Consider the following 185,001-nt stretch of genomic DNA (forward strand, 5'->3'; position numbering starts at 1 on the left):
TTTGGCGACAGGCGCGGCGGGGCTTCGGGACTCGCGAGCGGTGGCGCAGGTGGATGGGGGACGGGTGGCGGGGCGGGCGAGCCGGGCTCCGGTGGAAGCGGGGGTTTCCGCCGGAGCCTGATTCACCTCGAAACGGGGGGCGGGGGAGGGGCCACGAAGAGGTGGCACGCGCGAGGACGTCCGCGCGCGGTGGGGGCAGGGCAGTGCCAGGGCGACGACGTCACCTGGGAGGGAAAGGGGCCGCCGGAGCTGTCCGGTGGATGTCGGTTGGCAATGATGGGGACCGCGGAGCGTCGCGGCGGGCTGGGGCGGGGAATCGACGCATGGGGATGTTGTCCACGGTGATGGCGCTGCTGTTCGTGCTGGTGGCGCGGGGGGCGCTGGCGGCGGATGGGGTGCAGGTGCGCCGGAGGGCGGCACAGGACCCCGAACGACTGGCGCCCTTTGGCTTGATGCTGGACGCGGGGGTGACGGAGGGCGCGGGGCTGTCCGTCTCGTTCAGTCCGACGCGGGTGGTGCGGCTGCACCTGGGGGCCACGCACAACGGCGTCCGTGCTGGCGCTCGCGCGGGGCTCACGTTGCTGCCCCTGCGCGGCAAGCTGACGCCGGCCTTCAGCCTGGATGTCGGTCATGCGCAGCCCGCGGACGTGCAGGGCCTGGAGCGCAGGCTCGCGGACCTGTCATTGCCGCCGCTGCCGTCGATGGAGCGCGTGGGCTACACGTACGCCAGCGCGCTCGTGGGGCTGGAGCTGCGCACGCCCGGGCGCCTCACCTTCTTCGTGCGCGGTGGCCTCAGCTTCATGGAGCTGTATGGCCCCAGCATGAAGGACCTGGACGAGTCGCTGCGCGGCTCGGTGGGGCCTGGAGAAGAGCGCTCGTGGATGCTGCGCACCGTGCGGCCCACGGCGAAGCTGGGGTTCCTGCTGTCCTTCGGTTAGCGGTGCGTCGCGAAGTACTCCAGCACCTGGTCTTCCGCCCAGAAGCGGGGACGGTGCGCGTGGCCCGCGACGAAGCCCACGTGTCCTCCATGCCGGGTCAACACCACGCTCAGGTGCGGATTGTCCTTCGCCGCGAGCGGGATGACAGGTGACTCCAGCATCGGGTCATCCTCGGCGCTGATGAGCAGCGTGGGCTTGCGGATGGCGTGCAGCCTCGGACCCGCGGAGGACTCGGCGTAGTAGTGCTCGGCGCTGTCGAAGCCGTGGAGCGGCGCGGTGACGGCATGGTCGAACGCGCGCACCGTGCGCGCCGCTTCCATGGCGCGGCCGTCGAAGGCGTTGGGGAAGCGCTTGAGCTTCGCGCGCGCCTTGCCCTTCAGCGTCCGCAGGAAGCGCTCCCGGTACACCAGGTGGATGGGACCGGGGCCATCCAGCTTCTTGCAGCAGGCGTCCAAATCGTACGGCGCGCTGACGGACGCCGCGGCCTTCACCGGCGCGTCCTCGCCCTGGTCCTCCAGGAGCCGGCACAGCACGTTGGCGCCCAGGGAGAAGCCCACGGCGAACAGCGGCCCGGTGGCCCGCTCGCGCAAGTCGCGCAGGAGGCCGAGCGCATCGTCGATGTGGCCCGAGTGGTACGTGCGCGCCAGCCGGTTGGGCTCACCGCTGCACGAGCGGAAGTTGAGCGCGGTGGCGCCCCAGCCGCGCTCCGCGGCGCCTCGGAGGATGGCGGTGATGTAGCCGGCCCGGGACGAGCTCTCCAGTCCGTGCAGCGCCACCACGTGCGGCGCGCCGGTGGGACCGTCGAAGGTGTCCAGGTCGACGAAGTCCCCGTCGGGAAGCTCGCGCCGCTCCCGCCTCAACGGAGGGACATGACGGGAACGCACGAGGTTCGCGTAGATGGTCTGCGCATGCTCGTTCGTCAGACCCGGCGCGGCGACGAAGGGTTCGGTCGGCTGGAAGTTCACGGCTCCGGGATAGCCCCGTCGGGGGGACGGGGACAAGGGCCGTGCCGCGCGCTTCACCGGGGCCGTTCGCCACCGGGCGCTTCGGTGGGGGACGGCGCGGCTTGCGCGGGCGACGTCTGGAGTCGGGCCCGCTTCATGGAGGCACAGCCCTGCTTCTTCACGGCCCGAGCCTCGTCGGTGAGCCCGAAGAGGGCCAGGTACTTGTCCACGCGCTCTTCCAGCGTGGGGGCCTCGATGAGCTTGCAGACCTCATCCGCCTGGTAGTCGCGGCAGATGTTCGGCCGGTTCTCGTACACGGAGCAGAGGTTGTCCTGGGTGAGGTGCGGGCAGCGCAGCCCCAGCGGCTTGTCGAGCGCGGCGATGTCCGGCGCCACGCAGCAGGCGCCGCAGAGTGTGCATTCCATGGGGGCAGGTCCTCCGGCACTCAACGTGGGACGACCTTCTTCAAATCCCCGGAGTTCGTCACCGTGACGATGACTCCCTGGCCCTTCTTCCACGACAGGAAGTCCCGCTCGGCCTTGGGCACGAGCACGGTCTCCTTCACGCCGTCATCCTCGTAGCGGATGTGCACGGCGTACTCCTCCGAGCGGTGCTGCCGGTCCGTGGCGCCGGGCTGGAGCGAGGGCCACGCGGGCTTGCCGTCCTGTCCCGTCGCCTCGCGCCGGTCCACCTGCTTCCACTCGTAGGTGTCATACGTGCACTCGCGTGCGTAGACGGGCTCGTTGCGGTAGCGCGTCTCGTTCTGACAGTCCTCGTAACTCTCGTTGCAGTACCTGGTGATATCCTCGCAGACCTCCTCGACGAAGCCGTTGCCCTTGTCCCGGCGGCGGCACTTCTCCTCGGTGCCGCACGCCACCCGGCGCGTCTTGGAGCGGCACACCCGCTCCGTCCCGTCCGCCACCTTGCGCGTGCCCCGCTGGCGCTCCACGCAGTCGCGCACGTTGTCCACGCCCGCCACTTCTCCCGAGCCGTTGACGGGCATGCGCGCGCTGACCCGGCTCAACTGGTCCGCCCAGCCCGTCTTCCGCACGGGCGTGAAGCGCTCCTGCGTCACGGCGACCTTCCACGACGTCCCCGTGACTTCGCCGGTGAAGTCATGCGTGGCCCGGGCCCACATGCCGTACAGGCCCGAGCCGAAGCAGCACGTGAAGAGCACCCCCAGGAACAGCCACTTCTTGAGGGAGCGCGGCTTCGTCTCCGGAGGCGGAGGGGCGGGAGGCTTTCGCGCGGGCGTCTCAAACGCCTGGAGCGGAGCGGCCTTCGCATCCGCCGAGCGCTCCGCGCCGCAGTGCTTGCACCGGAGCTGGTCTCCTCGATTCGCGGCGCCACAGAAGGCGCAGAACCAGTCCTCGCCCGCGCCGGCAATCTCCAGCGCCTTGTCGTCCGTCACGCCCTCGCGCAGGGACTTGCCGCTCTCCGCGTCCACGTCGCCAAAGTCGAAGTCCGACTCGTCGCCCGTCAGCTCGCGGGGGTTGTTGCAGTTCGGGCAGCGCTTGTGCCGGGCCAGGATGTCCTTGGCGTCGCAGGACGTGCAGTTCCAGGTGCCCTCGATGATGCGCGTGCGCTTGGCCATGCGCGCATCCTAGCCGTGCGTCACACCCAGAGGGCGCGGGAGAACGCGACCCGCTCGGCCGGCGGCAGGCCGGGACGCAGGGGCCGCAGCATGGGCAGCGAGCCGTCTCGTGGGACGCGGAGGGCCCCGGACACCCGCGCCACCCAGGGCAGCGTGGCGGGCTCCTCCCAGATGACCACGCGCCCAAGGCCCGCCCGGTGGGCCACGCCGCGCGCGGCCTCCAGCAGGGCGGCGGCGTCCTCCACCGACTCCGCGTCGAGCAGCAGCACCACCAACTCGCCGTACCGGGCCATCATCGCCCACAGCGCGGTGGAGTTTCCCACCGTCGCGCCGCACGCCTCGGGCCGCGGCCTGCGCAAGAGCTCCGAGTAGATGCGCTCCCGCTCCAGGTGCCAGTCCACCTGCGCGGCGCTCGGCCAGAGGAGGAAGGGCACGTCCGGACGCTGGATGCGCGCCATGACCTGGGGCACGTCGCCGTCGCACAGGAGCGCGTCCACCGCGTGCGTGGACAGGCCTCCCACCGCGGACAGGTGCCAGTCCCACGAGGGGGCCTCGCGATAGCCGGAGCGGCGGTAGAGCGGAGCGCCGACGTCGGAGAAGAGGAGGGCGGCGTGGTGGCTCGCGGACTCCTGCTCCAGCCGGGAGGCGACGGCGTCCATCAGCCGCGTCGCATGGCCATGGCCGCGCAGCGCGGACTCCGTGAAGACGCTGGCGATGGCCTGACTGACTCCGCGCGAGGACTCGCCGTCGGGGCCGCGCAGGTAGCTGTCGGTGTGGAACGTCTCGCACGAGGCCAGCACCCGGGCCTCGTCGTCGAGCCACAGCCAGGTGCGCATCCCCTCCCGACACCACGGGTGGGCGCGCAGCCGCAGCTCGCGTTGGTGGAACTGCTCCACGGTGAGCGGCGAGCCCCAGGCGGCGTGGGTGACGCGGTCCCGTTCGGCTTTCTGCGCATCGGTGGCGAGGGCCAGGTGCATGTCCGTGCCAACGTAGCGCCACCCAGGCGTCGCGCGCATCCACCCGGAAGGCTCGGGTTCGACTTACAGGAAGGTGGTGTACGGGAAGCGGACGTGGAGCTGGAGGTACGCCTGGCCCACGTGGAAGATGCCGTCGCGCACCCGGTCCGGCATGCCCAGGCTGCCCAGCTCCTGGGGCACGTAGAGCGCGGACTCCCAGCCCAGGCTGACGAGGAAGTTCTTGGAGAACTGCAGCTCCAGGTCCACGCCCAGCTCGGCGCCCGGCCGGAGGAAGTGCGTATTCGCCAGCGTGTCCGAGTACAGGTACGCATACGTCAACAGCAGCCCGCCCCCCACGGCCAGCCGCACCGGGCCGTCCGTCAGCGGCAGCCCCAGGCCCAGCGGCTTCCAGGTGACGCCGTACATGCCGGTGTTCTTCAGCTTGGGGGAGATGATGAACGAGTCGGGGATGAAGATGGACGGGGAGATGCGGACCTCGTCCACGCTCTTCGCGTACTTCCGGTAGCTCTTGGGAATGGCGCGCTGGTTCTTCTTCAGCCAGTCCTTGTCCAGCACCGCCTCCACGGAGAGCTTCACGCCGGTGTGGATGGGCTGGTCGTCGAAGACGGGGCCGAAGAACATGTACGCGGCGGGCCCCACGCCCACGTCCACCGGCACGGTGACGCGCTGGGCGGCGGCGAGTGCGGGCAAAAGCAGCGTGCACAGCAACGCGAAGCGGGCGGTGCTCATGGGATGCGAATCTCCTGGGTGAAGCGGGCCCCCCCGGAATTAAGCACAACCACGACAATCAACCATTGCCGCACGCCGCGTGTTTGAAGCAGGAAGGGAGCCGCGCCGGCCCCGGGGGCGGCGAAGGACGCCTGGTGCGCTCCGGGACTCTGTCCGCCGGCACCGCGAGAACCTTGGAGAACCGATGCTTTCCGCAGCCCTCTTGATTGCCACGTCCCTGCAGGCCCAGACGCCCGCGCCCGCCGCTCCCGCCCAGGAGCCCGCCGCGCAGGCCATCCCCGTCGCCGCCACGCCGGAGGAGCGCATCGCCGCCGCCGCCGAGCGCGCCGCCGCTGCCGCCGAGCGCGCCGCCGAGGCCAGCGCCCGCGCCGCCGAGGCCGCCGAGCGCGCTGTGAGCATCGCCGCCGGTGCCACGCCCCAGGCCGCCGCCGCGCCGGACGCCACTGCCGCCGCTGCCGCCGCCGCCGCCGCGAAGAAGAAGGAGGAGTGGGACATCGTCGTGGGCCTGGGCCTCATCTCCCTGACGGGCAACGCGTCCACGCTGACGTTCAGCGGCCTGGCCAGCGCGTCGCGCACCACCGAGCACTGGATTTATGGCGTGAAGGCCTTCGGCAACTACGGCCGCAGCCGTCCGCCGGAAGTGACGGGGGATGAGGCGGAGTCGCAGCTGGTGGCGCTCAACGCGGGCATCGAGCTGCGCGGGGACAGGCGCTTCACGAAGATGCTCAGCGGCTACCTCCTGGCGGGGGCGCTGACGGACCACGTGGGCAGCGTCGAGTCGCGGACCTCCGGTGAAGGCGGTCTCGGCGTCCTCTGGTGGGACGAGAAGTCGAAGGACGAGCGCGAGTCCTACCTGCGCACGGACCTCGCCTTCCGCTACGCGCGCGAGACGCGCTTCCAGTACTACCCGTCGCGGATGGATTTGCCGGACGTGGACCTGGGCGGCCCGCGCTTTGGCGTGGCCTTCCGCTACGGCATCACCAAGGAGGTCCTCCTGAAGGAGGACGCGGAGGTGCTGCTGAGCGTCATCGGTGACTCCCGCGTGCTGGCCAACAGCCAGACGCAGCTCGCGGTGAGCCTGACGGAGGCGCTGTCCCTGGGTGTCAGCTTCCTGGTGAAGCACGACAGCAAGCCGCCCGAGGGCAAGGTCTCCACGGACACCGCGCTGGCCTTCAACCTCGAAGTCGCGCTCTAGCCCGCCGTCAAAAGCAACGCGGCGCCGGGGAAGTTCTCCCTCGGCGCCGAGCGGTTGAAGCAGGGGGCCTCCCGTGAAGGAAGACCCCGGGTGTTCAGTGGTGACCCGGTTCCGGAGTCTCCGGCGTGTCCTTCGTCTGGTGCGGCCGCAGCCCGCCACCGAACCGGCCGCGCTGCGCGCCCGTGCCGATATCGGGGGGCTGCAGGTCGCTGTACTGCGAGCCGGGCGGGTTGGCGCCGCGGAAGCGCGTGCCGAGGTCCGCCATCGGGATGGCGAGCATCAGCACCACGAAGACGATGGAGACGCCGAACACGATTCGGTTGGCGCCCCGGTGCTCGGACAGGTGCATGAAGTACAGCGCGACGAGCGTGCCCTTCACGGTGGCGATGACGAGCGCGAGCAGCAGGCCGAAGGACGGCAGGTGCATGCGGCCGGTGACGACGGTGACGACCGTCAGCACCAGCAGGACACCCCAGATGAGCCAGTAGCGGCCCGCTCCGTGGTGCTCGTGCATGTTCTTCTCTTCCTGATGGGATTCGTTGGCGATGGCCATGGTGGTGTCGCCCTCAGACCAGGTACAGCATGGGGAACAGGAAGATCCACACCAGGTCGACGAGGTGCCAGTACATGCTGCCCAGCTCGACCATCGTGTAGTTGTTGGGGCCGAAGTCCTTCTTCTTGAACGCCCGGACCATCGCCACCGCCAGCACCGTCATGCCGATGACGACGTGCAGCGCGTGCAGCGCCGTCGAGCAGAAGTAGACCGTGAAGTAGAGGGTGATGCCAGGCATCTGCATCCCCTCGTAGAAGTAGTACCGGCCCGGCAGGGTCCCGATGTGGAACTTGTGCGCGTACTCGAAGTACTTGATGACGAGGAAGCCCAGCGCCATCACCAGGGTGAGCGCGAACATCACGCCCACCATCTTGTTCTTGCCCTCCTTGGCGTAGTGCACCGCGAGCGCCGCGGTCAGCGAGGAGGTGATGAGGACGATGGTGTTCACCGTGCCCATCGTCAGGTCCAGGCTGCGGCTGCCGGCCGCCCACGCCTCCGGGAAGAGGAAGCGGTAGCAGCCGTAGCAGACGAACAGGCCGGCGAAGAGCAGGATTTCCGTCGCCAGGAACAGCCACATGCCCAGACGGGCGGCATGGTTCTGGACCTCGAGCGACGCGAAGTGCTCCGCCAGGCGCGGCACGTTGGCCGTGCCGTCGGCGGTGTGGGCGCTAGACTGCATCGGGGACCTCGGCCTTCTTCGGGTCGACGTAGAAGTGGGGCTCCTCGGGGAAGGTGACCTGCGGGCCCACGAAGTTGTGCGTCGGCGGAGGCGACTCGCTCACCCACTCGTAGCCCTTGCTGCGCCACGGGTTCTTGCCGGAGGCCTCGCCGAACACCAGCGCGTACGTCAGGTAGAACGCGATGATGAGGAAGCCGAAGGCGAGCAGCGACGCGCCCGCGGTGGAGGCCACGTTCAGGGCCTGGAACCGCTCCGGGTAGTCATAGTACCGGCGCGGCATGCCGTTGTTGCCCACCAGGAACTGGGGGATGAACGTCGCGTTGAAGCCCAGGATGATGAGCGCCGCGGACACCAGGCCCCATCCCTCGTGGTACGTCTTCCCGAACATCTTCGGGAACCAGTAGTGGAGGGAGGCCAGGAAGGCCATGATGGTCGCTCCCACCATGATGAAGTGGAAGTGCGCGACGACGAAGTAGGTGTCGTGCCACGGGACGTCCAGCGACACCGTGCCCAGCGCGATTCCCGTCATGCCACCGAACACGGTGAAGAACAGGAAGCCGCAGAAGTAGGCGAAGGGCGTCGAGAACTCGACGGCGCCCTTGTAGACGGTGCCCACCCAGTTGAAGACCTTGATGGCGGTGAACACACCCACCAGCATGGTCAGCACACCGAACACGCCCGCGTCGAAGGTCGACTGACCGGACACGAACATGTGGTGGCCCCAGGCGAAGAAGCCCACGAAGGCGATGCCGAGGCTGGAGTACGCCACCGCGCGGTAGCCGAAGATGTTCTTGCGGCTGTACGTGCTGACGACCTCGCTCATCACACCGAACGCCGGCAGCACCATGATGTACACGGCCGGGTGGCTGTAGAACCAGAACAGGTGCTGGAAGAGCACCGGGTCGCCGCCGCGCGCCGGGTCGAACATGCCGAAGCTGAACAGGTTCTCCACCGCCACCAGCACCGTCAACAGACCGATGACCGGAGTCGCGAGCACCTGGATGCAGCTGGTCGCGTAGATGGCCCAGACGAACAGGGGCATCTTGAACCAGGTGATGCCAGGCGCGCGCATCGTGTGGCAGGTGACGATGAAGTTGATGCCCGTCGCGATGGAGCTGAAGCCGATGATGAACGCGCCGAACATCACCGGCGCCACCGTCGTCGTCGTGTGCGTGCTGTACGGGGTGTAGAAGGTCCAGCCCGTGTCCAGCCCGCCGTTGAGCATGCCCCAGAGCATGAACACGGCGCCCGTCAGGTAGATGTAGAACGAGGCGAGGTTCAGCCGGGGGAAGGCCACGTCCTTGGCGCCCAGCATCAGCGGCAACATGAAGTTGCCGAAGACGGCCGGAATCGCCGGAATCATGAACAGGAAGATCATCACCAGGCCATGGAGCGTGAACGTACGGTTGTACGTCATCGCGTCCATGATGGTCGGACCCGGCGTCAGCAGCTCCACCCGGAGGAGCAGCGCGAAGATGCCGCCCACGAGGAAGAACAGCAGGATGAAGAACAGGAACATCACGCCGATGCGCTTGTGGTCCACCGTCAAGAGCCAGCTCTTGATGGTGGTGCCGTCCACCAGATAGCTGGGGTGGTGGTCGTGGTGCTCGTCGTGCGGGGCGGCCCCCGCCGTATCGAGGCTACTGGATGGGGTCATAGGCGGGTCCCTCGGAGGCGCCCTCGCGGACGTTCGGAGTGCGAAGCGACTTGATGTACTCGACGATGGCGGCCGTCTCGGGGCCCTGCAGCTTGCCCTGATACGTCGGCATCACATTCTGGTAGCCCGACACCAGGTGGGCTCCAGGGTCCATCATCGACTGGGTGATGTAGGCCTCGTCCACGCGGATGGTCTGACCGTCATCCAGCTTCTCCACGCGGTCATACATGCCAACGAAGGTGGGGCCGATGTGCGCCGAGCCATCCACCGAGTGGCACTTCAGGCAGCCCTGCGTACCGGCCAGCACCTGGCCCTGGTCCACCATGCGCGCCACCGGCGGCACCAGCGAGGTGTCCGCGAGCGCGTCCTGGCGGTCCTGCAGCCGGCCGCGGCGCTGGTCCTTGATCCACACGTCGTACTCCTCCTGGGGGAGGACCACGACCTCCGCGAGCATCTTCGAGTGCGACAGGCCGCAGTACTCGGTGCAGAGCACCTGGTACGTGCCGGGCTTGGTCGCCTCGAACCAGATCTGCGTGTAGCGACCCGGCAGCGCATCCATCTTGATGCGGAAGGCCGGCACGTAGAACGAGTGCAGCACGTCCCGGGAAGTGATGAGCAGACGGACCGGGCGGTTGGCCGGGACGTGAAGGACGTTCACGCCGTTAGGACCTTCCGGGTACGCGAACTTCCACATCCACTGCTTGCCCATGACGTAGACGTCCATCGCGTCCTTGGGCGGCGTGGTGACCCAGGTGAAGTCCCTGAAGCCGATACCGAACCAGGCCAGGAAGAACACCAGCGGCACGGAGACGAAGAGGAACTCCGTCTTCAGCGTGGGGACGACGTACTCGGTTGCCTGGTCGGGAATCCGCCGGCGGTACCGGAAGAACATGAACAGCGCCGCGAGGCCAACGCCAGCCGACATCACCATCGTCGTTCCCACGACGAAGTGGTGCAGCAGGTCGACCCGTTCCGCGAACGTGGACGCGCTCTCCGGGAGGAACAGAAGGTTGTTGAGAAGCTCGCTCATGCCGCCGCGCCTTTCTTCAGCTCGCGCCTCCAGAAATAGATCAGCATCGTCGCCAGGGCGAGGAAGACAGCCATGCCGCCCAGGCGGATGAACCCGAAGATGTAGAAGCCGTACCGCCGGGTCGCGGTGTCGTACTTGAAGCAGGACATCACCACGCGGTCGAGGCTGGTACCCACGCGGCCACCTGCCGCCTCCAGCAACGCCAGCTTCGTGTCCTTGGCGGGGAAGTCCGTCCCGTACAGATACCGGGAGATGCTCCCCTCCGGCGTGAGCACCATCACCACCGCGGGGTGGGCGTACTGCCTGGTGCTCGCGTCATACGTGTACTTGAAGCCCACCGCGTCCGCGAGACGGTGGATCTGCTCGTCGGTGCCCGTGAGGAAGTGCCAGGGCGCGCTCTCCGGCTTCCCCATGGACTGAAGGTGTTTGCGCCGGCGCTCGTTGCTCATCGCCGGGGTGTCTTCCGGGTCCACGCTGACCGTGACGGCCTCGTAGTCCTGGCCCAGTTCCAGCCCCAGCTCCCGCATGGTCTTCACCTGGGCGTTGAGCACCAGGTTACAGAGCATGGGGCAGTTGTAATACACGAGCGTCAGCAGGGTGGGACGTGTCTTGGGCAACACCGAGCCCAGCGTCACTTCCTGCCCGCTCCCGTCGATGAAGCGGGTCTGCAGGGGCACCGGTTCACCCAGGTGCTCCTCCACGTCCACACCCTTGAGCTGGGGGGGCGCATCCGACTGTGCTTCGACGATGGCGCGGGGCGTCTTGCCCCCGCCCGGCATCGCTGAGGCCGGGAGCGCCGTGGCCAGGAGCAGCGCCATGGCGGCGAGCATCCCCCGGCGCGGGGCACACGGGGAGATGTAGGAGAGGATGGACATCATCGCGGGCGGCTCTTACGCGAGGCAGGGGACGGAAGCTACTGCTGAGGAGCCGGAGCGGGCTCCGGCGCCTGCTGCGGGGCGGGAGCGGGGGGAGGCGGGGGCGGGTTGCGGCTCTTGGAGATGACCGACTTCATCGCCTCGTCGAGGTTGGGGTGCGCCTTGACGCCCGGCTGGTCACCCCAGCCCGCCTGCAGGGCCTGCTGCTGGCCGCCAATCTTCTCCTCGGCGTGCCAGTCCTGCTCGAACAGGCGCTGGTTGACGATGCCCACCTCGTACTGCCCCATGGCCGCCGGCCGCGGAGGAGGACCGTCCGGCTGGGCCTCCTTCATGGTCCGCACCTGGATGGCGTAGGCCCAGACGATTCCCACCGCGAAGATGACGAGCGAGCCGGCGCCAATGCCGATGATCTTGCTCATCACGATGTGGTCTTCCTCGGCGGCCACACCGTGGGCGCCGACGATGACACGCGACTCGAGCTCAACCTGGGTCTTCTTCATGGCTGCACGTACCTCAGGGACTCAGCGATGTACGGGTCCTTCACCGGCATCGTGTAGTTGCCGCGAGCGTTCTTGAGCGCGAAGCCCACCGCGATGCCGCCCACGCCAATGAACGAGGACAGCAGCGTCACGAGCGACAGCACGTCGAAGCTCGGGCCCTGGTTGCCCGTCAGCGCCGGCCAGATGAGCCAGTACATGTCCACCGCGTGGATGACCAGCAGGTAGACGGCCACCACCGACAGCCGGCGGGGGTGCAGCTTCAGATTCCGTGACAGGAGCACGAAGAACGGCAGCACGAAGTGGCCGAAGAACAGGGCGATGGACAGCGGCTTCCACGCGCCGAAGATGCGCAGGCCGTACCAGGGCGCCTCTTCCGGGATGTTGGCGATCCACACCAGCATGAACTGGGAGAAGGCGATGTAGGCCCAGAACGCCGTGAAGGCCAGCATCAGCTTGCCCAGGTTGTGGAAGTGGGCCGTCGTCACCACGTTGCCGTAGAGGTCCTTGCCCCGCGCCAGGGTGGTGACGATGGTGAGGACGCAGAAGGCCGACAGGAAGCTGCCCGCGAAGTAGTAGACGCCGAACATGGTGGACTGCCACAGCGGCGTGAGGCTCATCAGCCAGTCGAAGGACGCGAAGGTGATGGTCAGCGCCAGGAAGGGCAGGATGCCGGGGGCGAAGCGGCGCATGCGCACCGTGAGGTCCAGCCCGCCTTCGGTGTCCTGCTTCAGGCTCAGCCCGCGCAGCTTCCAGGAGGCGAAGATCCACACCGAGAAGTAGATGACGTGGCGGAAGAGCGTGAACGGCCAGTTCAGGTAGCCGTGCTCCTTGTGCGACAGGTGCTCGGACTCCAGGCCGGTGATGCCGGCGCGCAGCGGCGAGCCCGGCCACCAGGGGTACAGATACCCCGCCATCAGAATCAGGGGGATGATGAGCAGCAGGAAGATGGGGATGACGGACGAGCCCGTCTCCATCGTGCGGCGCAGGACGATGAGCCACTTGGCCTTCGCCGTGTGGAAGATGGCCACCATGATGGTGAAGGCCACGCTGATGCCCACCCAGTACGCGAAGGCGAGCAGGTAGCTGTGCGCGGCCGCGCCCTTGGCGTTGGTGAGGAAGAAGACGGCCAGGGTGACCAGGATGCCCAGGGCGCCCGCGCCGAACGCTGGAATCATCAGCTTCGGCGTGCCGGTGTAGCGCTCGAGGTGAGCTGGGGCTTCGGCTGCGGGGGTCATCGGTTCTCCTGCGGGACGGGCTGCTGTCCGCCCGTACGGGTGTTGCGAGCTTCCTGGAGGGCACGGACGTAGGCGACCACGGCCCAGCGCTCACGCACGTCCAGCTCACCGGAGAAGGACGGCATCACGCCGTAGCCCTCGTTGATGGCCGTGTAGAAGTGGCCCGCGGCCTTGCTCTCCAGCTCCAGCAGGGACGGCGGCAGGCGCAGGGCCATGTTCTCCGCGACCACGCTGTTGCCGTCGCCGAGCACGCCGTGGCACTGCGAGCAGACGATGTTGTACTTCTTCTGGCCCAGCGTCAGCAGGGCCTGGTCCACCGTCACGGGGATGGTGGCCACGGGCTGACCGTTGGCGCGGCCGCTGAGGGCCGTCTGCCGGGCGGTGGGGTCCTTGAGCTCCGGCAGGCTGGCGAAGCGCTCGCGGGGCACCGTTCCAGCCGGGGGCGTGCGCATGGCACGACCGTCCGCCCAGAAGTCAGAGGCCTCGTAGTACTCGTACTTGGCCTGGTGCTCCATGCGCTGGAGGAACTCCGAGGGGACGTCGCAGCCCGACAGGGCGACGAGTCCGGCGGCGGGGATGAGCCACCTCATTCCTTCTCTCCCGTGACGACGGTCACCTGGGTGGCACCCAGGGCCTTGAGCTGGTCAATGACGGCCGCCGCGTCCTGGCCCGTCGCATGCGGCACGCTCAGCCAGTAGCCGTGCGTGGACGCGGTGCGGAAGGCATCGGACTCGAAGACGGGGTGGTACGGCTGCGGCAGCCGGCTCAGTCCCAACAGGCCGAAGAAGATGCCGAACGCGGCGAACAGCACGCTCAGCTCGAATGTAATCGGCACCCACGCGGGCAGGGACAGGAGCGGACGACCACCGATGTTCAGCGGGTAGTCGTACGTGTTCATCCAGGTCTGCATCGCGAGCGCCGTCGTCAGGCCGGTGAGCCCACCGCACAGCGCGATGAAGGGGACCTTCGAGGGGGGCAGGCCCAGGGCCTCCGAGCCGCCATGCAGCGGGTACGGAGAGTAGGTGTCCATCCCCTGGAAGCCCTTCTCCCGCATCTGACGGGTGGCATCCACGAGGACATCTGGCGTCTCGAACTCGGCCAGCACCCAGGAATCGAGGACAGTGGCTTCCATGACTCTAGTGCGCTCCGTGGGATTTCTGGTGGGCGGCGTGCTTGAGCTCCAACTGCAGCTCCTTCACTTCGCTGATGGCCACCGCGGGCACGAACTTCAGGAACAGGAGGAACAGCGTGCCGAACAGGCCCAGGGTGCCGACGTAGATGCACCAGTCCACCCAGGTGGGGGAGTAGATGCCCCACGACGAGGGCAGGAAGTCCTGGGAGAGCGACGTCACGATGATGATGAAGCGCTCGCACCACATGCCGATATTCACGGCGATGGAGGCCACCCACATGATGGGGATGCTGGTGCGGCACTTCTTGAACCAGAAGATGTTCGGCGTGACGACGTTGCACGTGATCATCAGCCAGTACACGCCGGCGTAGGGGCCCGTGGCGCGGTTCACGTAGAAGGTCCAGAACTCGAACTGGTTCTGCGAGTACCAGGCGACGAAGTGCTCCATCAGGTATCCGTAGGACACCAGGAGGCCCGTCGCGAGGATGACCTTGTTCATGTTCTCCAGGTGGCGGTCCGTAATCACGTCCCGCAGACCCAGGTACTTGCGCGCCGGGACGATGAGGGTGATCACCATCGCGAAGCCGCTGAACACGGCGCCGGCCACGAAGTAGGGCGGGAAGATGGTCGCGTGCCAGCCGGGCAGCAGGGACACGGCGAAGTCGAACGAAACGATGGTGTGCACCGAGACGACGAGCGGCGTGGAGAGGCCGGCCAGCAGCAGGTAGGCGATCTTGTAGTTGTGCCAGTGCCGCCCTGAGCCGCGCCAGCCGAGCGCGAACAGGCCGTAGATGGTGCGCTGAAGCTTCGTCTTGGACGAGTCACGCAGCGCGGCCAGGTCCGGGATGAGGCCCACGAACCAGAACAGCGCGGACACCGTGAGGTACGTGGAGATGGCGAACACGTCCCACACCAGCGGGGAGCGGAACTGCGGCCACGCGCCCAGGGTGCTGGGGTAGGGGAACAGCCAGAAGGCGAACCAGGGACGGCCGGTGTGCAGCAGCGGGAACAGACCCGCGCACATGACGGCGAACAGCGTCATGGCTTCGGCGAAGCGGTTGATGCTCGTGCGCCACTTCTGCTGGAAGAGCAGGAGGATGGCGGAGATGAGCGTACCGGCGTGGCCGATACCGACCCACCAGACGAAGTTGATGATGTCGAACGCCCAGCCGACCGGCTGGTTGTTGCCCCACACGCCGATGCCCCGGGCGAGCGTGTAGGTGACGCCGACGACGAGCAGACCCAGCGCGCTGAGCGTCAGGCCGAAGAGCATGAACCAGCCCTTGCCCGGCTTGCGCCAGACATGGTCCAGCAGCGTCTCGTTGAGGGACTTGTCGTCGTGGTGCGGCGGGATGAGGTCCCGGGGCTCGAGCGGATCGAGCGGGGCGGTGGCGGCGGTCTCGGCCATGATTAGTGGCTCCCTTCGTTCGTCGCGGCCTTGGCCGGCTCGAGGGCGGAATTCGGGTTGCGCACGCGGATGAGGTGCGAGGTGCGCGGACGCGTGCCCAGCTCGTGCAGGAGCTTGTAGGCGCGGACATCCTCGGAGAGCTGGCTGACGAGCTGGTTCTCGTCGTTGAGCGAGCCGAAGACGATGGCCTGCGCGGCGCACGTCTGCTGGCACGCCGTCTTGAGGTCCGCTTCCTTGATGAGGTGCTTGTGGACGCGCGCGTCGATGCGGGCGCGCTCGATGCGCTGCACGCAGTACGTGCACTTCTCCATGACGCCGCGGTTGCGCACCGTGACGTCCGGGTTCATCAGCATCTTCTCGGTGGCCGTCTTGCCCGCGGTGTAGTGCAGGTAGTTGAAGCGGCGGACCTTGTACGGGCAGTTGTTGGAGCAGTACCGCGTGCCGACGCAGCGGTTGTACACCATGTCGTTCAGGCCCTCGTCCGAGTGCACGGTGGCGTTCACCGGGCACACGTACTCGCAGGGAGCCTTCTCGCAGTGCACACACATGACAGGCTGCATGACCATCTTCGGGTCGTTCTCGGGACCCTCGAAGTACCGGTCGATGCGCAGCCAGTTCATCTCACGGCTGACGGCCACCTGCGCCTTGCCCACGACGGGGATGTTGTTCTCCGCCTGGCAGGCCACCACGCACGCGCTGCAGCCCGTGCAGCGGGACAGGTCGATGGCCATGCCCCACTTGTAGCCCTTGGAGTAGTCGAAATCGACGAGGTTGTCCTGGATGCCCTGCTTCAGCTCGCCCTTCACGCGGTGGAGCGTGTGCTCCGTCTCCTTGGAGGGGTGCTCCAGCTCGGAGATGGGCATGTCCAGCGCGAGGGGCCGGTTCTCCATGCGCCAGTGCGTCTGGGTCAGGCTGAACTTGTAGCTGCCGCGCACCTTGGTGAGCGTGGCGCCGCCGTCGAACCAGGGGTTCTTGCTGGTGCGGATGGGGTTGACGTTGAAGCCCACGCCCTTGGCGACCTGCTCGTGCAGGCCGTTGCGGCCGTAGCCCAGCGCCACCGTCACCGTGTTGTCCGCGTGGCCGGGGACAATCCACACCGGCACCGTCAGCTTCTGGCCGTTGTAGGTCAGCTCCGCCAGGTCGCCAGGGGCGAGGCCGAGCGCCTTCGCCGTGTCCGGGCCCAGCAGGGCGGCGTTGTCCCAGACCATCTTGGTGATGGGCTCGGGCAGCTCCTGCAGCCAGGAGTTGTTGGCGAAGCGGCCGTCGTAGACCTTGTAGTCGTTGACGAAGTTCAGCTCCAGGTCACCCGAGGCCGGGGGCGTGTAGCCCGCGATGAGCGAGGCGGCGGCGCCGAAGTCCGGCGAGCCCGCGACGGCGTGGGACGCGGTGTTCTCGATGAAGCCCTGGGCCACCCAGGACTCCCAGCGGGCCTCGAAGTCGGCCGGGTTGGCCGTCTGGCCACGCCAGTAGTCGCGCAGGAGCTGGTAGGCGGGGTGGAAGGGCTCGTCCAGGAACAGCGCGAAGAACTCCACCTCCGGCATCCCGTTGAAGAGCGGCTGGATGAGCGGCTGGGCGATGGAGACGGTGCCCTCCACCGAGCGGCCGTCGCCCCACGTCTCCAGCGGGTGCGCCGCGGGGACGAACCAGTCGACGTGCGCGCTGGTCTCGTCCTCGTAGAGCGACGTGTAGAGGACGTTGAGCCTGGCGCGGTTGGGGTGGTCCTTGCTCAGCACCTTGCCCAGGCCCACGTCGTCCGGCAGCGTGAAGACGGGGTTGTAGGCGGTGATGACCAGGGTGTCGACGCGGCCGGCCTCGATGTCTTCCACGAGGGCGCGGACCTGCGACATGCCCGTCGCCTCGGCGATGGGGGCCTGGATGTAGCGGACCGTCTTGTCGCCGTTGCCGAGCGCGTTGTTGATGGCGTGGGCCAGCGCGTGGACCGCGGCCGGCTGACGCTCACCCGCGATGACCAGCGACCGACCGGGGCCGGCGGCGCGCAGGTCGGCGGAGACCGCCTGCACCCAGTTGCCCAGCTCACCGCGCAGCGGCGACTTGGCGGCGGCGGCGCCCGCGAGGGAAGCGGCGCTGCCACCGATGGCCTGGGCCACCGCGGCGGCGAGGCCGAGGACCTCCTGCGACTTCAGGCGCAGGCGGTGGTCCGCCATGCCGCCGGTGATGGAGAAGCGGGCCTCCGCCATGTAGAGGCGGTTGAGCTTGCCCTTGCGCGGGTCGCGACGGTCCGCGAACTCGCGGATGTGGCGCAGGTTGCCCGGGCAGCTCTCCAGGAAGTCCGCGTCCAGCGACAGGACGATGTCCGCCTGGGAGAAGTCGTACAGCGCGGCCACGTGCTGCCCGCCGAACAGGGTGCGCAGCGTGTCCGCCTGCGTGTCCTGGTTGGAGGACGCGCTGTGGAAGCGCGCGTTGGGCATCTTCTTGATGATGCGGTTGCGCAGGTCGCTCGTCAGCGGCGAACCCACCGCCTCCGTGAGGAAGCGCACGCGCGAGCCGCCGTTCTCCGCGGCGGACTTGCCGACGAGGGACGCGATGGTCTCGTTGAGCACGCGCTGGGCGCGGGGCGTCTTGCCCTGGCGCAGCACGCGCGCGCGGCTCGGGTCATAGAGCGACAGCAGCCAGGCCTGCTCGAAGGTGCAGGCGGCGCCCTGGTTGACCGGGTGGTCCGGGTTGCCCTCGACCTTCACGGGGCGACCCTCGCGGGCGGTGATGAGCAGGCCGGAGGTGTGGCCGGCCAGCGTCATCGCGGACGCGTAGTGCAGGGGGTTGCCGGGGGTCACTTCCGGCGGCGTCTTCGTGTACGGCAGCAGCTTCTCGTCCGGGGGACGGGTGCTACAGGCCGTGGCGCCGGCCAGGGCCAGCGAGGCGCCGAGCAGCTGCATGAACTCGCGGCGCACGAAGCCGGTGGGGGGCAGGTCCGCGCCCACGGGGAACTCCGGGCGGGACTCCTCCATGTACTCGGAGGTGCCCAGCTTCTCCTCGAGGCTGCGCCAGTACGACTGGCCGTAGCCGTGCTCGGCGGAGTTGGCGTTCGCGGCGGCGTGCTCCAGCGCCTCACCGACGGCGTCAGGCGCCGCGGCGGGCCGGTCCGAGACGACCGGGAGCGCGAAGGACGAGGATTCCTGCGACGGCGCGCCGTCGCGCTTCGTGTTCATCGGTGGCATGTGGAGCAGCTCGTGCGCGAGTGGACGTCGTACTCATCCTTCAGCTTCTCGCCGAGCGCGATGGCCTCGGCCTTGTCCGACGGCGGAGTCCACGTCATCGACGTGATGAACTCCGGGGGCCGCAGGTGCGGCTCGGGATTGCGGTGACACTCCAGACACCACGCCATGGTCAGCGGAGCGAACTGCTCCACCGCGGCCATCTGGTCGATGCGACCGTGGCAGCTGGCGCAACCCACGCCCTTGTTCACGTGGATGGCGTGGTTGAAGTAGACGAAGTCCGGCAGGTTGTGGACGCGGACCCACTGGATGGGTGAGTCGGCGAAGAAGGCCTTGCGCACCTCGGTGAGGTACGGGCTCTTGTTCCACACCTGCGCGTGGCAGGACATGCACACGGTGGTGGACGGGATGCCCGCGGAGGGCGCCTTGTCCACACTCCAGTGGCAGTACTGGCAGTCGATCTTCTCGTCCCCCGCATGGTGGCGGTGGTCGAATTCGATGGGCTGCTCGATGGGCTGCTGCTGGTTCGTGACGTACGGGGACCGTACGTAAGCCATGAGGCCGCCGATGCCGATGGCGGGCACGGCAAGAAGCGCCGCGGCGGACAGCCGAGACACCGTGTTCGTCCAGCGTGGAAACAGAGGGCCGCTCATACCAGGACCATGGGCAAGGGGGCTTCTACAACTGCGGTGACAGGAGAAGAGGAAGAGGTGGGGACGCGGCTGAACGCGAGGAGCGGCGGGGCGATCCCGGCCCCGACGGGTCGGGGGGGCGGCTCCTGGCGCGCGGAAGGCGAAGCAGTCACGTCCAACGAAACCTCTATGGATGTTGCCGCGGGCGGGTCCCTCCTCCTGGCCCAACCCAGCGCGGCGCGGGACCATTGACCATCGACACGGCAGTGTCAACCATTCTGATGTTGTGGAGCCGTGGGATACCACTTCCTCGCGCGGAGGCGGGAAATCGCGGTCCAGAGGTGATGAATCTCTCTTCTGGCGGGAGGAAGGGACGTTGAGCCCGAGCCCGTCCGCGGCGGATCATCACGTGTGCTGGGGTGTCTCGGTGCGCTGCTCACACAAGGTATGGGCAGACCGGCGCGCGGGCTCATCGCCCGACAGAGACATGTCGACGGCTCGGGCTTGAGACGGTGTCACTCGGAGTCCGCGCCAGCCGGCTCCCGCCAGCGCTGCTTGCGGCGGGCGAGCAGCTTCTCCACCAGCTCCCGGACCCGCGAGTCCCGGTGATAGTGGGGGTCATGCCGGCTGCCCTTGCCCTGGTTGCAGCAGGCGCAGGCCAGGCCCAGGTTCTCCGGCGCGTCCGTTCCTCCGGCGGTTCGCGGGAGGATGTGCTCGATGGTGGCCCGGCTGATGGGCTCGCCATCCAGACCCACCACCAGATGCGCGTTGCAGTGCAGGCACTTGCCCAGCCAGGCCTCGCGCCCCCGATGCTCGGTGAGCTCGAAGGTGGTGTCCGTGGCGATGATGCCCAGAATCTTGCGGCGCTTGGAGTCGCTCATCCTACACCTCGACCACGGAGGGGCCGGCGATGGCGAAGACGCGCTCCCCGGGTCGGCGCGGCATGTCGAGTCCCCCGGTGAAGGCGCTGAAGGCCGGGAGCACGCCCACCCCGGGGCCCAGGTGGAAGCATGGAAGACGGAGGCGGTCCCCGCCAGCCGACAGCCTCACGGTGGGGTGGAGATGACCGGCCCAGATGTAGCGGCCCGTGACAGGGGTGGGGTGATGGGCGAAGCGGAAGGGCCCCTCATCCAGGTGGGACTCGTGGACGTCCATGTGCCACTCCGTGGGCAGGGGCCCCGCACGGAGGTCATGGTTGCCCCGGACCAGCACCACCTCCACGTCGGCATGGCCCGCGCGCCAGTCCGCGAGTCTCTGGATGAGCGCGGGGGTGAGGCCCTCCCGGGAGTGGACGAGATCGCCCAGGACGAGCAGCCGACGGGCCCCCGTGCTGGCGAGCGCCGAGGACAGGCGGGTCAGGTCATCCTCCAGCACGCCGAGCGGCAGGGGGATGCCGTGCTGCTGGAAGCTCTCCGTCTTGCCCCAATGGAGGTCGGCCACCGCGAGGGTGCGGGCCTCGGGCCAATGCAGGGCCCGTTCCGGGAGCAGCTCCAGCGGGGTGCCGCCTACGCGGACCTGGCATCGTCGCGCGTCCATCGCTCCTTCATGCGCTCCACCCGCTCCAGCAGGGACTCGCTGGAGAGGCTGGCGCTGATGCGCTCGACGACGAGCGGGAAGGCCAGCGGCGTCGGCCTCCGGACGTGGAGCAGCTCCAGGGGGCTCGACTCCAGGCGCTCCAACGCACGCTCCATGCGGCCCTGCTCGAACTGTTGCTCCAGCACCTCGCGGCGGGCCTGGGTGAGCAGCAGGTGTCCCGGGTCATGGCGGGCGAAGACATCATGGAGGAGGGCGGCGCTCGACTGGACCTGCCGCGTGGACTTGCGAGCCCCGGGGAGCCCGGGCAGCACCAGTCCCGCCACGCGGGCGATGTCCCGGAACTGGCGTTTCGTCAGCTCGCCTACGTTGATGCTCTCGAGCACGTCCTCCACCAGGTGCTCGCGCGTGAAGAGGTGGGGGCGCAGCGCCTGCTCGAAGGGATAGGGCGCGGGGGTGAGCAGCTCCAGGCCGTAGTCATTCACGGACACGCTGAAAGTGGCCTTCTGGAGGCGTGTGAGCCGCAGAGCGAGCAGGGCCGCGAGTCCCTCGTGCACCCGCCGTCCTTCGAAGGGATAGAGGAAGAGGTGGTGCCCGTCACGCGTCTGGCACACCTCCGCGAGGAGCGCGCTGGCCGAGGGGATTCGCGACAGTCGCTCCTGGGTCTCCAGAATGGGCCACGCGGCGGCGAGTTCGTCGGAGGTGACGTCGCCGTGGCGCGCGGAGTCGAGCGTGCGGCGCACGGCGGCGGCCAGCGATGTGGACAGCGGCAGGCGACTGCCACCCCAGCGCGGTGTCTGCGTCACCTTCGCCTTCGCGGGCCGGACGTAGGCGGTGAGCCCTTGGAGTCGGCCGAGCTCGAGCTTCTTGCCGGCGAACTGGAAGGTGTCTCCTGGGCGGAGCCGGCTGACGTAGGACTCCTCCACGCTGCCCAGCCGTCCTCCGCTCCAGTAGCGCAACTCGACTACGGCATCGGAGGTGATGGTGCCGATGTTGAGCCGGTGCAGTCGGGCGACGCGGGCGTCCTTCACGACGAAGCGACCCTCGTGCTCCTCCACGCGGCGGAACTCCGGGTAGGCCGTCAGCGTGGGGCCACCCTCGCGCACCAGGGTGAGCGTCCAGTCGAACTCCTCGTCCGTGAGGTCCGCGTAGGCCGCGGCGCCGCGCACCTCATCGAGCAGGGCCTCTCGGGTGAAGCCTCCTCCGAGCGCGCACGTCACCAGGTGCTGGGCCAGCACGTCCAACGGCTTGCCAGGGGGGATGCGCGGTTCGACTTCCTTGCGTGCGAGCGCATCGCGGGCGGCGGCCATCTCCACCAGCTCCAGCGCGTGCGTGGGGACGAAGAGGATGTTGCACGTGGCCTCGGGACGGTGTGCGCCTCGGCCCGCGCGTTGGAGTGTCCGGCCGATGCCCTTGGGACTGCCCACCTGCACCACGCGCTCCACGGGGCCGAAGTCCACGCCCAGGTCCAGCGACGAGGTGCACACGACGATGCGCAGCGAGCCGTCCTTGAGGCGTCGCTCCACGCGCTCCCGCTCGTCGCGGTCGATGGAACCGTGGTGCAGTGCGAGCAGGTGTTCCCACTCCGGGCGCGCGAAGCGCAGGCCCTCGAACCAGCGCTCCGCCTGTGAGCGCGTGTTGGTGAAGATGAGTGTCGACTTCGCCGGGTCCAGCCTCGCGGCCACGCGGGCCAGCATGGTGAAGCCCAGGTGTCCCGCCCATGGAAACGTGTCCACCTGGTCCGGCAGCAACGTCTCCACGTCCACCGGACGCTCCAGGTCCGCGCTGACGAGGGTGGGGCGCGTACCTGTGCCGACCCCGTGCCGCGCGGCCTCCTCCAGGTTGGCGAGCGTGGCGGACAAGGCCCAGGTACGCATGCGCGGAGCGAAGCTTCGCAAGCGGGACAGGGCGAGCTCCGTCTGCGTGCCTCGCTTGGAGCCGAGCAGCTCGTGCCACTCGTCGACGATGACGGCGCGCAGCGAGGAGAACAACTCCGGCGCTCGCTCGTTGGAAAGCATCACGGAGAGCGACTCGGGCGTGGTGATGAGCACTTCGGGGAGTCGCTGTCTTTGTCGCTGGCGCACCGACGACGACGTGTCTCCGGTGCGGCTCTCCACATCGAGGTCCGTGTCGAGCACGCTCAGCGGCTCGCGAAGGGCCAGCTCCACGTCACGTGACACCGCGCGAAGGGGCGTCACGTAGAGAATCTGGAGCCCCTTCTCGCCATGCTCGGCCACGTCGGCCAGTGGCGCGAGATACGCGGCGTAGGTCTTCCCCGCGCCCGTGGGGACATGGATGAGCCCGCTGTCTCCACATGCATAGGCGGCCCAGGCTTCTTCCTGGAAGGCGTAGGGCGTCCAGCCCTTCGAGGCGAACCAACCCCGGAGCCGCTCCATCGGCGGGCCGCTCGCCGCTTTCGTGGAGGGCGCCGTCTCGCGTGGCTTCGCTCGCTTCCTCCCGCGTGGGTTCCCGGTCGTCGGTGTTGGGCCTCCGTGGAGGGCCTTCCTCTTCGCCTGGAGCTGGGCTCGCAGCGAGGGCGACCTACGCGCTGGCATGGAGCAGCTCCTTGAGCGAGTCCAGGGAGTCGGCGTCCTGTGGCTTCTTGTCCGTGCGCCAGCGGGCGATGCGAGGGAAGCGCAGCGCGACGCCCGACTTGTGACGCGGTGACTTCTGGATGCCCTCGAAGTGCAGCTCGAAGACCTGCTCGGGCTCCACCGAGCGCACCGGTCCGAACTTCTCGCGCGTGTGCGCGCGAATCCATCGGTCCAGTCGGCCAATCTCCTCGTCGGTGAGGCCCGAGTACGCCTTCGTCACCGGGAGCAGGTCCGTCCCGTTCCACACGGCGAAGGTGTAGTCGGTGTACAGCGAGGAGCGTCGGCCATGTCCTGGATGCGCGTAGAGCAGCACCGCGTCCACCGTGAACGGGTCGATCTTCCACTTCCACCAGTCGCCACGCTTGCGGCCCGTGAGGTACGGGGAGCTCAATCGTTTGAGCATGAATCCCTCGACGTTGCGCTCACGTGCCTCGCTTCGCGTGTGCGCCAAGGCTTCCCAGGAAGAAGCTTCCACGGCGGGGGACAGCGGCAAGGTGGGGTGGTGCTTCAGCAGCGCGGCCAGTCGCTCGCGGCGTTCGCGCAGCGGCAGTGCACGCAGGTCCTGCCCGTCCTGCTCCAGCAAGTCGTATGCGATGAACGCAGCCGGTGCCTCCGCGAGCACCCGGGGCGTCAGCTTCTGTCGACCGATGCGACGCTGGAGTCGAGCGAAGGGCAGGGGCTTGCAGTCCTCGTACGCCAGCACCTCGCCGTCCAGCACGGTGCCTTCGGGCAGGGCCTTCGCGGCCTCGGTGATTTCGGGGAAGCGGTCGGTGATGAGCTCCTCACCCCGGCTCCAGAGATAGACGTCTCCCTTCCGGTGGAGGAGCTGGCCTCGGATGCCGTCCCACTTCCATTCGACCAACCACTCCGAGAGGTCTCCCAGTGACTCCGGCGGCTGCTCCAGCGGAGACGCCAGATAGAATGGATACGGACGCGAGTGCTCCGCATCCGAGACCTCCGGCGAGACGAGCTGCTGGAAGAACTCCTTCGAGGGAGTCCAGGTCCCCATCAACCGGTGCGCGACGTCTGGCGCGGGAAGTCCCGCCACCTTCGCGAGCGCGCGGACCACCAGCGTGGAGGAGACGCCCACGCGCAGCTCCCCGGTGAGCATCTTGTTCAGCAGGAAGACCTCTCGCCGAGGCATGGCGCGCCACCAGGACACCACCTGCTCGCGCTGCGCTGTCGCATCCAGCTCACGCAGGGGCAGCAGGCGCTGGGTGAGCCACTGCGACAGCGGCAGCTCCTCCGGCGCGCTCGGCCGCTCCAGGTTGTCCAACAGCAGGGAGATGACTTCCGCGAGGTCTCCCACGGAGGCGTAGACCTCCGCGAACAGCCAGTCGGGAATGTGCGTCAGCTCCTGGGTCCACCCCACCAGCAGCTTCGTGGTGAGCAGTCGCTTCAGCTTCTGGCCCGTGAGGAAGTACAGCGCCCACGCGGCGTCCTCGGGAGGTGCTTCCTGGAAGTAGCGGGCGAGAGCCTCCACCTTCGCGTTGGTGGAGGTGGTCTGGTCCAGGCGCTCGTACAGGTCCGCGAGTCGTCGCATGGGTCAGTCCTCCGCCTCGCCCTCGAACTGCGTTGCCAGCGGAGAGGCGTCCACACCCTGCTCGCGGAGGTAGCGCGCCAGGGGCTCCGCGGAGCCGTGCGTGGTCAGCACCCGCTCCGCGCCCGTGTCCGCCACCGTGCGCAGCAACTCGGACCAGTCCGCGTGGTCCGACAGCACGAAGCCCCGGTCGAAGCCGCGCCGCCGTCGATTGCCGCGCACGCGCATCCAGCCCGAGGCGAAGCCCGTCTCCGCTTCGCCGAAGCGCCTCATCCAGGTGGACCCGCCCGCGCTCGGCGGCGCCAGCACCAGCGCTCCGGCGAAGGACGTGCCCTTCGCCACCTCCGACACGAGCTGCGTGGGAATCATCTTCACGCCCGCGTCCCGGTACACCTCCACCAGACCCTGCACCGCGCCGTGAACGAAGGCGGTCCGGTCCGTCAGCCGCGCCAGCTCCGCGAGGATGCGCTGCGCCTTGCCCAGGGCGTAGCAGAACAGCACGGCAGCGCGTCCCGCCGCGCGATTCGCGTCCCACCACCGCAGGATGTCCTCCGCCACTTCGCGCGTGTCGTCCCAACGGAAGATGGGGAGGCCGAACGTCGCCTCGGTGATGAACGTGTGGCAGCGCACCACCTCGAACGGCGCGCACGTCGGGTCCGCCGCGCGCTTGTAGTCGCCGGAGATGACCCACACCTCGCCCCGGTGCTCGATGCGGAGTTGCGCGCTGCCCAGCACGTGCCCCGCCGGGTGGAAGCTCACGGTGACGTCGTTGAGCTTCAGCGGCTCGCCATACTCCAGGGCGTCGATGTGCGAGTCGGCGCCCACGCGACGTCGCAGCAGGGCCTCGCCCGCTCGGGTGCCCAGGTATCGCTGGTGGCCCGTGCGCGCGTGGTCCCCATGTGCGTGGGTGATGAGCGCCCGCTCCACCGGACGCCAGGGGTCGATGTGGAAACCTCCAGGCTCACAATAGAGCCCGTGGGGCGTCACCGTGATGAGCGGCCTTCGAGCCTGGAAGGAGACGGAGGCGTCCACAGTCCTTCAGAAATAACGAGGGCTTCCGGGGGCGACCACCCAGGGTGCGCGGGCCTCTCACCCGCCCTGGTTCCTGGGATGGTCGCCAGCCGCCCGGCCATCACTCCCGGCCTTGACGGCATCCCCGGGAATGACAGGCACGTGCGCGCCGATGGTCCTCGCCGGGATTCGTCCGCCGCGCTACACCGACGATTGCGCTCTGGGAGCGCGGCTCGAGTGCGCTGGAAGGTCGCGCGCGAGTCGCTCCCTGGAGTGGAGTCCCCGGCCTTCGAGGGGACGGAGACAATGCGGTAGCGGGGGAGAGGTCATGACCATGGATGCACAGGAGCGGAAGGCGGCCTACCGCCAGCGCGCGGAGCAGGGCGAGGCAGTGCCGGTCTCGGTGGAGTTGCCGGCGGACCTCGACACGCCGCTGTCGGCCTATCTGAAGCTGGGTGGAGGCTCGCGCGGCTTCATCCTGGAGTCGTGCTACGGCGGCGAGCGCTTCGGGCGCTACAGCCACGTGGGCACCCACGCCGCGGGGCGCGTGCGCCTGGACTCGCACGGCGCCACCGTGTGGCGTGGCTCGCGCGAGGAGCGCCGCGACGGCAAGCCGATGGACGTGCTGCGCTCCCTGTGGCGTGAGCTCGCCGTGGCCCGACTCCCCGGTGAGGCCCCGTTCCTCGGCGGGCTCGTGGGGTACATGGGTTACAATTGTGTCTCGTGGATGGAGCCCACGGTTCCGGACCGGCACCCGCGCGACACGTCCTTCCCCGACTCCGAGTGGCTCATCTCCGAGGACTTCGTCACCCACGACTCGCGCACGGGGACGCTCAAGGTCACCGCCATCGCCCGCCCTTCGCTCCACGCGAGTGTGGCCGTCGCGTTGAAGGACGCCGAGGACCGCGCGCAGGCCATGGCCGAGCGGCTCCTCAAGCCGCTGCCGCAGGAGGCCTATGCGCCGTCGCCGCGCATGAAGGGGGAGAGCCCCGTGGCCTGTTGGGACCGCGCTGGCTACGAGGCCGCGGTGGAGCGCTCGAAGGAGTACATCCGCGCGGGCGACATCTTCCAGGTGGTGCTCGCGCGTCGCTTCGAGTCGCGAGGCGCGCCGCCTCCGCTGTCGCTCTATCGCGCGTTGCGCCGCGTGAATCCCTCGCCGTACCTGTTCCTGGTGGAGCTGGGCGAGGCGCGCGCGCTGGTGGGTGCGTCGCCGGAGTTGCTGGTGCAGGTGAGAGATGGCGACGTGGTGGTGCGGCCCATCGCCGGCACGCGTCGACGCGGAGCCTCCGAGGCGGAGGACCTGGCGCTGGAGAAGGAACTGCTCGCGGACGAGAAGGAGCGCGCCGAGCACATCATGTTGGTGGACCTGGGCCGCAATGACGTGGGCCGGGTGGCGGCGCCGGGCTCGGTGCGCGTCGAGGACCTGATGGTCATCGAACGCTACAGCCACGTGATGCACATCGTTTCGCAGGTGCGCGGGAAGCTGGACTCGAAGTTCGACGCGCTCGATGCGCTGGCCAGCACCTTCCCCGCGGGCACTGTTTCGGGTGCTCCGAAGATTCGCGCGATGCAGATCATCGACGAGCTGGAGGTGCAGCGGCGCGGGCCGTACTCGGGCGCGGTGGGCTACCTGTCCTTCTGCGGCACGCTGGACGTGGCCATCGCCCTGCGCACGTTCTTCGTGGATGGAGACCGGACCATGTGGACCGCGGGCGCGGGGCTGGTGGCGGACTCGGTGCCATCGAAGGAAGCCGATGAGACGGAGGCCAAGGCGGGGGCCATGGCCGCCGCGCTCCGGCTGGCTCGTGAGGGAGGTGGCCGGTGATTCTCGTCATCGACAACTACGACTCGTTCACCTTCAACCTCGTCCAGCTCCTCTACACGCTGGGCGCCGAGGTGAAGGTGGTGCGCAATGACACGCTCGACATCGCGGGCGTCGCGGCCCAGGGGGCCTCGCACCTGGTGATTTCACCGGGCCCCTGCACGCCGCACGAGGCCGGTGTCAGCGTGGCCGCGATTGCCCAGTCTCGAGTGCCGGTGTTGGGCGTGTGCCTGGGACATCAGTCCATTGGCGCGGCCTTCGGCGGCAAGGTGATCCGCGCTCCGGAGCCGGTGCACGGCAAGTCCGCGCGCATCCAGCACGGGGGCTCGGGGGTGTTCACTGGTGCGAGCCAGGGCTTCCAGGCCGCGCGGTACCACTCGCTCATCGTGGAGGCGTCCTCGCTGCCGCGAGAGCTGGAGGCCATCGCGTGGAGCCAGGACGGGCTCATCATGGCGCTGCGCCACCGTGAGAAGCCCGTGGTGGGCTTCCAGTTCCACCCCGAAAGCGTGTTGACCCCCGAAGGGCCCACCCTGGTGAAGAACTTCCTGGAGGGGCGCTTCTAGAGGGTGGCTCATCCCTTGAGGTGGGTGGTGTCGTTCCAACTGGCGAGTGCCGGCTGGGCGGCATCTCCATCGAAGCCGAGCACGCTGATGGAGCCGGTGCTCAAGAGGAACAGGCGTCCATCATCAGGCGGGAGGCCCAGCCACCGCGAGGCGAGCACTCGAAGGAAGTGTCCGTGGGAGAAGATGAGGATGTCTCCCTTCTCCGCGCGGGCATCGGCGATGACGCGGTCCGCGCGGGCGCCCACTTGCTGTGCCGTCTCTCCGTGGGGCACGCCGTTCTTCCACAGGGTCCAGCCTGGGTTCTCCACGCGAATCTCCGCGCTGGTGCGGCCCTCGTGGTCGCCGTAGTCCCACTCCATGAGGTCATCGCGCCGCTGGGCCGCGTCTCCGTAGCCGGCGAGCGCGCAGGTCTCGAAGGCCCGGCTCAGGGGGCTGGACCACACCTGGGCGAAGGTCCAGGCGCGCAGTGGTGAGCCGAGCAGCGCCGCCATCTTCCGACCGTCCTCCAGCAGCGGGACGTCCGTGCGCCCCGTGTGCTGGCCACTGCGGCTCCATGCCGTCTCACCGTGACGGACGAGCACCACCTGGGGGGCACGCGTTTTCATGGGTCGGATTGTGCCACCACCTCGGCGTCGGGTGCGTGTCCCGTGTCTCGCCAGGCGTCGAGTGGACAGTCCTTGGAGTGCCCGGTCCGCTGTCGAACGACGGACGCGCGAGGCTTGAACCCGTGCGTCGTCCACTCCACCCTGGGGTGGTGGTTCACGTTCCCCATGAGGAGTCACGAATGCGTCACCTCCGCCCGTTGCCCCACGCTTCCACCGTCCTCGCGTTGCTGCTGGCCTCGACGCTGGCCCTGCCGGGACATGCGCAAGCGCCAGCGGGGAAGGGTGCCAGCACGGAGGGCACGATGTTGCTGACCATCTTCATGAAGCACGACCAGGGCAAGACGCTGGAGGAGATCAACGCGCACCTGGACCGCACGGGCTTTCGCAAGAGCTTCCCGCCGCCCGGTGTGGAGGTGGTGTCCTGGTACGTGATGATGGGCGTGGGGCAGGTCGTCACCGTGCGACTGCCTCCCGAGAAGCTGCGCGAGGTGAACCTCGCGTTCGAGAAGGGCGCGTGGGGCGCGTTCCGCACGGAGTTCTACCCGACGTATGACTATCGGGCCATCTGGGAGAAGGCTCGCTCGGCGACGCCGTGAGGTGAGCCGGTACGAGGAAGGCCGTGCGCGCCGTTCTCCCTCGTACCCGAGCCACTTCGCTCAGCGCTTCAGGCCGCGCTTGATTTCAGCGCAGAGCGCCTTCGCTGCCTGCGGACCATCGGCATGCGCGGCGCGGACGATGGCGCTGCCCACCACCACGCCGTCCGCATGCGCCGACAACGTCCGTGCCTGCTCCGCGCTGGAGATGCCGAACCCCGCCACCACTGGAACTGGTGAAGCGTTGCGCACCAGGTCCAACCGCTGCGACAGGTCCGGCGGCAGCTCCGCGCGCATGCCCGTCACGCCCGCCACCGACACGCAGTACACGAAGCCGCGCGCGTCCTTCGCGATGGCCTCCGCTCGCGCTCGGGGCGTGGTGGGCGCGCACAGCGGAATCAGGTCCACGCCCGCCGCGTCGAACGTGGCGCGCAGGGCTCCGCTCTCCTCGGGCGGCAGGTCTGGAAGAATCGCGCCCGACACGCCGCGCTCTCGCGCCAGCTTCGCGAAGCGCTCCTCGCCCATCGCCATGATGACGTTCACGTACGTCATGATGACCAGCGGCGTCTCCGGGCAGCGCCGACGCACTTCCGGCACCACCTCCTCCAGCACGCGCTTCAGCGTCGAGCCTGCCTTCAGCGCGCGCTCCGACGCTCCCTGGATGACAGGCCCGTCGGCGATGGGGTCGCTGAACGCCACGCCCACCTCGACGATGTCCGCGCCACCCTCCACCAGCGCGGTGAACACCTCCACCGAGCGCGCCAGGTCCGGGTCTCCCGCCATGGCGTACGCCACCAGCGCGCCCTCGCCCCGCGCCTTCGCCCGCGCGAAGGCCTTCGCGATTTCGCCGCTCACGCCTTCACCCCCACCGCGGGCGGTACGCCTCGCGCGGAAATCGTCGCGACGTCCTTGTCCCCTCGGCCCGAGCAGTTGATGACCAGGTACTTGCCCACACCCAGCTCCCGCGCCAGCTCCTTGCCGCGCGCGAACGCATGCGACGTCTCCAGCGCCGGCAGGATGCCCTCCATCCGCGCCACCTCGTAGAACGCCGCCAGCGCCTCGTCGTCCGTGGCCGTGCGCACTTCCATGCGCCCCGTCTTCGCCAGGTGCGCCAGCTCCGGCCCCACGCCCGGATAATCCAGGCCCGCGGAGATGCTGTGCGCCTCCTGAATCTGTCCGTCCCCGTCCTGCAACACCAGCGAGCGGGAGCCGTGCAGCACTCCCTCCGAGCCCAGCGTCAACGACGCGCCATGCTGGCCCGAGTCCAGTCCATGCCCTCCGGCCTCCACGCCGATGAGCCGCACGCTCGCGTCGCCGATGAACGGATGCAGCACGCCAATCGCATTCGAGCCGCCCCCCACGCACGCCACAATCGCATCCGGCAGTTTCCCGAAGGCGGCCTGCGCCTGCGTGCGCAGCTCCTTGCCGATGATGGCCTGGAAGTCGCGCACCACCGTCGGGTACGGATGCGGCCCCGCCGCGCTGCCGATGACGTAGTGCGTGTCCGACACCTGTGACACCCAGGTGCGCATGGCCTCGTTCATCGCGTCCTTCAGCGTCCGCGAGCCCGACTCCACCGGGCGCACCACCGCGCCCAGCGCGCGCATGCGGAAGACGTTGAGCGCCTGTCGCTCCACGTCCAGCGCGCCCATGTACACCTCGCACGGCAGGCCGAACAGCGCGCACGCGGTGGCCGTCGCGACGCCGTGCTGGCCCGCGCCCGTCTCCGCGATGATGCGCTGCTTGCCCATCCGCTTCGCGAGCAGCACCTGCCCCACGGTGTTGTTGATTTTGTGCGCGCCCGTGTGCGCCAGGTCCTCGCGCTTGAGCCAGACGTGCGCGCCTCCCCACGACTCGGTGAGCCGGCGCGCGGGCGTCAGCGTCGTGGGCCTGCCCACGAACTCGCGCAGCACCCGTGCCACCTCCTCGTCGAACGTCGGGTCCGCGCGAGCCGCCGCATACGCCTCTTCCAATTCCATCAGCGCCGGGACGAGCGTCTCCGGCACGTAGCGCCCGCCGAAGCGCCCGAAGCGACCGGCGGCAGTCTCCGTGTTCATCCCTGTCACTCCCAGAGGTTGATGGACTTCGCGGCCCGCACGAAGGCGCGCACCGCGTCCATGTCCTTGATGCCGGGGGCCGACTCCACCCCGCTGGCCACGTCCACTCCGTACGGCCGTGTCGCGCGCACCGCCTCCGCCACATTGGAAGGCTTCAGTCCGCCCGCCACCAACACCGGCACGCCACACCCCGACAGCCCCGCCACCAGCGACCAGTCGAAGCCCACGCCGCCCCCGCCATACCCCGGCGCCGCCCCGTCCAGCAGCAGCCCGGCCACGTCTCCCACTCCCAGATATGTCCGCGCCCGCGCCACATCATCCGGCCCCTGCACCCGCAGCGCCTTGATGACCGGCACCCCGTACCCCGAGCAGGCCTCCGGAGGCTCGTCCCCATGAAGCTGCACCGCCGTGAGGCCGCACTCCCGCACCTTCGCCCGGATGTCATCCGGTGAGGCGTTGACGAACACGCCCACCACCGCGCCCAGCGGAGGCCGCGTCCTCGCCAGCGCCGCCGCCGTGGCCACGTCCACGCACCGGGGAGAGCGCGCGTAGAAGTTGAGCCCGAGCGCATCCGCGCCCGCCTCCCACGCGCCTCGCGCATCCTCCAGCCGGGTGACACCACAGACCTTCACCCGCACGCTCACGGTGTCAGGCCTTCCTCGCCGAGCAGCCGCCGCAGCGCCCGTCCAGGCTCCGCGTCGCGCAAGAGCGACTCACCCACCAGCACCGCGTCCGCCCCCGCCTCGCGCGCCGCCACCAGCTCCGTCACGGACTTGAGTCCGCTCTCGGCCACCAGCGCGCGAGCACGGGCACGCAACCGAGGCATCACCCGCAGCGCCGTGCCCACGTCCGTCTTCAGCGTCGCGAGGTCCCGGTTGTTGATGCCCACCAGCTCCGCGCCCGCCGCCAGGGCTCGCTCGGCGTGCGCCTCCGTATGCGCCTCCACCAATGCGGCCACCTTCACCGCGCGCGCCGTGGCCAGCATCTCCCGCAGCTCGCCATCCTCCAGCGCATCCGCGATGAGCAGCACCGCGTCCGCGCCCCACAGCGCGCTCTCCTCCACCTCGCGCGCGGCGACGAGGAAGTCCTTGCGCAGCACCGGCACCGACACCGCCGCTCGCACCGCGACGAGGTCCTCCAGCGCGCCGCCGAAGTCCGGCCCGTCCGTGAGCACACTGATGGCGCTGGCCCCCGCGGCCTCGTAGGCCCGGGCCACCGCCACCACGTCCGCATGGGGAAACGCGCCACCGGAGGGGCTCTTGCGCTTCACCTCCGCGATGACGCTCACCAGTCGCCCCGGTACTCGTCTCTGAAGAGCGTCCGCGAAGTCACGCGGCTCGGGACGCGCGCGCGGCGACAGGGGAGGCCTCTGGGCCAGCTCCCGTCGCTTGCGCGCCATGATGAGGTCCAGCGTCCCCGGCGCGGCCGGAGACGGGGTGCTTCCCGACTGTGCCCCGCTCACGACGCGGCCCCGTGGATGAGCGAAGCCAGCTTGCGCGCAGCGGCCCCCGAGTCGATGGCGTGCTCCGCCTTCCGCACGCCCTCGCGCAGGTCCGACACCTGGCCCACCACCACCAGCGCCGCCGCCGCGTTGAGCAACACCGCCGTGCGCAGCCCGGAGCGCTCGCCGGCCAGCAGCGCGCGCAACCGCTGCGCGTTCTCGTCCGCGTCTCCACCCGCGATGGCCTCGCGAGGCACCACGTCCAGCCCCGCGTCCTGGGGGCTCACGGTGAACACCCGCACCGTGCCGTCCTCGCGCAGCTCCGCCACCTCGGTGGGCGCGCAGGGCGAGATTTCATCCAGCCCGTCGTGGCCATGCACCACCCACGCGCGCCGGCTGCCCAGTCGTCCCAGCACGCGCGCGGTCTGCTCCACGCGCTTGCCGTCGAAGGTGCCCAGCAGTTGATAGCGCGCACCGGCCGGGTTGGTCAGCGGGCCCAGCAGGTTGAACATGCTGTGAAAGCCCATGTCCCGCCGCGCCTGCGCCACGTGCCTCAGCGCGCTGTGATGCGAGGGCGCGAAGAGGAAGCCCACCCCGTGCTCGTCGATGTCGAGCGCCACGCGCTCATGCGGGCGCTCCATGGAGACACCCAGCGCGGCCAGCACGTCCGCGCTGCCACACCGACTGGAGACGGCGCGGTTGCCATGCTTGGCCACCGTCACCCCCGCCCCGGCGGCCACGAAGGCCACCGCGGTGGAGATGTTGAAGGTGTGCGCTCCATCACCCCCGGTGCCGCAGGTGTCGAGCACCACTTCCGCCCGAGGAGACAGCTTCGCCGCGCAGGCCCGCATGGCCTCCGCAGCGCCGAGGATTTCGTCCTCCGTCTCCCCCTTCATCTTGAGCGCCGTCGCAAGCGCCCCCACTTGAGCAGGCGATGCCTCTCCCGCGAGCATCAGGCCCATGACCCGGGCCATCTCCTCGCGGGTGAGGTCGCGCCGGCTCACCACCTTGCCCAGCGCTTCCTTGAGTGTCATCGCCTATCCCAGCGACACGACTTCGCGGCCCATTGCCCGCGCAATCGCTCGCACTTCATTCATGGACTTCTCGAACTCGGGGAAGTCCAACGACTGGGCTCCATCCGACTTCGCGCGCGGCGGGTCCGGGTGCACTTCGACGATGATGCCGTCCGCCCCCACCGCCACCGCCGCCCGCATCATCGCCGGCACCGCCTTGCGCACGCCGATGCCGTGCGAGGGGTCCACGAAGACAGGCAGGTGCGAGAGCGCCTTGAGCATGGGCACCGCGTTCAAGTCCAACGTGTTGCGCGTCATCGTCTCGAACGTGCGGATGCCGCGCTCGCAGAGGATGACCTGGGTGTTGCCTCGGGCGACGATGTACTCGGCCGCCATCAACAGCTCCTTGATGGTGGCGGACATGCCGCGCTTGAGCAGCACCGGCTTGCGGCGCTCGCCCACCGCCTCCAGCAAGCTGAAGTTCTGCATGTTGCGCGCGCCAATCTGCAGGATGTCCGTGGCCTCGTCGACCGCGTCCAGCGTCGCGGTGTCCTTCACCTCGGTGGTGACGAGCAGGCCCGTCTCCTTGCGCGCCTCCATGAGCAGCGCCAGGCCGTCACCCTTGAGGCCCTGGAACTCATAGGGACTGGTGCGCGGCTTGAACGCTCCGCCGCGCAGCATGGTGGCGCCCGCCTTCTTCACCGCGTGCGCGGTGGAGAGAATCTGCTCGCGTGACTCCACCGAGCACGGGCCGGCGATGACGTGGAACGACGCGCCGCCGATGGTGAGGTCACCCACGCGCAGCTGCGTGTCCTCCGGCTTCACCTCGCGGCTGACGAGCTTGAAGGGCTGGGAGATGGAGACGGCGTCCGCGACACCGGGCAGCACTCGGAAGGGTTCTGGCTCCACCGCACCGGGGTTGCCGGTGATGCCGATGGCCGTGCGAGTGCCCCCTGGAATCGCGTGCGGTTGCCAGCCACGACGGCGGATCTCGTCGTTCACACGCTCGATGTCCTGGGCCGTCGCGTCTGGTCGCATCACGATCAACATGGGGATACCCGCCTTCTCTCCGCTATTGGACGCCGGGAAGCCCGGCGCTGTGACTCCTCGACCACCGAGGACTCGCCTTCCAGTTCCGCACAGTGTTCGCTCGCGAGCAACCCGGACGGCGGTGCCACTTGCGGCTCGCGCTCCAGGCGGCTCAGCATGGAGGGGGCCCAGCGTGGATGTGGGAGAGCGCGTGTCGAACCCGGACGTCATCGTCGTGGGCGCGGGACTCTCGGGGCTGGCGTGCGCGCGAGCGCTCGTCCAATCCCGCTTGAAAGTAATGCTCCTGGAAGCCAGCTCGGAACCCGGTGGCCGCGTGCGCACGGACGTGCACGAGGGTTTCCTGCTCGACCGGGGTTTCCAGGTGTACCTCACGGCGTACCCAGAAGGTCAGCGGACGCTGGATATCGCGGCGCTGAAGCTTCGGCGCTTCGAGTCTGGCGCGAAGGTGTGGAGGGGCGGGCGGCTGCACACGGTGGTAGACCCGCTGCGTCAGCCTGTGACGGCGCTGGCACATCTGTTCGATTCGGTCGGCACCTTCTGGGACAAGCTGCGGGTGTTGGAGCTGCGGCAGCAGGCGCGCTCGGGCGAGGAGGTGGACGTGTGGTTGCGTCCCCAGCGCACCTCGCGGCGCTACCTGGATGAGTTGGGCTTCACGGAGGAGATGGTGGAGGGGTTCCTGCGGCCCTTCCTGGCGGGCGTCTTCCTGGACCGCTCGTTGATGACGTCCAGCCGGTTCCTCGAGTTCGTCTTCCGCATGTTCGCCTCGGGTGACGCGGCGGTGCCGGAGCAGGGGATGTCCGCGATTCCCGAGCAGCTCGCCTCGAAGTTGCCTCCGGGCTGTCTGCGCGGGCACACGCCCGTGGCGGAGGTGTGGGGGCACCGGGTGCGGCTCGAAGATGGGGAGATGCTGGGCGCGCAGGCGGTGGTGGTGGCGACGGACCCGCCGGCCGCGGCGCGGTTGCTGCCTGGAATGCCGGTGCCGCTGATGAACGCGGTGACGTGCCTGTACTTCGCCGCGCCCGCGCCGCCAGTGGAGGGGCCGTGGCTGGTGCTCAATGGCGAGGGCCGCGGTGTGGTGAACAACGTGGCGGTGATGAGCGAGGTGTCCCCCACGTATGCGCCGCGAGGACAGTCGCTGGTGTCCGTGTCCGTGCTGGGTGTGTCCTCGGATGTGGAGGCGCTGCGCGCGCGGGTGTGCGAGGAATTGAAGGCGTGGTTCGGCGCGAGCGTGGCGGAGTGGCGACACCTGAAAACGTACTCGCTGCCGTTCGCTCTGCCCGCGCAGACGGTGGAGGCGCTGGAGCCGCCGCACCGCCCGGTGCGACTGTCACCCGGGCTCTACGTGTGCGGTGACCACCGGGACAGCGCGTCCATTCATGGGGCGCTGGGCTCGGGTCGGCGCGCGGCCGAGGCCGTGCTCACGGACCTGGGGCTGTACTCGTAGCGCGGGAGCTGGTTGCCGAGGGCACCGCACTCGCGAGGTGCGAACGGTGCTCTTGGACCTTGGTTTAGAGAGAGCGGCACTTGGGCTCGGCGCAGCGAGTGCTCAAGCCCCGGGGCAACGAGCGCCGCGCTCGGTCTTGACGAGCGTGGCGTTCAATCAGCGGCTCAGCGAGCGCCCTTCTTGCCCTTGCGCTTCGCCGCCCCGCGAGGAGCCTTGGCCTTCGGCGCCGACCTGCCCGCCGTGGAACGCTTGGCGCTCACGGTGGCGCCGCGTCGCTTGCGGCTGAGCGCTCCCCCAGACCGCTTGCTGGTCGCCTTGGGCTTGCGCCGATTCGCCGCCGCCGCCGCGAGCTCCGCCCGGGGGGCCTTCTTCACGGCGCTCTTGCCCCGCGCCTTCGCACCCACGCGCTTCGTGGCCTGCTTCCCACGCGCCTTGCCACCACCCGCCTTGCGTCGGGCGTTCTTGCGCGCACGACCCGTCGTCTCCTCACCCGCGCTCGCCGGAGCCTCGCTCACGACGGGCGCGGCGACAGGCGCGGCCTCGACGGGCACGGGCTCACGCACCGCGACCTTCGCCACCTCGACGCTCGCCGCCGCGACAGCCGCCTTCCTCGGGCGCCCCACCTTGCGCAGTGGGCCCGTGGGCGCCAGCCGCTTCGTCCTGGACGTCGGCGCGCCCAGCAGGTCCTCCGTGTCGCTCGCCTCCTCCGTCCACTGCAACGGGAAGGAGTCCGCGGTCAGCGGCCCCGAGGCCAGGAGCAGCGGCGCCGCCAGCTCATCCGCGCCGGAGGCCACGGCCGCCATCGCCGTCACCAGGCTGAGCGTCGTGGGCGCGGCCCCACCCAGCGGATAGAGCGCCACCGAGCCCATGTCGTTCCAGCCCACCACCAGATAGCGGAAGGCATTCGGATGACGCGCGCGCAGCGTGCTCATCACCAGGACGAAGGCGTTGAAGCCCCCGTCATCGAAGCGCACCAGCCACTGGTTGCCGAGCGGCTGACGCACGCGCCGCAGGGGCTTGATGAGTTCGGCTCGGACCACTCCCTGGATGGCGGCGCGCTCCGAGGGGGCCGCCGTCGGAAGGATGTCGCAAGTGAAGACGGCGAAGGAGGTTCGGGACATCCGGCCATCATTCCCTATCACTCACATGGCTGTCTAATGGTGCGGCCCCGATTTGCGCGAAAGGTCGCGGCCGCTGTCCACCAGACGTCGGCGGAACAGGCCCGCCACGGACCTCCAGCCCCGGAAAAGCGGGCGGAGGTCCATGGCCAAGGCCTTCTCAGCTCGCGGCCTGGGTGGTCGCCGCCGAGGCCGGAACCTCGGGCACCGGCGCCTTCGCGGCCTGACCCGCCACCTGCGTCAACAGCGACGTCAGCCGCCGCGCGAAGCGGTTCGGGTCGGAGATGGTGCTGCCCTCGGTGAGCAGCGCCTGGTCATGCAGGAGCTCAATCCACTCGGCCACCTGCGCCTGCGCGGGGTCCTTCTCGTGCACGGACTTCAGGTGCTCGATGACCGGATGCTTGGGATTGATCTCCAGGATGCGCTTCACGCGCGGCGTCCCCTTGCCCCGCTGCTGGAGCAGTCGCTCCAGGTACGCCGGAGAGCCTCCCTCCGGCACCACCAGGCACACCGGCGAGTCCGTGAGCCGGTCCGACACCCGCACCTCACGCACCGAGTCCTGCAGCACGTCCTTCATCCTCGCGGTGAGTCCCTTCAGCCCCTCCGAGCTCTGCTCGTGCTCCTTCTTCTGCTCGTCGGTGGACTGCAGCTTCAGGTCCGCCTGGAGCGCGGACACCAGCGGCTTGCCCTGGAACTCGCGCAGGCCCTGTGCGGCCCACTCGTCCACCGGGTCCGTCATGAAGAGGACCTCGTAGCCGCGCTGCTTCAGCGCCTCCAGATGCGGGCTGTCCTCCACCGCCTTCCGGGACTCGCCGTACATGTAATAGAGCGCCTCCTGGCCCTCCTTCATGCGCGACACGTAGTCCGCCAGCGACGTGAGCCCCTCCTCGCGCGAGCTCTCGTAGCGCAAGAGGCCGCCCAGCTTGTCCTTGTGCTCGGCCTCGGTGGCCAGCCCCTCCTTGAGCACCGTGCCGAAGGCCTTCCAGAACGTCGTGTAGTCCTCGGGCTTGTCCTTGGCCAGCTTCTCCAGGAGGTCCAGCGACTTCTTCACCACGTGCTTGCGGATGGCGCGCACCACCTGCGAGTCCTGGAGCAGCTCGCGCGACACGTTCAGCGGCAGGTCATCCGAGTCGATGACGCCGCGCACGAAGCGCAGCCACTGCGGCACCAGCTCCTCGCAGCGGTCCATGATGAACACGCGCTTGACGAACAGCCGCACCCCGCGCTGCTGCTGCGCGTTCAAGTCGAACGGCGGGTTCTTCGGCACGAAGAGCAGCCCGGTGAACTGCTGGTTGCCGTCCGCCTTGAAGTGCGTCCACGCCAGCGGCATGTCCCAGTCGTGCGTCAGGTGCTTGTAGAACTCCTGATACTGCTCGTCGGTGATTTCGCTCTTCGAGCGCTGCCACAGCGCGCTCGCCTTGTTCACCACCTCCAGCGCCGCTTCCGTCTTCGCGTCGTCCCCCGTCCCGGTGGTCTTCTTCACCTGGAGCTTGATGGGGTGGCCCACGTAGTCGGAGTACTGCGTAATCAGCGAGCGCACCCGCCACTCGTCCAGGAACTCCTTCTGGTCCTCCTTCAGGTGGAGGATGACGGAGGTGCCGCGGGCGGCGCGCTCGGCGGGCTCCACGGTGAAGGAGCCGTGGGCCTCCGAGGACCACTTCCACGCCTGCGAGTCCTTGCCCGCCGCGCGGCTGACGACCTCCACCCGGTCCGCGACGAGGTACGCGCTGTAGAAGCCCACGCCGAACTGGCCGATGAGCTGCACGTCCTTCTGCCCGCGCTGGGTCGCCATCTGGAGGAACTCGCGCGAGCCGGAGTGGGCGATGGTGCCCAGGTTCTTCACCAGCTCGTCATGGGACATGCCGATGCCGGTGTCCTCGATGGTGAGCGTGTTCTTCTCCGCGTCGGGGATGATGCGCAGCTCCAGCTCCGGCGCATCCGACATCAGCTCCGGCTCCGTAATCGCGCGGAAGCGCAGCTTGTCGAGCGCGTCCGACGCGTTCGACACCAGCTCCCGCAGGAAGATCTCCTTGTGGCTGTAGAGCGAGTTGATGACCAGGCTGAGGAGCTGGTTGATCTCCGCCTGGAAGGCGTGGGTTTCCCGCTGGGGGGGAGCTTCGACGGTCATGGGTACAGGGCCTCCGGGCGCCCGGGTGGGCGGCAAAGCGTCGTCTCCCCATAACCATGGAAAACAGCCTGTCGAGGAGAGGGCGCCCGGGAGCCTGCCTCCGGGCCGGGCCCGTGAAGGCCTGACCCCCGGGTCCCCCCTCGAGTGGGTTACAGGGGAGGGTAGATGGGCGGGTAGTTGTAGCCGAAGTTGCTGTCCCAGTACGTCTGTCCGTTCACCTCATAGCGGACATAGAAGGCCGGGGTGCCCGTCACGGCGGGAATCCGGGCCAGCCAGCGCTCCACGCCCTGGGCGTTGGGGCTGGAGACGTAGGAGTAGCCCACGGTGTACCCGGAGGTGAAGGTGGCGGCGACCTCGTGCGAGGTGGCCCACCCGTCCGTGGAGTACACCACGGTGACGCTCTTCGAATAGGACAGGTTCTTCACGTCGATGCCGATGTCCACGTCGCCGTTGGCCTGCCAGTAGCTCGTGGCCACCAGCACGTTGGCGCGCGGTACCAGCGGCCCGTCCGCGCGGCCCAGGTGGTAGTTGGCCCCGCCGTTGTTGTCCCAGTACGTCTGGCCGTTCGCGGTGAGCTTCGCCACGAACTCCAAGTCCCGCGTCGGCTGGGGCGCCGTCCCCCAGCTCTGGTACTGCCGCGTCACCTTCCACAACTCGTAGCCCGCGCCCGCGTCGCCCGCGTAGGCGGCGGCCAGGTCCGTCCAGGTGCCGTCGGGCTGCTTGTCGTGGATGGCCACCTGCTTCTCGTAGGCCAGGTTCTTCACCACCAACAGATACGTGACGTCCTGCCACGTCTGCCCATAGCGGCTGCCCACCGTGCTCACCGCCTTGAGCAACTTCACCTCATCCGCCGCGCGCGCGGAGGCCGACGAGAGGCCCACGGCGAGCCCGGCCAGCAGGCACAGCGCCGCGCGCCACCGGGAGAGAAGAGAGAGTCGGTTCGTCGTCATCGCAAGCATCCTCATGAGCCCGCCTGATGACGGGCTCCCGGAACCTGGGGAATCCAGGGCTGTCGCATGTTGGCAGCAGGTTCCGACGCGCGTCGCGTCATGCGTGTGGGGACCGTCGGGTTGAAATGTTCTGACGGACACGGGGGCGACGCGGTGCTGGGAGGGCGCACGGGGTTGGAGTAGGGAAGGGTTATGAACCGAACCCTCCTGTCCCTGCTCGGGGCGGTGCTGCTGTCCGGCTCCGCTGTCGCCGAGGAGAAAGTCCCCACGTCGTTCCCCGACGCCGCGGAGCTGCAGCGGCTCACCGCGCGCTTCGCCCCGGTGGAGCTGCGGGTGGACCTGAAGGCCCTGCCCGACAACGAGCGCCGCGCGCTGGCCCGCATCGTCCAGGCCTCGCAGTTGATGGACGCGCTGTTCCTGCGTCAGCGCTGGGCGGGCAACGAGACGGTGCTGCTGAACCTCCTGGGAGACGAGTCGCCCCTGGGCCGCGCGCGCCTGCACGCGTTCCTGTTGGACAAGGGCCCGTGGAACAGCCTCGACGAGGGGCGGCCCTTCCTGCCCGGAGTGCCTCCGAAGCCGGAGGCCGGCAACTTCTATCCGGCCGGCTCCACCAAGGCGGAAGTGGAGGCATGGATAAAGGCGCTGCCCGAGGCGCAGCAGAAGGAGGCCACGGGCTTCTACACGACCATCCGCGAGGGCACCGACGGCAAGTTCATCTCCGTGCCGTACAGCGTGGAGTACCAGGGTGAGCTGGCCCTGGCCGCCGCCCTGTTCCGCGAGGCCGCCGCGCTGACGAAGCAGCCCACGCTCAAGGCGTTCCTCACCTCGCGCGCGGACGCGTTCCTGTCCAACGACTACTACGCCAGCGAAGTCGCGTGGATGAAGCTGGACGCGAGCATCGAGCCCACCGTCGGTCCCTACGAGGTCTACGAGGACGGCTGGTTCAACTACAAGGCCGCGTTCGAGGCCTTCGTGGGCCTGCGCGACGACACGGAGACGGACAAGCTGTCCAAGTTCAGCGACCACCTCCAAGGCCTGGAGAGCAACCTCCCCATCGACGCGAAGCTGCGCAACCCGAAGCTGGGCGCGCTGGCCCCCATCCGCGTCGTCAACAGCCTCTACTCCTCCGGCGACGCCAACCGCGGCGTGCAGACTGCGGCGTACAACCTGCCCAACGACGAGCGCGTCACGGAGGCCATGGGCTCCAAGCGGGTCATGCTGAAGAACGTGCAGGAGGCCAAGTTCGAGCGGGTGCTGGTGCCCATCGCCAAGGTGGCGCTCTCCGCGAAGGACCAGCAGGACGTCGCCTTCGACGCCTTCTTCACGCACATCCTGATGCACGAGCTGATGCACGGCCTGGGGCCGCACAACATCACCGTGGGCGGCAAGGCGACGACGGTGCGGCAGGCGCTCCAGGTGGCCTCCAGCGCGCTCGAGGAGGCCAAGGCGGACATCTCCGGCCTGTGGGCGCTCCAGCGGCTGATGGACACGGGCGTCATCGACAAGTCGATGGGCCGCACCATGTACACGACGTTCCTGGCGTCCTCGTTCCGCTCCATCCGCTTCGGCACGGACGAGGCGCATGGCAAGGGCGTGGCCCTGCAGCTCAATCACTTCCTCGACACCGGCGCGGTGAAGGTCAACGCGGATGGCACCTTCTCCGTGGTGCCGGCGAAGATGAAGCAGTCCGTCACCTCCCTGACGAAGCAGTTGATGGAAATCCAGGGGAAGGGCGACCGGAAGGCGGCCGAGGCCCTGCTGGCGAAGATGGGCGTGGTGCGGCCTCCGGTGCGCAAGGTGCTGGAGCGCCTGAAGGACGTTCCGGTGGACATCGCGCCCCACTACGTCACGGCGGAGGAGCTCGTTCGCGAGGTGACCGCACCCGCGGCCGACACCGGCGTGCGGAAGTAGCCACGCTCGCTGGCACGCCCCCACGCACGGCGAGTTTCCCGTGCGCGGCGGGCGGACCGGCCCCATGAGTCAGGAGAGATGGAGAACTCGGCCCGCTATCGGTCGGCCCCGCTTGGACCCTGGGGCGTCCTCGTCGCGCTCGTCCTCATCGGCGCGTGGGGGACGCATCTGGCGTGGATGCTGCTGTCGCCCGAGCTGCCCTGGGACTCCCCGCTCACCTGGCTGCACGTCGCCTTCCAGGCGTGGCTGTGCACCGGCCTGTTCATCACCGGCCATGACGCCATGCACGGCACCGTGGCCCGGCGGGCCTGGGTGAACGAGACGGTGGGCACCATCGCCTGCTTCCTCTTCGCCGGCCTGTCGTACCGCCGACTGGTGCTCAACCACCACGCCCACCACGAGCAGCCCACGGGCGAGGCGGACCCGGACTTCTCCACGCGCACCCAGTCTTTCTGGCCCTGGCTGGGGACGTTCATGGCCCGCTACACCACGCTGCCCCAGTTGGGGGTGATGGCGGCCAAGTTCAACATCTTCGTCTTCATGGGTGTCTCCCAGCCGCGCATCCTCGCGTTCTGGGTGCTGCCCGCCGTGCTGGGCACGCTGCAGCTCTTCTACTTCGGCACCTACCAGCCGCACCGCCGCCCGGACACGCCGGACATGGCGCCCCACCACGCGCGCACCCTGCCGCGCAACCACCTGTGGGCCATGCTGTCGTGCTTCTTCTTCGGCTACCACTGGGAGCACCACCAGTCCCCCGGCACGCCCTGGTGGCGGCTGTGGCGGGTGAAGGACGCTCGCACGGAGGCGTCCCGTGCCTCGGCGGCGTCCCGCGATGTAACGGCCGGACGGGTTGGCCCGTTATAAAGGGGCATGAGCGACAAGCCGCCCGAGGAACCGCCCGGCTCCGAAATCACCCCTGAACCGCTCTACCTGCGCCGCCGCGAGCTGTTGAAGAACGCGGGCCTGTTCGCCGGCACCGCCGCCGCCGTCGCGGGAGGCCTGTACCTCCTGAGCGGCAAGCAGCGCCGCGCCATGGACGCCTATGTCCCGGACGCGGGGCGGGTGACGGGGCCCGTGGCGAAGGCGTCCGGTGAGTTCGACACGGACGAGCCGCGCACGCCGTACGAGGACGTCACCACGTACAACAACTTCTACGAGCTGGGCCTGGACAAGAACGACCCGGCGCGGCTGGCGCACCTCCTCAAGCCCCGGCCGTGGACCGTCGCCATCGACGGCGAGGTGCACGAGCCCCAGACGGTGGACATCGACCAGTTGCTCTCCTGGTTCTCCATGGAGGAGCGCGTCTACCGGATGCGCTGCGTGGAGGCGTGGTCCATGGTGATTCCATGGCTGGGCTTCCCGCTGGCCGCGCTGCTGTCCCGGGTGAAGCCCACCAGCCACGCGCGCTACGTGTCCTTCACCACGCTGATGGACCCGGAGCAGCTCCCCGGTCAGAAGCGCGGGGTGCTGGACTGGCCCTATGTGGAAGGGCTGCGGCTGGATGAGGCGATGCACCCGCTCACCTTCATGGCCATGGGGCTGTATGGCCGGCAGCTCCCCGCGCAGAACGGCGCCCCGCTGCGGCTCGTCGTCCCGTGGAAGTATGGCTTCAAGGGCATCAAGTCGATTGTCCGCATCAGCCTCACGCGCGAGCAGCCCTTCACCACGTGGAACCTCGCGGGGCCCGAGGAGTACGGCTTCTACGCCAACGTGAATCCCGCCGTGGCGCACCCGCGCTGGAGCCAGGCCACCGAGCGGCGCATCGGCGAGGGACTGGAGCGCCGCCCCACGCTGCCCTTCAACGGCTACGCCGAGCAGGTGGCCCACCTCTACGCGGGGTTGGACCTGCGGAAGAACTACTGAGCCATGGCCTCGCCTCCCTACCCCTGGCTCAACCCCGCGCTCGCCGTGGGTGGCCTCTCGCCGCTGGCGCTCCTCGCCGTGCAGGGCCCGCGGGGCGCGCTGGGGCCCAACGCGGTGGAGGCGGCGCTCAACCAGACGGGGCTGCTCGCGCTGGTGCTGTTGATGGCGTCACTGGCCTGCACGCCGTTGAAGCTCGTCTCCGGGTGGACGTGGCCGGTGCGCATCCGCCGCACGCTGGGCCTGTTGGCCTTCACGTACGCGTGCGCGCACTTCCTCACGTACCTGGTGCTGGACCAGGGCTTGTCGCTCAACGCGTTGCTGGAGGATTTGGTGAAGCGCCCCTTCATCACCGTGGGCTTCACCGCGCTGGTGCTGCTGGTGCCGCTGGCCGTCACCTCCACGAATCGCTGGGTGCGCCGGCTGGGCTTTCCGCGCTGGCAGCGCCTGCACCGGCTGGCCTACGTGGCCGCGGCGCTGGGCGTGGTGCACTTCGTGTGGCGGGTGAAGCAGGACGTCACCGAGCCGCTCATCTACGGCGCGGTGCTGGCCGTGCTGTTCGCGGTGCGCGTGGGAGAGGCGATGCGAAAACGCCGGGCCCGCACCGCTTCGGCGGCCCGGAACCCGGCGTGAGTGACGGCGCGAGCCGCGTGGGCGACTACTTGCGCGGCAGCGGGAGGATGGTGTCCACCAGCGTCATCAGCTGGGCGCAGCTCACCGGCTTGCGGACGAAGGCGCTGATGCCGGCCTTCTGACCCAGGGCGCGGACCTCCGCCACGTTCGGGTCTCCCGTCATCATCAGGATGGGGACCTTGGCCAGCTTGGGATTGGGGTTGGCGCGAATCTGCGCCGCGAAGTCGGCGCCGTTCATCCCGTCCATGTGGAAGTCGGTCAGGACGAGGTCGACGGTCTCCGCCTCGGCCACCTTCAGTCCCTCTTCGGCGGACTCCGCCTCCAGGAACTCGAAGTTGCGGGCCATGAGGTAGATTTTCAGCAGCGTCCGGATGGAGCGGCTGTCGTCCACCAGCAGCACGCGCTGGGGTGCCGCACCCGTGGCGGGCCGGCTGCCTCCCAGAGGGCGCGCCGGGTCCGTCGTGGTGCGGTTGGGAACGGGCTCTGGAGAGGGGAGGGTGCCGGCCTTCATCGGATCATCAACCTCTGGTGGGGCTGTCCCCCTGGAGACCCAATCATGTTGACGGAAGGACATGCCGAAGTCAAAGCACCGTCCTTCCTCTCCTTTTTCCAGTGTGGGGCGTCACACACCCCGCTTGACGAAGCGGGCCATCAGGGGACTTCGAGCACGAACGCCTGGCTCTCCACGCCCGTCAGGCCGAGGCCCGCGGCGAAGGCGGGCGCGAGCTCGTTGGGAACGCGCCACGTCTGCCCGGTGGATTGGATCAGCACCACCGAGTAGCGCCCCCGGGGCAGGGTCTCCAAGCGCGCCGGAGGCTTGGTCGGGTCGCTGGCATCCAGGGCGGCCGCCTGCACGCCCACCACCAGCTCCGTCACGGGCACGGGCGTCATGCGCGGGGCGCCGTTCTCATCCGTGAGCGCCGCGAAGAGCGCGTCCGTGGAGAGCCCGGCGGCCAGTACCACCAGGTCCGGCTTGCCGTCGCGGGTGCCGTCGGCGTGCGGGTAGTCGGTGCCGCCCTCGTCGAGGATGCCGTTGCGGTCCAGGTCGTTGTCCTCGAGGAGTCCGGGCGCGTCCGCCAGCTTGCGCACGACGACGCGCGGCCAGAGGTCCGCGGCCCCGTCACCGTTGGCGTCGTCCGGGACGCCGTCGCGGTTGGCGTCCACGTAGCTGACGAGGAACGCCTTGGAGCGCTGCTCCACCGCGCCGCCCTCGATGGACTGTGGAGTCAGGCGCAAGAGCTTGGTGGGCGAGCCGGGGGGAAGGGTGTGGTCGCCGTTGAGGACAGTGACCTGGAAGGCGGGCCGGTCCACCGGCACCTGCGCGGTGGCCTGCGAGAAGCTCACCGTGACGTTGGTGAGGGGCAGGGGATTTCCCTCCGCGTCCTTGGTGACCTCCAGCGTCAGGGGCACGCCGTTGGTCGGGTCCACCGCGGCGCCGCCGACGTCGCCCGCGTTGGGCTCGCTGGTGACGCCGTACCAGGGGTTGAAGTCGGAGAAGTGGCAGGGCACCACGCCCGTGCGGCAGGAGTCCACGTCGATGAAGCCGCGCAGCGTGTACTTCCCCGCGGCCACGAGGCTCAGCGCGAACGGCGCGGTGAAGGGCCCGGGCGCGTCGGTGCCGAGCGCCGGGCCGAAGAGCTGCTCGGCCGGCACGACGGTGAACGCGATGGGGCGGCCGGTGCCCTGCGGCGGAGGAGGCCGGCTGGCGTCGTAGATGAACACCACCGCGTTGCCCCGCGAGCGCGACTGCACGACGAGGTTTCCCTCGATGCGGGCGGAGTGGATGTTCTGCCGTCCGTCCGCGGTGGGGACCACCGTGGGGGACTCGCAGCCCGCGACGAGCAGGGACGCGGCGAGGACGCCCCCCAGCGACTGCTTCCAGGAAGAGAGGGTGCGGCTCATGGAGTCACCGTCAGCGTCGCGTAGACGCGCCGCTCGATGCGGTTGCCGAAAGGATGTTGGGAGTGGGCGGAACCCAGTTGGCTGCCCACCAGCGCGACGTCCACCGTGTTCCTCACCGCCGCGTAGCCGACGCGCGCGTTGATGATGGCGTAGGCGCCCAGCGGGTTGGACAACAGCTCGATGCGGGTGGGGTCCGACGCGGCGGGCTCTCGCTCGATCCACGTGGTGGACGAGGTGAAGGCCACGTCCACGCCGAACTCCAGGTCCACCTTGGTGCGGTAGGTGACGCCGCCGTACAGCTTGAGCTGCGGCGCCTGGCTGCAGGGCCCGCACTCCGCCTTGTCCTCCAGGTCCGACGTCACGTTCTGGAAGGCGGCGCTCGCCTTGACGCCCAGGCCGTCCACGGGGGCCAGGGTGAGGCCCGCCTCCACGCCGCGCGCGGTGTAGATGGAGTCCTCGTTGACGAAGCGCGAGCGGCCGATGAGGTAGTTGCCCGTGGCCGCGTCATACGACTCGCCGGGCGGCAGCCGCTCGAAGGCGGACAGGCCGATGAGGTCCTTCACCCGGTTCTGGTACAGCGCCAGGTCCCAGTCCATGCCCAGCTCCGCGGACTCGCCGCGCCAGCCCAGCTCGAAGGCGGTGAGGCGCTCGGGACGCAGCCCGGTGTTGCCGGTGGTGAGCGCGCTGGCGCCGTTGACGCCCTGCACGGGGACCAACAGGCGCGTGTAGCTCTCCAGGAACGTCGGCTCGCGGAAGGCGGAGGCCGCGCTGATGCGGAACGCGTGGCCTTCCATCGGGATGAACAGCGCGGAGATGCGGGGCGAGTGCGCCAGGCCCGGCGTGCCGTTGTCCAACAGCGGGTGCCGGTCCACGCGGTAGCTGGCGACCAGGCGCAGGGGCTCGGCCAGCCGCCACTCGTCCTGCACGAAGGCCGCGGCGTGGACTTCCTCGCGCAGCGGGCCCAGGTAGTCCCAGCCCACGCGCTTGAGGCGACCCTCGACGCCCACGTTGAGCTGGTGCTCGCCGCCCAGGTGGAAGGCGCGCGCGAAGAGCAGCTCCGCGTTGAAGAGGTTGGAGCTGATTTCAGTGCCCAGCGAGCGCTGGCCAATGGGCTCGTACTGGGGGCCGGCGCTGCCGGAGATGTGGTTCCAGAACGTCTTCAGCTTGAGCGGCCCCAGCTCCACGTCGCCCTTGGCGTACGCGCCCAGGCCGTCCATGAAGTAGTTGCGCAACAGGCCCAGCGGATAGATTTCCGTGGTGTAGCGGTGCACGCCGCCGGACAGGCCCACCTGCTTGCCCTCGCCGAAGCTGTACACGGCGGACAGGGTGCCGCGCGCGCCGCGCATGCCGATGTCCGGGTCCGGGTCTCGAAGCACGATGTCCGGCCGGTTGCTGGCGTAGTCGCGACTCCACTTGTCCGCCTGCGAATACGCCACCGACGTGCGGTAGCGCAGCGCGCCCGTGTTGCCGTGGCTGAGGAACGAGCCCGCCACGCTGCTGCCGGTGCCGGCCATGACGTTGAAGCGAGCACGCGGACCCGAGCCGGGGGCCTGGGTGATGATGTTGATGACGCCCAACATGGCGTTGGCGCCGTACAGCGCGCTGCCCGGGCCTCGGATGACCTCGATGCGCTCGATTTCGTCCAGGCCGATGGGGATGGTGGACCAGAGCGTCAGGCCGAGGAAGTCCTGGTACTCGGTGCGGCCGTCCACCAGCACGAGCACCTTGTTGGCGATGCGCTGGTTGAAGCCGCGCAGCGACACGTTGGCGCTGCCGATGCCCAGCGACATGACGTCCGCGCCAGGCACACGACGCAAGAGCTCCGGCAGGCTGGTGGCGCCCGACAGGCGGATGTCCTCGGCGGTGATGACCGTCGTGGCGTTGGGCGCCTCCAACGAGGACTGGGCGCGGCGGCTCGCCGTCACCACGCGCTCCTCGTAGGGCACCGCGCCGTCGTCGCCGTTCGCGGTCTCCGCGACGCCGGGCAGCACGGACGGCACATACGTGGACGGCGTCGCGGCGCCCGTGCCTGTCGTGGGCATGGACTCCGCGCGCTCAATCGCCTTCTCCAGCCGCTCCAGGAGCGCGCCCAGCTGCTGCTGCGACTGGATGCTGGCGGGCGGGGGCGGCATGGGCAGCGCGGACTTGTCCGTCGACTCCGCCGTGGCCTCGTTCGCGCGCTGCTTCTCCTCGAGCGCGGCGATGGTGGCTTCGACGGAGGGGCCGTCCGCCGGGCTGCTGGCGACGTAGCGCTTGTAGGCGTCGAGCGCCTCCGTCGTCCGGCCCGCGTCCTGGTACGCGCGGGCGATGTTGTAGAGGACGTTGGGGTGCGGCTTGATGGCGTAGGCCTGCTCCAGCTCGGCGATGCCCTCGTCGTATTCCTTCTTGCCGATGAGGCTCATGCCGTTGCGGAAGTGGCGACGCGCTTCGAGACGCGCGTCCGCCAGGACCTGCGTCGCGCACAGACACAGCGCGAGCAGGCCCACTCGTTGAAGGGCTTTGTAGTGTCTCACTAGTACGGGTTGTCCTTGAATTTGTCGCTCGAGTCAGGGGCCCGCGGGGGACGGGAAGGACTCGGCTTCTTCTTGAGCTTTTGGGTGACGGCCTGCTTGATGCCGGAGCCCTCGGCGACGACGGTGACGGACTGGTAGCCGTCCATCATGAAGGTCAGCTCCGCGCGGGCTCTGCCATCATCGTCCAGGGGGACCTTGAGGTTCAGCGGCGTGGCGCCATGGTCCTTGCCCCGGTAGCGCACGCGCGCGCCGCTGGGCTCGCTGGCGATCTCGAAGCGCACCGTCGGGCCGTTGCCGGCCACCAGCGGCGCCAGCGCCAGCTCGTCATCCGCGGAGCCCGCTGCGGCGGCCGAAGCCGGCGTGTTCGCGGCGGCGGGCTGCGCGGGGGCGGAGGGTTGCTGCGAGGGGTTGGCCGGCGCGGTCGCGGTGATGGGAGGCGAGGCCAGGGGCTTGGGCATCGGCGTGGACGGGCGCAGCATGAGCGCCAGTGCCACGGCGCCGCCCAGGAGCAGCGAGCCGCCGAAGATGGCCAGAGGCAGCATGCTCTTGCCGGGCTTCTCGGGCGGCTGCTCCTCGACGGCGATGTCCAGCGCCATGGTGCTGGGGCCGGAGCCGGGCGCGCTGATGGGGCCACTGCGAGGGCCGCTGCCGACGCCGGTGAGGCGGGGGCCGCTGAAGACGCCGCTGACGCCCACCGCGTGCGCGACGCGGCGCATGGCCTCCAGCACCTCGTCCATGGACTGGTAGCGCTCGACGGGGAGCTTGGCCAGGCACTTCATCACCAGCGCTTCGACTTCGGCGGGCACGGAGTGGCCGGGCCAGATGGCGCCGAAGGCGGGCGGCGGCTCGTTGATGTGCTTGACGATGACGTCGATGCTCTGCGGCGCGAAGAAGGGCGGCTGGCCCATCAGCATCTGAAAGAGCACCACGCCCATGCTGTACACGTCGCTGCGCGGGTCGGCGATGTTGCGCGCCTGCTCCGGCGCCATGTACTGCGGCGAGCCGAGGATGATGCCCGCCTGCGTGAGCGACGTGTCCTGCTGCACGTCGGCTTCGCCGATGAAGGACTTCACCAGGCCGAAGTCGAGCACCTTGACGATGTCGTGGTCCGTCTCCTGGTTGAGGACCATGACGTTGGCGGGCTTGAGGTCGCGGTGGATGAGGCCGACCTTGTGGGCCTCGCGCAGCGAGCGGGCGATCTGCTGGGTGATGTTGAGCGCGCGCGCCCACGGCAGCGGGCCCACCTGGGTGAGCAGCTGGCCGAGCGTGAGCCCGTCCAGGTACTCCATCGCGATGTAATAGATGCCGTCGTCCGTCTTGCCGTAGTCGATGACGGTGACGGTGTTGGGATGGCGCAGCTTCGCGGTGACGCTGGCCTCCAGGAAGAAGCGCTTCTGGAACCCCGGGTCCTTGCCTTCGTCGTTGTAGTGGGGATTGAGGACCTTCAGCGCGACGAGCCGGTCCAACGGCGCCTGCATGGCTTTGTACACGCGGCCCATGCCACCGGCGCCCAGGGTCTCCAGGATGCGGAAGCGTTCGTTGAGAACCCGCCCAAGAAGCGGGTCCACCAGGTTGTCGGGTGGGGCGCCATTCGTCGGGGCGTTGCTTTCAATCATGTCTGCCCCCACCGACCGGGAAGGCACACGTCGCTCCGGTCGAACATGCGCTGGAATGCTAACACCGCAATCGTCCACTCCCCAAGCGACCTGCCAGGTTGGCGCAGTGCATCAAACGCCGAGAAACCGGCCTGGGCGCGCCAAAGTCCAGCACCGGACATCGGTTGATACGAAGCGTGCGGCAAGTGGGGCGGTTGGACCGTCGAGGTGAGCGACTGGGAGTGTGAAACCCGCTTTCCCGAGATGTATCGACATGCTTGGAGATGTCGCGCGGGAGCGGCCGAGCGAGCGGGAGCGCGTTAGGGTGGCGGCATGAGCGTCCACCTGACCGAGTTGCTTTCTTCCGCGCCACCGTACCCGAGGCGGGTGGTGTGCATGACGGAGGAGACGACGGAGGTGCTCTACCGGATTGGCGCGGGGGACCTGGTCGTGGGCGTGTCGGGGTTCACGGTGCGGCCTCCGGAGGCGCGCAAGAAGCCCCGGGTGTCTTCGTTCCTGGACGCGAACTTCGAGCGGATTCTGGAGCTGAAGCCGGATCTGGTGCTGGGGTTCTCCGACCTGCAGGCGGACCTGGGCCGTGAGCTGTGCAAGCGCGGCGTGCCCGTGTTCCTGTTCAATCAGCGCTCACTCGGGGAGATATTGCAGACGGTGCGCGTGACGGGCGCGCTGGTGGGGCGCGCGGAGGCGGCGGAGAAGCTGGCCGCGGAGCTGACGGCGAACCTGGAGCGGCACGCGGAGGCGGCCCAGAAGCTGCCGCGCAGGCCGCGCATCTTCTTCGAGGAGTGGCACGATCCGCTCATCTCCGGCATCCGCTGGTGCTCGGAGCTGGTGGAGCTGGTGGGCGGAGAGGACATCTGCCGCGAGTCGCGCGCGTCGCAGGGTGCGAAGGGCCGCATCTTCGAGCCGGAGGAGGTCGCCCGGCGCAACCCGGAGGGCGTCATCGCGAGCTGGTGTGGCCGCAAGGCGAAGCGGGACAAGATTGCTTCGCGGCCGGGCTGGTCCCAGGTTCAGGCGGTGCTGGATGATCAGCTCTACGAGGTGAAGAGCAGCCTCATCCTCCAGCCAGGGCCGGCGGCGCTGTCGGACGGAGTGGAGCGTCTGGCGCGCATCGTCTCGGCGGTGGCTCGAGGGGAGAAGTTGCCGGTGCCGAAGGGCGCGGACCTGCGCGGGGCGTGAGTCGGTTGCCTCGATGGGGGCGCGCCATGCGGAAGGAGACTTCCGCCGACGTCGAGCGCCTATGCTGCGCGCCACAGGACACGCGAATCTGGGAGGTGTGACGTGGAAGGGTTTCCGCTGCGGCTCAAGTGGCAGGGTTCAACCGCTGGTGAGTACAGCCGCGACGCGGTGGCGGGCACGGAGGGCAAGCCGGACCTGCTCGTCAGCTCGGGCACGAACTACGGCGGCAGTGATGCGCGCTGGAATCCCGAGGACCTGTTGGGCGCGTCGGTGGCGCAGTGTCACCTGCTCACGTTCCTGGCGCTGGCGAAGAAGGTGCGGCTGGACGTGCGCTCCTATGACGACCAGGTGACGGTGTTCGTGGACGCGGTGGAGAAGGTGAAGCGGGTCAGCAAGGTACGGCTCGCGCCGCTCATCCGCGTGGCGCCCGGCACGGACGTGGAGAAGGTGCGGGAGATGTTCGTGAAGGCGCACAAGTACTGCTTCATCGCGCAGAGCCTCAAGGCCGAGGTGGTGATGGAGCCGACCATCGAGGTGGCGACGGCGGAGTAGGGCGCGTCACGGGCCGTGGCTCCTCGAGCGCCACGGCTCACCGCTTCGCGCGAGGTTTCTTGTCGGAGACCTTCCGCACGACGGTATCGGTCGACGTCAGGGGGCGGCCGCTCTCCGAGCGCACCTCCATGGCGCGCACCGGTCGCCCCTGCTCCGTATCCACCAGGACGGAGTGGGCCTCGTTCGGCTGGAAGCAGTGGTGTTCGCCCCACTGCCTCAGTCCGACGAGCACCTGGAACAAATCCCGGCCCTTCGTTGTGAGGACGTAGTCGTGGAACGCGCTGCCGTCGGACGCGGGAACGACTTCCAGGATGCCGTGCGCGACGAGGTGCCGCAGCCGGGTCGAGAGGATGTTCTTCGCCACGCCCAGGTTCTTCTGGAACTCGCCGAATCGGCGCAGGCCGTCGAACGCGTCGCGGATGAGCAGCAGGGACCACTCGTCGCCGATGATGTCCACGGACCGCTCGACGGGGCACTCCACCCGGCTCTGGGGCTTGCGCTTCGCCATGTCGCCTCGCTCGTTCCCGGCCACTCCCCGCGTGAAGGACGCGGTGGAGGCGGGGGGCTCCTGTCGCTTGGGTTGAAATAGCAAACCCCCGTCGCTAATTCCGAGTGGTTTCATTTTGAAACCATATTGGAGTGGTGGTCCATGCGAAGTGGGGCGGAGGCGCGTGACGCCAAGGAGGGAGACGAGCGTCTGACGGAGGTGGCCGCCCGGCCGGCGGGAGACGTCGCGCCCACGCTGTCGCGAGCCGTGACGGCGTTGTTCGCGGTCGCCTGTGGGTTGGCGGTGGCCAACGTCTACTTCGCGCAGCCGTTGTTGGATTCGATGGCGAGGGACTTGGGGCTGAGGCCCTCCTTGGTGGGCATCGTGGTGACCGTCACCCAGGTGGGGTACGGCCTGGGGTTGTTGCTGGTGGTGCCGCTGGGGGACCTGGTGGAGCGTCGCCGGCTCGTCGCGGTGCAGATGTCCTTGTCCGTGTTGGCGCTCGTCGTCGTGGGACTCGCGCCCTCGGGGGCGGTGCTGCTCATGGGGCTGGCGGTGGTCGGTCTGCTCGCGGTCGTCATCCAGGTGCTGGTGGCCTTCGCCGCGACGCTCGCCGCTCCCGCCGAGCGAGGACGCGTCGTCGGAGGGGTGACGAGCGGTGTGGTGATTGGCATCCTCATGGCGCGCACCGTGGCGGGTTTCCTGTCGGACCTCGCGGGCTGGCGTTCGGTCTACCTGGTCTCGGCGGGGGCTACGCTGGTGCTCGTCGTCGCGCTGGTCCGCGTCCTGCCGCGCGAGCGCGCGACGAAGCACCTGTCCTATTCGGCGTTGCTGCGCTCGGTGTTCACGCTGTTCGTGGAGGAGCCGGTCCTTCGCGTGCGGGCAGTGCTCGCGTTGCTGATGTTCGCCGCGTTCAGCACCTTGTGGACGCCGATGGTGTTGCTGCTCGGGGCGCCTCCGTTCTCGCTCTCGCATTCCCAGGTGGGCCTGTTCGGCCTGGCGGGAGTGGCGGGCGCGCTGGCGGCGTCACGGGCGGGACGGCTGGCCGACCGGGGCTGGGGGAACTGGACCACCCGCATCGGACTCGTCGTCCTGCTGCTCTCGTGGTGGCCTGTCCTGCTGGCGCGGGAGTCTTTGTGGGCGCTGGGCGTGGGCATCGTCGCCCTGGACCTCGCCATCCAGGCCCTGCATGTCACGAATCAGAGCGAGCTCTACGCCGTGCGCCCGGAAGCGCGCAGTCGGCTGGTGGCCGGTTACATGGTCTTCTATTCCATCGGCAGTGGCGCGGGCTCCATCACCTCGACACTCGTCTTCGCGCATGCGGGCTGGAGTGGAGTGGTCATCCAGGGAGCGGCCATCTCCGCCGTGGCCCTCCTGTTCTGGACGTTCACACGCGCTTCGCCGCGTTCCGACGTGACGGGTGGCGTCGATTCATGAGAAGCCTTGCCTTCGCGTTGGGGGGTGCTTCGTGGAGCAGTCGGTCGGCAAGCCGCCGCTGTACGCCTTCGTCATCTGTCCGAACAACAGTGGCAGCACGCTGCTGGTCCGGCTGCTGGCCACGTCGGACCAGGTCTCCGTGTTCGACTCGATGAACCACGAGGGGCAGTGGCTCGTGCACCGGGACGACCCGGAGGCGATGCCCGTTCCCGACACCGAGAGCGAGGAGCTGCGCAACTGGACGACGAACGAAGCGAAGTTCGGAGACCCCCAGCGCTACCACTGGGAGCGCATCAAGGCCGTCTGGCACCGGGCCTGGGACTTGCGCAAGGCCGTGCTGGTGGAGAAGAGCCCGCCCATGGTGGTGGCCGCGCCGCTGTTGCAGGAGCACTTCGCGCCCGCGCGCTTCATCGTGTCCTGCCGCAGTCCCTACGCGTTCGCCGAGGGCGTGCGCCGCAAGCGTGGCTATCCGCTCGCCACCGCGACGGCCCACTGGGTGCGCTCCAGTCGGTTGCAGCTGCGCAACCGCGCCGTGCTGCGCGACTCCCTCTTCTTCCGCTACGAGGACCTCTGCCAGTCCCCGGAGGCGACCGCCGCGAAAATCCTCGAGCTCATTCCGGAGCTGGGTCGCCTGGATGTCAGCCGCGCGTTCGACATCATGGGCGAGCACAGCCCCATCCGGGACTTCAACGGGGACTCATTGGGCCGCATGAGCGCGGAGGACCTGAAGGAGATCAACACCGCGCTCGCTGGACATGAGGACGTGCTGGATGCGCTGGGATACGAGCGAATCGAGCCCCGCTGACGCTACTGACGTGAGGCGTGGAGCAACTGCCTCATCCGCGCATACGTCGGGATGCCGAGCGGCACCTCGATGTCGACGCGCCACGTCTCCTTCAGCGCCTCATGCACTGTGGCGGGCAGCTCCATGGAGTCGCCCACCCGGCCCGCGCGGACCTTGGTGGTCTGGAGCTCCAGCGGCAGCGCGGTCATCTGATTGACGGCGGTGGTCGTGGGGTGGTCGTCGAACTGGTGCTCATGCGCGTGCATGAACTCGAAGGTGGACTGGCGCGTCACGAGGGCGACCAGGTACTCATCCATCGACACGCCCATGAAGGCGCCGATGCGGCGGATGTTTCCCGCCAGGTCCTCCTTCATGTCCTCATAGGACAACAGGAGTACGTCCTCGCGCTCACGGACGCGCCACCAGGAGCGCAGGTGCTCCCAATAGCGACCGAAGCGTGCGTCCTTCAGGAAGATGCCGAAGCAGAACTGCTCCACGGTGACGGAGTCGGGCTCGAACATCCATCCGTTCACGTAGTGGTAGAAGGACGTCAGCGTGTCCGCCGGGTCTCTCATCACGTGGATGTACCGGCCGCCCTTGGGAATCCTTTCCCAGTACAGATGGGTCTTGAAGGCTCGGGGGCTGGCGACCTGGGGACCCGCGAGGGCGAGCCCCGGAAGCGGTGGGCTCTCCATCCACGGGACGACGAGGGAGATCTCCTCGAAGTCCATGGAGCCTCTCGTGCGCAGTCCGTGGACGATTTGCTGCGTCCAGGTGGTGCCGCACTTGGGATAGGTCGCGACCAGGATGTCGGTCGGCTCCAGCTTGAAGTCGGCCGGGGCGGAAATGGGTACTCGCCAGGCGTGCAGCGACTGCAGTTCTTGAAGTGACGTGGGCAGACGGGATGAAGGCTGACAGCGTGTGACGTCCGGCTCGCTCATGGTGCCCCCCTGGCGGGACCACCGCCGGCCGGGAGCCTACTCGCTGAATCGGCTGCACCGCGCGCTTGGGACGTGCACCGCGTTTGTCACATCGCGGTGGCGAGAACGATTGTTCGTACGGCGCGCTCTGCTCACGAGGCGGGAGGTGATTCGTGACGCAGCACGGCTTGGAGGTCCTCTGGAATGGGCATGGGCGTGAAGATGCCCACATTCGAGCCCCCGGTGTTTCCCAGCGGCGCGCGTCCGAGCCAGGACCCGGGAGCGGCCAGCAACAAGCGAGGGAGTTGTCCGAACAGCTCGCGGAAGTCACTGCTCCGCCAGGCCCAGACGAACATGGCGCCATGCACCCGGAGATGCGGCCATGCATGGGCCTGGCTCAGGACATGGGCACGTTCCAGGAAGTGCCATGCCGTCTGGAAGTCGCCCCGGGTCTGGGACTCGGAGGCGTGTTGGAGTTCCTGGTCGAAGTGGGCTCGGAGTGTGGGGTGCATGGGGGCCTGGCGTCGTTCAGGGGCAGGACGTGACAGCGCGGTTGGCCGTGAGGGGGCGGCAATCCCGGGACGCGTCTGATTCGAGTTGCAGGGTGACGTGCTCGATGCCGAACCGGTCATGGAGCAGGCGCTTGAGGTGGCTGATGCGCGAGTCGTCCATGGGCTGCTCTCGCACGACGAGGTGGGCGGTGAGCGCCGCTTCGGTGGTGCTCATGGCCCATACGTGCAGGTCATGCACCTCGGCGACGCCGGGAGATTGCTCCAGCTGAAGCCGCACGGAAGGCATGTCGATGTTCGTGGGAACGGCTTGCAGGGCCAGGTTGACGGAGTCCCGGAGCAATCCCCAGGTCCCCGCGAAGATGAGGAGCGCGATGCCGAGTGTCACCGCGGAATCCAACCACATCCACCCGGTGAAGGAGATGAGGGCGCCGGCCGCGACGACACCGAGCGACACGCCCGCGTCGGCGGCCATGTGCAGGAAGGCGCCTCGGATGTTGAGGTCGCTCTGGCGCCCCTTCCAGAACAGCAGCGCGGTGGCGGTGTTGATGAGCGCGCCCACTCCGGCCACGAGCATGACGGTACCCGTGGCGATGGGAGCGGGCTGCCCCAGTCGTTGCACCGCCTCCCAGCCGATGGCGCCCACCGCGACGAGCAGGAGCAGCGCATTGAGAAGCGCGGCCAGGATGGAGGCGCCGCGCAGGCCATAGGTGTAGCGCTCGGTGGGCTGGCGACGGGCCAGCACGGTGGCGCCCCAGGCGAGCACCAGGCCGAGCACATCGCTCAAGTTGTGTCCGGCATCGGCGAGCAATGCGAGTGAGCCCGAGATGAATCCGAAGGTGGCTTCGACAGCCACGAAGGCCAGGTTGAGGCCGATGCCCAGCGCGAAGGCCCGGCTGGGTGTCGAAGGAGCGTGTTGGTGGGAACCGGACATGGGTGACGACGCCTCCAAGGCTGGGTGCTCTTGGCGGCCCGCCCCTCGTCATGAGAGGAGCTGTCCGCCTTCACCCAGGAAGACGCCCGCTTCCGGTCGAGATTACACCCGGATTTTCCGCCGCCTCGGATGAGGCGACACGGCACTTCAGGGGCACATCACCCCAAGCGGGCCGGCGAGCGTCCAAGGGCTGCGTCGACTCATGCCTTGGGCTCACCGTGGACAGGAGGTCCCCTCGGGAATCATGACGGAGCCGGTGCACCGTGGCTTGTCAGGTCCTTGGGTGGGTGAGCTCCCAGAGCCGACGGAGTCACGTCTGGGAACCGCCGCCGTGGAGGTGTTCGAGCGCCGCGTGCCAGCGTGTGAGCTGCTCCGCAGTGACCTCGAGCCGTGCGAGCCACGCCTGGAAATAGCGCTCCAACTCGGCGGCCCGGGGATGGGTTTCCCGGTGGTGGTGGATGAAGTCCTTGTAGTTCTGGACCTTGTCGGCGCGGAGCATGTCGTTGACCTCGGGCTCCGTGCTGAGCGCGATGTCGTCGGGCCCTCTCAGGTCGGGCCGATGGGACAGTGCGGCATTGGCCGTCTCCCGGTAGTTCAGCGCGAGGGCGAGGACGCGCGGCTCGTCACTTACTCCGTCGACAGGTGGCAGGGAGAGGTCCGCGGCCGTGGCGAGCGCCTGGGCCCAGGCGGCGGCTCGCGCGTCATCCTCCTGAACCAGTGGGTGCAGGCAGTACGCGCGTTGGGCGTGCTCACTCGCGCCCAGGGCCCGAAGGACCCACAGCCCTTCGTCGATGTGGTGAAGGTAGGGCACGCCGGAGCGTCGAGCGCGGCGCTGTCCGTAGAACGCTTGAATCGCGCGGTACTCGCGGGCATTCGCGTCCATCCATGGAGGATGACAGTCGGCACTTCGCGCCGCAATCCGGGCGGCCCCGCGATGAAGATGCTCGCAAGGAAGTCCGCGCATGCCAGGATGGCGGGGTGGCGCTCCCGCTGCTCGTCCTCATCGTCGTTCCACTTGCCCTGACCTCTCTCCAGGCGGAGCCCGTCGCCGAGACGCCGGCTCCCGCCGAATCGTCTCCGGCTCAGGACGAGACTCGTGCGACAGAGGAGGGTGAGAAGGCTCCGTCCGGGACGTCGGTGGAGCCCGCGTCGTCGCGCCCTTCGGGACTCTCGCAGGAGAACTACGAGGAGGCCCTCATCGTCGAGGCCCTGGCCCGACATGGCCGTCAGGTGGAGCCTTCTCCCGAGGGCCTGCCGCTGGCTGAAGTCCTCGTCGACACCGAGGAGGTGGTCGCGGAGAGCGACCCGTATCCGAACTTCCTCAACATGTTCCACATCCGCACCCGCGAGGAGGTCGTCCGGCGCGAGGTGTTGCTGCCACCGGGACAGCCGTACTCCACGCGGCTCGCGGACGAGACGGCGCGCAACCTGCGGAGCCTGCGCCTGTTCTCCGTGGTGCGTGTCGTCCCTGTGAAGGGCAAGGTGCCCGGGACGGTGGCGCTGCTCGTCGTCACCAAGGACATCTGGTCGCTGCGCCTCAACAGCGACTTCTCCGCGGTGGGCTCGCTGCTCCAGTACCTCCGGCTCCAGGGCACGGAGCAGAACTTCCTGGGACGGGGCAAGAAGCTGGCGCTCGACTTCACGCTGCGCCTGGACACGCTGAGCTTCGGCCAGAGCTACACCGACCCGCGCGTGCTGGGCAGCCGCTGGTCCTTGAGCGAGTCCATTGCCCTCATCGTCGGCCGTGAGAGTGGCAAGGCAGAGGGCTCGCGGGGAAGTTTCTCCGTCAGCCGTCCGCTCTACTCACTGTCCACGCCGTGGAGCGTGAGCACGTCCGTCGCGTGGAACGTGGAGACCAATCGCATCTACCGGGGCGCGGAGATATGGCAGTTGCCGTTTCCCGATGGCCCGCCAGTGCCATACGTGTACCGGACGGAGGAAGTCGCGGGCGCGGCCTCGTACACGCGCTCGTATGGCCTGCGCTTCAAGTTCAACGTGAGTGGCTCGCTGGGCGCGTACCACTACGGTTACACCCCGCCGTCCTCGTCGATGCTGACGGAGGGACAGGCCGACTGGTTCCGTCGCAACTACCTGCCGCGCGCGGAGGACGCGGGCTACGCGTCACTGTCCCTGCGCGCGTTCGAAGCCCGGTACGAGGTGCTGCGCGACGTGGACTCGTATGTGCTCTCGGAGGACTACCAGATGGGGCACTGGGTCTCCGCGACGGTGCGCTACGCGCCTCCCGTGTTCGGGGACGACAATCACTTCACGGAGGCGGGACTCGCGGCGCGCTACCGGCTGCGCTGGGGCGAGGCGCTCACCACCGTGTCGGCCTCGGGCGCAATCCGTCGACAGCTCGGTGTGGGCGCGACGTGGAACAACCGCCACTGGGCCGCGGAGCTGGCGCAGGTGTCGCCCAAGATTCTGGGGGGCCGCTTCGTCGCGCGCGGCCTGCTGGATGTGAACATCGATGACCTGTTCGACCGAATCACGCTGCTGGGCGGTGGCAACGGGCTTCGAGGCGCACCCGCGGATGAGTACTCCGGCAAGCGGATGCTGCTGGTGAACGTGGAGTACCGCACCGCGCCCGTCGTCATCAAAACGGTGCACGTGGGCGGGGTGCTCTTCCTGGACTCGGGCAGCGCGTTCAACGACAGGCCGGACATGGTGACGTCGGTGGGCGTGGGCCTGCGCGTGCTGTTCCCCCAGTTCAACGTCGTGCCCTTCCGGCTCGACTTCGGCTACGTGCTCAACGGGGACCGTCCTCCCATCGGCAGTCGCTTCTCGCTCGCCGGTGGACAGGTGACGGACCTGAGGCCGAGCTTCCTCGACTCGCCGCTGTAGGCGTGGCGACTCACGGAGGCTCGACGCGCAGCAACTCGCGGAAGAGCACCTCCGCCGCGTCGCGGAACAGCTCACCCGACGCGAGCAACCCGCCGCAGTGATGCGGCTCGCGCGCCAGCGTCAGCGCCACGGTGCGCTTCAGCACCGCGTCCCAGAAGGGCTCGGAGCCCTCCGGCAGCAGGAACTCACGGATGATGGCGCGAGGCCACGGAATCACCGTCGTCGGGTCCGCGTCACTCAGCGACGTGAAGCAATCCAGGTCGATGTCGAGCAACACCTGGTCGGCGCGCTCCAGCACCTCCCGCACCGCGTCACCAGGCGCGGGGTGATTCCAGGCCTCGGAGGCCCGGTCCACGGTGGGCACCGCCACCAGCCGGTGCGCACGGCCCCTCGTGTCCACATAGGTGTCGCCCGCGAACGAACCGCGGGGCCTCGTCCGGGCAATCAGCAGGGCATCTCCCACCAGCCCCGCCTCCATCGCCGCGAGGATGTGGTCGTAGTTGCGCACGTCCAGCGACCACCGGGCGTGCTCGTCCAGCGCGCGCAGTCCGGCAGAGCGGTCCGGCACCTTCCCGGGCTCTCTCGGCACCACCACGTCCAGGTGCCTGTCGAGCGTCACCAGGAGGGCAGGGGAGCCCGCCTCCCCGAGCGCGCACGCCCACGAGGGGAGGGCCAGCCGATGGGGGTCGAAGACATAGGCGTCCGTGGGGCCTCGCCCGCCTCCCAGCCCCAGGCGGATGATGCCCGCCAGCCTCAGGTGCCGCAGGGCGTCGTCTTCGGTCTCCATCCCTCGGGAATCCTCACGTCGGTTGTGGGTTTGCTCAGCTTGCGCGGCGGCCGAGTGTAGGCTTCCCCGCACCTTTCCGTGAAAGGAGCCCCGCCACCGGCGGGATTTCGACGACCCATGCGCCAGGTACTCACCGCCGCGCTCCTCTTCGTGAGCACGTCCGCACTCGCCCAGGAGATGAAGCCCCTACCCATGTCCCAGACGGAGCGGAAGCAAGACACCTTCCTGCGGCAGCTCACGGAGACTCGCAACTTCTCGAGCGGCCGCCCGGTCAGCGTGCGCGTCACGCCAGACGAGAAGCAGGTCCTCTTCCTTCGCACCCAGGCCACCTCCAACGTGCAGACGCTCTACGCGTTCGACGTGGAGTCCGGCCAGACGAAGGAGGTCCTCACCCCCGAGGCCATTCTCAAGGGGACCGACGAGACGCTCACCCCCGAGGAGAAGGCCCGCCGCGAGCGCATGCGCGTCAGCGCCCGAGGCTTCACCTCGTATCAAATCTCCGATGACGGCACGCGACTGCTCGTCCCCCTGTCCGGCCGCCTCTACGTGGTGGAGCGCGCCAGCGGCAAGGTGACGGAGCTGAAGACGGGCCCCGGTGTCCTGGATCCGCGCTTCTCCCTGGACGGCAAGCAGGTGGCCTACGTCCGGGAGAATGACGTCTACCGAATCGACATCGCCGCCAACAAGGAGCAGCGAGTCACCAAGGGCGGCACCGACACGAAGACGCACGGCGTGGCCGAGTTCGTCGCCCAGGAGGAGATGAGCCGCTTCTCCGGTTACTGGTGGAGCCCCGACGCGAAGTCGGTGGCCTACACCGAGTCCGACACCGCCGAGGTGGAGAAGCTCACCATCGTCGACGTGATGCACCCCGAGCGCGGCGGCGAAATCTTCGCCTACCCCCGCCCCGGCAAGCCCAACGCCAAGGTGCGCCTGGGCGTCACCCCCGTCACCGGCGGCAAGACGACGTGGGTCCAGTGGGATTCGGCCAGGTACCCGTACCTGGCCACCGTGACGTGGCCCAAGGGCGCTCCGCTCACCATCCTGGTGCAGAACCGGGTGCAGACCGAGCAGCAACTCCTCGCGGTGGACCCCGCCACGGGCAAGACGCGCGAGCTGCTGGTGGAGAAGGATTCGGCCTGGCTCAACCTGGAGCAGGACTTCCCGCTGTGGCTGGAGGATGGCAGCGGCTTCCTCTGGTACACCGAGCGCAACGGCGGCCCCGAGGTGGAGCAGCGCAAGGCGGACGGCTCGCTGGAGCGCAGCGTGGTGAAGCCGGACGCGGGCTTCCGCAACCTGTCCCGCTTCGTCCAGAAGGACCGCACCCTCTATTTCAACGGCGGCCCCAACCCCACGCAGAGCGCCCTGTGGCGCGTGAAGGCGGGCGGCGCCCCCGAGCGCGTGACGGGCAACAAGGAAGGACTCGAGGGCGGCTCCGCCTCCCGCGACGGCAACGTGCTCGTCGTCAACGACTCCAGCCTGAAGACCATGAACCGCACCCAGGTGCTGCGCGCGGATGGGAAGAAGCTGGGCGAGCTGCCCGAGGTGGCGCAGGAGCCGCCCTTCATCCCCAACACCGAGGTGCGGCAGGTGGGCCCCAAGCGCTTCTGGGCCTCCATCACCCGCCCGCGCGACTTCAAGCCGGGCAAGAAGCTGCCCGTCATCGTCGAAGTGTACGGCGGCCCCACCACCACCGTCGTCCACCACAGCATGGCGGCGCACCTGCTGCCGCAGTGGATGGCGGACCACGGCTTCATCGTCGTGAAGTTCGACGGGCGCGGCACCCCGCTGCGCGGCGCCGCCTGGGAGCGCGAGGTGAAGTACGACTTCGCCACCATCACCATTGAAGACCAGGCCGCCGCCATCCAGGAGCTGGCCAAGGAGCTGCCGGAAATCGACATCAACCGCGTGGGCATTGAAGGCTGGAGCTTCGGCGGCTACATGGCCGCGCTCGCCGCCCTCAAGCGCCCGGATGTCTTCAAGGCCGCGGTGGCTGGCGCCCCGGTGGTGGACTGGCTCGACTACGACACCCACTACACCGAGCGCTACCTGGGCCTGCCCCAGGAGCACCCGGAGGCGTACGAGGCGAGCTCGCTGCTCACCTACGCCAAGACAGACAAGCCCATTGGCAAGCTGCTGCTCATCCACGGCACCGCGGATGACAACGTGTACTTCTTCCACACGCTCAAGCTCAGCGATGCGCTCTTCCGCGCCGGCAAGCCCCACGAGCTGCTGCCGCTCAGCGGCCTGACGCACATGGTGCCGGACCCGCTGGTGAAGGAGCGCCAGTGGGAGCGCGTCATGGACCACTTCAAGAAGAACCTGTGATGTGATTGCGGGCTCCGGGCGTTCGCGCCCGGGGCCTGTCCGTACCCCGCAAAAGCAAGAGGCCCGGTTCCCTCAACTCCAGGGGCGGGCCTCCGTTCATCGGCCCCCCGCGGGAAGGGCCAGGACCTACGACGACGCTTCAGCCCGCGCGAACGTTCTGCGCCTGCAGGCCCTTGGGGCCGCGCGTCACCTCGAACTCCACCTTCTGACCCTCGGCGAGGGTGCGGAAGCCATCCATGTTGATGGCGGTGTGGTGGCAGAAAACGTCCTCACCTCCGCCGTCCTGGGTGATGAAGCCGAAGCCCTTCGCGTCGTTGAACCACTTCACGGTACCGGTTGCCATTGCACTTCCTTCAGTCTCGCGGGGCGACGTTGTGAGAGCCGCCCGTTCTTCCCGCCCCCCGACGACCGGGAGACAATGTCCAGTTGTAGTGAAACGCCTGCCTGGAAGTCCAGCCAGCGACCTGGAATGCCCGAGTTGCACTGAGCTCGGGCCTCCCTGGTAAGTCGCGGCGCGGCGCGTCACCTACAACTCAGACGTCGAGGAGAAGGCGCTCCGGGTCCTCGATGCACTCCTTCACGCGCACGAGGAACTGGACGGCCTCGCGGCCATCGATGAGCCGGTGGTCGTAGGTGAGTGCGACATACATGATGGGGCGGATGACAATCTGCCCGTCGCGGACGACGGCGCGGTCGACGATGTTGTGCATGCCCAGGATGCCCGTCTGCGGCGGGTTGATGATGGGCGTGGACAGCATGGAACCGAAGATGCCGCCGTTGGTGATGGTGAAGGTGCCGCCCTGGAGGTCGGACAGGCCCAGCTTGTCATTGCGAGCCCGGGTGCCCAGGTCCGCGACGCCCTTCTCCAGCTCCGCCAAAGACAGCTTGTCCGCGTTGCGCAGCACGGGGACGACGAGGCCGCGGCTGCCGCTCACCGCCACGCCGATGTCGTAGTAGTGCTTGAAGATGACGTCTTCGCCGTCAATCTCCGCGTTGACCTGCGGGAAGGCCTTGAGGGCTTCGATTGACGCGCGGACGAAGAAGCTCATGAAGCCCAGCTTCACGCCGTGCTTCGCCTGGAACTTCTCGTTGTACTTCTTGCGCAGCGCCATCACCTCGCCCATGTCCACCTCGTTGAAGGTGGTGAGCAGGGCGGCGTTGGACTGGGCCTGGATGAGGCGCTCCGCCACGCGCTTGCGCAGGGGCGTCATGCGGACGCGCTCCTCGCGGGCGGCGTTGGGGCGGGGGCCCGCGGGCTGGGCGGGGGCGGGGGGCTGGGAGGGCGCGGCCGGGCGGTTGAGCTGACCGAGCACGTCCTCCTTGGTGATGCGGCCGGCGGTGCCGCTGCCCTTGAGCTGGGTGACGTCCAGCTTGTTCTCCTCCGCCATCTTCCGGGCGGTGGGCGTCATCCGCGCGTCCGCGCCAGCATCGGCGGGAGCGGCGGCGACGGGGGCCGGCGCGGCGGCGGGAGCAGCGGCCGCGGGCTTCGCGGCGGGAGCGCCGGCACCGGCCTCGGTGATGAGGCCGAGCACGTCACCCACGCGCACCTTGTCACCCTCCTTGAAGGCGACGCTGGCCAGGGAGCCGGCCGAGGGCGAGGGCACGTCGATGGTGACCTTGTCGGTCTCCAGGACGACGAGCGGCTCGTCCGCGGACACCGCATCACCCTGCTTCTTGTTCCACTTGCCGACGACCGCTTCGGTGATGGACTCGCCCAGCGGCGGCACTTTCAGTTCAACGGCCATTCTTGGTCCCTCGGAAGATGGCTTCCTCGATGATGAGCTGCTGCTCGATTTCGTGAGTCTTGGGGAAGCCGGTGGCGGGGCTGGCGGCCTCCGCGCGGCCGATGTAGCCCAACTTCACCTGCTGCTGCGAGCGCGACGACGCCAGGTCGTGCAGTCGCGGGAACATGAAGTGCCACGCGCCGGCGTTCCGGGGCTCCTCCTGCACCCAGAAGACCTCCGCGAGCTTCGGCAGCTTGCCCACCAGGTTGGCCAGCTCGTCGAAGGGGAACGGGTAGAGCTGCTCCAGCCGGACGATGGCGATGCTGTCGTCCTTGCGCTCGTCCCGGGCCTTCACCAGGTCGTAATAGACCTTGCCGCTGCACAGCAGGAGCCGCGTCACGCCCTCGGGGGCGACCTTGTCCAGGATGACCTCCTGGAAGGAGCCCGTGGCCAGCTCGTCCAGCTTGCTGGTCGCCTCCGGGCGGCGCAGCAGGCTCTTGGGCGACATGATGACCAGGGGCTTGCGCACCGGGCGCAGCACCTGACGGCGCAGGAGGTGGAAGATCTGCGCGGGCGTGGTGGGGTAGCAGACCTGGATGTTGTCCTCGGCGGACAAGTCGAGGAAGCGCTCCAGACGCGCGCTGGAGTGCTCGGGGCCCTGGCCCTCGTAGCTGTGCGGGAGCAGCAGGGTGATGCCGCTGAGCCGGCGCCACTTGCTCTCCGCCGCCGCGATGAACTGGTCGATGATGATTTGAGCGCCGTTGGCGAAGTCACCGAACTGGGCCTCCCAGATGGTGAGGCCGTCCGGCACGTCCAGGCTGTAGCCGTACTCGAAGCCCAGCACGCCCATCTCCGACAGGGCGCTGTTGACGACCTGGAAGCTGGCGCGGCCCGTGGAGAACTGCTTGAGCGGCGTGTACTCCTCGCCCGTCTGCACGTCGTGCAGCACCGCGTGGCGGTGGCTGAACGTGCCGCGCTCGCAGTCCTGGCCTGACAGGCGCACCGGGTGGCCGTCCGCGAGCAGGGTGGCGTAGGCGAGCGTCTCGCCCTCGCTCCACTGCAGCTCCTCGCTGTCCAGCATGCCCAGGCGCTTCTTGATGACGGTGCGCTCCACGTCGCGGTGGACGTGGAAGCCCTCCGGCACCGTGCACAGCCGCTGGAGCGCGTCGCGCAGCTTCGCCTTGTCCACGCGGGTGGCGACCTGGGGCGCGTTCTTCACCGAGCCGCCCTGGTAGGGCTTCCACAATCCCTCCAGCGCGCTGGGCTCCTTGAACTGGCTCTCCTGGCGCGCGCGGACGAGCGCCGCGTCGAACTCCTGGAGGCAGCGCTGCTTGATGGCCTCCGAGTCCTCCGCCGAAATCCGCCCCTGCTCCGCCAGCGCCTTCGCGTAGAGCGTGCGCACCGTCGGGTGCTTGCGGATGAGGTCGTACATCGCCGGCTGGGTGAAGGACGGGTCGTCACCCTCGTTGTGGCCGTAGCGGCGGTAGCAGATGAGGTCGATGACCACGTCGCTGTGGAACGTCTGCCGGTACTCCGCCGCCAGCCGCGCCACGTGGACGCACGCCTCCGGGTCATCTCCATTCACGTGGAAGATGGGGATGTCCAGCATCTGGGCAATCGCCGTCGCGTAGATGGAGGAGCGGGAGTCATGCGGGTCGGTGGTGAAGCCGACCTGGTTGTTGATGACGACGTGGATGGTGCCGCCGGTGGCGTAGCCCTTGAGGCCGGACAGGTTGAGCGTCTCCGCGACGACGCCCTGGCCCATGAAGGCCGCGTCGCCGTGGATGAGCAGGGGCATCACGCCCACGCGCTCGGTGTCGCCGCCGCGCTCCTGCTTGGCGCGCACGCGGCCCTCCACCACGGGATTCACGGCCTCCAGATGGCTGGGATTGAAGGCCAGCGACAGGTGGACGTTCTTGCCCTGGCGCGTGGTGTGGTCCGACGAGAAACCCATGTGGTACTTCACGTCGCCGCGGCCCAGGTACGCCTTGGGGTCCTTGGGGCCGTCGAACTCGCTGAAGATCTGGCTGGGCTGCTTGCCCAGGATGTTCGTCAGCACGTTGAGGCGGCCGCGGTGGGCCATGCCGATGACGACTTCCTTCAGACCCATGCCGGCGCCGACCTCGGCGATGGCGTCCAGCATCGGGATGAGGGCCTCGCCGCCGTCCAGGCTGAAGCGCTTGGCGCCCACGTACTTGGTGTGGAGGAAGTTCTCGAAGCCCTCCGCGTAGGAGAGCTTGGTGAGCAGGTGGCGCTGGTCCTCCACGGAGAAGTCCGTGCGGTTCTCGCTGTGCTCCATCCGCTGCATCAGCCAACGGCGGCGCTGGCTGTCGAGGATCTGCATCACCTCCACGCCGATGCTGCCGGTGTACGTCTTGTGCAGGCGCGAGAGCAGGTCGCCGAGCTTCACGCGCTGCTGCGGGAAGGTGTTGCTGCTCTCCACCTCCTGCTCACGCTCGCGCGCGGAGAAGTGGCTGTCGTCCACCATGCCCACATCCGCCACGTGCTCCAGCGCGGGACGCGGGCGACCCAGCGGATCCAGGTTCGCGCGCAGGTGGCCCCGCAGGCGGAAGGCGAACAGCGCCTGGTCCACCTTCGACTGCAGCTCCAGCGCCTGGGCCTGCGCCGTGCTCGCGGGAGGCACGGCGGCGGCGGCCGGCGCGGGCGTCTGGGCGGCGGCGGCCTTGCCATTGGCCTTGCCCGCGGGTGCGGCGGGCGTGGGGGCCTCCAGCAGCTTCGTGTTGAAGATGGGACGGCCGGCGCCATCGTTTCGCTCGAACACCTCGCGCCAGCTTGAATCCACGCTGGCGGGGTCCTCGAGATAGCGGGCGTAGAGCCCCTCGATGAAGTCGATGTTGGCGCCGGAAAGGAACGTGTCCTGGAAGTTCGCCATGGCGGTGTCGTCTTTTACTGGAAGGTCGCCCCGTTGGGGGTTTTTCGCGGCATCTTTGTTGAGCCTCGGTGGCACCCCAGGGGTCCTGGCGCGGCCAGGGGAGCAGGAGGATTGATGCCCCTGTTGAGCGCAGCTTCAGCCCTGGAATTCTCAAGGTCTGGAATCCCGCTTCCTCCCGTTCCGGGCGAAAGGAGTGCTAGACAGCGCGCTCCCCACCCCTTCCTCTCCCCACGAGGCCGCCGACCATGCTGCTCCAGGGCAAGAAGCTGCTCATCACCGGGGTCCTGACTCCCCAGTCCCTCGCCTTCGGAATCGCCGAGCACGCGCTCGCGCAGGGCGCGGAAATCGTCCTCACCGGCTTTGGCCGGGCCAAGTCCCTCACCGAGCGGAGCGCCAAGCGCCTCAAGCCGGGGACCGAGGTGCTGGAGCTGGATGTCACGAACCCCGCCCACTTCACGGCGCTCACGGAGTCGCTCAAGCAGCGCTGGGGCCAGGTGGACGGGGTGCTGCACAGCATCGGCTATGCCCCGGATGACGCCCTGGGCGGCAACTTCCTCAACACGCCCTGGGAGAGTGTCCAGACGGCGTTCCGCATCTCCGCGTTCTCCCTCAAGGAGCTCGCGGTGGCGTGCATGCCGCTGATGCCCCGGGGTGGCTCCATCGTCGCGCTGGACTTCGACAACCAGAACGTGGCGTGGCCCATCTATGACTGGATGGGGGTATGCAAGGCCGCGCTGGAGTCCACCGCCCGCTACCTGGCGCGCGATTTGGGCCCCAAGGGCATCCGGGTGAACATCCTGGCCGCGGGTCCGCTGGCCACCATGGCCGCCAAGGGGATTCCAGGCTTCAAGGCGCTGGAGCAGGGCTGGGGCAGGCAGGCCCCCCTGGGCTGGAACTCCAAGGACAGCCACGACATGGTGTCCAAGACCGCCTGCGCCCTGCTGTCGGACTGGTTGCCCTCCACCACGGGCGAAATGATCCACGTGGACGGTGGCTATCACGCCATTGGCGCGCCGCCGGTGGACCTCAAGGCGGACGAGGGGGCGGAGCCCGCAGCCTCCAAGCCGTCTGGCGAGTAGGCCGGAGGAGGCAAACCCCGAGGTCATCCGACACCTGCCCGCCTGCTGTCACGGCGGGCACTCCCCCCCGCTATCTACCGTGTGAGCCGTCACGGTAGAGTCTCCAACGTTTCGTGAGGGTGTCCCGCCGCGTGGGCGAGCCTTTGCGCAGGAGCCGTGGCACCGTGAGCACCAACAGCACCAAGGTCTTGCTGGTGGACGACAGCCCGACCGTTCGGAACATCGTCAAAATCTACCTCATGAACCTCCGAGTGGAGGCGCTGGAGGCGGACGATGCCACTCGGGCATTGAAGATCCTCAACCTCGTCCCCGTGAATCTGGTCATCGCGGACATCAACATGCCGGGCATGGATGGCATCACCTTCGTCAAGGAGGTGCGGGCCAGCCGCAACAAGCAGCTTCGCGACGTGCCCATCCTCCTGTTGACGGCGGAGAAGAGCGTGGACCTGCGCCAGCGCGGCACGGAGGCGGGCGCCAACGCCTTCATCCAGAAGCCGGTGTCCCACCACGAGTTGACGGAGACCGTCCGTCAGTTCCTGTCCAAGGCCTGATGCCGTGAGCCTGCCGTCCCTGCTGCTCGTCGACGACAGCGACGCCATCCTGGCGCTCGAGCGCGCCATCCTCTCCGGCCACTACACCATCCACACGGCGAGCAATGGCCGCGAGGCGCTGGAGAAGGTCACCCGCCTGCGGCCCGCCGCGGTGTTGTTGGACCTGTCCATGCCGGAGATGGACGGCGACGAGGTCCTCCAGCGGATGAAGTCCGACTCCGCCACGGTGGACATCCCCGTCATCATCATCTCCTCGGAGAAGTCCCGCGCGGAGGCGTGCATCGGGCTGGGGGCGGAGACGTTCCTGGCCAAGCCCTTCCGCGCGGACGAGTTGCTGCACGCGGTGGGTGAGGCGCTGGCCAACTCGCGGCGGCGCGCGCGCACCGGCTCGCTCCTGGTGCTGCGGGTGACGGTGGGCACGCTGGAGTTCGCGGTGCCGCTGGACTCGGTGCGAGAGGTGCTGCTGCACCCGGCGACGCGGCCGTTGCCCACGGCGCCCTCGTACCTGCGCGAATACGTGGAGGTGCGGGGCGAGGCGCTGTGCGTGCTGGACGTGGCCAGGCGGCTGAGCGTGGAGCACTCGCTGCCTCGGGTGGAGCGGATGCTGGTGGTCATCCAGGTGGACGGGGTGGCGCTGGCGCTCGCGGTGGACACGGTGAAGGACCCGGAGGAGTACGCGGCGACGGACATCGAGCGGCGCGAGCGCGTGGGGGGCGCGGACCATGGCCCGCTGCGAGACGGCCTCATCGGCATGCTGCGCTCGGGTGGCCACCTGCTGCCCATCCTGGACCCCCGGGTGTTCGTCGCGCGCGGACTGCTGCGTGAGCTGCCCCGGCTGGTCGAGGCCGCGGAGGCTGGACGGAGCGCATGAGCGCAGAGCTCGACCCGCGGCTGTTGACCCGAGCGCGGGAGGTGGTCTCATCCATCACCGGCTTCCGCGACGACGCCATCGCCACCGAGGCGATGGAGCGCGTCGTGCGTGGAGAGCTCGCGCGGGGCCGCTCGTCCGCGGACCTGTTGGGGGAGATGCTGTTCCCCCAGTCGCCCCTGTCCGGCACGCTGGTGCGCGCGGCGCTGGTGGGGGAGACGTACTTCTTCCGCCAGCCCGAGCACTTCCGCTACCTCTCCCATGAAGGCGTGCCCGCGGCCCTGCGCCGGGGCTCGCTGGCGCTGCGGGGCTGGAGCGCGGGCTGCGCCACGGGAGAAGAGGCGTACTCACTGGCCGCGGCGCTGCATGCCTCGGTGCCCCATGGCTTCCCGGTGGAGGTGTTGGGCACGGACCTGCACGAGGCCAGCCTGGAGACGGCGCGACGCGCCACCTACGGCACCTGGTCCCGGCGCGAGTCGGCGCCCCGGCTCTTCCCGCTCTACCTGGACGGCGTGGACCGGCAGGTCGTCATCCTGCCCGTCATCCGGCGCATCACCTCCTTCGCGCAGTCCAACCTCCTGGCGCCGCTGTCCGACAGGTTCGGCCGCTTCGACTTCATCTTCTGCCGCAACGTGCTCACCTACTTCTCCGTGGCCGCGCGGGAAGCGGCCATCGCCCTCCTGGCCCGGGCGCTCAACCCCGGCGGGCTGCTCTTCCTGGGCGCGGTGGAGGCGGACCGGGTGCCCGCGGGCATGGTTCGCGAGGGCACGCCGGAGTTGCAGACGTTCCGGCTCCTGGGGCCGGGGGAGGGCATCACGCCCCCGCCCGTGCCGCGCTTCGTGGAGCGCGAGGCGCCGCCCAAGCCGCTCATCCGCCGCCCCATGGTGACGCCGGTGCCGGTGCGCGTGGAGGTGACGCCGCCGCCCCCGCCGGCGCGGCTTCACCTGACGGCGCTGGAGCGAATCGAGGAGGGTGACGTGGATGGTGCGTCGGCGGTGCTGGAGTCGCTGGTGCGACAGGCGCCGGACTATCTGCCGGGACTGCTGGAGCTGGCGCTGTTGCGCGAGCGCTCCGGGGCGCGCGAGGCGGCGATGCCGCTGATGCGTGCCCTGCGGGTGCGCGCCGAGCGTCTTCCACCGGACCAGCTCGTGGACGGGCCAGAGGCCCTTCCGGCGCGGTTCTATCAGGCGTCCGCTGACGCCTACCTCAACCTGGGGGCGCTCGAATGAAAATCCTTCCTCGGAACATGGAGGAGGCTCAGGAGCAGGAGGCGGCGGAGCTGCTGGAGCGGCGCGCGTCACGGCTCCGGGAGCAGGCGGAAACCACTGTCGAGGAGGCGGTGCATTGGATCGCCGAGTTCCCGCTCGGTGAAGAGCGCTACGCCCTCTCGCTGGAGATGCTCCGCGCGGCGCTGCCCCTGCGCATGGTGACGCCGGTGCCCCTGTCGGCGCCCCACGTCGTCGGCGTCCTGCGCTTCCAGGGCCAGGTGCTCTCCGCGCTCAGCCTCGCGTCCATGCTGGGCGGCCACGGCTGGCGGCAGGACCCCGCGGTGTTGCTGGTGGTGGACCGGGGCGACGGCGAGCTGTGCGCGCTGGACTGCGAGGCCATTCCCCGTCCCACCACGTTGCCCGCGAGCGTGGTGGAGGCCGCGCGAGTGCGCGCCGAGGGGCCGGTGATGGAGGTCTTCACCCAGGACCGCCAGCTCATCCACCTCATCGACCTCAAGCGCCTGTTCAACCCGCGCTCGACGGGAGGACGCAATGCCCGTTGACCCGATGCTGCAGGGGCTCGTCACGGGCTTCGCCGTGGAGGCCCAGGAGGTCATCCAGAAGGTCACCATGGACCTGCTGGAGCTGGAGCGCGATGGCCTGGATTCGACGGCGCTCGCCAAGGTCTACGTCCGGCTGGGCCGGCACCTGCACACCCTCAAGGGCAGTGCCTCCAGTCTGGGCCTTCAAGACCTGGGCGACATCGCCCACAAGCTGGAGGACGCGCTCGCGCCGCTGAAGGCCAGCTCGCGCAAGATGCCCCGGTCCGTGGTGGACGTGCTGTTGCACGGCCTGGACCTCTTCATGCTGCGCGCCCAGGCCCATGCGGACGGGCGGGGTGACGCGCTGCCGGACCCGGCCGCCGCGCTGGCGCAGCTCGTGGCGGAGGGGCCCGCGCCGGAGACGGTGGGACCTCAGGCCTCGGGCCAGGCCCCCCAGTCCTCGTCCGCCGAGGCCGCGCCGCTCGCGACGCCCGAGGAGAGCGCGCTGGTGGAGTCCTCGTCGGCGATGAACCAGGACGCGCAGCCGGAGTCGGCGGACACGGGCTGGCGGGTCAGCGTGCGGCAGGTGACGTCGCTGATGCGCGAGGTGGAGCGGCTGCGCGAGGTCCGACTGCGCGTGGAGGAGCGGGGCCGCGAGCTGGACCGCGTGGTGACGGTGCTGGCCAAGCAGGGCCTCTTGGCGGAGACGGCCGAGGCCCGCACGCTGCTCGCGGGCACCTCGCGCCTGTTGCGCACCGACGGCGAGGAGACGAGCGACATCGTCGACGCGCTGGAGGAGGGCCTGAAGGCCATCACCACGCGCCCGGTGCGCACGATTCTGGATCCGCTCCAGCGCATGGTGCGGGACTTGTCGCGCCAACTGGGCAAGGAGGCCCGGCTGTCCGTGGTGGGCTCGGAGCTGTCGCTGGACAGGCGCCTGTTGGAGAAGCTCCAGGGCGCGCTGGTGCACCTGTTGCGCAACGCGGTGGACCACGGCCTGGAGTTGCCGTCCCAGCGCGAGAAGGCGGGCAAGCACCAGGAGGGCGCGCTCACGCTGCGAATCGAGCAGCAGGGAAACCTGCTGTTCCTGGAGTGCTCGGACGACGGCTCGGGCATCGATGTGATGCGCGTGCGCAAGGTGGCGGAGTCGCGCGGCGTCGTCACCTCCGACGAGGCGGAGCGGCTCAACGAGAACCAGGTGAGAGACCTCATCTTCCGCCCGGGCTTCAGCACCCGCAGCGACGTGACGGACACGTCCGGCCGGGGCGTGGGCCTGGACGCGGTGCGCGCGTCGGTGGAGGCGCTGCAGGGCCGCATCGAGGTGAACAGCACGCCGGGCCAGGGCACGCGCTTCGTGATGACGCTGCCGGTGGACCTGGGCAGCTCGCCGGTGCTGGTGGTGCGCGCGCTGGAGCAGCTCGTCGGCCTGCCGATGCTGGCGGTGGAGGCCACGCAGTTGGCGCGGGCGGACTCGCTGCGCATCGGCAAGCGCAAGGCGCACCTGGAATACCAGGGCCAGTTGTTGCCGGTGGTGGACCTGGGCGCGCGGCTGGGCCTGAGGGCCCTGGCGCCTCCCGCGGAAGGCCAGCCGCTGCTCATTGTCCAGAGTGGTGGCAAGCGCGTGGCGCTGGGCGTGGACGCGGTGGTGGGAGACAAGGACCTGGTCATCCGCCCGCTGCCGTCCGAGGTGCGGGACGTGCCCGCGTGGCAGGGCGCGGCGACGCTGAGCCGGGGAGAGCTCTTGCTCATCTGCCGGCCGGACTGGCTGGTGACGGAGACGGGGCAGGCCGCGGTGACCGCGCAGCGCCGGGCGCTGGTGGTGGATGACTCGCTCACCGCGCGAGCGCTGCACCGGGCCATGCTGGAGGCGGGTGGCTTCAGCGTGCACCTGGCGGCCAGTGGCGCACGCGCCCTGGACCGGTTGGCGACGGACACGTACGACGTCGTCATCTGCGACCTGGACATGGAGGAGATGGACGGAACGCAGCTCATCGCCCGCCTGCGCGAGAAGAAGGAGACGTCGTCGTTGCCCGTCATCCTCGTCTCCGCGCATGACAGTGCCGCCGCGAGGGAGCGGGGCATGGCGGCGGGCGCGGATGGCTATCTCAGCAAGCGCGAGTGTGCCGCGGGTCGGCTGCTCGCCGAGGTGCTCGACGTGATGAGTCGCAGGGGAGCGCGCGCATGAACACCCGGCGCACCATTCGCGTGCTGGTGGTGGACGACTCGCCCACCATGGCCAATACGCTGACGGCCCTGCTCACCGAGGACTCGCGCATCGAGGTCGTCGGTCGGGCTGGGGACGGCAACCGCGCGGTGCAGCTCGCGCGACTGCTCCGTCCGGATGTCATCACCATGGACCTGTTGCTTCCGGGCCTGGACGGGCCGGCGGCCATCGCCGCCATCATGTCCCAGTCCCCCGCGCGGGTGATTGTGGTGAGCGCCGTGGCGGAGCAGCGCGGCGTGGACCTGGGCTTTCAAGCGATGAGCGCCGGAGCGCTGGAGCTCATCGGCAAGCCCAACGTCACCAACGTGGAGGAGCTGCGCCGGTGGGGCCGGGAGCTGGCCCACTCGGTGTGCCTGATGGCGGAGGTGCCCGTCATCTCCCGCCGCCAGCGCACCGGCTCTGTAACGCCGCCGCCCATCGGCGCGAGGGTGGACGTCTTCGGCGTGGTGGCCTCCACGGGAGGTCCGCCCGCGCTGGCGGAGCTCTTGTCCAAGCTGCCCCGGGATTTGCCGGTGCCCATCCTCGTCGCCCAGCACATCACCGTGGGCTTCACCCAGGGCATGGTGCGCTGGCTGTCGCAGGTGACGCCGCTGACGGTGGACGTGGCCCGCGACGGCGAGCGGCTGGAGCCGGGCCGGGTGTACTTCCCGCAGGATGGGCAGGACTTGCTGGTGGACTCCGCGGGCCTCGCGCGCATGCAGCGCAGCCGGGGTGGCCCCTGTCCCAACGGGGACGTGCTGCTGTCGTCGCTGGCCTCGGCGTTCGGCCGGCGCAGCGGTGGCGTGGTGCTCACCGGCATGGGCGAGGACGGCGCGCGGGGCCTGTTGGCCATCCGCAACGCGGGGGGCGTCACCTTCTCCCAGGACGAGGCGACATCAGTCGTCTATGGAATGCCGCGCGCGGCGTTGGAACTGCGCGCCACGGACCAGGGCGTGCCGTTGGCCTCGGTTCCGGACCTCATCCTCCAGAGCTGCATCCCTCCCAACTTCCGCTCCGGTGGGCGCGGAGAGGGTGGGGTGGGCCGGTGACCGCACACGTGCATGATTGTCCCGAGTCGTTCGCTTTCGCCCCGCGTCCGCGCGGGCGTCGTCCCGAAGTTTTCCGGGTGGTGATGCCGTGAGCACCGAACAGACCTCGTTCACCACGCAGCTTGGCCAGCAGTTCCGTCAGTCGCTCGGGTTGGCGCCGAAGCTCGTCCTCGTCACCACGCTCGTCAGCGCCACGGTGGCCGCCATCCTCACCGGCATCGCCACGCGGCGGCTGGAGGCCGACCTCATCGACAGCCACATGGGCGAGGGCCAGCTGCTGGCCCGCACCCTCGCGGTGGCGGCCGAGCAGGGCGTGACGTCGGGTATCGCCGCGCTCCAGCCCCTGGTGAACGTCTCGCACACCAGCGAGGACGTCACGTACGTCTTCCTGACGGACGTCACCGGCAACGTCACGGCCCACAGCCTCCCCGGTGCCTTCCCGCAGTCGCTGAAGGAGTCGACGGCGGCGCAAGGCATGGTGAGCGCGGAGACGGGCTGGGGCGCCGTGTTGGAAGTGGAGTCCGAGGGGAGGACGCTCCACGCGATGAACGTGCTGGCGCCGGTGGCCGATGGCCGGCTGGGCGCGGTGCACGTGGGCATCTCCGTGGACCACATCGACCAGTTGGTGTCCGCGCTGCGCTGGCGGATGGTGGGCTTCGCGCTCCTGCTGGTGGCGCTGGGCGTGGCGGTGGCGGCGGCCTTCGGGCGCAGCATCGTCCGGCCCATGCGCGAGCTGACGGAAGTCGCGGGCCACATCGTCGAGTCCGGGGACCTCACCCGTCCCATCCAGGTGAAGAGCGGCGACGAGGTGGGCCGGCTGGCCAACTCCTTCGCCCAGATGGTGGGCCGGCTGCGCGAGGTGACGCTCAACCTCCAGCAGGCGGCGCAGGCGCTCACTCAGTCCACCGAGCACCTCAACACCTCCTCCACGGACCAGGCGCAGACCATCTCCCGTCAGGCCGCCGCGCTCCAGGAGACGCAAGTCACCGCGCAGGAAATCAAGCAGACCTCCATGCTGGCCGCTCAGAAGGCGGAGAGCGTGCTGTCCGTGGCGGAGCGCGCGGACGCGCTGGCCCGCTCGGGTGAGGCCGCGATTGAGCAGACGATGGCGGGCCTCAACGACATCCGCGTCCAGGTGGGCGAGATTGCCCAGAAGATTCTGGAGCTGGGCGAGCGCACGCAGCAGATTGGCGGCATCACCCAGACGGTGAAGGACCTGGCGGACCAGTCCAACATGCTCGCGCTCAACGCGGCGATTGAGTCCGTGCGCTCGGGCGAGCACGGCAAGGGCTTCGGTGTGGTGGCGCGCGAAATCCGCGCGCTGGCGGACCAGTCCATCCAAGCCACGACGCGGGTGCGGGAGCTGCTCGACGACATCGCCAACTCGGTGACGGCCGCGGTGCGAATCACCGAGCGCGGCGCGGAGCGCATGGAGGCGGGCCTGGCTCAGGTGCGCACCAGCGGGCAGAACCTGCGCGAGCTGTCCTCCATCGTCCAGGACAACGCCGCCGCCGTCCGTCAGATTGCCGCCGCCGTGAGCCAGCAGAACGTGGGCATCAACCAAATCACCCTGGCGGTGAATGACCTCTCCAAGATGATGGACGAGACGGTGGCCCGCATCGGCTCCACGGGCGAGGCGGCCACCACGCTGCAAATCATCTCCGAGCAGCTCTCCAGCGCGGTGAAAATCTACCGCGTCGAGTAGCTCCTTCCAGCGAAGCACCCTGGAAGCGAAGAGGCCCCGACTCCCTCACCTGGGAATCGGGGCCTCTTCATTTCAGGACGTCCGCGGAGCGCCGACTACGCCAGCGCGGGCTCGGGCTGCACTGCAATCGCCTGGAGCTTGAGCCCCTCGCCAGCCGGGTCCACGTCGTAGCGGGCGGTGCCGCCGTTCTTCAAATCGCCGAAGAGCAGCGCCTCCGCGAGGAGCTTCTTCAGCGCGTTGTCCACGAGGCGGGCCATGGGCCGGGCACCGAAGGCCGGGTCATAACCATGCTCGGCCAGCCATGCGCGGGCGGCCGGCGTCAGCTCCAGCTTCACCTTCTTCTCGTCCAGCATCTTCTGGAGGAGGCGGACCTCCTTGTCGACCACCTTGAGGATGATGTCGGGCGGCAGGCCGGAGAAGAGAATCCACCCGTCCAGCCGGTTGCGGAACTCCGGCGTGAAGGTGCGCTCAATCGCCTTCTTCGCGCGCATCGCGTCGGCCGGCTTCGTCATGTCACCGAAGCCGATGGACTTGGTGCTCATCTCCTGGGCACCCGCGTTGGTGGTGAGGATGAGGACGATGTTGCGGAAGTCGGCCTTGCGGCCGTTGTTGTCCGTCAGCGTCGCGTGGTCCATCACCTGGAGCAGGATGTTGAAGAGGTCCGGGTGGGCCTTCTCGATTTCATCCAGCACCACCACGGCGTACGGATGCTTGCGCACCGCGTCCGTGAGCAGGCCGCCCTGGTCGAACCCGACGTAGCCCGGCGGCGCGCCGATGAGCCGGCTCACCGTGTGCTTCTCCGAGTACTCGCTCATGTCGTAGCGCAGGAACTCCACGCCCAACGTCTGCGCGAGCTGCTTGGCCAGCTCCGTCTTGCCCACGCCCGTGGGGCCCGAGAAGAGGAACGAGCCGATGGGCTTCTCCGGCGCACGCAACCCCGAGCGAGCCAGTTTGATGGCGCCGACCAGGTCCTTGATGGCGCTGTCCTGCCCGAAGATGACCGCCTGCAGCTCCTTCTCCAGATTCTGGAGCTGGACGCCTTCGCTGGCGGACACGCTCTTGGCGGGAATCTTCGCCATCTTCGCGACGACGGCCTCCACGTCCGCGCCGGTGACGGTGTTGGTGCGCACGCCGTCCGGCTTGAGCTTCTCCGCCGCGCCCGTCTCGTCGATGACGTCGATGGCCTTGTCCGGCAGGAAGCGGTCATTGATGTGCTTGGCCGCCAGCTCCGCCGCCGCGCGAATCGCCTCGGGCGTGTACTTCACCCCGTGGTGCTCCTCGTAGCGGCTCTTCAGCCCCTCCAGGATGAGGACGGTGTCCTCGACGGAGGGCTCGGCGACCTCAATCTTCTGGAAGCGCCGCGACAGCGCGCGGTCCTTCTCGAAGGACGACTTGAACTCCTGGTACGTCGTCGAGCCGATGCAGCGCAGCTTCCCGCTCGCGAGCGCCGGCTTGAGGATGTTGGACGCATCCATGGAGCCGCCACTGGTGGCGCCCGCGCCGACAATCGTGTGGATTTCGTCGATGAAGAGGATGGCGTCCTTCTTCTCCTGGAGCGCCTTGAGCACGCCCTTGAGCCGCTCCTCGAACTGGCCGCGGAACTTGGTGCCCGCGAGCAGCGAGCCCATGTCGAGCGAGTAGACGACGGCGTTCTTCAGCGGCTCCGGGACGCGGCCCTCGTGGATGTAGAGCGCCAGCCCTTCGGCGATGGCCGTCTTGCCCACGCCCGCCTCGCCCACGTAGAGCGGGTTGTTCTTCCGGCGGCGGCTGAGCACCTGGATGGTGCGCTCCAGCTCCTTGTCGCGGCCGATGAGCGGGTCGATGCGACCCTCCTTGGCCTCGATGTTGAGCTGGGTGGTGTAGACCTCCAGCGGGTTCTTGCGCGGGGACTCCCCTTCGTCGTCGTCACCCGCGGGCGCGTTTCCTCCCTGGGCGCCCTCGGACGCGTCGTCCTCGCCGGCCTCCTCGTCCTTGGAGATGCCGTGGGAGATGTAGTTGAGCAAGTCGAGCCGGGTGACTCCCTCCTGCTGGAGCAGGTAGAGGGCCTGGCTCTCCTCCTCACGGAAGAGGGCCACCAGCACGTCGCCCCCGTCGATGAGCTTCTGCTCGGCGGACAGGGCGTGCATGGCGGCGCGGTGGAGCACGCGCTCCACTCCAATCGTCTGCTGCGGCTCGGCCTCCACCCCGTCCGGCAGGCGCTCGACTGTCTCCTCCAGGAAGGAGACGAGCCGCTCCTGGAGGCGCTTCACGTTGGCCCCACACGCCTTCAAGACTTCGCGCGTGCGCGAGTCCTTGGTGAGCGCGAGGAGCAGGTGTTCCAGCGTCAGGTACTCGTGGCTCATCTTCCGCGCCTCTTCCAGGGCGGTGCGGAAGCTGGCCTGCAACTCTTTGGCAATCAGCGGTCCTGCCACGGTTCAACCTTCCTCGGGTTCCATGGAGAGCCGAAGCGGGAACCCATTGTCCCGAGCCGCGGCCTCCACCGTCTTGAGCTTCGTCTCGGCGACCTCGAACGTATAGACGCCGGCCACTCCGACTCCGTTGTAATGAATGTGCAGCATGATCTGCACGGCATCCGACTCCGACTTGTGGAAGACCTCCTTCAGGACGGCCACCACGAACTCACGCGTCGTGTAATTGTCGTTGTGCAGAAGCACCTTGTAGAGCGTCGGTTTCTTGAGCTTCTGCTTGGGTACGGTCTCCGTGACGACGGAGCTGTCGTGCTCGTCCTTCTGCGCCATAAGTCTGTCGGACTCCCTTTGATGACCTCGGAAGCGGGCCGTTTCAGGCCTCTCCCTTGAAACCCGTCTCCGCCCGCCACTGGGGCAGCCCTCCCCGGACGGCTGCCCGCTCGTGCTCCAGGAAGCCACGCACCGCCCGCTCCAACCCCGGGTGGAGGAGCAGGTGGGCACTGTACGTGAGGCGGGGCTCGAAGCCTCGGGTGAGCTTGTGCTCTCCGCCAGCGCCGGGCTCGAACCGCGTCAGGCCCTGTTCAATGGCCTCCGCCACGGGGTGGTAGAGGCAGACGTTGAAGTGAAGGAATGGATGCTCCTCGAAGCATCCCCAATAACGGCCGTAGAGGACCTGTGGCGCCCTGAAATTGAACGCGCCGGCCACCAGGGCCCCTTCCCTCCGGGCCTCCACCAGCTCGCAGCGGTGCCGGAAGTGGGCGACCATCCGCGCGAAGAAGTCGCGGGTGAGGAAGCGCGCGCCCCACGGGTACTTGTCCACCGTGGAGACGTAGAGGCGGTGCAGCGTGTCCACGTCCACCGACTGAAGGGCCTCGCCCCGCACGGTGCGCAGCGTCAGGCCCTGCTCGGCGGGGGCTCGCAGCTCGCGCCGCACCTGGTTGCGCCGCTTGGAGTGGAAGCGGGCGAGGAAGTCCTCCATCGTCCGGTAGCCGGCGTTCTGCCACTGGTACTGGACGCCCAGCCGCAGGGCGAAGCCCTGGGCCTCCAGCGTGGGCAGCTCCTCCTCGGTGGGGAAGAGGACGTGGATGCCGGAGAGGTGCTCGGCGCGGGCGAACTCCAGGGCACCCGCATACAGCTCCGCCTCGCGGGCGGCGCGGTCCTCGCCGGGGGCCACCAGCACGCGCCGGCCGGTGGCGGGGGTGAAGGGGACGGTGAAGACGAGCTTCGGGTAGTAGCGCAGGCCCGCGCGCTCGGCGGCGGTGGCCCAGGGCGCGTCGAAGACGAACTCGCCCTGGCTGTCGTCCTTGAGGTACGCGGGCGCGGCGGCGACGAGGCGCGAGCCGCGCCACAGCGTCAGGTGCCGGGGGTGCCAGCCGCGCTCCGGCACCGCGCTGCCGCTGTCCTCGAGCGCGGCCAGGAAGGCCCACTCCAGGAAGGGCACTGCCGCCTCGTCCACGAGCCCGTCCCAGAGGGACGCGGGCACCTCGTGGATGGAGGTCAGGATGCGCAGGGTGGTGGGCAGCGGGGTGGACATCGGCGTCGGCGCGAGGTGGTTTCGGGGCCAGCCTATAACGACGGCGGCCCCCCCTCGCCACGCCCGGCCGGCCCCTACTTCCCGCGTGTCAATTCGGCGGCAAGGAAGCGGCCCGCTTCGGCCAGGCCAGCGTCGCCTCGACGACGTCCCTCCTCGGTCTCCATGACCCGGCGGGCCGCGTCGCTGGCGGTGCCGGCCTCCAGGTCCGCCAGGACGAGGAACGCGCTCCAGGCGGGAGATGCGGGCGCCACGCGGCCCGGGCGGGTGGGACGGTCCCCCAGGGTGGTGGCGACCTTCTCCAGGAGCCCGTCGTCGTTGAGCCGCTTCGTGGAGCCCTTCATGGCGGCCCACGCGGACTCCAGCAGCGCGGGCAGCATCCTTCCGGCGAGGGCGGCGGAGAGCCGCTGCCCGGCCTCCTCCTCGTCGATCTGGTGCGCCTGGGCGTAGGTGGGGGCCAGCTTGGCGACCACCACGGCGCGAGTGGCGAGGTGGGCGAGTCGGGGAGGGTAGGACATGGGCGCTCCAGTGGGCGCCGTCGACGACCCGGGCGCGAGTTACCAGCGGACCAACAGACGGTAACCGTCCGCGCTGCGCTCCTCTACCGTGATTCGGGGCTGGGCGTTGGCCAGTTCCAACATCCGCTCCAGTCCACCGGCCATCAAATCCGGTCGGTTGTAGCGGTCGGTGATGTGCAGTCGCCGGCCCCGCTCGCCCACCGGGGACATGGTGATTTCGATGTCGGCGCGGCCCATCATCGCCAGGTAGCGGGGGATGCGCTCCGCGGCGCGCGCGGGGCCAATCATGGGCAGGGCCACCGCCGCCACGCGTCCCACCAGCGTCTCCGCGAAGCCGTTGACGAGCGTGCGACCGACCTGCCGGTAGCCCTCCTCATCACTCAGCTCGCCGAAGGCCTCCTGGCGCGCCAGGGCAGCCGTGCGCTGCCAGACCTGGATGGGGTAGTCCATCTCCGGCTTCTTGATGTCGTAGCCCAGCAGGGCCAGCTCCTCCGCGAACCGGCCCGAGACCTTCAGCCCCCGCACGAACAGGCCCTCCAGCACGCTTCCGGGAATGCGGGGCGGCGGAGGCTGGGGCTGCTCGGTGGGACGGCGCAGGGGACTGATGGCCATGTGAGGCTCACAGGGGGCGCGGAGGTCCGTCCAACATAGTGGAGTTCCGATTCTGCCGCGAATTCGGGCTGTTCTTTTATTCCCCGATGAGACAGGGGGAGCGGACGTGGCGGGGAGGGGAGCGGAGGTTTGATTCCCCGAGGGTCGGGTTGCTATGGGGCCGCGAGCGCCTTAGAGGAGAGGACCGAGGAGAACTGCATGTCGGTGAACATCCAGCTGGAATGGACCCCCAACCCGAGCACGCTGAAGTACGTGGTGGATCGGAAGCTGTTGGCGGGCGGCGCGGTGAGTATCACGAATCCCCAGGATGCCCTGGCGAAGTCCCCCCTCGCGCGCAAGCTCATGGACGTGCGCGGTGTGACGGCGGTGATGATTGGCACCAACTTCGTGACGGTGACGAAGGGGGATGAGGGTGAGTGGGACGAGCTGAATGACCAGGTGATGGAGACCCTGGATACGCACCTGACGGCGAACGAGCCGGTGGTGGACGAAGAGGCGATCGCGGCGGCGCGTCAGGCGACGGCGAGCGACGGTGGTGGCTCGGTGGAGGCCCGCATCCGGGACATCCTGGACGCGGAGATTCGTCCGGCGGTCGCGATGGACGGCGGCGACATCACCTTGGACCGCTTCGAGGACGGCATCGTCTACCTGCACATGAAGGGTTCGTGCGCGGGCTGTCCGTCGTCGACGGCGACACTGAAGATGGGCATCGAGGGGCGCCTGCGGGAGATCATTCCCGAGGTCCTCGAGGTGGTGTCCATCTGAGGCGCAACGTCAAGGCTTCGCAGGTCCGGCGGGAGCTCCTGCCGGACCAGTCGCAGGCGCTCTTGCGCGAGCTGCACCTGCTCACGCGCGAGGGCCACCTCAACGCGGATGCGCTGCGCAAGCTCAAGCAGGTCAACCACCTGATGGGGCTGTTGCGCCCGGCGGTGGAGGACGTGAAGGCGCGCCACCCCGAGTCCTCGGTGTTCGTGGATGCGGGCAGTGGCAACGCGTACCTGGGGTTCGTGCTCTACGAGCTGTTCCTGAAGGATGTCGCCGCGGGCACGTTGCTGTCGGTGGAAGGGCGTCCGGAGCTGACGGAGCGCGCGAAGGGGCGTGCCGAGCGGCTGGGCTTCTCGCGGATGCAGTTCCAGACGGCGCACATCGACCAGGCCGCGTATCCGGAGCGCATCCATCTGCTGATGGCGCTGCATGCGTGTGACACGGCCACGGACGACGCGCTCATCGCGGCCGTCCGTCATGGCGCGGACCACGTCGCGGTGGTGCCGTGCTGTCAGGCGGAGGTGGCCGCGCAGTTGAAGGAGAATCGCCAGGCGGCGCACGGGAGCATGGGCCTGTTGTACGCGCATGCGTGGCACCGGCGCGAGTTCGGCTCGCACCTGACGAACGTCATCCGCGCGCTGACGCTGGAGTCGTTCGGATATCAGGTGACGGTGACGGAGCTGACGGGCTGGGAGCACTCGTTGAAGAACGAGTTGATCCTCGCGCGGCGGGTGCACCGGGACAATCGGCGGGCGCGGATTCAGCTCGAGCGGTTGTTGGCGGAGACGGGCGTGAATCCGAAGCTGACGCGGGAGCTGGGCGTGAAGCCCGCTGCGTCCGTGGGCGGCGCGGTCCCTGTCGAGCCACTGCCCGAGGCGCCGCAGATGGTGTCTTCCGAAGAGGAAACAGCGCCGACTGTCGAGGGCTGAGCGTGTGACGAGGAGGCTCGTGAAGGGCCTCCTCGTTGCGCACGAGCCACGCGACTGGAGAGTCAGAAGGGTGCTGGGCAGTCGAAGGTGATGCTCTCTCCTGTCCTTGGATGCTGGAAGGTGAGCGACTCCGCGTGGAGCATGAGGCGTTCGCCGTCGCGGCCGTAGAGCCGGTCTCCGACGATGGGCGCTCCGAGCCCGAGTGGATGCGAGGCATGGACCCGGAGTTGATGTGTCCTCCCCGTGAGCGGGAAGAAGGCCACGCGGGTCCGTCCTTCACGCCGTTCGAGGACGCGCCACTCCGTCACGGCGGACTTGCCGTGGACCGGGTCGTGAATCTGTCGAGGCCTGTCGTTCAGGTCGACGCGCATCGGGAAGTCGATGCGGCCCTGGTCCTCCCGCACGTGTCCGTCCACCCACGCCACGTAACGCTTCCGCACTTCACGGTGCACGAACTGACTCTGCAGCGACGCATGCGTGCGTGAGTCGAGCGCCGCGACGAGCAGCCCCGACGTGTCCAGGTCCAGCCGGTGCACCAGGAGCGGGCCCGTGGCCTGGGGATGTCGGGCCTTCAGTCGCGTGAGCACGGAGTCCGTGAGCGACTCCTCGCGTCCCGGCACGGACAGCAGCCCATGGGGCTTGTTGATGACGACGAGCCACGGGTCTTCGAACAGCACCGTCAGCGCCCCAGGGGCCGAGGGGGGCGGTGAGAAGATTCGAGGAGGCGCGACCTGGAGTCCCTCCAACATGAAGGGGAGCAGCGGGCCGCACTTGTCGCGACACGCGGCGTAGTACGCGCCGGAGACACGTCCTCCCGCCGGAGGCGCCGAGCCCCACCAGAACTCCGCGAGCGCGAGGGGGCGCAGCCCATGGGCATACGCATACGCGAGCAACTTGGGCGCGGCGCAGTCCGCGGCGCCGGAGGGAGGTTGGCCGCGCTCGTACAGAGTTCGCAGAAGGCGACGCTCACCACGCGCACTGGTGATGGCGTAGGTGTCGTGGATGCGCCGCATGAGCGCACGGCTCACCATGTGGCGCAGGCGCTCCACGGCACGCAGTCGTCGCTCCAGCCGTGCGAGCTTTGGCTCGATTCGCTGTCGCTCTTCCGCATGGGTGGCCTCCAGCCTTCTGCGCTCGGCCTTGTCTCCTCGGCTCTCCTGGTCGAGCGCGTGGAGCGCGGCGCGTTGCTCCGTGCTGACGCCTTCCCCAGAATGCGCTGGCTGATTCCGGGTGAGTTCATCCCGGCGCGCATGACGTTGCTTGCGCTTGGCCTCGTGTCGCTCACGCAGTGCCGAAAGCTCCGCCGTGTGCCGGGCCGACTGGGCCGCCTGCGCGGTACGTAGTTCGAGGAATTCGGGCGCTGTACTCAGTGCCTCATACCGAGCCAGCAGCGCCTTCACCGTCACCTCGCCCGTGGGCTCCAGGTGCGCGCGCGCCTCGCGGTCGAACAGGGGTGGAACGAAGCCCTCCACATCCCAGCGTCCGGCGAGCATCCCCGAGAAGGCCCGCAGGAACCCGATGCGTCCATCCGGCAGGCGCACCACGAGCACGCCGAACATCTTCCCGCCCTCGGGATTCTCCAGCAGGGACGTGGGTACGTCCGGAGCGAGGTGCCCCGAGCGCAGCTCCGCTTGAAGCACCTCCGCCGCCTGTCGAGCCAGCGTCGAAGGCTCCAACTCGTCGAAGGGACTGGGAAAGCTGCCTCCCTCCTCGGGAGGACTCGTCCGGGGCTCGAAGAGGGTGACACGCGCGTCCACGCGCTCACCGCTAGCATGAAACCCGGGCCCCCGGCGAACGGGCCCGGGAGCCAGGCACGCCCTGGGTTACTCGAGCGCGGCCTTGCCGTCCGGCTTGCGCTGGAAGCGATACAGCACGAAGCCGACGGCGAGCGCGATGGCCCCGGCGATGAGGTTCTTTCGCTCGGCGCTCAGTGCGAACACGACACACAGCGAGGCGGCGGCGATGGGAATCACCGGTCCCCCGGGGATGCGGAACGCATTGGCAGGCTGCTGGAGCTTGCGCCTCAGCACGGGCACCGCCACCGCCGTTCCGAAGTACGTCGCCAGTCGAGCCACAACGGAGAGCGTGGCGAGCACTTCGAACGAGCCGGAGAAGGCGAGCGGCAGGGCGATGGCGGTCTGCAGCACGATGGCGAACATCGGCGTGCGGTAGCGCGGGTGCAGCGTGGCGAGCGCCGCCGGGCCAAAGCCGTCCTGCGCCAGCGCGTAGAGGTAACGCGGCCCCGCGAGCACCGTGTTGCTGTTGGTGCCGAGGATGGACAGGACCCCGCCCACCGTCATCAGGAGTCCGCCCCAACCGCCGAGGAAGCGCGCGGCGGCATCCGCGAGTGGTGTCTTCGCGTCCACGACACCCGGCAGCGTGCCCAGGGCGACCCACTGCACCGCCGTGTAGATGAGCGTGACGACGCCAATCTGGACGATGAGCGCGAAGGGCACGTCCCGGCGCGGGTTCTTGAACTCACCCGCCGGGGCGGCGGTGTTCTCGAAGCCCGCGTAGGCGAACAGCAGCAGCAACACGGCGGCGCCCAGGTTGCCTTCATTCTTCGCGACCACCGAGGTGGCCAGCGGAGTGGACACGAAGAAGATGCCCACGCCGATGAAGATGAGCAGCGGCACCGTCTTGGTGATGGCCAGGAACACAGCGGTGCGCGCACCACCCTTCACACCAACGACGTTGATGGCGGTGAGTGCGAGCAACGGAAGCGCGATGGCCAAGGCCTGGCCAAGGCCCTCGTTGGCGCCGGGCCACAGGTAGCCGAGCGCGCGAGAGAATCCCACGGACAGCGAGGCCACCGACGAGACGCGGGCCAGCCACGTCATCCAACCCACCTGGAAGCCGACCAACTCACCGAAGGCCTCGCGCGTGTAGAGGTACGCGCTGCCGGGCTTGTCGAAGTAGCTGGCGGCCTCCGCGAAACACAGCACGAGCAGCAGCACGGCCAGTCCCGCGAGCACCACGGCACCCGTGCTCGCGGAGCCGAGGTTGGCCGCGGCCGCGGCGGGCAGGAGATACACCCCGCTGCCGATGACGTCGTTGATGGAGAAGCCCACCAGTTCCCAGCGGGAGACCGCGCGCTTCATTCCAAGGTCTTGAGGCGTCGAATCGCTACCAGTCGTCATGGTGGGGTGGGGGAGGCCGGGGTGGACCTGACAGGGACGACCACTGGAGCATACGCGGAGCGAAACCGCGAATCCGGGCCCACCCGCGCCCCTCACCGAGCACGGCTCAAGAGGTCAGCAGCAGCCGGCAGCGCAGCCCGCCGTTACGCACGGGCAGACTGCGCGCGCCCGGCAACTCCAGTGCCTTCACCAGCGCGGAGTCATCCGGAACTATCAATGCAGCGCGCCAGCCCGCGAAGCCCTTGCGAACCGTGTTGCCGAGCGCGCGATAGAGGCCGGGCAGGTCCTCGCCTTCGCCCAGCCGCTTGCCGTAAGGCGGATTCGCGACCAACAGCCCAGGCCCACCCGAGGGCGCCGTCAACGTGCGCAAGTCCTTGCGCTCCAGCGCGAGCGTCATGCCCGCGCGCCGTGCATTCCGTCGAGCCGTGCCCAGCGAACCCGCGTTGATGTCAAAGCCATACACGGCCGCTCGCGGTGCCGGCAGCGACTCCGCCTCCGCGCGCGCCTTGCGAGCGGCCCACGCGCTCGTGTCGAAGCCCGGGAAGGACTCGAACGCGAAGCCATGCAGCAGGCCCGGCGCGCGGCGCATGGACATCCACGCGCCCTCCACCAGGAAGGTCCCCGAGCCGCACATCGGGTCCACCAGCGGCTCTGTGCCGTCATACCCGGCCAGCATCAAGAGGCCCGCCGCGAGCGTCTCCCGAAGGGGCGCGCGGCTCACCTCCTGGCGATAACCCCGGCGATGCAGCGGCTCCCCGCTGGTGTCCGCGCTCACGGTGAAGTCATTGCCCTCCACGCGGACCAGCAACGTGAGCCCCGGCCCGCCTTCGTCATCGAGCGGCCCCGCGCGGCTCACGTCGGCCAGTCCCCAGGCCTTCGCCGCCGCGGAGAACACGATGCCCTGGCTCGGGACTCCCGCGCGGTGCAGCGTCACCGAGAGCCGGGGCGGCGCGCTCCGGTCCCACGTACGTGACAGGTCCAACCCGCGCAGGCCGCGTATCAACGCCCCCTCGTCACTCGCGTGGAAGGTGCCCAGCCGCAGCAACACCCGGCTCGCCGTGCGCAAGCGCAGGTTGGCCTCCTGGTGCAGCCCCGGGGGCCCTTCGAGCTCCACACCGCCTTCGACGAGGAAGGGCTTCCAGCCCAGCGCGGAGCACTCCGCTTCCAGCGCGGTCTCCAGTCCGGGGAGAGTGGAGACATAGACATGTTCAGGGGCGCGGGCGGTCGTCACGGGGGACCCCTATTGTCAGTGCTCCCGTGGCGACCGCAACGCCTCATTGCGGAATCACGGCGGCGCCGCGGCGGGAGCCGCGGACTCCAGCGGCCGGGGCACCCGGGGCGCGTCATCCGCGTAGACGCCCCGGTACTCGGGAGGCAGGAGCCTGGCCACCCGGCGCATCATCGCGTCCACCAGCGCCTGCCTGGGGTCCTCCGCGCCGACGACTTCGGGCTCCAGGTCCTCCATGCGGAACGCGGGGCCCACCCGCACACGGACGTGGGCGTGATACAGCCGCTCGCCGCCCATGTCCGAGTCGTTGATGGGCATCAGCTTCTCCGTCCCCATCAGCGCTATCGGCACCACCGGCGCGCCCGCGCGCTTGGCGATGAGCGACACGCCCTTCTTCGCCTGTTGCAACGCGCCATTCCGGCTGCGCGCCCCTTCCGGGAAGATGAGCACCGAGTTGCCGCCCTTGAGCGTCTCCACCGCCCGGCGCACCGCCTCGATGTCCGGCGAGTTGGGCTTGATGGCGATGGTGTCCATCACCTCCGAGGCCAGCCGCGTCATCACCGTGCTCTGGAGCTTCACGCCCGCCAGGAAATGCAGCTTCCGGGGACGGAACGCGCGGAACAGCGTGAAGCCGTCCGCGTTGGACAGGTGGTTGCAGATGTAGAGGCAGGGCACGTCGGGGATGTTGCTCCGTCCCTCCACGACTTCGTCCGCCAGCGCATCCCACACGCCGTCCATCAGGGTTCGCACCACGTGGCGCCGGACACTCTCCGGTAGCCGGGCCATCAGGGAAAAGAGAATGCGGAGCACGCTTCGGTCGCCTCCACCTCGGGGACGCCCGAGAGCATGGACTGGCCGGAGCCCTGGCGTCCGACCAACACCGCCAGGGCTTCAGCGCCACCACTGGCCACCAGAAGATGTAGTCCCGTGACGACTTCAGGTCAGTGCTGACGCAGAGCACCACACCTGCCCGCAAGCCGTCCCGTCGTGCAGCCAACGCTCCGGACCGACTCCGGGGCGGGGCCTCGCCCGGCGCGTCACGAACCGATGACCCCCCGGGCCCACGAGAACCCATCGGCGAGCACCCCGGGTTTGCGCTAAGGGAGGAAGCCATGAGCGCCGTCGAAGCCACCCCCTCGCGCAGCAGGAAGCCCGTGGAGTACGAGGTCACCGTCGCCCACGTGCGGATGGACACGCACGATACGGCGACGCTCTTCCTCGACTTCGGGGAGACCCGGCCGGATTACAAGGCCGGCCAGTTCATCAACATCGACCCGCACCAGTTCCACGCGCTCGGGCGCCTGTCCGCCTACCTGCAGGAACAAAAGGGGCGAAAGGAGCCCCAGCGCTCGTATTCGCTGGCCTCCGCCCCCCACGAGCCCCACGTGGCCATCACCGTGAAGGACGAGGAGTTCATCCCCGGCCTCACCCGCTACCCGCCGCTGTTGTCCCCGTTCCTCGTCCACGGTCGGCTCACCGGCGCGCGCCTCAAGGTGCTGGGCTTCATGGGCCCCTACGTGCTGCCCGACGACGTGGACCAGCGCACGGACCATGTCGTCCACCTGGTGGCCGGCTCCGGCGCGGTGCCCAACTTCGGCATCCTCAAGGACGCGCTCCACCGGAATCTCAAGGTGCGCCACACCCTGCTCATGTCCAACAAGACGTGGAGCGACGTGCTCTACCGGGACGAACTGGAGGCGCTGGAGCGCCAGCACCCGGACCGCGTCCGCCTGGTGCACACGCTCACCCGCGAGCTGGACGAGTCGCGCTTCGGCGCCAACGTGCGCAAGGGCCGCGTCCATCAGTCCCTGCTGGAAGAGCTCATCCCGGACCGGGCCACGTGCCTCGTCTACGCGTGCGGCCCCGCGATTACGCCGTGGGACCGCCGCAAGGCGCTGGAGACGCGCACCCCGGCCACGCCGCGCTTCATGGAGACCGTGCTTGGCCACCTGCACGCGCTCGACATCGACGACAAGCGCATCAGGCGGGAAACCTACGGGTAGGCTCCAGCGGGAGCACCACCTCGAAGCGCGCGCCCCGCTTCTCCCGGCCCCGCGCGCGCACCTGTCCGCCGTGCGCGAGCACCACGCGCTTGACGATGGCGAGCCCCAGGCCCCGCCCGTTGGCGCGGGTGAGGAAGAAGGGCTCGAAGACGCGGCGCGGGTCCACGTCGGGGATGCCCGGGCCCTCGTCCTCCACCACCAGCCGCACGCCGCCCTCCACGGGCTCCACGTTCAGCCGCACGCGCCCACCCGGCGGTGAGGCCTGCACCGCGTTGCGCACCAGGTGCGTCGCCGCGAGCTGGAGCAGCGTCTCGTCGCCCATGATTTCGGGCGTGTCCGGCGCCTCGTCCACGGTGAAGCGCAGCGTGGGCGCGTCCGGCGGACCATGGAGCTGGCCGAGCGCGCGGCGCACCAGCTCTCCCAGGTGCACGGGACGCGGGCGAGGCTCCAATGGGCGCACCACGTCCAGCAAGTCGCGGACGATGTCCTCCAGCCGGATGGCCTCTTCCTCCAGCATGCCCACCGCGGCCTGGCCCGTGGGGCCCAGGTGCGCCTCGCGACGCAGCACCGCCACCGCGTTGAGGATGGCGCCGAGCGGATTGCGCACCTCGTGCGCCACCACGCCCGCGGCCTCGCCGAGCACCGTCAGCCGCTCCTGCGCCACCAGCTCCTCCTGGAGCCGTGTCACCTCGCCCAGGCGCTCCGCCGCCATGTGGTGGTGACGCACGTTCTCGAGCGCGGCCCCGAGCAACTGCGCGAACAGCTCCAGCGTGCCCGCGGAGGCGGGCGTGAGGTCCAGCCCCTGCGCGGTGAGGATGCCGAAGGGCTGGCCCTCCACGAAGATGGGGGCGTCCAGGGCGCGGATGCCGGGCGGATAGGCGCGCTCGATGTCCTCGAAGACCTCGCTCGTGTGGACGCGGTGGGCCGCGCCGAGCGCGTCCTGATGGAAGGCCGCCTTGCGCCGCGCTAGCACCTCCGCCAGGTGCGGCAGCGTGCTCAGGGGGAGCCGGACCTCCGAGAGAGGCATGCCGTAGGTGCGCTCGGCCAGCGCGACGATGGCGGGCTGCTGCCGCATGGGCCCGTGCCGGAACGTGTTCCCCTCGACGAGGAGGATGGCGGAATAGAAGCCCTGGCGGTGGACGGCCTCGATGGCTGTCTCCAGGACTTCGTGCTCATCTCTCGCGCGCAGCATGTCCTTGGCGGCGGCGGCCAGCGCCTCGGTGAGCCGGCGCGTGGTGTCCACTCCCGCCGCGTCGTGCATCAGCACCACCGTCTCGTCCGGCACGGCGCCCGGCGAATACGTCACCGTCACCGTGTGCTCCCGTCCGTCCTCGCCCCGGATGCGCATCCACAGCGGACGCTCCGGACGGTTTCCGTCGCGGGTGACCGCCTCGTGCAGCGCCTCCACCCAGCCTGACTCGACGGGCACGACGCGGGCGATGAGCGCCGAGACGGGCGTGGCCCTCAGCTCGTCGAGGGAGATTCCCATCAGGGCCACCATGGCCGCGTTGGCGGTCACCACCTGATCCCCCCGGACGACCGACGCGGGGGTGGGCAGCCCTTCGAGCAACCAGTAGGCAGGCGGAGCGGCGGAGGCGTCGGCGGGCACGGAGGTCATCCTGGCTGACGGCGCGAGGGCGCCGGGAGGGGGATGCAATCGATATCGCGGTGTCCCGTAGGAAAGGGCGAGGGGACACAGCGAAGGATGGACACCATGAACTTCATGAATGTGATGGGCCGCGATGACCTGGAGCTCAAGGCGGTGATGGCGGTGATGGCGGCGTTCGTGATGACCGGGGCCGTCTTCTTCGGCCAGTTGATGTAGCAAGCCGCCCCGGGCGGACGCTCCCGCTCAGGGCTTCTTCGGGGGCTTGCGGCTCACGAACTGCTGGATGAAATCCCGCTCCTCCTTGCGGAGGCTGCTGAGCCGCAACCCATAACCTCGCGGATTCTTGCCGTCCTCCAGCGAGTTCTCCCAGATGACGGAGCTTCGCAGCGTCATCACGCGCGAGGGGTCATCGAACCGCAGCGTCAGCTCCACCAGGGTGCCCAGCCGCAGCGGCTTGTCCGTCGCGATGAAGAGGCCGCCGGAGGAGAGGTTGATGATGCGGTGGTCCGTGAAGATGCCGGTGTTCTGCATCGACACCTTCACGTCCGCGTGGATGCGATCATCCGCGCGGCGCTCCAGTCCCACGAACTCCGCGCTGGAATAGGTGGGCGCGGCGGCGGCCTTGCGCACCGGAGGCGCGGGCGGCGGAGGCGCGGGCGGCGGCAACGTGTGCGTGCGCTGCACCGGCGGCGGGCGCGGCGCGGCGGGCGCGGATGTCGCGTGCATCACCGGTGGCGGTGGTCGGGCCGGCATCGCGGGCTGCGGTGGAGGCGCGACGGCCACGGGTTGAGGCGCGAGCGCGACGGCGGCCACGGGCTGCTGCACGGGCGCGATGGCGGGAACCCGCGCGGCCACGGGCGGCACCATCGCGGCCGGCGGAGGCGGGGGAGGCAGCGGCCCGTCCATGTCCAACCGGGGAGGCAGCGGCCGGGCCTGCTGGTAGGCGCCCTGCGCGGAGAGCACCTCCACCTCGCGCATGCAGCGCGACAGGAAGTCGAAAATCTCGGCCGACACCGTGCGCAGCTCCGGGTGCGTCTCCGGCGACAGGTGCTCGGGCGAGAAGCGCTTGGCCATGCGGAAGAAGGCCAGCCGCACCTCATCCAGGCTCGCGGTCGGCTTGGCGCCGAAGACCTCGTGAGGCGGCAGGTTCTGCAGCCCCCGGAGCTGGGTGCGCAGGCGCTCGGCCTGCTGTTGCTCCACGGCGGGCGCGGGCCGCGCGGTGCCGAAGAGGTCGCGCAGCTCCGGCAGCTCCTGGACGGCCACCCACTGGGTGCCGTCCCGAGAAGCGCGCACGGCGGCCTTGAGCCGCCCGGAGGAGATGAGCTCTCGAAGGGCCTGGAGTGCGAGCGGGCCCAGTACGCGGCCCAGGTTGTCCGCTACCCAGTAACCGACAGCAGGAGACGACACGCAGACACCTCTGAAGTCAGTGAGCGAGCGCCTGGCGCACGGCCGAGGCGATTTCCAGCGGATGGAAGGGCTTTCCCACGAACCCCACCGCGCCCGCGGCCATGGCCTGCTCCACGACGGGCTCGGCATCCATGCTGCTGATGACGAGCACGCGCGTGTTGGGAGACACCTGCTTGATGGCGCCGAGAACTTCCAGCCCGCTCTTCTTCGGCATGAAGAGGTCCAGGAACATCACCGCGGGCTGCTCGCGCGCTGCCACCGCGAGACCTTCCTCTCCGTCCGCGGCCTCGAGCAACCGCAGCTCGATGCCCGTGTCGGCGATGACGTCCTTGAGGATGCGGCGCACGAAGCTGTCGTCGTCGACGAGCAGCAGTGTCGGGGTGTCGGACATGGCCTCGCATGATACTTGGACCGCGCGACATCCGCGCGAGGACCTGGAGCGCCTGCCTGCCTTTTTAGGTTAAGGGGTGAGCATGCCCATCGCCCAGGCTCTCTCTCACTTCGAGTCCCAGAAGAACGCCTACCTCGAGGACCTCATGGCCCTCGTGCGCATACCCAGCGTCTCGTTTCCCGGCTTCGACGCCGCCCGGGTGCGTCAGAGCGCGGAGGCGACTTCTCGACTCTTGAAAGACCGTGGGTTTGAAAACATCCAGCTACTCGAAATCGACGACGCGCATCCCTACGTCTACGGCGAGGTCCTGAGGTCGCCGGGCGCACCGACGTTGCTGTTGTACGCGCATCACGACGTGCAGCCCGCGGGCGACGAGTCGCTGTGGAAGAGCCCGCCGTTCGAGCCTCGGATGCGCGACGGCCGGCTGTACGGACGCGGCACGGCGGACGACAAGGCGGGCATCGTCGTGCACACGTCGGCGGTGGACGCGTGGCTGAAGGGGACGGGTCGGCTGCCGCTCAACGTGAAGGTCATCATCGAGGGCGAGGAGGAGATTGGCAGCGGGCATCTGTCCGCCTTCTTGCAGAAGCACTCGGCGCTGTTGAAGGCGGACGCCATCGTCCTGACGGACACGGCGAACTTCGACACGGGGCTGCCGTCCATCACCACCGCGCTGCGGGGGCTCGTCACGGTGGACGTGGAGGTGCGCGCGCTGAAGCAGGCGGTGCACTCGGGCATGTGGGGCGGGCCAGTGCCGGACCCGGTGATGGGGCTGTGCCGGATGCTGGCCACGCTGACGAACGCGGACGGCTCCATCGCGATTGAGGGGCTTCAGGAGCGGGTGAAGCCGCTCACGCCGGGCGAGCGCGAGAGCATCCAGTCGCTGCCGGGGAACGAGGCGTACTTCCGCGAGCAGGTGGGGCTGTTGCCGGGCGTGCAGGTGCTGGGTGGGCGTCACCCGTGGGAGATGAACTGGCGACAGCCGAGCATCGCCATCAACGCCATCCAGGCGAGCACGCGCAAGGACGCGCGCAACATCATCTGCGACGCGGCGTGGGCGCGCGTGGGCATCCGCATCGTCCCGGACCTGGAGGCCCAGGACGTGGAGCGGCGGCTGAAGGAGCACCTGAGCAAGGTGTGTCCGTGGGGGCTGGAGGTGAGCTTCCACACGGAGGGGGCGTCGGGTTGGTGGTACACGGACCCGTCGCATCCGGCGTTCCAAGCGGCGTTCCGGGCGTTGGAGAAGGGCTATGGGACGAAGGCGGTGGCCATCGGCTGCGGCGCGTCGATTCCCTTCGTGGAGCCGTTCGCGAAGGAGCTGGGCGGTGTGCCCGCGCTGCTCATCGGCGTGGAGGACCCGTACACCTATGCCCACTCGGAGAACGAGAGCCTGCACGTGGGAGACTGGGAGAAGTCCATCCGCAGCGCCATCCATCTGTACGAGGAGCTGGCGAGCGCGCTCACGGCGCGCTGAGTCGCGAGTCAGTGGATTCGCTCCGGTGGCTTTTTTGGGACGCTGGGGCCGTGCTTACCTCTGAGGGCGACGAGCTTTGGGAGGGGAGGCGCGCGATGTTCAAGGGAGTGGATATGGGGGTGGTGGCCACGAGTCTGGTCACCATCGCGTTCGTGGTGTTGATGCCGGTGGCCGTGGTGCTGTGGGCTCGGCGTCGGCTGGGGGTGAGCTGGAAGGTGGTGGGGTGGGGGGCGCTGGCGTTCGCGGTGTCCCAGCTCCTCACCCGGTTGCCGTTGACGCAGGCGCTTCAGTACGCGCTGCGTGACGAGCTCAAGAGTTCAGAGCTTTTTCGCAACGTCATGCTGGTGGTGCTGTGTCTCTCCGCGGGGCTCTTCGAGGAGACGGCGCGGCTGTGGGTGTTCGCGCGTCCGTTGAAGGCCTGGCGGCGCTGGCGAGACGCGGTGGGGTTTGGCGTGGGGCACGGGGGACTGGAGTCCGTGCTGCTGGTGGGCGGCATGGCGGCGCTGGGGCTCGTCAACATGGTGGCGCTGGCGAACCTGGACCCGTCGACGCTGCCGCTCACGCCGGAGCAGGTGGCGGAGGTGGTGAAGGCGAAGGCGACCTTCGCGGCGCTGCGTTGGTGGGAGCCGCTGCTGGGCGCGTACGAGCGGGTGGGCGCCATGGTGATGCACGTCGCCTTTTCGGTGCTGGTGCTGCAGCGCTACGTGCGCGGGAGCATCCGCTGGTACTGGCTGGCCGTGGGATTCCATGCCCTGGCCAATCTCGTGGCGGTGGTGGTGGGGCAGGCGTGGGGGCCCCTGGCCGCGGAGGGGGTGGTGACGGTGACCGCGCTCGTGGGGCTCGCCATCATCGTCCACTTCCGGAGGGACGAGGTGGCGCGGGAGGTGGGTGGGACGTTGCCTCCGGAGGTTGCTGTATCCGGTTCCTGATGGGAGGGCGTCAGCGTTCGGGTGTCCTATGTGATGAGGAGCCTGGGTGCAGCAGGGGCCAGCTTCTGCCAGACCCGCTCCGTCATGGTGTCGGACTGGTACTGGCCTCGCCACTTGTCACTGCACTTCTCGGCAATCTGACTCTTGATGTGCGAATGCAGCATGGCGGCCCCCGTGGCTTCGGTTCAGTCGTATGGGGGATCCAATCTGGTTGCGCAAGGGCTGGCAAGGGTCACCGTTGGCGCATTCGAGTTCAGGACCGACACCGTCTTGAGTCAAATACAGTCCGGGTCGGACAGGTCTGGAGTGACGAGATGGTGGTCGATTCGCGCCATGCTGTCTTTGAGTACGCTGTCCTCCCGCTCCGTGGACTATGGCGTTCATGCTTCGTCGTCGGGAAGGAGCAGCCGGAGAAGCTCGTCATCAGGTCCGAGTGGACGCCAGCCGGGCGGCGGTGGACTGGTGCGAAGTGCTGCCCTCGCCTGCCTGACCCGCTCCTTGTGAGTATCAGGGGTGTCGGCAGACCAGCCACCGAGCACTTTGGCTACCTGGAAACGACTCTCGTCGGCCATCATGGCCGGCCAGCCACTGGGAAAGGTCTCGGACAACTCGCGCACGAGCACGTCGCGTACAAAACGTGTGACCTGCTTGCGCTGCTCCGCCTCGGCGAGTAGCCCGCTCATGACCTGGACGCCCGCGACATCGTCCTTCCCAAGTTCCTCGGCAAGCTGATTCAGCGGAATGGCAGGGCGCGCCTCGGCAAAGGCGGTGAGAGAGTCGTAACCGCGCTCGCGGACCCGCTCGTACAGACGGGCCTTCCAGTTCCCTTGCCACGAACGCCCGTCGGTCATCGACTTCGCCCCTTCGTGAACTTCGCAGGGACGTCGTAGCGCTTCATGCGAGCCGCGACAATGTTCAGGACCTGATTCCGCGTCAACATGCGTCCAGCTTCCACCTCGGCTTCACGCAGTGCCTCCATGATCATCCGATTCCACTCATGAGGCCATGTGCGACCGAGCTTCCAGTTGCCGCCTCCATGAATGGCCTCATGGTGTGACTTCTCCATCCGGACACAGAAATGGTCGATGTCCATGGGGCCCTTGAATCCGCGCCGCTCGAACCACTCGCGATGCTCTTGCGGCATGACGTGGTGCTTGGGTGCCTCGGACATGCCCGACCCGGCTTTGCCCGTCGCGTGCATGCCGCGCACCTCGGGACTGTCGCCCAATGCTTCGCGTACGCCCTTCGGCAAGCCCGGTGCGACTGCGCCATCAGCACTTGTCCGGCGTGGATGCGGACCGCCGCGCTAGCGACCGGCATGAAGATGACTCCTGCCTGTACGAGACGTCGCATCATCTCCACCCACTCCGCGGAGACGACCAGATGTGAACCCGCCATCACTCCACCTGGACTCATCACGATTCGCGCGCCCAACAGGACAGGCCCAGCGGGTGGCAGCCGGGGAAGTGACACGCGCAGCGTCGAAACCAGGGCCACCATCTCGATGAACTGTGCCGCCGCGATGACTTGCCCAGTCCTCTCCATTGCCATGCGCGCGCCCTCGCGAATGGCGTGGAACTCCTGGGTCAGTTGACCCATCAACTCGGGCATCGCAGCCGCCGTGGCTTCCACGCGTCCTGGCTCCAGAGAGGAGAGTGCCGTCATCGCTGGCTCCAGCCGCTTCTGTACGCGCTCCATGTCAACGAGCAACTGCTCCACGCTGTAGTAAGGGCACTGCTGAAGCACGGCGTCGGCGAGCTGGAGGAAGTCGAACCAGGACGCCAACAACATGGCGCCCGCCATGGCCGCCTGCAGGCGAGGCCCTGCAATCCTGAGAAGACCCACCGCCATGTCCGGGTCGTCCACCGAGTCGGAGACCTCCACGAGCGTGGCCGTTCCTCGGAGTGCACCACGAAGCCAGGGAAGCTGGTTCGAGCCGTAGTCGAAGTAACCGGAGAAGAGGTCGGCGTTTCGACCAAGGTCCAGCGTGTGTCCGGCGAGCTTGGGGAGATCACTGGCGAGCCTCTCCGTGGAGCTCTTCACTTCGTCCGCCGCCTCCGTGACGGCTTGACGCGTCTGTGCGGCTCGAAGCTGTCCGTCCGCGATGGCTTCCGCATCAGTCTCACGATGACGCCGGCTTGGTTCCGGTGCGTCGGACTGACGATCGATGGAGTCCGCCAGACCGTCCCGTGGAGGCTCCAGCAGCGAGGCGCCTCGCTGCGACTGGCGCAGGGTCCTTCCCGCGCCGGACGCGGGCGACTGGGTGGCACAGCCTGTCACCAGCATCACCAGGCTCAACAGCACGGCGTTCGCACGCAGGGCCCACCCCCAGCTCCGCCCATGAGCGGCTGGCGAGTCCTCATTCCACAGCAGGAGAGGGCGGTTTCAAACACCGAAGGCATCCACGAGGAAATGCCCGCGGGTCGTGGACCCGAGTCCCGTGCCTCGGCTACTTCTTGACGCCGAGCTGGGAGAGCGCCGCCTTCACCCAGTCCTTGATGGACATGGTGTCGAACGGAATCGCCTCTCGGCCCGGATACTTCTTCTCGAAGTACGTCACCGCCGCCACGCCCATGGCGAACGCCGTGCCTCCACTGGCCGCGCCCTTGAGCAACCAGCCCGCGACGGGAATCCAGCCCACCGTCTCTCCGACGATGCTGCTGGCCGCCTTGCGCGCGACGATGCCCGCACCCAACGTGGGCACCAGGCCGAGCGCCTCACCCAGGCTCAGCTTCTCTCCGTAGATGCCAGCCACGTGGTAGATCATGTACGCCTCGATGGCGGACGTGAGCGCCGTGTGCGCGCCCGGCACCGGGATGGGAATCGCGGCGGCACCCGCGGCGCGCAGGGCGCTCTCCTCGACCCAGCTTCGCGCGGCCTTCTCTGCGGACATGGATGTTCTCCCAGGCAGTCGTTCGCACCCACCTTAAGGACTCCGGCTTCGCTCCGAAAGAGGGCGCGACACGGCCAGTCACTTGTGGCCGTTTTATATCAGCGCTTATATATCCCTCATGCACCGGGGCCTTGGAACGCAGTTGCGGCACCTGATTGAGCTTCTGGATGGCGCGGTTGGCCGGGCCTATGAGGAAGAGGGCCTGGCCTATCGGCCTCGCTACACGCCCTTGGTGCGGGCGCTGATGCAGCACGAGCCGCTGACCATCGGCCAACTGGCGGAGGCTGCCGGGCTCACCCAGCCCGCGACGACGCAGACGCTGGCGTTGATGCTCAAGGAGGGGCTGGTGCTCGCGGAGCCGGGACCGGTGGATGGGCGCCAGCGATGGATTCGCCTCAGTCCCTCGGGACGCGCGCTGCTCCCTCGCCTCCAGTCGTGCTGGAAGGCCACCGCGAGCGCCGCCGCCAATCTGGATGCGGAGCTTCCGGCACCGCTGTCCGAGGTGCTCGACCGCGCCATCCAGGCGCTCGAGAAGAAGTCCTTCGACGAACGCATCGCCGCCGCGCGCGGGCGGCAATCAAAGCGCCGTGGCACGTAGGAATGACATCCCATGAAAACCATCTTCATCGACAGTGAGCGGCGTTGGCGCAACGGCTGGAAGGCGCTGGGCTCCATCGCGTTGAGCGTGGCCTTCGCGGCGGCGTTCCTCTTCCTCCAGCGCCAACTGCCCCTGGTGTGGCGACAAGTCCTCCCATCGCCGCTCTGCGCCTTCTTCGGAGTCCTCATCTCGAGCTGGCTGAGCCTCCGCCTCGAAGGCGAGCGCTTGTCCTCCCTGGGGGTTCTCCCAGCACGGCGCACGGGCCGCGACTTCGGGTTCGGGCTCGTGAGTGGCGTGGTGCTGGTGTTGGTGGTGGCCGTCCTCCTCTTCGCGCTGGATGGATTTCATCTGGTGCGAGCCGAGCAAAACGGGGTGGGTGTGCTCCTCAAGGCCGCCTGGCTCATGCTCTGGGTGGCCCTGTTCGAGGAGACGCTGTTCCACGGCTACGCCTTCCAGCGCGCCATCCGGGGGATGGGGCCCGCCTGGACGCAGCTCGTGTTCGCGGTTGTCTTCTGTCTGGCCCATTCCTACCCCGACATGGCCGGAGGGCCGCTCGCGGTGGCGATGACCAACACCTTCCTGGCCGGTCTGCTGTTGGGGCTTTGCTACCTGCGGACGGGCGGACTCGCGCTTCCCGTGGGCGTGCACCTGGGCTGGAACGGGACGCTGGCCCTGCTGGGCTTCGGCGTGAGCGGTGAGGAATCGAAGGGCGCGTGGACGCCTGTCTTCCACGACCTGCCTCAATGGCTCGCCGGAGGCCGCTATGGCCTGGAGGCCTCCGTCATCAGCCTCGTCGTGCTGGGCCTGTTCATCCTGGCCCTGGCGCGCTGGAAGGGCGCGCGTCAGAGCGAGGTACCCACCTCACCGCCGGCGGGTTTGGTTCAGCCATGAGACGGAGGTTCGAGCCCGGCGCGCTCAGCGTGGACGGAACCGGTCCGTGGCTTCCACCAGCGCGGACGTGGTGCCCGGCTCGTTCGCCGAGTGCCCCGCATCCGGAACGATGACCAGCTCCGCCTCTGGCCACGCCTGGTGCAGCGCCCACGCGCTCTCCAGCGGGCACACCACGTCGTAGCGCCCCTGGACGATGACCGCGGGGAGATGACGGATGCGCGGCACGTCGTCGAGCAACTGAGTGTCCGTGCGCAGGAACCCACGGTTCATGAAGTAGTGGCACTCGATGCGCGCGAAGGCGAGGGCGAAGTCATCCCCGCTGTTGCGCGCCACCAGCTCCGGGTTGGGATGCAGGTAGCTGGTCCGCGCCTCCCACACGCTCCACGCCCGCGCGGCCTCATGTCGCGTCGCCGCGTCCGCGCTCGTCAGGCGCCGGTGATACGCGCCGAGCAAGTCATGTCGCTCCGCTGGAGGAATGGGGGCGAGGTAGTGCTCCCATGCGTCCGGGAACAGGGCGCTCGCGCCGCGCTGGTAGAACCAGTCCAGCTCCTGCTTGCGCAAGAGGAAGATGCCGCGCAGCACCAGCTCCGTGACGCGCTCCGGATGCGTCTGCGCGTAGGCCAGTGACAGCGTGCTGCCCCAGGAGCCGCCGAAGAGCTGCCAGCGCTCGATGCCCAGGTGCTCGCGCAGCCGCTCCATGTCCGCGACCAGGTCCCAGGTGGTGTTCTCCTCCATGCTCGCGTGCGGCGTGCTCCGGCCACAGCCCCGCTGGTCGAAGAGGATGATTCGATAGGCCGCCGGGTCGAAGAACCGCCGCTGCTTGGCGTCCGTGCCTCCACCTGGTCCGCCGTGGACGAAGACCACGGGCTTGCCCTTCGGATTGCCACACTCCTCGAAGTACAGCTCGTGGAGCATGGAGACCCGCAAGCGGCCGATGCGGTAGGGCTGCAGTGAGGGATACAGCGTCCGCGACGGCGAGGACGGAACGGACATGCGCCTTCCAGGACAGCGAGAGAGTTGCTCACGCTAGCAGACCGCTTCCTTCGCGCTGGCCCGCACGCACCTCACAGTCCGGAGGTGTTCGCGTGTCCTCTTGCCTGGGGTGGGGACTGTCGGGCAGGGCACACGCCGCACGCCACCGTGGCCCCCGAACACGATGTGACGGCGATGTTGCCCAGGCTCAACGTGGAGGTTGCGGGAGGGGTGGATGCTGCTTCGCGTCTCCCCACACCCCGGAGCGTTCCATGAATCTCGCTTCCCTGATGAACCCCCCTCGGAAGAACGAAGAGAAGGCCGCGCCCCGTCGTCTCGCGCTGGTCCGCATCCAGGCCACCGTTCTGGCTCAGGGCGCGGTGAGCGCGGCGAAGGACAGCGTGAAGTCCTTCCGCCACATGCGCGACGTGCTCACCGGAGCATACTCTCAAGCCCGCGCCTGAGCGGGGCGCCACCGCGCGACTCACGATTCGCGCGAGGCATCGAGCACCGCTGCCAGCCTCGCGCGACTCGCGGTTCATGCGCGGCATCAAGGGTCACCTCGCGCACCTCAGGGGGAGCGTGGAGGCGCAGGTCGCGGGCCGCTGTTGAGCCCGCGAGTCTCACCATCACGTGGAGGCACCGTGTCGCGGCCGTGTCGGAGCCAGCGACTCCTCCGCGTCAGGAGGGCGCGTCCGGGCTCGGGCTGGTTCCCGGGTTCGCGGGCGCGTCCTCCTTCGGAGGCGGCGGTGGTACGCCCCTACCCGCGGGCGCCACCATCCTCACCTCGGAGACATCGCTCAGCGCCAGACCGTCGCCCTTGGGCTCCGTCTCCGTCACCGCGATGACGTCACCCCGGTGCAACTGGAGGAACCGCTCGTTCTTCTCGTTGCGGTGACGCTCCTGCATCGCCAGGCCCACGCGGCCCTCCGGCCCGCAGCCGATGTAGCGGTGGCGTCCCTTGCCCTCCAGCGGCTCGGAGACGATGCGGAACAGCCGACCCGGCGGCGGCTCCGGCCACTCCTCGCCCTTGGGCGCGAGCACCAGGTAGCTCATCTTCAGCGCTTCCTTGTGAAGGCTCGCCGCTCGCGCCAGTTCTTCCACGACGCGAGGCATGGGCCAGGGCCGCTCCGCGTGGCACCAGTCGGTCTCCTTCACCAGCGCCGGACACGCACCCCGGTACATGCACGGCGCGCGCACCGCGTAGCCTCGCGCCACCATCGCGTCGCGCACGTGCAAGAGGCCCCGGCTCGTCTCCCGCAACGCGGGCTCCATCACCAGCAGGCTGCCGCCGCGCTTCACCTTCGCCAGCGCCGCCTCGAGCAGCGCCGCCCGGGGCGTCGTCGCGCTGTCCCCCGTGCCGTACAGCTCGTTGATGACGTGGCCCATCGTAATCAGGTCGTACTGCCCCTCTGGCAGCACGGCGGCCTTCTTCGTCGGGTCCCACTCCCGGGTGGCGAGCGCCTCGCCGGCCTCCGTCGCCAGCGCGCGCGCCAGGTTGAGCGCGGCCTTGCTGCGGTCCGCCGCCGTGACTTCCTTCCCACCCGCGTCCAGCGCCGCGAAGGCCACCGGACCCGGGCCGCTGCCCAAGTCGAGCACCTGCCGGGGCCGGTTCGGCAGCTCCCCGAGCACCTGCCGGGCCTGCGCGTAGGAGACCGGCCAGTAGAAGAGCAGGTAGGCGCCCAACAGCTTCGGGTCGTCCATGTAACGCGCCCCGGCGAGCTGACGCTCCCGCGTCAAACCCATCGAGAGCTGGCGCACGCCGGCGCCCACTTCCTTCACTTCCTGGGGCGTCAGTCGCCCCTCCGGCCCATCACCTTTACCGCGTGACGCGCGCCACACCGCGATGAGCCGCGGCATCCACCGCTCCAGGTCCTTGCTGTATCCGTTGCTCATCCCGCCAAGCCTTCGACCGAGGGGCCGCTCCCGGAAGCCGCCCATGTCAACCCGTTGTCACCCCGCCACTTGCTCAACTCCACGGTCGCCTCCCGGGGACGTCCGCGTTAAACCCTTGTCGCACATGATCTCCGTCCACGGGCTGCGCAAGCACTACAAAGTCCACAAGCGCCCGCCAGGCCTCAAGGCGGCCCTCCGCTCGCTCTTCCATCGCACCTACACCTCCGTGAAGGCGGTGGACGGCATCTCCTTCGACATCCGTCCGGGCGAGCGCGTGGGCTTCCTGGGCCCCAATGGCGCCGGCAAGACGACGACGCTCAAGGTCCTCTCCGGCCTCCTGCACCCCTCCGAGGGTGAGGTCCGAGTGGACGGGCACGTGCCGCGCCTGCGCGAGGAGGCGTTCCTCAAGAAAATCATGCTCGTCATGGGGCAGAAGCAGCAGCTCCTGTGGGACTTGCCTCCGGCGGAGACCTTCGAGCTCAACCGCGCCATCTACGACGTGCCCACGCTCCAATACAAGCAGACGTTGGATGAGCTGGTGGGGCTGCTGGAGATTGGCGACCTCATCGGCAAGCCGACGCGCCAGCTCTCCCTGGGCGAGCGGATGAAGTGCGAGCTGGCCGCGGCCCTCATCCACCGGCCCCGCGTGCTCTTCCTGGACGAGCCCACCATCGGCCTGGACGTGTCCATGCAGGCCACCATGCGCACGTTCATCAAGGACTACAACGAGAAGTACGGCGCCACCCTCATCCTCACCAGCCACTACATGGACGACGTGGCGGCCCTCTGCCCGCGCGTCATCGTCATCGACAAGGGCCTGTTGTCCTACGACGGCAGTCTGGAGGCGCTGGTGCAGCGCGTGCGCCCGGAGAAGCGCGTGGTGCTGCGGCTGTCGGAGGTGGTGGACGCCTCGCGCCTGGAGTCCCTGGGCAAGCTGGTGACGCACGAGGCGGGCACCGCGGTGCTCCAGGTGAAGCAGGACGCGGTCAACGCCACCATCTCCCGCGCGCTGTCCGGGCTGCCGGTGACGGATTTGACCGTGGAGAACGCGCCGCTGGAAGAGGTCATGAGCGAGCTCTTCGCGGAGAACAAGGCCCGCAGGCTGCAGACAGCGGAGTCGGTGCCGGCATGAATGCCCGAGGTCTGATGCGGGCCCTGCCCACCATGCTGCGCGTGAGCTTCGCGGAGTCGGTGGCCTACCGGGCGGAGATGTTCGTCTGGGTGCTGTCCACCACCATGCCGCTGGTCAACATGGTGCTGTGGATGGCGGTGGCCAAGAGCGCCCCGGTGGGCCACTTCGGCCAGGCCGACTTCGTGGGCTACTTCCTGGCCACCTTCGCGGTGCGCCAGCTCACCAGCGCGTGGGCCGCGTGGCTCATCAACTGGGAGGTGAAGCAGGGCACGCTGGCGATGCGCCTCTTGCGTCCCATCTCCCCCTTGTGGGGCTACGCATCCGACAACGTGGCGGGCTTCCCCATGCGCGTCGTGGTGGCCCTGCCCGTGGTGCTCCTGAGCATCGCGCTGGTGGGCGCGCACAAGGCGGTGCCGCAGCACGCGTGGCAGTGGGGGCTGTTCCTCGTGGCTGTACTGGGCGGCTGGGCCATCACCTTCCTGGCCAACGTGGCCATTGGCGCGCTGAGCCTCTTCCTCGACAGCAGCCAGAAGATGATGGAGGTGTGGATGGTCCTCTTCTTCGTCTGCTCCGGCTACATGTACCCGGTGGAGTTCCTCCCGGATGGGCTGCGCACCGTCATCGACTGGCTTCCGTTCCGCTATCAGATGGGGCTGCCGGTGGAGTTGATGACGAACGCGCATGACCTGCCCACCGCGCTGGGCCTGGTGGCGAGGCAGTGGGCGTGGGTGCTGGGGATGGGTGCGCTCGCGGTGGGGCTCTGGAAGCAGGGCGTGAAGTGCTTCGCGGCGTTCGGAGGGTAGGGGCATGGTGCGGCGATATCTGCGACTGCTGACAGTGCAGCTCAAGGCATCCGGCCTCCAGGCGCTCCAGTACCGGGCGGACTTCTTCACCGACGGCTTCACGTCGCTGTGCTGGGTCTTCACCGCGCTGGCGCCGCTGTTCGTCGTCTACGGTCGGCAGCCGGAAGTCGAAGGCTGGAGCTTCGGCGAGGCGTTGCTCGTCGTGGGCTGGTTCACCCTGCTGCAGGGCATTCTCGAGGGCGCCATCAACCCCAGCCTCACCGGCGTGGTGGAGCACATCCGCAAGGGCACGCTGGACTTCGTGTTGCTCAAGCCCGCGGACGCGCAGTTCCTCGTGTCCACGCAGCGCTTCCTGCCGTGGCGCGCCTTCAACGTGCTCACCGGCCTGGGCCTCTTCATCTACGCCTTCATGCTCCTGGGGCGCGGGCCTTCTCCGCTGGGACTCCTGACGTCGCTCTTGCTGCTGGGCACCAGCACGGTGCTCCTGTACTCGCTGTGGATATTGACGGTGAGCGCCGCGTTCTTCGTCGTCCGGGTGGACAACCTCACGTACCTCTTCACGTCCATCTTCGACTTCGCGCGGTGGCCCTCGTCCGTGTTCAAGGGCGTGGCGAAGGGGGCGCTGACGCTCGTCTTCACGTACGTGATTCCCCTGGCCCTGATGACCACCTTCCCCGCGGAGGCCATGCTGGGCCGGCTGCCGGTGGCGTCGCTGGTGGGCGCGGTGGTGGGCTCGGCCGTCTTCGCGTGGGTGGCGCGGCGCGTCTGGATTCGCTCCATCGGCCACTACACCTCGGCCAGCAGCTAATCCCTCTCACGTCACCCGAGCCTTGCGGGCCGTCGAGCGCTTGCTGACTCAGTGGTGGGGTGTATCAACCCCACCTGTTTCAGCCGGTGTCGACGTCATTTTTCAGGTGCCGAATTGGCCTCCTTCCTCGGGGCTGGGGTAAGGGCCGCTGCGTGCGGCTCGTCAGGCGCACACCCCCCGAAGGGAAAGGACCCCCACCCATGAATCGATGTATCGGGCTCGGCCGCCTGGCCGCGCTTGTGACGGCGCTCGTCCTGGCGGGATGCTCACACGAGGAATTTGCAGAACCGTCAAACACGGAAAGCACTGCGGGCTTGGATGCGGTGACCCAGGGTTGGACGCCCACGCCGAGCATGTCGCTCCAACGGATGGACCACACCGCGACGCTGCTGCGCACCGGCAACGTGCTGGTGGTGGGCGGACAGTCCTCGGCGAACGCGGAGCTGTACGACTCGAAGGGCGTGCGCTGGTTGTCTGGAGGCACGCTGGGGGCCGCGCGGCGCAGACACACCGCGACGCTCCTGAACAACGGCAAGGTGCTCGTCGCGGGCGGCGACTCCGGCGCGTCTCCCACGGGCACCGCCGAGCTGTATGACTCCACCACGGGGACCTGGGCGGCGACGGGGAGCCTGGACACGCTGCGCTCCGGACACACGGCGACGTTGCTGTCGAACGGGAAGGTGCTGGTGGTGGGCGGAGAGAACGGCGGGGGCACGGGGCTGTCCACCGCGCGGCTCTACGACTCGGCGACCGGGACGTGGGCCTCCACGGGCGGGCTGCGCAGGCCGCGCGTGGGGCACTCGGCGACGCTGCTGGGCAATGGGCGGGTGATGGTCACCGGAGGGCGCGTCGGGCCTCGGGGTGAGTTCGTCACGGACGTGGAGCTGTATGAGCCGAGCACCGGCCTGTGGAGCCAGGTGGCGGGCCTGCTCACCGCGCGCGCGGGGCACAGCGCGACGCGGCTGTTGTCCGGCAAGGTGCTGGTGGCGGGCGGCTTCCTCGACGAGTTCACCGCCTCGCGGACCTCGGAGCTGTATGACCCCAGCGCTGGCACCTGGGCTCCGGTGGCGCAGTTGCTGCCGGGCGAGCGGGCGCAGCACACGGCGACGCTGCTGCACTCGGGCGAGGTGCTCGTGACGGGCGGCACGGACGGCAACAGTCCGTATCTGCAGACCGCGACCATCTTCGACCCGACGCTTGCTCGCTGGAGCGCGACGCCGCCGATGAGCGCGAGCCGGCTGGGACACACGGCCACGCTGCTCCTCCAGGGCGAGGTGTTCGTCACGGGAGGCAGCGCGGACGGCACGCAGGGGGCCTCCTCGGCGGAGCGGTTCTCGGTGCCCACGCCGCCCTGGCGCCCCACGGCGACCCTGTCGGCGGCGCGATATCATCACTCGGTGACGCTGCTCGACTCCGGCAAGGTGCTGGTGGCGGGAGGGACGAGCACCGGGAGCAGCGGCCTGTCGGGCGCGGAGCTGTACGACGAGCACCTGGTGACGTGGACGCAGACGGGGAGCCTCGTCACGCCGCGCTTCCTGCATGGGGCGGCGGAGCTGCCCTCGGGCAACGTGCTGGTGGCGGGAGGGCAGGGCACCTCCTCGGCGTACCTGTCATCCGCGGAGGTGTATGACCTGGCCACCGGGCAGTGGAGCAGCACCGGGGCGATGGCGGGGAATCGCTCGCGGCACACCACCACATTGCTGGACTCCGGGCAGGTGCTGGTGACGGGCGGACGGATGTCCTCCAGCTTCAGCAGCATCCTCGCCACCGCGGAGCTGTATGACCCGCCCTCCGGGACGTGGCGCGCCACGGGCACGATGAGCGTGCGTCGCGTCAACCACACCGCGACGATGTTGCTGTCCGGCAAGGTGCTGGTGGTGGGCGGCACCACGCCGTCGGGAGACACGGCGACCGCCGAGCTCTACGACATGCACACGGGCCAGTGGACGCAGACGGGCTCCATGGCGGGCACGCGCTATGGGCACATCGCGGTGGCGTTGCCGGGTGGCAAGGTGCTGGTGGCCGGCGGCTGGGGGCTGGGCGGCGCGCTGGCCACGGCCGAGATCTATGACCCCGCGCAGGGCGGCTGGACGACGGTGGCGCCGATGACGAGCAGTCGCTACGGGGCGCTGGCCTCCGTGTTGTCCTCGGGCCGCGTGCTGGTGCTGGGCGGGGATGCCGGGGCCGCCACGGGCCTCTTGTCGACGACGGAGGTGTTCGACCCGGCGCTCGGCCAGTGGTCGTCCGCGGGCACCATGTCCAACGCGCTGTCGAGCGCCACGGTGACTCGGCTGGCCATCTCCGGACGGGTGCTCGTCGCGGGAGGCCTGGGGACGAGTGGCGCGCTGTCCTCCGCGGAGCTGTACACACCCGCGCCCTGACGTCAGGGCTCCTTCCGCCCGCGTCCCGATGTGGACGCGGGCGGGAGGGGTATCAACTCACGGCGGAGCGGACGGGCAGCTCCTGGAAGGCGATGCCGGAGAGTTCCAGGTGGCGCACTGCCTCCATGAGGCGCTGAGTGCCGATGAGCATCGTCGCGAAGTTTCCGACCCGGAACAGGTCCACGTCCCAGGGCATGGAGTCCGCATCGAGGACGGGCGCATCGGGTCGCGAGAACGCGAAGCGACCACAGGTCGGGCAGGGCGGGGGTACGTTCGGCGGAACGCAGTCAGGATGGAGTCGACCTCGCGGTTCGATTTGGAGGTCGAGCAGCTCGGGCGCGGTCTTCTGGCGGAACCGCAGCTCCGTCCGACAGCCTGTCAATCCACGGAGGCCCTGCGCCTGGAGTTGCTCCAGTGTGTCGCGACGCACGAGCAGAATCGAAGAGCCCTGCCAGGTGAACGGGCCGAAAGCCCCCGAGGCTTGGCCCACTCTGGGGCCAAACTCAGTGCCAGGTGGCAGCTCCGAATTCGCTGGGGCCAGGGGACGCACCAGGGCCCGCAGACGCGCGAATTCGGTGAAGGGCTCGGGACGGGGCTGCTCGAAAAGAGCGTGCTCGGGCAGCGAGGACAGGTCCACGCAAGGATAGTGGTGACCCCACGAGCTCCAGGTCACGCCGCACTCCGGGCACTTCGCACCGGGAAGGGCCCACTTGAGAGCCCCGTCGAACGAGCCGTTGAAGGCGCTCGTCGCGGCCTCGTCCTCCCGCAGCCAGAAGTACCGAGTCATGTGTTCAAAGCCCTCACGCGCCAGGGCGAGAATAGTAGGGCTGAACGGGGCCACCGATGAGCTGGAATCGGTGGATGAGTTCGCCTGCGTGTTTGTAGATGTCCTCGGGACTCGCGCTCTGATTCAGGTCTCGATACTGGCGCCAGGCCTTGTTCCAAGGGCCCCCACGACCGTCATTCCCATGAATGCGACGATGGAGGTCACGAGGGATGGGCATCGTGTAGTCGTGGATCTTCACGCCCTGTCGCTCGAACCATCTCGCGAGGTCCTCTGCCTGGGGAAAGATGTGGTGCTTCTCCCAGCGCCCTGGCGTGAGCTGGTGCGTATGTGGAATGACGCGTTCGGGTGCGCCATTCCAGTTCGGGAAGACCATGACGGCCCCGCGAGGGAGTCCCTGGCGACCACCCCAGTTCCTGCGAGGGCCACTGCCTGGTGCGGCAGCGGCGGCAGGAGGACGTGCCGGAGGAAAGCGCACGTGCTCAATTTCGCTGGGCAGGTCCTCGCAACGGTAGAGGCCACACAGGTCATCCGAACACAGGACCGTGACGCAGCGGTCCTCCTCGGGGCGCGCGCACTCCACCTCGGCTTCATCCCAAGCGCGATGAATCGGGTGCTGTGCAGCGGAAGCGCAGCCCAGCACGTGGACGACCCATAATAGCCAGAGCCCTCGAGGAATTCGCATGCGCCGCGAAGCCTAGCATTCAGAGTTGCCGGAGTTTTACGTGCAGTTGCGGGTGGGCTTCCTCGTGATGAGCGGCGGATGCTCTACGCGTCGCTGCTTCAGGCGAGTGGCAAGCTGACGCTCCACGTCCTCCCAGGGGACTGTCTCGACACGGCCTTCACGGATGTCCGTGGCGCGACGCTCCAGCTCTTGCGACCACTCTGAACCGGAGTCCTCCCGCGCGGGCGCCTCATCGAGACTGAGCAGCAGCTTGTGCGCGACTTCGGCGCGCTCCTCGGGTGGGAGGCTCAAGATGCTGGTGAGCAACTCATCCTTGGTGGCCATGAGGTGAAGCCTACTCGCCGCCATTGGCTTCGGGGACTGTTGTCGACCTGATGTCCCTGCTTCACGCCCCCGGCTGAGGCGCCTCCGCCTCCTCGGACTCCACGCCGTAATACGCCAGGCACTCCGTCTCGCGGCCTCTGACGACACGTCGACCGTCCAGCGGTCCACCGTGCGCGGTGACGATGGTGCACTGTCCCTCGTCACCTTCCTGGTCGAAGTACAGCACCACCCAGTCGTGCGTCGCGTTCTGCTGATGCGCCATCGCCGTGTTGGAGAACAGCGCCCGGACGTTCCACCCGTCCAGCTTGCGCCGCATCACCGGCAACCACGCCTCACCCGAGGGATTGAACCGCCGGGGCGCGATGGTCCGCAGCGCTCCCGCGTCCGCCTTCCGGCGGTACTCCTCGTCCACCTGAAGCAATACCCCCACCTCCGGCCGAGGCCCCTCGTCCTGACTCGCGCTTTTGCGCGCCGCGCCCCGCCGGTTGCGCCCCAGCCGCGACTCGAGCAAGTCGCGCACCTGCTGCCCGCGTCGCGGTCCGAAGCCCTCCACCGCTTCGAGCCTGCCGTCGTGCGCCGCCTGCTCCAGTTCCTCCAACGAGCGCACCCCCAGCTCCTCGTGAATCCGCCGCGCCAGCTCCGGTCCGATGCCCGGCACACTGGCGAGCAGCTGCTCGGGCGAGGACTCATCCTCCAGGCGCTGCAACAACCCGAGCTGCCCCGTGCGCACCAGCTCCGCCACCGCCGCGGCGATGCTCTTGCCCACCCCAGGCAGCTCCCGCAGCCCCGCCTCGCCCTTCGAAGCCAAGAGCTCCGCGACGGACTCCGGCCACTCGCCAATCGTCCCCGCCGCCTTGCGGTAGGCCGAAATCCGGAAGGGCATCGCGTCCTGCTCCTCCAGCAGGTCCGCCACCCGTTCCAAAGCATCCGCGATGCCGATGTTGTCCTTCCATTCGACGCCCATGGCTCCTTCCAACTTGGAGCGTCAGGCCCATGACGACCACCCCGGCACCACCCACCGGACAAGCAGGCGAGCGCCAATCCCTCAGGGTGCGTCCGCGACGATGGCGTCCGCCTCGATTTCCACCAGCATCTCCGGGGAGATGAGCTTGCTCACCTCCACCATCGACGTCACCGGACGGATGCTGGCGAAGAACTCCCCGTGCGCCCGGCCCACCTCTTCCCAGCGAGAGATGTCCGTGACGTACATCCGCGTGCGCACCACGTCCTTCAGGCCCGCCCCCACCGCCTGGAGCGCGGACTCGATGTTCCGCAGCGCCTGGGCTGCCTGCAGGTAGGCATCCCCCGCCCCGACGACCTGACCCGAGGCGTCCGTGGCCGTCGTCCCCGAAATCGAGACGAAGGGCCCCACCCGCACCGCGCGCGAGTAGCCCACACGGGGCTCCCAGGGGGTACCCGTGGAGTGAAGGGTCCGCTGCATGGCTGCCTCCGAAGGCGAGAAAGTGTGCGCGGACCCTCCCACGAGCCCCGGCCGGACCGCCAGGGGCTCCTTGCTGGCTGCAAGGAAACACGGCCCGTGGTAGTTGGCCCCGGGTCATGACGAACGAGCTCGACAGGGAGGTCGCCCGGCGGCGCACCTTCGCGATCATCTCCCACCCCGACGCGGGCAAGACGACGCTGACGGAGAAGCTGCTGCTGTACGGCGGCGCCATCCATCTGGCCGGCAGCGTCAAGGCCAAGCGCGCGCGGCGCCACGCCACCAGCGACTGGATGGAGCTGGAGAAGGAGCGCGGCATCTCCGTCACCTCGTCCGTCCTCCAGTTCGTGTACCGGGACCACGCCGTCAACCTGCTGGACACCCCGGGCCACCAGGACTTCTCCGAGGACACCTACCGCACCCTCGCCGCGGCCGACGCGGCGGTGATGCTCATCGACGCCGCCAAGGGCGTCGAGCCCCAGACGAAGAAGCTCTTCAAGGTGTGCCGCCTGCGCGGCATCCCCATCTTCACCTTCGTCAACAAGCTGGACCGCTACGGCCGCGAGCCGCTGGAGCTCATGAACGAGCTGGAGCAGGTGCTCGGCATCCGCTCCTACCCGATGAACTGGCCCATCGGCATGGGGCCGGAGTTCCGCGGCGTCTATGACCGGCAGGCCCGCGTCGTCCACGTCTTCTCCGCCGAGGGCTCCCACGGCGAGTCGGAAGTCGGCGAGCGCTCGGTCTCCATCGACTCCGAAGACATCAAGTCCGTGCTCACCGAGTCGGAGTTGGCCAAGCTCCACGAGGATATCGAACTGCTCGATATCGGCGGTGACGAGTTCACCCGCGAGAAGAGCGACTCGGGCCAGTTGACGCCCATGTTCTTCGGCAGCGCGATGACGAACTTCGGCGTGCGCCCGTTCCTCGACGCCTTCCTGGACCTGGCCCCCGCGCCCACCTCGCGTCAGACGACGACGCAGGGCCCGCGCGAGCCCAACAACCCCAAGTTCGCCGGCTTCGTGTTCAAGATTCAGGCGAACATGGACCCCTCCCACAGAGACCGCATCGCCTTCATGCGCGTGGTGAGCGGCCGGTACGTGAAGGGCATGAGCGCGTTCCACTCGCGGCTGGGCAAGGAAGTGCGCCTGGCCAAGCCGAGCCAGTTCATGGCCGCCGAGCGCACCGCGATTGAAGACGCCTGGCCCGGAGACGTCATCGGCCTGTTCGACCCGGGGCAGTACCGCATCGGCGACACGCTCGCCGAGGGCACCGACGTGGAGTTCGAGGGCGTGCCGCGCTTCAGCCCCGAGTACTTCGCCGTGGTGCGCTCCAAGGACCCGCTGCGCCGCAAGCAGATGGAGAAGGGCCTGGAGCAGCTCTCCGAAGAGGGCACCGTCCAGATATTCCAGCAGCTCAGCATGGGCATGAAGGACCCGATTGTCGGCGTGGTGGGCGCCCTCCAGTTCGAGGTCCTCCAGTACCGGCTCGAGCACGAGTACGGGGCGAAGATTGCCCTGGACCGGCTGCCCTTCAGCCACGCGCGCTGGGTGGTGGGGCCCAACTTCGACCCCAAGTCCTTCGACTGGGAAGGCAACCGTCAGACGGTGCAGGACCGCGACGGCCTGCCGCTGGTCCTCTTCCGCGACGACTGGGCCCTCCAGCACGCCGAGGACAAACACCCGGACCTGAAGTTCCTCAATGAGGCGCCCATGCTTCGCAAGCTGGCGCCCATCGCCACCGGCAGCTGAAGCGCGGCAACGAGGCGATTCTTGAGCTGTGACAAGACGCCGCCGGGCGCACCCAGGGGAGGTCTGACTCGACTCCTCCGTGCTCCCAGGCGGCGCGCGCTCGAACCGCCTTTGAAAATCCCGGAATAATTCGGCAGCGCAGAAAACGACTGAGCCGCGTTGGAAGGACAACCCTTTCAATCCGAAAGAGACAGTCATGTCATTGCTGCGTCGCCGCCTCGCGGAGAATCTTTCCGCGTTGGGTCTTGTCGTGTCCGCCGTTCCTGCCTTCGCCGCGCTCCCACCCATCACCCCCATCCCCAACCTGTGTTCGAGCTACACCGCGACCCTGGCGGACTGCCAGAACCCTGTCTCGCTTTGTGCGAAAGTGGCTCGCGACGCGGCGGAGACCAATCCCAATGCAATCTGTAACACGCTCATCAAGAACGCGGCGACCAGCGCGGCGGGGGGGATGGGCCAGCGCACGGTGATGGTGCCTCCCACGCTGAACGCGGCGGGGCAGGTCGTCGCTCCGGATGCCGCCACGAAGTCCGTGGCCTTCCTGAAGGATGATGCCAACACCCTGAGCCTCAGCGGCCTGTCGGGCTTCTATCTGGGGACGGTGCATCGGGCCCAGGCCTACTTCCCGGCCACGACGCCGTTCGCGTCCCGGGTGAAGCTCAGCCGCTCCCAGCAACGCACGGGCTGGGAGAACAGTGGCAACGTCATCAACTCATGCGCCGAATACGTCTTCGAGAAGTACTACGACTACAGCGTCTTCGAGGATGCCATTGCCGCGGCGGGGACCGACTACCGCGCCATCTACAACATCGCGTACGGCGTCGCCCTGAATGGCAACCCCGTTCCGGTGTCAGCCATTGGCACGCGAGGAATCTCCAGCCCGACTCAGCGGGGCAGGGATGCCACGGCCTTCCAGCCGTCCATCACCTTCCCCACGGGGCTGCCCAAGAACGAGTTCTTCACGGTGCCGGCGAACGTGCAGGGCAAGGTCATCATCAACCAGGGCACCGAGGACAAGGCGGCCGCCATGCCGGGCGTCCGGGGTGCGGCCATCATCACCCTGAAGAACTCGGGCCGGCTGATGAACCTCTACGGCACCGTGCTCCCCACGGCCATGCGTACCACCCTCAACCAGGGCGCCAGCTACTACAACGAGAGCTGGAGCTGGCACAAATCCATGGGCCAGCGAAACGCGGCCGTGCTGGATGAGGAGATGTACTCGCTGGAGCGCCTGAAGTCGGACTTCGCCGCGCTGCTCCGGCAGCGGCAGCAGCTGGTCTCCACCATCCAGTCCGAGGTTGGCAATCAATACCGGCCGCTCCCCGGGACGTTGCAGGCTGGCGCGGCGCAGGGTGCCATGTTGGAAGACGAGGACCCGGTGAACCCGCTGGTGGGCATGGCCTATTCGCTGGTGGCGCTGGATGCCGCCATCGAAGCGGCGCTGCTCACGGCGCAGTCGCGCGGCTGCCTCGCGTTCCAGAGCGCCAGCGCGCCCGCGCCGTGTGACTGGTCTCCCAAGCGCTTTGCCCAGCGGGTGTTGAACCTGTATCAGACGCCCCGTGAGCAGGCCTTCCAGAAGTGCGTGGACTACACCAACGACGACTTCGCGGCGCTCAAGAGCAAGGCCCTGGTGATTGCTGGCAAGGTGAACTACCCCGCGCAGGACTACACGACGCGGCCCTCCGTGCTGGAGACCTACTTCCCGCGACGGGATGTCTATCTCAATGCCCTGTCCGCGGCGACGGGCGCGGTGAGGGATCCCTACACGGCGGCTCTTCGCATGAAGTGGGAGGCGGGTGACAGCTACAGCCTGGGGGATGAGACGTTCGGCGCCACCGCCGACTACCAGGTGTCCACCGAAATCAAGAACGTGACAGCGAGTGACTGCGCCATGTCCCCGGAGGTGTACGGGCGCTTCGACGCCACCGGCCGCGCGTTCAGCACGAGCGTCCAACTGGTCCACGCGGAGGCGAGGATCTCCGACACCCGCGCCGATGTCGACCTGGACGTCCTCGACAACACCATCCCCGTGTTGGATGTGCACAGGGACCTGGTCGCAGGTCAGTTCAACCTGGTGTCGGGCTCGAAGTCGAAGTCCGCGACCCTGGTGGATGTGGAGACGACGTTCGTCATCGTCGTCGTGCCCGTCACGCTGGGCGCCAAGGTGGCGGGCGTGGTGGGGCTCGACTACAGCGTGGGCGGCGAGCACAAGGTGACTCCCATCGGGTCCACCGGGTGCCGGGTGAACTCCATCAGCCTCGCGGGGAAGATTGAGCCCTATGCGAAGGTGGACGGAGAGCTGTACGCGGGCGTCGACCTGTTCATCGTCCAGGCGGGCGTCAAGGGCAAGCTCCAGCTCGTGCATGCCTCCGTCCCCATCGAGGCCACGGTCGGCCTGAACTACGGCGCGAACGGTGCTTCCGCCTTCACGCTCGGGATGGCGGGCAAGGCCGACCTCAAGTTCACGTTCCTCTCCGGGAGCATCGCCGCCTATCTGGAGGTGGGCATCTGGCCCCTCGAGGAGGAGTTCGAGGCGACCATCGTGAGCTGGGACGGCATCCACGACGATGTGAAGCTGTTCGACAGGAACGTCTCCGTGCTGGTCGCCGACCTGCGCGCGCTTTAATCACAGTCACGACGGGAGACGCCCATGAACACGCGAAAGACTCTCATCGGTGGTGCCGTGCTGGCACTGCTCCTCTGCACAGCCGCCTGGGTGGGTTTGGGTCATGAGCCCATGGCGTCTCCCGTCGCAGTGCCCTTCCAGTTCCGCTTCCCGCAGGGGCGGAGCTGGACGTATCGCCTGGACTACACGGCAGACAGCCGAGTCCAGCTCTCTGGCCAGGGGAAGCAAGCCTCCCTGGCCGGTGAGGTCCACCTCACGGGGGACCTGGTGCTTCGTGGCCATGGCGCGCGGGGCGCCGTGCAGCGGGTGGGCCTGCGCCTGGAGAGCCTGAGCCAGCACTCGCTGCGGGTCCTCGGGCAGGAGCTGCTCCCGGATGCCTCCTCCGTGGACGCGGTGTTCCTGGGCCGGGAGGCTCTGCTGGAGATGGATTCGGATGGCGTCGTGCGCGCGGTGTCCTTCCGCGAGGATGACCCGTCGCTGTTCAAGAACACCGTGCAGTCGCTGGTGGGCGAGCTCCAGGTGGTGCTCCGTGAGGGGGCCACTTGGACGGTGGAGGAGCCGACCTCGCGGGGCCGCGCCCGGACGGAGTACTCGCGGCGGGACGAGGATGCGGAGGGGGTGCGGCTCCTCAAGCGCCGCGTGGAGTACGTGGAGCTTCGAGGCCTGGGGCAGGGCGGCACGGTGAGGCTCGACTCGAGCTTCGAAGCGGACGTGGCTCGCGAGGGCGTGCTGGAGCGCGTCGACGGAGAGGAGACGGTGGAGCGCCTCGGGACGGACGGCACCGTGTCCGCGGCCTCGCACGTCCGGGTGAGCCTGGTCCGGGGCGCCACGGGCCACTTCGAGGCCGACAAGGCTCCGGTGGCCGTCGCGGTGCTCCAGCGCCTGACGCCAGGCACCATGGTCGTGGACCCGAAGGTGCGGGCGCGGATGTTGACGCAGCAGGTGGACGGCATGACGGCTGACCGCCTCTTCACGCTGCTCGAACAGTTCGCCAACGTCGGCACGCTGCCGGACCACAACCACTTCCTGCTCCAGGCCACGGGGCTCTTGGAGCAGCAGCCGGAGCTGTGCGCGCGGCTGGTGGAGCTCTTCCGGCGGCCGACGCTCCAGGTGAAGGGCCGCGCGCTGCTGTTGGACTTGCTGGCGGGGACGGGCACTCCCGAGGCGCAGGCCGCGCTCGTCCAGGCGTTGTCCTCACGGGAGGCCACCGGGGATGCGCGGTACGGCATGCTGCTCGGCCGGCTGTCGCTGGTGAGCAACCCCACCTCGGACACGGTGCGCTTCGCGGAGAAGACCTACGCGTCCACCGAGGGCGAGCCGCGCGTCGCCAGCACGTACGCGCTGGGCTCGACGGCCGGGGCGCTCTACCGGCAGGAGAAGTCACCCGAGGCGTGGGCGGCGGTGCGGCGACTGGCCGAGGACCTCCGCGCGTCGAAGGCCCCGGAAGAGCAGGCCCACCTCTTGATGGCGCTGGGCAACGCGGGTGTCGTAGAGCAGGCCGACGTCATCGCGGGCTACGCGAGCGCGACGAGCCCCGAGGTGCGTCGGGCCTCCGCCAAGGCGCTGCGGAAGATAGCGACGCCGGAGGCCACCATGACCTTGCTGTCTTTGGCGGCGGACACCCAGCAGCCCGTGCAGGCCACGGCGATGGAGTCCCTGGGCCGGCGCCCGCTGGATACGGGGCTGTTGATGGACCTGCGGGACCTGGCGCTGAACGGCGGCGTGAAGGTGGAGAACTACCACGTGTTCGTGTCGCTGGTGGCCCCCTACCTGGAATCGGAGCCGGACGTGGTGCGTGAGCTGCTGAGTCACCTGCTCACGCAGGATGTCCGGGACCGGCAAGTGCTCACGCGCATCCGGGGCCTGCTGGGGACCTGAGACGCGCTATTTGTAGACGTTCACCGTGCCGCCCCGGAACGCGGAGTCGCGCAGGACGAGGCCTTCCTTGTAGAGGCGGGCCGTCTTGGGGCCGACGAAGAAGTCCTTCGGCTGGCCGCGACGGAACGTCTTCTTCACGTGCTCCTCGATGTCCATGAACAGGCGCCGGAAGCGGTCCGGCGCCGCGTTCTTCCGGCCCGTCTGCGCGGTGATGTCCAGCTCCGCCCAGAGCTTGCCGCTGAGGAGTTCACCTTCCTCGTTGGTGCGGCAGCGCTCCAGGAAGATGACGGGGGAGCGCACCTCGTCCACGCGCCAGTAGCCCTTGTCCGGGCCGCGCTTCATCTTGTCGACGATGGCGGGGCCCAAGTCGCTGGCCACCAGGTACATCTCCTCCTCGGGCAGCCGCTCCATGTTGTCCTGGTGGGCGCGGAACGTCGTCCAGTCCGCTGGAACGCGCCGGGGGTACACCTCCAGCACGAAGCGCTCCAGGAAGCGGAAGAAGGCGAGCTCGTCGTCGGGAGTCATGAAGAACTGAAGGACATTGGCCATTGCCCGGCCCTCATATCCTTGTGCTCCTCCCCGCGAAAGCCCGGGGTGAGGCGGGTTATAGAGACTTCATGGATACCTGGCTGCTTTCCCGGATGCAGGAGCTGAAGGACCTCCAGGGGCTCATCGGCCTCGCCACGTGGGACCAGGAGACGTACCTGCCCGCCAAGGCCGGCTCCGCGCGCGCCCATCAGCTCTCCACCCTGCAGGGCATCCACCACGAGCGCCTGGTGGACCCTCGGCTGGGGGACGCGCTCGCCAAGGCGGCCACCGAGGCGGGTCTGACCGGCGACGAGCGCGCCATGGTCTCGGTCCTCCAGCGCGAGCGGGAGCGCGAGGTGTGTGTGCCCGCCGCCCTCGTCCGTGCCCTGGCCGAGGCCCAGAGCCATGGCCTCCAGGCGTGGCGCGAGGCTCGAAAGGAGCGCCGCTTCGCCCGCTTCCAGCCCGCCCTCCAGCGCCTCCTGGAGCTGCGCCGCGAGCAGGCGGATGCGTACGGCCATGAGGGCGAGCGCTACGACGCCTTGCTGGAAGGCTACGAGCCCGGCATGCGCGTCTCCCGGCTCACGCCGGTGCTGACCACGCTGCGCGAGCAGCTCATCCCCATGGTGGGCAAGCTCACGGGCGCGAAGCGACAGGTGCCGGCCCTCTTCGACGGGCGGCGCTTCGACAAGGACGCGCAGTTTCGCTTCACGCTGCGGCTGCTGGCGGACCTGGGCTTCGACCTGGAAGCGGGACGACAGGATTTGAGCATCCATCCCTTCACCGGGGGCACGCACCCGCTCGACGTGCGGCTCACGACGCATGTCGATGAGTCGAACCCGCTGCCCGCCATCTTCAGCACCATCCACGAGGCGGGGCACGGTCTGTTCGAGCAGGGCTTCGCGCCCGAGCACCACCGCACGCCGCTGGCGGCCTCGCCCTCCATGGGGCTGCATGAGTCGCAGTCACGGCTCTGGGAGAACATGGTGGGACGAGGGCGTCCCTTCTGGGAGCACTACTTCCCGCTGCTTCGAGAGAGCTTCCCCGACGCGCTGGCGCAGGTGGACCTGGATGCGTTCCACACCGTCGTCAACGACGTGCGCCCGTCGCTCATCCGCACCGAGTCCGACGAGGTGACGTACAACCTCCACATCGCCGTGCGCTACGAGCTGGAGCTGTTGCTGATTCGCGACGAGCTGCCGCTCGCGGACCTGCCCGCCGCGTGGAACGAGCGGATGGAGCGCTACCTCGGCGTCACCCCGCCCGACGACACGCAGGGCGTGCTCCAGGACATCCATTGGGCCTGGGGCGAGCTGGGCTACTTCCCGACGTACTCGCTGGGCAACCTCTACTCGGCCTCGCTCTACCGCGTCGCCGCGCGGGAGCTGGCGGACCTCGACGGACAGCTTCGTCAGGGGAAGATGCTGCCGCTGCGCGACTGGCTGCGTGAGCGCATCCACCGCCAGGGCTTCCGTCTGCCGGCGGAGGCGCGGGTGCGCGAGGTGACGGGACAGGGGCTCACCGACGCGGACTTCCTCGGGTACCTGCGCGAGAAGTACGGCGCGCTCTACGGTGTGACGCTCTGAGCTGCTCTGGAGACGCGGGCGCTCGGGCCCGGCGCAAGAACGAGTGGGCACGAGCGGAGCCATCCGCTCGCCCTTGAATCAGCGCCGCTCAGAACGAGAACAGGAGCGGGTGGCAGGCACGGGCCAGCCGCAGTGCGTCCTTCGCCAGCGTGTATGAGCCTGGATCATCCGCGTCCAGCCAGGCCGTGCGCGCGACCAGGCTGCTCAACTCGAAGCACAGGCTGGTGGTGCGCCGTGACAGGCGACTGTCCTTGCGCAGCGCGCGCACGTTGAGCTCGCACAGCTCCGCGCACTGCCGCAGCACGCGCACGGAGGCGCTGCTCAACGGCTCTCCCTGCACCACCAGCCGCGCCATTCCCGCCTCGCAGGACACCTGGCACTGGAGGCTTGCCTCAATGCAGCGCGACACGTCCGCGCGAGCACCACCCAGCCTGGCTCCCGTCATCGCTCGCACCTCCGAACCGCTAACCAGGGTATGCACGCCGAGCAGGGGAGCAACTGGAAGTGGGGCATGGGATGCCAGATGTTAAACGGTCACCATGCCCAAGCTCACGCTCGTCCCTGACGAAATCGAAGAATACGCTCGCACGCACACCGCGGCACCCGCGCGACTCTTCGAGGAACTCAAGGACATCACCCAGACACGCACGTCTTCTCCGGGTATGCAGGTCGGGCCCGTGGAAGGCGCCTTCCTGAGAATGCTCGTCTCGCTCACCAGTGCGAAACGCGTCCTGGAAATCGGGACCTTCACGGGATACTCGGCGTTGATGATGGCGGACGGGCTCCCCGACGACGGAGAGCTCATCACCTGTGACATCAATCCGGAGACGGCCGAGATTGCCCGCGACTTCTTCGCGCGCAGTCCGAATGGTCGGAAAATCCAGCTCCGACTCGGGCCTGCCCTGGAAACCGTGAAGACGTTGCGGGGCCCGTTCGACCTGGTCTTCATCGACGCGGACAAGGGGAACTACAGCGCCTACTGGGACGCGGTGGTGCCGCTGGTGCGTCCCGGTGGGTTGCTCGTCGCGGACAACGTGCTGTGGTCCGGGCGCGTGCTGAGCCCGGAGTCCGCGCAGGACCACGCGGTGGTGGCCTTCAACGCGAAGGTCGTCGCGGATGCGCGCGTGGAGCCGGTGCTGCTGACGGTGCGCGACGGGATGATGCTCGCGCGCAAGCGCTGACTTCAGTAGCGCGCGAGGAACCGCGTCAGGCCGGGCCGCAGGGCCTCGCGCTGGGCGATGCACTGGTCCACGCGCTCCAGGGACTGCGCCAGCGCGCGCTCTCCGCCCTCGAAGTCGCGAGCGCGCGGGGCGAAGAAGCGCTCCACCTCGTCACGGTGCCTGGCGTCGCAGAAGAAGGCGCCGCTCGACAACAGCCACGTGGAGATGTCCCGGGGCAGCCGCTCGCGCAGCGTGTCGAAATGCTCGCGCAGGAAGGCGAAGGCCACCTCTCGCGTGTGCGTCTCCGAGAGCTGGCTGAAGAGGATGGCCAGCGCCTCGCGCGTGTCCACCTTCGCGTCCAGCAGCAGCTCCAGGCTGGCGCGCGCGAGCGCCGCGTCGCGGAATCCGCCCAGCGCTCCGAAGAGCAGTCCACGCTCCTGCTCGGTGGTGGCGGTGCGCGCGGCGTCTCGCAGTCTCTTGTGCAGGGCGGCGTCTCCGGCCACCGCGGCGGACTGGAGCACCGTGGCCGCGTCCTCCGGAGGCAGGGAGGTCCGGTCCTCGAGCCAGCGCAGCGTGAGTCGACGGGCCTCGGCGCGCAGCTTCGGGTCCTCGCCCTCGTTGGCCGCCATCCACATCAGCGTGGGGCGCATCAACCTCAAGTCTTCGCTCTCGCCGGGCCTGGACACGAAGCCCACCGAGCGCGCGCGGTCGCCGAAGAGCCCTCGCACGAAGCGCGCCCGGTGCGGACGCAGCGCATCCGGAACCAGGTCCGTGTGCACGCTGCCCACCACGCCCGCCGCGCTGTTCACCAGGTCCGAGCCTCCTTCACCCAGCCGCGTCACCAGCGTGAGGGCCTGGCTCACGTCCAGCTCGCCGCTGGAGAGCAGCGCCTGGGCATCCGCCATCAGCACCAGCCGCTCCGGAACGGTGAGCTGCCGGCCGCCCTGTCGCGTCAGCCGCTCCATCCCATCTCCGCGCAGCAACGCATGATAGTAGCCGCGCGCCTCCGCGTTGGGATGGACCCAGTCCGGACAGCCCTTCGCCTCGGTCAGCTCCAGCGAGCCCGTGGGCTCGGTGAGCACCGTGCAGACGCGGCCGTCCTTCTCGCCCACGGCGTAGCGCACGCACAGCGGCACCTGCCAGGGCCGCGAGTCCTCCGCCTGCTTCGCCCCGAGCGGCAGGTAGCGCCGCTGCTCCAGCGCGAGCCGTGGCGGGCCGTCCTTGGGGCACTGGAGCGTCATCGCCACCAGAGGCACGCCGGGCTGGTCCAGGAACGAGGAGAACACGGGCGCGACGTCCCGGCCGGCCTCGAGCGACAGCGCCTGGAAGAAGTCCTCCGTGGTGGCGGTGCCCCGCGCGTGCGCCTGGAGATAGTGGCGCACGCCGCGCTGGAAGGCCTCGGCGCCCACCCAGGACTCGAACATGGCGAGCACGGCGGCGCCCTTGCCGTAGGTGATGCCGTCGAACGCGCTGTGGATGTCCCCGGGCGCTTCAATGGGCTGGCGGATGCTGCGCGCGGTGACGAGCCAGTCCTCGCGCATGGCGTGGCCTCGGGCCTCCACGCGGCGGATGTCTCCGCGCCACTCCGGACGCCAGCGCTTCACCACCTTGAAGGCGAGCCAGTCCGCGAAGGACTCGTTGAGCCACAGGTCGTCCCACCACGCGGGGGTGACGAGGTTGCCGAACCACTGGTGCGCCAGCTCGTGCGCCTGCGTCTCCGCGAAGCCGCGCTGTCGCCACACGGTGTCCTTGCCGGGCTCGGCGAGCACCAGCGGCGCGCCGAAGGTGATGAGGCCCGGGTGCTCCATCGCTCCGCCCAGGAGTCCCGGCACCGCGAGCACGTCCAGCTTCGGGTAGGGGTAGGGCGTGCCGAACCACGTCTCCAGCTCCGAGAGCAGCGGCGGGGTGACGGAGGCGGCCCAGGTCGTCTCCGCCGCGCGGCCCCTGGGCACGACGATGCGCACCGGCACGCCGTTCTGTCCCGCCTTCCCCGCGTCCACCGACTCGAAGGGCCCCACCGCGAAGGCCACCAGGTACGTGGGCAGAGGCTGCGTCGTCTGGAAGCGCACCGTCTTCCAGCCGTCCGTCCCCGGCTCCTCGGAGCGCACGGGGGTGTTGGCGAAGGCGGAGTCCTCCGCGCGCACGCGCAAGCTCAGCACCCAGGGAATCTTGAAGGCGGGCTCGTCGAAGCAGGGGAAGGCGCGCCGCGCGTACAGCGGCTGGAACTGCGTCATCGCGTACCAGTTCCCGCTCTCCTGCTCGCGGAAGACGCCGCTGTCCTCCTTGTCGTACGCGCGGCCCGAATACTCGACGTGCAGCGTGACGTGGCCCGCGGGAAGCGGCTCGCGCGCGACGAAGGCGAGCAGGTCGTCACCGACGGGCAGCGCCTCCGTCGACACGCGCGTGTCCCCCACCTGGAAGTGGCTCTGGCTCACGGTCAGCTCGGAGGCGTGCAGCCACAGCGTGCGCGTGGGCTCCGACAGCGACAGCTCCACGTCCACGGTGCCCCGGAAGGTCTCCTTCCGAGGGTCCAGCTCCAGCGTCACCGTCTGGCGCGTGGGCCGTGCGCTCCAGTCGAGGCGCAGGCCCGGTGGCGACAGGACGCGGGTGTCCTCGACGGGGGGCGGTGCGACAGGTGCTCGAGCCACGGGTGGGGGCGCCCGCGAGGCCACTTCACGCGAGCCGCTGACGCAGCCCGCGTGGAGCAGCGTCAGCAGCAGGGCGATGACCGCGCCAGGGTGTCCGAACCGCATCGGGAAGCTCCGTCCGCCAGACCAAGGGCGACTCGTGACGGGGGGCATTCCATCATTGCCGCCCGGGAGACGGTAGTGCTTCCACGAGGTGTCAGATGTGACGCGGTGGCGTGACAGCGCGGCGCTCAGCCACCGACGACGGGGAAGGCGGCCAGGAGTTCGATGAGGGCGGGGCCGTAGAGCTGCAACCGCTTGTCACCGAAGTAGGGCACCTGGGCCAGCTCCTCCAGATTCCCGGGAGGCTGCGCGAGCAGCGCGTCCATCAGCGGATTGGTGAGCACCACGCTGGGCGTCACCTTGCGCTCGGTGGCCTTCTCCACGCGGAAGGCCTTGAGGGCGTCCTCGCGCTTGCGGCGGTTGGTGTCCTTGGGGCCCTTGTTCTCCCGCTCCTGGGGCAGCTCGCCGTTGCGCGACTTCTCCAACTGCACGCGGACGATGGCGAGCACCTCGTCACCATGGGCGCGCACGAAGGCGCCTCGCACGCCCGCCGCGCGCGCCAGGTCCTTGGGCGTGGAGGGCAGCCGCGTGGCGATGTCCGCCAGCGCCATGTTGGAGAGCATGCGCCCCATGGGGATGTTCTCCTGCTCCGCCCACTCCAGTCGCTTGCGGTGCAGCGCGTGCGCGATGGCGTTCGCCAGCGTCAGCTGCGTGGGGGACAGCCCCGAGCGCGGCAGCTTGGGCTTGAAGTCCGCGCCCACGTCGGGCCGGGCCACGGCTTCGTCACAGAGCCTGTCGCAGTCCAGCACCACCTCTTCCAGGATGCCCGCCTCGCGGCACGACTCACGCACCTGCCGGCCCAGCTCGCACAGGTAGCGCACGTCGTTGGCGATGTAGGTGTGCATGCCCGGGGGCAGGGGGCGCAGCGAGAAGTCGGACTGCTGATGCTCCTTCGGCAGCTCCACGCCCAGCTTCTCCCGGGCCACGTCCGCCAGTCCGACCTTGGGCCAGCCCAGCAGCGTCGCGGCCCGGTGCGTGTCGAACAGGCCCCGCACCCGCACCCCGCCCTCGGCCAGGAACTGCAAGTCGCCCTGGGCCGCGTGGAAGTACTTGGTGCGCTCCGGGTCGGCCAGCAGCGGGGCGAGCAGCCGGGCCTCCACGCCGGGCTGGAGCGTGTCGAAGAGGAAGACGTCCTCGTCGGTGGCGACCTGGAGGAAGCACAACCGGGCGCGGAAGGCGTGCATGGAGTCGGCCTCCAGGTCCACGGCCAGCTCGCGGGCCGCCTCCAGCTTCTGGAGGGCGCTCTGGGCCCCGGCGGAATCCACCACGTCCACGTCACCCTGCGGGTAGGTAGGCATCGAGCTGGGCAGGCTAGCGGACCGGACCGCCTGAATGACGTGTTTTTTCCCGGGCCGCCGCTAGGATGGCCACGCCGATGAATGACGTCCAGCGCCTGGAAAAGAGTCTGCTTGGCCACATGGGCCGAGCCATCGCGGACCACCGCCTCATCGAGGACGGGGACCGCATCATGGTGGGTGTGTCCGGAGGCAAGGACTCCTACACCATGCTCTACCTGCTCCGGGAGCTGCAGCGCCGCGCGCCGGTGAAGTTCGACCTGCTCGCGGTGAACCTGGATCAGGGACATCCTGGATTTCCGGGACACGTCCTGGAGGAGTACTTCCAGCGAGAGGGCTACGACTACAAGCTCCTCAAGGAGGACACGTACAGCATCGTCCTGGAGAAGACGCCGCCCGGGAAGACGCAGTGCGCGGTGTGCTCGCGCATGCGGCGGGGCATCCTCTACACGGCGGCGGTGGAGCTGGGGTGCACCAAGATTGCCCTGGGCCACCACCGCGACGACCTCATCCACACGCTCCTGCTCAACATGTTCTTCGCCGGCTCCATCAAGGCGATGCCGCCGTTGCTCAAGAGCGATGACGGGCGCAACGTGGTCATCCGGCCGCTGTGCTACGCGCCGGAGAAGGACATCGCGAAGTTCGCGGAGCTGAAGGCCTTCCCCATCATCCCCTGCGACTTGTGCGGCACGCAGGAGAACCTCCAGCGCAAGCGGATGCAGCGGCTGGTGGAGGACCTGGGCAAGGAGATTCCCAACGTCCGGCAGAGCCTTCTCAACGCGATGGCCAACGTGCGGCCGTCGCACCTGATGGACAGGGCGCTCAACCCCGACCCGCTGAACGCGAGCGAGGCGGGAGTGGCGGTGGCGCCCACTCAAGACACGCAGGACACGCAAGGGGGAGCCAGTCCATGGCTCGAGAGCAGGCAGTGAGCGCGCGCAAGGAGCGTAACGCCGCGCTGGTGGAGGCGATGTTGCTGGCGGCGATGGCCGACGGCCGTGTGTCTCAGCGGGAGATGCAGACGTTGCTCAGCCGCGTGTTGGAGCGGCCGGAGTTCGAGGGCACGCGTCCGGAGGAGCTCAACGCGCTGGTGGAGTCCAGCGCGGCGCGGCTGTCCGAGGCGCGAGACTTGGAGGACGTGCTCTCGTCGCTCCGGCGTCGGCTGCCGGACCACAAGAACCGGATGCTGGCCTTCGGGCTGGCGGCGGCGGTGGCGCTGGCGGACCAGCGGGCCACGCGCACGGAGCTGGGGCTGCTCAAGACGTTCCAGGCCGCGCTGGGCATCTCCGAGGACGAGGTCGCCCAGATCATCGACGTCATCGAGAACGGCGGCAGCCTGGCGGAGGCCCTGGGCGAGCCGCTGGAGCGGCTGTACGCGGAGGTCATGGTGCTGGTGAGCGCGGCGGACGGGCGGCTGAAGGAGGCCGAGGCCCGGGCGCTGGTGGAGAGCTTCGCGGCGGACCCCCTCTTCGAGAACGTCAGCCCGGAGCGCGCGCAGAGCTTCGTGAGCGAGTCGGTGGCGGCGCTGTCCGCGGAAGGGCTGCCCCAGCGACTCCATGTCCTGGCGCACGGCCTGACGACGCACGCCCAGCGGGTGAAGGCGTTCCGGCTGGCCACGAAAATCGCCCACGCGGGCGGCGAGCCCAGCGTTCCGGAGCAGCGCATCCTGGACATGCTCCAGGCGACGTTCGGTCTCGCCGACGACGAAGTGGCGCGACTGGGCAGGGAGGGGTAATCAGGGGGGCAGCATGACCCTTCAAGTCCCTTCCACCTCCAGGCACTCCTTCCGCTTCGGGCTGCCGCCGTCCCTGGGCAGCGAGATGGCGCGGGAGCGCGCGGACCGGCTGGCGGCCTTCCTCCAGAGGGCGCTGGGCAAGCTGGTGGAGGTGAGCGTCGCGTCCAGCTACGAGACGCTCGCCAAGGATTTGCTCTCCGGGCGCGCGGACGCGGCCTGGGCGCCTCCCTTCGTCTGCGCGCGGATGGAGGCCATGGGCGTGCGGGTGGTGGTGCGTGGGGTGCGCAGGGGCATGTCGTCCTATCGCTCGGCGCTGGTGTGCCGGGCGGGGGCGGGGCTGTCGGTGGAGCGCCTCAAGGGCACCACGGCGGCGTGGGTGGACCGGGATTCGGTGGCGGGCTACCTGTTGCCCACCGCGTACCTGAAGGCGCAGGGGCTGGAGCCGGCGCGGGCCTTCTTCGCGCAGCACTTCACGGGCTCCTATCAGGGCGCGCTGGAGTCGGTGCTGGACGGCAAGGCGGACGTGACGAGCGTCTTCTGTCCGCCGTCCTCCACGGGGCTGACGTACAGCACCGGCGTGGAGGACGTGCTGGGCACGGGCGCGGGGCGCCGCTTCGAGCTGATTGCGTACACGGACGAGGCGCCCAATGACGGGGTGCCGGTGGCCATGGGGCTTCAGCCGCAGTTGGTGACGACGCTGGAGTCGACGCTGCTGGGCTTGCAGTCCTCGCCGGAGGGCGTGTCGCTGTTGAAGGACATCTTCAACGCGGAGCGCTTCGAGCCCTCGCCTCGCATGGGCTACCGCGCGCTGTACCGCGTGGCGCTCGCGAGCCTGTAGCGCGCCGCGGCGCGCGATTTCGCGTGGGTGGCTCCAGCGAGCCGGTGCAGGATGCCGCGCATGAGCGACCTCAAGAACTACCAGGGCGGCTGTCACTGCGGGCAGGTGCGGTACGAGGTGAAGCTGGACCTCTCCCAGCCCGCGATAACGTGCAACTGTTCCATCTGTCAGAAGACGGGCTCCATGTTGAGCTTCGTCCCGGTGTCGGAGTTCACGCTGCGCTCCGGCGACGCGGCCCTCACGGACTACCAATTCAACAAGAACGTCATCCACCACCTCTTCTGCTCGAAGTGTGGCGTGCGCTCCTTCGCGCGCGGCGTGGGCCCGGATGGCGCGGAGATGGCCGCCATCAACGTGCGCTGCCTGGATGGCCTGGACCTGGGCACCGTGAAGACGATGCAGTTCGACGGCCGGAGCCGCTGAGCCGTCAGTCGCCTTCGGGCTCACCGTGAGAGCCACCGCCGCGCGGCGGCACGCGCTTGGGCGCGGAGCCGCTGTCGGCGGGCCTCGCGGCACCTGTCCGGCCAGGAGGAGGCGAGGGCGCCTTGCCGGAGCCCGTGCCGCCCTTGGCCGGAGCCGTCGGAGCGGGCGACCCGCTGTTGGTGCCCTGGCCTCGCGGAACGGGCGCGGCCGTCGTCGAGGAACCCGCTCCCGCGCGCTTGGGCCCCATGGGCGTGGTCGACGACGCGGACACGCCGCCTCCCGGAGTCTTGGAGGGCAGGGCGGGCGCCGAGGGTGAGGAGGCGCCTGGCTTGCGTGGAGGCGCGGACGCGGTGCGCGGCGCGGCCTTCGGCGCGGAGTTGCCCGTGTCACCCGCCGCCGCTGCCGCCGCGGCCTGCTGTCGGGCGGCGATGCGCGGGTCGTAGTGGATGACGGTGGGCTCGGCGGCGAGCCGCTCCTCCTCCAGCTCCTCCGAATACGTGTCCTGCATGAAGGCCGCGAGGTGCGCTGGCGTCGCGTGCAGCTTGTGCTGCACGAGGAACTCATCCAGCGCGAGCTGCACCTCGCCCGCCGATGCGAAGCGCTCGTCGCGCTTGCGCGCCAGCGCCTTGAGCACAATCGCGTCCAGCTCCTTCGGGATGTCCGCCGAAATCTCCGACGGCGGGACAATCTTCGTCCCCACCACCGCCTTGAGCGTGGCGATCTCCGTGTCCCGCTTGAACAGGCGCTGGTGCGTCAGGAGCTCGTAGAACACCGTGCCCAGTCCGAAGATGTCGGAGCGATGGTCCAACGGCTCGCCCCGCGCCTGCTCCGGGGACATGTACGCGTGCTTGCCCTTGATGGTGCCGACCACCGTCTGGGAGAACTTCCCGGACGCCTTCGCCACCCCGAAGTCGATGAGCTTGACGCCGCCGTTGTAGCCGACGAGCACGTTCTGCGGTGACACGTCCCGGTGGATCAACGCCAGCTTGCGGCCCGACGGACTGCGCGCGTTGTGCGCCGCATCCAACCCCGCCGCCGCGTCCGCGATGATGCGGCACTTGAGCGCCAGCGGAATCGACAGCTTGCGCTGCTGGGCCCTGAGTCCCAGGGGCCCCACCGCCTCGCCATGCACGTACTCCATGGCGATGAAGTACTGCCCGTCCACGTCACCCAAGTCATAAATCTGGGCGATGTTCGGGTGGTTGAGGTGCGCGGCGATGCGCCCCTCGTCGAGGAACATCTCGATGAACTCGTCATCCTCGGACAGGTGGGGCAACAGCCGCTTCACCACCAGCAGCTTCTGGAAGCCCACCGGCCCCTTCTGCCGAGCGAGATAGACGGCGCCCATCCCGCCGATGGCGATTTTCCGCAACAGCTCGTAGCGGCCGAATGTCTCCACGTCGGGGCCACGATAGCCGCGTGGGGCCCACATGCGGAAGCCCGCGCCGCGTCATTTCCCCGGAGACGACCGCGCCCCGCATCCAGGTGGATGCGGGGCGCTTGTACCTCGGCGACCTCAGGGAGCGGTGGGAGGGACCTTGCAGACGCTGCGGTAGCGCACCTCCACCGTCTGTCCGGGCGTCGGCACCGCCGCGCCCCCGAAGACGATGGTGTTCGCGGCCCCGTCATACGTCCACTGGGTGTCCGGCACCGGCTGGCCCTGCACGCGCACCGTCATCTCCGCGGCGCCCGCGGGCTGGGCCGTCAGCGGGAAGTCCGCCTGCAGGTCTCCCGCGCGCTGGATGACCGAGTCCAGGAGGGGCCGGTAGTCGCCCTCGCAGATGGACTCCGCCCGGCCGCCCGTCCCGCGGGCGACTTCCGCGAACCGGTCCGCGTCTCCACCAGCCGTGGTGCAGCGGGTGTCGGTGGGCACCAGCGCGTAGAGCTGGCTGCGGTGTGACATGCCCGTGCCCTTCAGCGTCTGGAGGAACTGGATGTAGCTGTCCGGCACGAAGCCCGAGTTGTCGTCCTCGTCCGCCAGCACCACCACGGCCATCCGCGCCGCCGGCCGGGTGAAGCCCCAGTTGCCGTCGTTGGGCTGCGCGGTGCGCGGGTCGTCCGTCTGCTCGGACAGCGGCGCGGAGAGCGCCTGGCGCATCGTCTCCAGGCCCTGCACCAGGTTGTGGCACAGGCCCACGTCGATGTTGGCCTGGAGCCCCGCCGCCGCGTTGGGGCTGTTGCTGGAGAGCACCCGCGCGCGGTTGCCGTCCACCGGGAACAGGCGCCCGGCCTCGCCACCGTTGGCGCCGCCACCACACTGCGGCCCGCGCTGCACCAGGCCCGTGCTGGTGACACCCACGCGCACGTCCACGTTCTGCTGCCGCGCGTAGTCCAGCCAGCCGGGAATCGCCGACTTCAGGCGCTCCTGGTACGGGTCCATCGTCGTCGTGTTGGAGACCACGAAGAGCACGTCGAGCTGGCTGTCGGTGCCCTGCGTGTAGCGGTCCACCTGGATGCCCTCGTGGTTCGTCTCGCCAATCAGCGGCACCAGGAACGGCGCGGCCTCGTTCGCGGCGCGCAGGTACATGGGCGTGTAGTGCTGACCCAGCACGTTGCGCGCGTAGTCCACCTCCAGCTCGAAGCCCTCGCCGGCCAGGAGCGTGCGCGGCTGGGTGATGGGCGTCAGCAGCGAGAACTGCGTGCTCGTGCCATTGCCGATGTCGGCGCCCGTCACGGTGATGGGCTCACTGCACCGGTTGGAGATGTACGTCTTGCGCGGCGCCGCGGCGCAGTCGTAGCGGATGGCGCCGAAGTCCACGTACGAGGGCGTGGCGACCAGGCAGCTCGCCTTGGACACACCCTTGAGGGGCAGCGTCACCGTGGGCGCCGCCGGGTTGTTCACTGTCAGCTTCAGCTCGCCCGTGTACTCACCCTCGGCCGAGGGCCGGAAGGCCACCATGGCGCTGAAGGCCGTATCGTAGAGCACCACGCCACCGGTGAGCTTGCCGCCCGGCATGAAGAAGGCGCCGTTCGCGTCGTTGGACAGGTGCACGTCCTTCACCGCGCACTCCGCGCGTCCCGGGTTGCGGAAGTAGAAGCCCAGCACCGCGCCCCGGCCCGGCACCACGTTGCCGAAGTCCATCACCGGCTGGGGCAACAGCTCGTACACGCAAGGCCCGCTGGTGCGCGCCCGGCCCGTCAGGATGACCTCGCGCTCCGCGTTGAAGAGGTCGTCCGAGCGCACGCGCAGCCGCGCCTGGAAGGTGCCCTCCGACGTCGGCTCGAAGTAGACCTTCAGCTCCAGGGCGTCGTTGCCCGGCGCGATTTCCAGGCCGCCGGAGTCCAGCGCGGGCCACGCGCCCGCCGTCCACGGATAGCGCTGCGTGCCGCGCGTGGGCACGTCCACGTTGAACTGGTTGCTGGCGCCGTCCGAGACCACGCCCACGAAGCGCAGCGAGCCGTTGGTGCCCGCGTTGGTGATGCGGATGACCTTCTCCACCTTGCCGCCCACCGGCAGCTCGCCGAAGTCCAGCGCCACCGGCGTCACCGCCAGGGTGGGCCGGCCGCCCCGAGCGTCCAGGATGACCTCTGACTGCCGAGGCTTGTCGGACGCGTAGTTCACCTTGAGGTCGCCCACGTTGGGGCCGGAGAAGCGCGCGGCGAACTCCATCTTCAGCTCCACCACCTCGCCCGGCGCCACCGTGGAGCCCTCCGGCTTGGAGAGCGGCACGAAGGCGTGGTCGCTGGTGATGAGCTGCGAGATGGTGACGGGCCGCCAGGTGATGTTGCGCGCTCGCGTGAAGGACTGCGTGCGCTCATGCACTGGAATCAAATCGAAGGGCACCGGCGCCGGGTCGAACACGAAGGCGGTGGCCACCGAGTTGCCCTTGAGGTCCACCACCGTCGCGGTGCACGTCTCGCACGAGCGCACCTCCAGCCGAGCGTCCATGGCCCCCAGCGCGCGCGGCAGGTACTGCGTGCTCACCTTGCGCGAGGACAGCGGCGGAATGGTGATGGTGTCCGGCGTGAAGGGGTCCGGCCAGTCGCCGTGCACCGCCAGCGTCAACGGCAGGTCCACCGGATTGGTGACGGTGACCTCCAGGTTGCGCTCGCTGTCCACCTCCAGCGTCTCGTAGTCGAGCACCGGCGGGTCGATGATGATTTGCGTGGGCGTGCCCAGGCCGGTGACTCGCACCTGCGCCTGCGCGCCCTGGTTCGCGTCGGTGGAGACGTAGACCGTCTCCTCCGTCACGCCTTCACCCAGCGGGTGGAAGCGCACGCGCACCAGATGCGACTCGCCCGGCATCACCCGGCCGCCGCCATCCGCCAGCTCCACCTCGTACGAGGGGTTGCCGATGATGGGCAACGCCTCGATGGCGAAGAAGGGCACATAGCCGACATTGCGGATGCGCACCTCTCGCTCCCGCCACTCGCCCACCGGCACCTCGCCGAAGTCGAGCACGTCCATGTCCACCACTGCTGTCGCCTGCACCGCGCGGGTTTCATTCCCCTCGTGGCAGCCAACCAGTCCAGTGGCGACGAGTACCGCCATCGCGAGGACTCGCCCCCTCAACCCCATCCCCATTGTCCGCTCCTCACCCTTCTCCCCACACGCACCCGTCTGGGTCCGGTGCGTGATCCGCCGGCTTCCCCTATTCCAATTCGCATACCAACCGAAAGGACGAGGACGGTGTCCTGAATTCAAGGGGTTGGGATGCGCAGTCGCCGCCGTGGGCGTCAGGTGGAACGGAGTTACCCTGGAAGGTGAAAGACTTTTCCAGGTGTTCTGACCGGTGCGGGGCCTTCAGCGGATGAAGTCGCGGAGCATGCGAGCGACTTCGGCGGGCCGTTCCATGTGCACGTGATGTCCACCAGGAATCATCAGCGGCGGTGCGACGAGGGTGCGCAGGGCCGCCACCCGCGCGTCCAGCTTCGGGGCGTCAGGCCACAGGCCGTCCTGGCCGCGGATGAGCTGCACCGGGCAGGTGAGGGCGGCCTGGAGGGCGAGCCACTGTGCTTCGTCGTACCCCTGCGCGAAGCGACGCCGGTGTCGTGAGTCGAACGTGAAGGCCACCCCCCCTTCGTATGGCTCGGTGCCATGCCGGGCCAGATGCAAGGCGGCGGCCTCCGGCAAGGAGGGGTTGTTCTCGCGCAGTCGCCCGGCGGCGGACGCGACATCCGGGTAGCGCTTGCGATTCGGGGGCCGGCGCGAGTCATTCAGGAAACCTCGCAGCCGCTCCACGGCGACTTCGGGCGGCCCGCCGCTGGGGCCCAGGCTTTCGATGAGCGACAGGCCGAGCACCCGCTCCGGCCGCACGGCCGCGTACGTCAGCGCGATGATGCCGCCCAGCGAGTGGCCCACCAGGTGGGCGCGCGTCAGCCCCAGCCCGTCCAGCGCGGCCTCTATATCGAGGAGGAGGTCGCCGGATTGGTAGTGGGCCTCGGGCGGCGCGTGCGCGCTCTGCCCCATGCCGCGGAAGTCGAGCAGCGCCACGCGCCAGTCGGCGGGCACGTGCTCCAGGACACCGTCGAAGCTGTGGGAGTGGTCCAGCCAGCCGTGGAGGAACAGCACGGCGGGCGCGGTGTCGGGACCCGGACGCCAGCGCACGTGAAGGCGCAGGCCCTGGGCATCGACGAAGCGGGATTCGAGCGGGGTGGACACGGGGCGGCTCCTCCCCGTGGCTTACCCCAGCGTGAGTCCTGTCTCTAGCGCGGCGGCGTGGGCGGCCTCGGAGGCGCCCCGGTATCGGGCTTGGACATCACCAGCGCGAGCTGTCGCGCCTGGTTCTCCGTGGCACAGCGATACTCCTGGATCCTCCCGTTCTCCTTCTCGATACGGAGTACCCAGACGTCGTTTTCCTTCGTGACATTCGGCCGCTGAGACATGTGGCGGTTCCTCCCCACCCTGGGGCACAAGCACGTCTCGTGCCCGACAACAGGTTTGGAGCCAAATGCCCGATATCCGGGCCCTACACCCCGCACGGGTAGGGTCAGGTGACAAATTTGGTTCGCCGTTGCGACAAATTTTGGATCATGACCCTGACAGCCCTTGCGTAGTACCCCAGGGCTGGGTCGGTTGAGACCTGTATCACTGAGAGGGATTGGATGTTCAGAGGGCGTCCGGCCACTCCCAGGCGGAGCGATAGCCCTCGGTCGTTTGAGTCCCTTCGATGAAGCGCGCGTAGAAGGGATGACCGCTGAGGGTGGCGGAGTCGCCCACGACGAAGAGGTGCCGGCGGGCGCGGGTGAGGGCGACGTTCATCCGGCGCAGGTCGTTGAGGAAGCCGACCTGGCCCTCGCTGTTGGAGCGGGTGAGGGAGACGAGGATGGCGTCCTTCTCCCGGCCCTGGAACGCGTCCACCGTGTCGACTTCCACGTCGGGGGCGAAGGACTCCATCCGCTCGCGCAGGCGGTGGGCCTGGGCGCTGTAGGGCGTAATCACCGCGAGCTCGCGCTGCGACAGTCCGGCCGCGAGGAGCGCGCGGGCGCGGGCCTCGATGAGGTCCGCCTCGCCGGTGTTGAAGAGGCTGCGGGTGGTGGGCTCCACCTCCTCGTCGAAGCCCTTGCCCGCGGTGTCGAGGAAGAGGACGGGCGGGGCGTCCAACTGCGTGTCGGGAGGCAGGACGTCCGCGAGCGTGCGGTCCGCGACGGAGGGGTGGGCGCGCAGCGCGCCGCCGTACATCTCGCGCGAGGGGAAGTCCATGATGCGCGTGTTCATCCGGTACTGCTCGCGCAGCATGCGCTTGACGCCGTCGCCGTGGTCCGCGAGCAGCCGCTCGAAGAGGCTCACCGCGAGGCCCGCGCGGGCGGCCTCCTGCGACAGCACGGTGGGAGGGAGCTGCTGCGGGTCTCCGGCGAGGATGACGATGGGCGCGCGCAGGAAGCCCAGCAGGGCGAGCGGCTCGGTGGCCTGGGTGGCCTCGTCGAGCAGCGCCAGGTCGAACTTCTCACCGGAGAGCACGTTGGACTCGAGGCTCGCGAGCGTGACGCAGACGACGTCCGCGTTGGCCAGCACGGCGCGCACCGCCTTGCGCTCCAGCGCGCGGGCCTCGTCGAGCATCGCCTTGGCCTCCGTCGTGGAGGCGCGCGCGTTGGAGAAGCGCTCGCGGCTGCGGCCCTGGGTGCGCTGGCGTCGCGCGTAGCCCAGGAGGGAGAACGCCTCGTCGAAGAGGTCTCGCGAGATGATGCGGTCCGGGTGCTCCTCCACGACGATGTCCAGCGTGTGTTCCTGGAGCCGGGCGGCGACGCGGGCGGGGTGGCCCACGCGAATCGCTCGCAGACCCTGGGCCAGACACAAGTCCAACAGGTGGTCCACGGCGGCGTTGCTCGCGGCGGTGCACAACAGGCGCTGGCCCCGAGCCACGGCTTGCGCCGCGACCTCCGCCAGCACGGTGGACTTGCCGGTGCCCGGCGGGCCGTGGACCAGGAAGAAGTCCTCGGCGGCGAGCGCGCGTCCCACCGCGTCCAGTTGCTCCGGGTTGAGGGGACGGCCGGCCTCGAAGGGGCGGGGCGTGTCGGTGCGCGGAGGCTCGTTGCCGAGGAGGACTTCGCGCTTGCGGCGCTCCAGGCCCTTGTCCATCGCCTTCACGCGCTGGAGCCCGTTGCGCATCCGCTCGTAGGTGATGTCGTTGGGGACGACGTCCAGCCGCAAGAGGCCCTCGTGCACGTACGGCGGCGGCGAGCGGTCGAAGGCGAGCTGGAGGCGCGTGGCGCTGGCGCGCGAGACGAGCGCCTTGGCGGGCTCGCTCACCTCGGCGCGGCGGGGGAACACCGCCACGAGGTCGCCGTTGTGCAGGCGTGAGGGCAGCCGCGCGCGGTCGGCCCGGGCCAGGGTGAGCAGGACGCGGCCACCCAGGCCGACCTCCTCCTCCACCGTCTCCAAGTCGAGGACGGACAGGCCCTGTTCCTCGCGCTCGTGGAGGGACAGGCCCTCGGCGAGGGTGGCCAGGCGGGCTTTCTCGGCCTCGCGCTCCTTGGAGAGCAGTGAGCCGAGCTGGTCGAAGAAGGAGACGTCACGGGCCATGGGCCCTTGTCATGCCATCCGGACGCGGCGACGGCCAGTGTCTCGGATGTTGTCGTGTCAGGCCGTGGGCGGCGGGCCGGTGCCCCGTGTGCAAGCTGGAGCACCGGCCCTCCCGTCGTCGGGGGACGACTACGGCTGGATGAGGCCGCCGCTCACCACGAGCGCGTACACGGCGTCGATGGCGCGCGTCGCCGGGTTCGTGTCCTGGACAATCTCGTCGCCCAGCACGTCCACCTTCCAGGTGCCCGCCGCGGGCTCGCGGATGAAGACGTTCTCCACGGTGTCCACCTTGTTGGAGACGCCGCCGGACGTGGAGACGTTGCCCGCGGACAGCCCGTTGTTGCCCCAGTAGATGACGCCCGACGGCGACGTCACGCGCACCGACAAGTCATTGATGCGCGCCTGCGCGGCGCCCACGGTGCCCGCCGGGTCCGTGTAGACGAGGGTGACGTTGAACTCCTTCTGACCCTGGGGAACGGCGACGGAGTAGGACTTGATGCCCAGTGGAAGCAGGGTGTCCGTCTCGTTGATGATGCTCGTCTCCGCGGCGCGCGTGTGCAGGCGCTCCAGGTTCGCGTGTCCCCAGCCCTGGCGCACGCGCGTCAGGTCGCCGTTGGTGCCACCCAGGGGCCACTCGTAGCGGGACGCCAGGTTGATCATCAACGCCTTGGCGGTGGACATCTTCGGGCGGCTGGCGAAGACATCCGTTCCGCCACCGAAGCCGGCCCACACGCCCTCGTGCCACATCTGGAACAGGAGCCCGAAGTGGCCCGACGTCTGTGGGGTGGCCGCGCTGGTGCCGCTGAAGTTGTAGTACGAGTTGTTGCTCGTGTTGTTGGCCGAGCGGACCGCGTCATAGAAGAACGCGAGGTCCGGCTTGATGCGCCCGTCCGCCGCGGGGCCGATGCTGGCGCCGCCGTTCCACCGGTCATCGCCGGGGTTGGCGTTGTCGTAGTGGTAGAAGCCGCCCACGGAGACGATGTTCTTCGCCCACGCCTGGGGCCGCGAGTTGCGCGTGCCGGCGTTGCTCTGCGACTGGGTGCTGAGGATGGGGTACTTGAACAGGTAATCGTCCACCTCGGCGGAGATGGTGGTGTACGCGGTGCCCAGCGTGCTGCCCACGCTCGACGTCTGGAACACGGCGCGATAGGGGCCCGCCGGGTCCGTCAGCTCGCGGTTGATGTCGTAGCGGGACTTGGGGCCGCCGAATTGGCTGGACTCGCTGTAGAGGAAGAAGATGCCCTGGCCGTCGGGCAGGAGGCCCCGCGCGGTGCCGTCCACGCCCTTGGCGAAGTTGATGCTGTAGCAGCTCGTCCCGTGCGCGCTGCCGGCGGCGGACGTGCTGTGGATGAGGGGCGGGTTGGCCCACTCCTGGTGCGTCGTGCGCAGCTCGGTGTCGAAGATTTCCCCGCGCACACCCTGGCCCGTCCAGGACTTGTTCGTCTCCAGGTAGTTGGCGCCTCCCACCGTGCGCACATTGTTCATGTCCACTTCACCCGGCCCGCCCCAGCGGTCGATGTACTGCACCGCATTGGAGCGCACGAGCCGCTCCAGCTGCGGCTGGGTGAGCGTGGCCTCCACGCGCAGGCCACCGGCCTCGACGAGCTCCACCGTGCCGCCCAGCTCGCGCACCGTCTCCGCGACTTCACCCTGCCGGGCCGCGCCGCGCTCGCCCACCATGATGGAGTAGCGCTGCGGCTCCAGCCGCGCCGAGCGCCCCGTCAGGGCTTCGCGCAGGAAGCCTTCCACGCGGTACTCGGGATGGTACGGCCCCACCCAGCGCACGAAGGGCAGCTCCGCCACGCGCTTTCGGGTGTCCGCGTCCATCTCCACCAGGAAGGTGTGGTCCGTGAGGAAGCGCAGCACCTTGCCGCCCTCGCGCTCCAGGGCTTCGCGCAGCTCCGGCAGCGGCGTCGCGTGGAGCTGCACGAGCGACAGCGTGTTCTCCGCGTCCGCCGCCAGCAGGCCCGCCACCAGGGGCACCTGCGCGCTCAGCGGGTCGAACGTCACGTGTGCCAGGCGCACTTCGTGGGTGGTGGCCATGGCGCGGCCCACCAGCTCCGTGCCGCCCCGGCTGTAGGCGAAGAAGTCCTGGCGCTTTCCGTCCGCGCCCTCCTCCTGCCAGACATGGAGCTGGAGCTGCGTCTTCGGAACGCCGAGCGTCCGCAGCCCCTGGACGGTGTTGTCCGTGCGGTGGAACACGTGGCCTGCGCCCGTGACGAGCGTGTAACGGCCGCTCACCGTGGCGGCGAGGCCCGTGGCGGGACGCGCGGCGCTCGCGGCCTGGGTGTCGACGATTCGCGCGGGAAGCGACGACGCGCGCTCGATGCCCATGCGTGACGGTGACTTCGAAGCAGCGAGCACCGGCAGCGGTGCGATGAGGCCCCAGCCCAGGGCCATGACAGAGAGCCGACGCCAGCGTCCCGCATACGACGAGAAGGGGGTTTCCATGCGGTGTCTCCTGTTCGGGTTGCGCTTCGTGTTGCGTCCACCGCGACCTGCTCCAGTGCGAGCGGTGGATTACGACAGTTCTTGAATTTGTGTAATTCGAGATTTAATTGTTAATCGAGATAATCGGTTCAGGGCAACACAATCGAGGTGCGGGCTGGGTCGGCTGTGCAATGCCTCACATCGCGGCCGGGTTTGGGTAGACGCGTGCGCTGGGAGCGGCATGCCCTTGGAGGTCTCCCGTTCCAGGGGCGGGCGTGAGCCCGGGAGTGCACCCCGCACGGAGCGTCAGCCGAGGAGCGGGCGTCGCGTCCGGAAGGGCTCCGTCATGGAACTCATCCTCTTCATCGGGTTACAGGCCTCCGGCAAGAGCCGCTTCTTCCAGCGCCGCTTCGCGGACACGCACGTGCTGGTGAGCAAGGACCTGTGGCCTCACGCGCGACGCAAGGAGGCCCGGCAGCGTCGGCTCATCGTCGAGGCGCTGGGCGCGGGGCGTTCAGTGGTGGTGGACAACACGCACCCCACGCCGGAGCAGCGCATGCCGCTCATCGCGCTGGGGCATGAACGGGGCGCGCGCGTCCTCGGCTTCTACTTCGAGTCGAGGCTCGCGGACTGCCTGGCCCGGAACGCGAAGCGCGAGGGGCGGGCCCGGGTGCCGGAGGTGGCGCTGTTCGCCACGGTGAAGCAGCTGCGGCGGCCGAGCCTCGAGGAAGGTTTCGATTCGCTGTACCACGTGAGCTGGGCCGCGGACGGCGGCTTCAGCGTCGAGGACTGGAAGGAGGAGCGAGATGTGGGACCCGGATGAGCGCGGCGCAGGCCACGCGCGAGCTGGACGGAAGGCCGGTGTCCTTCAAGCACGAGCTGCTCTTCCAGCGGGGCATCAACTTCAACGAGCTGGCGCTCTGGCAGCGTCGGGGCTCCGCCATCCGTTGGGAGCAGTACACGAAGGAGGGCGTGGACCCACGAGATGGCTCACGTCAGCTGACGACGCGCCGCCGGCTCGGGGTGGACTCGGAGCTGCCGATGAAGGAGGCGTACGAGCGCTATCTGCGCGACGTGCTCACCGCGTCCTCTGTGTCGGAGGCGCGTTAGCCGGAGGTGCTGGGCTCCAGCGCCATCACCCGCCACAGCCGGGGCTTGTCGTACTTGGGCGGAATCATGCCCACCGGCCAGCCCTCGGCCGTGACTTCCGCGTACTGGTAGGTGCGTCCACCGTGGCGCATGCGGGTGCCCGTGCCCGGCAGGCCCACGCCCACCGCCGCGTGGGCCAGCGGGTCCGAGTAGAGAATCACCGCGTCGATGCCCACCTGTCGCAGCAACATCACCGCGAGCACCGCCTTGGAGTCGCAGTCGCCCTTGTTGCGCGCGGGCACCAGCGCGGGGGGGATGATGCCGAAGGGCTCGTCCACGGGCAGCTCGTAGTGGATGCGCTGCACGAAGTTGAGGATGAGCTGCGCGGCCTGCGCGGAGTCCAGGTTCCGCTCGCGCGCGGACGCGACGAAGCGCTCGCCCAGCGCCTTCACGGGCCCCGCGTTGCTGCGGATCAGCTCCTCGTAGATGCACCGCATGTCGGCCGAGCAGCCGCGCGGAGGCTGATATGTGAAGCGCTCCCCGCCGAGCGAGCGATAGCGCAGCCTGCGTCCGAAGGCCTTGTGCTGGTCCTCCAGCCACGCGTCCAGCGTGTCGCCCAGGCCGTACGTCAGCCGGTTGCCCGGAGGGTGGAGGGTCTCCACGCTCCAGTCATACGTGTGCGCGCGCGAAGGCGAGGTGTCCGGGGGGATGAGCACGGTGCCCAGCTCCACCGCGCCCGTGCCCGCGGGCAGGCCCGGTACGGGCGAGCGCACGTTCAACTCGGCGAGCTGGCCCATCATCCCCAGGCCGCAGCAGCACATGCAGCTCGCCGCCCCGAGCAACCCGAGCAGCAGCTTGAAGAGCGTCTTCATGCCGGAGCTGGTGGACATGGTCGCGACGAGGCCCCTCGCGTCATCCGGGAGCGAGCATCGTCCCCTCGGGAAGCTGGGGGAAGGGGATGAGTCCGTTGAGCGCCGCCTGGAGCCCCGGCGCCGTCAGGAGCGCGAGCACCAGCAGGATGGCGGAGAGGATGAGCGCGGCGGCCACGTTGCCCTTGCGCACCTCGGCCAGCTCGTCGATGCCGGGCGTCATCCTGTCGAACAGGAGGATGCCCAGCGCGAGCACCGCGACGCCGACACCCAGGGACAGGCCCACGTGCAGCGCCGCCACGGCGACGAGCTTGCCCGCGAGCATCGGATGGAAGGGCTGCGCGCGCACGGTGAGGTCCACCGCGTCCGACGTGGCCTGCACCGCGTGCTGCACCAGCATGCCCAGCGACACGAGGCTTGTGGCGTGGACGAGGCCGGCGGCGGTGTTGCCCTGGCGCAGCTCCTCCACCGGGTTGGTGCCGAGGATGCGGCTCAGGCCTCGCAGCGCGAGCCAGATGCCCAGCGCGGCGACGAGGCCGCCCAGCACCACTTTGAGGAGACCGACGAGGAAGAGGGTGAGGTCCATGCGGAGCACTTCCGGCAGCATGGGCGCGCCGGAGGCCGCACTCTACACCCGCGAGACGCTTCGGAGGTCCTTCCGCGCGCGCCGGCGGGAGTGTGTTGCCGAGCGGCCGTCCAGGAGGCCCGGGCCGCCCGGTGAGCAGGGAGGCTCGCCCTCCTCGACGAGGCCAGCCCACCGCGCGGTGTCCGGCTCATCGAGGTCCGCCCACCGCGCGGTGTCCGGCTCATCGCGGCCCGCCCACCACGAGCGGTGTCCGGCTCACCCGTACTTGAGGCCCGGGATGAGCGCGCCGGACGTCCAGCCACGCCCGTTGGCGCTGAAGATGTTCACGCCGTAGGCGCTGCCCCGCGCCTCGATGGTGCGCCTGTCGCCCAGGCTGATGGCCACGTGGCCGGGCCGGTACAGCAGCGCGCCGCGCGTGCGCAGGGCCTCCGCCACGGAGATGGTGGTGCCCTTCTGTTGTAGTACGGCACCTGGTTCATCGTGCCGTCGGGGACGGAGACGCCCTCCTGATGGGCCGCCCACTGCACCAGCTCCGAGCAGTCGAACTTCGACGGGTTGGGGTCATCCAGGTGGGTCTCCGCGCCAAAGACATACCTGTCTCCCTTTTGCGCGAGCGCCTTCTGCACGAATGCTTCCGCCGTGCCCTTCGTCCCCTGCTGCGGCGGCTTGGAGGGCGGCTTCGCGCCTCCGGCATTCAATGCGCCCCACGTCTTCGGGCCCACGATTCCGTCCTGAGCCAGGCCCTTCGCCTTCTGGAAGAGTTGTCATGCCCCTCGGGAGAGGTCAGGGCTTTTTGCCCCGCACCCACCACACCCGAAAGAAATGCAGACGGCGGCCCTGGAAAGTTCCTTCCAGTTCAACGACTTCGTCCATGGCCTCGAAGCGGTCTGTCAATGCCTCGGGCGGGAGCGGCCCGTCCTCTTCCACCCAGAGCACATCTTTTCCTGGGGGCACATGCGGCTCGGGCCACACGTCATATTGGCTGAAGCGCACCAGGCCCGCGGTTCCGACGGGGACTCCCGCGTAGCGGGCAATCTGGGAGGCGAGCTGGTAGTTGCCGGCGTACACGGCGACCACGTCTCCGGGCTTCATCTGGGGAAAGAGCTTCTCCGGGGTGGACAGCGCGCTCAGCACGTCCCAACCGTGCGTGCGCCACAGGGCTGTATCTCGCTTGAAGCTCACCACGGGGAAGAACAGGTGCAGCGTCACCGCGAGCACCACCGCGAGGCCGGAGAACGCCGCCGCGCGCTGCCAGGGTCGCCGCATGCCCGCCACGCCGATGCACACGGAGAGGTAGGCCATGGTCGTCCAGTTGACCTCGCCGCGCGCGCGCGACGACGCGTAGCCGAAGAACAGCAGGGGCACGAGGGCAGCCATGCGCAGCAGGAGGTGCTCGCGAGGGCCCTTGAGCGCGTACACCAGCGCGAGCGGGAAGAGGACAGGGCCTCCGAAGGCGAACTGGCCTCCGACGAACTCGCCCAGTGTCTTCCATCCACCCTGGCCCTCGAGGCCATGTCGGAGCTGGAAGGCGATTCCCACCCAGTCATGGCGCGCGTTCCACATCAGCACCGGCGCGAGGAACAACAGCGCCAGCGCGCCCGTGCCCCAGGCGCCCCGGGGCAGGCGCTTGAGTTTCAGCGCGGTGACGAGGAAGGCCAAGCCCAGCAGCACCGCGGGGAACTTGGCCAGCAGCGCGAGGCCCGAGGCGAGCCCCGCCCACAGCCAGCGCTCGCGCCACAGCGCCCACAGCGACAGCGTCCAGAACAAGAGCAGCGCGCTGTCGGGCGTGGCCCAGACTCCGGCCACCATTCCTCCGGGAACCACGCTCCACAGGGCCGCCGCGCGCCAGGCCGCTTCACGGCTCTGGTACACGTCGCGGGCCAGTCCCCACACGGCGGCCAGGGTGCCGACACCGCACAGGAGCGCCGTGCCGTGGATGCCGAACGCGGCGATGAGCCAGGCGATGAGCGGCGGGTGGTCGTAGTAGCCCCAGTCGAGCCGCTGCGCCCATTGCCAGTAGTAGGCGGTGTCGAAGTAGACGTCGGTGCCCAGCGCCAGCACGCAGCGCACGGCGAGGGCCACGCCGGTGAGGGCGAGACACGTCTTGAGGGCGAGGCCGACGGGGGTGGGCGGGGCGGGGGCGGGGGAAACCATGCTCACGTCTCGGGGCCAGCGTACCTTGCTCCCGTCCTCCAGTGGAGGGTTGTGCCCTTGGGGCTTGCCCTGTTTTCCCAGGCTCCATATGCCGTGCCGACGCCGTCCCTCGCTTGGAGTCCGCATGTCCTCCCACCCTCCGTCGTCTGGTTCCTCCAACCGCCTGGCCCGGGAGCCGTCGCCGTACCTGCGTCAGCATGCCGGCAATCCCGTGGACTGGTTCGCCTGGGGGGACGAGGCGCTCGCGCGAGCCCGCGCGGAGGACAAGCCCATCCTGCTCTCCGTGGGCTACTCCGCGTGCCATTGGTGTCACGTGATGGCGCACGAGTCCTTCGAGTCGCCGGAGACGGCGCGGCTGATGAACGAGGGCTTCATCAACATCAAGGTGGACCGCGAGGAGCGGCCGGACCTGGACCAGATCTACCAGGGCGTGGTGCAGCTGTTGGGGCAGGGCGGGGGCTGGCCGCTCACGGTCTTCCTCACGCCGGACCTGAAGCCCTTCTACGGCGGCACCTACTTCCCGCCCGAGGACCGCTACGGCCGCCCCGGCTTCCCCCGGTTGCTGATGGCGCTGCGGGACACGTGGGAGAACAAGCGCGAGGAGGTGAAGCGGCAGGCCGAGCAGTTCGAGGAGGGGCTGGGCGAGCTGGCCGCGTATGGCCTGGATGCGGCGCCCGGCGTGTTGACGGCGGCGGACGTGGTGGCGATGGGCAAGCGCATGGTGCAGCAGGTGGACCTGGTGCATGGCGGCTTCGGCGGCGCGCCCAAGTTCCCCAACCCGATGAACTTCTCCCTGCTGCTGCGCGCATGGAGACGCGGAGGCGGCGCGCCGCTGCGGGACGCGGTGTTCCTCACGTTGGAGCGCATGGCGCTGGGTGGCATCTATGACCAGCTCGGCGGCGGGTTCCATCGCTACTCGGTGGACGCGCGTTGGTTGGTGCCGCACTTCGAGAAGATGCTCTACGACAACGCGCAGCTCGTGCACCTGTACGCGGAAGCACAGCAGGTGGAGCCTCGGCCGCTGTGGCGCAAGGTGGTGGAGGAGTCGGTGGAGTACGTGCGCCGCGAGATGACGGACTCAGGCGGCGGCTTCTATGCGGCACAGGACGCGGACAGCGAAGGGGAGGAGGGGAAGTTCTTCGTGTGGCGCCCGGAGGAGCTCCAGGCGGTGCTGTCCCCGGAGCGCGCGGAGCTGGTGACGCGCCACTTCCGCGTCACGTCGCAGGGCAACTTCGAGCACGGCGCCACGGTGCTGGAAGTCGTGGTTCCGGGGGAGTTGCTGGCGCGCGAGCGGGGACTTCCAGTGGAGGAGGTGGAGCGCGAGCTGGCGGAGGCGCGTCGGGCGATGTTCCTGGCGCGCGAGCAGCGGGTGAAGCCGGGCCGCGACGACAAGATTCTGGCGGGCTGGAACGGGTTGATGATTCGCGGGCTGGCGCTCGCCGCGCGAGTCTTCGAGCGTCCGGACTGGACGAAGCTCGCGGTGTCCGCCGCGGACTTCGTGCTGGCGAAGATGTGGGACGGGACGCGGCTGGCGCGCTCGTACCAGGAGGGCGAGGCGCGCATCGATGGCTTCCTGGAGGACTACGGTGACCTGGCCTCGGGGCTCACCGCGCTCTATCAGGCCACGTTCGACGTGAAGTACCTGGAGGCGGCGGAGGCGCTGGTGAAGCGCGCGGTGGAGTTGTTCTGGGACGAGGAGAAGCGGGCGTACTTCACCGCGCCTCGTGGCCAGAAGGACCTGGTGGTGGCGACGTATGGCCTGTTCGACAACGCGTTTCCTTCTGGCGCGTCCACGCTGACGGAGGCGCAGGTGGCGCTGGCCGCGCTCACGGGGAACGAGCGACACCTGGAGCTGCCGGCGAAGTACGTGGGGAAGATGCGCGAGGGACTGGTGGCCAATGCGATGGGCTATGGCTACCTGGGGCTTGCGGCGGACTCGTTGCTGGACGGCGCGGCGGGCGTGATGTTCGCTGGCTCGCGCGACGCGGTGGCGCCGCTCTTGAGCGCGGCGAACCTCGTCTACGCACCGACCTTCGCCTTCGGCTGGAAGGAGGAGGGCACGGCCGCGCCCGCGCTGCTCAAGGAGCTGTTCGAGGGGCGCGAGCCGGTGGGCGGGCAGGGGGCGGCGTACCTGTGCCGGGGCTTCGCCTGCGAGCGACCCCGGACAGACGCGAAGGAACTGGCCGAGCGACTGACGGAGATGCCACCGGTCGCGTGAGCATTGCGTACCTGAGTCAGGCGCGAACTCCACGCGCGGGCTCGCGAGCCACGTCGCAGGCACTGGCGTGGCCGCGCCTCGTGAGGCGGTCCGCAGTGCCTCGGCGGGCGCGGGCCAATGAGGCCCGCGTGCTTCCTCAAGGCGCCTTCGGTCCGAGGACTACTTGACCTCGGTCACCTTCAGCGTGCCGATGAGGGGCGTGATTTCGGCGTTCCCCTCATAGCCGAAGGCGAAGTGAGTGGCGTCCGCGACGGGCTGGTTGAACGTCGGGTCCAGCTGCGTCCACTCACCCACGAACGCCTCCACCCACTCGTGCCAGTAGAGCGCGGGCACGCCGTCCTGGTTCACCATGTAGATGACGCCGTCCACGCGCCGAGCGGGGATGCCCGCCGCGCGCAGGAGCGCCACCGACAACAGCGAGTGCTCCGTGCAGTCCCCGCGCTTCTGGCGCAGCACATCCGTGGCCCGGTCCGCGCTGGCCCCGTAGTCCTTCTCCAGATGCGTGGCCACCCACGTGTTCACCTTCTGCGCCGCGCGGTACGCGTCCTTCTCGTCACCGACAATCTTCTTCGATTGCTCGCGGATGGCCGGGGCGTCGCTCTCCACGATGAGGTCGGACTTGAGGTTCTTCCCACCCTCCGGGTCCGCCACGGGACGCGGCTTGCGCGCCGCCGCCGAGGGCGCCGCGGCCTGCAACGTCACGTCCACGCTGCCATCCGGCCGCGCGGCGAACTTCTGGCGGTACGTCTCCACGCGGAACTTCTCCGGCAGCCCCGTCACCACCAGCTTCACGCTCCCGGGCACCGCCCGCGCGGACTCCGGCAGCGGCTTGGGCAGCACCACGCGGGTGAGGCCGAACACCTCCACCAGGTCCATGCGCTTGGCGACGGCCTCCGTCTCCTTGCGCGCCTGCATCGTCTGGCCGAAGTCCACCAGCACCATCTCCCCGCGCTGGGTGACATAGGAGACCACCGGCACCTTCTCCTTCTGCGAGATGCTGCTGGCCTTGCCCAGCTTCACCTTCACGCCATTCACCGTCCGCTGCTCGGCGGGCTCCACGGTGGTCGTGAGGCCGTACGTCTCCAGGTCCATGCCATCCAGCACGAAGCCGTCCACCTTCGCCTTGCGAGCCAGCGCCACGCGCGCCTGGTCCACGTCCTCGACGCGCTCCTTCGTCGCGGGCAGCACGGGAAGCACCTCGTCCGCGTGGCCCAGGCGCTTGCGCACCACGCTCATTCCGCCCTCCGGCGTGGTGGCTCCCTCCAGCGTCTGGTCTCCACCGTCGCCCCGCTGCACCACGCTGAACGACAGCAGCCGGCCGCCGGGCTTCGCCTCGTAGATGCGCTCCTCGCGGTGGTTGCGCTCCGACAGGCGCGTCCCCACGAGGGCCTTGAACACGAGCTGGTTGATGCTCTTCACCTTGGCGGGCTCGCCGGGCATCACCACCAGGTCCGTGAAGAGCCAGCCCACCTTCTTGTCCATGAGGTACAGGCCGAAGAACTCCCCCCCTTGAGGGCGAGGAGCCTTCACCACGTCGGACATTTCGGTGGGAGCGGAGACGGCCTTGGTGGGCGCGGGAGCACCAGCCCAGGCGGCGGGGACGCCCGCCAGCAGGGCGCACAGGGACACGAGGGCCAGGGACATCGGTCGGGGCGTGCGAGTCATCACGCCCCTTCTAACGGGGGAGGCGGTCAAAGTCTTCAACCGCCCCACACCCCGTGCGGTGGCCTACAGCCGCTTGGTGAGGATGATGAGGTCGTCCCCCACCTTGTAGAAGTCGCGGATGCGCGCTTCCTCGCCGTACTTCATGGACGCGTAGAAGCCGCGCGTGGGCCCGTAGGCCTCCGTGGCGCTCGTCTCCACGCGGATGAGCCGGCCATTGCGCCGACGCAACTCTCCCTCCATCGCGGACACCAGCGCCGCGCCCACACCCTGACCGCGCACCTCCGGAGAGGACGCAATCCAGTACAGGTCATAGCTGTCCTCCGTCATCGGCGTGGGGCCGTAACAGATGTAGCCGACCAACTGGCCGTCCCGGTCCGCGACGAAGATGGCGTAGTCCGCGTTGTCCGGCGTGAGCGCGATGCCGACCAGCTCGATGGCGACCTCAACCTCCTGCGGCGAGAAGGTTTCGATCTTTCGAATCAGCGCGGCGAGGGGCTCCCGGTCCTTTCCTTCGATGCGACGGATGTCCATGGGCTCTTTCGGAAGCGACCTCCACCAGTCGGGCGGCGAGGGCGGGATAGTCCAGGCCCGCGGCAGCCGCGGCCCTGGCGAACCCTGCTCCCGGATGGAGGTCGCAGTTGGGGTTGATGTCGATGACGTAGGGAACGCCCTCCGGAGACACCCGAAGGTCGACCCGTCCATAGTCCTGACAGTCGAGCGCTGCAAAGGCTTCCAGCGCGACCTGCACACAACGAGCTTCCAGCGCCGCATCCACCTGACACGGCCCGGCGGGCGTATCCCGGTACTCGGGAGAGCCCTCCTCCCACTTGGCGCTGTACGACACGATGTTCGGCCGGTCCTCGAAGGTCCGACCGAAGTGGATTTCAGTCAACGGCAGCGCGCGGCGCGGCTGGTTTCCCAACAGCGGCACGTAGATTTCGCGGCCGGGGATGAACTGCTCGACGAGCGCGGGCTGGTGGAACTCGCGCAGCACCGCCTCGCAGGCGCGCACCAGCGCGGCGCGCTCGTACACGACGGAGTCCTTCGTCACGCCCATGCTGGCGTCCTCGCGCGCGGGCTTGACGATGAGGGGCCAGGGGAGGTCCACCGCCAGCGCGTCCTCCAGGCGCTCCACCACGCGGAAGGCGGGCGTGGACACGCCGCGCGCCGCGAGCAGCTCCTTCGCCTTGGGCTTGTGCAGCGCGAGCCCGAGCGAGAGGGCGGACGAGCCAGTGTAGGCCAGGCCCAGCGCATCCAGCAGGCAGGGGACCGCCATCTCTCCCCGGCTGTCGGCGGCGAGCGACTCGCACAGGTTGACGACGAGGTCCGGCTGCCGCCTTCGCAGGATGTCCACGAAGTCCAGCCGGTCACCCTCGATGGCCAGTGGCTCGGCGACGGTATCGCCGTGGGTGAGGGCTTCGGAGAGCGCGGCGGCGACCCGCACCACGTCCTCTCGGGCCTCCCGTCCCGGGTCATCCTGGAGGAGCTCGTGGTCGCGGTTGTGCAGCAGAATGAGGTGCATTCGGAGGTGCCGGGAGGGTTAGCACGTCCCCCGTTCCGAGCCCAGTCCACAGGTGACGGTTGGTTACCTCCTGGGCTACCTCCCGGAAGGGCTTGCAGTACGGTGGACTACCTCCGATAGGGGTATCCAGGAGTATGGAAAGGGCACCATGCGCATCCGCGACCCCATCCACGGCACCATCCCGGTGAGCGAGTCGGAGAAGGCCGTCATCGACAGCCGCCACTATCAGCGGCTGCGTTATGTGCGGCAGCTCGGCTTCGGAGACCTGGCCTTCCCCGGGGCCACTCACACCCGGCACATCCACTCCCTGGGCGCCATGCACGTCGCCTCGCGAGTGTTCGGCGCGGTGGCCTCCCGCTCGTCGCTCCCCGAGGACGTGCGAGAGCGCTTCTGCACCGCGGTGCGTCTGGCAGTCCTCTGCCATGACCTGGGCCACATGCCGCTGTCGCATGCCTCCGAGCGCATCGCCCCGAAGCGTTCACTGCTGCGCCTGCCCGGCTGGCTGGACTCAGTGGCGGAGGGGGAGCAGGCCACCCACGAGGACTACACGGCGAAAATCCTGCTCGACAGCTCGCTGACGCCCATCATCGAACGCGAGTTCGGGGCGCGGGACATCACCCCCATGGCGGCGGTGGCGCTGATTACGGGAGCCCGTCCGCCCAAGGACCCGGGCTTCACGTGGGACGGGGTGGACTGGACGCCGCTCTTGCGCGCCATCGTCTCCGGCGAACTGGACGCGGACCGCATGGACTACCTGCTGCGCGACTCCTTCTACACGGGGGTCAACTACGGCCGGTACGACATGGATTGGATCATCGGCAACCTGAACCCGGCGGTGAAGGACGGGCGGGCCTATCTGGCGCTGAGCCGGGCGGCGGCGTTCGCCTTCGAGGACTTCCTCCTCAGCCGCTACCACATGTTCGTCTCGGTCTACCTGCACCACACGTCGGTGAGCTTCGACTACATGCTGCGGCGCTACTACGAGGAGTCGCCCGGCGAGTTCGAGATTCCGTCGGACCCGGAGGCCTTCCTGCTCTGTGACGACTCGGCGCTCTGGTACACGCTGCGCCGCTCCCGCAACAAGTGGGCGCAGCGCATCATCACCCGTCAGGGCTTCAAGCTGCTGGCGCAGTTCACGGAGCGGGATGCCGGGTATGACCTGGACGTGCTGCGCAGCGCCCTCGTCTCGTCGGGCTTCGAGCACTACGTCGTGGAGTCGGTGAACGTCCTCAGCAAGTACGCCTCCGGCCCGACGGGCCCGGGGCCGAGCCTCTTCATCATCGACGCGTCCACCGGACGGTTGACGGAGGTGGCGCGCTACACCGCGCTGTACCAGCGCTACAGTGGAGCGGTCCGTCTCACGCGCTTGTTCGTGCGGCCGGACCAGTCGGAAGCAGCGCACGAGCTGATGGGCCAGCTCCTCGGTCAGGCGGTGCAATCATGAGTGAGCGTCTTCCCGGCCTGGGTCTCGGCCTGGACCTGAGTCATGTCCCCGCCGAGCCCCGTGCCTCCGCGGTGGCGCTGCTGTATCGCCGCGTGGGCCCCGGAGTGGAGGTCTACTGGGTGAAGCGCGGCAAGGCGCTGAAGTTCGCGGGCGGCTTCTACGCGTTTCCCGGGGGCAAGCTGGACGCGGCGGACGCGGATGTCCCGGTGCGGGGCGCCAGTGGAGAAGAGGCCGCGCTGCGCTCGGCCGCCGCGCGCGAGCTGTTCGAGGAGGCCGGCGTGCTGGTGGCCGAGGGCGCCGAGTCGCTCTCGCAAGAGAAGCACGACGCCCTGCGCAAGGCGCTGCTGGCGGGACAGCGCGGCTGGGGTGAGCTGCTCCAGGCCGAGGGTCTGACGTTGCGCGCCGACGACTTCCGCGCCGCGGGGCGGTGGATTACCCCGCATGCGGTGCCGGTGCGCTTCGACACGCACTTCTATCTGGCGGAGCTGCCGCCGCACGCGCGCACGGAGCTGTGGCCCGGAGAGCTGTCGGAAGGCGCGTGGGTGTCGCCCTCGCTGGCGCTGGGGCGCTGGAATGACGGCACCGCGCTGCTGCACCCGCCGGCGGTGCATGCGCTCCAGGTCCTGGGCACGTTCACCGACGAGGCGGACGCGAGGGCACGGCTCACGACGCCGCCGTATTGCCCGGGCTACATCGCCCAGCGCATCGAGTTCCAGCAGGGCGTGCGCGTGGTCGCGCTGGAGACGCCCACGCTGCCTCCGGCCACTCACACCAACGCGTACGTGTTGGGCAACGGCGAGCTGCTGCTGGTGGACCCCGGCTCCGGCGACGTGAAGCAGTACGCGAAGCTCCTGTCGCTGGTGTCGAGCCTCAAGGCGGACGGGCTCAAGCCGGTGGCGGTGGTGCTGACGCATCACCACGGCGACCACGTGGGCGGCGCGCGCGCGGTGAAGGAGCGGCTGGGCATTCCGCTGTGGTGCCATGCGAAGACGGCGGAGTGGCTGGACTTCCCCGCCGACCGGCTGCTGGAGGACGGCGAAGTGCTGGAGCTGGCGGGTGAGGTGCCCCAGCGCTGGCGGGTGCTGCACACGCCCGGACATGCGCGGGGCCACATCTGCCTCGTGGACGAGCGCAGCCGCGCGGCGGTGGTGGGAGACATGGTGGCCGGCGTGGGCTCCATCGTCATCGACCCGCCCGAGGGCAACATGCGCGACTACCTGACGCAGCTCGCCCGGCTGCGCGACTGGCCCGTGGGCACGCTGTATCCCGCGCATGGCCAGCCGCTGCCGGACGGGCCCGCGAAGCTCCAGGAGTATCTGAACCACCGCGCCCAGCGCGAGGCGCTCATCCTCGCGGCGGTGCCTCCCGACGGAATCACCCTGGCCCGGTTGGTGGAGCGGGCCTATGCGGACACGCCGCCGTTGATGCACCCGGTGGCGGAGCGCAGCGCGCTGGCCACGCTGGAGAAGCTGGTGGCCGAAGGCCGCGTGCGCGAGGAGTCGCTGCAGTACTTCCGTCTGGAGACTTGAGCCGCCGGAGGGGCGGCTTTCAGAACCGCCCCATCAGGCCCAATCGGGGACCGTGTTCGGTCATCCCCGCGACGGGCAGCAGCCGCACGCCGGAGTCGTGCTGTGTCTTCGCGGGCGGCGTCACCGGGCGCTGCGACTGGTGGGACAGCTCGTAGCCCGTGGTGGCGCCCGCGACGGGGAGCAGCAGCAGTAGCGCGGCGAGCGCCTTGTCGTTGTCGTCGGCGCCGAGGATGAGCGAGCCCAGCAGCGCGCCACCCCAGCCCACCAGGCTTCCTCCGATGGTGGCGAGCAGCGTGCCCTTGCCGTCCATGAGCCGGCCGCCCGCCCACGTGCCGGCGGGAATCCCGATGACGACGCCGGTGAGGCCGCCCACGAGCGAGACGACCTGGCACTCGTCGCAGCCCACCGTGGGCGCGCCGAGCAGGTAGCCCACCAGCAGCCCCACTGCGCCCCCCGCGATTCCGCCCGCGGCTCCTCCCACGAGCTCCACCGCGACGCGGGGCACCGGATCTTCCACGGCGGCCTTGCGGCTCGGTTTGGCTGCTTCGGTGACTTCAGGACCGGACGTCGCGGTGGGGGGGGCCTGGGCCTCGCCCGTGCCCTCGTCATCGTCACGCGACGTGCTGTCTCCGGGCGAGACGGGGACGAGCGGGGGAGGTGTCAGCTCGGGAGCGGGGCGCTGGGCCGGCTCGTCCTCGGGGACTCGCTGGCCCCAGGCGGAGCCCGTGCTCGACAGGAGCAGGACGGCCAGCCAGGCGGAGAGCGCGCGCGAAAACCTCACCCCCCCAAGCTACCGCAAGGCCGGGGGTGTCGTCGCGTCAACTGGCGGACATCTCGGTCACACGGCTGGCGCGGGCCCGGCGACGCAGCACCACCAGGGCGAGCGGCGCGGCGGCCAGCAGCAACTGAGGCAGCAAGGAGACGACGTCCGGGTAGATGCCCAACAGGTCCACGGTGAAGAAGCGCACCGGCACCAGCGGCAACGCGCCCACCTCCTGCAGCGAGTGCAGGCCCTTGCCCAGCAGCATCACCGCCGTGACGACGAGGACCCCGGTGGACACGTTGAACAGCGTCTTCATGGGCAGCCGGAAGCCCAGTCGGTTGATGAAGAGGACGAGGATGCCGAGCCCCACCGCGCCCACCAGCGCGCCCCAGGCCACGCCCGCGGGCGAGTCCAGCGCCAGGCCCTGGAGGAAGATGGCCGTCTCGAAGCTCTCGCGCAGCACGGCGGTGAAGGCGATGAGGAACAGGCCCACCATGCTGCCCCGGCCGAGCGCGCCCTGCATCTTCTCGCGCAGCTCCCCCATGAACTGGCTGATGTTGGAGCGCGCGTTGAGCCACATCGCCGCGTAGATGAGCATGCCCACCGCCGCGAGCGCCGCGACGCCTTCCAGCCACTCGCGCTGCGCGCCGGCCAGCAGGTGTCGGCCGAGCACGTAGGCTCCAACGCCCACCACCAGCGCGGACATCCAGCCGGCGTGCACCACGCGCACGTGCTCGGTGGCCTTCATCTTCTTCAGGGCCGCCAGCAGCGCCGCGACGATGATGCTGGCCTCGAAGCCCTCGCGCAGGAGGATGAGCACGGTGAGCCACAGCGTGGACATCAGGTCCGCCGTGCTGCCGCTGTCCCGACGCGCCTGGTCCAACAGCGACACCAGCTCCCGGCCCTCGTCCTGGAGGTGCGGACTGCCGTTCTCCGCCGCGAGCCGAGCGTCGAGGAAGCCCTGCTCCAGCTTGAGCACCAGCGCGGAGTCGCGCGAGCTGAGCTTGGGCTCCACCGGCTCCAGGCCGTTGAGGTACGCATCCAGCAACGCCGCCTTCGCTCCCGCCGCGTTGCCCGAGGCGCCCTGCCGCATCGCCTCCTGGACCCCTTCGCGGGCAATCATCAGCGAGCGCTCCTCGTCCACCCGCGGCAGCTCGCGACGCAGGCACGCGAGGTGCTCCGCGCCGAACGACTTCACCAGGTCGTCATCCGTGGTGTTCGCCAGGCGCTCCAGCGACGCGCGCGGAGGAGCGCCCTCGCACGGCGGCTGGCGCAGCGTGAAGACGAAGAAGGCGAGCGACCATCGCTCGTCCTCGCTCAGCGTGGGATAGGCCGGCATCGCGGTGCCCGGCACGCCGAAGCTGGTGGTGTTGAACGCCTTGTAGGGCGTGAGTCCGCCCATCAGCTCCGCGTCGCGGAAGTTGGCGGGCGCGGGCTCCATGGTCGCTGAGATGGGCAGGTTGGCGCTGCCGTCCGCGCCGTGGCAGGCCGCGCAGTTCGTCTGGAAGAGCTTCTCGCCGAGCTTCAGGTCCGGCGGGTGACGCGGGCTGCGCGCCAGGCCTCCGGCGAGCACCAGGTCCTCCACCAGCGCGCCGCAGTCCCGACTCACGCCCTCCGCGTCGCGCGACTGGTCCACGCGCGCCTGGATGGCCTTCACTCGCGGGACGAAGACCTCCGCCGCCGCGCCCAGACCCTGGGCCGCGTCCACCGCCTCGGCCGCGAAGCTCTTCTGCTCCGTCAGCTCGAACTGCGACTGGGACTCGATGGCGGCCGGATAGTCCGCCTCCAGGTACTGGAGGATTCCCACCAGCCGGTGCCACGTCCGCTCCTCCGCGCCTGGTTCGCTGGCCTCGGCCGAAAGAGGCACCGCGAGCATGAGGCACAAGGCGACGGAGACCACACGAGTCATGGCCTCCGTCTACCAGCGGGGGAGAAGTGTTTCAATTTTGCGAATCAATATCGAAATCAGCGTTTCAAACCCGTGAAGAGAGGGTGGCGACGGTGGTGGCGTTGACGGGGCCTGTCCACTGCTCGACTTCCAGGGACTGGATGCGCAGGCGGGCGAGGCGCCAGTCCCCTCCTCGCAGGCGGCCGACGGCGAAGGCGCCGATGGAGAGTGCGCCGATGGCGACGGCCCCGAGGGAGAGGGCCCCCATCGCGGTGGCGCCCAGGGCGTGGGCTCCGACGGCGAGCGCGCGCAGGGCCCGCGCGCGCGGAGGTCGCCTCCGGACTTGCCGGGCTTCGAGATGTCGGGAGAGGCGGGCCAGCGTGAGGGTGTTGGCGACGGCGAGCCCGGCGGCACCGGCCAGCGTCGCGGTGCGCAGCGAACGGGCCATGAGGTGCTGGGGCTGGAGCGGGAAGGTGAGGGTGGTCCACATGCCGTTCGAGGTGCGCACGGCATGGCTCGAGAGCTACCTGCCAGCGCACGGTGCGCCGCCCGGCGGGCGAGCGACGCGAAAGGCGTGGGGCTCAGCGCTCGTAGGTGAGGAAGGCGTGGGGAGGCTCGGCCTCCGGGTGCTGCTCCTGCTCGACGAGCTTCCAGCCGGACAGGTCGACCTCCGGAAAGAAGATGTCGCCCGGGTAGTCGCGAGCGATTCGCGTGAGGTACAGGCGCTCGACGCGGTCCATCGTCTGGGCGTAGAGGTCCGCGCCTCCGGCGATGAACACCTCGTCGTCGCCTCGGCCTTCCGCTTGCTGGAGTGCCTGCTCCACGGAGTGGACCACCGTCACGCCTTCGGGCGCGAAGTCCCGCTGGCGCGTGACGACGATGAAGGCGCGGCCGGGCAGGGGGCGGCCGATGGACTCATACGTCTTGCGGCCCATGATGAGCGTGTGGCCCATGGTGAGTCGCTTGAAGCGCGCGAGGTCCGCGGGCAGACGCCACGGGAGCTGGTTGTGGGCGCCGATGACTCGGTTAGCTGCCAGGGCGACGATGGCCGACAGCTTCATACGGCGACCGGGGCCTTGATGGCGGGGTGGGGCTCGTAGCCTTCGACCTGGATGTCCTCGTACTTGAAGGAGAACAAGTCCTTCACGTCCGGGTTGAGGCGCAGGCGCGGCAGCGGCCGGGGCGCGCGGGAGAGCTGCTCCTGGGCCTGCTCGACGTGGTTGAGGTACAGGTGCGCGTCGCCCATCGTGTGGATGAACTCGTGCGCTTCCAGGCCCGTCACCTGCGCCACCATCATCGTCAAGAGCGCGTACGAGGCGATGTTGAAGGGCAGCCCCAGGAAGAGGTCCGCGCTGCGCTGGTAGAGCTGGCAGGACAGGCGCCCGTTGGCCACGTAGAACTGGAAGAGGACATGGCACGGCGGCAGCTTCATCTCCGGCAGGTCCGCCACGTTCCACGCGCTGATGAGGTGCCGACGCGAGTCGGGGTTCTTCTTCAGCCCGCCGACCAGGGCCTTCATCTGGTCGATGTGAGCGCCGTCCGGCGCGTTCCACGAGCGCCACTGGTGGCCGTAGACAGGGCCCAGCTCGCCCTGCGCGTTGGCCCACTCGTCCCAGATGGTGACGCCGTTCGCCTGGAGCGTGCGCACGTTGGTGTCCCCCGCGAGCATCCAGAGCAGCTCGTGGAAGATGGACTTCACGTGCAGCTTCTTCGTGGTGACCAGCGGGAAGCCTTGCGTCAGGTCGAACCGCAGTTGCGGGCCGAAGACACTGAGCGTGCCCGTGCCGGTGCGGTCACCCTTCTTCGTTCCGTGCTTGAGGACGTGGTCGAGCAGGTTCAGATAGGGCTGCATGGGGCCGAGGCGTGTACGTCGCCCTCGGGTAGGTGTTCAAGCAACAACGTGCCCGAAAGCCCGCCTCATGTCCGACAGCCACCTCGGGGCTGTCTCCGAGGGGGCACCGACGCGCCTTCTCATTGGACGTGTGGCGCGCCCCACCGGTACAAGCCGGAACCCATGAAGATCTACACCAAGACGGGTGACGCGGGGGAGACGGGCCTGTTCGGGGGCGGTCGTGTCGCGAAGGACGACGCCCGTGTGGACGCGTACGGCGAAGTGGATGAGCTCAACGCGACGCTCGGCCTCGCGCGAGCCTCCTCTCTGCCGCAGGAACTGGACGCGATGCTGCATCGGCTCCAGGACCAGCTCTTCACGGTGGGCGCGGTGATGGCGACCCCGGCGGGCACGAAGGCGTCCGCGCACATCCCCGCGCTCAAGGCGGAGTGGGCGGCGGACATGGAGCACGCCATCGACCGCTTCGAGAGCGAGCTGCCGACGATGACCCACTTCATCCTGCCCGGAGGCACGCAGGGCGCCGCCGCGCTGCACCTGTCGCGCACCGTGTGCCGCCGGGCCGAGCGCCGCGCCGTCCCGCTGCTGCGCGATGGGACGATTCCCAAGGACGTGGTGGTCTTCCTCAACAGGCTCTCCGACCTGCTCTTCGTCATGGCTCGCGTGGCCAACCACCGCGCCAAGGTGGAAGACGTGAAGTGGATTCCGGAGAAGCCGTCCGCGAAATAGCGAACCCTGGTTTCCGTCGTGCTGCCCACCGCCCCTCTTCGCGACCTCGCCCGCTCCGTGGGCTTCGACCTCGTGGGCTTCGCTCGCGCGGAGCCCATTCCCCCCACCTTCATCATGGAGTGGCTGGAGGCGGGCTTCGCGGCGGACATGGACTGGATGGGCGAGCGGGTCGCCGAGCGGCTGGACGTCGACCGGTTGCTGCCGGGCGCCCGGACGGTCATCTCCTTCGTCAACAACTACTGGCGCGATGACGAGGTGTCGGTGGGTTCACCCATCGCCCGGTACGCGCGGGGGCGCGACTACCACTCCACGCTGCGCGACAGGATGAAGGCCTTCCGCAAGGCCGTCATCCGGATGTCCCCGGGCCTGGGGACATACGGGAGCGTGGACAGCGGGCCGCTGATGGAGAAGGTGTGGGCGGCGCGCGCGGGGCTGGGCTACGTGGGGAAGAACGGCTGTTTCATCACCGAGCCGTATGGCTCGTGGGTGCTGCTGGCCACGCTCATCCTCGATGCCGAGGTGGACGATTATGGGACGGGGCCCGCGGCGGACCGGTGTGGCGCGTGTCGCCGCTGTCTCATGTCCTGTCCCACGGGCGCGCTGGTGGGCAACGGCCGTGTGGACGCACGGGCGTGTCTGTCCTACCAGACCATCGAGAACCGCGAGCAGCAGGTGCCGGAGGCGTTCCGGCTCAAGTTCGACAACCTCATCTTCGGGTGCGACATCTGCCAGCAGGTGTGTCCGCTCAACCGGCGTCCCGTGTTCGCCGAGCACCCTCGCTTCGCGCCCCGCGCGGTGGCGGAGCTGGGCACGCTGGAATTGGCGGGGCTCACACCGACACAGTACGAGGAGCTCATCCCCGGTACAGCGTTGGCACGCGCCCGGTATGACGTGCTCCGCCGCAACGCGGTGTATGCGTTGGGCGTGGCCAGGCAGGCGGACTCGCGATACCTGCTCGAAAAGCTCTGCGGCGATTCGAGCGAATTGGTACGTACCGCCGCGCAATGGGCGCTCCTCAAGCTCGACCCCTGAACTCCCCTGACGATGCGTCGCCGCTTCGCGGGGTGTATGCCGCGTTGCTCATCCAGGTCGTCATCAGCGCGGGGACGTATCTCGCCGCGAAGCGGGCCATGACGGAGCTGCCGCCGCTCACCGTGGTGTTGTGGCGCTTCTTCTTGAGTGGGCTGGTGTTCCTGGTGCTGCTGCTGGTGCTGCCCGGGCCAAAGCTGCCGCCGCGCGATGCGTGGCGCCGCATCTTCATCCTGGGGCTGCTGGCGGGCCCGGTGAACCAGGTGTTCTTCTTCAGCGGGCTCTCGCGCTCCACCGCCGCGCACGGCGCGCTGCTCTATGCGCTCACGCCGCTGGGGGTGTATCTGTTGAGCCTCTGGCGCGGGCAGGAGCGCGCCTCCGCGCGGACGCTCGTGGGCATCGCCACCGCCTTCGTGGGCGTGGTGGTGCTGCTGCTGGGACGAGGGCTGGCGGATGCACGTGGCTCCATGCTGGGGGACGTGCTCATCCTCGGCGCGGTGCTGGCGTGGGTCGTCTACACGACGGAGGGAAAGCCCTTCGTCGCGGTCCACGGTCCGCTGCGCGCGACGGCGTGGTGCATGACGATGTCCACGGTGTTGATGCTGCCCTTCGCGCCGTTCGTGGCGAACACGGACATGTTGATGGCCGCGAGCACGACGGCGAAGGGCTGCATCGTCTACCTGGGGCTGCTGACGTCGGTGGTGGCGTACGTGCTCTGGTACTACGCACTGTCGAAGGTGTCGGCGTCGAAGGTGGCCATCTTCTCCAACCTCCAGCCCGCCGCGACGGCGCTCGCGGCCTGGCTGCTGCTGGACGAGGCCCTGCACTGGGAAATCGCGGTGGGTGGGGTGCTCGTCCTCGCGGGCGTGCGGCTCACCCAGACGGTGGTGGCCCGTGCTCCGCCGACGGCGCCCCTGCTTCCCGTGGCGGGGCGCCCGGCGACCTGAGTGGCTACCGCGGGTCCCACCCCGCGTTCACCGTCACCCGGTCCAATGCGCGCACCGTGACGTACGGGACGAAGCCGGCGGCCCGAGAGCGCGTGTACGCATCCGCGACGTGGGCGGACTGGACGGCGTAGTCGGTGGACAGCACCAGCTTGCCCGCGGCGCGCACCCGGGCGGCGTTGGCGCGATTCTCCGCGCACCAGCTCATGTCGCACGCGACGTCGTCGGACCAGTACATGTCCTCCATGCCCAGGCCGTCGATGGCGGGCAGATAGAGGGGGTCGTCGACGAGCTCCGGGGAGTTCTGCGGCACCACCTTGAAGGCCGGGTTGCGCGCCTTCGCGTACTGGCTGATGCGGGAGATGAGGGCCACCATCTTCCGCGCGAGGTCGGCGCGGTTGGTGCCCGCGGAGTTGGCGGGAATCTCCTCGTACGTCACCACCATGTCCAGGTAGCAGCCGGTGAAGCCCGCGGCGAGCGCGCGGTCCAGACGGCCCTGGACGATGGGCCACCAGCGCTCGTCCCAGTACTTCACGTACTGCTCGTCGGGCCAGCCATCCACGGGGCCCAGCTTCAGGTCCGCGGGGACCTGGCTCCACTCGGGGCGGTACTCCTCGATGGCGCCAATCTCGAAGTAGGCGAGCACCTGCTTGCCCCGGGCCTTGAGCGCGGAAATCTCGGCGGCGGTGAAGTAGCCGCTCGAGCCGTCTCTCACCAGCTCGACGATGGCGAGGTCGAACTTCGAGGCGGCAATCACGTCGAGCTTGCCCTGGGGATAGTTGGTGAGCTGGTACGTGAAGCTGCTGACGCCCTCCCAGGGAACCGGCGTGCCCGCGTCCGTGGATGTGCCCGCGTCGGTGGGAGTTCCAGCGTCTGTCGAAGTGCCCGCGTCGTTGGGAGTGCCAGCGTCCGGCGCCGCGACCTGCACGCGCACCACCAACAGGTCCAGCAGCGACGCATCCGCCGAGGACTCCGTGCGGTAGCGCAGCTTCACGGGGCCACCGGAGAAGAACCGCGCGGGGGAGGTGAGGGCCAGCGACGTCGCCGACCACTTCCACGACTGCGCGAAGGCGTTGTCGCCCACGATGACCCAGGCGCCCGTCGAGTAGTCCCAGGCCTCGAACAGCCAGCGCATCGCTGACTTCGTCGGGCCCCGGAAGTTCACGCCGATTTCAGCCGCGATGACGGTGTCCGAGCTCACGCCCGCGGGCAGCGGATAGGTGCACGTGGCGGAGCTGTTGGGGGCGAATTCGACGTACTCAGCCCAGCGGTCCTGCGTCCCAGACAGTGTCTGGGTGTGCAGGCCCTGGACGCCCTGGCCCGAGCCGATGGAGCCACGTGCGAGTTGGAGGGTGGTGCAGGTGAGGGTCTGCGCATCGGGGAGAATCGCGCCGCGCTCGTCGTCGAGCGTGTCACGCGCACTGCTTCCACCACACGCGGCCAGCAAGGCCAGACAGGTCCACGTCAACCACTTCACAGCGACTCGCATGCAACGTCTCCTCAGGGGTGTGGGAACGCGGCGGCCATTAACGCCGTGCGCGAGGAGTCAGCAACGCGAAGTGGCGACGAGCGCGTCGATGCGTGAAGGCTCGCGCTCTCCTGCTGGAACATTCGTTTCCGCCTGGATGACATGTGGTGCCCGGCCCGCGTCTGCGTACACTCGTCTGATGCTTCGCGCGGGTGAGGACCTGTTCCAGGTGGAGGAGTTGCTATGGGTGCTGAACGCGCCCACGGGCAAGGGCATCTACGACTTCGGCTTCGACCGGTTCTTCGCCTGCCGTCGCCCGTATCAACTGCCCGACTCGCTGGATGTGGTGGCGCGCGTCGGCGTGTGGAACGACTACGCCGAGCGCTACCGCGAGCTGGCGGCGGAGGGCGTAAGGCTGGTGCACTCACCGGAGCAGCACCTGCTCGCGACGGAGCTGCCGCACTGGTACCCCCGGCTCACGGACCTCACACCGCGCAGCGTCTGGTACGACACGCGGCCGTCCGCGAAGACGGTGGAGGACATGCTCGGGTGGCCGGTCTTCGTGAAGGGCGAGCGACAGACGAGCCGCCACCGCAAGTCACTCTCCATCATCGAGGGGCCCGAGCAGTTCGAGCGCGCGATGGCGACCTATGCGACGGACCCCATCCTCCACTGGCAACGGGTGGTGTGTCGGGAGCTGCGCCCGCTGCGCCGCGTGGAGGAGGGCGCGCCGGACCGCATCCCCTCCTCATTCGAGTTCCGCACCTTCTGGTGGCGCGGTGAGCTGGTGGGGTGGGGGCCCTACTGGTGGCAGGGGTCGCCGTACACGATGAACGAGGTGGAGCAGCGCGAGGCGCTCGGCCTGGGGCGCGAGGTGGCGCGCCGGATGGACGTGCCCTTCCTCGTCGTGGACCTCGCGCAGGAGGTCTCCGGCCGCTGGATTGTCATCGAGTGCAACGACGGCCAGGAGAGCGGCTACGCCGGCATCTCACCCTTCGCGCTGTGGCGGAACATCCTGGAGTTGCAACGCGCGCGGTGAGGCGCTCGGGGGCGTCCGAGGCGGAGGTCAGTCCCCGTTGGGGTCCCACTCGGAGATGTCCTTGTTCTTGGGCTCCGGCGGAACCGAGGGGCGCAGCGGGTTGGACGGCGGCGGCGTAGGCTTCTTCGTGGCCGCGACGGGAGCGGGTGGTGGCTCGTCGAGCAGTGGGTCCTTCGCGTCGTCGTCGGTGGCGGCGATGGTGGGCGCGGGCTTCGCGGGCACGGGCTTCACCGGCTCCATTCGGGGCGGCGGCTTCGCGGCGGCCGTGGGCGCGGGCGGCGGCGCATCCAGCGGCTCCAAATCACTGAGGTCCGGCTCGGCTTCCGGTTCGGGTTTCGACGCGGGCTTCGCGGGCTTGGGGTCGGAGTCGGAAGCCCGGTAGACGCCCTGCCGCGACACGGTGGGCACGGGCGTGGTGTCGACGGGCGGCGCCGCCGCGGGGACATCCTCCGCAGGAGGGCGCGTGTCCTCGGCGGGCACGCTGTCCGCGCGGTAGCTGTCGCGACGCCCACGGACCGAGTCCCGGTCCGGACGCGCGTCACCGAACGGGTCCTCCTCGCGGTTCGTCGTGCGCCGGCCTTCCGAGTCCCCCGAGTCTCCAAACGGGTCCTCTTCCCGGCTCACGGGCTTCTTCGAGGAGGGCCGCCCGCGACGAGGAGGGTCCGCCACCACGCTGTCGGGAAGGCCGCGCAGCGATGAGTGACGCTCGCTGCAGTCGCCCCGGTTCTCCGTGCAGATGCTCAGGCACTGGGTGAGCTTCTTCACGGTGCGACTGCTGCCGCCGTACTCGATGGAGCAGTCCTCCTTGCAGGTGGCGTAGTCCTCCTGACAGCCGGAGGGGACAGCGCCGCGCTGGGCGCTGGCGGGGGTGGCGGCGAGGGCCAGAAGCAGGAAGGGCAGAAGACGCATGGCTATTTCGAAAACTACCAGTCTTCGTGCCTCCCGGCGCCAGGGGGGCGCTATGGTTCAGGAGCGCGGCCGGAGCGCCAAGAGGAGGAACATGGCTGTCAGGGTGGGCATCATCGGGAGCCATGGTCTGGAGCAATTGTTGGGGCTCTCCGGTCGGTTGGAGACCCACACCCTCGAAACCCCCTTCGGTCCCCATGCGGGCCCCCTCGTCTCCGGAGAGCTGGACGGCGTCTCCGTCGTCTATGTGCCACGCCACGGCGCGGGTCATGTCTTCAACGCCACCCGGGCTCCGTACCGCGCCAACCTCTTCGCGCTGAAGCAGTTGGGCGTCACCCACGTGTTGGCCACGGGCACGGTGGGCAGCCTCCAGGAGCATCTGCCTCCGCTCCAACTGGTCGTCCCGGATCAGGTCATCGACCGCACCTACCGCCGCCCCTGCACCTTCTACGACGACCTCGCGGTCCACGTGGAGCTGGACTCGCCCTTCTGCGGCACGCTGCGTCAGGTCCTCGCCAACGCGGCCACCGCCAGCGGCGCCGTCGTGGCCACCCAGGCGACGTATGTCTGCGTCGAGGGCCCTTCGCTCAGCACCCGCGCGGAGAGCCTGCTGTACCGGCAGTGGGGCGCGGACCTGGTCGGGATGACGGCCATGCCCGAGGCCCGGCTCGCCCGAGAGGCCGAGCTGCACTACGCGCTGGTGGCGCTGCCCACGGACTACGACTCCTGGCAGCCGCTGCCCCCGGGACAGGAGCACGAGGCCCTGCTGGCGCGGCTGTCCCACAACGTGCCGGCTGTCACCGCGAAGGGGGCCGCGCTCATCCGCCGCGCGCTGCCGCGAATCGCCGAGGCCCCGTCCGCGTGTCGCTGTGACTCCGCCCTGGCGATGGCGCTGTGGACCGAGCGCTCCCGCATCCCCGACGAGGTGCGCTCCCGGCTTCGTCCACTGTTGGGCAGATACCTCCCGCCGAACGTCGTCTAGCCGAACGAGGGCTCGCCCGGTCGCCTGCTGCCAACCCGCGTCGCCAACCCCACCTTCCGATACCCGAGGGTCGGGAGCGAGGAGGGAAGGATGCGGCTGCCCAGGCTCAAGTACCTCACGTGGCGCGAGTTCACCCGACGCTTCGTGAAGGAGTTCCAGGAAGACACCGTCACGGACATCGCGGCGCAGCTCTCCTACTACCTGCTGTTCTCGCTGTTCCCGTTCCTCTTCTTCCTCGTCACGCTGGTGGCGTACCTGCCCTTCGCGCCGGGCGCGGTGGACGCGATGCTGGACCGCGTCCGCCCGCTGGTGCCTGGAGACGCGCTGGGCCTGGTGACGCAGCACCTGACGTCACTGGTGGACCAGCCCCGCCCCAAGCTCTTGACGGTGGGTCTCCTGGTGGCCTTGTGGTCGGCTTCGCGCGGCGCGGATGCCCTGCGCAAGGCGCTCAACCTGGCCTACGACGTGCCCGAGTCGCGTCCCCTGTGGAAGACGCAGGGGCTCGCCATGCTGATGACGCTCGTCGGCACCTTGCTCATCCCGCTGTCCTTCGCCGTGTTCCTGCTCGGCGGCCGGCTGGGGGCGTGGCTCGCGACGCGGCTGCACGTGCAGGAGGCCTTCTACGTCGTCTGGTCCTGGGTGCGCTGGCCGTTCACCGCGGGCCTGGTGATGCTGGCGCTGTCGCTCTGCTACTACCTGCTGCCGGACGTGAAGCAGCGCTTCAAGTACATCACTCCCGGCTCCATCTTCGGCACGCTGGTGTGGATGGCGAGCACGTGGGGCTTCACGCAGTACGTGGAGCACTTCGGCAAGTACAACGTCACCTATGGCTCCATCGGTGGCGTGGTGGTGCTGCTCCTGTGGCTCTACATCTCCGGGCTGGTGTTCATCCTCGGTGGCGAGCTGAACGCCATCCTGGAGCACGCCTCGGCGGAGGGGAAGGAGAAGGGGGCGCGCCAGTTCGGCGAGGCCGCTCCAGCGGAGCCTCCCATCAAGACGCCTGGAGCCGCCAAGAGCGCGGCGAGCGCGAAGCGCTCCCGGCTGGCCTTCTGGCGCTGGAAGCACCGCGTGGCCCGGGGGAAGTCCCCCGAGCCCTCTGGAGCGGAGCTGGAGCGCGAGCCCCCGTCCACCCTGCATTGAGCCCGGCTCGGGCGGGGGCTACTTGCCGCCCAGCTTCTGCTTGATGGCGGGCAGCTGGCCCGGGCTGTTGTTGCTGCCGCGCAGGCCCTTCTTGGAGATGAACTCCTGAAGGTCTGCGATGCGCTGCTTGTTGGTGGGGTGGGTGCTCAGCCACTTCATGACGCCGGGCGTGCTGCCCTCCTGGGCCTGGAGCTTCTGGAAGAAGCTGATGAGCCCCTTGGGGTCGAAGCCGGCGCCGGAGGAGTAGCGCGCGCCGTACTCGTCCGCCTCCAACTCCTCGCTGCGGCTGTGCGCCAGCATGGCTCCGCCACCGACGAGCTGGGCTGCCACCTGGGCCGCGGCGCCCGGGTTCTGTCCCAGGGCGAGCTGGGTGACGGTCTGCAGGCCCATCTGGTTCACCATGGCCCGCGCGGAGTGACGGCCGACGACGTGGCCCGCCTCGTGCGCCATGACGCCCGCCAGCTCCGCCTCCGTGTCCGCGGCCAGGATGAGGCCCGTGTAGACGTAGAGGTAGCCGCCCGGCGTGGCGAACGCGTTCACCGTCTTCGGGTCGTCGATGACGTTGATCTTCCACTTCACGCCCGGCCGGTCCTTGGTGGCCTGCTTGATGATGGGCGCGGAGAGGTTGCGGACGTACTCGACGATGGTCGGGTCCTCCACGTACTTGATCTTCTCCTTCTGCTCGAGCTCCGCCTTGACCTGCTTGCCGATGTCCTCCTCCTGCTCATCCGAGACGAAGGTCTTCGCGAGCGCCTTCTCCGCCTGGACGCGCTGAGTGGTGCAGCCCGTCGTCACTCCCATGACGAGGGCCAGGCTCCATACCGCCGAGAGAATCCGTTGCATGACCGAGGACGCCTTTCTTTGTCGGTTGATGCGTTGAGACCGAAACCTGCCCGGACTCTTGGGCAGCGTCCGCCTCCACGGCAAGCCCCTCGTGAGGGTTCCGATGGGAGGCGTGGGGCTCGGGCGCGCTGGCGCCCGGGAGCCGGAGGGCAGGGACCTCTGGTGCGCCGGGACACCCCCGGCGGCGAGCGCACCCGCCGTGAGCCTCCTGGACGGGGCTGATCGCCGCGCCCGAGGCGCCCTGGGGACATGTGCGCGAGCCGACAAGCGCAAGAAATGCGTGGGCCAGGAGGGCGCCGGTGCTATGTGCCCGAGGGGATGCCTGAGTTACCCGAAGTAGAAATCGCCCGGCGCAATCTGGTGCGCTGGTTCGATGGACGACGCCTCGTGCGCGCGGAGGCGGATGATACCCGCGTCTTTCGCGGCGCCGAGCGCGGCGACTTCGCGCGACTCCATGGGCGGCTGACGTCGCTCGTCCGGCGGGGCAAGTACCTCCTCTTCGCCTTCGAGGAAGGCCGGGGCCTGTTGGGCCACCTGGGCATGACGGGCAAGTTCGTCCGGCGCTCGGAAGGGGACGTCGTGCCCTACAGCCGCGCCCGCTTCCACCTGGACAACGGGCAGGTGCTGCACTTCGCCGACGCGCGCATGTTCGGCCGGATGGAGCCCGCTCCCGCCTCGGAGCTGCGCTCCCTGGACGTGGTGAAGGCCCTGGGGAGGGATCCGCTGGCGGACGGCCTCACCGCCGGCCAGCTCGAACAGGCCCTGGCGTCCTCGAAGCAGGACCTGAAGGTCGCCCTGATGGATCAGGCGCGCATCGCCGGGATGGGCAACATCCACGCCGCGGAGGCGCTGTTCCGCGCCGGCCTCCATCCCGCCCGCAAGCCCTCCTCCCTCGGCCCCGACGACTGGAAGCGCCTGGTCCAGGCCATCCGCGCCAGCATCGACTTCGGCCTGGAGGAGCAGGAGGGCGAGGAGCCCGTGTACCTGGAGGAATGGGGCGCCGTCAGCCCGTTCCTGGTGTATGGGCGCGGTGGTGGCCCGTGCTCCAAGTGCGCCTCGCCGGTGGAGTCCTTCACCCAGGCGGGACGCACCACTTATGCCTGTCCGAAGTGCCAACCCCGGGGAGGGACAGGGAAATGACCCTGGACGTCCTGTCGTTCACGACGCGAACTCGCGTCCCGGTTGGCGTTGACACCCCCCTGTCCCGTGGCTTGAATCGCCCGCCTTTCCGACCCGGCCGCCCCGAGCGGCCCTGGAGATCGTTGCCCATGTCTCACGTCCTGCTGGCGGCGCTGCTCGTCGCTTCCTCCACGGCCACCGCCCAGGTGCCGGCTGGGGGCACGCCTCCGCCCGCGCCCGCGGAGGCCGCGCCCGCCCCCGCCCCCGCCGAGCCGCCGGCTGTCACGCCCGCCGCGCCCGCCGCCGTGCAGCCCCCCGCCGCCGAGGGCGAGTCCGTCACCCGCGACGACCTGGAGGCCACCAAGCAGGAGCTGCGCGGAGAGATTCGCGCGGAGGCCGCCAAGCAGTCCCTCAACGGCGAGGAGTGGAGCGAGGAGTACCCGGAGGAGAAGCGCAAGCTGGAGGTCTTCACGCTCGACGGCTACTTCCGCCTGCGCCCCACGCTCTTCTACAAGTTCGACCTGGGCAAGGTCCCCGGCCAGGAGATCTTCCCGGCCGTCTCGCCGCGCCGGGGGGAGAACACCCAGTCCTTCGCCACCATGCGCCTGCGCCTGGACCCCACGTTCAACGTGTCCGAGCAGGTGAAGATCAAGCTCCAGGTGGACGGTCTGGACAACGTGGTGTTCGGCTCCACGCCGGACACGCTCTACCCGGGGGACCAGCGCAACATCTTCACCGTCTTCTCCGAGGACCAGGAGTCGCTGGGTGACACGCTGTCGGACTCCATCAAGCTGCGCCGCGCCTACGGCGAGGTGAACACGCCGGTGGGCATCCTGCGCTTCGGCCGCATGGGCAGCCACTGGGGCCTGGGCATGCTGCGCAACGACGGCAACTGCTTCGACTGCGACTTCGGCGACACGGTGGACCGCGTGCAGTTCGTCACCGAGCCCTTCGCGGGCTGGTACGTGACGCCCATGCTGGACTTCAACTCGGAGGGCACGTTCTACAAGGGCGGCGCCGAGGGCGAGCCGGTGGACCTGACGCAGGCGGATGACGCCCACAGCTGGGTGCTGGCCATCGCCCGCCGGGACACCGACGCGCAGATCCGCTCCAAGCTGGAGAACAACCAGGGCGTGCTCCAGTACGGCCTGCACTTCACCTGGCGCTCGCAGAACTACGACAACGTGAAGGATGCCGACGGCGCGCTCACGGGCGGCTTCATCCCCCGCGACGCGAACCTGTACATCCCCGACCTCTGGCTGCGGTACGAGGAGCGCAACTGGCGCCTGGAGTTCGAGCTGGCGGCGGTGTTGGGCAAGATTGGCAACCGCGCGCTCACCACGGGTGATGCGACGTTCGACCAGAGCCTGACGGTGGCGCAGTTCGGCGGCGTGGCGCAGGGTGAGGTGAAGGTCGCGGACAACAAGCTGACGCTGGGCCTGGAGCTGGGCTTCGCCTCCGGCGACAAGGCGCCGGGCTTCGGCAACTACCCGGGCCGTCAGGGCTCGGGCACCAACGGCTACACCAACCCGGGTGACGTGGAAGGCCGCCAGTACCGCTGCGACAACGGAGGCTGCTCCGACTCCGCCATCCGCAACTTCCGCTTCAACCGCGACTACCGCATCGACCTCATCCTCTGGCGCGAGCTGATTGGCGGCGTCACCGACGCGTTCTACGTGCGCCCGTCCGTGAAGTACGCGGTGGCGCCGGGCATCGACCTGTATGGCCGCCTCATCTACTCGCAGGCGCTCTACGCGGAGTCGACGCCGTCCTTCGTCAGCAAGTCGCTGGGCGTGGAGGTCAACGCGGGCGTGGACTACACCACCGAGGACGGCTTCATCGCGGGCATCGCCTACGGCATCCTGTTCCCCATGGGCGGTCTGCAGGCCTACACGGATGCCCTGAAGGCGGATTTGGAGACGCCGCACAGCATCCGCGGCTGGCTGGGCGTGAAGTTCTAGTCATGAAGCGCGCCCTCACGTCGCTCGGGGTCGCCACCGTCCTGGTGTTGGGGATGGTGGCGTGCGGCATCAAGGGTCCGGCCAAGCCGCCACTGGCGGCGCCGGTGCCGGCGACGGAGACCCCTCCGCCGCCGTCGGACACCGCGCCCGTCAGCGTGGAGTCCTCGGGGCCATCGATTATTTCGACGACGGATGGCGGGGCCCTGACGCCCACCACCCAAATCGACGCTGGGACACCGTGAGCTCCTTTCCGTACCGCAAGGGCGTGCTGCACGCGGAAGCCGTGCCGCTGCCCGCCATCGCCGACGCGGTGGGCACCCCCACCTATGTCTATTCCACCGCCGCGCTGACCCAGGCCTTCCGCGCGGTGACGGAGGCGTTCTCCGACGCACGACCCCTGGTCTGCTACTCGGTGAAGGCCAACTCCAACCTCGCCATCCTCCGGCTGTTCGCGGAGCTGGGCGGGGGCTTCGACATCGTCTCCGGCGGAGAGCTGGCCCGCGTGCGGCATGCGGGCGGCGAGGCCGCGAAGACGGTGTTCGCGGGCGTGGGCAAGACGCAGGAGGAGATGGAGGCAGCGCTCGCCGCGGGCATCCTCCTCTTCAACGTGGAGAGCGCCGAGGAACTGGAGGCGCTGGACGCGGTGGGGCGCCGGTTGGGGCGACGCGCGCCGTTCGCGTTGCGCGTCAACCCGGAGGTGGACCCTCGCACGCACCGCTACATCGCCACCGGGCTGAAGACGTCCAAGTTCGGCGTGCCCTTCGAGGAGGCGGTGGACCTCTACGCGCGCTCGAAGAAGATGAAGGGCGTGCGGGCCGCGGGCCTGGACTGTCACATCGGCTCGCAGCTCACCCAGAGCTCGCCGCTGCGCGCGGCGCTCGGCAAGGTGGCGGGGCTGTACCAGGAGCTGAAGGCCCGGAAGCACGCGCTGGAGTACCTGGACGTGGGCGGCGGCCTGGGCATCACCTACTCGGACGAGACGCCTCCCTCGGTGGAGGAGTACGCGCGCGTCGTGCTGGCGGCGACGAAGGACACGGGCGCGCGGCTGGTGCTGGAGCCGGGGCGCTCGCTGGTGGGCAACGCGGGCGTGCTGCTCACCCGCGTGCTGTACCGCAAGCAGACCCCCGCCAAGCACTTCACCGTGGTGGACGCGGGCATGAATGACCTGCTCCGCCCCGCCCTCTACGAGGCCCACCACGCCTTCGTCCCCCTGCTGAAGCGGCGAGGCAAGGCGGTGGAGGTGGACGTCGTGGGGCCGGTGTGTGAGTCCACCGACGTGCTGGCCAAGGCCCGGCCCCTGGTGCTCCCCCAGGCGGGCGAGCTGTATGCCTTCCTCAGCGCCGGCGCGTACGGGATGAGCATGGCTTCTAACTACAATTCCCGCCCCCGTCCGGCCGAAGTCCTGGTGGATGGAGAGGCGTGGCGGGTGGTGAGGGAGCGGGAGCGCACCGAGGATCTCTGGCGCGGCGAGCGGGCCTGAACATATAAGCGCCGGAATGAAGACCTTCGAAGGTTCCATGACGGCGCTCGCGACTCCGTTCCGGAACGGCGCGCTCGACGAGTCGGCCTACCGGGCGCTGGTGCGCCAGCAGATTGAAGGCGGCACCAGCGTGCTGGTGCCCATGGGCACCACCGGCGAGTCCGTCACGATGAACGCCGAAGAGCGCGCCCGCGCGGTGCGCGTGGTGGTGGAGGAGGCGAAGGGCCGCGTGGGAGTGCTGGGCGGCGCCGGCTCCAACAACACCGCGGAGGTGATTGAGAGCGTGGCGCGCGTGCGTGATGCCGGCGCGGATGGCTCGCTCATCGTCACGCCGTACTACAACAAGCCCACGCAGGCGGGGCTGGTGGAGCACTTCCGCGCGGTGGCTCGCGCGCACCCGGGCTTCCCGATTGTCGCCTACAACGTCCCGGGCCGCACGGGCGTGGACCTGCTGCCGGAGACGGTGCAGCGGCTGTGCGACTTCCCCGAAGTGGTCGCCATCAAGGAAGCCACCGGCAACATGGCCCGGGCGGTGGACATCCTGGAGAAGTGTGGCGACCGGCTGACGCTGTTGTCCGGCGACGACTTCACCGTGCTGCCCTTCCTCGCGTGCGGCGGCAAGGGCGTCATCTCCGTGTCCTCCAACGTGGCGCCCCGGCTGATGGCGGACCTGGTGGCCGCGGGCCGCGCGGGTGACTTCGCCAAGGCGCGTGAGCTGCAGGTGAAGCTGAACAACCTGCACCGGCTGCTCTTCGTGGAGTCCAGCCCCATCCCGGTGAAGTGGGGGCTGCACCTCCTGGGGCTGTTCGGTCCGGAGGTCCGCCTGCCGCTGGTGCCGATGACGGGGCCCAACGCGGAGAAGCTGGGCGACGAGCTGCGGCACCTGGGCCTCTTGAAGCACTGAGCGCCACGACACGACACCGAGGAGCGCGGCCACATGATTCGCACCGTCATCACCGGCATCACCGGTCGCATGGGCAGCACGCTGCTGCGCCTGACGCGTGACGCGGAGGACCTGCAGGTGGTGGGCGCCACGGAGCGGCCGGGCAGCACCGCGGTGGGTCTGGACGCGGGCCTCGCCGCGCGGCTGGGCGCGCTGGAGGTGCAGGTGGTGGACGACCTGGCCCGCGCGCTCGACACGGCGAAGGCGGACGTCGTCATCGACTTCACCAGCGCCGAGGTGAGCGTGGCCCACGCGAAGGCGTGCGCGGCGCACGGCGTGGCCTTCGTCTGCGGTTCCACGGGCTTCTCGCCGGAGCAATCGGCGCTGCTGGCGGAGTGCGCGAAGGCGGTTCCCATCGTCGCCGCGCCGAACATGTCGGTGGGCGTCAACCTGGTCATCCGCGTGGCCGCGGAGCTGGCGCGGGTGCTGGGGTCGGGCTTCGACGTGGAGGTGCTGGAGGCGCACCACCGCATGAAGAAGGACGCGCCCAGCGGCACCGCGCTGCGGCTGGCGGAGGTGCTCGCCTCCGCGCTCGGCCGCACGCAGGACGACCTGACATTCGCCCGGGAGGGCCAGATTGGCGCCCGGCCCGCCAGCGAGATTGGCGTGCAGACGCTCCGGGGCGGAGATGTGGTGGGAGAGCACACCGTGTACTTCTTCGGGGAGGGCGAGCGCATCGAGCTGACGCATCGGGCCACCAGTCGAGATCAGTTCGGGCTGGGGGCGCTGCGCGCGGCGCGCTGGGTGGTGGGCCGCCCTCCGGGGCTGTATGACATGGCCGACGTGCTCGGCTTCCAGAGGACTTCATGACGACCGCCCGCTACTGCCGCTTCCTCCACGAAGGCCGCGCGAACCATGGCCGCGTCGAGGGCTCCGAGGTGGTGGTGCTCACCTCGGCCCCCTGGTTGGGCGGGGTCAAGGACACGGGCATCCGCCGCTCGCTGTCGGCGGTGACGTTGCTGGTGCCGTCGGACGCATCAAAAGTCGTCTGCATCGGCCAGAACTACCGCAAGCACGCGGAGGAGATGGGCAAGCCCGTCCCCACCGAGCCGCTCATCTTCACCAAGCCCTCCACCGCGCTCAACGGCCCGGGCTCGCCCATCCGCATCCCCAAGGCGAGCCAGGAAGTGCACTACGAGGCGGAGCTGGCGCTCGTCATCGGCGAGCGGCTGAAGAACGCCGACGAGACGACGGCCGCGCGCGCCATCTGGGGCCTGACGTGCTTCAACGACGTCACCGCGCGAGACATCCAGAAGCGCGAGACGCAGCACACCCGCGCCAAGGGCTACGACACCTTCGCGTGCGCGGGCCCGTGGGCGGTGACGGGGCTGTCCTCGGCGGACCTCCAGATCTCCTGCCGGGTGAACGGGCAGGTGCGCCAGGACAGCCGCACGTCCGACATGGTGTTCAGCCCTGCTCGGCTGGTGGCTTTCATCTCCCACATCATGACGCTCCTGCCGGGGGACCTCATCAGCACCGGCACGCCGTCGGGGGTAGGGAAGCTGTCGGCCGGTGACTCGGTCGAGGTGGAAGTCCAGGGAATCGGGACGCTGCTCAATCCGGTTGAGCTGGAGCCGTGAGCACCATCATCTATGTCGGGTTGGGCTCGAATGAGGGGGACCGGGAGTCCCACCTCGTCGCCGCCCTCACCGCGCTGTCCCGCATCGACGCGGTGGCCGTGCTTCGTTGTTCCTCACTCTTCGACAGCGCCCCGGTGGGGCCGCCGCAGCCGCGCTATCTGAACGCGGTGGTGGCGCTGGACTGCGATTTGTCGCCGCAGCGGCTGCTCGTCATCCTTCAGCAGATCGAGAAGGACCTGGGCCGGAGGCGCGAGCAGCACTGGGGCCCGCGCACCATCGACCTGGACATCCTCTTCTGCGAGGGTCGAGTGGTGGCGGACCCTCACCTCCAGGTGCCGCATCTGGAGCTGCACAAGCGACGCTTCGCCCTGGAGCCGTTGGCGGAGCTGTCGCCCGACTTGCTGCACCCCGTGCTGGGAATGACGGTGAAGGAGCTCCTCGGGAAACTCGCCCCGCAGGATGTCCGCAGGAGTGAGGCCACCGCGTGGCCCGAAGCGAGCCTGCCGAGCAACGAGACATGAACCTTTCCCTGGCCCTGGCCACCGCGGCGCTGCTCGCCGCCGAGCCTTCCCCGTTGCCCCCTGGTCACCCGGTTGTCCCTCCAGGGACCCAGGTGTCGCCCGCGAAGCCGTCCGCCGCCATGGGGGGGGGCGCGCTGCCCGAGGGTCATCCTCCGGTGGAAGGTGGGGCCGCTCCCGCCGCGGCGCCCACGGGCGAGCTGCCCTCGGGACATCCCCCGGTGTCCGGCACCGGCAAGGCGCCTCCGTCCGCGGAGGAGCTGCTGCGCCAGCTCGACTCGACGGAGGGGCTGCAGGGGCGGGAGAAGACCTTCGAAATCGCGGCGTCGCTGGGGCGCCTGTACTACCTGAACGGCCGCAACGCGGAGGCGGTGACGTACCTGCTCCAGGCCGACGAGCGCGCCAAGTCGGTGCGCGACCTGTTCCTCGCGCAGCGCAAGAAGCTGGGCAAGGCGACGCTGGCCACGGCGGAGGCCGCGGGTTGCGGCTTCACGACGGGGCAGGCGGTGGAGTCGATGGGCGCGGTGGCGCAGGAGCGCGCGAAGAAGGGCGACGTCGCGGGCGCGGCGGCCTGTGCTCGCGCGGCGCTGGAGCCCGCGCTGGAGACGGGAGTGATGCGCGCCAACGCGCTCTTCCTCACCGGTGACACGGCGGGCGCGCTGGGCGCGTATGTCGCGGTGCTGGAGGTGGAGCCCAAGCACGAAGAGGCGCTCTACGGGCGCTCGGCGGTGCTGTTCGAGACGAAGGGCGAGGACCTGGCGGCGCTGAAGCAGGCGCGCGAGGGCTTCGAGGCGGTGCAGGCGATGAACCCCACCTCCTCGCGAGCGGCCGCGGCGAAGCGGCTGGCGACGCTGGTGGACGAGACGGTGAAGGCGGGAGGTCGGGCGAAGCTGCTCGCGTCGCGCGCCGAGGACCGTCGCATCCGGCTGGCGCAGGCGCCCGTGGCGCAGGGGCCGGACGTGCCTCGTCCGCTGACGAAGGAGATGGTGGACGCGGTGCAGAACACCGAGCGCACGCCGGAGCTGGAGCAGGGCCTGGCGAAGCTGGTGGACGAGGGCGAGGAGCACCTGGCGAAGGGGCGCTTCCAGGAGGCGCTCGGCAACTACACGCGCGTGGTGCCCTTCCAGCCGGAGAACGGCCGCGCGAAGGCGGGCATGGCCTGGGCGCTGGTGGGCCTGGGTCGTCCCATGGCCGCGCGCGTGTGGGGCGTGGCGGTGCAGTCGGACCCGGCGTCGGTGGAGAAGCTGGGCGACACCCTCAAGGCCAAGGGCGACGAGAAGGGCGCCAAGGCCCTCTGGGAAAAGCTGGCCTCGGACGCACCCGACTACAACAAGTCGGCGCTCCAGGCGAAGCTCACGCAGTAGGCGTCACCAGGAGCACGGGCGTCACATGGCGCCCGGTGCTTCGGTGGGGCAGGCATCGGTTCCGCATCGTGAGTGCCCGTCGAGGCGGGCGTTCCGAGCGTCCTCGCTGCTCTCGATGGAGTCGCCTCGGAAGCGAGGCGGCACGCGCACTCAGACGAACTTCGCGGCGAGCAAATCCTGCACGTCGAGCAGGCCCACGGAGCGGCCCTCGACATCCACGACGGGGAGCTGGTCCACACGCAGCTCGCGCATCTGCGCGGTGGCGGCGATGACCAGCGTGTCCGGCGTCACGCAGCGCGGCTGCTTGCCCATGATGTCGCGCACGGGGATGGAGAAGTCGGTGAGGCCCTGCTCCACGCGGCGGCGCAGGTCGCCATCCGTGAAGATGCCCACCAGCCGCCCGCGACGGTCCACCACACACGCGGCGCCCGGACGCCCCGGCGTCTTCGTCATCACCCCGACGACCTCCGACAGCGGCGCGGTGTCGCGCACCAGCGGATTGGCGGGGCCCGTGCGCATCAGCTCGAACACGCGCTGCACGGAGCGGCCCAGCTTCCCGCCGGGATGCAGGAGCGCGTAGTCATCCGTGCCGAACGGACGCGAGCGCATCACCGCCATGGTGAGCGCGTCGCCCAGCGCATGCAGCGCGGCGGTGGACGCGGTGGGCACCATCCCCATGGGGCACGCCTCCGCGATGCGTCCGATATCCAGCACCACGTCCGCGCCCTTCGCCAGCGGACTCTGCGCATCCCCCGTCAGCGCGATGACCGGCGTGGCCATGCGCTTGAACGCGGGCATCAGGCGCAGCAGCTCCTCCGTGGAGCCGCTGTTGGACATCGCGAGGATGACATCCCCTCGTGCCACGCGGCCCAAATCCCCGTGCACCGCCTCGGCGGGGTGGAGGAAGACGGAGCGGATGCCGGTGGAGGCCAGCGTGGCGGAGAGCTTCTGGCCGATGTGGCCCGCCTTCCCCATGCCCGTGACAATCACCTGGCCCGCGCACTCGCGCACCAGCCGCACGGCCTTCAGGAACGGCGCGCCCAGCCGCGTCGTCACGCCGAGGATGGCGTTCGCCTCCGCCTCCAACACGTCGCGCGCGCACGCGAGCAGCGCCTCGTCGTCCGGCTCGGACGAGGGGGCCGGAGTGGAGCGGCCCGGGAGGGCGCGCAGACGGGGCTTCTTGACGGCGGAGCGAGGGGAGCGGGCCATGGCGTCGGCTTCGCCTTGTACCTGCCAGACATCACGGTGGCCACCCTTGACGCGTGGGGGGGCATCGGTTACGCGCCTGCTCGCCCGGCCCCCCAGGGCCATTCCTTTTCCAGCCCTTCACGGGGCCACCCAGGAGAGTGACGAGATGAAGTTCTTCATCGACAGCGCGGACGTCGAGGAAATCCGCAAGGCGCACGCCATGGGCTGCGTGGACGGCGTCACCACCAACCCGTCCCTGCTGGCCAAGGTCGGCCGCGGGCTGGAAGAGACCATCCGGGAGATCTGCTCCATCGTCGACGGCCCCATCAGCGCCGAGGCCGTGTCCATGGAGGCCGACGCGCTCATCGCCGAGGGCCGCACCCTGGCGAAGATTCACGACAACGTCGTGGTGAAGATTCCCATGGGCATCGAGGGCGTGAAGGCCGTCAAGGCGCTCACCGCCGAGGGCATCCGCACCAACGTCACCCTCATCTTCTCCGCCAACCAGGCCCTGCTGTGCGCCAAGGCCGGCGCCACCTACGTGTCGCCCTTCGTCGGACGGCTGGACGACATCTCCCAGGACGGCATGGAGCTCATCTCCGCCATCCTCGAGATTTATCAGAACTACGACTTCGACACGCAGGTGCTGGTCGCCAGCGTGCGCAACCCCGTCCACGTGCTCCAGTCCGCCCGCATGGGCGCGCACGTCGCCACGCTGCCCTACAGCGTCATCACCCAGCTGGCCAACCACCCGCTCACCGACGCGGGCATCAAGAAGTTCCTCGCGGATTGGGAAAAGGTCCCCAAGGCGAAGAAGTAGACGCACCCTGAGTCCCCGGAGGGCCTGCGCGGCCCCCGGGGTGTCGCCCGCCCCCCTGGGCACCATTTTCCCAGGTGGGTTGGGCTGGAGATTTCGCGGCGCGGCATGTATTCGTTGACTCCCGAGTCAACACGCCTTCGCACCACGAGGAATCTCATGGAATTCCAGCTCACCGAGGACCAGCGCGCGCTCCAGCAGGCGGCGCGAAAGTATGCCCGCGAGGTGGTGCGCCCCAAGGCGGCGCACTACGACGAGACGGCCACCTTTCCCCGGGACCTGCTCGCCACGGCGTTCGAGCTGGGCCTGCTCAACATGGCCATCCCCGCGGAGTACGGCGGCGTGGGCCTGTCGCACCTGGACCAGACGATTGTCGCGGAGGAGCTGAGCTGGGGCTGTGCGGGCGTGGCCACGTCCATCATCGCCAACGATTTGGCCAACCTCCCCATCATCCTCCACGGCACCGAGGACCAGAAGAAGCGCCTGCTGGGCCACTTCGCGGAGAAGCTGAAGTTCTCCTCCTTCTGCCTCACCGAGCCGGAGGCGGGCAGCGACGTCGCCAACATGCAGACGACGGCGCGCCGCGAGGGTGACGAGTACGTCATCAACGGCGCCAAGTGCTTCATCACCAACGGTGGCCACGCCGAGCAGTACACGGTGTTCGCCACGGTGGACAAGGCGAAGCGGCACAAGGGCATCACCTGCTTCGTGGTGGAAGGTCGCCCCGCGGGGCTGACGCCCAGCAAGCACGAGAACAAGATGGGCCAGCGCGCCAGCGACACCGTGTCGCTGACGTTCGAGGACGTGCGCGTCCCGGTGGCGAACCGCATCGGTGAAGAGGGTCAGGGCTTCGCCATCGCCATGGCGACCTTGGACAACAGCCGCCCGCTCACCGCCATGTTCTCCGTGGGCATCGCCCGCGCCGCGCTGGAGCACTCCATGGAGTACGCCTCGCAGCGCAAGACGTTCGGCAAGCCCATCATCGAGCACCAGGCCATCCAGTTCATGATTGCGGACATGGCCATGAACACCCACGCGGCCCGCATGCTCACCTACGAGAGCGCGTGGCTGTTGGACCAGGGTCAGCGCAACACCCTGCAGTCCAGCTACGCCAAGTCCTTCGCCGCGGACATGGCGATGAAGGTCGCCACCGACGCGGTCCAGGTCTACGGCGGCTACGGCTACATCAAGGAGTACCCCGTCGAGAAGCTGATGAGAGACGCCAAGCTCATCCAGGTCTACGAGGGCACCAGTCAGGTCCAGCGGCTCGTCATCGCGAAGGAACTGTTCAGGTAGAAAAGCAGAACTGTGTCCGGCGGCCGTTTCCCATTGCCGCCGTGACACCCCGATGCCTATTAACCCAGACCGTTCGCGCGTCGCGTCAAGGCGGACCGCACGGACTGTTTTCCAGCCTTCATAAACGCCTCCCGCAAGGAGAAGCCCAGCCGTGAAGATCCTCGTCACCGCCAAGCGCGTGGAAGACCCCGAGTCCAAAATCAAGGTGAAGCCCGACGGCTCGGGCATCGTGCAGGAGGGGCTCAAGTACAAGATCAACCCCTTCGACGAGATTGGCGTGGAGGAAGGTCTCCGGCTCGTCGCCAAGCACCAGGGTGAAGTGGTGGTGGTGTCCATCGGTGGCAAGGAGGTGCAGGAGCAGCTCCGGCACGCCCTGGCCATGGGTGCTCACCGCGCCGTGTGGGTGAACCACACCGGCCCGTTGGACCAGTTCGGCATCGCCGCCCTGCTCCAGAAGGTGACGGAGAAGGAGAAGCCGGACCTCGTCATCCTGGGCAAGCAGTCCATCGACGACGACCAGAACCAGGTGGGCCAGTACCTGGCCGAGTTCCTGGACTGGGGTCAGGCCACGTTCGCCTCCAAGGTGGAGTCGATGGAGAGCGAGCAGGAGAAGAACAAGGTCCCCGCCGTGACGCTGACGGCGGACGGCAAGGCCGTGCGCGTGATTCGCGAGGTCGACAACGGGCTGGCGACGCTGGAGTGCCAGTTGCCCGCCGTCGTGACGACGGACCTGCGCCTCAACACGCCGCGCTACGCCAGCCTCCCGGGCATCATGAAGGCGAAGAGCAAGCCCATCGAGGAGCTCACGCCGGAGAAGCTGGGCGTGGACGTCACCCCGAAGATCCAGATCGTGAAGCTGGCGTCTCCGCCGGCGCGCAAGGCCGGCATCAAGGTGCCGGACGTGGCCACGCTGGTGGACAAGCTGCGCAACGAGGCGAAGGTCGTCTAACCCTCTCGGAAGATACGGAGACACTCCCATGCCAATCGTTCTCATCGTCGCCGAGCAGCAGCCGGACGGGCACCTTCGCAAGGCCTCTCTCAACGCCATCACCGCGGGCAAGCAGTTGGCCGACAAGGCCGGCGCGGAGCTGCACATCGCCCTCATCGGCAAGGACCCCGCGAAGGTCGCCGACGAGCTCAAGGGCACCGGCGCCAAGGCCGTGCACGTGGGCGCCGCCCCGGAGCTGGAGCACTACCTCGCGGAGACGTACGCCCCCGTTCTCGCCACGCTCGCCACCGAGCTGAAGGCGGACTTCGTGGGCATGGCGTCCACGGCCCAGGGCAAGGACCTGCTGCCCCGCCTCGCCGCGCGTCTGAAGGCCGCCATGGCCACGGACGTCACGGGCCTGAACGGCTCGGGCGGGGACATCACGTTCAACCGTCCCATGTGGGCCGGCAACGTGTTCGCCGAGGTGAAGCTCACCACGCCGGTGAAGGTGTTCACCGTGCGCGCCACGGAGTTCGCCGCCGCCGGTTCGGGCGAGGGCGCCGCCGAGGTGAAGACCTTCACGCCGAAGGTCGAGGCCTCGAAGACCAAGTTCGTCGAGTTCAAGGAAGTGAAGAGCGCTCGCCCGGAGCTGACCGAGGCGAAGGTCGTCATCTCCGGTGGCCGCGGTACCAAGGGCGACTTCAAGGAGATTGAGGCGCTGGCGGACGAGCTCGGCGCCGCGGTGGGCGCGTCCCGCGCGGTGTGCGACGCGGGTTGGGTTCCCAACGACCTGCAGGTCGGCCAGACGGGCAAGGTGGTGGCTCCCGCGCTGTACGTCGCCGCGGGCATCAGCGGCGCCATCCAGCACCTGGCGGGCATGAAGAGCTCGAAGACCATCGTCGCCATCAACAAGGACGCCGAGGCTCCCATCTTCCAGGTGGCCGACTACGGCATCGTCGCGGACCTCTTCAAGGTCCTGCCCGAGCTGCGCGCGGAGCTGCACAAGCTGAAGTAGCACTCCGGCCCGCCCGGGCCATGCACGAGGGGCGACGTGGGGCAGTTGTCCCCGCGCCGCCCCTTCGTCGTTTCCGGCAGGCGCGTCTACAGCTCGATGTCGCTGTCGCGTTTGCGGGCCGGGGCTTCCTCGTCCCCTCCGCGCGGCTCCTCGGGAGGTGGCAGCGGGGCTTGCTCCGCTCCTTCGTCCGGGGGGAACGCGTCGGGCTGCTCTCGCGCGGCGTCGTCGCGCAGGTCGATGCGCGAGCCGTCCTCCAGCTCCACGGCGAGGGTGTCGTACTCCCACTCGCCATCGCCGTTCTTCGTCGCATCGACGTGCAGCAGTCCGTCCGCCTGGGGCCCGTCGAGGGGAATCGCGAGCCGCGCGTGCGTCACGCCGTTGACGGTCTGCACCGACGTCTGCTTGGGCAGGCCGTTGTCGATGGGCGAGCCCAGCGCGCGGCGCACCTCCGCGTCGGAGCGGGCAATGGCCACGGCCTCGGTGAAGGCGTCCATGTTCTTCAGCGACGAGTAACCGAAGCCCACGAGCGCGAAGCCCAGGCAGCCGCACGAGGCCAGCACCCCCAGGCAGCCCACCGGCACGAACCACTTCCAGTTGCGGCTCCACCACCCCTGCTGGGGCACCAGCGAGCCCTCGGGTGTTGCGTCCATGACCTCTCTCCTCATCGCGCCATCACCCGGCCGGCGGCGCTCCCCTCTTAGCGAGCCGGACGCGCGGGGGATAGGGCCCTGGGTTGGAGGTGGCTCGCGTCGGTTGGTGTGGGAGAGGGGAGCGGCTACATTCGACGGACGAGCGACGGGGAAGGCTCGTGTGGGGCCGGACTTCCCTGGAGGTGGCGCGTGCCGCCGCGGAAGACGCCGTCCACCGACGTGCTGCTGGACGTGCTGGAGGCCTTGCCTCCAGGGCAGCGGCTCTGGGTGCGAGGTGTGGGGCAGGACCTGTATCCCCTGCTGCGCTCGGCGGACGCGGTGCGCGTGCTGCGCTGCGGGCCAGGCGCCGTTTCGCGGGGGGACGTGGTGCTGGTGCGCCAGGGGCGGATGCTGACGGCGCGCGTGGTGGTGTCCATCGAACCTTGGAGGACGGCCACGCTGCTGGGCGCGGAGGAGCGCTCGGGCGGGGAGGTGCTCGGGCGGGTGGTGGCGCTGCGGCGTGGCAGGTGGCGGGTGCCGCTGCCCCGGCCGTTCCGTCCGGCGCTCTGGGTGGCGCAGCGGACGCTGGCGACGGCGTGGGCGCGGCCCGAGACCCGGCTAGTCTATCGGGGCGTGAGGGACTTCTTCTTCTCCGGCTGGTCGAAGCCGCTGCGGCGCCACTGGGTGGGACCGCTGGAGGTCCGGCTGTTGCGGGCGCAGGACATGGACGCGCTGCTCACCTTCGCGAGCGAGCGACTCGTCGTGTCCGCGAGCTTCCTGCGCCGGCAGCTTCGTGAGCGGTGGGGACTGGAGATGCCCGAGCGCCGTGGGGCGGCGGCCGGAGCGCTGGACGCGAAGGGGAAGCTGCATGGCTTCGCCTGGGTGGACTCGTATCGGCAGGAGGGGCTGCCGTTGGATGGTATCTGGGTGCGCTCGCTGGTGGTAGCGCCCCAGGCCCGGCGGATGGGCGTGGCCACTCAACTGTTGGCCTGTCTGGTGGAGGAGGCGCACCGACAGGGCGCGCCGAGCGTCCAGGCGGATGTGGACGACGACAACGCGGCGTCGCTGCGGACGTTCGAGGGCGTGGGCTTTCGTCGTGCTTCGGACGCGCTGACCCGGCGGACGAACGAGGCCTGGGACGCGGCGGGGCGGTCCAAGCGACTGGTGGTTTTGGAGCGGGACTCCGGCCCCTGAGTCCACGGGGGTTGCGTGGGGGCTCGGGGTGCGTCAAAAGCACCCGCGCCGCGCCTTCGCGTCGCGAGGACTTCCGTGAGCATCTCGACTCCCGACAGCATGGGGCGCGAGCCGACTCGCATGGAGCGGCTCAAGGGCCTCCAGGCGGACGGAGCGCTGCTCTTCATCACCCTCATCTGGGGCGTCACCTTCGTGGTGGTGAAGGACGCCCTGGGGCACGCCGACCCGTTCACCTTCCTCGCCCTGCGCTTCGGGGTGGGGGCGCTGGTGCTGAGCGTCTTGGCGGGGCGGCAGGTGTTCTCTCCGAAGAACCTGCGCCATGGCGCGGTGCTGGCGACGTTCCTGTTCCTGGGCTTCGCTCTGCAGACGTGGGGGTTGACGCTCACCACGCCGTCGCGCTCGGCGTTCATCACCGGGATGAGCGTGCTGTTCGTCCCGGTGTTGTCGCTGCTGGTGTTCCGGCGGATGCCGAAGCCCGCGGCGCTGCTGGGCGTGGCGTTGTCGGCGGTGGGGCTCTACCTGCTCACGCGGCCCGCGCCGGGCGAGGGAGGTGCCGGGCTGAGCGTGGGGGAGCTGCTGTCGTTGGGCTGCGCGGTGGCGTACGCGGGGCACATCACCCTCACCGAGCGCTACGCATCGAAGGAGGGCGTGCTGGGGATGGTGGCGGTGCAGTTGTGGGGCGTGGCGTTGTTGTCGGCGGCGTGCCTGCCCTTCGTGACGCGCAAGGTGGAGTGGAATGCGCCGCTGGTGACGGCGGTGCTGGTGTGCGGACTGTTGCCGAGCGCGCTGGCCATCAGCATCCAGACGTGGGCGCAGGCGAGGACGTCGGCGGTGCGCGCGGCGGTCATCTACGCGTTGGAGCCGGTGTTCGCGTCGATGTACTCGGTGGTGCTGGGCTACGAGGTGCTGGGCGCGCCGGAGGCGATGGGGGGTGGGCTCATCCTGACGGGTGTGCTGGTGGCGGAGCTGGGGACGCCTGCCTGGATGTGGTGGAAGTCAAGGCGACAGGGAGTGCAGGGGACGGGCTGACGCCCTCCAGGCGGACGGGCGCGGGCCGCGAGAGAAGCGGCCCACGGGCGGGTGGACGCGCTATATCCGGGCCCTTCCCATGAGCGTGGAGCTGCGTCGAAACGGGTTGCACCTGACGGGCACCCTCCTGTCCCTGGATGCGAAGCGCAAGTCGCCGCTGAGCTTCGTGAGCCACGGGCATTCGGACCACATCGCCAGGCATGAGCGCACCATCGCCACGACGGCGACGCTGCGCTTCATGGAGCATCGGCTGGGCCCGGTGAGCGCGCCGCTGGCCGCGCCGTATCGCCGTCCGTTCGAGCTGGGGCCATTGGTGTTGGAGCTGCTGCCGGCGGGGCACATCCTGGGGAGCGCGCAGCTTCGAGTCATCCGCGCGGATGGGCGGCGGGTCGTCTACACGGGGGATTTGAACGTGGTGCCGTCGTTGACGGCGGAGGCGACGGAGGTGGCGGAGTGCGACACGCTCGTCATCGAGTCGACCTTCGGTCATCCGCGCTACCGCTTCCCGCCGCGTGACGAGGTGTGGGGGCAGGTGGAGGCGTGGATACGCCGGCAGCTCGAGCGGGACGCGGTGCCGGTGGTGCTGGGGTATCCGCTGGGCAAGAGCCAGGAGGCGATGAAGTTCCTGGCGGGTAGGGGTTTCCCGTTGGTGGCGCACTCGTCGATTTTCGAGGTGGCGCAGCTCTACGCGGAGCTGGGCGTGCCGATTGAAAACCTGCGGTGCTTCCACGGGAAGGTGGAGCCGGGCGAGGTGCTGTTCTTCCCGCCGCATCAGGCGAGGGGCGGGGCGCTGGCGCACCTGTGGCCGCGCGGGAGTGCCGTGCTGACAGGGTGGGCGATGGACCCGGGTGCGGCGCGACGGTACGGCGCGGACGTGGCGTTTCCGGTGTCGGACCACGCGGACTTTCCCTCGCTGATGGCCTACGTGAAGGCGACAGGGGCGAGCGAGGTGATTACGTGTCACGGCTTCGCGGAGGAGCTGGCGCAGGCGCTGCGGGACGCGGGAGTGGATGCCCGGCCGCTGGGAGGCAAGCCGCAGCAGCTCTCGTTGCTGTGAGGCGGAGATGGTGTGGACCGGAGTAGAATGGGGCCATGCCTTCCCGTTCTCCACAGCCTGTGGGCCAGGTGGTCCGCGTCCTGGTGTGCACCGAGAAGAAGACCTTCGTGACTCGGGAGTTGTCCGAGGTGCGGGTCACGTTCGAGGGAATCGACGGAGACCGGCACGCGGGGCACACGCGGCCGGCGGACGTGCGCACGCCGTGGTACCCGAAGGGGACGCCCATCCGGAACACGCGGCAGCTCTCGCTGGTGTCGACGGAGGAGCTGGCGTTGGTGGCGGAGACGCTCGGAGTGCCGAAGGTGCTCGCGTCATGGCTGGGAGCAAATCTGGAGTTGGTGGGCGTGCCGAGGCTGACGCACCTGCCACCGGGGACGCGGCTGTTCTTTCCCGACGACGCGGTGCTCGCGGTGGAAGGCGAGAACGAGCCGTGCACCGGACCGGGGAAGGTCATCGAGGAGCACCATCCGGACCACGTGAAGCTGGCGAGCCGCTTCGTGAAGTCCGCGTGGGAGCGACGGGGTCTGGTGGCCTGGGTGGACCGGCCTGGGGTCATCCGCGTGGGAGATGAAGTCCGCGTGATGTTGCCGAAGCCGGTGACGTACGTGCTGCCTTAGTCAGCGGGAAGGTTCAGGCTCTTTTCGAATTCCCAGAGGAGGAGCCAGAACCGTTCCCAGACTGCGTCCGCAGTGGGGCTTTCAAGGACCAGGGTCCTGATTGCTCCGTGGCATGTGCTCCAGCCGAACTTCTCGCGAAGGAATTGCGAGAACGCCTGATTGAATTCCTCGATTGGCACCGGGACCTTGTGCACATGAATCGCTGACGTAACCGTTCACGGCGCAGGCCGGCGGAAAGGTGAACTGAGGTTGCGTGCCGGGTAGCAGTGAGGGTGCGGGAGTGCCGTGGAGCTGAGCTTCGACGGAGGCGGTGAGATAGTCGAGCACGTTGCGCTCCTGCTTCCTGAGACTCATCACGGCGGTGAGGATGCGTGCGACG

Annotated in this window: 167 protein-coding genes and 2 pseudogenes; 73 read left to right on the plus strand and 96 right to left on the minus strand. The window is 69.1% G+C overall.

The window, feature by feature from the left end:
• The first annotated feature begins 323 nt into the window (after positions 1 to 323).
• Positions 324 to 938 carry a hypothetical protein gene (locus G4D83_RS39115; protein WP_163870033.1) on the plus strand — a complete coding sequence of 205 codons (615 nt, stop codon included), beginning with the start codon at positions 324 to 326 and terminating at the stop codon, positions 936 to 938.
• Here G4D83_RS39115 and G4D83_RS39120 read toward each other — a convergent pair.
• From G4D83_RS39120 to G4D83_RS39140, 5 genes are read right to left on the minus strand one after another with little or no spacing between them, the layout of a single operon-like run.
• Positions 935 to 1,903: a hydrolase gene (locus G4D83_RS39120; RefSeq protein WP_163870034.1), complete on the minus strand. Its 969-nt coding sequence runs from the start codon at positions 1,901 to 1,903 to the stop codon at positions 935 to 937. The two genes, G4D83_RS39115 and G4D83_RS39120, sit on opposite strands and share 4 nt — an antisense overlap.
• Positions 1,904 to 1,956: 53 nt before the next feature.
• Positions 1,957 to 2,307, minus strand: a complete 351-nt coding sequence (locus G4D83_RS39125) for a YkgJ family cysteine cluster protein (RefSeq protein WP_240357073.1) — start codon at positions 2,305 to 2,307, stop codon at positions 1,957 to 1,959.
• Between the two features lie 20 nt (positions 2,308 to 2,327).
• Positions 2,328 to 3,476 carry a hypothetical protein gene (locus tag G4D83_RS39130; protein ID WP_163870035.1) on the minus strand — a complete coding sequence of 383 codons (1,149 nt, stop codon included), beginning with the start codon at positions 3,474 to 3,476 and terminating at the stop codon, positions 2,328 to 2,330.
• A 20-nt stretch (positions 3,477 to 3,496) separates the two neighbouring features.
• Positions 3,497 to 4,492, minus strand: a complete 996-nt coding sequence (locus tag G4D83_RS39135; protein ID WP_420826693.1) for a GNAT family N-acetyltransferase — start codon at positions 4,490 to 4,492, stop codon at positions 3,497 to 3,499.
• Between the two features lie 24 nt (positions 4,493 to 4,516).
• The gene (locus G4D83_RS39140) at positions 4,517 to 5,182 is read right to left on the minus strand and encodes a hypothetical protein (protein WP_163870036.1); all 666 of its coding nucleotides are present in this window, start codon (positions 5,180 to 5,182) and stop codon (positions 4,517 to 4,519) included.
• A 184-nt stretch (positions 5,183 to 5,366) separates the two neighbouring features.
• Here G4D83_RS39140 and G4D83_RS39145 point away from each other — a divergent pair, with 184 nt between their 5' ends.
• Entirely contained in the window at positions 5,367 to 6,377 is a 1,011-nt protein-coding gene (locus G4D83_RS39145) for a DUF481 domain-containing protein (protein ID WP_163870037.1), read from the plus strand.
• A 94-nt stretch (positions 6,378 to 6,471) separates the two neighbouring features.
• Here the strand turns inward: G4D83_RS39145 and G4D83_RS39150 are convergent, their stop codons facing one another.
• The 17 genes from G4D83_RS39150 to G4D83_RS39230 form a co-directional block, all read right to left on the minus strand.
• Positions 6,472 to 6,930, minus strand: a complete 459-nt coding sequence (locus tag G4D83_RS39150; RefSeq protein WP_163870038.1) for a cytochrome C oxidase subunit IV family protein — start codon at positions 6,928 to 6,930, stop codon at positions 6,472 to 6,474.
• A gap of 13 nt (positions 6,931 to 6,943) precedes the next feature.
• On the minus strand, positions 6,944 to 7,609 hold the full coding sequence (locus tag G4D83_RS39155) for a cytochrome c oxidase subunit 3 family protein (RefSeq protein WP_163870039.1): 666 nt from the start codon (positions 7,607 to 7,609) through the stop codon (positions 6,944 to 6,946).
• Positions 7,599 to 9,266: a cbb3-type cytochrome c oxidase subunit I gene (locus tag G4D83_RS39160; protein WP_163870040.1), complete on the minus strand. Its 1,668-nt coding sequence runs from the start codon at positions 9,264 to 9,266 to the stop codon at positions 7,599 to 7,601. The genes G4D83_RS39155 and G4D83_RS39160 overlap by 11 nt, the downstream gene beginning before the upstream one ends.
• Positions 9,250 to 10,296: a cytochrome c oxidase subunit II gene (gene coxB, locus G4D83_RS39165; protein ID WP_141646863.1), complete on the minus strand. Its 1,047-nt coding sequence runs from the start codon at positions 10,294 to 10,296 to the stop codon at positions 9,250 to 9,252. Before coxB ends, G4D83_RS39160 begins: the two co-directional genes overlap by 17 nt.
• The gene (locus G4D83_RS39170; protein ID WP_163870041.1) at positions 10,293 to 11,174 is read right to left on the minus strand and encodes an SCO family protein; all 882 of its coding nucleotides are present in this window, start codon (positions 11,172 to 11,174) and stop codon (positions 10,293 to 10,295) included. The genes coxB and G4D83_RS39170 overlap by 4 nt, the downstream gene beginning before the upstream one ends.
• A 35-nt stretch (positions 11,175 to 11,209) precedes the next feature.
• Positions 11,210 to 11,671, minus strand: coding sequence for a hypothetical protein (locus G4D83_RS39175; RefSeq protein ID WP_163870042.1), 462 nt, complete (start codon positions 11,669 to 11,671; stop codon positions 11,210 to 11,212).
• Positions 11,668 to 12,906, minus strand: a complete 1,239-nt coding sequence (locus tag G4D83_RS39180) for a hypothetical protein (protein WP_163870043.1) — start codon at positions 12,904 to 12,906, stop codon at positions 11,668 to 11,670. Before G4D83_RS39180 ends, G4D83_RS39175 begins: the two co-directional genes overlap by 4 nt.
• Positions 12,903 to 13,496: a c-type cytochrome gene (locus G4D83_RS39185; RefSeq protein WP_163870044.1), complete on the minus strand. Its 594-nt coding sequence runs from the start codon at positions 13,494 to 13,496 to the stop codon at positions 12,903 to 12,905. The genes G4D83_RS39180 and G4D83_RS39185 overlap by 4 nt, the downstream gene beginning before the upstream one ends.
• Complete coding sequence (locus G4D83_RS39190; protein ID WP_163870045.1) at positions 13,493 to 14,038, minus strand: DUF3341 domain-containing protein; 546 nt, start codon at positions 14,036 to 14,038, stop codon at positions 13,493 to 13,495. The genes G4D83_RS39185 and G4D83_RS39190 overlap by 4 nt, the downstream gene beginning before the upstream one ends.
• Before the next feature lie 4 nt (positions 14,039 to 14,042).
• Entirely contained in the window at positions 14,043 to 15,446 is a 1,404-nt protein-coding gene (gene nrfD, locus G4D83_RS39195; RefSeq protein WP_163870046.1) for an NrfD/PsrC family molybdoenzyme membrane anchor subunit, read from the minus strand.
• Positions 15,447 to 15,448: 2 nt separating this feature from the next.
• On the minus strand, positions 15,449 to 18,613 hold the full coding sequence (locus tag G4D83_RS39200) for a TAT-variant-translocated molybdopterin oxidoreductase (RefSeq protein WP_163870182.1): 3,165 nt from the start codon (positions 18,611 to 18,613) through the stop codon (positions 15,449 to 15,451).
• Positions 18,610 to 19,272, minus strand: a complete 663-nt coding sequence (locus G4D83_RS39205) for a cytochrome c3 family protein (protein WP_163870047.1) — start codon at positions 19,270 to 19,272, stop codon at positions 18,610 to 18,612. Before G4D83_RS39205 ends, G4D83_RS39200 begins: the two co-directional genes overlap by 4 nt.
• Positions 19,273 to 19,766: 494 nt before the next feature.
• Positions 19,767 to 20,132 (minus strand): HNH endonuclease, encoded by a 366-nt coding sequence (locus G4D83_RS39210; protein WP_163870048.1) that lies wholly within the window; start codon positions 20,130 to 20,132, stop codon positions 19,767 to 19,769.
• A 1-nt stretch (position 20,133) separates the two neighbouring features.
• On the minus strand, positions 20,134 to 20,787 hold the full coding sequence (gene pdeM, locus G4D83_RS39215) for a ligase-associated DNA damage response endonuclease PdeM (RefSeq protein WP_163870049.1): 654 nt from the start codon (positions 20,785 to 20,787) through the stop codon (positions 20,134 to 20,136).
• Entirely contained in the window at positions 20,757 to 23,180 is a 2,424-nt protein-coding gene (locus G4D83_RS39220) for a ligase-associated DNA damage response DEXH box helicase (RefSeq protein ID WP_240357074.1), read from the minus strand. Before G4D83_RS39220 ends, pdeM begins: the two co-directional genes overlap by 31 nt.
• Before the next feature lie 145 nt (positions 23,181 to 23,325).
• Complete coding sequence (locus G4D83_RS39225) at positions 23,326 to 24,921, minus strand: ATP-dependent DNA ligase (RefSeq protein WP_163870051.1); 1,596 nt, start codon at positions 24,919 to 24,921, stop codon at positions 23,326 to 23,328.
• A 3-nt stretch (positions 24,922 to 24,924) separates the two neighbouring features.
• On the minus strand, positions 24,925 to 25,950 hold the full coding sequence (locus G4D83_RS39230) for a ligase-associated DNA damage response exonuclease (protein ID WP_163870052.1): 1,026 nt from the start codon (positions 25,948 to 25,950) through the stop codon (positions 24,925 to 24,927).
• A 313-nt stretch (positions 25,951 to 26,263) separates the two neighbouring features.
• Here G4D83_RS39230 and G4D83_RS39235 point away from each other — a divergent pair, with 313 nt between their 5' ends.
• Both G4D83_RS39235 and G4D83_RS39240 read left to right on the plus strand, forming a co-directional pair.
• Positions 26,264 to 27,754 (plus strand): anthranilate synthase component I family protein, encoded by a 1,491-nt coding sequence (locus tag G4D83_RS39235; RefSeq protein ID WP_163870183.1) that lies wholly within the window; start codon positions 26,264 to 26,266, stop codon positions 27,752 to 27,754.
• Positions 27,751 to 28,314 carry an anthranilate synthase component II gene (locus tag G4D83_RS39240; RefSeq protein ID WP_163870053.1) on the plus strand — a complete coding sequence of 188 codons (564 nt, stop codon included), beginning with the start codon at positions 27,751 to 27,753 and terminating at the stop codon, positions 28,312 to 28,314. The genes G4D83_RS39235 and G4D83_RS39240 overlap by 4 nt, the downstream gene beginning before the upstream one ends.
• A gap of 8 nt (positions 28,315 to 28,322) precedes the next feature.
• Here G4D83_RS39240 and G4D83_RS39245 read toward each other — a convergent pair whose 3' ends face one another.
• Complete coding sequence (locus G4D83_RS39245) at positions 28,323 to 28,919, minus strand: histidine phosphatase family protein (RefSeq protein ID WP_163870054.1); 597 nt, start codon at positions 28,917 to 28,919, stop codon at positions 28,323 to 28,325.
• 179 nt (positions 28,920 to 29,098) lie between these two features.
• Between G4D83_RS39245 and G4D83_RS39250 the strand changes: the two genes are divergently transcribed.
• Positions 29,099 to 29,515 carry a hypothetical protein gene (locus G4D83_RS39250; RefSeq protein WP_163870055.1) on the plus strand — a complete coding sequence of 139 codons (417 nt, stop codon included), beginning with the start codon at positions 29,099 to 29,101 and terminating at the stop codon, positions 29,513 to 29,515.
• 60 nt (positions 29,516 to 29,575) lie between these two features.
• Here the strand turns inward: G4D83_RS39250 and trpA are convergent, their stop codons facing one another.
• The 6 genes from trpA to aroF are packed head-to-tail and all read right to left on the minus strand — an operon-like array spanning position 29,576 to position 35,073.
• Positions 29,576 to 30,367 (minus strand): tryptophan synthase subunit alpha, encoded by a 792-nt coding sequence (gene trpA / locus G4D83_RS39255; protein WP_163870056.1) that lies wholly within the window; start codon positions 30,365 to 30,367, stop codon positions 29,576 to 29,578.
• On the minus strand, positions 30,364 to 31,569 hold the full coding sequence (gene trpB / locus G4D83_RS39260) for a tryptophan synthase subunit beta (RefSeq protein WP_163870057.1): 1,206 nt from the start codon (positions 31,567 to 31,569) through the stop codon (positions 30,364 to 30,366). Before trpB ends, trpA begins: the two co-directional genes overlap by 4 nt.
• 5 nt (positions 31,570 to 31,574) lie before the next feature.
• A complete protein-coding gene (locus G4D83_RS39265) occupies positions 31,575 to 32,213 on the minus strand; it encodes a phosphoribosylanthranilate isomerase (RefSeq protein WP_163870058.1) in 639 nt (212 codons plus the stop codon).
• Positions 32,210 to 32,968, minus strand: a complete 759-nt coding sequence (locus G4D83_RS39270; protein WP_163870184.1) for an indole-3-glycerol phosphate synthase TrpC — start codon at positions 32,966 to 32,968, stop codon at positions 32,210 to 32,212. The genes G4D83_RS39265 and G4D83_RS39270 overlap by 4 nt, the downstream gene beginning before the upstream one ends.
• 59 nt (positions 32,969 to 33,027) lie before the next feature.
• Complete coding sequence (gene trpD / locus G4D83_RS39275) at positions 33,028 to 34,044, minus strand: anthranilate phosphoribosyltransferase (RefSeq protein ID WP_163870059.1); 1,017 nt, start codon at positions 34,042 to 34,044, stop codon at positions 33,028 to 33,030.
• Positions 34,045 to 34,047: 3 nt separating this feature from the next.
• Entirely contained in the window at positions 34,048 to 35,073 is a 1,026-nt protein-coding gene (gene aroF / locus G4D83_RS39280) for a 3-deoxy-7-phosphoheptulonate synthase (protein WP_163870060.1), read from the minus strand.
• Positions 35,074 to 35,245: 172 nt separating this feature from the next.
• Between aroF and G4D83_RS39285 the strand changes: the two genes are divergently transcribed.
• Positions 35,246 to 36,517 carry a protoporphyrinogen/coproporphyrinogen oxidase gene (locus G4D83_RS39285; protein ID WP_420826694.1) on the plus strand — a complete coding sequence of 424 codons (1,272 nt, stop codon included), beginning with the start codon at positions 35,246 to 35,248 and terminating at the stop codon, positions 36,515 to 36,517.
• 164 nt (positions 36,518 to 36,681) lie between these two features.
• Here G4D83_RS39285 and G4D83_RS39290 read toward each other — a convergent pair whose 3' ends face one another.
• From G4D83_RS39290 to G4D83_RS39300, 3 genes are all read right to left on the minus strand, one after another.
• Positions 36,682 to 37,638 carry a hypothetical protein gene (locus G4D83_RS39290; RefSeq protein ID WP_163870061.1) on the minus strand — a complete coding sequence of 319 codons (957 nt, stop codon included), beginning with the start codon at positions 37,636 to 37,638 and terminating at the stop codon, positions 36,682 to 36,684.
• A gap of 157 nt (positions 37,639 to 37,795) precedes the next feature.
• The gene (htpG, locus tag G4D83_RS39295; RefSeq protein ID WP_163870062.1) at positions 37,796 to 39,763 is read right to left on the minus strand and encodes a molecular chaperone HtpG; all 1,968 of its coding nucleotides are present in this window, start codon (positions 39,761 to 39,763) and stop codon (positions 37,796 to 37,798) included.
• A gap of 149 nt (positions 39,764 to 39,912) precedes the next feature.
• Positions 39,913 to 40,713: a CBM21 domain-containing protein gene (locus tag G4D83_RS39300; RefSeq protein ID WP_240357075.1), complete on the minus strand. Its 801-nt coding sequence runs from the start codon at positions 40,711 to 40,713 to the stop codon at positions 39,913 to 39,915.
• Between the two features lie 192 nt (positions 40,714 to 40,905).
• Between G4D83_RS39300 and G4D83_RS39305 the strand changes: the two genes are divergently transcribed.
• The 4 genes from G4D83_RS39305 (at position 40,906) to G4D83_RS39320 (ending at position 45,117) form a co-directional block, all read left to right on the plus strand.
• Positions 40,906 to 42,624, plus strand: a complete 1,719-nt coding sequence (locus G4D83_RS39305; protein ID WP_163870063.1) for a dipeptidyl-peptidase 3 family protein — start codon at positions 40,906 to 40,908, stop codon at positions 42,622 to 42,624.
• Positions 42,625 to 42,702: 78 nt separating this feature from the next.
• On the plus strand, positions 42,703 to 43,488 hold the full coding sequence (locus tag G4D83_RS39310) for a fatty acid desaturase (protein ID WP_163870064.1): 786 nt from the start codon (positions 42,703 to 42,705) through the stop codon (positions 43,486 to 43,488).
• A gap of 6 nt (positions 43,489 to 43,494) precedes the next feature.
• Positions 43,495 to 44,487, plus strand: a complete 993-nt coding sequence (gene msrP / locus G4D83_RS39315) for a protein-methionine-sulfoxide reductase catalytic subunit MsrP (protein ID WP_163870065.1) — start codon at positions 43,495 to 43,497, stop codon at positions 44,485 to 44,487.
• A 3-nt stretch (positions 44,488 to 44,490) separates the two neighbouring features.
• Positions 44,491 to 45,117 carry a protein-methionine-sulfoxide reductase heme-binding subunit MsrQ gene (locus tag G4D83_RS39320; protein ID WP_163870066.1) on the plus strand — a complete coding sequence of 209 codons (627 nt, stop codon included), beginning with the start codon at positions 44,491 to 44,493 and terminating at the stop codon, positions 45,115 to 45,117.
• Between the two features lie 25 nt (positions 45,118 to 45,142).
• Here G4D83_RS39320 and G4D83_RS39325 read toward each other — a convergent pair whose 3' ends face one another.
• The 4 genes from G4D83_RS39325 to G4D83_RS39340 all read right to left on the minus strand — a co-directional run bounded on the left by G4D83_RS39325 (position 45,143) and on the right by G4D83_RS39340 (position 51,148).
• Complete coding sequence (locus G4D83_RS39325; protein ID WP_163870067.1) at positions 45,143 to 45,628, minus strand: response regulator; 486 nt, start codon at positions 45,626 to 45,628, stop codon at positions 45,143 to 45,145.
• Between the two features lie 140 nt (positions 45,629 to 45,768).
• Positions 45,769 to 47,019, minus strand: coding sequence for a YgdI/YgdR family lipoprotein (locus tag G4D83_RS39330; RefSeq protein ID WP_163870068.1), 1,251 nt, complete (start codon positions 47,017 to 47,019; stop codon positions 45,769 to 45,771).
• On the minus strand, positions 47,016 to 49,532 hold the full coding sequence (locus G4D83_RS39335; RefSeq protein ID WP_240357076.1) for a TonB-dependent receptor domain-containing protein: 2,517 nt from the start codon (positions 49,530 to 49,532) through the stop codon (positions 47,016 to 47,018). Before G4D83_RS39335 ends, G4D83_RS39330 begins: the two co-directional genes overlap by 4 nt.
• The gene (locus tag G4D83_RS39340; protein WP_163870069.1) at positions 49,532 to 51,148 is read right to left on the minus strand and encodes a serine/threonine protein kinase; all 1,617 of its coding nucleotides are present in this window, start codon (positions 51,146 to 51,148) and stop codon (positions 49,532 to 49,534) included. Before G4D83_RS39340 ends, G4D83_RS39335 begins: the two co-directional genes overlap by 1 nt.
• 312 nt (positions 51,149 to 51,460) lie before the next feature.
• Here G4D83_RS39340 and G4D83_RS39345 point away from each other — a divergent pair, with 312 nt between their 5' ends.
• Positions 51,461 to 52,324 (plus strand): ABC transporter substrate-binding protein, encoded by an 864-nt coding sequence (locus G4D83_RS39345; RefSeq protein ID WP_163870070.1) that lies wholly within the window; start codon positions 51,461 to 51,463, stop codon positions 52,322 to 52,324.
• Between the two features lie 102 nt (positions 52,325 to 52,426).
• Positions 52,427 to 52,876, plus strand: coding sequence for an OsmC family protein (locus G4D83_RS39350; protein ID WP_163870071.1), 450 nt, complete (start codon positions 52,427 to 52,429; stop codon positions 52,874 to 52,876).
• A 37-nt stretch (positions 52,877 to 52,913) separates the two neighbouring features.
• On the opposite strand, the gene G4D83_RS39355 is transcribed toward G4D83_RS39350, so the two are convergent.
• Positions 52,914 to 53,384, minus strand: coding sequence for a winged helix-turn-helix transcriptional regulator (locus tag G4D83_RS39355; RefSeq protein WP_163870072.1), 471 nt, complete (start codon positions 53,382 to 53,384; stop codon positions 52,914 to 52,916).
• Between the two features lie 141 nt (positions 53,385 to 53,525).
• Between G4D83_RS39355 and G4D83_RS39360 the strand changes: the two genes are divergently transcribed.
• Both G4D83_RS39360 and G4D83_RS39365 read left to right on the plus strand, forming a co-directional pair.
• Positions 53,526 to 54,800: an MFS transporter gene (locus G4D83_RS39360; RefSeq protein ID WP_163870073.1), complete on the plus strand. Its 1,275-nt coding sequence runs from the start codon at positions 53,526 to 53,528 to the stop codon at positions 54,798 to 54,800.
• A gap of 31 nt (positions 54,801 to 54,831) precedes the next feature.
• Entirely contained in the window at positions 54,832 to 55,605 is a 774-nt protein-coding gene (locus G4D83_RS39365; RefSeq protein WP_163870074.1) for a sulfotransferase, read from the plus strand.
• Between the two features lie 2 nt (positions 55,606 to 55,607).
• Here the strand turns inward: G4D83_RS39365 and G4D83_RS39370 are convergent, their stop codons facing one another.
• From G4D83_RS39370 to G4D83_RS39385, 4 genes are all read right to left on the minus strand, one after another.
• A complete protein-coding gene (locus G4D83_RS39370) occupies positions 55,608 to 56,525 on the minus strand; it encodes a sulfotransferase domain-containing protein (protein ID WP_163870075.1) in 918 nt (305 codons plus the stop codon).
• A gap of 131 nt (positions 56,526 to 56,656) precedes the next feature.
• Positions 56,657 to 57,016, minus strand: a complete 360-nt coding sequence (locus tag G4D83_RS39375) for a DUF3703 domain-containing protein (protein WP_163870076.1) — start codon at positions 57,014 to 57,016, stop codon at positions 56,657 to 56,659.
• Between the two features lie 16 nt (positions 57,017 to 57,032).
• Positions 57,033 to 57,947: a cation diffusion facilitator family transporter gene (locus G4D83_RS39380; protein ID WP_163870077.1), complete on the minus strand. Its 915-nt coding sequence runs from the start codon at positions 57,945 to 57,947 to the stop codon at positions 57,033 to 57,035.
• Positions 57,948 to 58,257: 310 nt separating this feature from the next.
• Complete coding sequence (locus G4D83_RS39385; protein ID WP_163870078.1) at positions 58,258 to 58,830, minus strand: hypothetical protein; 573 nt, start codon at positions 58,828 to 58,830, stop codon at positions 58,258 to 58,260.
• Between the two features lie 95 nt (positions 58,831 to 58,925).
• Here G4D83_RS39385 and G4D83_RS39390 point away from each other — a divergent pair, with 95 nt between their 5' ends.
• Positions 58,926 to 60,791 (plus strand): BamA/TamA family outer membrane protein, encoded by a 1,866-nt coding sequence (locus tag G4D83_RS39390; RefSeq protein ID WP_163870079.1) that lies wholly within the window; start codon positions 58,926 to 58,928, stop codon positions 60,789 to 60,791.
• A gap of 10 nt (positions 60,792 to 60,801) precedes the next feature.
• Here G4D83_RS39390 and G4D83_RS39395 read toward each other — a convergent pair whose 3' ends face one another.
• Positions 60,802 to 61,578, minus strand: coding sequence for a UPF0489 family protein (locus tag G4D83_RS39395; protein ID WP_163870080.1), 777 nt, complete (start codon positions 61,576 to 61,578; stop codon positions 60,802 to 60,804).
• 117 nt (positions 61,579 to 61,695) lie between these two features.
• Here G4D83_RS39395 and G4D83_RS39400 point away from each other — a divergent pair, with 117 nt between their 5' ends.
• On the plus strand, positions 61,696 to 63,903 hold the full coding sequence (locus tag G4D83_RS39400) for a S9 family peptidase (RefSeq protein WP_163870081.1): 2,208 nt from the start codon (positions 61,696 to 61,698) through the stop codon (positions 63,901 to 63,903).
• A 139-nt stretch (positions 63,904 to 64,042) separates the two neighbouring features.
• On the opposite strand, the gene G4D83_RS39405 is transcribed toward G4D83_RS39400, so the two are convergent.
• From G4D83_RS39405 to G4D83_RS39415, 3 genes are all read right to left on the minus strand, one after another.
• The gene (locus G4D83_RS39405) at positions 64,043 to 64,246 is read right to left on the minus strand and encodes a cold-shock protein (RefSeq protein WP_015352191.1); all 204 of its coding nucleotides are present in this window, start codon (positions 64,244 to 64,246) and stop codon (positions 64,043 to 64,045) included.
• A 190-nt stretch (positions 64,247 to 64,436) separates the two neighbouring features.
• Positions 64,437 to 65,648: a 2-oxoglutarate dehydrogenase complex dihydrolipoyllysine-residue succinyltransferase gene (gene odhB, locus G4D83_RS39410; RefSeq protein WP_163870082.1), complete on the minus strand. Its 1,212-nt coding sequence runs from the start codon at positions 65,646 to 65,648 to the stop codon at positions 64,437 to 64,439.
• The gene (locus tag G4D83_RS39415) at positions 65,638 to 68,520 is read right to left on the minus strand and encodes a 2-oxoglutarate dehydrogenase E1 component (protein ID WP_163870083.1); all 2,883 of its coding nucleotides are present in this window, start codon (positions 68,518 to 68,520) and stop codon (positions 65,638 to 65,640) included. Before G4D83_RS39415 ends, odhB begins: the two co-directional genes overlap by 11 nt.
• Before the next feature lie 245 nt (positions 68,521 to 68,765).
• Here G4D83_RS39415 and fabI point away from each other — a divergent pair, with 245 nt between their 5' ends.
• The 8 genes from fabI to G4D83_RS39455 all read left to right on the plus strand — a co-directional run bounded on the left by fabI (position 68,766) and on the right by G4D83_RS39455 (position 77,725).
• Positions 68,766 to 69,599: an enoyl-ACP reductase FabI gene (gene fabI, locus G4D83_RS39420; protein ID WP_163870084.1), complete on the plus strand. Its 834-nt coding sequence runs from the start codon at positions 68,766 to 68,768 to the stop codon at positions 69,597 to 69,599.
• Positions 69,600 to 69,763: 164 nt separating this feature from the next.
• On the plus strand, positions 69,764 to 70,150 hold the full coding sequence (locus G4D83_RS39425; protein WP_163870085.1) for a response regulator: 387 nt from the start codon (positions 69,764 to 69,766) through the stop codon (positions 70,148 to 70,150).
• A 4-nt stretch (positions 70,151 to 70,154) separates the two neighbouring features.
• Positions 70,155 to 71,021 carry a response regulator gene (locus tag G4D83_RS39430; protein ID WP_163870086.1) on the plus strand — a complete coding sequence of 289 codons (867 nt, stop codon included), beginning with the start codon at positions 70,155 to 70,157 and terminating at the stop codon, positions 71,019 to 71,021.
• A complete protein-coding gene (locus G4D83_RS39435; RefSeq protein WP_163870087.1) occupies positions 71,018 to 72,247 on the plus strand; it encodes a CheR family methyltransferase in 1,230 nt (409 codons plus the stop codon). The genes G4D83_RS39430 and G4D83_RS39435 overlap by 4 nt, the downstream gene beginning before the upstream one ends.
• A complete protein-coding gene (locus tag G4D83_RS39440) occupies positions 72,244 to 72,789 on the plus strand; it encodes a chemotaxis protein CheW (protein ID WP_163870088.1) in 546 nt (181 codons plus the stop codon). The genes G4D83_RS39435 and G4D83_RS39440 overlap by 4 nt, the downstream gene beginning before the upstream one ends.
• Complete coding sequence (locus G4D83_RS39445; protein ID WP_163870089.1) at positions 72,779 to 74,953, plus strand: hybrid sensor histidine kinase/response regulator; 2,175 nt, start codon at positions 72,779 to 72,781, stop codon at positions 74,951 to 74,953. Before G4D83_RS39440 ends, G4D83_RS39445 begins: the two co-directional genes overlap by 11 nt.
• Entirely contained in the window at positions 74,950 to 76,020 is a 1,071-nt protein-coding gene (locus G4D83_RS39450) for a chemotaxis protein CheB (protein WP_163870090.1), read from the plus strand. The genes G4D83_RS39445 and G4D83_RS39450 overlap by 4 nt, the downstream gene beginning before the upstream one ends.
• A gap of 88 nt (positions 76,021 to 76,108) precedes the next feature.
• A complete protein-coding gene (locus G4D83_RS39455; protein WP_163870091.1) occupies positions 76,109 to 77,725 on the plus strand; it encodes a methyl-accepting chemotaxis protein in 1,617 nt (538 codons plus the stop codon).
• Positions 77,726 to 77,820: 95 nt separating this feature from the next.
• Here G4D83_RS39455 and clpA read toward each other — a convergent pair whose 3' ends face one another.
• The 5 genes from clpA to G4D83_RS39480 form a co-directional block, all read right to left on the minus strand.
• A complete protein-coding gene (gene clpA, locus G4D83_RS39460; protein ID WP_163870092.1) occupies positions 77,821 to 80,136 on the minus strand; it encodes an ATP-dependent Clp protease ATP-binding subunit ClpA in 2,316 nt (771 codons plus the stop codon).
• A gap of 3 nt (positions 80,137 to 80,139) precedes the next feature.
• Positions 80,140 to 80,463: an ATP-dependent Clp protease adaptor ClpS gene (locus G4D83_RS39465; RefSeq protein ID WP_163870093.1), complete on the minus strand. Its 324-nt coding sequence runs from the start codon at positions 80,461 to 80,463 to the stop codon at positions 80,140 to 80,142.
• Positions 80,464 to 80,506: 43 nt separating this feature from the next.
• Entirely contained in the window at positions 80,507 to 81,667 is a 1,161-nt protein-coding gene (locus G4D83_RS39470) for a GNAT family N-acetyltransferase (protein WP_163870094.1), read from the minus strand.
• A 74-nt stretch (positions 81,668 to 81,741) separates the two neighbouring features.
• A complete protein-coding gene (locus tag G4D83_RS39475) occupies positions 81,742 to 82,182 on the minus strand; it encodes a hypothetical protein (protein WP_163870095.1) in 441 nt (146 codons plus the stop codon).
• 39 nt (positions 82,183 to 82,221) lie between these two features.
• Complete coding sequence (locus tag G4D83_RS39480) at positions 82,222 to 82,794, minus strand: DUF2378 family protein (protein ID WP_163870096.1); 573 nt, start codon at positions 82,792 to 82,794, stop codon at positions 82,222 to 82,224.
• Positions 82,795 to 82,992: 198 nt separating this feature from the next.
• Here G4D83_RS39480 and G4D83_RS39485 point away from each other — a divergent pair, with 198 nt between their 5' ends.
• Together G4D83_RS39485 and G4D83_RS39490 are read left to right on the plus strand one after the other, a co-directional pair.
• On the plus strand, positions 82,993 to 83,559 hold the full coding sequence (locus tag G4D83_RS39485; RefSeq protein WP_163870097.1) for a NifU family protein: 567 nt from the start codon (positions 82,993 to 82,995) through the stop codon (positions 83,557 to 83,559).
• A gap of 113 nt (positions 83,560 to 83,672) precedes the next feature.
• Complete coding sequence (locus G4D83_RS39490) at positions 83,673 to 84,488, plus strand: class I SAM-dependent methyltransferase (protein ID WP_275902418.1); 816 nt, start codon at positions 83,673 to 83,675, stop codon at positions 84,486 to 84,488.
• Positions 84,489 to 84,550: 62 nt separating this feature from the next.
• On the opposite strand, the gene G4D83_RS39495 is transcribed toward G4D83_RS39490, so the two are convergent.
• The 4 genes from G4D83_RS39495 to G4D83_RS39510 form a co-directional block, all read right to left on the minus strand.
• Positions 84,551 to 86,245: an RluA family pseudouridine synthase gene (locus tag G4D83_RS39495; RefSeq protein ID WP_163870098.1), complete on the minus strand. Its 1,695-nt coding sequence runs from the start codon at positions 86,243 to 86,245 to the stop codon at positions 84,551 to 84,553.
• Between the two features lie 66 nt (positions 86,246 to 86,311).
• On the minus strand, positions 86,312 to 87,589 hold the full coding sequence (locus G4D83_RS39500; RefSeq protein ID WP_205522832.1) for an APC family permease: 1,278 nt from the start codon (positions 87,587 to 87,589) through the stop codon (positions 86,312 to 86,314).
• Positions 87,590 to 87,734: 145 nt separating this feature from the next.
• Complete coding sequence (locus G4D83_RS39505) at positions 87,735 to 88,859, minus strand: THUMP domain-containing class I SAM-dependent RNA methyltransferase (RefSeq protein ID WP_163870100.1); 1,125 nt, start codon at positions 88,857 to 88,859, stop codon at positions 87,735 to 87,737.
• Positions 88,860 to 88,913: 54 nt separating this feature from the next.
• On the minus strand, positions 88,914 to 89,666 hold the full coding sequence (locus tag G4D83_RS39510; RefSeq protein ID WP_163870101.1) for a lysophospholipid acyltransferase family protein: 753 nt from the start codon (positions 89,664 to 89,666) through the stop codon (positions 88,914 to 88,916).
• A 302-nt stretch (positions 89,667 to 89,968) separates the two neighbouring features.
• Here G4D83_RS39510 and G4D83_RS39515 point away from each other — a divergent pair, with 302 nt between their 5' ends.
• Positions 89,969 to 90,859 (plus strand): ferredoxin reductase domain-containing protein, encoded by an 891-nt coding sequence (locus tag G4D83_RS39515; RefSeq protein WP_163870102.1) that lies wholly within the window; start codon positions 89,969 to 89,971, stop codon positions 90,857 to 90,859.
• On the opposite strand, the gene G4D83_RS39520 is transcribed toward G4D83_RS39515, so the two are convergent.
• The 3 genes from G4D83_RS39520 to G4D83_RS39530 form a co-directional block, all read right to left on the minus strand.
• Positions 90,837 to 92,477, minus strand: coding sequence for a sensor histidine kinase (locus G4D83_RS39520; protein ID WP_163870103.1), 1,641 nt, complete (start codon positions 92,475 to 92,477; stop codon positions 90,837 to 90,839). The genes G4D83_RS39515 and G4D83_RS39520 overlap by 23 nt on opposite strands.
• Positions 92,478 to 92,711: 234 nt before the next feature.
• Positions 92,712 to 93,875, minus strand: a complete 1,164-nt coding sequence (locus tag G4D83_RS39525; RefSeq protein WP_163870104.1) for a TIGR02266 family protein — start codon at positions 93,873 to 93,875, stop codon at positions 92,712 to 92,714.
• 16 nt (positions 93,876 to 93,891) lie between these two features.
• A complete protein-coding gene (locus G4D83_RS39530) occupies positions 93,892 to 94,266 on the minus strand; it encodes a response regulator (protein ID WP_141645963.1) in 375 nt (124 codons plus the stop codon).
• A gap of 82 nt (positions 94,267 to 94,348) precedes the next feature.
• Here G4D83_RS39530 and G4D83_RS39535 point away from each other — a divergent pair, with 82 nt between their 5' ends.
• Together G4D83_RS39535 and G4D83_RS39540 are read left to right on the plus strand one after the other, a co-directional pair.
• Positions 94,349 to 95,740, plus strand: a complete 1,392-nt coding sequence (locus G4D83_RS39535; protein ID WP_163870105.1) for a M20/M25/M40 family metallo-hydrolase — start codon at positions 94,349 to 94,351, stop codon at positions 95,738 to 95,740.
• Between the two features lie 95 nt (positions 95,741 to 95,835).
• Positions 95,836 to 96,669: a YhfC family intramembrane metalloprotease gene (locus G4D83_RS39540; RefSeq protein ID WP_163870106.1), complete on the plus strand. Its 834-nt coding sequence runs from the start codon at positions 95,836 to 95,838 to the stop codon at positions 96,667 to 96,669.
• A gap of 26 nt (positions 96,670 to 96,695) precedes the next feature.
• Here G4D83_RS39540 and G4D83_RS39545 read toward each other — a convergent pair whose 3' ends face one another.
• The 4 genes from G4D83_RS39545 to G4D83_RS39560 form a co-directional block, all read right to left on the minus strand.
• On the minus strand, positions 96,696 to 96,833 hold the full coding sequence (locus tag G4D83_RS39545; protein WP_163870107.1) for a hypothetical protein: 138 nt from the start codon (positions 96,831 to 96,833) through the stop codon (positions 96,696 to 96,698).
• A 216-nt stretch (positions 96,834 to 97,049) separates the two neighbouring features.
• A complete protein-coding gene (locus G4D83_RS39550; RefSeq protein WP_163870108.1) occupies positions 97,050 to 97,520 on the minus strand; it encodes an NUDIX hydrolase in 471 nt (156 codons plus the stop codon).
• Positions 97,517 to 97,870: a DUF2380 domain-containing protein gene (locus G4D83_RS47135; RefSeq protein ID WP_338041969.1), complete on the minus strand. Its 354-nt coding sequence runs from the start codon at positions 97,868 to 97,870 to the stop codon at positions 97,517 to 97,519. The genes G4D83_RS39550 and G4D83_RS47135 overlap by 4 nt, the downstream gene beginning before the upstream one ends.
• Positions 97,871 to 99,118: 1,248 nt before the next feature.
• Positions 99,119 to 99,562 carry a DUF697 domain-containing protein gene (locus tag G4D83_RS39560; protein WP_163870109.1) on the minus strand — a complete coding sequence of 148 codons (444 nt, stop codon included), beginning with the start codon at positions 99,560 to 99,562 and terminating at the stop codon, positions 99,119 to 99,121.
• A gap of 118 nt (positions 99,563 to 99,680) precedes the next feature.
• Here G4D83_RS39560 and G4D83_RS39565 point away from each other — a divergent pair, with 118 nt between their 5' ends.
• The gene (locus G4D83_RS39565; RefSeq protein WP_163870110.1) at positions 99,681 to 100,160 is read left to right on the plus strand and encodes a MarR family winged helix-turn-helix transcriptional regulator; all 480 of its coding nucleotides are present in this window, start codon (positions 99,681 to 99,683) and stop codon (positions 100,158 to 100,160) included.
• A 12-nt stretch (positions 100,161 to 100,172) separates the two neighbouring features.
• On the plus strand, positions 100,173 to 101,051 hold the full coding sequence (locus G4D83_RS39570) for a CPBP family intramembrane glutamic endopeptidase (protein ID WP_163870111.1): 879 nt from the start codon (positions 100,173 to 100,175) through the stop codon (positions 101,049 to 101,051).
• Positions 101,052 to 101,075: 24 nt separating this feature from the next.
• On the opposite strand, the gene pip is transcribed toward G4D83_RS39570, so the two are convergent.
• The gene (pip, locus tag G4D83_RS39575) at positions 101,076 to 102,044 is read right to left on the minus strand and encodes a prolyl aminopeptidase (RefSeq protein WP_163870112.1); all 969 of its coding nucleotides are present in this window, start codon (positions 102,042 to 102,044) and stop codon (positions 101,076 to 101,078) included.
• A 251-nt stretch (positions 102,045 to 102,295) separates the two neighbouring features.
• On the opposite strand from pip, the gene G4D83_RS39580 reads away from it, so the two are divergent.
• Entirely contained in the window at positions 102,296 to 102,487 is a 192-nt protein-coding gene (locus G4D83_RS39580) for a hypothetical protein (RefSeq protein WP_163870113.1), read from the plus strand.
• A gap of 217 nt (positions 102,488 to 102,704) precedes the next feature.
• Here the strand turns inward: G4D83_RS39580 and G4D83_RS39585 are convergent, their stop codons facing one another.
• Positions 102,705 to 103,919, minus strand: a complete 1,215-nt coding sequence (locus G4D83_RS39585; RefSeq protein WP_163870114.1) for a small ribosomal subunit Rsm22 family protein — start codon at positions 103,917 to 103,919, stop codon at positions 102,705 to 102,707.
• Between the two features lie 232 nt (positions 103,920 to 104,151).
• Here G4D83_RS39585 and G4D83_RS39590 point away from each other — a divergent pair.
• From G4D83_RS39590 to G4D83_RS39605, 4 genes and pseudogenes are all read left to right on the plus strand, one after another.
• Positions 104,152 to 105,051: pseudogene (locus tag G4D83_RS39590) on the plus strand (ABC transporter ATP-binding protein); the annotation flags it as partial.
• Positions 105,048 to 105,854: an ABC transporter permease gene (locus tag G4D83_RS39595; protein WP_163870115.1), complete on the plus strand. Its 807-nt coding sequence runs from the start codon at positions 105,048 to 105,050 to the stop codon at positions 105,852 to 105,854. The pseudogene G4D83_RS39590 and the gene G4D83_RS39595, both read left to right, overlap by 4 nt.
• Positions 105,855 to 105,858: 4 nt before the next feature.
• Entirely contained in the window at positions 105,859 to 106,662 is an 804-nt protein-coding gene (locus G4D83_RS39600; protein WP_163870116.1) for an ABC transporter permease, read from the plus strand.
• A 353-nt stretch (positions 106,663 to 107,015) separates the two neighbouring features.
• On the plus strand, positions 107,016 to 109,043 hold the full coding sequence (locus G4D83_RS39605; RefSeq protein WP_240357077.1) for a Kelch repeat-containing protein: 2,028 nt from the start codon (positions 107,016 to 107,018) through the stop codon (positions 109,041 to 109,043).
• A 52-nt stretch (positions 109,044 to 109,095) separates the two neighbouring features.
• Here the strand turns inward: G4D83_RS39605 and sitI6 are convergent, their stop codons facing one another.
• From sitI6 to G4D83_RS39630, 5 genes are all read right to left on the minus strand, one after another.
• Positions 109,096 to 109,830, minus strand: coding sequence for a SitI6 family double-CXXCG motif immunity protein (gene sitI6 / locus G4D83_RS39610; protein ID WP_163870118.1), 735 nt, complete (start codon positions 109,828 to 109,830; stop codon positions 109,096 to 109,098).
• Positions 109,831 to 109,843: 13 nt separating this feature from the next.
• On the minus strand, positions 109,844 to 110,512 hold the full coding sequence (sitA6, locus tag G4D83_RS39615; RefSeq protein ID WP_163870119.1) for a SitA6 family polymorphic toxin lipoprotein: 669 nt from the start codon (positions 110,510 to 110,512) through the stop codon (positions 109,844 to 109,846).
• A 36-nt stretch (positions 110,513 to 110,548) separates the two neighbouring features.
• Positions 110,549 to 110,836: an addiction module protein gene (locus G4D83_RS39620; protein ID WP_240357078.1), complete on the minus strand. Its 288-nt coding sequence runs from the start codon at positions 110,834 to 110,836 to the stop codon at positions 110,549 to 110,551.
• Between the two features lie 61 nt (positions 110,837 to 110,897).
• A complete protein-coding gene (locus G4D83_RS39625) occupies positions 110,898 to 111,800 on the minus strand; it encodes a helix-hairpin-helix domain-containing protein (RefSeq protein ID WP_205522833.1) in 903 nt (300 codons plus the stop codon).
• Positions 111,801 to 111,881: 81 nt separating this feature from the next.
• Positions 111,882 to 112,277 (minus strand): RidA family protein, encoded by a 396-nt coding sequence (locus G4D83_RS39630; RefSeq protein WP_163870122.1) that lies wholly within the window; start codon positions 112,275 to 112,277, stop codon positions 111,882 to 111,884.
• Positions 112,278 to 112,393: 116 nt separating this feature from the next.
• Here G4D83_RS39630 and G4D83_RS39635 point away from each other — a divergent pair, with 116 nt between their 5' ends.
• From G4D83_RS39635 to G4D83_RS39645, 3 genes are all read left to right on the plus strand, one after another.
• Complete coding sequence (locus G4D83_RS39635; protein ID WP_163870123.1) at positions 112,394 to 114,022, plus strand: peptide chain release factor 3; 1,629 nt, start codon at positions 112,394 to 112,396, stop codon at positions 114,020 to 114,022.
• Positions 114,023 to 114,218: 196 nt separating this feature from the next.
• Positions 114,219 to 116,648, plus strand: coding sequence for a DUF1943 domain-containing protein (locus G4D83_RS39640; RefSeq protein WP_163870124.1), 2,430 nt, complete (start codon positions 114,219 to 114,221; stop codon positions 116,646 to 116,648).
• Positions 116,649 to 116,672: 24 nt separating this feature from the next.
• A complete protein-coding gene (locus tag G4D83_RS39645) occupies positions 116,673 to 118,526 on the plus strand; it encodes a HEAT repeat domain-containing protein (protein ID WP_163870125.1) in 1,854 nt (617 codons plus the stop codon).
• A 6-nt stretch (positions 118,527 to 118,532) separates the two neighbouring features.
• On the opposite strand, the gene G4D83_RS39650 is transcribed toward G4D83_RS39645, so the two are convergent.
• Positions 118,533 to 119,075: a hypothetical protein gene (locus tag G4D83_RS39650; RefSeq protein ID WP_163870126.1), complete on the minus strand. Its 543-nt coding sequence runs from the start codon at positions 119,073 to 119,075 to the stop codon at positions 118,533 to 118,535.
• Positions 119,076 to 119,143: 68 nt separating this feature from the next.
• Here G4D83_RS39650 and G4D83_RS39655 point away from each other — a divergent pair, with 68 nt between their 5' ends.
• A complete protein-coding gene (locus G4D83_RS39655; RefSeq protein WP_163870127.1) occupies positions 119,144 to 120,637 on the plus strand; it encodes a carboxypeptidase M32 in 1,494 nt (497 codons plus the stop codon).
• Between the two features lie 88 nt (positions 120,638 to 120,725).
• Here the strand turns inward: G4D83_RS39655 and G4D83_RS39660 are convergent, their stop codons facing one another.
• Positions 120,726 to 121,082: a four-helix bundle copper-binding protein gene (locus G4D83_RS39660; RefSeq protein ID WP_163870128.1), complete on the minus strand. Its 357-nt coding sequence runs from the start codon at positions 121,080 to 121,082 to the stop codon at positions 120,726 to 120,728.
• 94 nt (positions 121,083 to 121,176) lie between these two features.
• Between G4D83_RS39660 and G4D83_RS39665 the strand changes: the two genes are divergently transcribed.
• Positions 121,177 to 121,818, plus strand: coding sequence for a class I SAM-dependent methyltransferase (locus tag G4D83_RS39665; protein ID WP_163870129.1), 642 nt, complete (start codon positions 121,177 to 121,179; stop codon positions 121,816 to 121,818).
• 2 nt (positions 121,819 to 121,820) lie between these two features.
• Here G4D83_RS39665 and G4D83_RS39670 read toward each other — a convergent pair whose 3' ends face one another.
• The gene (locus G4D83_RS39670) at positions 121,821 to 124,550 is read right to left on the minus strand and encodes a M1 family metallopeptidase (protein ID WP_163870130.1); all 2,730 of its coding nucleotides are present in this window, start codon (positions 124,548 to 124,550) and stop codon (positions 121,821 to 121,823) included.
• Between the two features lie 125 nt (positions 124,551 to 124,675).
• Positions 124,676 to 125,845 (minus strand): ribonuclease D, encoded by a 1,170-nt coding sequence (locus tag G4D83_RS39675; RefSeq protein ID WP_163870131.1) that lies wholly within the window; start codon positions 125,843 to 125,845, stop codon positions 124,676 to 124,678.
• 65 nt (positions 125,846 to 125,910) lie between these two features.
• Between G4D83_RS39675 and ttcA the strand changes: the two genes are divergently transcribed.
• Genes ttcA through G4D83_RS39695 form a run of 4 tightly spaced genes read left to right on the plus strand, consistent with a single transcriptional unit; the run spans position 125,911 to position 128,838 of the window.
• Positions 125,911 to 126,774, plus strand: coding sequence for a tRNA 2-thiocytidine(32) synthetase TtcA (gene ttcA / locus G4D83_RS39680; protein WP_163870132.1), 864 nt, complete (start codon positions 125,911 to 125,913; stop codon positions 126,772 to 126,774).
• A complete protein-coding gene (locus tag G4D83_RS39685) occupies positions 126,753 to 127,577 on the plus strand; it encodes a tellurite resistance TerB family protein (protein ID WP_163870133.1) in 825 nt (274 codons plus the stop codon). The genes ttcA and G4D83_RS39685 overlap by 22 nt, the downstream gene beginning before the upstream one ends.
• A gap of 13 nt (positions 127,578 to 127,590) precedes the next feature.
• Positions 127,591 to 128,415: a phosphate/phosphite/phosphonate ABC transporter substrate-binding protein gene (locus G4D83_RS39690; protein ID WP_163870134.1), complete on the plus strand. Its 825-nt coding sequence runs from the start codon at positions 127,591 to 127,593 to the stop codon at positions 128,413 to 128,415.
• A gap of 60 nt (positions 128,416 to 128,475) precedes the next feature.
• On the plus strand, positions 128,476 to 128,838 hold the full coding sequence (locus G4D83_RS39695) for a GFA family protein (protein ID WP_163870135.1): 363 nt from the start codon (positions 128,476 to 128,478) through the stop codon (positions 128,836 to 128,838).
• A gap of 4 nt (positions 128,839 to 128,842) precedes the next feature.
• Here G4D83_RS39695 and G4D83_RS39700 read toward each other — a convergent pair whose 3' ends face one another.
• The 6 genes from G4D83_RS39700 to G4D83_RS39725 all read right to left on the minus strand — a co-directional run bounded on the left by G4D83_RS39700 (position 128,843) and on the right by G4D83_RS39725 (position 139,252).
• On the minus strand, positions 128,843 to 130,237 hold the full coding sequence (locus G4D83_RS39700) for a serine/threonine protein kinase (RefSeq protein ID WP_240357079.1): 1,395 nt from the start codon (positions 130,235 to 130,237) through the stop codon (positions 128,843 to 128,845).
• 117 nt (positions 130,238 to 130,354) lie between these two features.
• Positions 130,355 to 133,363 carry a choice-of-anchor D domain-containing protein gene (locus G4D83_RS39705; RefSeq protein WP_163870136.1) on the minus strand — a complete coding sequence of 1,003 codons (3,009 nt, stop codon included), beginning with the start codon at positions 133,361 to 133,363 and terminating at the stop codon, positions 130,355 to 130,357.
• Positions 133,364 to 133,582: 219 nt separating this feature from the next.
• Positions 133,583 to 134,440, minus strand: a complete 858-nt coding sequence (locus G4D83_RS39710) for an alpha/beta fold hydrolase (RefSeq protein ID WP_163870137.1) — start codon at positions 134,438 to 134,440, stop codon at positions 133,583 to 133,585.
• Between the two features lie 44 nt (positions 134,441 to 134,484).
• Positions 134,485 to 134,664 carry a hypothetical protein gene (locus G4D83_RS39715; RefSeq protein WP_163870138.1) on the minus strand — a complete coding sequence of 60 codons (180 nt, stop codon included), beginning with the start codon at positions 134,662 to 134,664 and terminating at the stop codon, positions 134,485 to 134,487.
• 223 nt (positions 134,665 to 134,887) lie between these two features.
• The gene (locus G4D83_RS39720; protein ID WP_163870139.1) at positions 134,888 to 136,801 is read right to left on the minus strand and encodes an AAA domain-containing protein; all 1,914 of its coding nucleotides are present in this window, start codon (positions 136,799 to 136,801) and stop codon (positions 134,888 to 134,890) included.
• A 129-nt stretch (positions 136,802 to 136,930) separates the two neighbouring features.
• The gene (locus G4D83_RS39725) at positions 136,931 to 139,252 is read right to left on the minus strand and encodes a S8 family serine peptidase (RefSeq protein WP_163870140.1); all 2,322 of its coding nucleotides are present in this window, start codon (positions 139,250 to 139,252) and stop codon (positions 136,931 to 136,933) included.
• A gap of 325 nt (positions 139,253 to 139,577) precedes the next feature.
• On the opposite strand from G4D83_RS39725, the gene G4D83_RS39730 reads away from it, so the two are divergent.
• Positions 139,578 to 140,054: an ATP-binding protein gene (locus G4D83_RS39730; RefSeq protein WP_163870141.1), complete on the plus strand. Its 477-nt coding sequence runs from the start codon at positions 139,578 to 139,580 to the stop codon at positions 140,052 to 140,054.
• Positions 140,051 to 140,341 (plus strand): hypothetical protein, encoded by a 291-nt coding sequence (locus tag G4D83_RS39735; RefSeq protein ID WP_240357080.1) that lies wholly within the window; start codon positions 140,051 to 140,053, stop codon positions 140,339 to 140,341. The genes G4D83_RS39730 and G4D83_RS39735 overlap by 4 nt, the downstream gene beginning before the upstream one ends.
• Here G4D83_RS39735 and G4D83_RS39740 read toward each other — a convergent pair.
• The 4 genes from G4D83_RS39740 to G4D83_RS39755 form a co-directional block, all read right to left on the minus strand.
• Positions 140,338 to 141,210, minus strand: a complete 873-nt coding sequence (locus G4D83_RS39740) for a transglutaminase domain-containing protein (protein WP_240357081.1) — start codon at positions 141,208 to 141,210, stop codon at positions 140,338 to 140,340. The genes G4D83_RS39735 and G4D83_RS39740 overlap by 4 nt on opposite strands.
• A gap of 22 nt (positions 141,211 to 141,232) precedes the next feature.
• Positions 141,233 to 141,775, minus strand: coding sequence for a DUF350 domain-containing protein (locus G4D83_RS39745; RefSeq protein ID WP_163870142.1), 543 nt, complete (start codon positions 141,773 to 141,775; stop codon positions 141,233 to 141,235).
• A gap of 255 nt (positions 141,776 to 142,030) precedes the next feature.
• Positions 142,031 to 142,210, minus strand: coding sequence for a hypothetical protein (locus tag G4D83_RS39750; RefSeq protein WP_163870143.1), 180 nt, complete (start codon positions 142,208 to 142,210; stop codon positions 142,031 to 142,033).
• 348 nt (positions 142,211 to 142,558) lie between these two features.
• A complete protein-coding gene (locus tag G4D83_RS39755) occupies positions 142,559 to 143,929 on the minus strand; it encodes an ArnT family glycosyltransferase (RefSeq protein WP_163870144.1) in 1,371 nt (456 codons plus the stop codon).
• A gap of 124 nt (positions 143,930 to 144,053) precedes the next feature.
• On the opposite strand from G4D83_RS39755, the gene G4D83_RS39760 reads away from it, so the two are divergent.
• Positions 144,054 to 146,147, plus strand: coding sequence for a thioredoxin domain-containing protein (locus G4D83_RS39760; RefSeq protein ID WP_163870145.1), 2,094 nt, complete (start codon positions 144,054 to 144,056; stop codon positions 146,145 to 146,147).
• A 159-nt stretch (positions 146,148 to 146,306) separates the two neighbouring features.
• On the opposite strand, the gene G4D83_RS39765 is transcribed toward G4D83_RS39760, so the two are convergent.
• The 3 genes from G4D83_RS39765 to G4D83_RS39775 all read right to left on the minus strand — a co-directional run bounded on the left by G4D83_RS39765 (position 146,307) and on the right by G4D83_RS39775 (position 149,334).
• Entirely contained in the window at positions 146,307 to 147,812 is a 1,506-nt protein-coding gene (locus G4D83_RS39765) for a transglutaminase-like domain-containing protein (protein ID WP_205522834.1), read from the minus strand.
• A gap of 63 nt (positions 147,813 to 147,875) precedes the next feature.
• A complete protein-coding gene (locus G4D83_RS39770) occupies positions 147,876 to 148,343 on the minus strand; it encodes a GNAT family N-acetyltransferase (protein ID WP_163870147.1) in 468 nt (155 codons plus the stop codon).
• Positions 148,255 to 149,334, minus strand: coding sequence for a D-alanine--D-alanine ligase family protein (locus tag G4D83_RS39775; protein ID WP_163870148.1), 1,080 nt, complete (start codon positions 149,332 to 149,334; stop codon positions 148,255 to 148,257). Before G4D83_RS39775 ends, G4D83_RS39770 begins: the two co-directional genes overlap by 89 nt.
• 148 nt (positions 149,335 to 149,482) lie before the next feature.
• Here G4D83_RS39775 and G4D83_RS39780 point away from each other — a divergent pair, with 148 nt between their 5' ends.
• The gene (locus G4D83_RS39780; protein ID WP_163870149.1) at positions 149,483 to 150,778 is read left to right on the plus strand and encodes an HD domain-containing protein; all 1,296 of its coding nucleotides are present in this window, start codon (positions 149,483 to 149,485) and stop codon (positions 150,776 to 150,778) included.
• On the plus strand, positions 150,775 to 152,307 hold the full coding sequence (locus G4D83_RS39785) for an MBL fold metallo-hydrolase (protein ID WP_163870150.1): 1,533 nt from the start codon (positions 150,775 to 150,777) through the stop codon (positions 152,305 to 152,307). The genes G4D83_RS39780 and G4D83_RS39785 overlap by 4 nt, the downstream gene beginning before the upstream one ends.
• Positions 152,308 to 152,326: 19 nt before the next feature.
• On the opposite strand, the gene G4D83_RS39790 is transcribed toward G4D83_RS39785, so the two are convergent.
• From G4D83_RS39790 to G4D83_RS39810, 5 genes are all read right to left on the minus strand, one after another.
• On the minus strand, positions 152,327 to 153,088 hold the full coding sequence (locus tag G4D83_RS39790) for a GlsB/YeaQ/YmgE family stress response membrane protein (protein WP_163870151.1): 762 nt from the start codon (positions 153,086 to 153,088) through the stop codon (positions 152,327 to 152,329).
• A 37-nt stretch (positions 153,089 to 153,125) separates the two neighbouring features.
• A complete protein-coding gene (locus tag G4D83_RS39795; protein WP_163870152.1) occupies positions 153,126 to 154,979 on the minus strand; it encodes an FTR1 family protein in 1,854 nt (617 codons plus the stop codon).
• 64 nt (positions 154,980 to 155,043) lie between these two features.
• Complete coding sequence (locus G4D83_RS45710) at positions 155,044 to 155,466, minus strand: hypothetical protein (protein ID WP_240357082.1); 423 nt, start codon at positions 155,464 to 155,466, stop codon at positions 155,044 to 155,046.
• Positions 155,467 to 155,539: 73 nt separating this feature from the next.
• On the minus strand, positions 155,540 to 156,019 hold the full coding sequence (locus G4D83_RS39805; RefSeq protein ID WP_163870153.1) for a dihydrofolate reductase: 480 nt from the start codon (positions 156,017 to 156,019) through the stop codon (positions 155,540 to 155,542).
• Complete coding sequence (locus G4D83_RS39810) at positions 156,016 to 156,810, minus strand: thymidylate synthase (protein WP_163870154.1); 795 nt, start codon at positions 156,808 to 156,810, stop codon at positions 156,016 to 156,018. Before G4D83_RS39810 ends, G4D83_RS39805 begins: the two co-directional genes overlap by 4 nt.
• A gap of 162 nt (positions 156,811 to 156,972) precedes the next feature.
• Here G4D83_RS39810 and G4D83_RS39815 point away from each other — a divergent pair, with 162 nt between their 5' ends.
• Genes G4D83_RS39815 through G4D83_RS39825 form a run of 3 tightly spaced genes read left to right on the plus strand, consistent with a single transcriptional unit; the run spans position 156,973 to position 159,512 of the window.
• Positions 156,973 to 157,536, plus strand: a complete 564-nt coding sequence (locus G4D83_RS39815; protein ID WP_163870155.1) for a cob(I)yrinic acid a,c-diamide adenosyltransferase — start codon at positions 156,973 to 156,975, stop codon at positions 157,534 to 157,536.
• Positions 157,537 to 157,554: 18 nt separating this feature from the next.
• Positions 157,555 to 158,568, plus strand: a complete 1,014-nt coding sequence (gene queG / locus G4D83_RS39820; RefSeq protein ID WP_163870156.1) for a tRNA epoxyqueuosine(34) reductase QueG — start codon at positions 157,555 to 157,557, stop codon at positions 158,566 to 158,568.
• Positions 158,541 to 159,512, plus strand: a complete 972-nt coding sequence (locus G4D83_RS39825) for a DMT family transporter (RefSeq protein WP_163870157.1) — start codon at positions 158,541 to 158,543, stop codon at positions 159,510 to 159,512. The genes queG and G4D83_RS39825 overlap by 28 nt, the downstream gene beginning before the upstream one ends.
• 4 nt (positions 159,513 to 159,516) lie before the next feature.
• On the opposite strand, the gene G4D83_RS39830 is transcribed toward G4D83_RS39825, so the two are convergent.
• On the minus strand, positions 159,517 to 160,998 hold the full coding sequence (locus G4D83_RS39830) for an endo alpha-1,4 polygalactosaminidase (protein WP_163870158.1): 1,482 nt from the start codon (positions 160,996 to 160,998) through the stop codon (positions 159,517 to 159,519).
• A 178-nt stretch (positions 160,999 to 161,176) separates the two neighbouring features.
• Here G4D83_RS39830 and G4D83_RS39835 point away from each other — a divergent pair, with 178 nt between their 5' ends.
• Positions 161,177 to 162,016, plus strand: coding sequence for an ATP-grasp domain-containing protein (locus G4D83_RS39835; protein WP_163870159.1), 840 nt, complete (start codon positions 161,177 to 161,179; stop codon positions 162,014 to 162,016).
• 27 nt (positions 162,017 to 162,043) lie between these two features.
• Here G4D83_RS39835 and G4D83_RS39840 read toward each other — a convergent pair whose 3' ends face one another.
• On the minus strand, positions 162,044 to 162,925 hold the full coding sequence (locus tag G4D83_RS39840) for a hypothetical protein (protein ID WP_163870160.1): 882 nt from the start codon (positions 162,923 to 162,925) through the stop codon (positions 162,044 to 162,046).
• Positions 162,926 to 163,016: 91 nt separating this feature from the next.
• On the opposite strand from G4D83_RS39840, the gene G4D83_RS39845 reads away from it, so the two are divergent.
• A complete protein-coding gene (locus G4D83_RS39845; protein WP_163870161.1) occupies positions 163,017 to 163,904 on the plus strand; it encodes an MTAP family purine nucleoside phosphorylase in 888 nt (295 codons plus the stop codon).
• A 90-nt stretch (positions 163,905 to 163,994) separates the two neighbouring features.
• Positions 163,995 to 165,044, plus strand: a complete 1,050-nt coding sequence (locus G4D83_RS39850; RefSeq protein ID WP_163870162.1) for a YihY/virulence factor BrkB family protein — start codon at positions 163,995 to 163,997, stop codon at positions 165,042 to 165,044.
• A gap of 18 nt (positions 165,045 to 165,062) precedes the next feature.
• On the opposite strand, the gene G4D83_RS39855 is transcribed toward G4D83_RS39850, so the two are convergent.
• Entirely contained in the window at positions 165,063 to 165,887 is an 825-nt protein-coding gene (locus tag G4D83_RS39855) for a M48 family metallopeptidase (RefSeq protein WP_163870163.1), read from the minus strand.
• Between the two features lie 318 nt (positions 165,888 to 166,205).
• Here G4D83_RS39855 and mutM point away from each other — a divergent pair, with 318 nt between their 5' ends.
• The 9 genes from mutM to G4D83_RS39900 all read left to right on the plus strand — a co-directional run bounded on the left by mutM (position 166,206) and on the right by G4D83_RS39900 (position 174,852).
• Complete coding sequence (gene mutM / locus G4D83_RS39860) at positions 166,206 to 167,027, plus strand: bifunctional DNA-formamidopyrimidine glycosylase/DNA-(apurinic or apyrimidinic site) lyase (RefSeq protein ID WP_163870164.1); 822 nt, start codon at positions 166,206 to 166,208, stop codon at positions 167,025 to 167,027.
• A gap of 128 nt (positions 167,028 to 167,155) precedes the next feature.
• On the plus strand, positions 167,156 to 168,967 hold the full coding sequence (locus tag G4D83_RS39865) for a TIGR04551 family protein (protein WP_240357083.1): 1,812 nt from the start codon (positions 167,156 to 167,158) through the stop codon (positions 168,965 to 168,967).
• Between the two features lie 2 nt (positions 168,968 to 168,969).
• Positions 168,970 to 169,209, plus strand: coding sequence for a hypothetical protein (locus G4D83_RS39870; RefSeq protein ID WP_163870166.1), 240 nt, complete (start codon positions 168,970 to 168,972; stop codon positions 169,207 to 169,209).
• Positions 169,206 to 170,447: a diaminopimelate decarboxylase gene (gene lysA, locus G4D83_RS39875; RefSeq protein WP_163870167.1), complete on the plus strand. Its 1,242-nt coding sequence runs from the start codon at positions 169,206 to 169,208 to the stop codon at positions 170,445 to 170,447. The genes G4D83_RS39870 and lysA overlap by 4 nt, the downstream gene beginning before the upstream one ends.
• Positions 170,448 to 170,463: 16 nt before the next feature.
• Positions 170,464 to 171,351 carry a 4-hydroxy-tetrahydrodipicolinate synthase gene (gene dapA, locus G4D83_RS39880; RefSeq protein WP_163870168.1) on the plus strand — a complete coding sequence of 296 codons (888 nt, stop codon included), beginning with the start codon at positions 170,464 to 170,466 and terminating at the stop codon, positions 171,349 to 171,351.
• Between the two features lie 33 nt (positions 171,352 to 171,384).
• On the plus strand, positions 171,385 to 172,200 hold the full coding sequence (gene dapB, locus G4D83_RS39885) for a 4-hydroxy-tetrahydrodipicolinate reductase (RefSeq protein WP_163870169.1): 816 nt from the start codon (positions 171,385 to 171,387) through the stop codon (positions 172,198 to 172,200).
• Positions 172,197 to 172,970 carry a fumarylacetoacetate hydrolase family protein gene (locus tag G4D83_RS39890; protein ID WP_163870170.1) on the plus strand — a complete coding sequence of 258 codons (774 nt, stop codon included), beginning with the start codon at positions 172,197 to 172,199 and terminating at the stop codon, positions 172,968 to 172,970. The genes dapB and G4D83_RS39890 overlap by 4 nt, the downstream gene beginning before the upstream one ends.
• A complete protein-coding gene (gene folK, locus G4D83_RS39895) occupies positions 172,967 to 173,491 on the plus strand; it encodes a 2-amino-4-hydroxy-6-hydroxymethyldihydropteridine diphosphokinase (RefSeq protein ID WP_163870171.1) in 525 nt (174 codons plus the stop codon). Before G4D83_RS39890 ends, folK begins: the two co-directional genes overlap by 4 nt.
• Entirely contained in the window at positions 173,488 to 174,852 is a 1,365-nt protein-coding gene (locus G4D83_RS39900) for a tetratricopeptide repeat protein (RefSeq protein WP_163870172.1), read from the plus strand. The genes folK and G4D83_RS39900 overlap by 4 nt, the downstream gene beginning before the upstream one ends.
• Before the next feature lie 150 nt (positions 174,853 to 175,002).
• Here the strand turns inward: G4D83_RS39900 and G4D83_RS39905 are convergent, their stop codons facing one another.
• Positions 175,003 to 176,163, minus strand: a complete 1,161-nt coding sequence (locus G4D83_RS39905; RefSeq protein WP_420826697.1) for a KpsF/GutQ family sugar-phosphate isomerase — start codon at positions 176,161 to 176,163, stop codon at positions 175,003 to 175,005.
• A gap of 43 nt (positions 176,164 to 176,206) precedes the next feature.
• Here G4D83_RS39905 and fsa point away from each other — a divergent pair, with 43 nt between their 5' ends.
• The 4 genes from fsa (at position 176,207) to G4D83_RS39925 (ending at position 180,096) form a co-directional block, all read left to right on the plus strand.
• The gene (gene fsa, locus G4D83_RS39910) at positions 176,207 to 176,860 is read left to right on the plus strand and encodes a fructose-6-phosphate aldolase (protein ID WP_163870174.1); all 654 of its coding nucleotides are present in this window, start codon (positions 176,207 to 176,209) and stop codon (positions 176,858 to 176,860) included.
• A gap of 156 nt (positions 176,861 to 177,016) precedes the next feature.
• A complete protein-coding gene (locus tag G4D83_RS39915; protein WP_163870175.1) occupies positions 177,017 to 178,153 on the plus strand; it encodes an acyl-CoA dehydrogenase family protein in 1,137 nt (378 codons plus the stop codon).
• Positions 178,154 to 178,304: 151 nt separating this feature from the next.
• Positions 178,305 to 179,102, plus strand: coding sequence for an electron transfer flavoprotein subunit beta/FixA family protein (locus tag G4D83_RS39920; RefSeq protein ID WP_163870176.1), 798 nt, complete (start codon positions 178,305 to 178,307; stop codon positions 179,100 to 179,102).
• Between the two features lie 28 nt (positions 179,103 to 179,130).
• Positions 179,131 to 180,096, plus strand: a complete 966-nt coding sequence (locus tag G4D83_RS39925; protein ID WP_163870177.1) for an electron transfer flavoprotein subunit alpha/FixB family protein — start codon at positions 179,131 to 179,133, stop codon at positions 180,094 to 180,096.
• 86 nt (positions 180,097 to 180,182) lie between these two features.
• On the opposite strand, the gene G4D83_RS39930 is transcribed toward G4D83_RS39925, so the two are convergent.
• Positions 180,183 to 180,746, minus strand: a complete 564-nt coding sequence (locus tag G4D83_RS39930) for a cytochrome c oxidase assembly factor Coa1 family protein (protein WP_163870178.1) — start codon at positions 180,744 to 180,746, stop codon at positions 180,183 to 180,185.
• A gap of 189 nt (positions 180,747 to 180,935) precedes the next feature.
• Between G4D83_RS39930 and G4D83_RS39935 the strand changes: the two genes are divergently transcribed.
• The 4 genes from G4D83_RS39935 to G4D83_RS39950 all read left to right on the plus strand — a co-directional run bounded on the left by G4D83_RS39935 (position 180,936) and on the right by G4D83_RS39950 (position 184,622).
• Positions 180,936 to 181,919, plus strand: coding sequence for a GNAT family N-acetyltransferase (locus G4D83_RS39935; protein WP_205522835.1), 984 nt, complete (start codon positions 180,936 to 180,938; stop codon positions 181,917 to 181,919).
• 75 nt (positions 181,920 to 181,994) lie between these two features.
• The gene (locus G4D83_RS39940; protein WP_240357084.1) at positions 181,995 to 182,948 is read left to right on the plus strand and encodes a DMT family transporter; all 954 of its coding nucleotides are present in this window, start codon (positions 181,995 to 181,997) and stop codon (positions 182,946 to 182,948) included.
• A 79-nt stretch (positions 182,949 to 183,027) separates the two neighbouring features.
• Complete coding sequence (locus G4D83_RS39945) at positions 183,028 to 184,005, plus strand: MBL fold metallo-hydrolase (RefSeq protein ID WP_163870179.1); 978 nt, start codon at positions 183,028 to 183,030, stop codon at positions 184,003 to 184,005.
• A gap of 35 nt (positions 184,006 to 184,040) precedes the next feature.
• On the plus strand, positions 184,041 to 184,622 hold the full coding sequence (locus G4D83_RS39950; protein ID WP_163870180.1) for an MOSC domain-containing protein: 582 nt from the start codon (positions 184,041 to 184,043) through the stop codon (positions 184,620 to 184,622).
• An 81-nt stretch (positions 184,623 to 184,703) separates the two neighbouring features.
• Here the strand turns inward: G4D83_RS39950 and G4D83_RS45715 are convergent.
• Positions 184,704 to 185,001 (minus strand): annotated as a pseudogene (locus tag G4D83_RS45715) (hypothetical protein); the annotation flags it as partial.

This window comes from Myxococcus eversor (assembly GCF_010894455.1).
GTDB lineage: Bacteria > Myxococcota > Myxococcia > Myxococcales > Myxococcaceae > Myxococcus > Myxococcus eversor.

What these genes read in the sequence shown, in the direction of transcription:
- G4D83_RS39715 (WP_163870138.1), bottom strand. Translation starts at nt 134,664, where the DNA reads ATGTCTCAGCGGCCGAATGTCACGAAGGAAAACGACGTCTGGGTACTC.
- G4D83_RS39725 (WP_163870140.1), bottom strand. Translation starts at nt 139,252, where the DNA reads ATGGAAACCCCCTTCTCGTCGTATGCGGGACGCTGGCGTCGGCTCTCT.
- G4D83_RS39140 (WP_163870036.1), bottom strand. Translation starts at nt 5,182, where the DNA reads ATGAGCACCGCCCGCTTCGCGTTGCTGTGCACGCTGCTTTTGCCCGCA.
- G4D83_RS39160 (WP_163870040.1), bottom strand. Translation starts at nt 9,266, where the DNA reads ATGACCCCATCCAGTAGCCTCGATACGGCGGGGGCCGCCCCGCACGAC.
- G4D83_RS39205 (WP_163870047.1), bottom strand. Translation starts at nt 19,272, where the DNA reads ATGAGCGGCCCTCTGTTTCCACGCTGGACGAACACGGTGTCTCGGCTG.
- G4D83_RS39845 (WP_163870161.1), top strand. Translation starts at nt 163,017, where the DNA reads ATGGCTGTCAGGGTGGGCATCATCGGGAGCCATGGTCTGGAGCAATTG.
- G4D83_RS39305 (WP_163870063.1), top strand. Translation starts at nt 40,906, where the DNA reads ATGAACCGAACCCTCCTGTCCCTGCTCGGGGCGGTGCTGCTGTCCGGC.
- G4D83_RS39270 (WP_163870184.1), bottom strand. Translation starts at nt 32,968, where the DNA reads ATGGCGCGCAAGCGACGGGAGCTGGCCCAGAGGCCTCCCCTGTCGCCG.
- G4D83_RS39855 (WP_163870163.1), bottom strand. Translation starts at nt 165,887, where the DNA reads ATGCAACGGATTCTCTCGGCGGTATGGAGCCTGGCCCTCGTCATGGGA.
- G4D83_RS39250 (WP_163870055.1), top strand. Translation starts at nt 29,099, where the DNA reads ATGCGTCACCTCCGCCCGTTGCCCCACGCTTCCACCGTCCTCGCGTTG.
- G4D83_RS39370 (WP_163870075.1), bottom strand. Translation starts at nt 56,525, where the DNA reads ATGAGCGAGCCGGACGTCACACGCTGTCAGCCTTCATCCCGTCTGCCC.
- G4D83_RS39380 (WP_163870077.1), bottom strand. Translation starts at nt 57,947, where the DNA reads ATGTCCGGTTCCCACCAACACGCTCCTTCGACACCCAGCCGGGCCTTC.
- G4D83_RS39570 (WP_163870111.1), top strand. Translation starts at nt 100,173, where the DNA reads ATGAAAACCATCTTCATCGACAGTGAGCGGCGTTGGCGCAACGGCTGG.
- G4D83_RS39330 (WP_163870068.1), bottom strand. Translation starts at nt 47,019, where the DNA reads ATGAGCCGCACCCTCTCTTCCTGGAAGCAGTCGCTGGGGGGCGTCCTC.
- G4D83_RS39735 (WP_240357080.1), top strand. Translation starts at nt 140,051, where the DNA reads ATGAGCGCGGCGCAGGCCACGCGCGAGCTGGACGGAAGGCCGGTGTCC.
- G4D83_RS39605 (WP_240357077.1), top strand. Translation starts at nt 107,016, where the DNA reads ATGTCGCTCCAACGGATGGACCACACCGCGACGCTGCTGCGCACCGGC.
- G4D83_RS39145 (WP_163870037.1), top strand. Translation starts at nt 5,367, where the DNA reads ATGCTTTCCGCAGCCCTCTTGATTGCCACGTCCCTGCAGGCCCAGACG.
- G4D83_RS39115 (WP_163870033.1), top strand. Translation starts at nt 324, where the DNA reads ATGGGGATGTTGTCCACGGTGATGGCGCTGCTGTTCGTGCTGGTGGCG.
- G4D83_RS39545 (WP_163870107.1), bottom strand. Translation starts at nt 96,833, where the DNA reads ATGCTGCATTCGCACATCAAGAGTCAGATTGCCGAGAAGTGCAGTGAC.
- G4D83_RS39720 (WP_163870139.1), bottom strand. Translation starts at nt 136,801, where the DNA reads ATGGCCCGTGACGTCTCCTTCTTCGACCAGCTCGGCTCACTGCTCTCC.
- fabI (WP_163870084.1), top strand. Translation starts at nt 68,766, where the DNA reads ATGCTGCTCCAGGGCAAGAAGCTGCTCATCACCGGGGTCCTGACTCCC.
- G4D83_RS39440 (WP_163870088.1), top strand. Translation starts at nt 72,244, where the DNA reads ATGAAAATCCTTCCTCGGAACATGGAGGAGGCTCAGGAGCAGGAGGCG.
- G4D83_RS39695 (WP_163870135.1), top strand. Translation starts at nt 128,476, where the DNA reads ATGAGCGACCTCAAGAACTACCAGGGCGGCTGTCACTGCGGGCAGGTG.
- G4D83_RS39235 (WP_163870183.1), top strand. Translation starts at nt 26,264, where the DNA reads ATGGATGCACAGGAGCGGAAGGCGGCCTACCGCCAGCGCGCGGAGCAG.
- G4D83_RS39320 (WP_163870066.1), top strand. Translation starts at nt 44,491, where the DNA reads ATGGCCTCGCCTCCCTACCCCTGGCTCAACCCCGCGCTCGCCGTGGGT.
- ttcA (WP_163870132.1), top strand. Translation starts at nt 125,911, where the DNA reads ATGGCCACGCCGATGAATGACGTCCAGCGCCTGGAAAAGAGTCTGCTT.
- coxB (WP_141646863.1), bottom strand. Translation starts at nt 10,296, where the DNA reads ATGAGCGAGCTTCTCAACAACCTTCTGTTCCTCCCGGAGAGCGCGTCC.
- G4D83_RS39595 (WP_163870115.1), top strand. Translation starts at nt 105,048, where the DNA reads ATGAATGCCCGAGGTCTGATGCGGGCCCTGCCCACCATGCTGCGCGTG.
- G4D83_RS39745 (WP_163870142.1), bottom strand. Translation starts at nt 141,775, where the DNA reads ATGGACCTCACCCTCTTCCTCGTCGGTCTCCTCAAAGTGGTGCTGGGC.
- G4D83_RS39560 (WP_163870109.1), bottom strand. Translation starts at nt 99,562, where the DNA reads ATGTCCGCAGAGAAGGCCGCGCGAAGCTGGGTCGAGGAGAGCGCCCTG.
- G4D83_RS39915 (WP_163870175.1), top strand. Translation starts at nt 177,017, where the DNA reads ATGGAATTCCAGCTCACCGAGGACCAGCGCGCGCTCCAGCAGGCGGCG.
- G4D83_RS39620 (WP_240357078.1), bottom strand. Translation starts at nt 110,836, where the DNA reads ATGGCCACCAAGGATGAGTTGCTCACCAGCATCTTGAGCCTCCCACCC.
- G4D83_RS39655 (WP_163870127.1), top strand. Translation starts at nt 119,144, where the DNA reads ATGGATACCTGGCTGCTTTCCCGGATGCAGGAGCTGAAGGACCTCCAG.
- G4D83_RS39535 (WP_163870105.1), top strand. Translation starts at nt 94,349, where the DNA reads ATGCCCATCGCCCAGGCTCTCTCTCACTTCGAGTCCCAGAAGAACGCC.
- G4D83_RS39150 (WP_163870038.1), bottom strand. Translation starts at nt 6,930, where the DNA reads ATGGCCATCGCCAACGAATCCCATCAGGAAGAGAAGAACATGCACGAG.
- odhB (WP_163870082.1), bottom strand. Translation starts at nt 65,648, where the DNA reads ATGGCCGTTGAACTGAAAGTGCCGCCGCTGGGCGAGTCCATCACCGAA.
- G4D83_RS39450 (WP_163870090.1), top strand. Translation starts at nt 74,950, where the DNA reads ATGAACACCCGGCGCACCATTCGCGTGCTGGTGGTGGACGACTCGCCC.
- G4D83_RS39805 (WP_163870153.1), bottom strand. Translation starts at nt 156,019, where the DNA reads ATGAAGCTGTCGGCCATCGTCGCCCTGGCAGCTAACCGAGTCATCGGC.
- G4D83_RS39480 (WP_163870096.1), bottom strand. Translation starts at nt 82,794, where the DNA reads ATGGCCATCAGTCCCCTGCGCCGTCCCACCGAGCAGCCCCAGCCTCCG.
- G4D83_RS39740 (WP_240357081.1), bottom strand. Translation starts at nt 141,210, where the DNA reads ATGTCCACCAGCTCCGGCATGAAGACGCTCTTCAAGCTGCTGCTCGGG.
- G4D83_RS39530 (WP_141645963.1), bottom strand. Translation starts at nt 94,266, where the DNA reads ATGTCCGACACCCCGACACTGCTGCTCGTCGACGACGACAGCTTCGTG.
- G4D83_RS39835 (WP_163870159.1), top strand. Translation starts at nt 161,177, where the DNA reads ATGCTTCGCGCGGGTGAGGACCTGTTCCAGGTGGAGGAGTTGCTATGG.
- G4D83_RS39900 (WP_163870172.1), top strand. Translation starts at nt 173,488, where the DNA reads ATGAACCTTTCCCTGGCCCTGGCCACCGCGGCGCTGCTCGCCGCCGAG.
- G4D83_RS39670 (WP_163870130.1), bottom strand. Translation starts at nt 124,550, where the DNA reads ATGCGGTTCGGACACCCTGGCGCGGTCATCGCCCTGCTGCTGACGCTG.
- dapA (WP_163870168.1), top strand. Translation starts at nt 170,464, where the DNA reads ATGAAGACCTTCGAAGGTTCCATGACGGCGCTCGCGACTCCGTTCCGG.
- G4D83_RS39310 (WP_163870064.1), top strand. Translation starts at nt 42,703, where the DNA reads ATGGAGAACTCGGCCCGCTATCGGTCGGCCCCGCTTGGACCCTGGGGC.
- G4D83_RS39445 (WP_163870089.1), top strand. Translation starts at nt 72,779, where the DNA reads ATGCCCGTTGACCCGATGCTGCAGGGGCTCGTCACGGGCTTCGCCGTG.
- aroF (WP_163870060.1), bottom strand. Translation starts at nt 35,073, where the DNA reads ATGTTGATCGTGATGCGACCAGACGCGACGGCCCAGGACATCGAGCGT.
- G4D83_RS39785 (WP_163870150.1), top strand. Translation starts at nt 150,775, where the DNA reads ATGAGTGAGCGTCTTCCCGGCCTGGGTCTCGGCCTGGACCTGAGTCAT.
- G4D83_RS39415 (WP_163870083.1), bottom strand. Translation starts at nt 68,520, where the DNA reads ATGGCGAACTTCCAGGACACGTTCCTTTCCGGCGCCAACATCGACTTC.
- nrfD (WP_163870046.1), bottom strand. Translation starts at nt 15,446, where the DNA reads ATGGCCGAGACCGCCGCCACCGCCCCGCTCGATCCGCTCGAGCCCCGG.
- G4D83_RS39585 (WP_163870114.1), bottom strand. Translation starts at nt 103,919, where the DNA reads ATGAGCAACGGATACAGCAAGGACCTGGAGCGGTGGATGCCGCGGCTC.
- G4D83_RS39135 (WP_420826693.1), bottom strand. Translation starts at nt 4,492, where the DNA reads ATGCGCGCGACGCCTGGGTGGCGCTACGTTGGCACGGACATGCACCTG.
- G4D83_RS39520 (WP_163870103.1), bottom strand. Translation starts at nt 92,477, where the DNA reads ATGACCTCCGTGCCCGCCGACGCCTCCGCCGCTCCGCCTGCCTACTGG.
- G4D83_RS39905 (WP_420826697.1), bottom strand. Translation starts at nt 176,163, where the DNA reads ATGGCCCTGGGGGGCCGGGCGAGCAGGCGCGTAACCGATGCCCCCCCA.
- G4D83_RS39650 (WP_163870126.1), bottom strand. Translation starts at nt 119,075, where the DNA reads ATGGCCAATGTCCTTCAGTTCTTCATGACTCCCGACGACGAGCTCGCC.
- G4D83_RS39755 (WP_163870144.1), bottom strand. Translation starts at nt 143,929, where the DNA reads ATGGTTTCCCCCGCCCCCGCCCCGCCCACCCCCGTCGGCCTCGCCCTC.
- G4D83_RS39190 (WP_163870045.1), bottom strand. Translation starts at nt 14,038, where the DNA reads ATGGAAGCCACTGTCCTCGATTCCTGGGTGCTGGCCGAGTTCGAGACG.
- G4D83_RS39155 (WP_163870039.1), bottom strand. Translation starts at nt 7,609, where the DNA reads ATGCAGTCTAGCGCCCACACCGCCGACGGCACGGCCAACGTGCCGCGC.
- G4D83_RS39345 (WP_163870070.1), top strand. Translation starts at nt 51,461, where the DNA reads ATGAGCGTCCACCTGACCGAGTTGCTTTCTTCCGCGCCACCGTACCCG.
- G4D83_RS39180 (WP_163870043.1), bottom strand. Translation starts at nt 12,906, where the DNA reads ATGACCCCCGCAGCCGAAGCCCCAGCTCACCTCGAGCGCTACACCGGC.
- htpG (WP_163870062.1), bottom strand. Translation starts at nt 39,763, where the DNA reads ATGACCGTCGAAGCTCCCCCCCAGCGGGAAACCCACGCCTTCCAGGCG.
- G4D83_RS39850 (WP_163870162.1), top strand. Translation starts at nt 163,995, where the DNA reads ATGCGGCTGCCCAGGCTCAAGTACCTCACGTGGCGCGAGTTCACCCGA.
- G4D83_RS39515 (WP_163870102.1), top strand. Translation starts at nt 89,969, where the DNA reads ATGAGCGCCGTCGAAGCCACCCCCTCGCGCAGCAGGAAGCCCGTGGAG.
- G4D83_RS39675 (WP_163870131.1), bottom strand. Translation starts at nt 125,845, where the DNA reads ATGCCTACCTACCCGCAGGGTGACGTGGACGTGGTGGATTCCGCCGGG.
- G4D83_RS39340 (WP_163870069.1), bottom strand. Translation starts at nt 51,148, where the DNA reads ATGATTGAAAGCAACGCCCCGACGAATGGCGCCCCACCCGACAACCTG.
- G4D83_RS39375 (WP_163870076.1), bottom strand. Translation starts at nt 57,016, where the DNA reads ATGCACCCCACACTCCGAGCCCACTTCGACCAGGAACTCCAACACGCC.
- G4D83_RS39760 (WP_163870145.1), top strand. Translation starts at nt 144,054, where the DNA reads ATGTCCTCCCACCCTCCGTCGTCTGGTTCCTCCAACCGCCTGGCCCGG.
- G4D83_RS39600 (WP_163870116.1), top strand. Translation starts at nt 105,859, where the DNA reads ATGGTGCGGCGATATCTGCGACTGCTGACAGTGCAGCTCAAGGCATCC.
- G4D83_RS47135 (WP_338041969.1), bottom strand. Translation starts at nt 97,870, where the DNA reads ATGCACGCGACGGGCAAAGCCGGGTCGGGCATGTCCGAGGCACCCAAG.
- G4D83_RS39580 (WP_163870113.1), top strand. Translation starts at nt 102,296, where the DNA reads ATGAATCTCGCTTCCCTGATGAACCCCCCTCGGAAGAACGAAGAGAAG.
- G4D83_RS39465 (WP_163870093.1), bottom strand. Translation starts at nt 80,463, where the DNA reads ATGGCGCAGAAGGACGAGCACGACAGCTCCGTCGTCACGGAGACCGTA.
- G4D83_RS39385 (WP_163870078.1), bottom strand. Translation starts at nt 58,830, where the DNA reads ATGGACGCGAATGCCCGCGAGTACCGCGCGATTCAAGCGTTCTACGGA.
- G4D83_RS39470 (WP_163870094.1), bottom strand. Translation starts at nt 81,667, where the DNA reads ATGTCCACCCCGCTGCCCACCACCCTGCGCATCCTGACCTCCATCCAC.
- G4D83_RS39435 (WP_163870087.1), top strand. Translation starts at nt 71,018, where the DNA reads ATGAGCGCAGAGCTCGACCCGCGGCTGTTGACCCGAGCGCGGGAGGTG.
- G4D83_RS39200 (WP_163870182.1), bottom strand. Translation starts at nt 18,613, where the DNA reads ATGAACACGAAGCGCGACGGCGCGCCGTCGCAGGAATCCTCGTCCTTC.
- G4D83_RS39225 (WP_163870051.1), bottom strand. Translation starts at nt 24,921, where the DNA reads ATGCGACGACTCGCGGACCTGTACGAGCGCCTGGACCAGACCACCTCC.
- G4D83_RS39795 (WP_163870152.1), bottom strand. Translation starts at nt 154,979, where the DNA reads ATGACTCGTGTGGTCTCCGTCGCCTTGTGCCTCATGCTCGCGGTGCCT.
- msrP (WP_163870065.1), top strand. Translation starts at nt 43,495, where the DNA reads ATGAGCGACAAGCCGCCCGAGGAACCGCCCGGCTCCGAAATCACCCCT.
- G4D83_RS39500 (WP_205522832.1), bottom strand. Translation starts at nt 87,589, where the DNA reads ATGAAGCGCGCGGTCTCCCGCTGGGAACTGGTGGGCTTCTCCATCAAC.
- sitI6 (WP_163870118.1), bottom strand. Translation starts at nt 109,830, where the DNA reads ATGACTCGGTACTTCTGGCTGCGGGAGGACGAGGCCGCGACGAGCGCC.
- G4D83_RS39485 (WP_163870097.1), top strand. Translation starts at nt 82,993, where the DNA reads ATGTCGGTGAACATCCAGCTGGAATGGACCCCCAACCCGAGCACGCTG.
- G4D83_RS39645 (WP_163870125.1), top strand. Translation starts at nt 116,673, where the DNA reads ATGAACACGCGAAAGACTCTCATCGGTGGTGCCGTGCTGGCACTGCTC.
- pip (WP_163870112.1), bottom strand. Translation starts at nt 102,044, where the DNA reads ATGTCCGTTCCGTCCTCGCCGTCGCGGACGCTGTATCCCTCACTGCAG.
- G4D83_RS39355 (WP_163870072.1), bottom strand. Translation starts at nt 53,384, where the DNA reads ATGGCGAAGCGCAAGCCCCAGAGCCGGGTGGAGTGCCCCGTCGAGCGG.
- G4D83_RS39815 (WP_163870155.1), top strand. Translation starts at nt 156,973, where the DNA reads ATGAAGATCTACACCAAGACGGGTGACGCGGGGGAGACGGGCCTGTTC.
- G4D83_RS39665 (WP_163870129.1), top strand. Translation starts at nt 121,177, where the DNA reads ATGCCCAAGCTCACGCTCGTCCCTGACGAAATCGAAGAATACGCTCGC.
- G4D83_RS39185 (WP_163870044.1), bottom strand. Translation starts at nt 13,496, where the DNA reads ATGAGGTGGCTCATCCCCGCCGCCGGACTCGTCGCCCTGTCGGGCTGC.
- trpB (WP_163870057.1), bottom strand. Translation starts at nt 31,569, where the DNA reads ATGAACACGGAGACTGCCGCCGGTCGCTTCGGGCGCTTCGGCGGGCGC.
- G4D83_RS39540 (WP_163870106.1), top strand. Translation starts at nt 95,836, where the DNA reads ATGTTCAAGGGAGTGGATATGGGGGTGGTGGCCACGAGTCTGGTCACC.
- G4D83_RS39210 (WP_163870048.1), bottom strand. Translation starts at nt 20,132, where the DNA reads ATGAGCGACTCCAAGCGCCGCAAGATTCTGGGCATCATCGCCACGGAC.
- G4D83_RS39810 (WP_163870154.1), bottom strand. Translation starts at nt 156,810, where the DNA reads ATGCAGCCCTATCTGAACCTGCTCGACCACGTCCTCAAGCACGGAACG.
- G4D83_RS39865 (WP_240357083.1), top strand. Translation starts at nt 167,156, where the DNA reads ATGTCTCACGTCCTGCTGGCGGCGCTGCTCGTCGCTTCCTCCACGGCC.
- G4D83_RS39475 (WP_163870095.1), bottom strand. Translation starts at nt 82,182, where the DNA reads ATGTCCTACCCTCCCCGACTCGCCCACCTCGCCACTCGCGCCGTGGTG.
- G4D83_RS39565 (WP_163870110.1), top strand. Translation starts at nt 99,681, where the DNA reads ATGCACCGGGGCCTTGGAACGCAGTTGCGGCACCTGATTGAGCTTCTG.
- G4D83_RS39220 (WP_240357074.1), bottom strand. Translation starts at nt 23,180, where the DNA reads ATGGAGCGGCTCCGGGGTTGGTTCGCCTCGAAGGGCTGGACGCCCTAC.
- G4D83_RS39325 (WP_163870067.1), bottom strand. Translation starts at nt 45,628, where the DNA reads ATGAAGGCCGGCACCCTCCCCTCTCCAGAGCCCGTTCCCAACCGCACC.
- G4D83_RS39660 (WP_163870128.1), bottom strand. Translation starts at nt 121,082, where the DNA reads ATGACGGGAGCCAGGCTGGGTGGTGCTCGCGCGGACGTGTCGCGCTGC.
- G4D83_RS39170 (WP_163870041.1), bottom strand. Translation starts at nt 11,174, where the DNA reads ATGATGTCCATCCTCTCCTACATCTCCCCGTGTGCCCCGCGCCGGGGG.
- G4D83_RS39945 (WP_163870179.1), top strand. Translation starts at nt 183,028, where the DNA reads ATGAGCGTGGAGCTGCGTCGAAACGGGTTGCACCTGACGGGCACCCTC.
- G4D83_RS39640 (WP_163870124.1), top strand. Translation starts at nt 114,219, where the DNA reads ATGTCATTGCTGCGTCGCCGCCTCGCGGAGAATCTTTCCGCGTTGGGT.
- G4D83_RS39690 (WP_163870134.1), top strand. Translation starts at nt 127,591, where the DNA reads ATGACCCTTCAAGTCCCTTCCACCTCCAGGCACTCCTTCCGCTTCGGG.
- G4D83_RS39840 (WP_163870160.1), bottom strand. Translation starts at nt 162,925, where the DNA reads ATGCGTCTTCTGCCCTTCCTGCTTCTGGCCCTCGCCGCCACCCCCGCC.
- pdeM (WP_163870049.1), bottom strand. Translation starts at nt 20,787, where the DNA reads ATGGACGCGCGACGATGCCAGGTCCGCGTAGGCGGCACCCCGCTGGAG.
- G4D83_RS39625 (WP_205522833.1), bottom strand. Translation starts at nt 111,800, where the DNA reads ATGGGCGTCGAATGGAAGGACAACATCGGCATCGCGGATGCTTTGGAA.
- G4D83_RS39730 (WP_163870141.1), top strand. Translation starts at nt 139,578, where the DNA reads ATGGAACTCATCCTCTTCATCGGGTTACAGGCCTCCGGCAAGAGCCGC.
- G4D83_RS39830 (WP_163870158.1), bottom strand. Translation starts at nt 160,998, where the DNA reads ATGCGAGTCGCTGTGAAGTGGTTGACGTGGACCTGTCTGGCCTTGCTG.
- G4D83_RS39685 (WP_163870133.1), top strand. Translation starts at nt 126,753, where the DNA reads ATGGCTCGAGAGCAGGCAGTGAGCGCGCGCAAGGAGCGTAACGCCGCG.
- G4D83_RS39550 (WP_163870108.1), bottom strand. Translation starts at nt 97,520, where the DNA reads ATGACCGACGGGCGTTCGTGGCAAGGGAACTGGAAGGCCCGTCTGTAC.
- fsa (WP_163870174.1), top strand. Translation starts at nt 176,207, where the DNA reads ATGAAGTTCTTCATCGACAGCGCGGACGTCGAGGAAATCCGCAAGGCG.
- G4D83_RS39890 (WP_163870170.1), top strand. Translation starts at nt 172,197, where the DNA reads ATGACGACCGCCCGCTACTGCCGCTTCCTCCACGAAGGCCGCGCGAAC.
- trpD (WP_163870059.1), bottom strand. Translation starts at nt 34,044, where the DNA reads ATGACACTCAAGGAAGCGCTGGGCAAGGTGGTGAGCCGGCGCGACCTC.
- G4D83_RS39770 (WP_163870147.1), bottom strand. Translation starts at nt 148,343, where the DNA reads ATGGACATCCGTCGCATCGAAGGAAAGGACCGGGAGCCCCTCGCCGCG.
- G4D83_RS39705 (WP_163870136.1), bottom strand. Translation starts at nt 133,363, where the DNA reads ATGGGGATGGGGTTGAGGGGGCGAGTCCTCGCGATGGCGGTACTCGTC.
- G4D83_RS39635 (WP_163870123.1), top strand. Translation starts at nt 112,394, where the DNA reads ATGACGAACGAGCTCGACAGGGAGGTCGCCCGGCGGCGCACCTTCGCG.
- G4D83_RS39630 (WP_163870122.1), bottom strand. Translation starts at nt 112,277, where the DNA reads ATGCAGCGGACCCTTCACTCCACGGGTACCCCCTGGGAGCCCCGTGTG.
- G4D83_RS39930 (WP_163870178.1), bottom strand. Translation starts at nt 180,746, where the DNA reads ATGGACGCAACACCCGAGGGCTCGCTGGTGCCCCAGCAGGGGTGGTGG.
- G4D83_RS39405 (WP_015352191.1), bottom strand. Translation starts at nt 64,246, where the DNA reads ATGGCAACCGGTACCGTGAAGTGGTTCAACGACGCGAAGGGCTTCGGC.
- G4D83_RS39925 (WP_163870177.1), top strand. Translation starts at nt 179,131, where the DNA reads ATGCCAATCGTTCTCATCGTCGCCGAGCAGCAGCCGGACGGGCACCTT.
- G4D83_RS39125 (WP_240357073.1), bottom strand. Translation starts at nt 2,307, where the DNA reads ATGGAATGCACACTCTGCGGCGCCTGCTGCGTGGCGCCGGACATCGCC.
- G4D83_RS39300 (WP_240357075.1), bottom strand. Translation starts at nt 40,713, where the DNA reads ATGACGACGAACCGACTCTCTCTTCTCTCCCGGTGGCGCGCGGCGCTG.
- G4D83_RS39360 (WP_163870073.1), top strand. Translation starts at nt 53,526, where the DNA reads ATGCGAAGTGGGGCGGAGGCGCGTGACGCCAAGGAGGGAGACGAGCGT.
- mutM (WP_163870164.1), top strand. Translation starts at nt 166,206, where the DNA reads ATGCCTGAGTTACCCGAAGTAGAAATCGCCCGGCGCAATCTGGTGCGC.
- G4D83_RS39130 (WP_163870035.1), bottom strand. Translation starts at nt 3,476, where the DNA reads ATGGCCAAGCGCACGCGCATCATCGAGGGCACCTGGAACTGCACGTCC.
- G4D83_RS39400 (WP_163870081.1), top strand. Translation starts at nt 61,696, where the DNA reads ATGCGCCAGGTACTCACCGCCGCGCTCCTCTTCGTGAGCACGTCCGCA.
- G4D83_RS39765 (WP_205522834.1), bottom strand. Translation starts at nt 147,812, where the DNA reads ATGACTCGCACGCCCCGACCGATGTCCCTGGCCCTCGTGTCCCTGTGC.
- sitA6 (WP_163870119.1), bottom strand. Translation starts at nt 110,512, where the DNA reads ATGCGAATTCCTCGAGGGCTCTGGCTATTATGGGTCGTCCACGTGCTG.
- G4D83_RS39780 (WP_163870149.1), top strand. Translation starts at nt 149,483, where the DNA reads ATGCGCATCCGCGACCCCATCCACGGCACCATCCCGGTGAGCGAGTCG.
- G4D83_RS39395 (WP_163870080.1), bottom strand. Translation starts at nt 61,578, where the DNA reads ATGGAGACCGAAGACGACGCCCTGCGGCACCTGAGGCTGGCGGGCATC.
- G4D83_RS39825 (WP_163870157.1), top strand. Translation starts at nt 158,541, where the DNA reads ATGGGCGCTCCTCAAGCTCGACCCCTGAACTCCCCTGACGATGCGTCG.
- dapB (WP_163870169.1), top strand. Translation starts at nt 171,385, where the DNA reads ATGATTCGCACCGTCATCACCGGCATCACCGGTCGCATGGGCAGCACG.
- G4D83_RS39950 (WP_163870180.1), top strand. Translation starts at nt 184,041, where the DNA reads ATGCCTTCCCGTTCTCCACAGCCTGTGGGCCAGGTGGTCCGCGTCCTG.
- G4D83_RS39775 (WP_163870148.1), bottom strand. Translation starts at nt 149,334, where the DNA reads ATGCACCTCATTCTGCTGCACAACCGCGACCACGAGCTCCTCCAGGAT.
- G4D83_RS39175 (WP_163870042.1), bottom strand. Translation starts at nt 11,671, where the DNA reads ATGAAGAAGACCCAGGTTGAGCTCGAGTCGCGTGTCATCGTCGGCGCC.
- G4D83_RS39245 (WP_163870054.1), bottom strand. Translation starts at nt 28,919, where the DNA reads ATGAAAACGCGTGCCCCCCAGGTGGTGCTCGTCCGTCACGGTGAGACG.
- G4D83_RS39870 (WP_163870166.1), top strand. Translation starts at nt 168,970, where the DNA reads ATGAAGCGCGCCCTCACGTCGCTCGGGGTCGCCACCGTCCTGGTGTTG.
- G4D83_RS39290 (WP_163870061.1), bottom strand. Translation starts at nt 37,638, where the DNA reads ATGTCCCGAACCTCCTTCGCCGTCTTCACTTGCGACATCCTTCCGACG.